Origin of the sequence: Pseudomonas sp. 06C 126, assembly GCF_001855215.1 — a bacterium.
In the GTDB taxonomy this organism is placed as follows: domain Bacteria; phylum Pseudomonadota; class Gammaproteobacteria; order Pseudomonadales; family Pseudomonadaceae; genus Aquipseudomonas; species Aquipseudomonas proteolytica.
Genome location: NZ_MIFU01000130.1, coordinates 1 through 197764 on the forward strand (window position 1 = coordinate 1; position 197764 = coordinate 197764).

General features: G+C 61.4%; 161 protein-coding genes, 2 tRNA genes, 3 pseudogenes and 1 riboswitch. Of the genes and pseudogenes, 64 read left to right on the forward strand and 102 right to left on the reverse strand.

Going from position 1 to position 197764, the window contains the following annotated elements:
- Positions 1–271: 271 nt before the first annotated feature.
- Positions 272–1393 (forward strand): AGE family epimerase/isomerase, encoded by a 1122-nt coding sequence (locus BHC62_RS24220; RefSeq protein ID WP_070996417.1) that lies wholly within the window; start codon positions 272–274, stop codon positions 1391–1393.
- 120 nt (positions 1394–1513) lie between these two features.
- Here the strand turns inward: BHC62_RS24220 and BHC62_RS24225 are convergent, their stop codons facing one another.
- The 9 genes from BHC62_RS24225 to BHC62_RS24265 form a co-directional block, all read right to left on the reverse strand.
- Positions 1514–2419 (reverse strand): cation diffusion facilitator family transporter, encoded by a 906-nt coding sequence (locus tag BHC62_RS24225; RefSeq protein WP_029300498.1) that lies wholly within the window; start codon positions 2417–2419, stop codon positions 1514–1516.
- A 172-nt stretch (positions 2420–2591) separates the two neighbouring features.
- A complete protein-coding gene (locus BHC62_RS24230) occupies positions 2592–3356 on the reverse strand; it encodes an SDR family oxidoreductase (RefSeq protein WP_029300500.1) in 765 nt (254 codons plus the stop codon).
- A gap of 805 nt (positions 3357–4161) precedes the next feature.
- The gene (locus BHC62_RS24235) at positions 4162–4878 is read right to left on the reverse strand and encodes an ABC transporter ATP-binding protein (RefSeq protein WP_029300502.1); all 717 of its coding nucleotides are present in this window, start codon (positions 4876–4878) and stop codon (positions 4162–4164) included.
- Positions 4875–5750 carry an ABC transporter ATP-binding protein gene (locus BHC62_RS24240; RefSeq protein WP_029300504.1) on the reverse strand — a complete coding sequence of 292 codons (876 nt, stop codon included), beginning with the start codon at positions 5748–5750 and terminating at the stop codon, positions 4875–4877. Before BHC62_RS24240 ends, BHC62_RS24235 begins: the two co-directional genes overlap by 4 nt.
- Positions 5747–7024 (reverse strand): high-affinity branched-chain amino acid ABC transporter permease LivM, encoded by a 1278-nt coding sequence (gene livM / locus BHC62_RS24245; RefSeq protein ID WP_029300505.1) that lies wholly within the window; start codon positions 7022–7024, stop codon positions 5747–5749. Before livM ends, BHC62_RS24240 begins: the two co-directional genes overlap by 4 nt.
- A gap of 2 nt (positions 7025–7026) precedes the next feature.
- Entirely contained in the window at positions 7027–7941 is a 915-nt protein-coding gene (locus BHC62_RS24250; protein ID WP_029300506.1) for a branched-chain amino acid ABC transporter permease, read from the reverse strand.
- A gap of 222 nt (positions 7942–8163) precedes the next feature.
- The gene (locus BHC62_RS24255; RefSeq protein WP_029300507.1) at positions 8164–9300 is read right to left on the reverse strand and encodes a branched-chain amino acid ABC transporter substrate-binding protein; all 1137 of its coding nucleotides are present in this window, start codon (positions 9298–9300) and stop codon (positions 8164–8166) included.
- 389 nt (positions 9301–9689) lie between these two features.
- Positions 9690–10973 (reverse strand): FAD-binding oxidoreductase, encoded by a 1284-nt coding sequence (locus BHC62_RS24260; protein WP_029300509.1) that lies wholly within the window; start codon positions 10971–10973, stop codon positions 9690–9692.
- Between the two features lie 149 nt (positions 10974–11122).
- A complete protein-coding gene (locus BHC62_RS24265; RefSeq protein ID WP_070996418.1) occupies positions 11123–12613 on the reverse strand; it encodes an aldehyde dehydrogenase family protein in 1491 nt (496 codons plus the stop codon).
- A 149-nt stretch (positions 12614–12762) separates the two neighbouring features.
- Here BHC62_RS24265 and BHC62_RS24270 point away from each other — a divergent pair, with 149 nt between their 5' ends.
- The 3 genes from BHC62_RS24270 (at position 12763) to nadE (ending at position 15847) form a co-directional block, all read left to right on the forward strand.
- Positions 12763–13653: a LysR family transcriptional regulator gene (locus BHC62_RS24270; protein ID WP_070996419.1), complete on the forward strand. Its 891-nt coding sequence runs from the start codon at positions 12763–12765 to the stop codon at positions 13651–13653.
- 148 nt (positions 13654–13801) lie between these two features.
- On the forward strand, positions 13802–15016 hold the full coding sequence (gene pncB, locus BHC62_RS24275) for a nicotinate phosphoribosyltransferase (RefSeq protein WP_029300515.1): 1215 nt from the start codon (positions 13802–13804) through the stop codon (positions 15014–15016).
- Between the two features lie 3 nt (positions 15017–15019).
- Entirely contained in the window at positions 15020–15847 is an 828-nt protein-coding gene (gene nadE / locus BHC62_RS24280; RefSeq protein WP_070996420.1) for an ammonia-dependent NAD(+) synthetase, read from the forward strand.
- 133 nt (positions 15848–15980) lie between these two features.
- Here the strand turns inward: nadE and azu are convergent, their stop codons facing one another.
- Positions 15981–16427 (reverse strand): azurin, encoded by a 447-nt coding sequence (gene azu / locus BHC62_RS24285; protein WP_029300520.1) that lies wholly within the window; start codon positions 16425–16427, stop codon positions 15981–15983.
- 382 nt (positions 16428–16809) lie between these two features.
- On the opposite strand from azu, the gene BHC62_RS24290 reads away from it, so the two are divergent.
- Positions 16810–16998, forward strand: a complete 189-nt coding sequence (locus BHC62_RS24290; RefSeq protein WP_070996421.1) for a hypothetical protein — start codon at positions 16810–16812, stop codon at positions 16996–16998.
- Positions 16999–17153: 155 nt separating this feature from the next.
- Here the strand turns inward: BHC62_RS24290 and BHC62_RS24295 are convergent, their stop codons facing one another.
- The 8 genes and pseudogenes from BHC62_RS24295 to BHC62_RS24325 form a co-directional block, all read right to left on the reverse strand.
- Positions 17154–18044, reverse strand: coding sequence for a transglutaminase family protein (locus BHC62_RS24295; RefSeq protein ID WP_070996422.1), 891 nt, complete (start codon positions 18042–18044; stop codon positions 17154–17156).
- The gene (locus tag BHC62_RS24300) at positions 18044–20530 is read right to left on the reverse strand and encodes a circularly permuted type 2 ATP-grasp protein (protein WP_070996423.1); all 2487 of its coding nucleotides are present in this window, start codon (positions 20528–20530) and stop codon (positions 18044–18046) included. Before BHC62_RS24300 ends, BHC62_RS24295 begins: the two co-directional genes overlap by 1 nt.
- 97 nt (positions 20531–20627) lie before the next feature.
- The gene (locus BHC62_RS24305; protein WP_070996424.1) at positions 20628–23912 is read right to left on the reverse strand and encodes a DUF2126 domain-containing protein; all 3285 of its coding nucleotides are present in this window, start codon (positions 23910–23912) and stop codon (positions 20628–20630) included.
- Positions 23913–24149: 237 nt separating this feature from the next.
- Positions 24150–24608, reverse strand: coding sequence for a hypothetical protein (locus BHC62_RS24310; RefSeq protein ID WP_070996425.1), 459 nt, complete (start codon positions 24606–24608; stop codon positions 24150–24152).
- A 152-nt stretch (positions 24609–24760) separates the two neighbouring features.
- Complete coding sequence (locus BHC62_RS24315) at positions 24761–25210, reverse strand: hypothetical protein (RefSeq protein ID WP_029300532.1); 450 nt, start codon at positions 25208–25210, stop codon at positions 24761–24763.
- A 19-nt stretch (positions 25211–25229) separates the two neighbouring features.
- A pseudogene (locus tag BHC62_RS27845) lies at positions 25230–25416 on the reverse strand (NAD synthetase); the annotation flags it as partial.
- Between the two features lie 133 nt (positions 25417–25549).
- Positions 25550–26035, reverse strand: coding sequence for a hypothetical protein (locus BHC62_RS24320; RefSeq protein WP_070996426.1), 486 nt, complete (start codon positions 26033–26035; stop codon positions 25550–25552).
- Positions 26032–26946 carry an NAD synthetase gene (locus BHC62_RS24325; protein WP_070996427.1) on the reverse strand — a complete coding sequence of 305 codons (915 nt, stop codon included), beginning with the start codon at positions 26944–26946 and terminating at the stop codon, positions 26032–26034. The genes BHC62_RS24320 and BHC62_RS24325 overlap by 4 nt, the downstream gene beginning before the upstream one ends.
- Before the next feature lie 181 nt (positions 26947–27127).
- Between BHC62_RS24325 and BHC62_RS24330 the strand changes: the two genes are divergently transcribed.
- Positions 27128–27616, forward strand: coding sequence for a type VI secretion system tube protein Hcp (locus tag BHC62_RS24330; RefSeq protein WP_070996428.1), 489 nt, complete (start codon positions 27128–27130; stop codon positions 27614–27616).
- A 54-nt stretch (positions 27617–27670) separates the two neighbouring features.
- On the opposite strand, the gene BHC62_RS24335 is transcribed toward BHC62_RS24330, so the two are convergent.
- From BHC62_RS24335 to rnr, 12 genes and pseudogenes are all read right to left on the reverse strand, one after another.
- Complete coding sequence (locus BHC62_RS24335) at positions 27671–28114, reverse strand: hypothetical protein (RefSeq protein ID WP_070996429.1); 444 nt, start codon at positions 28112–28114, stop codon at positions 27671–27673.
- Positions 28114–28230 (reverse strand): annotated as a pseudogene (locus BHC62_RS29410) (NAD synthetase); the annotation flags it as partial. The pseudogene BHC62_RS29410 and the gene BHC62_RS24335, both read right to left, overlap by 1 nt.
- Before the next feature lie 217 nt (positions 28231–28447).
- The gene (locus BHC62_RS24345; RefSeq protein ID WP_070996430.1) at positions 28448–28897 is read right to left on the reverse strand and encodes a hypothetical protein; all 450 of its coding nucleotides are present in this window, start codon (positions 28895–28897) and stop codon (positions 28448–28450) included.
- Positions 28897–29814 (reverse strand): NAD synthetase, encoded by a 918-nt coding sequence (locus BHC62_RS24350; RefSeq protein ID WP_070996431.1) that lies wholly within the window; start codon positions 29812–29814, stop codon positions 28897–28899. The genes BHC62_RS24345 and BHC62_RS24350 overlap by 1 nt, the downstream gene beginning before the upstream one ends.
- Positions 29815–30064: 250 nt before the next feature.
- Entirely contained in the window at positions 30065–32368 is a 2304-nt protein-coding gene (locus BHC62_RS24355; RefSeq protein ID WP_029300547.1) for a YgiQ family radical SAM protein, read from the reverse strand.
- Between the two features lie 218 nt (positions 32369–32586).
- Positions 32587–33984, reverse strand: a complete 1398-nt coding sequence (dnaB, locus tag BHC62_RS24360) for a replicative DNA helicase (protein WP_017138451.1) — start codon at positions 33982–33984, stop codon at positions 32587–32589.
- Between the two features lie 110 nt (positions 33985–34094).
- A complete protein-coding gene (gene rplI, locus BHC62_RS24365; RefSeq protein ID WP_003171376.1) occupies positions 34095–34541 on the reverse strand; it encodes a 50S ribosomal protein L9 in 447 nt (148 codons plus the stop codon).
- Positions 34542–34559: 18 nt separating this feature from the next.
- Positions 34560–35453, reverse strand: a complete 894-nt coding sequence (locus BHC62_RS24370; protein ID WP_029299607.1) for a hypothetical protein — start codon at positions 35451–35453, stop codon at positions 34560–34562.
- A 36-nt stretch (positions 35454–35489) separates the two neighbouring features.
- Complete coding sequence (rpsR, locus tag BHC62_RS24375; protein WP_003171373.1) at positions 35490–35720, reverse strand: 30S ribosomal protein S18; 231 nt, start codon at positions 35718–35720, stop codon at positions 35490–35492.
- 29 nt (positions 35721–35749) lie between these two features.
- Positions 35750–36172 (reverse strand): 30S ribosomal protein S6, encoded by a 423-nt coding sequence (gene rpsF / locus BHC62_RS24380; RefSeq protein WP_003217491.1) that lies wholly within the window; start codon positions 36170–36172, stop codon positions 35750–35752.
- A 332-nt stretch (positions 36173–36504) separates the two neighbouring features.
- Positions 36505–37260 carry a 23S rRNA (guanosine(2251)-2'-O)-methyltransferase RlmB gene (rlmB, locus tag BHC62_RS24385; protein ID WP_032862039.1) on the reverse strand — a complete coding sequence of 252 codons (756 nt, stop codon included), beginning with the start codon at positions 37258–37260 and terminating at the stop codon, positions 36505–36507.
- A complete protein-coding gene (rnr, locus tag BHC62_RS24390; RefSeq protein WP_070996432.1) occupies positions 37257–39887 on the reverse strand; it encodes a ribonuclease R in 2631 nt (876 codons plus the stop codon). Before rnr ends, rlmB begins: the two co-directional genes overlap by 4 nt.
- 224 nt (positions 39888–40111) lie before the next feature.
- Between rnr and BHC62_RS24395 the strand changes: the two genes are divergently transcribed.
- The 4 genes from BHC62_RS24395 (at position 40112) to BHC62_RS24410 (ending at position 43197) form a co-directional block, all read left to right on the forward strand.
- Positions 40112–40198, forward strand: a tRNA-Leu gene (locus tag BHC62_RS24395).
- Between the two features lie 177 nt (positions 40199–40375).
- Positions 40376–40462, forward strand: a tRNA-Leu gene (locus tag BHC62_RS24400).
- A 144-nt stretch (positions 40463–40606) separates the two neighbouring features.
- Positions 40607–41632, forward strand: a complete 1026-nt coding sequence (locus tag BHC62_RS24405; RefSeq protein WP_029299595.1) for an extracellular solute-binding protein — start codon at positions 40607–40609, stop codon at positions 41630–41632.
- The gene (locus BHC62_RS24410; protein WP_070996433.1) at positions 41632–43197 is read left to right on the forward strand and encodes an iron ABC transporter permease; all 1566 of its coding nucleotides are present in this window, start codon (positions 41632–41634) and stop codon (positions 43195–43197) included. The genes BHC62_RS24405 and BHC62_RS24410 overlap by 1 nt, the downstream gene beginning before the upstream one ends.
- 90 nt (positions 43198–43287) lie before the next feature.
- Here the strand turns inward: BHC62_RS24410 and BHC62_RS24415 are convergent, their stop codons facing one another.
- The 12 genes from BHC62_RS24415 to BHC62_RS24470 form a co-directional block, all read right to left on the reverse strand.
- Positions 43288–45222 carry a methyl-accepting chemotaxis protein gene (locus tag BHC62_RS24415; protein WP_070996434.1) on the reverse strand — a complete coding sequence of 645 codons (1935 nt, stop codon included), beginning with the start codon at positions 45220–45222 and terminating at the stop codon, positions 43288–43290.
- A gap of 139 nt (positions 45223–45361) precedes the next feature.
- Entirely contained in the window at positions 45362–46651 is a 1290-nt protein-coding gene (locus BHC62_RS24420; protein WP_029299589.1) for an adenylosuccinate synthase, read from the reverse strand.
- Between the two features lie 54 nt (positions 46652–46705).
- On the reverse strand, positions 46706–47893 hold the full coding sequence (locus BHC62_RS24425; RefSeq protein ID WP_029299587.1) for an ATP phosphoribosyltransferase regulatory subunit: 1188 nt from the start codon (positions 47891–47893) through the stop codon (positions 46706–46708).
- Between the two features lie 296 nt (positions 47894–48189).
- Complete coding sequence (gene hflC / locus BHC62_RS24430; protein WP_010213607.1) at positions 48190–49056, reverse strand: protease modulator HflC; 867 nt, start codon at positions 49054–49056, stop codon at positions 48190–48192.
- Positions 49056–50234 carry an FtsH protease activity modulator HflK gene (hflK, locus tag BHC62_RS24435; protein ID WP_029299584.1) on the reverse strand — a complete coding sequence of 393 codons (1179 nt, stop codon included), beginning with the start codon at positions 50232–50234 and terminating at the stop codon, positions 49056–49058. The genes hflC and hflK overlap by 1 nt, the downstream gene beginning before the upstream one ends.
- Before the next feature lie 96 nt (positions 50235–50330).
- Positions 50331–51632, reverse strand: coding sequence for a ribosome rescue GTPase HflX (gene hflX / locus BHC62_RS24440; RefSeq protein ID WP_070996435.1), 1302 nt, complete (start codon positions 51630–51632; stop codon positions 50331–50333).
- Positions 51633–51644: 12 nt separating this feature from the next.
- A complete protein-coding gene (gene hfq, locus BHC62_RS24445; protein ID WP_010221594.1) occupies positions 51645–51905 on the reverse strand; it encodes an RNA chaperone Hfq in 261 nt (86 codons plus the stop codon).
- A 95-nt stretch (positions 51906–52000) separates the two neighbouring features.
- Positions 52001–52972 (reverse strand): tRNA (adenosine(37)-N6)-dimethylallyltransferase MiaA, encoded by a 972-nt coding sequence (gene miaA / locus BHC62_RS24450; RefSeq protein WP_070996436.1) that lies wholly within the window; start codon positions 52970–52972, stop codon positions 52001–52003.
- Complete coding sequence (gene mutL, locus BHC62_RS24455; RefSeq protein ID WP_176770990.1) at positions 52972–54870, reverse strand: DNA mismatch repair endonuclease MutL; 1899 nt, start codon at positions 54868–54870, stop codon at positions 52972–52974. The genes miaA and mutL overlap by 1 nt, the downstream gene beginning before the upstream one ends.
- Before the next feature lie 14 nt (positions 54871–54884).
- A complete protein-coding gene (locus BHC62_RS24460) occupies positions 54885–56306 on the reverse strand; it encodes an N-acetylmuramoyl-L-alanine amidase (protein WP_029299576.1) in 1422 nt (473 codons plus the stop codon).
- 17 nt (positions 56307–56323) lie between these two features.
- On the reverse strand, positions 56324–56791 hold the full coding sequence (gene tsaE / locus BHC62_RS24465) for a tRNA (adenosine(37)-N6)-threonylcarbamoyltransferase complex ATPase subunit type 1 TsaE (protein WP_029299575.1): 468 nt from the start codon (positions 56789–56791) through the stop codon (positions 56324–56326).
- Complete coding sequence (locus BHC62_RS24470) at positions 56779–57639, reverse strand: NAD(P)H-hydrate dehydratase (protein WP_070996438.1); 861 nt, start codon at positions 57637–57639, stop codon at positions 56779–56781. The genes tsaE and BHC62_RS24470 overlap by 13 nt, the downstream gene beginning before the upstream one ends.
- Before the next feature lie 63 nt (positions 57640–57702).
- Between BHC62_RS24470 and queG the strand changes: the two genes are divergently transcribed.
- Positions 57703–58782 (forward strand): tRNA epoxyqueuosine(34) reductase QueG, encoded by a 1080-nt coding sequence (gene queG / locus BHC62_RS24475; RefSeq protein ID WP_029299568.1) that lies wholly within the window; start codon positions 57703–57705, stop codon positions 58780–58782.
- Here queG and BHC62_RS24480 read toward each other — a convergent pair.
- Complete coding sequence (locus BHC62_RS24480) at positions 58764–59378, reverse strand: trimeric intracellular cation channel family protein (protein WP_169851492.1); 615 nt, start codon at positions 59376–59378, stop codon at positions 58764–58766. The genes queG and BHC62_RS24480 overlap by 19 nt on opposite strands.
- A gap of 205 nt (positions 59379–59583) precedes the next feature.
- Positions 59584–60126: an oligoribonuclease gene (orn, locus tag BHC62_RS24485; protein ID WP_010213620.1), complete on the reverse strand. Its 543-nt coding sequence runs from the start codon at positions 60124–60126 to the stop codon at positions 59584–59586.
- A gap of 108 nt (positions 60127–60234) precedes the next feature.
- Between orn and rsgA the strand changes: the two genes are divergently transcribed.
- Positions 60235–61266 (forward strand): small ribosomal subunit biogenesis GTPase RsgA, encoded by a 1032-nt coding sequence (rsgA, locus tag BHC62_RS24490; protein WP_029299566.1) that lies wholly within the window; start codon positions 60235–60237, stop codon positions 61264–61266.
- Positions 61267–61399: 133 nt separating this feature from the next.
- Here the strand turns inward: rsgA and motB are convergent, their stop codons facing one another.
- Both motB and motA read right to left on the reverse strand, forming a co-directional pair.
- Entirely contained in the window at positions 61400–62422 is a 1023-nt protein-coding gene (gene motB, locus BHC62_RS24495) for a flagellar motor protein MotB (protein WP_029299134.1), read from the reverse strand.
- 3 nt (positions 62423–62425) lie between these two features.
- Positions 62426–63277, reverse strand: coding sequence for a flagellar motor stator protein MotA (motA, locus tag BHC62_RS24500; RefSeq protein ID WP_029299136.1), 852 nt, complete (start codon positions 63275–63277; stop codon positions 62426–62428).
- Positions 63278–63443: 166 nt separating this feature from the next.
- Here motA and BHC62_RS24505 point away from each other — a divergent pair, with 166 nt between their 5' ends.
- Genes BHC62_RS24505 through asd form a run of 3 tightly spaced genes read left to right on the forward strand, consistent with a single transcriptional unit; the run spans position 63444 to position 66730 of the window.
- Positions 63444–64979 (forward strand): HDOD domain-containing protein, encoded by a 1536-nt coding sequence (locus BHC62_RS24505; protein WP_029299137.1) that lies wholly within the window; start codon positions 63444–63446, stop codon positions 64977–64979.
- Between the two features lie 58 nt (positions 64980–65037).
- Positions 65038–65853, forward strand: coding sequence for a rhodanese-like domain-containing protein (locus BHC62_RS24510; RefSeq protein WP_070996439.1), 816 nt, complete (start codon positions 65038–65040; stop codon positions 65851–65853).
- A gap of 16 nt (positions 65854–65869) precedes the next feature.
- A complete protein-coding gene (gene asd / locus BHC62_RS24515) occupies positions 65870–66730 on the forward strand; it encodes an archaetidylserine decarboxylase (RefSeq protein WP_070996440.1) in 861 nt (286 codons plus the stop codon).
- A 140-nt stretch (positions 66731–66870) separates the two neighbouring features.
- Here asd and serB read toward each other — a convergent pair whose 3' ends face one another.
- Positions 66871–68085: a phosphoserine phosphatase SerB gene (gene serB / locus BHC62_RS24520; RefSeq protein ID WP_029299142.1), complete on the reverse strand. Its 1215-nt coding sequence runs from the start codon at positions 68083–68085 to the stop codon at positions 66871–66873.
- Positions 68086–68218: 133 nt separating this feature from the next.
- On the opposite strand from serB, the gene BHC62_RS24525 reads away from it, so the two are divergent.
- The gene (locus tag BHC62_RS24525; RefSeq protein ID WP_029299144.1) at positions 68219–69751 is read left to right on the forward strand and encodes an AhpA/YtjB family protein; all 1533 of its coding nucleotides are present in this window, start codon (positions 68219–68221) and stop codon (positions 69749–69751) included.
- A gap of 174 nt (positions 69752–69925) precedes the next feature.
- Here BHC62_RS24525 and BHC62_RS24530 read toward each other — a convergent pair whose 3' ends face one another.
- The 9 genes from BHC62_RS24530 to BHC62_RS24570 all read right to left on the reverse strand — a co-directional run bounded on the left by BHC62_RS24530 (position 69926) and on the right by BHC62_RS24570 (position 79331).
- Positions 69926–70633, reverse strand: coding sequence for a membrane integrity-associated transporter subunit PqiC (locus BHC62_RS24530; RefSeq protein WP_029299146.1), 708 nt, complete (start codon positions 70631–70633; stop codon positions 69926–69928).
- Between the two features lie 176 nt (positions 70634–70809).
- Entirely contained in the window at positions 70810–73074 is a 2265-nt protein-coding gene (gene parC, locus BHC62_RS24535; protein ID WP_057437367.1) for a DNA topoisomerase IV subunit A, read from the reverse strand.
- Positions 73075–73084: 10 nt separating this feature from the next.
- On the reverse strand, positions 73085–73606 hold the full coding sequence (locus BHC62_RS24540; RefSeq protein ID WP_029299149.1) for a TIGR02281 family clan AA aspartic protease: 522 nt from the start codon (positions 73604–73606) through the stop codon (positions 73085–73087).
- Positions 73603–74598 carry an esterase-like activity of phytase family protein gene (locus BHC62_RS24545; RefSeq protein ID WP_070996441.1) on the reverse strand — a complete coding sequence of 332 codons (996 nt, stop codon included), beginning with the start codon at positions 74596–74598 and terminating at the stop codon, positions 73603–73605. The genes BHC62_RS24540 and BHC62_RS24545 overlap by 4 nt, the downstream gene beginning before the upstream one ends.
- Complete coding sequence (gene parE, locus BHC62_RS24550; RefSeq protein ID WP_032862074.1) at positions 74598–76502, reverse strand: DNA topoisomerase IV subunit B; 1905 nt, start codon at positions 76500–76502, stop codon at positions 74598–74600. Before parE ends, BHC62_RS24545 begins: the two co-directional genes overlap by 1 nt.
- 44 nt (positions 76503–76546) lie before the next feature.
- Entirely contained in the window at positions 76547–77155 is a 609-nt protein-coding gene (locus tag BHC62_RS24555; RefSeq protein WP_029299153.1) for a YqiA/YcfP family alpha/beta fold hydrolase, read from the reverse strand.
- 205 nt (positions 77156–77360) lie between these two features.
- Complete coding sequence (cpdA, locus tag BHC62_RS24560) at positions 77361–78176, reverse strand: 3',5'-cyclic-AMP phosphodiesterase (RefSeq protein WP_029299155.1); 816 nt, start codon at positions 78174–78176, stop codon at positions 77361–77363.
- A 97-nt stretch (positions 78177–78273) separates the two neighbouring features.
- Positions 78274–78723, reverse strand: a complete 450-nt coding sequence (locus tag BHC62_RS24565) for a DUF1249 domain-containing protein (protein WP_029299156.1) — start codon at positions 78721–78723, stop codon at positions 78274–78276.
- Complete coding sequence (locus BHC62_RS24570; RefSeq protein ID WP_070996442.1) at positions 78714–79331, reverse strand: NUDIX domain-containing protein; 618 nt, start codon at positions 79329–79331, stop codon at positions 78714–78716. Before BHC62_RS24570 ends, BHC62_RS24565 begins: the two co-directional genes overlap by 10 nt.
- Before the next feature lie 202 nt (positions 79332–79533).
- Between BHC62_RS24570 and BHC62_RS24575 the strand changes: the two genes are divergently transcribed.
- Positions 79534–80280, forward strand: a complete 747-nt coding sequence (locus BHC62_RS24575; RefSeq protein WP_029299159.1) for an RsiV family protein — start codon at positions 79534–79536, stop codon at positions 80278–80280.
- On the opposite strand, the gene cytX is transcribed toward BHC62_RS24575, so the two are convergent.
- Positions 80249–81538 carry a putative hydroxymethylpyrimidine transporter CytX gene (cytX, locus tag BHC62_RS24580; protein ID WP_070996443.1) on the reverse strand — a complete coding sequence of 430 codons (1290 nt, stop codon included), beginning with the start codon at positions 81536–81538 and terminating at the stop codon, positions 80249–80251. The genes BHC62_RS24575 and cytX overlap by 32 nt on opposite strands.
- 154 nt (positions 81539–81692) lie before the next feature.
- Entirely contained in the window at positions 81693–83582 is a 1890-nt protein-coding gene (gene thiC, locus BHC62_RS24585) for a phosphomethylpyrimidine synthase ThiC (RefSeq protein ID WP_032862087.1), read from the reverse strand.
- Positions 83583–83732: 150 nt separating this feature from the next.
- A riboswitch (TPP riboswitch) is annotated at positions 83733–83838 on the reverse strand.
- Between the two features lie 196 nt (positions 83839–84034).
- Here thiC and BHC62_RS24590 point away from each other — a divergent pair.
- Entirely contained in the window at positions 84035–85474 is a 1440-nt protein-coding gene (locus tag BHC62_RS24590; protein WP_070996444.1) for a TolC family outer membrane protein, read from the forward strand.
- Positions 85475–85584: 110 nt separating this feature from the next.
- Here BHC62_RS24590 and waaA read toward each other — a convergent pair whose 3' ends face one another.
- Together waaA and BHC62_RS24600 are read right to left on the reverse strand one after the other, a co-directional pair.
- On the reverse strand, positions 85585–86862 hold the full coding sequence (waaA, locus tag BHC62_RS24595) for a lipid IV(A) 3-deoxy-D-manno-octulosonic acid transferase (protein WP_070996445.1): 1278 nt from the start codon (positions 86860–86862) through the stop codon (positions 85585–85587).
- Between the two features lie 23 nt (positions 86863–86885).
- Positions 86886–87776: a LysR family transcriptional regulator gene (locus tag BHC62_RS24600; protein ID WP_029299167.1), complete on the reverse strand. Its 891-nt coding sequence runs from the start codon at positions 87774–87776 to the stop codon at positions 86886–86888.
- Between the two features lie 201 nt (positions 87777–87977).
- Here BHC62_RS24600 and BHC62_RS24605 point away from each other — a divergent pair, with 201 nt between their 5' ends.
- The 4 genes from BHC62_RS24605 to BHC62_RS24620 all read left to right on the forward strand — a co-directional run bounded on the left by BHC62_RS24605 (position 87978) and on the right by BHC62_RS24620 (position 91390).
- The gene (locus BHC62_RS24605) at positions 87978–88313 is read left to right on the forward strand and encodes a multidrug efflux SMR transporter (RefSeq protein ID WP_029299169.1); all 336 of its coding nucleotides are present in this window, start codon (positions 87978–87980) and stop codon (positions 88311–88313) included.
- An 85-nt stretch (positions 88314–88398) separates the two neighbouring features.
- Entirely contained in the window at positions 88399–89574 is a 1176-nt protein-coding gene (locus tag BHC62_RS24610; protein WP_070996446.1) for an FAD-binding oxidoreductase, read from the forward strand.
- On the forward strand, positions 89571–90383 hold the full coding sequence (locus BHC62_RS24615) for an aldo/keto reductase (protein ID WP_029299173.1): 813 nt from the start codon (positions 89571–89573) through the stop codon (positions 90381–90383). Before BHC62_RS24610 ends, BHC62_RS24615 begins: the two co-directional genes overlap by 4 nt.
- Positions 90384–90424: 41 nt before the next feature.
- The gene (locus BHC62_RS24620) at positions 90425–91390 is read left to right on the forward strand and encodes a hypothetical protein (RefSeq protein WP_029299175.1); all 966 of its coding nucleotides are present in this window, start codon (positions 90425–90427) and stop codon (positions 91388–91390) included.
- A 46-nt stretch (positions 91391–91436) separates the two neighbouring features.
- Here the strand turns inward: BHC62_RS24620 and BHC62_RS24625 are convergent, their stop codons facing one another.
- From BHC62_RS24625 to msbA, 3 genes are all read right to left on the reverse strand, one after another.
- A complete protein-coding gene (locus BHC62_RS24625; protein ID WP_029299177.1) occupies positions 91437–92366 on the reverse strand; it encodes an NAD-dependent epimerase/dehydratase family protein in 930 nt (309 codons plus the stop codon).
- An 11-nt stretch (positions 92367–92377) separates the two neighbouring features.
- Positions 92378–93814 carry a bifunctional D-glycero-beta-D-manno-heptose-7-phosphate kinase/D-glycero-beta-D-manno-heptose 1-phosphate adenylyltransferase HldE gene (gene hldE, locus BHC62_RS24630; RefSeq protein WP_029299178.1) on the reverse strand — a complete coding sequence of 479 codons (1437 nt, stop codon included), beginning with the start codon at positions 93812–93814 and terminating at the stop codon, positions 92378–92380.
- A 105-nt stretch (positions 93815–93919) separates the two neighbouring features.
- Complete coding sequence (gene msbA / locus BHC62_RS24635; protein ID WP_029299179.1) at positions 93920–95740, reverse strand: lipid A export permease/ATP-binding protein MsbA; 1821 nt, start codon at positions 95738–95740, stop codon at positions 93920–93922.
- A 124-nt stretch (positions 95741–95864) separates the two neighbouring features.
- Here msbA and BHC62_RS24640 point away from each other — a divergent pair, with 124 nt between their 5' ends.
- Positions 95865–96521 (forward strand): phosphotransferase, encoded by a 657-nt coding sequence (locus tag BHC62_RS24640; RefSeq protein WP_070996447.1) that lies wholly within the window; start codon positions 95865–95867, stop codon positions 96519–96521.
- A gap of 2 nt (positions 96522–96523) precedes the next feature.
- On the opposite strand, the gene BHC62_RS24645 is transcribed toward BHC62_RS24640, so the two are convergent.
- From BHC62_RS24645 to BHC62_RS24660, 4 genes are all read right to left on the reverse strand, one after another.
- A complete protein-coding gene (locus BHC62_RS24645) occupies positions 96524–97987 on the reverse strand; it encodes a hypothetical protein (protein ID WP_070996448.1) in 1464 nt (487 codons plus the stop codon).
- 169 nt (positions 97988–98156) lie between these two features.
- A complete protein-coding gene (locus BHC62_RS24650; RefSeq protein ID WP_032867457.1) occupies positions 98157–99062 on the reverse strand; it encodes a glycosyltransferase family A protein in 906 nt (301 codons plus the stop codon).
- Positions 99055–100809, reverse strand: coding sequence for a carbamoyltransferase (locus BHC62_RS24655; protein ID WP_029299183.1), 1755 nt, complete (start codon positions 100807–100809; stop codon positions 99055–99057). The genes BHC62_RS24650 and BHC62_RS24655 overlap by 8 nt, the downstream gene beginning before the upstream one ends.
- Positions 100810–100959: 150 nt before the next feature.
- Positions 100960–101301: a YceK/YidQ family lipoprotein gene (locus BHC62_RS24660; protein WP_070996449.1), complete on the reverse strand. Its 342-nt coding sequence runs from the start codon at positions 101299–101301 to the stop codon at positions 100960–100962.
- A 162-nt stretch (positions 101302–101463) separates the two neighbouring features.
- Between BHC62_RS24660 and BHC62_RS24665 the strand changes: the two genes are divergently transcribed.
- The gene (locus BHC62_RS24665) at positions 101464–103557 is read left to right on the forward strand and encodes a TonB-dependent receptor (protein ID WP_070996450.1); all 2094 of its coding nucleotides are present in this window, start codon (positions 101464–101466) and stop codon (positions 103555–103557) included.
- Positions 103558–103737: 180 nt separating this feature from the next.
- Here the strand turns inward: BHC62_RS24665 and BHC62_RS28420 are convergent, their stop codons facing one another.
- The 9 genes from BHC62_RS28420 to glnE all read right to left on the reverse strand — a co-directional run bounded on the left by BHC62_RS28420 (position 103738) and on the right by glnE (position 114627).
- Positions 103738–104187, reverse strand: a complete 450-nt coding sequence (locus tag BHC62_RS28420; protein WP_143007593.1) for a hypothetical protein — start codon at positions 104185–104187, stop codon at positions 103738–103740.
- A gap of 343 nt (positions 104188–104530) precedes the next feature.
- Complete coding sequence (locus tag BHC62_RS24675) at positions 104531–105982, reverse strand: lipopolysaccharide kinase InaA family protein (protein ID WP_070996452.1); 1452 nt, start codon at positions 105980–105982, stop codon at positions 104531–104533.
- Positions 105982–106734 (reverse strand): lipopolysaccharide kinase InaA family protein, encoded by a 753-nt coding sequence (locus BHC62_RS24680; protein WP_070996453.1) that lies wholly within the window; start codon positions 106732–106734, stop codon positions 105982–105984. The genes BHC62_RS24675 and BHC62_RS24680 overlap by 1 nt, the downstream gene beginning before the upstream one ends.
- The gene (locus tag BHC62_RS24685) at positions 106731–107465 is read right to left on the reverse strand and encodes a lipopolysaccharide kinase InaA family protein (protein WP_029299192.1); all 735 of its coding nucleotides are present in this window, start codon (positions 107463–107465) and stop codon (positions 106731–106733) included. The genes BHC62_RS24680 and BHC62_RS24685 overlap by 4 nt, the downstream gene beginning before the upstream one ends.
- Positions 107465–108271, reverse strand: coding sequence for a lipopolysaccharide core heptose(I) kinase RfaP (gene rfaP, locus BHC62_RS24690; RefSeq protein WP_029299193.1), 807 nt, complete (start codon positions 108269–108271; stop codon positions 107465–107467). The genes BHC62_RS24685 and rfaP overlap by 1 nt, the downstream gene beginning before the upstream one ends.
- Positions 108271–109392, reverse strand: coding sequence for a glycosyltransferase family 4 protein (locus tag BHC62_RS24695; protein ID WP_070996454.1), 1122 nt, complete (start codon positions 109390–109392; stop codon positions 108271–108273). Before BHC62_RS24695 ends, rfaP begins: the two co-directional genes overlap by 1 nt.
- On the reverse strand, positions 109392–110453 hold the full coding sequence (waaC, locus tag BHC62_RS24700) for a lipopolysaccharide heptosyltransferase I (protein ID WP_032862116.1): 1062 nt from the start codon (positions 110451–110453) through the stop codon (positions 109392–109394). The genes BHC62_RS24695 and waaC overlap by 1 nt, the downstream gene beginning before the upstream one ends.
- A gap of 1 nt (position 110454) precedes the next feature.
- Complete coding sequence (gene waaF, locus BHC62_RS24705; protein ID WP_029299199.1) at positions 110455–111489, reverse strand: lipopolysaccharide heptosyltransferase II; 1035 nt, start codon at positions 111487–111489, stop codon at positions 110455–110457.
- A 198-nt stretch (positions 111490–111687) separates the two neighbouring features.
- On the reverse strand, positions 111688–114627 hold the full coding sequence (gene glnE, locus BHC62_RS24710) for a bifunctional [glutamate--ammonia ligase]-adenylyl-L-tyrosine phosphorylase/[glutamate--ammonia-ligase] adenylyltransferase (protein WP_070996455.1): 2940 nt from the start codon (positions 114625–114627) through the stop codon (positions 111688–111690).
- Positions 114628–115010: 383 nt separating this feature from the next.
- On the opposite strand from glnE, the gene aceE reads away from it, so the two are divergent.
- The 4 genes from aceE (at position 115011) to msrA (ending at position 123132) form a co-directional block, all read left to right on the forward strand.
- Positions 115011–117656, forward strand: a complete 2646-nt coding sequence (aceE, locus tag BHC62_RS24715; RefSeq protein ID WP_029299202.1) for a pyruvate dehydrogenase (acetyl-transferring), homodimeric type — start codon at positions 115011–115013, stop codon at positions 117654–117656.
- A gap of 11 nt (positions 117657–117667) precedes the next feature.
- Positions 117668–119314, forward strand: a complete 1647-nt coding sequence (gene aceF, locus BHC62_RS24720) for a dihydrolipoyllysine-residue acetyltransferase (RefSeq protein ID WP_070996493.1) — start codon at positions 117668–117670, stop codon at positions 119312–119314.
- Positions 119315–119726: 412 nt separating this feature from the next.
- Positions 119727–122417: a bifunctional diguanylate cyclase/phosphodiesterase gene (locus tag BHC62_RS24725; RefSeq protein WP_029299205.1), complete on the forward strand. Its 2691-nt coding sequence runs from the start codon at positions 119727–119729 to the stop codon at positions 122415–122417.
- A gap of 67 nt (positions 122418–122484) precedes the next feature.
- Complete coding sequence (gene msrA / locus BHC62_RS24730) at positions 122485–123132, forward strand: peptide-methionine (S)-S-oxide reductase MsrA (protein ID WP_029299207.1); 648 nt, start codon at positions 122485–122487, stop codon at positions 123130–123132.
- A 119-nt stretch (positions 123133–123251) separates the two neighbouring features.
- Here msrA and BHC62_RS24735 read toward each other — a convergent pair whose 3' ends face one another.
- Positions 123252–124088, reverse strand: coding sequence for a 23S rRNA (adenine(2030)-N(6))-methyltransferase RlmJ (locus tag BHC62_RS24735; RefSeq protein ID WP_070996495.1), 837 nt, complete (start codon positions 124086–124088; stop codon positions 123252–123254).
- A gap of 250 nt (positions 124089–124338) precedes the next feature.
- On the opposite strand from BHC62_RS24735, the gene BHC62_RS24740 reads away from it, so the two are divergent.
- The gene (locus BHC62_RS24740; protein ID WP_029299210.1) at positions 124339–125607 is read left to right on the forward strand and encodes an O-acetylhomoserine aminocarboxypropyltransferase/cysteine synthase family protein; all 1269 of its coding nucleotides are present in this window, start codon (positions 124339–124341) and stop codon (positions 125605–125607) included.
- A gap of 1 nt (position 125608) precedes the next feature.
- On the opposite strand, the gene BHC62_RS24745 is transcribed toward BHC62_RS24740, so the two are convergent.
- Positions 125609–126322, reverse strand: coding sequence for a DUF4123 domain-containing protein (locus BHC62_RS24745; protein ID WP_070996497.1), 714 nt, complete (start codon positions 126320–126322; stop codon positions 125609–125611).
- Complete coding sequence (locus tag BHC62_RS24750) at positions 126319–128343, reverse strand: type VI secretion system tip protein VgrG (RefSeq protein WP_070996499.1); 2025 nt, start codon at positions 128341–128343, stop codon at positions 126319–126321. The genes BHC62_RS24745 and BHC62_RS24750 overlap by 4 nt, the downstream gene beginning before the upstream one ends.
- 358 nt (positions 128344–128701) lie before the next feature.
- Between BHC62_RS24750 and BHC62_RS24755 the strand changes: the two genes are divergently transcribed.
- Together BHC62_RS24755 and BHC62_RS24760 are read left to right on the forward strand one after the other, a co-directional pair.
- Positions 128702–129649 carry a hypothetical protein gene (locus BHC62_RS24755; RefSeq protein ID WP_070996500.1) on the forward strand — a complete coding sequence of 316 codons (948 nt, stop codon included), beginning with the start codon at positions 128702–128704 and terminating at the stop codon, positions 129647–129649.
- The gene (locus tag BHC62_RS24760; protein ID WP_070996502.1) at positions 129639–130028 is read left to right on the forward strand and encodes a hypothetical protein; all 390 of its coding nucleotides are present in this window, start codon (positions 129639–129641) and stop codon (positions 130026–130028) included. The genes BHC62_RS24755 and BHC62_RS24760 overlap by 11 nt, the downstream gene beginning before the upstream one ends.
- Positions 130029–130127: 99 nt before the next feature.
- On the opposite strand, the gene putP is transcribed toward BHC62_RS24760, so the two are convergent.
- Positions 130128–131612 carry a sodium/proline symporter PutP gene (gene putP / locus BHC62_RS24765; RefSeq protein ID WP_029299217.1) on the reverse strand — a complete coding sequence of 495 codons (1485 nt, stop codon included), beginning with the start codon at positions 131610–131612 and terminating at the stop codon, positions 130128–130130.
- A 174-nt stretch (positions 131613–131786) separates the two neighbouring features.
- Positions 131787–132041: a hypothetical protein gene (locus tag BHC62_RS27590; protein WP_071610064.1), complete on the reverse strand. Its 255-nt coding sequence runs from the start codon at positions 132039–132041 to the stop codon at positions 131787–131789.
- Between the two features lie 29 nt (positions 132042–132070).
- Here BHC62_RS27590 and putA point away from each other — a divergent pair, with 29 nt between their 5' ends.
- Positions 132071–136024 (forward strand): trifunctional transcriptional regulator/proline dehydrogenase/L-glutamate gamma-semialdehyde dehydrogenase, encoded by a 3954-nt coding sequence (gene putA / locus BHC62_RS24770; protein ID WP_070996504.1) that lies wholly within the window; start codon positions 132071–132073, stop codon positions 136022–136024.
- A gap of 272 nt (positions 136025–136296) precedes the next feature.
- On the forward strand, positions 136297–138099 hold the full coding sequence (locus tag BHC62_RS24775) for an acyl-CoA dehydrogenase (RefSeq protein WP_029299221.1): 1803 nt from the start codon (positions 136297–136299) through the stop codon (positions 138097–138099).
- On the opposite strand, the gene BHC62_RS24780 is transcribed toward BHC62_RS24775, so the two are convergent.
- Positions 138100–138393, reverse strand: coding sequence for a cell division protein ZapA (locus tag BHC62_RS24780; RefSeq protein WP_029299223.1), 294 nt, complete (start codon positions 138391–138393; stop codon positions 138100–138102).
- Positions 138390–138620 (reverse strand): hypothetical protein, encoded by a 231-nt coding sequence (locus BHC62_RS24785; RefSeq protein WP_029299225.1) that lies wholly within the window; start codon positions 138618–138620, stop codon positions 138390–138392. Before BHC62_RS24785 ends, BHC62_RS24780 begins: the two co-directional genes overlap by 4 nt.
- Before the next feature lie 274 nt (positions 138621–138894).
- Between BHC62_RS24785 and BHC62_RS24790 the strand changes: the two genes are divergently transcribed.
- From BHC62_RS24790 to selO, 4 genes are all read left to right on the forward strand, one after another.
- The gene (locus tag BHC62_RS24790; protein WP_070996506.1) at positions 138895–140520 is read left to right on the forward strand and encodes a methyl-accepting chemotaxis protein; all 1626 of its coding nucleotides are present in this window, start codon (positions 138895–138897) and stop codon (positions 140518–140520) included.
- 200 nt (positions 140521–140720) lie between these two features.
- Entirely contained in the window at positions 140721–142463 is a 1743-nt protein-coding gene (locus BHC62_RS24795) for a potassium/proton antiporter (RefSeq protein WP_029299228.1), read from the forward strand.
- A 70-nt stretch (positions 142464–142533) separates the two neighbouring features.
- Positions 142534–145872 (forward strand): mechanosensitive channel MscK, encoded by a 3339-nt coding sequence (mscK, locus tag BHC62_RS24800; protein WP_029299229.1) that lies wholly within the window; start codon positions 142534–142536, stop codon positions 145870–145872.
- 48 nt (positions 145873–145920) lie between these two features.
- The gene (gene selO, locus BHC62_RS24805) at positions 145921–147384 is read left to right on the forward strand and encodes a protein adenylyltransferase SelO (RefSeq protein ID WP_070996507.1); all 1464 of its coding nucleotides are present in this window, start codon (positions 145921–145923) and stop codon (positions 147382–147384) included.
- A gap of 6 nt (positions 147385–147390) precedes the next feature.
- On the opposite strand, the gene BHC62_RS24810 is transcribed toward selO, so the two are convergent.
- On the reverse strand, positions 147391–147792 hold the full coding sequence (locus BHC62_RS24810) for a type II toxin-antitoxin system HigA family antitoxin (protein WP_029299232.1): 402 nt from the start codon (positions 147790–147792) through the stop codon (positions 147391–147393).
- 301 nt (positions 147793–148093) lie between these two features.
- Here BHC62_RS24810 and trxC point away from each other — a divergent pair, with 301 nt between their 5' ends.
- A complete protein-coding gene (gene trxC / locus BHC62_RS24815; protein WP_070996509.1) occupies positions 148094–148528 on the forward strand; it encodes a thioredoxin TrxC in 435 nt (144 codons plus the stop codon).
- 355 nt (positions 148529–148883) lie between these two features.
- On the opposite strand, the gene BHC62_RS24820 is transcribed toward trxC, so the two are convergent.
- A complete protein-coding gene (locus BHC62_RS24820) occupies positions 148884–149654 on the reverse strand; it encodes a ParA family protein (RefSeq protein ID WP_029296134.1) in 771 nt (256 codons plus the stop codon).
- 348 nt (positions 149655–150002) lie between these two features.
- Here BHC62_RS24820 and BHC62_RS24825 point away from each other — a divergent pair, with 348 nt between their 5' ends.
- The 21 genes and pseudogenes from BHC62_RS24825 (at position 150003) to BHC62_RS24920 (ending at position 168017) form a co-directional block, all read left to right on the forward strand.
- Complete coding sequence (locus BHC62_RS24825; protein WP_070996511.1) at positions 150003–150722, forward strand: beta-ketoacyl synthase chain length factor; 720 nt, start codon at positions 150003–150005, stop codon at positions 150720–150722.
- A complete protein-coding gene (locus BHC62_RS24830; RefSeq protein ID WP_029296130.1) occupies positions 150698–151510 on the forward strand; it encodes a 1-acyl-sn-glycerol-3-phosphate acyltransferase in 813 nt (270 codons plus the stop codon). Before BHC62_RS24825 ends, BHC62_RS24830 begins: the two co-directional genes overlap by 25 nt.
- Positions 151488–151757, forward strand: a complete 270-nt coding sequence (locus tag BHC62_RS24835) for a phosphopantetheine-binding protein (RefSeq protein WP_070996513.1) — start codon at positions 151488–151490, stop codon at positions 151755–151757. The genes BHC62_RS24830 and BHC62_RS24835 overlap by 23 nt, the downstream gene beginning before the upstream one ends.
- Before the next feature lie 9 nt (positions 151758–151766).
- Complete coding sequence (locus BHC62_RS24840) at positions 151767–152021, forward strand: acyl carrier protein (RefSeq protein ID WP_003209389.1); 255 nt, start codon at positions 151767–151769, stop codon at positions 152019–152021.
- The gene (locus tag BHC62_RS24845; protein WP_029296124.1) at positions 152018–152563 is read left to right on the forward strand and encodes a membrane protein; all 546 of its coding nucleotides are present in this window, start codon (positions 152018–152020) and stop codon (positions 152561–152563) included. The genes BHC62_RS24840 and BHC62_RS24845 overlap by 4 nt, the downstream gene beginning before the upstream one ends.
- Positions 152560–154230, forward strand: a complete 1671-nt coding sequence (locus tag BHC62_RS24850; protein WP_070996515.1) for an acyl-CoA synthetase family protein — start codon at positions 152560–152562, stop codon at positions 154228–154230. The genes BHC62_RS24845 and BHC62_RS24850 overlap by 4 nt, the downstream gene beginning before the upstream one ends.
- 122 nt (positions 154231–154352) lie before the next feature.
- Positions 154353–155087: a glycosyltransferase family 2 protein gene (locus tag BHC62_RS24855; RefSeq protein WP_070996517.1), complete on the forward strand. Its 735-nt coding sequence runs from the start codon at positions 154353–154355 to the stop codon at positions 155085–155087.
- Positions 155084–156022, forward strand: coding sequence for a glycosyl transferase (locus tag BHC62_RS24860; RefSeq protein ID WP_070996519.1), 939 nt, complete (start codon positions 155084–155086; stop codon positions 156020–156022). Before BHC62_RS24855 ends, BHC62_RS24860 begins: the two co-directional genes overlap by 4 nt.
- Positions 156003–157547, forward strand: a complete 1545-nt coding sequence (gene hutH / locus BHC62_RS24865) for a histidine ammonia-lyase (protein ID WP_070996521.1) — start codon at positions 156003–156005, stop codon at positions 157545–157547. The genes BHC62_RS24860 and hutH overlap by 20 nt, the downstream gene beginning before the upstream one ends.
- Positions 157540–157968 carry a thioesterase family protein gene (locus BHC62_RS24870; RefSeq protein WP_029296114.1) on the forward strand — a complete coding sequence of 143 codons (429 nt, stop codon included), beginning with the start codon at positions 157540–157542 and terminating at the stop codon, positions 157966–157968. The genes hutH and BHC62_RS24870 overlap by 8 nt, the downstream gene beginning before the upstream one ends.
- Positions 157969–158117: 149 nt before the next feature.
- Positions 158118–158198, forward strand: a pseudogene (locus tag BHC62_RS29140) (outer membrane lipoprotein carrier protein LolA); the annotation flags it as partial.
- 279 nt (positions 158199–158477) lie between these two features.
- On the forward strand, positions 158478–159137 hold the full coding sequence (locus tag BHC62_RS24875) for an outer membrane lipoprotein carrier protein LolA (protein ID WP_071610065.1): 660 nt from the start codon (positions 158478–158480) through the stop codon (positions 159135–159137).
- Positions 159127–161439, forward strand: coding sequence for an MMPL family transporter (locus BHC62_RS24880; protein WP_070996523.1), 2313 nt, complete (start codon positions 159127–159129; stop codon positions 161437–161439). Before BHC62_RS24875 ends, BHC62_RS24880 begins: the two co-directional genes overlap by 11 nt.
- 57 nt (positions 161440–161496) lie before the next feature.
- Positions 161497–162744: an NAD(P)/FAD-dependent oxidoreductase gene (locus tag BHC62_RS24885; protein ID WP_224791170.1), complete on the forward strand. Its 1248-nt coding sequence runs from the start codon at positions 161497–161499 to the stop codon at positions 162742–162744.
- An 11-nt stretch (positions 162745–162755) separates the two neighbouring features.
- Positions 162756–163490, forward strand: a complete 735-nt coding sequence (locus tag BHC62_RS24890; protein WP_176770991.1) for a class I SAM-dependent methyltransferase — start codon at positions 162756–162758, stop codon at positions 163488–163490.
- Complete coding sequence (locus BHC62_RS24895; RefSeq protein ID WP_070996528.1) at positions 163487–163969, forward strand: DUF3261 domain-containing protein; 483 nt, start codon at positions 163487–163489, stop codon at positions 163967–163969. Before BHC62_RS24890 ends, BHC62_RS24895 begins: the two co-directional genes overlap by 4 nt.
- Entirely contained in the window at positions 163966–165132 is a 1167-nt protein-coding gene (locus BHC62_RS24900) for a beta-ketoacyl-[acyl-carrier-protein] synthase family protein (protein WP_070996530.1), read from the forward strand. Before BHC62_RS24895 ends, BHC62_RS24900 begins: the two co-directional genes overlap by 4 nt.
- Positions 165129–165593 (forward strand): hotdog family protein, encoded by a 465-nt coding sequence (locus tag BHC62_RS24905; protein WP_070996532.1) that lies wholly within the window; start codon positions 165129–165131, stop codon positions 165591–165593. Before BHC62_RS24900 ends, BHC62_RS24905 begins: the two co-directional genes overlap by 4 nt.
- Complete coding sequence (fabG, locus tag BHC62_RS24910) at positions 165586–166314, forward strand: 3-oxoacyl-ACP reductase FabG (RefSeq protein WP_070996533.1); 729 nt, start codon at positions 165586–165588, stop codon at positions 166312–166314. The genes BHC62_RS24905 and fabG overlap by 8 nt, the downstream gene beginning before the upstream one ends.
- Entirely contained in the window at positions 166314–167540 is a 1227-nt protein-coding gene (locus tag BHC62_RS24915) for a beta-ketoacyl-ACP synthase (protein WP_070996545.1), read from the forward strand. The genes fabG and BHC62_RS24915 overlap by 1 nt, the downstream gene beginning before the upstream one ends.
- Positions 167541–167567: 27 nt before the next feature.
- Complete coding sequence (locus BHC62_RS24920; RefSeq protein ID WP_029296094.1) at positions 167568–168017, forward strand: hypothetical protein; 450 nt, start codon at positions 167568–167570, stop codon at positions 168015–168017.
- A gap of 519 nt (positions 168018–168536) precedes the next feature.
- Here BHC62_RS24920 and BHC62_RS24925 read toward each other — a convergent pair.
- Positions 168537–169430: a LysR family transcriptional regulator gene (locus BHC62_RS24925; protein WP_029296092.1), complete on the reverse strand. Its 894-nt coding sequence runs from the start codon at positions 169428–169430 to the stop codon at positions 168537–168539.
- A gap of 155 nt (positions 169431–169585) precedes the next feature.
- On the opposite strand from BHC62_RS24925, the gene BHC62_RS24930 reads away from it, so the two are divergent.
- Positions 169586–170827, forward strand: a complete 1242-nt coding sequence (locus BHC62_RS24930; RefSeq protein ID WP_238353704.1) for an MFS transporter — start codon at positions 169586–169588, stop codon at positions 170825–170827.
- Positions 170828–170848: 21 nt separating this feature from the next.
- Here BHC62_RS24930 and BHC62_RS24935 read toward each other — a convergent pair whose 3' ends face one another.
- The 13 genes from BHC62_RS24935 to pilM all read right to left on the reverse strand — a co-directional run bounded on the left by BHC62_RS24935 (position 170849) and on the right by pilM (position 187156).
- On the reverse strand, positions 170849–172120 hold the full coding sequence (locus BHC62_RS24935; protein WP_029296089.1) for a type II toxin-antitoxin system HipA family toxin: 1272 nt from the start codon (positions 172118–172120) through the stop codon (positions 170849–170851).
- Positions 172113–172376, reverse strand: coding sequence for a helix-turn-helix transcriptional regulator (locus BHC62_RS24940; RefSeq protein WP_224791169.1), 264 nt, complete (start codon positions 172374–172376; stop codon positions 172113–172115). The genes BHC62_RS24935 and BHC62_RS24940 overlap by 8 nt, the downstream gene beginning before the upstream one ends.
- A gap of 122 nt (positions 172377–172498) precedes the next feature.
- On the reverse strand, positions 172499–173566 hold the full coding sequence (gene hemE / locus BHC62_RS24945; RefSeq protein WP_029296084.1) for a uroporphyrinogen decarboxylase: 1068 nt from the start codon (positions 173564–173566) through the stop codon (positions 172499–172501).
- A gap of 251 nt (positions 173567–173817) precedes the next feature.
- Positions 173818–175236 (reverse strand): FAD-dependent oxidoreductase, encoded by a 1419-nt coding sequence (locus BHC62_RS24950; protein ID WP_010213750.1) that lies wholly within the window; start codon positions 175234–175236, stop codon positions 173818–173820.
- Positions 175237–175268: 32 nt separating this feature from the next.
- Positions 175269–179714: a glutamate synthase large subunit gene (gltB, locus tag BHC62_RS24955; RefSeq protein WP_070996535.1), complete on the reverse strand. Its 4446-nt coding sequence runs from the start codon at positions 179712–179714 to the stop codon at positions 175269–175271.
- 351 nt (positions 179715–180065) lie between these two features.
- Entirely contained in the window at positions 180066–181640 is a 1575-nt protein-coding gene (locus BHC62_RS24965; protein ID WP_070996537.1) for an SPOR domain-containing protein, read from the reverse strand.
- Between the two features lie 10 nt (positions 181641–181650).
- A complete protein-coding gene (gene aroB / locus BHC62_RS24970) occupies positions 181651–182751 on the reverse strand; it encodes a 3-dehydroquinate synthase (RefSeq protein ID WP_057958082.1) in 1101 nt (366 codons plus the stop codon).
- A 147-nt stretch (positions 182752–182898) separates the two neighbouring features.
- Positions 182899–183417, reverse strand: coding sequence for a shikimate kinase AroK (aroK, locus tag BHC62_RS24975; protein ID WP_029296072.1), 519 nt, complete (start codon positions 183415–183417; stop codon positions 182899–182901).
- A 4-nt stretch (positions 183418–183421) separates the two neighbouring features.
- On the reverse strand, positions 183422–184753 hold the full coding sequence (locus BHC62_RS24980) for a type IV pilus secretin PilQ (protein ID WP_070996538.1): 1332 nt from the start codon (positions 184751–184753) through the stop codon (positions 183422–183424).
- Between the two features lie 69 nt (positions 184754–184822).
- Positions 184823–185338: a pilus assembly protein PilP gene (locus BHC62_RS28440; RefSeq protein WP_083335486.1), complete on the reverse strand. Its 516-nt coding sequence runs from the start codon at positions 185336–185338 to the stop codon at positions 184823–184825.
- Positions 185335–185955: a type 4a pilus biogenesis protein PilO gene (locus BHC62_RS24990; RefSeq protein ID WP_050492912.1), complete on the reverse strand. Its 621-nt coding sequence runs from the start codon at positions 185953–185955 to the stop codon at positions 185335–185337. The genes BHC62_RS28440 and BHC62_RS24990 overlap by 4 nt, the downstream gene beginning before the upstream one ends.
- On the reverse strand, positions 185952–186503 hold the full coding sequence (locus BHC62_RS24995) for a PilN domain-containing protein (protein WP_029296063.1): 552 nt from the start codon (positions 186501–186503) through the stop codon (positions 185952–185954). The genes BHC62_RS24990 and BHC62_RS24995 overlap by 4 nt, the downstream gene beginning before the upstream one ends.
- Positions 186503–187156, reverse strand: a complete 654-nt coding sequence (gene pilM / locus BHC62_RS25000; protein ID WP_070996540.1) for a type IV pilus biogenesis protein PilM — start codon at positions 187154–187156, stop codon at positions 186503–186505. The genes BHC62_RS24995 and pilM overlap by 1 nt, the downstream gene beginning before the upstream one ends.
- A 220-nt stretch (positions 187157–187376) precedes the next feature.
- On the opposite strand from pilM, the gene BHC62_RS25005 reads away from it, so the two are divergent.
- Entirely contained in the window at positions 187377–189821 is a 2445-nt protein-coding gene (locus BHC62_RS25005) for a penicillin-binding protein 1A (RefSeq protein ID WP_371128933.1), read from the forward strand.
- A gap of 184 nt (positions 189822–190005) precedes the next feature.
- Here BHC62_RS25005 and BHC62_RS25010 read toward each other — a convergent pair whose 3' ends face one another.
- The 3 genes from BHC62_RS25010 to rpmE form a co-directional block, all read right to left on the reverse strand.
- Positions 190006–191274 carry a malic enzyme-like NAD(P)-binding protein gene (locus BHC62_RS25010; RefSeq protein WP_029296057.1) on the reverse strand — a complete coding sequence of 423 codons (1269 nt, stop codon included), beginning with the start codon at positions 191272–191274 and terminating at the stop codon, positions 190006–190008.
- A 182-nt stretch (positions 191275–191456) separates the two neighbouring features.
- Entirely contained in the window at positions 191457–192263 is an 807-nt protein-coding gene (locus tag BHC62_RS25015; protein WP_070996542.1) for a thermonuclease family protein, read from the reverse strand.
- 14 nt (positions 192264–192277) lie between these two features.
- Entirely contained in the window at positions 192278–192508 is a 231-nt protein-coding gene (rpmE, locus tag BHC62_RS25020) for a 50S ribosomal protein L31 (protein ID WP_029296053.1), read from the reverse strand.
- A gap of 202 nt (positions 192509–192710) precedes the next feature.
- On the opposite strand from rpmE, the gene BHC62_RS25030 reads away from it, so the two are divergent.
- The 3 genes from BHC62_RS25030 to BHC62_RS25040 all read left to right on the forward strand — a co-directional run bounded on the left by BHC62_RS25030 (position 192711) and on the right by BHC62_RS25040 (position 197574).
- Positions 192711–194930, forward strand: coding sequence for a primosomal protein N' (locus BHC62_RS25030; RefSeq protein ID WP_029296049.1), 2220 nt, complete (start codon positions 192711–192713; stop codon positions 194928–194930).
- Positions 194931–195134: 204 nt separating this feature from the next.
- On the forward strand, positions 195135–196871 hold the full coding sequence (gene argS / locus BHC62_RS25035; RefSeq protein WP_029296047.1) for an arginine--tRNA ligase: 1737 nt from the start codon (positions 195135–195137) through the stop codon (positions 196869–196871).
- Position 196872: 1 nt separating this feature from the next.
- On the forward strand, positions 196873–197574 hold the full coding sequence (locus BHC62_RS25040; protein WP_029296044.1) for an SPOR domain-containing protein: 702 nt from the start codon (positions 196873–196875) through the stop codon (positions 197572–197574).
- Positions 197575–197764: the final 190 nt, after the last annotated feature.

A 197764-nucleotide genomic window follows, 5' to 3' on the forward strand; every position in this document is an offset into this window, starting at 1 on the left:
TGCTTACTTTTGCGCTGTTCAAAAGTGAGCCGCCGTAAGGGCGGAACCCATACCCGCCGTTACCGCGGCAACGGATATGTACACATACCCAGAAGAGCGAGTTGTGTAGATACTCATGGCTATCGCAGGCAAGCCAGCTCCCACATTTGAAGGGGTTAACACTTCAAATAGGTGGGAGCGGGCTTGCCCGCGATAGCGGTCGCACAGACACCGCCGATCACAAGCCTGCTAACATGCGCGGCAAACACCCCTGCCGTGACGACGCCAGCCGATGCCCATCGCTCCAAGCTCTGCCAACAAGCCTCACTTGAACGCTGTGCTCACGCACTTCAACGACCTGATCGTGCCGCTCTGGCAGGGCCCCGGCTGGAATGCCGAGTTGGCGTTGCCCTATGAGGCGCTGGATGCCGATCACCGCCCCTTGCCCCCACAGCGCTACCGCGCCATGGCCTGTGCGCGGCAGTTGTACGTGTTTGCCAGCCTGATCGGCGAGCCGGGCCAGGACTTTGCCGAAGAACGTGCCGCGGCGTTGTTTCGCTCGCTGCAACGGCACTTCCACGACGCCGAGCACGGTGGCTGGTTCTACAGCATCGACCCCCACGGCAAGCCGCTGGACAAGCGCAAAGACCTGTATACCCACGCGTTTATCATCTTCGCCTGCGCCCATTACTGGGCCAAGGTCCGTGAGCCGCTGGTGGAATCAGTGCTCAATGCCGCCCTGGAAGTGGTTGCCGAACGCTTTGCCACGGGCGACGGCCTGTATGAGGCGGTAGTGGAGCGTAACTGGTCATCCCTCAAGTCCGGCCCGCTGCAAAACCCGCTGATGCACCTGGCCGAAGGCTTCCTCGCCACCCTCGCGGTGCGTGAAGACGCCGCAGTGCAACAGGCCCTGCTGGCATTGGCGACGGCCATGCAGCAGCGTTTCATCGACCGCCAGCATGGGGTGATGATGGAGAAGCCGCTGGGTGCTGTGGATAACTGGTTCGAACCGGGGCACCAGTTCGAGTGGTTCTTCCTCCTGGAGTCCTCACCCGTATTGCGCGGCACTGCGCTGCATGCCTCGCTGAGCCGGGCATTTGCCTATGCCGAGCAGATGGGTGTGGATAACGTGAGTGGCGCAGTCAGTGGCATGTTGGCCCTGGACGGTACCGTGCGTGACGGCACCCAACGCATCTGGGCCCAGGCCGAGTACCTGCGGGCACTGACTTTGCGTGCGGGTAGCGCAGCGGTGCTGCAGCGCCAATTGCTGGCGTTGCAGCAGCATTTCTTGCATGCCCGGGGCTGGAATGAGTGCCTGGATGCCAAGGGAGAGGTGAGCCGCCGGGATATGCCGTCGACTACGCCCTACCATTTGGCGACGTGCTATCAGGGCCTGATCGAATTTTTCGGCTGATCTTTGCGGCCCCTTCGCAGGCAAGCCAGCTCCCACACTTGACCGAGCTCCATCTTTGGAATGCGGTCGAATGTGGGAGCTGGCTTGCCTGCGATAGCCTCACCGCGGTCTAACTGACTATCAGGCAATCCACTTGCGATCGCCGGTAAAGCTGATGGTCAACCAACGCGCCTTGTCCGCCGCGCCCAGCCCTGTGGATATCTCTTCACGCAGCTCATCGAGCGTTGCGACTTTATCCACCGGGTAGTCAGCCGGCAACACCACATGAATCTCGATAAACCGCGCGCGCCCGTGTTTCTGCACGTAGGACACGTAGTCCTCGAAACCATGCCGGGCCTGGGCCGCGTCCATCACTTCGCGCACCTTGTCGTCCAACTGGTCCGGGGCAATCCCCAGCACATCGCGCAAGGCCGGGCGCAGGATCTTCAAGGCCGGCGCCAGCATGCTCAGGGCCAGCAGGATCAGGATCATGGGGTCGACATACACCGCCCACTCGCCATAGCCCTGGGACTTGAGCAGCAACGCGGCCAGGAAGCTCACCAGCAAGCCCACCGAGAGCATCGCGTCCACCAGCCAACTGATGTTGTCGAACTGGATCAACGACGATTGCAGCTTGCGGTTGCGGTGGCGCACATAGAAGAAGTACGCGAACTCGACCACGGTAAACACCGCGGCGTAGATGATCACCAGCCCCAACTCGATCTCGCGCCCGCCATTGATAATGCCGAACACCCCGTTGAGAAACGCATAGATGGCGATCAACAGCAGGAAACTGCCCTCGATCAGCAGCACCATGGGCTCCAGGTGCCAGTAGCCGAACTGGAAACGGTCGTTGCTTTTCTTGGCGATCAGCTTGGCCGTGATCAGCATCAGTACCTTGATAAAGGTCGCGATCAGCGAGAAAAAGCCATCGAATAAAATGGATTGGGCGCCTGATATCACACCCGTGACAATCCCGGCGATCGCCACGGCGAACATCAGGATGGTCGATTGTTTGAGCAGTGCCTGCTCACCTCGGTTACTCACATATCCTCCTGTCAAAACCTTTAAACCGCTGGGTGCGGTGGGGTTTTCAGGAGTGGAGTGTACCTTATGCCCTGTTTTGACCGATCTGACGCCTTCGCGGGCACGTCGAATCGTCGCACCGGCGGTGCAATGACCCGACTTGCCCGCGAAACACGCGACGCAGTCTCAAGCCTTACTTGGCCCCACGCTCAATCGCAAACCCAGCCCAGGTCTGGCTCACTGGCATCAGTTCCAGGCGGTTGATGTTCACGTGCGCCGGGGTGTTCATCACCCAGAAGATGGTGTCGGCAATGTCCTGGGGCTGGATCGGCTCGGCGCCGGCGTAGGTGGCGTCGTAACGCGCCTGGTCACCGCCAAAGCGCACCAGGGAGAACTCACTCTCGCACAGGCCCGGCTCGATGTTGGTCACGCGCACGCCAGTGCCTTGCAGGTCGCAGCGCAGGTTCAGCGAGAACTGTTTGACGAACGCCTTGGAGCCGCCATACACGTGGCTGCCCGGGTACGGGTAGTTGCCGGCGATGGAGCCCAGGTTGATGATCCCGGCACCACGGCCATGGGCGATCAGGCGCGGCAGCAGCAGGCTGGTGGTGGTCAGCAGGCCCTTGATGTTGGTGTCGACCATGGTTTCCCAATCGTCGAGGCTGCACTTAGGCGCCGGGTCAGTGCCCACCGCCAGGCCGGCGTTGTTGATCAGCCCGCGTAGCTTGCTGAACGACGCTGGCAGGTTGGCAATCGCTTCTTCCATGCCCTTGCGGTCACGCACGTCCACTACCAGGCCATGCACCTCGGTCTGCTTGGAAAGCTCCTCGACCAGCGCATTCAAGCGCTCGGCACGCCGGCCGGTGAGCACCAGTTTCCAGCCGGCCTCAGCGAAGCGACGGGCACAGGCTTCGCCGAAACCTGAGGTTGCGCCAGTAATAAACAGCGTGTTGGACATGGTGTTCTCCTTGCAGGCATCGAGAAAAAATCAGCCAGCAGAATGCCCTTACGCCGCCGTCGCGGCAACCGCTATGCACATAATCCCACGCATACCTGGTCACTTTTTAACCACACCACGTAAAGCCTTGTGAACCGTGGCTTACAGCCATGTGCGCGCAGGTTATCCACAGCTGCGCCCACAGTCTTTGGGGGCAACTGCAAAACCCTCCAGGCCGCTATGTACAAGGCTTTCAGCGCGATTCAAAAAGTTTTTTGCTTGACCTTGGACCCGCCCTATGTAGGCCTGTGCAAAGCAACGCGCCGAGGGACATGGCTCCAGGCCAGTAAATCCGGCCTCTACCAAGGTCTTTCCAGAGTTTAACCACAGACTTATCCACAGGCTCCGGCATCATCTTTCGGTCATATACCTGTGTCTATGAACAGGTTGACAAATCCTGTGCAAGCCCACGAAAAAGCCGCTGATCAAAAAACACTCACCACGCTGCAGGCCACGTAAATAGAGGCTTGCAGCCAGCTACTCCCATGTTACCCACAGCCGGTTCCACAGTGGATGGGGACAAGTCATTTGTGTGACAAAACAGGGATTTGCGGCGGCTATATGTCGCGCTTTGGCAGGTGTGTGGATTTGTTTTCCACAATTTGCCTATGCGCCTGTGGACTACCGAAAAATGTAAGAGCCGGCTCTATGTGGGAGCCGGGCTTGCCCGCGAAGGCCCCCCTCGATTTACCGGAAACACCGAGGGGGATGCATCGCAGGCAAGCCAGCTCCCACACAAAGCCGGCGCCTACAATGGGGGCGGGGTTTAGTGCCCGCCGAGGTAGGCGTTGCGCACTTCCTCGTTCACCAGCAGCTCTTTGCCGCTGCCTGTGAGGCGAATCTCGCCGTTGACCATCACATACGCCCGGTCAGACAGGCGCAGCGCGTGGTTGGCGTTCTGCTCCACCAAAAAGATGGTCATCCCGGTGGCGGCCAACTCACGCAGTGTGGCAAAAATCTGCTTCACCACGATCGGTGCCAACCCCAGGCTCGGTTCATCGAGCAGCAGCAGCTTGGGCCGGCTCATCAGCGCCCGTGCGATGGCGAGCATTTGCTGCTCGCCACCGGACATAGTCATTGCGCGCTGGTTGCGCCGTTCCTTGAGCCGTGGAAACAGCTCGAACATGCGTTGCATATCTTCGCTGGCGTGCTTGTCACCAATCGGGATGGTGCCCATCAGCAGGTTTTCCTCGACGGTCATGTCGGGGAACACCCGCCGCCCTTCCGGGGACTGGGCGATGCCGTTGGAGGCGATGTAGTGGGACGACTTGTGGGTAATGTCCACGCCCTGATACAGGATCTGCCCGGACTCGGCGCGCGGCTGGCCGAAGATCGACATCAGCAGCGTGGACTTGCCCGCGCCATTGGAGCCGATCAGGCTCACCGTCTCGCCTTCGTCGATGTGCAGCGAGACCTTCTTCAAGGCCTGGATCGGGCCATAGAACACGTCCAGGTCCTTCATTTCGAGGATAGGCGTCGTCATACCAACTCCTCTTCATCGGCGCCCAAGTAGGCCGCGATCACTTTCGGGTCGTTGCGGATCGCTTCCGGCCCCCCCTCGGCGATGACGTTGCCGTGGTCCAGCACCACAATGTGGTCGGAAATACTCATCACCATGCCCATGTCGTGCTCGATCAGTACCACTGTGAGGTCGTGTTCGTCGCGCAGCAGGCGAATCATCGCGCTGAGGGCTTCGGTTTCCTGGGGGTTGAGGCCCGCAGCCGGTTCGTCCAGGCAGATGATCTGCGGCCGGGTGCACATGGCCCGGGCGATTTCCAGGCGGCGCTGCTGGCCGTAGGAGAGCTCGCCAGCCAGGCGGTTGGCGCAGTCCACCAGGTCCACCACTTCCAGCCAGTAGAAGGCATGGTCCAGTGCATCGCTTTCGGCCTTGCGGTAGCCCTTGGTGTTGAGGATGCCCGCCAGCATGTTGCGGTTGACCCACATGTGTTGGGCCACCAGCAGGTTTTCCACCACAGACATTTCCTTGAACAGGCGAATGTTCTGGAACGTGCGGGCCAGGCCGGCGCGGTTCACCAGGTGGGTGCCGCCGAACATCTTGTAGTACACCCGGCTGAAAAAGCTCTTGGGCGAAACAAAGTCGGTGGGCTTGAAACGTTCCCCCAGCAACTGGATCACGTTGGTCTGCTTGCCGCGGATGTTGAGTTCGATCTTGCCGCCGCTGGCCGTATAAAACCCGGTCAGGCAGTTGAACACCGTGGTCTTGCCGGCGCCGTTGGGGCCGATCAGGGCGAAGATCGAGTTGCGCTCGACCTTGAGGCTTACATCGCTCAAGGCCTTGATGCCACCGAAGTGCATCATCAGGTGTTCCACGTTGAGAACGACTTCCTTGCTCATGGCGCCACCCCTTTGCGTGGTGTCACACCGGTACGGCTGATCCGGATCAGGCCCCGTGGCCGCCAGATCATCATCACCACCATCAACACGCCGAACAGCAGTACGCGGTACTCGGAGAAGCTGCGCAGCAGTTCAGGTGCCACGGTGAGCACAAACGCGGCAATTACCACGCCCACCGTCGAGCCCATGCCGCCCAGCACCACAATCGCAAGGATCAACGCCGATTCGAAGAAGGTAAACGACGAGGGGTTGACGAAGCCCTGGTAGCTGGCAAAAAACACACCGGCCAGGCCAGCAGTGGACGCACCAATGGTGAACGCCGAAAGCTTCACCAGCACGTGGTTCAAGCCCATGGAGCGGCAGGCGATCTCATCTTCACGCAAGGCTTCCCAGGCGCGGCCCACCGGCATGCGAGTCAGGCGGTGCTTGATGTACAACACCAGCAATACCACCAGAAACAGCACGATGTAGATGAACAGGAATTTCACGTTGGGGTTGTAGGCAATGCCGAAGAACTCATGGAACGGCACCCCGCCTTCCTTGGCCCGCCGGCCGAATTCCAGGCCGAGGAACGTCGGCGATGGCACCGGCATGCCGTTCGGCCCACCGGTAAACGACAGCCAGTTATTGAGCACCAGGCGGATGATTTCACCAAAACCCAGGGTCACGATGGCCAGGTAGTCACCGTGCATTCGCAACACCGGGAATCCCAGAATACATCCGGCCAACGCCGCCGCGATGGCCGCCAGTGGCAGCACCGTCCAGAAGCCCAGCCCGAGGTATTGATAACCCAGGGCCAGGCCATAGGCGCCGATGGCGTAGAACGCCACGTAACCCAGGTCGAGCAGCCCGGCCAGGCCGACCACGATGTTCAGGCCCAGGCCCAGCAACACGTAGATCAGCCCGAGGATCACCACAGTCAGCAGGTACTTGTTGGCGAAAAACGGAAAGACGATGGCGATCACGATCAGCGCCGGGATGATCCAGCGCAGCCGCGACTTGTAGTCCGGCGCCAGCACATGCACGCCGGAGCCCGAGTTTTCAAAGCCCTGGAGAATCTTCAAGCCCTTGGGGGTTTGCAGGAACAGGCTCATGACCAGGCGCCCGGCCATCACAATGGCCACCAGCAAGCCCACGCGGGCGGGCTCCAGGTTGAAGCTGTAGCCGTCCAGGACCACGCCGACGATGGGCCCGAACACGATCAGGGAAATCAGCCCGGCGAGGACTGCATCGACCACACTTTTCTTGATATCGATAGATTTGGCTGCAGACATGTTTACACCTTCGCCACGAGTGGGCGACCAAGCAGGCCCTGGGGACGGAAAATCAGAATCACCACCAGCAGGGAGAAACTGAACACGTCTTTGTAGTCAGAGTTGATCAACCCCGAGAACAGCGACTCGGAAATCCCCAGGATGATCCCGCCCAGCATCGCCCCAGGCAGGGAGCCGATGCCGCCGAGTACCGCTGCGGTAAATGCCTTGATGCCAATGATGAAGCCGGCATAGAAGTCGAACGTGCCGTAGTTCAGGGTGATCAGCACACCGGCCAGGGCCGCCATGGCCGCACCGATGACAAACACGTAGGAGATCACGCGGTCGGTGTTGATCCCCAGGATCGAGGCCATCTTGCGGTCTTGCTGGGTCGCGCGGCACATGCGGCCGAGCTTGGTGTACTTGATGATGTAGGTCAGCAGCGCCATGCCGGCAAAGGCCGCGACCAGGATAAACACCTTGGTGTAGGTCAACTGCACGAACCCAGTGCCGATATCGACGCGCCAGGCGCCGGCCAGCAGGGTCGGAATGCCTTGTTGCTTGGCGCCCTGGGCGATCTGCGCGTAGTTCTGCAGGATCAGCGAGATCCCGATGGCACTGATCAGCGGGGCCAGGCGGGTGGAGTTGCGCAACGGTTTGTAGGCGACACGCTCGATGACCCAGCCGTAGACGCCGGTGACGACGACGGTGAATATCAGGGTGCCGAGTATGAGCAGCGGGAAGGATTCAAGACCGAAGTACGCCAGCAGTGCCAGACTGATCGCCGCGAGGTAAGCAGAAATCATATAAACCTCGCCGTGGGCGAAGTTGATCATGCCAATGATGCCATAGACCATTGTGTAGCCGATGGCGATCAGGCCATAGACCGACCCGAGGGTCAGGCCGTTGACCAGTTGCTGCAGGAAAATACCATCCATAACGCAATCTCACGCGGTGAGAACCTGCACACCATCAGGTGTGCGGCCCTTCTGGAGGAAAAGACAGATTGGGTGCCGGACACCATGGCCCGGGCAACCTCGATCCAATGTGGGAGCTGGCTTGCCGGCGATAGCGGTTTCACATTCAACACAGGTGTTGGCTGTCAGTCCGTCATCGCGGGCAAGCCCGGCTCCCACACGGGGTCGGTGGTGGCTGGTTGATTACTTCTGCTTTTCCAACTGGTGGTATTTGCCGTCCTTATCCCACTGGTACACCACGTAGTCGGAGACCTTCAGGTCGCCCTTGGTATCCCACTCTTTCTTGCCCATCACGGTTTGCACCGGATTGGCCTTGAGCCACTTGGCCGCGTCTTCACCCTTGTTGGACTTGGCGCCATTGAAACCGGCCGCCAGGGCCTGGATCGAAGCGTAGGCGTACAGGGTGTAGCCTTCAGGCTCGGTGCCGTTTTTGCGGAACTCTTCCACCACCGCCTTGCTGTCTGGCAGCAGGCGCGGGTCGGCGCCGAAGGTCATGTAGACGCCATCGACGTACTGCGCACCACCGGCGGTCGCCACCAGTTCATCGGTCACTACACCATCGTCGGACATGAACTTGACGTCCTTGAGGCCCGCTTCACGGATCTGGCGCACCAGAGGGCCGGCTTCCGGGTGCAGGCCGCCGAAGTACACGACGTCGGCGCCCTGGGCGCGGATCTTGGTGACCAGGGCGCTGAAGTCTTTCTCGCCACGGGTCAGGCCTTCCTCTATCACCGGCTTGACGCCGCGCTTGGTCAACTGGGCTGCGGTGGCATCGGCCAGGCCTTTGCCGTAGGTGTCCTTGTCGTTGATAACGGCGACTTTCTTGCCCTTGAGCACGTCGACAATGTAGTCACCGGCAACGATGCCCTGCTGGTCGTCACGCCCGCACATACGGAACATGGCGCCCAGGCCACGCTCGGTGACTTGTGGGTTGGTGGAGCCTGGAGTGATGGCGATGATGCCCGCTTCGTCGTACACCTCGGAGGCTGGAATGGTGTTCGAGGAGCAGAAGTGTCCGACCACGCCGATCACTTTGTCCTGGTCGGCCAAGCGGTTGGCCACGGCCACGGCCTGCTTGGGCTCGCAGGCATCGTCACCTGCCACCAACTTGATCTGCTCGCCGTTGATCCCGCCGGCCTTGTTGATAACGTCAGCTGCCGCCTGGGCACCTTTCATGTACTGCTCACCGAAGGCTGCGTTGGCACCTGTCATCGGCCCCGCCACGCCAATCTTCACATCAGCTTGAACAAACGTAGAAACACCCAGCGCGGCAGCTACCGCGAGGGCCAGGAAACCTTTCTTGTAAAACGTCTGGGACATGAGTGGTGCTCCGAGTTTTTTGTTGAATGGGCACTGCAATTTCACTTCAAACTTTCACTTGAAACCTTCACTGGAAAGCTGAGAGCAAGCAGCGTGCCATTGCGTTTTTTTATTTCAGAAAGACACGGTGTCATTGTTATTACAGGTGTTTCGGTGCCTTTTTGGCGGGACGTGCAACCCTCTAGATCACAGAGGTGCAACCAAGGTGCAAAAAAGGTAAAACCCGCTCGATGAACTGATGTCAGCCAGCCATCAAGCGCGCCTTAGAGCATCTGTAACCATGTGCGTAACGGAAGTGCACATTTACAGTGCGTCACTGCTACGACTCGCACCAATACAGATTAGTAGCCGGCTAAGAAAATGCCGGCTTCTGAAGGGTATTTCGCTGATCAGATGACAATTCGCAGGCATTGGCCGGCGTGGTAAAGCGAAAACCCCGCCTCGTACAGGCAACTGCGCAGGCCTACACCGGCCAGCGGCTGCATCGGCGCAAACGGAATCGGCAAGGCCTGGGGATCCTGGTGGCACAAATAGTCGGCAAATGCCTTGCCCACCACGCTGCCCGTGGTCACGCCACGCCCGTTGTAGCCAGTGACCGCCACCAAGCCGGGCGCAGGCTCGAAAAGCCGCATCAAATGGTCTGGGGTAAAGGCGATGCAGCCGGTCCAGGTGCATTCCCAGTCCACCGCCTTGAGGAACGGGAAGTAGTGCTGCTGCACGCGGTCAGCCCAGGCCTTGAGGAACCACACAGGTTTCTGGTTGCCATTGCCCAGGCTGCCGAGCAACAAACGCCCCTCGGCATCGCGGCGGATGCTGCTCAGCACTTGGCGTGTGTCCCAGGAACCCTGGCCGCCCGGCAGGATTTGTTGCGCAGCGTCATCGCTCAATGGCGCCGAAGCCACCTGGTAGTAATAGCCAGGGAAAAAATTGCGCCGCAGCTCGGTCCACTCGCCTTCGGTGTAGGCATTGGAGGCGATCACCACTTGTGCAGCCTGCACCGCGCCCTGGGCAGTTTGCACAGACCAGTGCTGGCCCTGGCGCTCCAGTTGCGTCACCGGGGAATGGTCGAACAACTGCCCGCCCAGGCCCACCGCCGCATTGGCCAGGCCACTGGTGTAGGCCATCGGGTTCAAGGTGCCGGCGCGCCGGTCGAGCAAGGCGGCAGCGATCTTCTTGGTGCCGGTGGCCTGCTCGCACGCAGCACCGGTCAATAACTCCACGGGCGCGCCACGGCGCTTCCATTGTTCCTCGCGGCTGCGCAGGTCGGCTTCGCCACGGGCGTTGTGCGCCATGTGCAATGTGCCCTCTCGGCGCAGTTGGCAATCAATTCTGTACTTGTCGATCAGGCTGAACACCAGGGACGGCGCCGCACCGAGCATGCGGTTGAGCTGGCTGCCCACCGCCGTGCCGAAACCGGCCTCGATGTCGTCCGGGGGGATCCACATCCCGGCGTTGACCAGGCCCACGTTACGCCCCGAACCGCCATGGCCGGTGCGATGGGCCTCCAGCACGCAGACACTTTTGCCTTGCTCCAGCAGATGGATGGCCGCCGACAAACCGGTGATACCGGCGCCAATCACACACACATCCACCTTGACCTCGCCCGTGAGCGCGGCGCGATCTGGCCGGCCAGGGGTCAGTTGTTCCCACAAACACGCTTCGCGTAATGGCATTGCCAGACTCCGGGATGAGACCTAACAAACAATTGTTGAACTGCAAACCCGATCAACTGTGGGAGCTGGCTTGCCTGCGATAGCGGTATTGGATTCGCCATCGCCATCGCAGGCAAGCCAGCTCCCACATTGACCGCATTTCGGCTGGCTCAGTCGAAGGTAATGCCCTGGGCCAGCGGCAATTCCAGCGAATAGTTCACGGTATTGGTCTGCCGGCGCATGTACCCGCGCCACGCATCCGAACCCGATTCACGCCCGCCACCGGTTTCTTTTTCACCGCCGAACGCGCCGCCGATCTCCGCACCGCTGGGGCCGATATTGACGTTGGCGATCCCGCAATCACTGCCTATCGCCGACATGAACTGCTCGGCCTCGCGCACATCGGTGGTAAAGATGCACGACGACAAGCCCTGCGGCACAGCGTTGTTCAGGCGCAGCGCCTCGGTGAAGTCCTTGTAGCCGACCACATACAGGATCGGCGCGAACGTTTCGTTGCACACCACATCGCTCTGCTCGGGCATTTCCACAATGGCCGGCGACACGTAGTACGCGTCAGGGAACTGCTCCTGCAACTGGCGCTTGCCGCCAAACACCTTGCCACCTTCGCTCAGGGCCTGCTCCAACGCGTCCTGCATGTTTTCAAAGCTGTGTTTGTCGATCAGCGGGCCGACCAGGTTGCCTTGCAGCGGGTGGCCGATGCGCACCTTGGAATAGGCGGCCTTGAGGCGCGTGACGATTTCTTCCTTGACCGACTCATGGGCGATCAACCGGCGCAGGCTGGTGCAACGCTGGCCGGCGGTACCCACCGCGCTGAACAGGATCGCGCGCACGGCCATGTCCAGGTCGGCGCTGGGGCCGAGGATCATCGCGTTGTTGCCGCCCAGCTCAAGAATGCTGCGGGCAAACCGCGCGGCGACCTTGGGCGCCACTTCGCGGCCCATGCGCGTGCTGCCGGTGGCGCTGATCAGTGCCACACGTGGGTCGTCCACCAGGGCAGCGCCGGCGTCACGCCCGCCAATGACCACCTGGCAGAGGTACGGCGGTGCATCGCTGAAGTTTTTCGCCACCCGCTCGAACAGCGCCTGGCAGGCCAGGGCGGTGAGCGGGGTCTTTTCCGAAGGCTTCCAGATCACCGCGTTGCCGCACACCAGCGCCAGCGCGGTGTTCCATGCCCACACCGCCACCGGGAAGTTGAAGGCGCTGATCACGCCGACCACGCCCAGCGGGTGCCAGGTTTCCCGCATATGGTGGCCAGGGCGCTCGGAGGCGATGGTCAACCCATACAACTGGCGCGACAGGCCCACGGCGAAGTCGCAGATGTCGATCATTTCCTGCACTTCCCCCAGGCCTTCCTGGGTGATTTTGCCGGCTTCCCAAGACACCAACTCGCCCAGGTCGGCCTTGTACTCACGCAGCAGGTCGCCGAACTGGCGCACCAGCTCACCGCGACGGGGTGCCGGCACCTTGCGCCAGGCGTCGAATGCATGCTCGGCGCGACTGACCTGCTGTTCGACCTCGGCGGCCCCTTCCCAGTGCACACTGGCGATGCGGCTGCCATCGATGGGTGAATGCACAGGCTGTTTACCGGCCTGGTACAACGCCGGGTCTACGCCGAGACGATCAAGCAATGCGGCAACCATGGGTCACTCCTTCAATCCACACAAAAATTGCGCCGCGACCAACACGACGATCAGCGCTTATTTGTAGCTGGCCCAGGACTTGCCAACAAACGACGTTTAGGCGAGATATCATTCCGTTTATTCATGCCAAAACAAAAAAGAGGCAGGCCGTGCTCAATAAAAGACATTTACCCTCGATCACCGCCCTGCAGTGCTTCGAGGCCGTGACCCGCCACCTGAGCTTCACCCGCGCCGCCGAGGAACTGAACCTTACACAGAGCGCGGTCAGCAAGCAGGTGGCGCAGCTGGAAGAGTTGCTGCAACACCTGTTGTTTCGCCGGGTGCGCCGCCGCTTGCAGATGACCCCCGCGGGCGATCTGTACCTGGTGGAAGTGCGAAAGATCTTGAGCCAGGTGGAGATGTCGACCCACTACCTGCGCTCCTACGGCGGCGAGACCGAAGTACTGCGCGTGTCCACGCCCTACACCTTCGGCGCCCGCTGGCTGGTGCCGCGCCTCAAGGGCTGGCGCCTGCGCCACCCGCAGATTCACCTGGACCTGTGCAACGAGCAGACCCCGGAAGAGTTGCTGCAAGGCAAGGCCGACTTGGCGTTTTACTTCGGCACAGGCTCGCGACCGGGCACCGAGAGCCTCAAGTTGTTCGGCGAAGAGTTGGTACCGGTGTGCGCTCCCGAGAGCCTGCCGGCCCAGCCGTTGCGTGACCCCACGCAACTGAGCGAACTGGTGCTTCTGCAAAACGCCTCGCGCCCCCAGGGCTGGCACGACTGGTTCGCCAGCCTGGGCTACCAGACCGAGCACAGCTACCACGGGCCGCGCTTTGACACCTTCTATATGTGCATCCGCGCCGCCCAGGTGGGCTGTGGCGTGGCGCTTCTGCCACGGTTCCTGGTGGAAGAAGAGCTGGCAGACGGCAAGTTGGTGATCCCCTGGCAACATGCAATGCCCAGCCAGGATGCGTACTACCTGGCGTATCCAGAGCATTCGGCGGAGGTGCCCAAGGTGCGGGATTTTGTGAAGTGGATGATGGAGCAGGTTGTTTAGCCCCTGGAATGCTCCCACATTTGGAATGCATTCTCCTGTGGGAGCTGGCTTGCCTGCGATGACGCCAGAGGCCACGACAAAAAAACCTCTGGCAAAACAACACAGGTCTATGCGCCACTAGCGCCATTCTTGTCTGGAGATTCCCGTTATGAGCGAGAGTGTGTTTGCCGATCGCATCGTGCAGAACCTGCTCGACACCGACTTCTACAAGCTGACCATGATGCAGGCGGTGCTGCACAACTACCCCAATGTGGAAGTTGAATGGGAATTCCGTTGCCGTAACAGCGAAGACCTGCGCCCGTATCTGGCAGAAATCCGTTACCAGATCGAGCGCCTGGCCGAGTTGAGCCTGAGCCCGGATCAACTGGGCTTTCTGGAACGCATCAGCTTCATGAAGCCGGACTTCCTGCGCTTCCTCGGCCTGTTCCGCTTCAACCTGCGCTACGTGCAGACCGGCATCGAGAACGGCGAGTTGTTTATCCGCCTGCGCGGCCCGTGGCTGCACGTGATCCTGTTTGAAGTACCACTGCTGGCCATCGTCAGCGAAGTGCGCAACCGTTATCGCTACCAGACCATCATCCTGGAGCAGGCGCGCGAGCAGTTGTATCGCAAGTTCGACTGGCTGAGCGCCAACGCCAGCAGCGACGAGCTGGCCGAGTTGCAGGTCGCGGACTTCGGCACGCGCCGGCGCTTCTCCTACCGCGTGCAGGAGGAAGTGGTGAATGTGCTCAAGCACGACTTCCCCGGCCGTTTCGTCGGCACCAGCAACGTACACCTGGCCCGCGAGCTGGACATGAAACCCCTGGGCACCATGGCCCATGAGTGGATCATGGCCCACCAGCAGCTGGGCCCGCGGCTGATCGACAGCCAGATCGCCGCACTCGATTGCTGGGTTCGCGAGTACCGTGGCCTGCTGGGTATCGCCCTGACCGATTGCATCACCACCGATGCCTTCCTCAGCGATTTCGATCTGTACTTCGCCAAGCTGTTCGACGGCCTGCGCCACGACTCTGGCGACCCGGTGCAGTGGGCCGAAAAAGCCATCGCCCATTACCATAAGCTGGGCATCGAGCCGATGAGCAAGACCCTGGTGTTCTCCGACAGCCTGACGCTGCCCAAGGCCCTGGAGATTTTCCGCGCGCTGCGTGGACGGATCAATGTCAGCTTTGGCATCGGTACCAACCTGACCTGTGACATTCCAGGTGTGGAACCGATGAGCATCGTGCTTAAAATGACCGCCTGCAATGGCCAGCCCGTGGCGAAGATTTCCGATGAAGCGGGCAAGACCCACTGCACGGATCCGAACTTCGTCGCCTATTTGCGCCACGTTTTCAAAGTACCTGCCATCTCTAGCGAGGAGTGAATCATGCAAGCCGTACAGCGTGAGATTGCCCAACAGCTCAAGGTCCAACCACCGTTCCAGGACCACGCCGCCCTTGAAGCAGAAGTGGCCCGGCGGATCACCTTTATCCAGGACTGCCTGCTCAATTCGGGGCTCAAGACCCTGGTGCTCGGCATCAGCGGCGGCGTCGACTCCCTGACCGCCGGCCTGTTGGCCCAACGCGCGATGAAAGAGCTGCGCGCCCTCAAAGGCGATGACGCTTACCGTTTTATCGCGGTGCGCCTGCCTTACGAGACCCAGTTCGACGAACACGATGCCCAGGCCAGCGTCGACTTTATCAACCCCGACGAGCGCCACACGGTGAATATCGGCGCGGCGGTCAAGGCCCTGGCCAATGAAGTGGCGGCCTTCGAAGGCAAGGCGGCGGTGTCCCGTGACTTTGTGCTGGGCAATACCAAGGCGCGGATGCGCATGGTCGCGCAATACACCATCGCCGGCGCGGCGAGCGGCCTGGTGATCGGTACCGACCATGCGGCGGAAGCGGTAATGGGTTTTTTCACCAAGTTCGGCGATGGCGCCTGCGACCTGGCACCGTTGAGCGGGCTGGTGAAAAACCAGGTACGGGCGATTGCCCGGCACTTTGGTGCGCCTGAGTCGCTGGTGGAGAAGATCCCGACCGCCGACCTGGAAGACCTGTCACCGGGCAAGCCGGATGAAGCGTCCCATGGCGTGACCTATACCGAGATCGATGCATTCCTGCACGGCGAACCGGTGCGTGAAGAGGCGTTCAGGATTATCTGCGAGACCTATCGCAAGACTGAGCACAAGCGGGTGATGCCGTTTGCGCCGTGAGGTGATCCTGATAGTTGGGTATTGATTGTCAGACCGCTATCGCGGGCAAGCCCGCTCCCACCGTTTGATTTGTGAATACATTCAAATGTGGGAGCTGGCTTGCCTGCGATGAACGATAACGCGGTCTGTGGCCTTACTTCAGAGTCACAGTGCCTTTCATCATCGCGATGTGGCCTGGGAACGAGCAGAAGAACATGTATTTGCCGTCAGCCTTGAGCTTGGACACATCGAAGGTCACCGAGTCGGTTTCACCAGCGCCGATGATCTTGGTATGGGCGATGATGCGGGTATCGCCTTCTTTCAAGTAGTTCTTGTCGATACCGGCGGCCATGCCATCGGTTGCAACCGGCTGCATATCAGCCTCAGTGGTCAGCACCCAGTTATGGCCCATGACGTTCTTCGGCAGGTTGCCGGAGTGTTTCAGATCAACGGTGAACGTCTTGCAGCTCTTGTCGATTTCAATGGCCTTGGTGTCGAAGGACATTTGGTCAGTGGAGTCGACAGTGACCTTGCACTCTGCAGCAAGCAACTGGCCGCTAGCCAGCGTCAGCAGGGAAACAGCAACGATTTTGGCAAACATGTGAATCTCCAAGGCAGGGTTTAAAAAACGCATGTGCGACAAGGGTGCCTGAGGCAGGCAAATGTTCCAATGATCTGAATCAACAGATTGTATACAACTTTAGGCTATCAGACTGATCGACAGAATCAACCGGCCAAAGTGCCGCACACAACCTATGATCGGCCCATCTTTACTTCCTGGAGTCCGAGCCATGCACCTCAACAGCCTGTTGCGCAGCTTGCTTGCCACTTACGCCTGTGGCGCCAGCGGTACTTACGAAACGGTTAATGTCGACTAACGTTTAATCGGTAGAGGCGATTCTGAAACCCGATTAACCCTTGGGGCGCGTTTAAAGGCAGAATAGCCGCCGCTCAACCTCACCTTCGACCCCAGAGGATCGCCCATGGCAAAACCTAATTACTCCTTCGCCAAACGTCAGAGAGACTTGGCCAAGGAACAGAAGAAAGAGGAAAAGCTGCAACGCAAGAAAGCTGCAGCTGACGAAGAAGCAGGCGCACTGAACCCGGATGCAGAAGGTGAAGTGGCTGCTGATGACACTGAAACCCCGAAAGACCCTGCACCTGAGGCCTGAACACCCGCCTCAATGAATACCTGACCTGTATGTGGCGAGCGGGCTCGCCCCGCGTTGGACTGCGCAGCAGTCCCATTTCTGGGGCCGCTTCGCGCCCCAACGCGGGCGATGCGGCGTTCCGACAAGCCCGCTCGCCACAACACGGGAACCATCGGTTATTCCAGCGGCATCACCGTTACCCGCACTTCCGGGTCATGGCTGCCCCCTCCCAGAATCACCCCGCGCAACGGCGAGACATCTGAAAAATCCCGGCCCCAGGCCAGGGTGATGTGCTCCAGTGCCGGCTGCACATTGTTCGTCGGGTCAAAATCCACCCAGCCCGACCGCGGGCAAAACACCGATACCCACGCGTGCGACGCATCGGCGCCGATCAGCCGTGGCTGGCCGGGCGGTGGCTGGGTCAGCAGGTAGCCACTGATGTAACGTGCCGCCAGGCCCCGTGAGCGCAGGCAGGCGAGCATCAGGTGGGCAAAGTCCTGGCACACCCCCCGTCGACGCTCCAGCACCTCCACCAGCGGCGTGGCGACCTGGGTGGCTTCGGCATCGAAGGTGAACTCGCTGAAAATCTTCTCCATCAACGCCTGCACCCCCAACAACAGCGGGCGACCGGGCGCAAAGCAGCTCTCGGAGAACTCGACGAAGTTTTTCTTCAAATGCACGTAGGGCGATTCGAAACGATAGCGGCACGCCTCGATCGTCTCTGCCGACAGCGGCTGGCCGCTGTAGCTCAGGCTGTTGCGGGTCTGGTCCCAGGGCGGTGACTGGCTGAAGTCCAGCACCGGCCGGGCCAGTACTTCGACGGTCAGGCCGGCGTTGACCAGCAATTCATCATGGGGCCGCTCGAACGCCAGCCGGGTGATGGGGTTGCCAAACACGTCCAGCTCATCGCGGCGCGCGGTCGGCTCGGGGCTGATCTGCAACTGGTGCGAGGTGCAGCGCTGCCAGGCACAGGGGCGCGGCCACAGGTGCGCCAGTTGCTGGGCCAGGGACACCGGGCTGTCGTAGTGATAATGGGTGTCGTGGAAAATCTGATAGCGCGCGCTCATTACACAGACACCGTTTGCTGGCTGACATCATCCACGTGGGCAAAATGGCGCAGGGCCAGGCGATCAGAAACTTGCCCGCTCTCATCGGCGACGGCCTGCAACAGGTCCGCCAGGCCATCGAGGGCCGCACGCACGCTGGCGTCGCCAAACAACGGGTTCTCCAGGCAACCCAGGTCAAAGCGCGCCAGGCGCTCCACCAGCGGTGCCAGGCCGGTCTCCCGGGGTACGCCGAAGTCATCGTTGAGCCGGCGCAAGGTGCGGCTCACCAGCTTGAGCTGGAACAGCACCGCATGGGGGTTCTGTTCATCCAGCAGCAACAGGTCCAGCACCGGAATCAATTGCGGCACCGCCAGGTAGCGCGAACGGTAGGTGATGCTGCTGTTGCCCAGTTCCAGCAACCACTCCAGCCCGGCCTGATCGAACACCGCTACCCCGCGCAGGAAGGCCGCGAGGCTGCTGCTGAGAAACTGCAGGCGCTCGATGCGCCGGCCCATCATCAAAAAGCGCCAGCCTTCGTCGCGGGTCATGTCGTCGAGGGCAAAGCCGGACAAGGCCGCCAGGGACATTACCAGGCGATTGAGGAAGTCCAGCAGTTCACCAAAATCCGGCGTCTCGCGTTCCAGCTCCATGGCTTCGCGCTGCAACTCCACCAGGGCCTGCCAGTTCTCCCGGGACAGCTTGCCGCGCACCTGGGACGCCGCCCACTGCAGACGCTGCAGGTTGGCGCGCAGGCTCGATGGCCAGTCATCACCGAGCAGGGCCTGCAGCAGGCGCTCGGGCAACTCGCCCTCCTCCGGCAGCAGGCGCAGGCTTTCCCCCAGTTCCACGGCGGCCTGCAAGGCCAGGGGGTCGTCACCGTCGACATAGCGCGCCAGGACGATGCGCAGCCAGCGTGCACTGTCATCACAGCGCTCACAGTAACGGCCGAACCAGAACAGGTTTTCTACGACCCGCGAAGGCAGGTACGGGTCGCGCCGTACCAGGTCGTGGGTGCCGATCGCCCGCTGCGCGCGCCATTGCTCGCCACCGGGCGCACGCTCGCCCAGCACCCAGGTGTCCTTGCTCGCCCCGCCACGCTGCATCGAGACCACTTCGGCATCGGCCTGCGCTGCCACGCGGGTCAGGCCACCCGGCAGCACCCGGTAGCCATCCTCACCGGCCACTGCGTACACGCGCATGCCGATGGCGCGATGTTGCAGATGGTCATCCACGGTATGCCAGACCGGCGCCTGGGACAGTTGGGCCAGTTCCTGGGCCACATAGGCGTAGGGTCGCGCCAGCATGCGCTCGGCCAGGGCCTGGCGTTGCTCATCGTTCAGGTCGCCGCCAAACACCGGGGCAAAACTTTGCGAAGGGAACGCCGGCTTGATCAGCAGTTCCGGCAGTTTTTCCAGGGCTTCGGCCAGCACCGGCGCTTCGCCGCACCACCAGGTGGCGATGGACGGCAGGATCAGTTCTTCGCCAAACAGAAACTGATTGATCTTGGGCAGGAACCCCAGCAGCCCGGGCGATTCCAGCACGCCGGCGCCCAGGGCGTTGGCCACCAGCACATTGCCCTGGCGTACCGCGTCCAGCAGGCCGGGTACGCCCAGGGCCGAGTCGGTGCGCAGTTCCAGGGGGTCGCAGAAATCATCGTCCAAGCGCCGCATGATTGCGTGCACACGGCGCAGACCACTAAGGGTCTTGAGGTACACGGTGCTGTCGCGCACGGTCAGGTCGCCGCCTTCTACCAATGGGTAGCCAAGCTGACGGGCCAGGTACAGGTGTTCGAAATAGCTTTCATTGAAGCGCCCCGGGGTCAGCAGCACGATCAGCGGCGGCTGGTCATCGCCGGGCGCCTGACGGGCCAGGGTTTCCTGCAGGGTGCGGAAGAACCCGGTGAGGTGCTGCACCTGCAAGTCGCGATACAAATCCGGGAATGCGCGGGAGACGATGGTGCGGTTTTCCAGGGCATAACCGGCGCCGGATGGCGCCTGGGTACGGTCCGCCGTGACCCACCAGCGGCCATCCGGGGTGCGCGCAAGGTCCACCGCATACAGGTGCAGGAACACCCCATCGGGTGGCTGGATGCCCTGGCACGGCCACAGGAAGTTGTTATGGCCAAACACCAGCTCAGCCGGCAGCAAGCCTTCGGCAATCAGGCGTTGCGGGCCATACAGGTCGGCCAGCACCGCGTTGAGCAGCCGCGCACGCTGGGCAATACCCGCCGCCAAATGCGCCCATTCATCCGCAGCCAGTACGTGGGGTAGCAAGTCCAGCTCCCAGGGGCGGTCGGCGCCCTTGGGGTCGGCGTAGACGTTATAGGTCACGCCGTTTTCCTGGATCTGGCGGGTCAGTAGCGCCTGGCGCTGGGCCAACTGCGCCGGGGTGCTGCGCTGCAGATGGTCGAGCAGGCGCTGCCAATGGGCGCGCACCGCGCCGCTGTCGTCCAGCAGTTCGTGATAAGTGCCCGCAGTCAGCGGGTAACGGTCGAGCAAGTCGGACATGGAACGCTCGGCAGGGGCAAGGGAAGGCAGATTAACTCACAAACACTGCAAATCTACTGTAGGAGCGGGCTTGCCGGCTCCTACCTTAGGTTTGTGTTTAGTCATTTTTATGGGGAAAACGCCGTAGATCCAGGGTCATAGGCAGTTCATCGTTGATCACCACCGGGGGTATCGGCAACTTCCCGGGGCTATGCCCCAAGCGGAAAAACCGCGCCATGCGCCGGCTCTCCGCTTCATTGGCATTGACCGGCAGGCTGTCGTAATTGCGCCCGCCCGGATGGGCCACGTGGTACTGGCAACCGCCCAGGGAACGCTGCATCCACGTATCGAGCAGATCGAATACCAAAGGTGCGTGCACAGGAATGGTCGGCTGCAGGCAGTTGGCCGGTTGCCAGGCGCGATAACGTACGCCCGCGACGAACTCGCCCACCCGGCCGGTGGCGTGCAGCGGCACGGCCACGCCGTTGCAGGTCAGCACATAGCGCTGGGGTGGCAAGCCGCTGAGTTTCACCTGCAAACGCTCAAGGGATGAATCCACATAGCGCACCGTACCACCCGCGGCGCCCTCTTCGCCCAGCACATGCCAGGGCTCCAGGGCCTGGCGCAGTTCCAGCTCGATACCGCTGACGGCATAGTCGCCGACCTTGGGAAAACGGAACTCCAGGTGTGCGGCAAACCATTCGGCACGCAGCGGATAACCGGCCGCGTTGAGTTCGACGATCACGTCGGCAAAATCCTGCTCGATAAAGTGCGGCAGCAGGAACCGGTCGTGCAGCTCCGTGCCCCAGCGCGCCAGCTTTGGCGGCGCGTAGGGCTCACGCCAGAAGCGCGCCACCAGGGCTCGCAACAGCAACTGCTGGGTCAGGCTCATGCGTGCGTGGGGCGGCATCTCAAAGGCACGCAGCTCCAGCAAACCCAGGCGCCCGGTGGCGCCGTCGGGGGAGTAGAGCTTGTCGATGCAAAACTCGGCGCGGTGGGTGTTGCCAGTCACGTCGATCAGCAGGTTGCGCAGTAAGCGGTCCACCAGCCACGGTGGGCATTCCTCGCCTGGCGCGGGCATCTGCGCGAAGGCGATTTCCAGTTCATACAACGCATCGTTGCGCGCCTCATCCACCCGTGGCGCCTGTGAGGTGGGGCCGATAAACAGCCCGGAAAACAGGTACGACAAGGACGGGTGATTGTGCCAGTAGCTGATCAGGCTGCGCAGCAGGTCCGGGCGGCGCAGGAACGGCGAATCCTTGGGCGTGGCGCCGCCCAGCACGAAGTGGTTGCCGCCGCCGGTGCCGGTGTGGCGCCCGTCGATCATGAATTTTTCGGTGGTCAGGCGAGTTTGCCGGGCTTCCTCATAGAGGAACTCGGTGCGTTCCACCAATTCATCCCAGGTTGTCGATGGCTGCACGTTGACTTCGATCACGCCTGGGTCGGGCGTGACGCGGAAGTTGCTCAGGCGTGGATCGCTCGGCGGCTCGTAGCCTTCCAGCAGCACCGGGCAATGCAGTTCCTGGGCGGTAGCCTCGATGGCGGCCACCAGTTCCAGGTAGTCCTCGACCCGCTCCAGGGGCGGCATGAACAGGTAGAGCCGCCCCCCGCGCGCTTCGGCACACAACGCGGTGCGGGTCAGCCAGTCAGCGGACTCGTCGACCTTGGGCACACGCTCATCGATGGGAGCGGGCTCGCCAGGCGCTGGCGCGGTGAAGGGCAGCTCCGGCAGGTCCTGATTGGGGTCGGTCGGATGCACAAAGGGGTAGTCTGCCGCCGTCACCCAAGGCTGTGAGGCCAGGGGCAAGCGATAGCCCAGCGGCGAATCACCCGGTACCAGCCGGCAATGGCTGTCGCGCAGGTACCACCGGCCACTCTGCCAGCGATCATTGGCCGCCGTGCGCGCCAGGGGCAGTACATGGCCGATGACTTTATCCAGGCCCTGGCTGAATACCTTGCGCAGGCGTTCGCGCTCCAGCCCATCCTCCAGGCGTGAATCCTCGGCGCTGACGTTCTGCGGCAAGGCACCTTCGCGCCACAGGTAGTAAAAATTGTCCTCGAAGGCCGGGAATACATAGCGCGCGGGGAGTTTCAGTCGCTCGGCAATGCTCGCCAGGAAGCGCCCGGCCATCACGTCATCGGCGCCGTAGTCTTGCTGCTCGTCGGCAATCAACGCGTCGTTGTGCCAGACCGGCACGCCATCGCGGCGCCAATGGCAATTGAGCGACCAACGCGGCAGTTGCTCGCCGGGGTACCACTTGCCCTGGCCGAAATGCACCAGGCCCTTGGGCGCGTAGTGCTTGCGCATGCGCTGGAACAACTCGGCAGACAGTCGGCGCTTGTCCGGGCCGAGGGCGGCGGTGTTCCATTCGGCACCGTCGGGGTCGTCGATGGAAACAAACGTCGGCTCGCCGCCCATGGTCAGGCGCACATCGTCCTTGAGCAGGTCGCCATCGATCTGCCGGCCCAGGGCCTGGATCGCCAGCCATTGTTCTTCGGTGTAGGGCTTGGTCACCCGGGGGGCTTCCCAGATGCGCTCCACGGACATTTCGTGGGTGAATTCGCACTCACACGGTTCCACCAGCCCACTGATCGGGGCGGCGGACGATGGATCGGGACTACAGGCCAGCGGAATATGGCCTTCACCGGCGAACAACCCGGAGGTGGCATCCAGGCCAATCCAGCCGGCGCCGGGCAAATACACCTCGCACCAGGCGTGCAGGTCGGTGAAGTCCACCTCGGTGCCAGACGGGCCGTCGAGGGCCTTGACGTCGGCGGTGAGCTGGATCAGATAACCGGAGACAAATCGCGCCGCCAAGCCCAGGTTGCGCAGCAATTGCACCAGCAGCCAGGCCGAATCGCGACACGAGCCGGAGGCGTTTTCCAGGGTGAATTCCGGGGTTTGCACGCCCGGCTCCATGCGGATCAGGTAGCCGATATCCGCCGCCAGGCGCTGGTTGAGACCGACCAGGAAATCCACGGCCGGCAGCGGCGTACGGTCGATAGCGGCCAGGTACGCGGCAAATTTTGGCGTCAGCGGCAGGGTTTCCAGGTACGGCGCCAGCTCGCGCTGCTCATCGGCGGCGTAGCTGAAAGGGATTTTTTCGGCGTAGGGCTCAAGGAAAAAGTCGAACGGATTGAACACCGCCATCTCAGCGACCAGGTCGACTTCGATGCGCAGCTCATTGGTTTTTTCCGGGAACACCAGGCGCGCCAGGTAATTGCCCTGGGGGTCTTGCTGCCAATTGATGAAGTGCTGCTCGGGCAGCACCTTCAGCGCATAGGACAGGATCCGCGTGCGGCTATGGGCCGCCGGGCGCAGGCGCACAATCTGCGGGCCAAGCTCCACCGCACGGTCGTAGCGGTAATGCGTAACATGGTGCAACGCGACATGAATCGACACGGCGGCCTCCTGCGAGCCAGGGCATGGAAACAAAGCGCGCAAGACTTATGCCAGAGCGGCGGTCATTACGCTTTATCGAGGGACCCGGTGCAGTACAGCACCAAAACGGCGCGAGAGTGAACGCCGTGGTGCGAGGGTTGCACATATTTGTGGCGCAAGTGCGGGGCGCAGTGGTGAATCTACCCAATCAACGCTTTTTGCGCGTTGCGATAAAACCGGTTATCGAAGGCGACGCCTTCACACGCGACTACTCGATCTAGCGGTTGATTTGACAGACTGCCGAATGCGACGGATTCCAACGAGTTTTGTACGCATCTCTCGTTGGACGTTGCTGTTAAGTGTCAGTAATCCAAGGAGCGGGAATAACAGCGCCAACCCGTAGAGACCTTTATGAGGCTGGTACTGAACCATTGGAACTACAAACACCAGACAGGCGAGGTAGATACCGACCATCACCCACACCCAGGAGGGTCGGCCCCGCAAAATCATAAAGTTGCTATGGACCGTCAACAGAATGAGCAGCGCCCCGACCAACATGATCTTGAGCCCCACTTGAGCCAGCGGCACATCACGAAAATAAGTGACGAACGCCAGCGCCACAGCCAACGCCAACGAAAAATACGCAGCGAATACGCCACCAAGAAACGTCAGAAAGTATTGCCTGAAAAAGTCGCGTAGCGTCATCAATTCGCTCATTCGCTTACTTCCTCGTAAAGTCCAATCTCGATTCAGTTCGAGTGACCGCAGAGGCCTCATTTCTGTAGGAGCGAGCTTGCTCGCGAAAAACTCACAAGCGCCGAGTTTGTCCAGGCAGCTCACATTGAGGCAAGGCGAGCGAATCCACACATTCACCATTTTTTGTACTTTGCTATCGCAGCCTGGCGCAGATGGCGAACCTCGACGAGTTTCTGACGCATTTCCCGGTGGCGCTTGCTATTGAGCAATAGCAACCCGAATAGCGGAAAAAGCACAGCAGAGCAATAAACCTGCATATGAGGGTGGTACTGAATCATGGGCACTACAAACAGCAGACAACCTGCCAGATATCCCGCTACCAGCCTGTCAGCCCAAGGATAACCTCGCGCAATCATGACGTTGCCAACAACCAGCACCGCCACCAGCACCAGGATGGCCAGCACGGAGTAGTTCGCCTTGAGAGAAGGGTCCACACCCCGTAAATAGGTCACTCCCGCCAAGGAAAGCGCATTGGCGCCGGAAAAAATCGCCATGAAGATCGTGCCCATGAACACTGGAAAATAGCGGGTGAGAAAACTACTCAGGTCGGGGAAGCCATTCATTCAGTCAGATCCTCGTACAAGCCGACGTAATGTACTTCTGCGCTTCGCACAAAATGATGCGCTTGGGCTTGATGCTTCTGATCGGCTTGAACTCGCGTAGGGTAATGACATTGAAGTCAGCATCGATATACACCACACCCACGCTGACGCGCCATGAACTGGGAGCGATTGGAGTCCATGCCGATATTGAGCAGGGGTTTACTCATGGGAAGTATTCTTCCTTGAGAATGATTGTGAACTGACTGGCCTCATCGCGGGCAAGCCCGGCTCCCACATTGGCCAGCTTCATTGCGAAGAACGCGATCAAATGTGGGAGCTGGCTTGTCGGCGATGGCAATTTTAACGCTCCCTCGATTTTTTTATTCTTATAATTGCGCGCTCGTGTTTACGCCGCTTATTAATGGCCGCCGATACTTTCCGGCGCATATGGTGAAGCTCTACGGCTTTTGCACACATTTCTCGATGGCGTTTACTGCGCAGCAGCAGCAGCCCAAGTACCGGCCAAAAGAGGCTTTCTGCGTAAATGAATGGGTGCGGCGAGAACTGAAAACCTGGCAAGGCAACCAATAGGCAGGCGATGAAAAGGCCATACATGCCCCTGGCCCACTTCGGTCGCCCATAGGCAATCATGAAGTTGCAATGTGTGATAAATAAAGCCAAGACCACGCAGGCATTTTCAGCAGCAGCATTCGATAACGATGGTAAATAATAATTTTCCACCAACACGACAACAGCAGTACTGCCGAAGAAACCCGAAAAAATGACGCCGATAAACACTGGGAAATTACGGACCAAAAAAGGGCGAAGTGGCACGAGAAATTTCATTCTGATGTCTCCTCGTAGAGTCCGACCGCAATAGTCCGGATGTTGCCGGAACGCATGCTCCCAGTAACGCCCGATACGGCGCCAAGTGCATCAAGCATCTGTATGATGGTCCCGCGCCTTACTTCGGCCGAGGTGTAGCGCTTTGGCATCTCTCCAGCCATTTGTTTCAGCTTGATCATTTTCCGGGTCAATTCCGGATGATTGATACTTAGTAACTCCCTGGTGAGCTTTACCCGCTCCTGTCGACTCAACCCCTTGAGTACCTGGTGTGTGTTTTTCCCCGTTGCCTTTTTGAGCATGCTGACGAATCGAATCGTCGACAGCGCTGTGCTACCAGTACCTAACAACGAAACCGCATCCAATCCGGTCGTTACGGCCTGATACCATTGATCGCTATCCAGAGCGTCATTACGGGTGGGATCAGTCATTTCATTCCTGGTCCGGCGAGCGCCAATCACGCACTGAATCGAACTGGCTACTGCTGACGTATAACTAATCACAGCAACCACACCCGTCGCTCCGAAGGTAAAAGGACTCAGCACCGAGCCCCCCAATATCACCAACCAACTGATCACCGCCGAACTACACGCCAACACCGCATTAACCGCTTCAAACGCCACCTGCGACTCTCGCGGTTCGTTCTCCAGCCGCCGAGCGAACTCCACTCGCCCGATATAGCTGGGAGCTTCCCGCAAAATCACCTTCTTCGGCGCAATGCTGCAAATCGGCTGAAACTCACGCAACACCACCACGCGCATTTGCGCATCTAGATACACCACCCCGGCCCCGACAATAGCGGGATCAGCGTCGATGGCCGCAAACAATCGGCGTAGGTCGATACTGCTTTCAACCCGTTGCCGCGTCATGGAATGGTCGATGGAGAAACCATCCCTCAATACGCTGGAAGTCATCCTTTTACTCCTTAGTACACAAAAGCGCCGAGCGTAAAGACTGTGCATCGCTCAAGAATGTCGGATTTTTTCCTTTCTTCAGACAGCCACTTCCTGAACGTACCTCAAGGCCTTGCGGGCCTTACCGAGGATGGGAAAAAGTGCGCGTCCTTAACGAAAAATACTGAGGCAGGGAGCAACGATGGCAACGGATATGTTTTTGAAACTGGGGGACATCAAGGGTGAATCCGGGGACCAGGCGCATCGCGAAGAAATCGACGTCAGCGAATGGGGCTGGGGGATGTCGCAATCCGGATCCATGCACAGCGGAACCGGCGGTGGCGCGGGCAAGGTCAACATGCAGAACCTGTCCATCACCAAAACCGTGGACAAATCCTCGCCCAACCTGATGATGGCCTGCGCCACCGGAAAGCATTATCCAGAGGCCAGATTAACCGTGCGCAAGGCCGGCGGGGCCAGCGCTGTGGAGTATCTGGTGATCACGATGAAAGAAGTCATGATCGCGTCCTATCAGAGCGACGCGGTCACCACCAAGGATGTACTGAGCGAAATGATCAACCTGAACTTCGCCAAGATCGAAGTCAGCTATCAGCCGCAGAAGTCCGATGGCGGCAAGGATGGTGGGGCTATCAAGTTCGGCTGGAATATTCGCGAAAACATCAAAGTTTGAACGTGTGAGCCGAAGTGTTTTCCACCCCGGCCTCCAGCCATCAGTCGGACTTGCCTACTGTGACTTGTGTTTGGCAATCGCAGCCTTGCGCAACTGGCGGACCTCGAAGAGTTTCTGTCGCATTTCCCGATGACGCTGACTATTGAGCAACAGCAACCCCGCCAACGGAAACAGCAGCCCTATTACATACGCTGCCATATGTGGCCGATAGCTATAGGTCGGCAACACGATCAGCAAACATACAACGTAGAACGCCGCGATGGCCCAAGCCCCCCACTCTCGCCCTCTGATCATGACGAAATGACTGAAAGCCAAGAGCAAGCCCAAGAAAACTGCCGCCAGAAAAGAGTAACGCGCCCGCTCTGGGTCACTGCGAAAAAATGTACTTGAAGCCAATGAAATAGCGGCGGAGAGAGAGAAACAGGCAAGGAAGAATGCGCATATAAACGCTGGAAAATATTGCGCTAAAAAAGCTCTCAATGAACCTTTGCGATCCATCACTCAAGCTCCTCATACAGGCCAACTGCAATAGTTCGAATATTGCCTGATATAGCGCTCCAGGTAAGACCAACAGCGGCCCCAAGGGAGTCTCTGATCTGCGTCACAGTCGCGTTGATCTGGCTTTCCACGCGCTGGCGAGCCATGAACTGGGAGCGGTTGGAGTCCATGCCGAAGTTGAGCAGGGGGTTGCTCATGGGTGTTCTTCCTTGAAGGGTTCGAGTGACCGCAGAGGCCTCATTTCTGTAGGAGCGAGCTTGCTCGCGAAAAATTCACAAGCGCCGCGTTTGTCCAGGCAGCTCGCATTGAGGCAGGGCTAGTGAATCCATACAGTCACCATTTTTTGTACTTTGCTATCGCAGCCTGGCGCAGATGGCGGACCTCGACGAGTTTCTGTCGCATTTCCCGATGACGCTTACTATTGAGCAACAGCAGTCCCAGCAATGGAAACAGTAAGCTCAAAACATAGATTAACGTATGCTGCTGATCACCGATGGTGGGCAACACACCCAGGAAGCACAGCCCCAGGAGCACCGCCAGCGGCCGCACCCATTGCGCACGCCCGCGAGCAATCATGAAGTTGCAATGCACGATCACTAGGGTGAGCCCGATGCCACCTAGGAACGAATACTTGGCATTGCTCTCCATGGAAAGGTCCTGAAAGTAGCTGTCGAAAAACAACGGGACCGCAAACACCAGAGTAAAAATGGACGCGAATATCGCCCCCATAAAGACTGGGAAATACTTCGACAGAAAACTACGAATGCTGGGAATCTCATTCATTACTCGATCTCTTCGTATAGGCCTACAGCAACAGTCCGAACATTCCCCGAAATCGCACTGCCGGTAAAACCGACCGCAGCACCCAAGGCATCCTTAATTTGCGTGACTGTTGCATGCTTGACTTCGGTAGGCGCGAAACGCTTGGGTAGTTCACCCGACAACTGCTTCAACTTAATCATCTTCGATGTCAAGCGAGGGTCGTTGATACTCAAGAGTTCCTTGGTCAGTTTGGCTCGCTCCTGCCGACTCAGGCCCTTGAGCACCTCTCTCACACTCTTGCCGGTTGTCACCCTGTTCAGCCTCACCAGCTTGACCGTTGTCAGTGCCGATGCTCCAACCCCAACCAGCGACGCAGCATCCAACACGATCATGGTGTACTGATACCACTCCTCGCTATCGAGTTGATCGTTGCGTGCGGGGTTTCTGATCTCATTGACAGTGCGATATCCACTGGCGAAACACTGGACAGAGCTGGCAGCCGCAGCGGTGTAACCAAGCGCCGCGACCACGGTACTGGCTCCCGCCGAAAACGGAATAGCAACGGTACCACTCAATACTACGACCCAGCCGATCACAGCACCGGCGCAGGACAAAGTGGTGTTGATCGCTTCGCCGACCAGACGCGACTCCCGCGGATTGTCCTGCACCTGCTGGGCAAACTGCGCCGGCGAAACGTACTTTTGCGCCTCACGCAAAATGATGCGCTTGGGCTTGATGCTGCAGATCGGCTTGAACTCGCGCAGGGTAATGACATTGAAGTCAGCGTCGATATACACCACCCCCGCGCCGACGATGCCGGGGTCGGCGTCGATGGCGGCGAACAGGCGAGGCAGGTTGATCTGGCTTTCGATGCGCTGGCGCGCCATGAACTGGGAGCGGTTGGAGTCCATGCCGATGTTGAGCAGGGGGTTGCTCATGGGGTGTTCTTCCTTGAAGGGTTCGAGTGACCGCAGAGGCCTCATTTCTGTAGGAGCGAGCTTGCTCGCGAAAAACTCACAAGCGCCGCGTTTGTCCAGGCAGCTCGCGTTATCGTTGACGTTTTTCGCGAGCAAGCTCGCTCCTACAGGTATGGCAGCTTAACGGGCGCCACCTTAACAAACAGGTTCCCCACCCGCTAGAAAGCAAAACGCCAGCACGAGGCTGGCGTTTTGCATGTTCAGGCTGCGATCAACGCGGTACGACCGGCTTGCGCGCAGGCTTGCCGCCCTTGCCCTTCGCCGCATCAGCGCGCTCCTTGGCCGCCTGCTTGTTACGTGCCTGGGCCGCGGCCTTGGCTTGTTCGCGCTTGTCCCACGGGTTGCTGCCGTCGCTGCCGCGAGGTGGCAGGCCGGTGTGCTGGGTGAGGATCCTGGTGGTGGTTTCCTTGGCGACCTTATGGCTGCCCACCGGCGTCGAGTTCTTGCGACGGGCACTCTGGTAGCTGTCGGTGGACGGCTGGTGCAACGGGATCAACTGGTCCTTGCCCGATCCGATCAAGTCGGCGCGGCCCATGCGGGTCAATGCTTCACGCAGCATCGGCCAGCCCTTCGGGTCGTGGTAACGCAGGAACGCCTTGTGCAGGCGGCGCTGGTCTTCGCTCTTGACGATGGTCACCGCGTCGCTCTTGTAGGTGACCTTGCGCAGCGGGTTCTTGCCCGAGTGGTACATCGCGGTGGCGGTGGCCATTGGCGAGGGGTAGAACGCCTGCACCTGGTCGGCGCGGAAGCCATTGCCCTTGAGCCACAGGGCCAGGTTCATCATGTCTTCATCGGTGGTGCCAGGGTGGGCCGCGATGAAATACGGGATCAGGTACTGTTCCTTGCCCGCTTCCTTGGTGTACTTCTCGAACATGCGCTTGAACTTGTCATAGCTGCCGATGCCCGGTTTCATCATCTGGTTGAGCGGACCTTCCTCGGTGTGTTCCGGGGCGATCTTCAGGTAGCCACCGACGTGGTGGGTCACCAGTTCCTTGACGTACTCCGGCGACTCGACAGCCAGGTCGTAGCGCAAGCCGGAAGCGATCAAAATCTTCTTCACACCCGGCAACGCACGGGCGCTGCGGTACAGCTGGATCAAGGAGGAGTGGTCGGTGTTCAGGTTCGGGCAGATGCCGGGGAACACGCACGATGGCTTGCGGCACGCGGATTCGATTTCCGGGCTCTTGCAGGCGATGCGGTACATGTTCGCGGTCGGGCCGCCGAGGTCGGAAATCACCCCGGTAAAGCCCGGGACCTTGTCGCGGATCTCTTCGATCTCGCGAATGATCGACTCTTCGGAACGGTTCTGGATGATCCGGCCTTCGTGCTCGGTGATCGAGCAGAAGGTGCAGCCGCCGAAGCAGCCACGCATGATGTTCACCGAGAAGCGAATCATGTCGTAGGCCGGGATCTTCTCCTTGCCGTACACAGGGTGAGGAACCCGTGCGTAAGGCATGCCAAACACGTAGTCCATTTCTTCGGTGGTCATGGGAATGGGCGGCGGGTTGAACCACACGTCCACTTCGCCATGCTTCTGCACCAGGGCGCGGGCGTTGCCTGGGTTGGTTTCCAGGTGCAACACGCGGTTGGCGTGGGCATACAGCACCGCGTCGCCACGCACTTTCTCTACGGAAGGCAGGCGGATCACGGTCTTGTCGCGGGTCATGCGCGGGCTGGCCAGGATCTGTACGACCTTGGCTTCTTCCGGGTCTTCAACCGGCCCCTTTTCCTGCTCGATGGCGCAGGCCTGGGTGTCCTGGGTATTCACGTACGGGTTGATGATCTTGTCGACCTTGCCCGGGCGGTCGATACGGGTGGAGTCCACTTCGTACCAGCCGGCTGGCGTATCACGGCGAATGAACGCGGTGCCGCGCACATCGGTGATGTCTTCGATCTTGTGGCCCCACGACAGGCGCTGGGCAACTTCGACGATGGCCCGCTCGGCGTTGCCGTACAGCAGGATGTCGGCGGTGGCATCGATCAGGATCGAGTTCCGCACCCGGTCCTGCCAGTAGTCGTAGTGGGCGATGCGACGCAGGGAAGCTTCGATGCCGCCGAGTACGATCGGCACGTTCTTGTAGGCTTCCTTGCAGCGCTGGCTGTACACCAGGCTCGCGCGGTCCGGGCGTTTGCCGGCCATACCGCCAGGGGTGTAGGCGTCGTCGGAACGGATTTTCTTGTCGGCGGTGTAGCGGTTGATCATCGAGTCCATGTTGCCGGCCGCGACGCCGAAGAACAGGTTCGGCTCGCCGAGCTTCATGAAATCGTCTTTGGACTGCCAGTTGGGCTGGGCAATGATCCCGACGCGGAAGCCCTGGGACTCCAGCAGCCGGCCGATGATTGCCATGCCGAACGACGGATGGTCAACGTAGGCATCACCGGTGACGATGATGATGTCACATGAATCCCAGCCGAGCTGATCCATCTCCTCCCTGCTCATGGGCAGGAATGGCGCTGGACCGAAACATTCGGCCCAGTACTTGGGATAGTCAAATAACGGCTTGGCTGTTTGCATGACGGTGACCGGTGTTGAGATGAAAAATCGCGGGCGCGGAATATAGCACAAATTTTGACCAATTCCGACGGTAATGGTCGGAATTGTGGAGTGCCCTGAATTGTGAATGCTTTGCAATGTGGGAGCGGGCTTGCCCGCGAAAGCGGCGGATCAGCCAGTAGATATATTGACTGACCCACCGCCTTCGCGAGCAAGCCCGCTCCCACATTGGATGGCGCTTATTCGTCGTCGTCGAAGTTATAACTGCCCGGCGCCAGGTTTTCGAAGCGCGTGTATTTGCCGATGAAGGCCAGGCGGATAAAGCCGATCGGCCCGTTACGCTGCTTGCCGATGATGATTTCGGCAATGCCCTTGTGCTCCGTCTCGGGGTGATACACCTCGTCGCGGTACACGAACATGATCACGTCGGCATCCTGCTCGATCGCTCCGGATTCCCGCAAGTCGGAGTTCACCGGGCGCTTGTTCGGGCGTTGCTCCAGGGAACGGTTGAGCTGGGACAGGGCCACCACCGGGCAGTTGAATTCCTTGGCCAGGGCTTTGAGGGACCGGGAGATTTCGGAAATCTCGTTGGTACGGTTATCACCGCTGGAGCCAGGGATCTGCATCAACTGCAGGTAGTCGATCATGATCAGGGCGATGTCGCCGTGCTCACGCACCAGGCGCCGGGTACGCGCACGCATCTCGGAGGGGCTGATACCGGCGGTGTCGTCGATGAACAGCTTGCGGTCATTGAGCAGATTGACCGCCGAGGTCAGGCGCGGCCAATCGTCGTCTTCCAGGCGACCGGCACGCACTTTGGTCTGGTCGATCCGACCCAGCGAGGAAAGCATACGCATGATCAGCGATTCGCCTGGCATCTCCAGGGAGTACACCAGTACGGCCTTGTCGCTGCGCAACACGGCGTTTTCCACCAGGTTCATCGCAAAGGTGGTCTTACCCATGGATGGACGGCCGGCGACGATGATCAGGTCGGACGGCTGCAGGCCGCTGGTCTTCTCGTCGAGATCGGTGTAGCCGGTGGAGATGCCGGTGATGGCGTTGTCGGTGTTGAACAAGGTGTCGATACGGTCGATAGCCTTGGTCAACAGGTCGTTGACGCTGACCGGGCCGCCGGTTTTCGGGCGGGCTTCGGCGATCTGGAAGATCTGCCGTTCGGCTTCGTCGAGGATCTCGGCGGCAGTGCGGCCTTCGGGGTTGAAGGCGCTGTCGGCGATTTCGGTGCTGATGCCGATCAACTGGCGCAGGGTTGCCCGCTCGCGCACGATTTGGGCGTAGGCCTTGATGTTGGCGACGGATGGCGTGTTTTTCGCCAGCTCGCCGAGGTAACCGAGGCCGCCAACTTGTGAAGTCTGGCCTTCCTTGTCCAGTTGCTCGGCCAGGGTCACCACGTCGATCGGTGAGTTCTGGTCGGCCAGCTTGGCAATGGCGCGGAAGATCAGGCGGTGGTCATGGCGATAGAAGTCACCGTCCGAGACTTGATCGAGCACGCGTTCCCAGGCGTTGTTGTCCAGCATCAAGCCACCGAGCACGGCCTGTTCGGCCTCGATGGAATGCGGCGGCACCTTCAGGGCAGCGGTTTGCAGATCGTATTGCTCAGGAGCTGAAATATCGTTCATGGCCACTTGGAATTAGGGGTGTGTAGAAAAACAAAAGGCACGACCTGTAAACAGGATCGTGCCCGATGTTAACTGGCTGACACGCGAGGTGCCAGTCAGTTAGGTGCTTCTTAAGCTGCTACCACGACAACGCGTACGGTGGCTTCAACTTCAGCGTGCAGGTGCACGGCTACGTCGAATTCGCCTACGTTGCGGATGGTGCCGTTCGGCAGACGAACTTCGCTCTTCTGCACTTCAACGCCGGAGGCGGTCAGTGCGTCAGCGATGTCGTGAGTACCGATCGAACCGAACAGCTTGCCTTCGTCGCCAGCGGTGGCAGTGATAGTCACTTCCAGCTCGGCCAGTTGGGCAGCACGGGTTTCAGCCGAAGCTTTTTTGTCTGCTGCGGCTTTTTCCAGCTCAGCACGACGCTCTTCAAACGCTGCCAGGTTGGCAGCGGTTGCAGCGGTGGCTTTGCCGTAAGGCAGCAGGTAGTTACGACCGTAGCCGGCCTTAACGTTTACTTTGTCGCCCAGGTTGCCCAGGTTGGCGACTTTTTCCAGAAGGATCAGTTGCATGTGAAAATCCTCTAACTTTTAACCTTCACCGTTCGCGTTATCGGCGTCTTTCGGCGCCAGACGACCGCGAAAATCAATCAGGCCGTCGACAATGGCCAAGACCACGAGTAACGGATAGATCAGTTGCATAAACAGCAACAGCGTCACGTACAACCCCACCAGCCAGAACTTGGCCAGGCGCTTTTGCGCCACCAGCCCGTGTATCAGGGCCAGCCCGGCAATCACCAGCGGTACGCTGCACAACGGCGTCAACATGGCCATTTGCGGGCCGAAGTTCGGCCCCACAAGCATGCACGCCAGCAGCAACATCGCTGGGCCTGCGGGGATTCTGATACTGCGAAACTCGCGACCAAAACCACCCGGGTTATACAACAACGCCTGCCAGTAGCGCCCAAGAATCAGGCTCAGCACACTGACGATCTGCAACAGTGCCGCTATCAGGCCGGTAAGGACCGGAGCAATCAGTGTGGCCATGCGCGCTCGCTCATCTACCGACAATTGCTGGTAGAGATCCCCGAGGGCCAGTGGCAGGATTTTTACCAACTCCTGCGACAGCGCCTCGATTTGCGGGCGGAAAGCCGCGCCAAGCACCACTGAATACACCACTCCCAATGCCACGCTGACCAGCAGCGTACGGACCCAGGACTCACTTGCGCGCAGAACCAACGCAAGGCTCGAAGACCCCAGCAGTACCAGAAGTACCCGTGGATCGTCGAATTGCAGCCACCAGATCAAGGCCGGCAGCAACCCCAGGGCAAGGACGCCCAAGGCGTCCTTCAAACCGCGCCGCAGCAGCACAAGGCTTCCTGCGGCAGCACCCAACCAATACAACAACGGCAACGCTGCACATCCAGCCACTACCAGAGTGGCCTGCACACGACCGCGCATGATGAACTCAGCTAAGGCGCGCATGCATTCAATCCCTTACTACTTGTCGACTGCCCGGTCTCAGCGGCCGTGGCTGTCGGTGTAGGCCAGCAGGGCCAGGAAGCGGGCGCGCTTGATAGCGGTGGCCAGCTGACGCTGATAACGAGCTTTGGTACCGGTGATACGGCTTGGAACAATTTTGCCGGTCTCGGATACGTAGGCTTTCAGAGTGTTGAGATCTTTGTAGTCGATCTCCTTCACTTCTTCAGCGGTGAAGCGGCAAAACTTACGACGACGGAAGAAACGTGCCATTTGATAGGCTCCTTAATAAGGTCCGTGGATTACTCGTCAGCGTTATCGCTGTTGTCGCTGTCATCACTATCAGCGCTTTCAGCGCCTTCGTGCTCAGGACGGTCGCGACGCTCACGGCGCTCACTGCGGTTTTCTTCAGCCTTGAGCATCTCGGATTGGCCGGTAACGGCTTCTTCGCGACGGATGACCAGGTTACGGATCACTGCATCGTTGTAGCGGAAGTTGTCTTCCAGCTCGGCCAGGGCCTTGCCAGTGCACTCAACGTTCAGCATCACGTAGTGAGCCTTGTGAACATTGTTGATTGCGTAGGCCAGTTGACGACGGCCCCAATCTTCCAGACGGTGGATTTTGCCGCCGTCTTCTTCGATCAGCTTGGTGTAACGCTCAACCATGCCGCCGACTTGCTCGCTTTGATCCGGGTGGACCAAAAAGATGATTTCGTAATGACGCATGAATGCTCCTTACGGGTTGTAGCCTGCCGCTCAAAAACGGTCAGACAAGGAGTGAATGACACTTAGGAATCTTGCCGCTGGGAGGCACATGCGTGCCCGCCGGGAAGGCAAGGGGCGCAATTGTAGAGAAGGGGAAGAAAGGGTGCAAGGCAATTGGTGATTATTTGAACAATCTAATGCACCCCACAAAGCGATGTGGGAACTGGCTTGTGTGGGAGCTGGCTTGCCTGCGATCGCATCACCTCAGTACAACTGATGTACCGAGGTGCCTGCATCGCAGGCAAGCCAGCTCCTACACAAGCCAGCACACATTTGGCCTGTACCAGGCCTGATTACTTCTTGGTCTTGGCCTTGGCGCCGCGCTGGCGCTGGGCTTCGAACAGGCAGACGCCCGTTGCGACTGAAACGTTGAGGCTGCTGACGCTACCGGCCATCGGCAAGTGCACCAGGTAGTCGCAATGCTCGCGGGTCAGGCGACGCATACCCTTGCCTTCTGCCCCCATGATCAAGATCGTCGGGCCAGTAAGGTCCTGGTCATAGATACTGACCTCGGCCTCCCCCGCCGTACCCACGACCCACAAGCCGCGCTGCTGGAGTTTTTCCAGGGTGCGCGCCAGGTTGGTCACGGCCACCAGCGGAATCACTTCCGCCGCGCCGCAGGCAACTTTACGCACAACCGGCGTCAAGGTGGCCGACTTGTCTTTAGGCACGATCACCGCCAGCGCGCCGGCAGCGTCCGCCGAACGCAGGCAGGCGCCGAGGTTGTGCGGATCGGTCACGCCGTCAAGCACCAGCAACAGCGGCGCGCCTTCGGTGCGATCGAGCAGCTCGTCGAGCATTGCCTCGCCCCAGACCTGGCTCGGACTCACGTCCGCGACCACGCCCTGGTGCACGCCTTCGACCCAGACGTCCATTTCACGACGCTCGGCCTGGCCGATGGCAACCTTGTTCTGGTTGGCCAGCTCGACCAGCGCTTGCACGCGCGGCTCGCTACGACCTTCGGCCAGCCACACTTGCTTGACGCGCTTGGGATGGTGACGCAACAACGCTTCTACGGCGTGCACGCCGTAGATTTTTTCCAGACTCATGACTTGGCCTTAGGTTTGCGCGACCCGCCGCTTTTCGCTGGGGCCGAACCCGCCTTAGGCGGGCCTTTACGGTGCTTACTCGGTTTGCTCGACGGTTTGTCGGCGCCCTGGGACTTTCCCCCAGACGCCGCTTTACCACCGCTTTTGGCTTCGTTGAGCAACTGCTGCTTCAATTCGCGACTCTTGCGCAGCTCGGCGTTTTTCGCCGCGGCATCGCTAGGACGGTAAGCATCGCTGACCTTTTCCTTGGTCGACGAGCGACGAGCAGGCTTGGCGGCTGGCTCAGCTGCAGCGGCAGCTTTCGCCGGAGCGCCTTTTTTCGCCGGCGCTGCAGTTTCAGCACCACGCTTCTTGCGGCCAATCGGAGCGTCGATGGTTTTTTCAGCCATCTCGAAGTCGATCTTGCGTTCGTCGAGATCGACGCGCATGACCCGCACTTCGACGGTATCGCCCAAGCGGAAGCTGCGACCGGTGCGCTCGCCCGCCAGGCGGTGATGCACAGGGTCGAAGTGGTAGTAGTCACCCGGCAAGGCGGTGACGTGCACCAGGCCTTCGACGTAGATGTCGGTCAGCTCGACGAACAGGCCAAAGCCGGTCACGGCGGTGATCACACCCGGGAACGACTCGCCTACGCGGTCTTTCATGAACTCGCACTTGAGCCAGTTCACCACATCGCGAGTGGCTTCGTCGGCACGGCGCTCGCTCATGGAGCACTGCTCGCCCAACTGTTCCAGGGCCGCTTCGTCGTACGGATAGATCCGTGCCTTCGGAATGGTCATGGCACCGGCGCGCTTGACGTGCGGGGTGTTCTGCTTGGAATGGATCACGCTGCGGATTGCGCGGTGCGTGAGCAGGTCCGGGTAGCGACGGATCGGCGAGGTGAAGTGCGTGTACGCCTCGTAATTCAGGCCGAAGTGGCCCTGATTGTCGGCGCTGTACACTGCCTGGCTGAGGGAACGCAGCATCACGGTCTGGATCAAGTGGAAATCCGGACGATCCTTGATGCTGGCCAGCAGAGCCTGGTAATCCTTCGGCGATGGGCCGTCCTTGCCTTTGTGCAGCGACAGGCCGAGCTCGCCGAGGAAGGCGCGCAGTTTTTCCAGGCGCTCCGGCGGCGGACCATCGTGGACCCGATACAACGCAGGAATCTCGTGCTTTTTCAGGAACTCAGCGGTGGCCACGTTGGCCGCCAGCATGCATTCCTCGATCAGCTTGTGCGCGTCATTACGGGTAGTCGGCGTGATCTCGGCGATTTTGCGCTCGGAACCGAAGATGATCCGGGTTTCCTGGGTTTCAAAATCGATCGCGCCACGCACATGACGTGCGCCCAGCAACACCTTGTACAGCGAGTACAGCTGCTTGAGGTGCGGGACTACGTCTGCATACTGGGTGCGCAAAGCCTTGGCTTCGCTGGTCTTCGGCGTTTCCAGGATGGTGCTGACCTTGTTGTAGGTCAGGCGCGCCTGGGAATGGATCACCGCTTCGTAGAACTGATAGTCGGTCATTTCGCCGGTTTTCGAGATGGTCATCTCGCACACCATGGCCAAACGGTCGACTTTCGGGTTCAGGGAGCACAGGCCGTTGGACAGCTGCTCCGGCAGCATCGGGATCACGCGCTCAGGGAAGTACACGGAGTTGCCGCGCACCTGAGCTTCGTTATCCAGGGCCGAACCGATCTTCACGTAGCTGGATACGTCGGCAATCGCGACGAACAACTTCCAGCCGCCGGAGAACAGGCGCAGTTTGCCGGGCTTGGCTTCGCAGTAGACCGCATCGTCGAAGTCGCGGGCATCTTCACCGTCAATGGTGACGAACGGCAGATGGCGCAGGTCGATGCGCTTCTCTTTGTCTTTTTCTTCGACTTCCGGCTTGAGCTTGGCGGCTTCCTTGAGCACGGCCTCAGGCCAGACGTGCGGGATATCGTAGGTGCGCAGCGCAACATCGATTTCCATGCCCGGCGCCATGTAGTTGCCGACCACTTCGACGATATCGCCCTGTGGCTGGAAGCGCGGGGTTGGCCAGTGGGTGATTTTCACCTCGACAAACTGACCGACCTTGGCGGCGCCATTGCGGCCCGGGGTTACCAGCACTTCCTGCTGGACCTTCGGGTTGTCCGGAATCACGAAGCCGATGCCGCCTTCTTCGAAGTAACGACCGACGATGGACTCGTGGGCACGGGACACCACTTCGACGATCACGCCTTCACGGCGACCACGACGGTCCAGGCCGGACACGCGCGCCAGGGCACGGTCGCCATCGAATACCAGGCGCATTTGCGCCGGGCTCATGAACAGGTCATCGCTGCCATCGTCAGGGATCAGGAAGCCGAAGCCATCACGGTGACCGGCAATGCGGCCAAGGATCAGGTCGAGCTTGTCCACCGGAGCGTAGGTGCCACGACGGGTGTAGATCAACTGTGCATCGCGCTCCATGGCGCGCAGGCGGCGGCGCAGCGCTTCGACCTGGTCTTCGGTGGTCAGACCGAATTCTTCAACCAGCTGCTCGCGGCTAGCAGGCGAACCCCGATCGGCGAGATGCGCCAGGATCAGTTCGCGGCTAGGAATAGGGTTTTCATATTTTTCCGCTTCACGAGCGGCCTCGGGATCGAGGGACTGCCAATCGGCCATTAGAGAGTTTTCACCTTGTCTATATGTGGGTTAGTTTGGCATACGCGTATTGAAACGGGAAATTTCCAGCAATAACTAGCCGGGAAATGCGTTTTATAGCCCCAGTAAGCCACCTTGCGCGACCGCCCGCGAAATTTTCCAGGCTTTTTTGATAACGGGGGTTTACAGCGTAAAAGTCACTCCGTATAGTGCGCGCCATCGACGACGGCAACGTTGAAGATACTGCCCAGATGGTGAAATTGGTAGACACGCCAGCTTCAGGTGCTGGTGACCGCAAGGTCGTGGAAGTTCGAGTCTTCTTCTGGGCACCAATTCAAAACCCAAGGTCAACCTTGAGTTTCACAAAAACCCGCGAAAGCGGGTTTTTGCGTTACAGGCCTTTGATTTTTAACTGAAAATCTGATTTATAAAATCAAATCAGGGGTTTACAGATCAAAAAGCCCGCCGTATAGTTCGCCCCATCAACAGCGGCAACGTTGTTTGATAATGCCCAGGTGGTGAAATTGGTAGACACGCCAGCTTCAGGTGCTGGTGATCGCAAGGTCGTGGAAGTTCGAGTCTTCTCCTGGGCACCAAATTCAGATCAAACCCGCGAAAGCGGGTTTTTTCGTTTCTGGGGTTTAAAAACTCTGCCAGCAATTCCAGCCATGCCCGGACTTGAGAAGGTTTATCGTTTATCCTTGTAAGAATTTGTTGCATACAAGTGAGGAACACCCCGGATGATGATCCGCGATACCCGTCTCAAGACATCCCTTCTGCGTGGCCTGACCATCACTCTGCTCGGCCTGACCCTACTCTCGCCCACCGCCTATTCCGCCGACAAGGTTGAACTGACCCTGTACAACGGCCAGCACAAGGAAGTCGGCGATGAACTCGCCAAGGCCTTCGAGGCCAAGACTGGCATCCATGTGAATGTGCGCAAGGGCAGCAGCAACCAACTGGCCAGCCAGGTCGTTGAAGAGGGTGATCGCTCCCCTGCCGACGTGATCTACACCGAAGAGTCCCCGCCGCTGAACAAACTCGGCGAACAAGGACTGCTGGCGACCATCGATGCCAGCACGCTAGATGTATTACCCAAGGAATACGTGGCCGCCGACGGCGCCTGGATGGGCGTGACCGCACGCACCCGGGTCGTGGCCTTCAACCCGAAACTGATCAAGGAAGACGAACTGCCCAAGTCGGTGCTGGATTTTGCCGGCCCCGAGTGGCAAGGCAAGGTTGGCTTCGTCCCCACCAGCGGCGCCTTCCAGGAACAAGCCGTCGCGATCCTCAAGATGCACGGGCGCGACGCCGCCGAAGAATGGCTCACCGGCCTGCGCGCGTTCGGCAAGGTCTACAGCAACAATATGGTCGCCCTCAAAGCCGTGGAAAACGGCGAAGTGGCCACGGTGCTGGTGAACAACTACTACTGGTTTGCCCTGAAAAAGGAAAAGACCAACCTGGATTCGCAACTGCACTACTTCACCGATGGCGATGCCGGCGGCCTGATTACCGTATCCGCAGCAGCAGCACTGAAATCCAGCAAGCACCCCAAGGAAGCCCAGCAACTGCTGGCGTTCATGGCCAGCGAAGAAGGCCAGCGCGTGATTACCAACACGTCCGCCGAATACCCGCTGCGCAAAGGCATGGAATCCAATCGCGGCCTCAAGCCATTTAGCGAACTGCAACCGCCGAAAATCACTCCCGCCGACCTGGGCAATGCCGAAGAAGCCCTGGAGCTGGAACGTGAGGTTGGCCTGAACTGATGAACCCATCGCTACCGACCCCCGCCTTGCGCGGGGGTTTTAGCCCACGGCGCAAGCGCCCCTCGATCTGGTTGCTGCTGCCGGTCTTGCTGTTGGTCGGCCTGAGCCTGCTGCCGTTGGTGTATGTAGGCCTCAAGGCCTGGCAAGCCGGCTGGGCCGAAGCAGTGCATCTGCTGTGGCGACCGTATGTGTTCGGGTTGCTGCGCAATACTTTGGCACTGATGATCGGCGTGACCGTGGCCTGCGCCGTGATCGGCCTGTCCCTGGCCTGGCTGCTGGAGCGCAGTAACCTCCCGGGCCGGCGCATCTGGGGCGTGATTTTGTGCCTGCCGTTTGCCGTGCCGGCGTTTGTCAGCAGCTTTACCTGGGTGTCGCTGAGCGCCCAGTTCGAAGGCCTTGGCGGGGCGATCCTGGTGATGACCCTGTCCAAGTACCCTCTGGTGTTTTTGCCGGTAGCGGCCACCCTGCGCAACCTCGATCCGTCCCTGGAAGAGTCGGCCCGCACCCTGGGGCTCAATCGCTGGGGCGTGTTCTTTCGCATTACTTTGCCGCTGTTGTGGCCGTCGCTGCTGGCCGGCGCCCTGCTGATTGCCTTGCATATGCTGGTGGAATTCGGCGCCCTGTCGATCATCGGCCTGCAAACCTTCACCACGGCGATCTACCAGCAGTTCGAACTGGAGTTCAGCAACGCCAACGCGGCGATGCTGTCTGCGGTGTTGCTGATGATGTGCCTGACCCTGCTCTGGCTGGAATTGCGCGTGCGCGGCAAGGGCCGCCATGTGCGCACCGGGCAAGGCGCGGCGCGGCATGCCGAGCAGGTTCGACTGGGTAAATGGGCGCCACTGGGTCAGCTTTATTGCTTGATGCTGGCGATCATTGGCAGCGGCATTCCACTGGGGATGCTCGGTTACTGGCTGGCCGTCGGTTCTTCGGCCGCCTTCCCGGTCGCGCAAATCGGTGAGGCGTTGCTGTCGTCCCTGGCCTTGTCCCTGGGCGGCGCCGCACTTTGCCTGGCGCTGGCGGTGCCAGTCGGCTTGCTGGTGGTGCGCTACAAGGGCCAACTGGCGCTGTGGGCCGAACGCCTGCCCTACCTGCTGCACGCCCTGCCCGGCCTGGTGATTGCCTTGACCCTGGTGTATTTCGCCCTGCATTACGTGCCGGCGCTGTATCAGACCTCGGCACTGCTGTTGATCGCGTATGCATTGCTGTTCTTGCCGCTGGCCCAGGCGCCGATCCGGACCGCGCTGAACAAGGCGGCGCCCCAACTGGAGGAAGCGGCCCGCACGCTGGGTGCATCGTCATTCAGCGCATTTTGCCGGGTGACCTTGCCGATTATCTTTCCGGCATTGGGGGCGGCGTTTGCGCTGGTGTTCCTCGATGCGATGAAGGAATTGACCGCGACCCTGCTGCTTAGCCCGACCGGGCTGAATACCTTGGCCACTGCCGTGTGGGCGCATACCTCGAATGTGGAGTTTGCGGCGGCGGCGCCTTATGCGGCGTTGTTGATTGTGGTGTCGGGGTTGCCCGTCTATCTGCTCACGACGCGGATGTATCTGAGCCGCTGAGACCGCAATCGCGGGCAAGCCCGCTCCCACATTGGAACGCGATTACCTGTGGGAGCGGGCTTGCCCGCGATGAGGCCCGAGCAGCCAACCTCAGGCCCGAAACTGCCCCAGGCTGGCCTTCAACTGCGCCGCCAACCCATCCAGCACCTTGCCACTGGCGGTGGTCTCCACCACCGCCTGGGCCGCACGCTCGGCCTGGGCGTGGATCACTTCGACCCGACCACGCACCGCATGCGCGCCCTGGGCCTGATGCTCGGCAGCCCGAGTCGCCAGGCCAATCGCCGCATGCACCTGCTCAACCGAGGCCTGCACCGTTTGCTGCAAGCGCACGCTGTCGCGCAGTACCAGCAGCCCCTCACTGGCCTGGCGTCCGGCCTTGCCGATGGTTTCCACCGCCTCGCGCGCGCCTTGCTGCAGCGCCACGATATGCGCCTGGATATCGCCCGTGGAGCTTTGGGTTTTACTGGCCAGCGCGCGCACTTCGTCCGCCACCACCGCAAAACCACGCCCGGTCTCACCGGCCCGCGCCGCTTCGATAGCCGCGTTCAGGGCCAGCAGGTTGGTCTGCTCGGCGATGCCGTGGATCACCGTCAGCACCACCTCGATCTGCTCGCTTTGCTGGGCCAGGCGTTCGATCACCTTGGAGCCGGCCTGCACCTGGCCCGCCAATTCCTCGATCAAACTGCCGACCTCGGCCGAGGTCCGCGAATTTTCATCGGTGGCCTGGCGAATATCCACCACCTGCTGCAACGCGGCCTGCATGGCATGGCTTTCGGCCTGGGCCTCATCAGCCATTTGCGACAGGGCCCGCAGACTTTCGGCCACTTCATCGCGCTGCAAGCCCGCCGCCGCATCGGCACCGGCGTTGCGCAGAGTCATCGCGCCGATTTCCACACCGGTACGCTGCGCCACATCACCCGCCTCCCGCACAATGGGCTGCAACTTATCCACAAAGCGATTGACCGCCGAGGCCATGGCGCCGATTTCATCCTGGCTGTTGATCTGCACGCGCTTGGTCAGGTCGCCCTCACCCGCCGCCAGATCATCCATGGCCGCAATCAGCAGTTTCAAGCGGTTGACCACACGCCGCCCAAGCACCACGGCAATCAGCAGCAACACGCCCAGGCCAACCACCGCCAGGCCCAGGCCGATGCGCCAGCGCAAGGCTTGCGCGGCCTCCTGTACCGCACCCGAGGTGTTGGCCGTCATTTGCGTGGCCGTGGCTTGCGCCGACTGCAGGCGGGCGCCCATGGCTGCCGCACTGTCCGCCGCTGCGCCCTTGAGGCTATCCCCCACCAATTGACCGCCGCTGGCGATCAGCGCAGCAAAGCGCTGGTCCAGCGCCGTCAGGTCAGCCTCCACCGCCGCAGTGGAAACCCCCATGAGCACCTTGCCGATCTCCACGCCATTGGGGCTGATGGAGGCTTCGACGTAGTACACCGAAGGGTCGTTTTTCGCAGCATTCAATACTTTATCCAACGCACGATCACCCTCGCCTTTCTCCAACAGCGCCTTGTTGATCGGGTTTTCCCGGTTCAGATAACGGGTCAGATGCTGGCCAGTAGCGTCGTCATACACCACAAACAACACATTGGGATTGCGCTGGGCGCGCCGGGCGAATTCCGACAGCGCCGGCACATCACTGTCCCACATCGCACGCGGCGCAACCGAGGCCAGCAACTGCGCCATGTCGTTGGCAGAGTCTTTCAGGTCCTTTTCCAGGGTCGCACGCAGTTGCTGCTGCTCTTGCTTCAAACGCGCAGAAAGCCCGGCCGTCAGGCGGTCACTGGTGCTGGTCGATAAGCTGTCCAGGCTGGACGTCACTTCCTTGCCCGCCTGCGTCAATTCGCCCGACAGTTTCTGGCTGTCGACGCCCAGGCGCTTGCCCAAATCGGCTTCCAGGGCCGTGACTGTGCTCCGGGTCAGGGCGACCGCCACCAGCACTTGCACCAAAAGAGCGATACCAAGGGTAACGAACACCGGTCGCAACAACCGGCTTTGTAACAATGAGAGAACGGCAGACATCGGGAATCCCTCCACCACGGGTGCCATTAAATTGATAGCACCGCGAAAGAGAGAAACATAGCAAGGGTCGTGCCGTGCCCGAGACAGAAACGACAAAGGGCCCCCGAAGGGGCCCTTTGCTTTTTACATCAACAGCTTATTAAGCGAACGGATGACGCAGGACGATGGTCTCGTTGCGGTCCGGGCCCGTCGAAATAATGTCGATCGGCGCGCCGATCAACTGTTCAACGCGCTTGATGTAGGCACGGGCATTGGCAGGCAGTTCTTCCAGGGTCTTGGCACCCACGGTCGACTCGGTCCAGCCCGGCACTTCTTCGTACACCGGCTGCAGGCCCACGTAGCTGTCGGCGTCAGTCGGGGCAACGTCATTACCGTCTGCATCTTTGTAGCCGATGCAGATGTTGATGGTTTCCAGACCGTCGAGCACATCCAGCTTGGTCAGGCAGATGCCCGAGATGCTGTTCACATCGATAGCGCGACGCAGGATAACAGCGTCGAACCAGCCACAACGACGAGCACGACCGGTAGTCGCGCCGAACTCGTGACCCTGTTTGGCAAGGTGCGCACCGACATCGTCAAACAGCTCAGTCGGGAATGGACCCGAACCTACGCGAGTGGTGTAGGCCTTGGTGATGCCCAGGATGTAGTCCAGGAACATCGGGCCAACACCCGAACCGGTCGCCACGCCACCAGCGGTGGTGTTGGAGCTGGTCACGTACGGGTAGGTACCGTGGTCGATGTCCAGCAACGAACCCTGGGCACCTTCGAACATGATGTCTTTGCCGGCGCGACGCAGGTCGTGCAGCTCGGCCGTCACGTCCAGCATCAGCGGCTTGAGCAGCTCAGCGTACTCTTTGCACTCAGCCAGGGTCTTGTCGAATTCAATGGCCGGCTCTTTGTAGTAACCGACCAGCATGAAGTTGTGGTAATCCACCAGTTCACGCAGCTTGTCTTCAAAGCGCGGCATGTTGAGCAAGTCGCCCACACGCAGGCCACGACGTGCAACCTTGTCTTCGTAGGCCGGGCCGATGCCGCGACCGGTAGTACCGATCTTCAGCTCGCCACGGGCCTTTTCACGGGCCTGGTCCAGGGCGACGTGGAAGGACAGGATCAGCGGGCAGGACGGGCTGATACGCAGGCGCTCGCGCACCGGTACGCCTTTCTCTTCCAGCTTGGTGATCTCGCGCAACAGGGCGTCAGGTGCAACCACCACGCCATTGCCGATCAGGCACTGCACGCCTTCGCGCAGGACGCCCGACGGGATCAGGTGCAAGACGGTTTTTTCGCCATCGATGACCAGGGTGTGGCCAGCGTTGTGGCCACCTTGGTAGCGCACTACGGCGGCAGCATGTTCGGTCAGCAGATCAACGATCTTGCCTTTGCCCTCATCACCCCATTGGGTGCCCAGGACTACGACATTCTTACCCATAACACTTGTCCTCATTCGCGCAAACTTGGTGCCGGCGTTGGCCGGCAGGAAAACTCAAGAAGCCAGTGGCGATACTTGCCAAAGCCCGTTCTGCTGAATCAATTGCCGGTCGCAGTCCGCTTCACGGGCGGCGGCCAATGGCTGCCCAGGCAAGGCCTGGACGACACGCTGACCCTCGCTGCGCAACTGGCAGACCTGCTGCCAGAGTGCCGCGTCCGTACTGTCTGGCATCCAGATACCGCCAGACGGTAGCTCGACTTCAGCACGCCCCAGGGTCACCAGGGTTTTCAAATCGGTAGAAAAACCAGTTGCCGGACGGGCACGACCGAAGTCGGCGCCGATATCGTCATAACGACCGCCCTGGGCAATGGCTTGGCCAACACCCGGCACAAACACGGCGAACACCACACCGGTGTGGTAGTGGTAGCCGCGCAACTCACCCAGGTCGAAATACAAAGGCAACTGCGGGAAGCGCGCCGACAACTGCTCGGCAATCGCCAGCACATCGTCCAGCGCCGCCAATACAGGCGCAGGCGCTTTGGCCAGGCGCTCACGGGCGGCGGCCAGTACTTCGCGACCACCACACAGATCCACCAGCGCACGCAGCATGCCAGCCAGGTCGGCAGGCACACCTTCGGTCAGGGCGATCACTTCGTCGATAGCCTTGCGCTGCAGGGCATCGAACAACTGTTGCTCAACTTCACCGGACAGACCAGCCGCACGGGCCAGGCCACGGTAGATACCGACATGCCCCAGGTCCATGTGCACATCCGGCACGTCAGCCAACTGCAGCATCGCCAGCATCAGGCTGATGACTTCGACGTCGCTGCTCGGGCTTGCATCGCCGTATAACTCGGCGCCCAGCTGGATCGGGCTACGGGAAGACGACAAGGCACGCGGCTGGGCATGTAGCACGCTGCCGGCGTAGCACAGGCGGCTCGGCCCTTCACGGCGCAGGGTATGCGCATCGATGCGCGCCACTTGCGGCGTGATGTCGGCACGAAAGCCCATTTGCCGGCCCGATTGCGGGTCGATGACCTTGAAGGTGCGCAGATCCAGGTCCTGGCCCGCGCCGGTCAGCAGGGATTCCAGGTACTCGATATGGGGAGTCACGACAAACTCGTAACCCCAGCTCTGGAACAGATCCAACACCTGGCGACGCGCGATTTCAATACGCGCAGCCTCTGGTGGCAGTACTTCTTCGATGCCATCTGGCAGCAGCCAGCGGTCTACCGTTGCCATTACGCCATTCCCCTATGACCCGGCCAGCCCTTGGGCGAGCCTTGAGTGAAGCAGAAAATACCCGGCCCCTGCATAAACCACGCGCAAGAGCGACGTGACGAATGGCCTGTAACGGGCCTCGTCGGGCACTTTCCTCGAAAAACCTGTCACGCCTGCAGCGCACAACAACAATCAAACATGCAGACGCAAAAAAGCCGGGAATTTCCCGGCTGCCGCATCATACACCCGTTTTCCGAAAGGATCACCCCGCCGAGCGTTTTAGCCGCCCGACGGAGTGAAACCAGCCAGTCAGCGGGTTACTTGGACTTTTCCAGGTAGCGGAAGAAATCGCTACTTGGGTCCAGCACCATGACATCGGTTTTGTTCGCGAAGCTTTCACGGTAGGCACGCAGGCTACGATAGAACGCGTAGAACTCCTGGTCCTGGCCGTAGGCCTTGGCGTAGATCGCTGCGGCTTGAGCATCACCGTCACCGCGAGCCTCTTCAGACTCACGATAGGCTTCTGCCAACAGTACGCGACGCTGACGGTCGGCATCCGCACGGATACCTTCAGCCAGTTCGTTACCCTTGGCACGGTGCTCACGAGCCTCACGCTCACGCTCGGTGCTCATACGCTCGAACACGCTGCGGTTCACTTCCTTGGGCAGGTCAATGGCCTTGACTCGAACATCGACCACTTCGATGCCCAGTTCTTTTTCAGCCATGGTGTTCAACGAACGCGTGATGTCAGCCATCAACGCATCACGTTCACCTGAAACCACCTCGTGCAGGGTGCGTTTACCAAACTGGTCACGCAGGCCCGATTCCAGACGACGGGACAAACGCTCGTCGGCAATCTGCTTGAGGCCGGAAGTCGCGGTGTAGAAGCGCTCGGCATCCTTGACGCGCCACTTGGCGTAGGCGTCAACCATCACGGCTTTCTTTTCCAGGGTCAGGAAGCGCTGCGTCGGTGCATCCAGGGTCATCAGGCGGGCGTCGAACTTGCGCACCTGGTTGACGTAGGGGACCTTCACATGCAGGCCTGGCTGGACATCCGCCTGGACCACGCGACCGAATTGCAGCAACACCGCACGCTCGGTCTGAGCCACGATGTAGAAGCAGTTCCAGGCAGCGATGACCACGACGACACCCACAATCAGGGCGGTCAGCGATTTATTGCTCATCAACGACTCTCCCTGGAACGTGTTTGCTGTTGCTGCAAGTCAGCGGCCGCACGGGCGCTCGCTTCGTTGGCAGCGGCAGTCGAACTGGCGGAAGACGAAGTGTTACCAGCGCTACGACCACCTTCGATCATCTTGTCCAGCGGCAGGTACAGCAGGTTGTTCTGCCCACCCTTGTTGCCGGTCACGAGTACCTTGCTGGTATTGGTGAAGACTTCCTGCATGGTGTCCAGGTACAGACGCTCGCGGGTGACTTCCGGTGCCTTGCGGTACTCGGCCACCAGCTTGGTGAAGCGGTCAGCCTCACCCTTGGCGCGGGACACGACTTCGTCGCGGTAACCGTTGGCATCTTCAAGGATGCGCTGGGCCTGACCACGGGCTTCCGGCACGACGCCGTTGGCGTAGGTTTCAGCCTGGTTGCGCGAACGCTGCTCGTCTTCACGGGCGCGGATCACGTCATCGAAGGCTTCCTGCACTTCACGCGGTGCCGCTGCGCTCTGTACGTTGACCTGGGTAACAGTGATACCGGTGCGATATGTATCGAGGAACCGTTGCAGGCGCTCCTTGATCTCGCTGGCCATCAATTCACGACCTTCGGTCAGCACCTGGTCCATCGCAGTGGAGCCCACTACGTGGCGCAGGGCGCTTTCGGTCGCGTGCTGCAAGCTGATTTCCGGCTGGTCGACGTTAAGCACGAAGTCCTGCAGGTTGCTGATCTTGTACTGCACGGTCAGCGGCACTTCGACGATGTTCTCGTCTTCGGTCAGCATCTGGCCCTGCTTGGTGTAGGCACGCTCACGCGTGACGTTCTCCATGTACTTCTTGTCGATCGGCGGGAAGTAGATGTTCAGGCCTGGACCGACAGTCTCGTAGTACTTGCCGAAGCGCAGCACCACGGCTTGCTCCTGCTCGTCGACTACATAGACCGCGCTGTACAGCCAGACAGCCGCCAGCGCCACGAGACCGAGGCCAAGCAGGCCGTAGCCGCCGCCCTTGCTCGTGCGACCGCCGTCGTCACCACCACGTTTTTTTCCACCACCGAACAACCCATTCAGGCTTTCCTGCAGCTTTCGGAAGGCCTCGTCGAGATCTGGTGGCCCCTTGCGGTCGCCATTATTGCGGCGTTTACCACCCCAAGGATCCTGATTATTCGAGTTGCCACCCGGCTCATTCCAAGCCATAGCGCTCTCCATCTGATAAAGCAAAGACGCACCCACGGCGCGCCGACCAATGCTACAGAATGCCTGCCACAGCGGCACAACCGCTTTCTCAGGCTTTTATTGCAAAGTGTGTTGTTCGAGGAACTCTGTCGGTACAACACCCTCACGACTCACCAGCCGATTGAGCTCCGAACGAGGCAAACGAACAGCCAGCAGGCTGACACCTTCTTCGTCGTGTTCTTCTTTCTGTACGGCGCCCAACTCAAAAAACTGAGCACGCAGTCGAGCAAAACGCTGCGGCAAGCGCAAGGTGCCGACGAAAAAATCACCACCGAGCAACTCGGCAATCGCCTGCTCGAGCAGCTCAAGACCGCTACCATCGCGCGCCGAGAGCCAGACCCGTTGGGGCCTGCCGTTTTCGTCACGCTGGATTTGCGGCTCTACGCCCTCAAGCAAATCGAGTTTGTTATAGACCTCAAGGATCGGCAAGTCCTGGGCACCAATCTCGCCCAGTACCACCATGACCTGTTCGATCTGCAACATCCGGTCAGGCTCGGCCGCATCGATTACGTGCAGCAGCAGGTCGGAGTTGCTCGACTCTTCGAGCGTAGACCGGAACGCCTCGACCAGCTTGTGGGGCAAGTGGCGAATGAAGCCCACGGTATCGGCCAGCACAATCGGCCCCAGGTCGTCGAGTTCCAGACGGCGCAAGGTCGGGTCGAGGGTGGCGAACAGCTGGTCGGCCGCGTACACGTCCGATTTGGTCACGTTGTTGAACAGCGTGGATTTGCCGGCGTTGGTATAGCCCACCAGGGACACGGTAGGGATATCCGCACGCGTACGACCACGGCGCGATTGCTCGCGTTGGCTGCGTACTTTTTCCAGGCGGCCCTTGATCTGGCGCAGGCGAACCCGCAGCAGACGCCGGTCGGTCTCAAGCTGGGTTTCACCCGGGCCACGCATGCCGATACCGCCACCCTGACGCTCAAGGTGAGTCCAGCCGCGAACCAGGCGGGTGCTCATGTGGTCAAGCTGGGCCAGTTCGACCTGGAGCTTGCCTTCATGTGTACGGGCGCGCTGGGCGAAAATATCGAGAATCAGACCGGTGCGGTCAATCACGCGGCACTCGAACACACGTTCGAGGTTACGTTCCTGACTGGGCGTGAGGATGTGATTGAAGATCACCAGATCGGCTTCTTCGGCATGGACCAGGTCGCGCAGTTCCTCGACCTTGCCGCTGCCAATCAGAAATTTGGCGGTTGGCCGATGACGCGGCACGTTAAAAAACGCGACGGTCTCGGCGCCGGCCGAATTTGCCAGCTCCTGAAACTCCTGCGGATCTTCGCGCGCCTCAGGGTCCTGTCCATCCAAGTGAACGAGGATTACTCGCTCACCACCACCGTGGCGCTCAAAGAACAAAGGAGACTCCTATCAGGCGTTACCTGGCTCAGCGTCACCCTGTTCGGATTCGGTTGCGCTAGGCAGACGAATTGGACGAACCGGCACTACTGTCGAGATAGCGTGTTTGTAGACCATTTGGCTGACGGTGTTTTTCAGCAGGATAACGAACTGGTCGAAAGACTCGATCGTACCTTGCAGCTTGATGCCGTTGACCAGATAGATGGAAACCCCAACTTTCTCTTTACGTAAAGTATTCAAGTAAGGGTCTTGTAGCGAATGCCCTTTTGACATGTGCCGCACTCCTTTAAGGATCAATAATAAAAAATCGGAAAAATAGATAGTTTGTGACCGTCACACCCCCAAGGATAGACGGCAATTGCAAGGACTCAGCTCAATATGGAGACCGTTCCCAAGTATTTCAAGGCGCGTGACAGATTGTCGCAATCCAGACTGTCCAGCCAATGCAAGTCAGTCCAGCTGCGCAGCCAAGTGAACTGGCGCTTTGCCAATTGGCGCGTGGCAATAATGCCGCGCTCCTGCATTTCGGCTGACGTCAGCTTGCCATCCAGATGATCCCAGACTTGGCGGTAGCCTACAGCACGTATCGAAGGCAATCCCGGATGCAGATCACCTCTTGAACGCAGTGCTACGACCTCCTCTACGAACCCCTGTTCCAACATAATTGTGAATCTTTGTGCAATTCGCTCATGCAGCACCTGGCGATTCGCCGGAGCGATCGCCAGATTTGCGACAGTATAGGGCAATTGTCCCGGTCCAGAGGTGCCTGCGTCAGTACTTTGCGCAGATTGTCTGAGGCGGTGGGCTGTCATGGTCTGACCACTGACGCGCCAGACTTCCAGGGCCCGACTCAGGCGCTGGGGGTCATTGGGGTGAATGCGCGCGGCAGACACCGGGTCAATCGCCGCCAATTGCTCGTGCAGGGCTTGCCAGCCAAGGCGCGCAGCCTCTTCTTCGATTTCGGCGCGCACCTGCGGATCGGCGGGCGGCATGTCTGCCAGGCCTTCCTGCAGCGCCTTGTAATAGAGCATCGTGCCGCCCACCAGGAGCGGGATATTGCCCCGCGCGGTGATTTGCGCCATGGCGGCAAGGGCATCGCTGCGAAAATCCGCCGCCGAGTAGCTTTGCGACGGATCGATAATGTCGATCAGACGATGGGGATGGGCGGCCAACAGCTCTTTGGACGGTTTGGCGGTGCCGATGTCCATGTCTCGGTAAACCAGGGCCGAATCGACGCTGATCAACTCGCACGGCAGGACCTTGGTCAGCTCGATAGCCAGGTCGGTCTTGCCGGCGGCCGTCGGGCCCATCAGGAAGATGGCGGGAGGTAGAGAGCTCATCAACGGCCGCGCAGGAATAGTTTGTCCAGATCATCCAGGCCCATTTGGGTCCAGGTCGGTCGGCCGTGGTTGCATTGGCCGCTGCGTTCGGTGTTTTCCATATCCCGCAGCAAGCCGTTCATTTCCGGCAGGGCCAGGCGCCGGTTGGCGCGGATTGCACCGTGGCAGGCCATGGTGCCGAGCAGTTCGTTGATATGCGCCTGGATCCGGTCACTGGTGCCGTACTCCATCAGGTCCGCCAGCACATCAGCTACCAGCCGATTGGCCTCGGCCTGCTTGAGCAAAGCCGGAATCTGCCGGATCGCCAGGGTTTCTGGCCCCAGGCGCTGCAACTCAAAGCCCAGCTTCTGGAACACCGCCAGGTGCTCTTCAGCGCAATCGGCCTCGCGCTGGCTGACCGCCAACGACTCCGGCACCAGCAACGGTTGGCCGCTCAGGCCTTCGCTGGCCATGGCGATCTTCAGGCGCTCGTACATGATCCGCTCATGGGCCGCGTGCATGTCCACCAGCACCAGGCCGTGGGCGTTTTCCGCGAGGATGTAGATGCCCTTGAGCTGGGCCAGGGCATAACCCAGGGGCGGGATGTCACCGCCACCTTCCGGCAAAGCCACTGCGCCCGGTTCGGCACCGGGCAGCGGCGCAAAGAACTCACGATAGGCCGACTGGGCCTCAGCCACCGGCACTGCCGATTGCGGTCGCGGGGTGTATTGATATTGATAGCCGGCACCTGCACCGGAACCCGCCGCCGGGTAACTCGGCTGGGCTTGCGGCGATTGCAGCAGGTTGGCCGCCAGGCTCATTTCGCCCTGGGGCCCGAATTCACCGGCCTCCGGCCCTGTCGGGCGGACGACGGCAGTAACAATCGGCGCGCCCAACTGATCATCCGGGCGCACGTCGCCCAACGCTCGGTGCAAGGTACCGTAGAGGAAGTCATGAACCATGCGCCCATCACGGAAGCGCACTTCATGCTTGGTCGGGTGCACGTTGACGTCAACTACCGCCGGGTCCACTTCAAAAAACAGCACGAAGGTCGGATGGCGGCCATTGAACAGCACGTCGCGATAGGCCTGGCGTACCGCATGGGCCACCAGTTTGTCGCGCACCGCACGGCCATTCACAAAGAAGTACTGCAAGTCCGCCTGGCTGCGGGAGAACGTTGGCAGGCCTACCCACCCCCACAAATGCAAGCCATTGCGCTCGATTTCAATCGGCAGCGCCTGCTCCAGGAAGCCCGCGCCACAGATCGCCGATACGCGTCGGGCGCGCGCGGCATCGTCGTTGGCCTCGTGCAGGCTGAGGATGGTCTTGCCGTTGTGGCGCAAATGGAAGGCCACGTCGAAACGGGCCAGGGCCAGGCGCTTGATGACTTCTTGCAGGTGATCGAATTCGGTTTTTTCGGCCTTGAGGAATTTGCGCCGAGCCGGGGTATTAAAGAACAAGTCACGCACTTCCACCGAAGTGCCTACCGGGTGGGCCGCCGGCTGGACCCGGGGGGCCATGTCGCGACCTTCGGTCTCTACCTGCCACGCCTGCTCGGCGCCACGGGTGCGGGAAGTCAGGGTCAGGCGCGCCACCGAGCTGATCGACGCCAGGGCTTCGCCACGGAAACCCAGGCTCATCACCCGCTCAAGGTCTTCCAGGTCACGGATCTTGCTGGTGGCATGTCGCGCCAGCGCCAGCGGCAGGTCATCGGAGGAAATCCCGCTGCCGTCGTCGCGCACCCGCAGCAGTTTGACCCCGCCCTGCTCTACATCCACGTCAATGCGCTTGGCGCCGGAGTCGAGGCTGTTTTCCAGCAGCTCCTTGATCACCGAGGCCGGGCGCTCAACCACTTCACCCGCGGCAATCTGGTTGGCCAGCCGCGGGCTGAGCAATTCGATGCGCGAGGCGCTGTTCAATACCGATTCACTCATTACTGGGCTGCCAATTCAGTGCCAGGGATGGTCAACACCTGGCCGACTTTCAGTTCGTCGGTTTTCAGGCTGTTGGCGCTGCGTAACGTGGCGGCCGACACCTGGAAGCGTACGGCCAGCATTGCCAGCGTATCGCCAGGCTGCACCCGGTGATCACGCGGGCCCTGGGCAATTTTCCCGGAGTCGCGCAGCCAGGCGATATAGGTGCCCGGTGGCGGATTCTGCTGGAAGAACTGGCGCACGCCAGAGCTGATGGAGCGCGCCAGGGCCTGCTGATGGCTGGCACTGGCCAGCTTGTTGGCTTCGTTGGCGTTGGAGATAAAGCCGGTTTCCACCAGGATCGACGGGATGTCCGGCGACTTGAGCACCATAAACCCGGCTTGCTCCACCCGCTGTTTATGCAGCGGCGTGACCCGGCCCATGTTGGTCAGGACTTTCTGCCCGACGTTCAGGCTGGAGGTCAGCGAGGCGGTCATCGACAGGTCAAGCAACACACCAGCGAGCATGCGGTCCTTGTCATCCAGGGACACGTTGCCCGCGCCGCCGATCAAGTCGGAGCGGTTTTCGCTATCGGCCAGCCAGCGTGCAGTCTCAGACGTGGCGCCGCGATCCGACAGGGCAAACACCGAGGCGCCAAAGGCGGCCTTCGACGGTGCGGCGTCGGCGTGGATCGAGACGAACAGGTCGGCGCCCTTCTTGCGGGCGATTTCGGTACGCCCGCGCAATGGGATGAAATAGTCACCCGTACGGGTCAATTCGGCGCGGTAGCCTTTCATGCCGTTGATCTGGCGCTGCAATTCCCGGGCAATGGCCAGGACCACGTCTTTTTCGTGTTGGCCACGGGAACCGGAGGCGCCCGGGTCTTCACCGCCGTGGCCGGCATCGATCACTACGATGACGTCACGCTTGCCGGCCGGTGCGGGCGGCAGCGGTGGCAACTTGACCTGGGGCTGCGCAGGGTTGACCGGCACCGCAGGCGTCGTGGCAACAGCAGGCGTTGGCGCAGGGGCTGGCGCCGCGTCGGCCGGGTTGTCAAACAGGTCGACCACCAAGCGGTTGCCATACTGGGCGTTCGGTGCGAGGGAAAAACTCTTGGGTGTGACGACCTTCTTCAGGTCGATGACCACCCGCAGGTCGGTCGGCGTGCGCTGGGCCGAGCGCATCGCGGTAATCGGCGTGTTGGCCGTGGAAACCTTCAACGGCGCGGCCAGGGTCGCACCATTGATGTCGATGACCAGGCGATCAGGCGCCGTCAGGGTAAAGACACTGTGCTGGACCGGGCCAGACAGGTCGAACACCAGTCGCGTGTTATCCGGCGCTCGCCACAGGCGCACACTTTTTACCTGTGAAGCGGCCAGAGCATTGACAGTCATTGCCGCAAGCAACACCCCCACGACAGCAACCAACGCGCGAAAGCGCATACCTAACCCACCCATTATTAGAATTCCAAAGCCAAAGCGGCGCACCAGGACTCACTGCGCGCGCTCTGGGACAACAATTTCAACTGACGCCCATTGTCATGCGGGGTAATGGTAATGGTCAGGTCAGGCTTTGGCAAAAAGCCTGTGCCCTTGTCCGGCCACTCGATCAGGCATAACGCATCGCCATCGAAGTAATCGCGGATGCCCATGTACTCCAATTCCTCGGGATCCACCAAGCGATAGAGGTCGAAATGGAACGCCCGCACGTCACCGATCTCGTAAGGTTCTACCAAAGTGAACGTCGGACTTTTTACTGCGCCGGTATGGCCAAGCCCACGAATAATGCCGCGCGACAGCGTGGTTTTGCCGGCCCCCAGATCGCCCTGCAGAAAAATCAGGCCCGCGCCCTGGGTGATTTCGGCAATGCGTTTGCCAAAAGCCACCATGGCCTCCTCATCCGCAATAAACAGCGTTACTTCAGACACGGTGACTGCTCCTCCAACAACTGACGAATGGCGGGAATCAGGTCGCTGGCAGCCAGGCCGCGACCAAAACTACCCTGACGGTCGCCCGCCGTGGCATGCAACCACACCGCCAGGCTGGCGGCCTCGAACGCCGGCATGCCCTGAGCCAGCAGCGCGCCGGTGAGGCCGGCAAGCACATCGCCCAAACCCGCCGACGCCATGGCGGGATGGCCCTGATCGCAACGTGCCACCCGCCCATCCGGGCTGGCGATCAGGCTGCCAGCGCCCTTGAATACCGTGACGGCATTGAATTTCTGGCTCAGCGCGCGCGCCACCTTAAGCCGGTCGGCCTGAACCTCGGCTGTCGAGATCCCCATCAGCCGCGCCGCTTCCCCAGGGTGCGGAGTGATCACACAACCGCCCGGCAGAGCTACATGGCCTGCGGCCAGCAGGTTCAGTGCATCAGCATCCCAGACCTGGGGTTGACGGGCATTGGCAGCCACCGACAGCAGGCTTTTACCCCACGCCATGTCGCCGAGGCCGGGACCAATAACGATCACCGAGACTTTCTCCAGCAGGGCCATCAACTGATTGGCCGAATGCACGCCCCGCACCATGACTTCCGGCAAACGGGTCAGGGCTGCCGGGACGTGCTCGCTGCGGGTCGCCAGGGATACCAGGCCAGCACCGCTGCGCAGTGCGCTTTCGGCACTCAGCAGCGACGCGCCGCCAAAGCCATGGTCGCCGCCAATGACCAGGACATGGCCAAATTGGCCCTTGTGGGCCGCTGGGGAGCGCGCAGCCAGTTGCGGCAAATGGCCAGGCAACAGCGGCTGAACGTCGGTTATTTCGTGTTTTGTCTGCGGCATGCGTCTTCAAGCTCCGATGTCTGGCAGAATTATACGCATCTAACCTGCGGTTTCTCTCGTCTCATGCCTGCTATTACCACCGATCTGCCCGCCCTCGCCCAATCGATCAAAGACTGGGGCCGCGAGTTGGGCTTTCAACAAGTCGGCATCAGCGGCCTGGACCTGGCCGAGCATGAACAGCACCTGCAGCGCTGGCTCGACGCGGGCTACCACGGCGAGATGGACTATATGGGCGCCCATGGCAGCAAGCGCTCGCACCCCGACGAACTGGTACCCGGCACCTTGCGCGTGGTGTCCCTGCGCATGGATTACCTGCCCGGCGACACACAAATGGCGCAACTGCTGGCCCAACCCGAAAAAGCCTACATCTCCCGCTACGCCCTGGGCCGCGACTACCACAAGCTGATCCGCAAGCGCGTGCAGCAACTGGCCGACCGCATCCAGGCCCAGATCGGCCCGTTTGGCTTTCGCGCCTTTGTCGACAGCGCCCCGGTGCTGGAAAAAGCCATCGCTGAAAAGGCCGGCCTGGGCTGGATCGGTAAAAACACCCTGGTCCTCAACCGCAAGGCCGGCAGTTACTTCTTTCTCAGCGAGCTGTTTGTCGACCTGCCGCTGCCTATCGACCCGCCCCACAGCACCGAACACTGCGGCCGCTGCACCGCCTGCCTGGATATCTGCCCGACCAATGCGTTCGTCGGGCCCTATGTACTGGACGCCCGGCGCTGTATTTCCTACCTGACCATTGAGTTGAAGAGCGCGATCCCCGAAGACCTGCGGCCGTTGATTGGCAACCGCGTGTTCGGCTGTGATGACTGTCAGATCGTTTGCCCGTGGAATCGTTTCGCCCGACCTTCAGGAGAAAGCGATTTCAAGCCGCGCCACAACCTGGATAACGCCGAACTGGCCGAGTTGTTTATGTGGGACGAGGATAAATTCCTCAGCAGCACCGAAGGCTCGCCACTGCGCCGTGCCGGTTACGAGCGCTGGCTACGCAACCTGGCCGTGGGCCTGGGGAATGCGCCCTCCAGCATTCCGGTGCTCGAAGCGTTGAAGGCGCGCCGGGATTACCCCTCTGAACTGGTCCGCGAACATGTGGAATGGGCACTGAACCAGCACGCAATCCGTCAGTGCTCGTCGTTGTAGACGAACTTGGGCATTTCCCAATGAAAGCGGATCGCCAGCAGGCGCAGCAGAAAACCGCTGAACAGGGTCAGCAGGATAGCTTGCTCGCTGGGCAGTTCGAGGTAGATGCACAGCATGTAGCACCAGGCCGCGAGGAACGACACGCTGGCGTACAGCTCGCGGCGGAAGATCAGCGGAATGTCGTTGCAGAAGATATCCCGCAGGATGCCGCCGAACACCCCGGTAATCACGCCGCTGACCGAAGCCACCAGCATGCCGTGGCCCATTTCCAGGGCCGTCATGCAGCCGATCAGCGTGAAGGCCACCAGGCCCACGGCGTCCAGCGCCAAAAACAGTGAACGCAAATGGCGCATCAGCGGCGCGATAAAGATCGTCACCAAGGCCGCGACTGAGGTCAGCACCAGGTATTCCGGGTGCTTGACCCAGGTCAGCGGGTAGTGGCCGAGCAGCACATCACGCACCGAACCGCCGCCAAGGGCTGTGACGCACGCGATCAGCACCACGCCGAACCAATCCATGCCGCGCCGACCGGCGGACAAGGCACCGGTCATGGCTTCGGCGGTGATGGCGATGAGGTAGAGCATCAACAGCATGATGGCGATCCTTGCAGGAATATTGTGCAGAGCTGGCGTGTGGTGGCGAGCGGGCTTGCCCCGCGCTGGGCTGCGTAGCAGCCCCGATATTGGGCGATGATATCCGACCGAAGGGTTGCAGTGGCTGAATTAGGGCCGCTGCGCGCCCCAGCGCGGGGCAAGCCCGCTCGCCACGACATACCCACAACAAACCTGCCAAACGGTAGGATCAGGCCTTGATGAAATGCTTGCGGTAATGCTGCAACTCGGCAATCGACTCGCGGATATCGTCCAGGGCCAGGTGGGTGCTGCCCTTGTGGAAGCTGTCCTTGACCTCCGGCGCCCAGCGCGCGGCCAGTTCTTTCAAGGTCGACACGTCAAGGTTGCGGTAGTGGAAGTAGCTTTCCAGTGCCTTCATATGGGTATAGAGGAAGCGGCGGTCCTGGCAGATGCTGTTGCCACAGATCGGCGACTTGCCCTTGGGCACCCATTTTTCCAGGAAGGCAATCGTCTCGGCCTCAGCCTCGGCCATGCTGATGCGGCTGTCGCGCACACGCTGGGTCAGGCCCGAGTTGCCGTGGGTGCGGGTGTTCCACTCATCCATAGTGGCCAACACCGCGTCGCTATGGTGGATAGCGATCACCGGACCTTCGGCCAAGGTGTTGAGGTTGCTGTCGGTGACAATGGTCGCCATCTCGATGATGACGTCGGTGTCAGGGTTCAGACCGGTCATTTCCAGATCGATCCAAATCAGGTTCTGTGGGTTTTGCATGTCGTAGTTCCTTGGCACCTTGGCGTAGCTGCGCAGTTTAGCAGGCGGCGGCGTGCTAGACTCGCGACCGTTTTACCCAACCTTTTGCATTATCGACACGGAACACCAATGGCCAAACGCCAGCTCAACCGTCGCCAAAACTGGCGCATCGAAAAGATCCAGGGTGAACGCGCTGCCCGCGCCGCCAAACGTGAGTCCTCTGCCGTGGAAGCGCTGGAGGGCGGCGACCTGGGACCCGAGCAAACGGGCCTGGTAATCGCGCACTTTGGGGTACAGGTCGAAGTCGAGGCGCTGGAAGGCGAACTGGCGGGCCAGGTTTCCCGCTGCCACCTGCGCGCCAACCTGCCGGCGCTGGTAACCGGCGACAAAGTCGTCTGGCGTGCCGGCAACCAGGGCATCGGGGTGATCGTTGCGCAACTGCCGCGCACCACCGAACTGCGTCGCCCCGACAGCCGTGGCCAGCTCAAGCCGGTAGCGGCCAACGTCGACATGATTGTCATCGTCTTCGCTCCGCTGCCCGAGCCCCACGCCAACCTGATCGACCGCTACCTGGTGGCCGCCGAACACGCGGGCATCCGCCCCCTGCTGCTGCTGAACAAATTCGACTTGATCGACGAACAAAACGCTCCGGCGCTGAATGCGCTGCTCGCGGTTTATCGGCAGTTGGGTTACCCGGTGCTGGAAGTCTCCGCGCACCATGGCAATGGCATGGAACAACTGCAACAGCAGTTGGACGGGCGCATCAGCGTGTTCGTCGGCCAGTCGGGCGTGGGCAAGTCATCGCTGGTCAACAGCCTGCTACCGGAAGTCGAGACCCGCGTCGGTCCGCTGTCGGAACTGTCCGGCCAGGGCACGCACACCACCACCACCGCACGCCTGTTTCACTTCCCGGGCGGGGGCGAGTTGATCGACTCACCGGGCATCCGTGAGTTCGGCCTGGGGCACGTCAGCCGCAGCGATGTGGAAGCCGGCTTTATCGAGTTCAACGACTTGATCGGCACCTGCCGCTTCCGCGACTGCAAGCATGACCGCGAGCCGGGCTGCGCCTTGCTCAAGGCGCTGGAAGACGGGCGCGTGCAGCAGCAGCGGATGAACAGCTATCGCTCGATCATCGCCAGCTTGCCAGAGAGCAGCTATTAAGTTGTAGGCACACGCATGTGTGGGAGCGGGCTTGCCCGCGAAAGCGGTGGGTCAGCCAACCTCAATGTTTACTGGGCCGACGTCTTCGCGGGCAAGCCCGCTCCCACACAAGCCCGCTCCTACACAAAGCGCATCAGCTCCCGGCCGGGGCTTCTCCGGGAGCCTTCACCCCACCCTCATCAAACAGATTGAGCTTCTGGCGCAACTCATGCGCTGGCAACGGCTGCTGCTCTGGCGGCAGGGCGTTCGGGTCCACCGGCACTTCACCCGGTGCGCCGTCGCCTTGGGTCGGCACCGGCGGCGTGGGTACCTGATCACCTTCAATCGCACGCTGGGCCTTCTTGGTCAGCACGACGATATCAATGCGCCGGTTGACCGGGTTGAACGGGTCCTGGACATCAAACAGCTGCGATGAAGCAAAACCCACCACGCGCGCTACCTGGGTATCCGGATAACTGCCGGCCACCAGGGCACGACGCGCAGCGTTGGCACGGTTGGCCGACAGCTCCCAGTTGCCGAAATCACCCAGGCCCGAATAAGGCTTGGCATCGGTGTGGCCGCTGACGCTGATCTTGTTCGGCACCGCCTTGATGGTGTCGGCCATGGCCAGCAGGATGTCTTCGAAGTAAGGCTTCAAGCGCGCACTGCCAGAATCGAACATCGGGCGGTTAGCCGCATCCATGATCTGGATACGCAGACCATCCGGGGTGATCTGGAAGTGGATCTGGTCCTTGAATTTTTGCAGTTGCGGGTTCTCATCCACCTTGTTCTGCAACTCTTGCAGCAACAACTCCAGGCGCTCCTGCTCGACCTGTTCAGCCATGCTTTCGACGGTCTGGCGTTCGATCGGGATGTTTTCCTGGGGCGCTTCGGTTTGCACTTCCGGGTTGATGGTGCGCTCGGGAGCCAACTCAGGCGAACCACCCAGGTCGATCACAAACGGCGTACCACTCTCGGAGAAGCCGATGGGATCCTTGAAATAACCGGCAATGGCGATCTTCTGTTCAGGGGTGGCAGTGGACATCAGCCACAGCACCAGGAAGAACGCCATCATCGCCGTCGCAAAGTCGGCGAACGCGATTTTCCAGGCACCGCCGTGGTGCCCGGCAGCGAAGCGCTTGACGCGCTTGATGATGATTGGCTGGTTGTTTTCCATGGCTTAGCGACCGCGAACTGCTTGTTCCAGCTCGGCAAAGCTCGGACGGTGCTTCGGATACAACACCTTGCGCCCGAATTCCACGGCCAGGGACGGCGGCATGCCCGAAGCGGATGCCACCAGCGACGCCTTGATGGCTTCGTAGATATTGAGCTCTTCCTTGGCATCGTGGGCCAGGGAGGTGGCCAGCGGACCAAAGAAACCATAAGCGGCGAGAATACCAAAGAAGGTCCCCACCAACGCCGCACCAACGTGCATGCCGATCGCGGCCTGGTCGCCTTCGCCCAGGGACGCCATGGTCACCACGATACCCAGTACCGCCGCGACAATACCGAAGCCGGGCATGCCGTCGGCGATGCCGGTCACGGCGTGGGATGGGTGTTCGAGTTCTTCCTTGAGGCTGAACAGTTCCATGTCGAACAAGCCTTCCAGCTCGTGCGGGGCCATATTGCCGGAGGACATGATGCGCAGGTAGTCGCAGATGTAGGCCGTCATGCGGTCGTCTTTGAGCACGGCCGGGTACTTGGCGAAGATCGGGCTCGCCGCGGCGTCCTCGATATCAGCTTCGATAGCCATCATGCCTTCACGGCGGCTCTTGTTGAGGATCTCGTAGACCAGGCCCAGCACTTCCAGGTAGAACGTGTGGGAAAAGCGCGAGCTGAACATGCCCAGCGACTTTTTGACCACGTGCATGGTCATGTAGCCTGGGTTAGCCTGCAGGAAAGCGCCAAACGCCGCACCGCCGATGATCAGCACTTCGAAGGGCTGGATCAGCGCAGCAATTTTACCGTGGGACAGAACGTATCCGCCGAGCACGCTTGCGATGACGACGATGATGCCGATAATTTTAGCCATAGGGGATGAGTACTTGCGCCGTCGGGTTCATGGACATATTCGGAAGATCTAAAAACTCTTCTTCTACTTATCGGCAAAACTGCGCCAGACTATAGCCCGTTAAGGCGAAAAGCCAGTTCGGCCCGCTCCGGGCGTGTTGACCGCAAGTGATGATCGCGCCCCAATCATGGCAAACGAAACGACAGTCCCAACTACAAAACCCAACTCTCTGGCCGGCTGGATAAAGCGCCTGGACGAGATTCACCTGCCCGTCCCGCAAGCGAGCCACATGGCCGTGTGCAAGGCCATCGGCGACAGCCGCCGTTCGTTGCGAGATATTGCAGAGCTGATGCAAGACAGCCCGGCACTGGTCCTGAGCGTCATGCGCGAAGCCAACAACCAGGCCCACGGCAGCCTGGCGGAACCCGCAGAAAACCTTGAAGTGGCGATCAACCGCCTCGGCCTCAAGCGCACCGAAGAATTGCTCGCACGCCTGCCGTCAGTGCCACTCAATGAAATCCCCGTGGCCCTGCGCCAACTGCAACTGATCAGCCAACATGCCTCGCAGCAAGCCAGCGGCCTGTTCGCCAGCCGCCTGGCGCGCCTTTGGCAGGATATCCATTGGGGCAGCCTGCTGTTTCTCTCGCCGCTGTGGCCGATGGCCGTGGCCTACCCCAAGCTCCTGGAAGAATGGGAACTGCGGGTGATCCACAAGGGCCAGTCGGCACGCAAGGTCGAGCAGGAGTTGTTTGGTGTGCGCCTGCTGGAGCTGTGCCTGGGGCTGACCGAGGCCTGGCGCCTGCCGATCTGGGTGTCCCAGGGCTACCAACTGCTGCTCAAGGAACAACGTTTGCTGGTCAAGGCCCTGCACATCGCCCGCGATGAAGTGCCGCTGAGCCAGCAGCAAAAACTCGATGACGACCCCGCGTTGCGCCGCTGGCTGAACCAGCCGGCCAACACCGTGCTCCTGGCCAATGGCATGGCACTGGCGGCGCAAGAGTCCTGGACCTGCCCGCACACCCAGCGCTGGCAGTACCTCACGGCGCTGTACCTGCAACAACCGCTGGCCGATGTGCAGCAGCAAGTGCACCAACAGGCCGCCATCAGCGCCCGCCATACCCTGACTCCAGGCCTCTGGCATCCAGCGCTGGCGCTGATCTGGCCATGGCATGTGCAGCGTGTGCATCGCGGCCTGCTGCCAGCACCACCGCCCACAGCCGAAGCCCTGGCGATCTGGCGCAAGCGGTGCAGCGAGTTGCTGGTAGAGCCGAGCCGCTTCGCCAACGCCATGCACTTGACCACCTGCGCCAAGGAGGCCCTGGTGGCCAGCGGCATGCAGCGCGTCATGCTGCTGATGGCCGACAAGGCCCTGACCATGTTGCGCGTGCATCAGGTCGACGGCCTGCCCAAGGACGCCGCCAACCTGAGCCTTGAGACCGCACAAAGCACGCTGCTGCAACGCTTGCTGGAGAAATCTGCACAAGTGCGCCTGACCCCGGACAATCACGCACAATTCGCGGCGCTGCTGCCTGCCTCCGTGCGCCGCCTGTTCGTGGGCGAGCACCTGCTGTTGCGCTCCCTGAGCTGTAACGGCCGGGTGGTGATGTTGATGATTGCCGACCAGGGCGGCGGGCCGTTCTCCGAAACCACCGTGCAGGCCTTCGGCAAAACCGCCCAATGCATCGAGAAAGCCCTGCACTGCTTTACCAACCGCACCACCTGATGCTTGCGTTACAATCGCCCTCTTTTATCGCCCAAACCTAGTGCCCGGGAGACCTCACATGCCTGACTTTTCTGGCTTGCCGCTGGTGATCGAGCCCAGCGATCTGCTGGGTCGCCTCGCCGCCGAGCAGTTGATTCTGGTGGACCTCACCAGCGCCGCCCGTTATGCCCAAGGGCATATCCCCGGCGCGCACTTCGTTGATCCCAAGCGCACCCAACTGGGCCAGCCACCCGCGCCGGGGCTGTTGCCGGCCAAGGCCGACCTGGAAAAGCTGTTCGGCGAACTGGGCCACACCCCGGACGCCACCTACGTGGTGTACGACGACGAGGGCGGCGGCTGGGCCGGGCGGTTCATCTGGTTGCTCGACGTGATCGGCCACAAGAAGTATCACTACCTCGATGGCGGCCTGCTGGCGTGGCTGGATGAACAGCATCCGGTGTCCACCGAGGCCGTTGCCGCCGTCGCCGGGCCGGTCAGCCTGACCCTGCACGACGAGCCCACCGCCACCCGCGAGTACCTGCAAAGCCGCCTCGGCGCTGCCGACCTGGGGATCTGGGATGCACGCGGGCCGCTGGAGTACTCGGGGGAGAAAGTCCTTGCGGCCAAGGGCGGGCATATTCCCGGCGCAGTGAACTTCGAATGGACTGCGGGCATGGACACGGCGCGCAACCTGCGAATCCGCCGCGACATGCCGCAGATCCTCGAAAGCCTGGGCCTGACCAAAGACAAAGAAATCATTACCCACTGCCAGACTCACCACCGTTCTGGCTTCACCTACCTGGTGGCCAAGGCGCTCGGTTATCCGCGAGTCAAAGGTTATGCCGGTTCCTGGGGCGAATGGGGCAACCACCCCGACACCCCCGTCGAGATTTAAGGTTTAAGGACAGTTCATGAAAAAGCGTTTGTTTATCCTCAGCCAGTACCTGCTGCCCCATCACCTGCTGTCGCGCCTGGCCGGCTGCATTGCCGAGTGCCGCGTGCGCTGGTTCAAGAATGCCTTCACCACCTGGTTCGCCAAACGTTACCAAGTGGATATGTCCCAGGCACTGGTGGAGGACGTGACCGCTTACGAGCACTTCAACGCCTTCTTCACCCGCGCCCTGAAAGATGGCGCGCGCCCATTGGACCCGACCCCGGGCGCGGTGTTGAGCCCGGCAGACGGCGCAGTCAGCCAACTCGGCCCGATTGAACACGGGCGCGTGTTCCAGGCCAAGGGCCACAGTTTCAGCGTGCTGGAATTGCTCGGTGGCGACGCGGCCGTTGCTGCGCCCTTCATGGGCGGTGACTTTGCCACCATCTACCTGTCGCCGAAGGACTACCACCGCGTGCACATGCCATTGGCCGGCACCCTGCGGGAAATGGTCTACGTGCCAGGGCGGATTTTCTCGGTCAACCAGACCACCGCCGAAAACGTGCCGGAGTTGTTTGCGCGTAATGAGCGAGTTGTCTGCCTGTTCGATACCGAACGCGGCCCGATGGCCGTGGTATTGGTGGGCGCGATGATTGTGGCGTCGATCGAGACCGTATGGGCTGGGTTGGTAACACCCCCCAAGCGCGAGTTGAAAACCTTCCGTTACGACGAAGCCGCCCGTGCGCCGATCCACCTGGAAAAAGGTGCGGAACTGGGGCGCTTCAAGCTTGGCTCCACGGCGATCGTGCTGTTTGGCCCGGACCAGGTGCAGTGGGCGCAAGAGCTGGCGGCAGGCACGCCGGTGCAGATGGGCCAGGGTATCGCGCTGCCAAAGGCCTGATCCCCCAGCAGATTTGAAGCTGCAACCCAATCAATGTGGGAGCTGGCTTGCCTGCGATGACGATGGTAAATCCAACACCGCTATCGCAGGCAAGCCAGCTCCCACATTTTCGATCCCATTCCTACAAGGGGATCGGGTGCTTATAGTTGGCCGTCGCGGTCGCGAAAGCCCAACAGGTACAGCACACCGTCCAACCCCAACGTCGAAATCGCCTGCTTGGCCGACTGCTTGACCAACGGCTTGGCACGGAACGCTACACCCAACCCGGCGATAGCCAGCATCGGCAAGTCGTTGGCACCGTCGCCGACCGCAATGGTCTGCTCCAGACGCAAACCTTCCTTGTGCGCCAACTCCTTGAGCAAGTCAGCCTTGCGCTGCGCGTCGACAATCGGCTCGACCGCCACGCCCGTCACCTTGCCATCCACTACTTCCAGCTCGTTGGCGAACACATAGTCGATGCCCAGCTTGGCCTGCAATTGCTTGGCGAAGTAGGTAAAGCCGCCCGACAGAATCGCCGTCTTGTAGCCCAGGCGCTTGAGCTCGGCGAACAGGGTCTCGGCACCTTCGGTCAAGCGCAGGGATGCACCGATGGAGTCCAGCACGCTGACGTCCAGGCCCTTGAGCAGCGCCAGGCGCTCCTTGAAGCTGGCGCGGAAATCCAACTCACCCGCCATGGCGCGCTCGGTGATCGCAGAGACTTGCTCGCCAACGCCCGCCGCCTTGGCCAACTCGTCGATGACTTCGGCTTCGATCAGGGTCGAGTCCATGTCGAATACCGCCAGGCGGCGATTGCGCCGGAACAGCGAGTCTTCCTGGAAGGCGATATCGACGTTCAACTCCTGGGCGACGCTGAGAAACTCGGCGCGCAAGGCCTGCGGATCGGCCGGCTCGCCACGCACAGAAAACTCGATACAGCCCTTGCCCTGGTCCGCCGGCATATCCAGCGGCATACGGCCCGACAAACGGTCGATATGATCGATATTCAGGCCATATTGCGCGGTGATCGAACTGACCCGCTGCAATTGCTCAGCGGTCACCCGGCGCGTCAACAGCGTGACGATATGGCGTTTTTTACCTTGGCCGGCCACCCAATGCTGGTAATCCTCTTCGGAGACCGGGGTGAAACGTACCTGCTGATCCAGCTTATAGGCCGTAAACAGGATGTCCTTGAGCACGGACGAGGCTTGCTCAGTGCTCGGGATCTCGACCAGGATGCCGAACGACAGGGTGTCGTGGATCACGGCCTGGCCGATATCGAGAATGGTCACACCACCCTGGGCGAGGACACCAGTAATGGCTGCGGTAAGACCCGGACGGTCCTCACCTGTGATGTTAATCAGGACAATTTCGCGCAAAGCGCACCCCCGGGCTGGAAAAAAACCGCATTCTACCCACTTTCAGTGACCATCGGGCACAGCCAGCGCTTTGCCGGTCTTGGGCCTGTCGCTATACTGCGCGTCAACTTCACGGACCAAGAGCCGAGCGCAAGTGAACCGGCCCACGCCAGTAAAAACCGATAACTTCTTCCTGCTGATCTTCCGGGCACTGCGCCACCGCCGTGTACCGATCGCATTACGCATCGCCAGCCATAACGTGATCCTGGTCGCCTTGGCCCTGGTGATCTATGCGTGCGTGATGGGTTTGCAGTTCAAACAGGCCATGCACGAGCAAGCCGACGCCCTGGGCGAGAGCTTGACGACCCAGACCGCCACCTCGGCGACTGAGTTGCTGGTGTCCAACGACATCCTCAGCCTCAACGTGCTGCTCAACAACCTGACCAAGAACCCGCTGGTGGCCCACGCGGCCATCTACAGCGTGGACAACCGGATCATGGCCGAAGCCGGGCAACGCCCGAAGAACGGCCTGCTGGGTGAAGCCGAAGGCCTGTACCAGAGCAATATCACGTTTCAGGATGTGAAAGCCGGCCAACTGCGCATCAGCCTGGACATGCAACAGTTCCAGCAGCCGATGACCATCAGCCTGCAAAGCATGGGCATCCTCAGCGCGATCCTGCTGGCCTTGGCCCTGGCCTTGAGCCTGCGCCTGGGCCGGCATATCTCCACGCCCCTGATGCAATTGCGCATCTGGCTGCGCGATATCGACGAGCACACCCCGGCCACTGACCGCCAGGATGAAATCGGCGACCTTGCCCGCCAGTTGCACACCAGCTTCGCTCCAGAGCCGGTGGTACAGGAGGTCGAGCCTGAACCGGAGTTTGACGACGCCGATTACGACGACGAACCCGAGTTTGAAGTGCGCAACCTGCGTGACCCGAGCTTCGACGAGTCGGCGCCGGTGGCCGGCCTCAAGCCAGTACCGCGCACAGTCATCAAGGCCGACGAAGACAGCCTGGACGATGACGACCCGTTTGCCGACCTGCGTGACGACTCAACGCCTGCAACGTTGCCGACACCGACACCTGCCGTCTCCCAGAACACCCAGCCACAGCACAGCGCCGTACTGGCCGTGCAACTGGGCGCCCAGGACCAACTGCGCCGCCTGCCCCGTGCACGCCTGACCGAACTGCTGGAACGCTACCGCGACTGCCTCGACCAGGCTGCCTCGCTGTATCAGAGCGAGCTGCACACCCTGAACGACGGCAGCACCTTGATGCTGTTCCACAGCGAAGACAGCGGTGAAGACTACCTGACCAATGCCATCTGCTGCGGCGAGCTGCTCCGGGCCCTGGGCCATGCGTTGCAAATTGAAGTCGCTGACAGCGGTATCACCCTGCAACTGCAACTGGGCCTGACCCTGGGCGACGACCTGTATGGCATGAGCCAGATCGACCTGCTGCTGACCGAAAACGCCCAGGACGCCCTGGCCTTGTCGCAACACAGCCGCAACTTGCTGCTGGTGGAGCGCAAGATCAGCGACGACGCGCTGATCCGCCAACGCGCGCGCATCCGCCCGATTGCCAGCCCGGAAGGCGCGTGCTGTGTAGAGCGGTTGATGGAGCCTTATCCGTCGATGCTGGAGCGCCAGTTGGCGCGGATGCATGAGACCCGCAACAAGGGGTGAATTCTCCCCCAATAAAAAGCCCACCCATGATCACTCATGGGTGGGCTTTTTATTGGCTCTGTGTAGGAGCGAGCTTGCTCGGGAAGATCGTCAACGTTAACGCGCTTATCCTGAATGAGCACGTTGCCCTTGAGTTTTTCGCGAGCAAGCTCGCTCCTACAGGGGGCTGTTACCTCAGAAGCGGAACACTTCCATGTCGGTGCGAATCGGCGAAGCCATTGGGATCTTCGGCTTTTCCGGGGCTGCCGGCTTGGCGGGTGCCGGGGCCTGTTTGCGCGGGGCTTCGGCAATCGGTGGCTGGTTGGCCAATGGCTTGAGGGCTACCGACAGCTGTTCTGCCAAACGCTGCAACAACACGCCCTGGGCCTGGACCTGGGAGGCCGTGCTGCCAGCATGCTGCTCCTGCAGATGCACGATGCGGTTGTCCCGCACCTGGCCGCGGCGGTCGATCAGGCGCCATTGCGCGTCAAGGATGGCCGGCTGCGACGCCCCGGAATCCAGGCGCGTGATGGTCAGCAAGACCTGCACATCGGGCGAGAAGCTGGTGGGCGCCGGCGACAGCACCACACGCTGGCTGTCCAGGTGGCCAGCCACCTGGCGCAGCATCAACTGGTTGATATCCGACGACAGGCTACCGGCCCAACGGCCGTCGATGGAGCCTTGCAGGCTGCCATCGTCCTGGCGTTGCAGCAGGGTTTCACGTTGCAGGTAATCGGCAACCACGACCGGCCCGAGCAACACCGCCATGCCAGCACTTTGCGCTGGTTGCGCAGGATTTCCGCTATCCAGCTGGTACAGCGACACCGGCTGGTGCGTGGTGCAGCCCGCCAACCCCAAAAGGCCAGCGAGCATCAAAAATAAAGGAAGGCGTGGAGCAGTCATCATCCCATCCAGGTGGCTGCCACAAGGCAAACCACAATGTAATACTAAAAATAACCTATACGCGCTCAGCCACGCCGGCGCTGGAAAGGCCATATCATCCGTGAATATGCGCCATGACTCCAGCGCGAAAGCGCCGATCTACGCGTTAAATCGTAGATCGGGCGCTCTATATCGCTTTAAGCAGGCGTTTCTACCAGCAATGCATCTACCCGCTGGAAGCCACGGGGCAATTTATTCCCACGGCGTCCACGTTCGCCCTTGTAGTGCTCCAGGTCGTCGGGACGCAGGGACAACGTGCGCTTGCCGGCCTGCAGCACCAGGGTCGAGCCTTCCGGGATCACTGCGATGTCGGTCACATACTCTTCGCGACTGGCCACCCGCTCCCCTGGGATACCAATGATCTTGTTGCCCTTGCCCTTGCCCAACTGCGGCAAGTCGCTGATCTTGAACACCAGCAAGCGCCCTTCGGTGGTCACCGATGCCAGCCAATTGCCTTCGCGGTCCTCGACCGGACGCGGCAAGATCACCTTGGCGTTGTTCGGCAGGCTCAACAGGGCCTTGCCTGCCTTGTTCTTGGCCTGCAAGTCCTCGCCCTTGACCACGAAACCGTAGCCAGCGTCGGAGGCGATGACGTACAGCGAGTCATCATCAGGCAGCAATACACATTCAAAACTTGCCCCTGGCGGTGGCGCCAGGCGACCGGTCAAGGGTTCGCCCTGGCCTCGTGCAGACGGCAGGGTATGAGCCGGCACCGAATAACTGCGCCCAGTGGAGTCGATAAACACCGCAAACTGGTTGGAGCGCCCGGCCGCAGCAGTCTTGAATCCATCACCGGCCTTGTACGACAGGCCAGTGGCGTCAATATCATGCCCCTTGGCGGAGCGAACCCAACCCTTTTCCGACAGAACGACGGTAATTTTCTCGTTGGGCAACAGCTCGGTTTCGGTCAGGGCCTTGGCCTCGGCGCGCTCGACAATCGGCGAGCGGCGGTCGTCGCCATAGGTTTCTGCATCTTTGATCAATTCGCTGCGCACCAGCTTCTTGAGCTTGGCTTCGCTACCCAGCAGCGCTTGCAGCTTGGCTTGCTCCTTGAGCAAGGCGTCCTGCTCGTCGCGCAACTTCATCTCTTCCAGGCGCGCCAACTGACGCAAACGGGTATCGAGGATGTAGTCGGCCTGGATCTCGCTCAGCTCGAAACGCGCGATCAACTCGGCTTTCGGGTGCTCGGCGGTACGGATGATATGGATCACTTCATCCAGGTTGAGGTAAGCGATCAGCAAGCCGTCCAACAGGTGCAGGCGACGCTCGACCTTGTCCAACCGGAACTGCAAGCGGCGGCGTACGGTATTGACCCGGAACTCCAGCCACTCCACCAGCAGGTTGCGCAGGTTTTTCAGTTGCGGCTTGCCGTCCAGGCCAATGATGTTGACGTTGACCCGGTAACTGGATTCCAGCTCGGTGCTGGCAAACAGGTGCTGCATCAGCACTTCATGATCGACCCGGCTGTTGGTCGGAATGATCACGATGCGGCACGGGTTTTCGTGGTCGGATTCGTCACGCAGGTCAGCGACTTGCGGCAGCTTCGACGGCTTGGCCTGCATCAGCGCGGCAATCTGTTCCAGCACTTTGGCGCCGGAGACCTGGTGCGGCAAGGCGGTGACGATGATGTCGCCATCTTCGATGTGGTACACGGCACGCATACGCACCGAGCCCTTGCCGGTCTCGTACATTTTCAGCAGGTCGGCGCGCGGCGTGATGATTTCCGCTTCGGTCGGGTAATCCGGGCCCTGGATATGCTCGCACAGCTGCTCGACCGTGGCCTTGGGCTCATCGAGCAGACGCACGCAGGCGGTGGCGACTTCGCGCAGGTTATGCGGCGGTACGTCGGTGGCCATGCCCACGGCGATACCGGTGGTGCCGTTGAGCAGGATATTGGGCAGGCGCGCCGGCAAGACCAGCGGTTCGTCGAGGGTGCCGTCGAAGTTCGGGCCCCAGTCTGCGGTGCCCTGGCCCAGCTCGCTGAGCAGTACTTCGGAGTAGCGCGACAGCCGCGCCTCGGTGTAACGCATGGCGGCGAAGGACTTGGGATCGTCCGGCGCACCCCAGTTACCCTGGCCATCGACCAGGGTGTAGCGGTAGCTGAACGGCTGGGCCATCAGCACCATGGCTTCGTAGCACGCCGAGTCGCCGTGGGGGTGGAACTTGCCGAGCACGTCACCGACGGTACGCGCCGACTTCTTGTGCTTGGAGTCCGCGTCCAGGCCCAACTCACTCATGGCGTAGATAATGCGCCGCTGTACCGGCTTCAAGCCGTCGCCGATATGCGGCAAGGCACGGTCCATGATCACGTACATGGAGTAGTTGAGGTAGGCATTTTCGGTGAAGTCAGCCAGCGACCGGCGTTCTACGCCGTCTAAGCTGTCTGCAAGGATGTCACTCATGCGGGCCTCATCATTGTCTGGTCTGGCGCAGCAGCATGGTGCCGCCGCGCTGGGTAAATTCAAGTTGTTTCAATGCGCTCATGCCCAACAGCACTTGCTCGCCACCCAGGCCCGGCGCCACCAGGGCGCGTACGTCCTGCAGGACGATATCGCCCAGTTGCAGGCGCTCCAGGTGGGTGCGATAGCCCTGGCTGCGGCCGTTGGCGGTGCTCAAGGTCACCGGCAAACCGCGCTTGAGCCCCAGGCGTTCGGCCAACTCGGCCGGTACCGCCACGTCGGTGGCGCCGGTATCGAGCATGAAATCCACCGGCTGGCCGTTGATCTGGCCAGTGGCGACAAAATGACCCTGGCCGTTGCCGACCAGTTTCACTTCTATATAACCCGCGTGTTGCTGCGAGGTGACCACGGCGTTGGGGTTTTCCTGACGCGCTTCCCATTGCCCAAAAAACCGTGTTGCCAGAAACAGCCCGGCGCCCCACGCCACGAACATCAATATGCGTCCGGCGCGCTTGCCAGGCGGCTGCGTACTCATGGCTGGGCACTCCAACCACCGGCCGGAGCAGCAAAACGATAGACCATCGGGCGTTTTTCACCGTCGGCCCGGGTGCCGAAGTTATTGTCGATGCCAATCCAGGCTCCATCGGCGTCAATCAGCAAGGCTTCTGCCAGGCCGTAGCTCTGGGCGTAACGTCGATTGGGCTGCAGCGCCTCGTCGGCGTACGACCAGCACAACTCGACCTTGGCCGTCACGCTGTCGCGCCGGCAGACCTGGAACGCATTGCGCTCCAAGGTAAACAACTTGCCATTGAACAGCGCCAGGTCGGCAAAGTCCTTGGACACCGCCTTGGCGCCCGGAAACTGCGCCGGCTGCATTTCCTGGCCGGCTTCGCTCAACAGTACGCAGGGGCCGTCGCAATCCCAAACGCTCTGCCCACGCTTGATCGAAATCAGCCCGCGCCGCTCACGCTCGGCCGCCAGCCAGATCTGATTGCCCTCGGGATTGACCGCCAGCCCTTCAAACAACGCATTGAAGTGCAGCAGCAAGCCACTGGCCCGCGCCTCGCGAACCATGCCAGGGGCAATCTTCAGCCACTCGGGATCGCCGCTTGCCGGCACTTGCAGCACCGCCGCGTGGGCTTCGCTGACGATATAACGATTACCGACGGCGTCACAGCTGATGCCTTCAAAATCCAGGTCGCCACCACGAATCACCGAAGCCGCCGTGGTGCGTGCGCGCAAGCCCCAGGGCAGGCCCGATTCAGGCACCGGCGGCACGTCGATCTTTACCGTCTCGGCCTGCCAGGTCTCGGCGCGGGTATCGAGGCGGTAGATCTGGTCGTCGTCGCGGTCAGAGACCGTCCACAACTCCTTGCCACACAAGGCCAGGCCCGACAGGTTACCGCCGCGCATGCCGTCTACCGGGTGTTCGGACAGCAGCTTGAGCTCGACCGCAGGCTGGGCCACGACCTGGGTCGCTGCCAACCCGCTCAACAACAGTATCGCCAGGGCGAAACCGCTGCGCATCAGCCCAATACCTCGGCCAGGTTGCCTTTGGACTCCAGCCAGGCCTTACGGTCGCCGGCGCGCTTCTTGGCCAGCAACATGTCCATCATTTCCGAGGTCGCGGCGTAGTCTTCCAGGGTCAACTGCACCAGGCGTCGGGTGTTCGGGTCCATGGTGGTTTCCCGCAGTTGCGGTGGGTTCATTTCACCCAGGCCCTTGAATCGAGTGACTTGCGGCTTGCCACGCTTCTTCTCGGCCACCAGGCGATCGAGGATGCCGTCGCGCTCGGCTTCGTCCAGGGCGTAGTAGATTTCTTTGCCCAGGTCGATACGGTACAGCGGCGGCATCGCCACGTAGACGTGACCGGCATCCACCAGCGGGCGGAAATGCTGGACGAACAGGGCGCAGAGCAAGGTCGCAATGTGCAAGCCGTCGGAGTCGGCGTCGGCGAGGATGCAGATCTTGCCGTAGCGCAACTGGCTCATGTCCTCGGCGCCGGGATCCACGCCAATGGCCACGGCGATGTTGTGCACTTCCTGGCTGGCGAGCACTTCGCTGCCGTCGACTTCCCAGGTATTGAGGATCTTGCCGCGCAGCGGCAGGATCGCCTGGAACTCCTTGTCCCGTGCCTGCTTGGCCGAACCGCCGGCGGAATCACCTTCCACCAGGAACAGCTCGGAGCGCATCGGGTCCTGCCCGGCGCAGTCCGCCAGCTTACCGGGCAACGCCGGGCCCTGGGTGATGCGCTTGCGCTCGACCTTTTTGCTGGCCTTGAGGCGACGCCCGGCGTTGTTGATCGCCAACTCGGCCAGGGCCAGGCCCAGTTCCGGATGCTCGTTGAGCCACAGGCTGAAAGCATCCTTGACCACACCCGAGACAAACGCCGCCGCCTCACGGGACGACAGGCGCTCCTTGGTCTGGCCGGAGAATTGCGGCTCCTGCATTTTCATCGACAGAACGAAGGCGATGCGCTCCCAGACGTCTTCCGGCGCCAGCTTCACGCCGCGCGGCAACAGGCTGCGGTACTCGCAGAATTCGCGCATGGCATCCAGCAGGCCCTGGCGCAGACCGTTGACGTGAGTACCGCCTTGGGCTGTGGGGATCAGGTTGACGTAGCTTTCCTGGACACTGTCGCCACCCTCGGGCAACCACAGCAAGGCCCAGTCCACGGCCTCCTTGTTACCGGCCAGGCTGCCGCAGAAGGGTTCGTTGGGCAGGCGTTCGAAGTCGCTGACCGAGTCTTCCAGATAGGAGCGCAGGCCGTCTTCGTAGTGCCACTCGACCTTTTCGCCGGTGCCTTTATCTTCAAAACTGACCAGCAGGCCCGGGCACAACACGGCCTTGGCCTTGAGTACGTGCTTGAGGCGGCTGATGGAGAATTTCGGGGAATCGAAGTATTTCGGATCCGGCGCGAAGTACACGCTGGTCCCGGTATTGCGCTTGCCGACAGTGCCGACGACTTCCAGCTCGGTGGCCTTGTAGCCATCGGCGAAGGTCATCTGGTATTCGTTGCCGTCGCGCTTGACCTTGACCCGCACTTGCGTGGACAGGGCGTTGACCACGGAAATACCCACACCGTGCAAGCCGCCGGAGAATTGGTAGTTCTTGTTGGAAAACTTGCCGCCGGCGTGGAGCTTGGTGAGGATCAGCTCGACACCCGACACGCCCTCTTCGGGGTGGATATCCACCGGCATGCCGCGCCCGTCGTCGGACACTTCCAGGGAATGGTCGGCGTGCAGAATGACCTGGACCGACTTGGCGTGCCCGGCCAAGGCTTCGTCGACGCTGTTGTCGATGACTTCCTGGGCAAGGTGGTTCGGCCGACTGGTGTCGGTGTACATGCCGGGGCGTTTGCGCACCGGGTCGAGGCCCGAGAGGACTTCGATGGCGTCGGCGTTATAAGAGCTAGCGCTGGGAGTGGCCATGGGGTCTCGTCGTGAGTCGTTCGATTAAAAAGTAACCTGCGGTTTCACAATGCGGTGAAATCGAAGGATTGGTACTGATCTGCGCCAATGCCGGCAAAACTCAACAGGGCCGGTAACTGTCGGCCAAAGCCCTGGTAACCGTGGTCGCCGCCAGCCTGGATACGCAAGGCACAGGCCCGGTAATACTGCTCGGCGAGGCGATAATCCAGTGTTTCGTCCCCGGTCTGCAACCACACCTGATAGCGCTGGGCATCCTGGGGCGCTGCAACCTCAAGCTCAGCCAGGGCCGCGACGTGATCGTGGGTCAATTCCCAGGTCTCATCGGTGTAAAGGTTCTTCTGGGTGCCCAGGTAACCGTCGAACATGCGATGGGGGCTGACCGCCGGGTTGACCAACAGGGCCTTGAGGCCATGGCGTTCGGCAAGATGGGTTGCATAGTAGCCGCCGAGTGAGCTGCCGACCAGCAGCGGCCGCCCCAGCTCGCCGATCGCCTGCTCCAACTGGGCAATCGCCTGGCGTGGATGGTGATGCAGGGCCGGCACCCGCAGTTGGTCGGCCAGCCCGAGACTGTCCATCACGCCCATCAGGTAGCTGGCCTTGGTCGAGGCCGGCGCGCTGTTGAAACCGTGGATATACAAGATCGAAGCGGACATGCCGGGCTCTCCGTGCGTTATCGGCCAAAGGGGCGCAGTTTACAGGGAATGACGCGGTGTGAGCAGGGTTACTGCCGAACGCGGCCTGCCAGGGGTGTGGGAGCGGGCTTGCCCGCGATGGCGCTATATCAGTGATAGATTTGTTGGCTGACCCACCGCAATCGCGGGCAAGCCCGCTCCTACATTTTGATGTGTGTTTGCAGGTTTAGTAGCCGTTGCTGCCGTAATCCACGGTAAAGGTGAAGCCTTCGACCCGCTCTACCCCAGTTTCCAGCCGCCCGTCCGGGTGCAGACGCAGCCAACGATAGCCAGGCGCCTGTTCGCTGACCTTGAAATCCTCACTGCCGGGGGCGAACTGGATGCAGGTGGACGGCGACGCCAGCAAGCGCACGCCATTACGCTGGCGGTCGATCTCCTGGTGCACATGCCCCCACAGCACCGCCCGCACCTGGGGAAAACGGTCGAGCACGGCAAACAGCGCCTCGGGGTTGCGCAAACCGATGGGCTCCATCCAGGCACAGCCGATGGGCACGGGGTGATGATGGAAGCAGACCAGATGATGGCGACCCGGCGCTTCACTCAAGGCTTGCGCCAGCAATTGCAGTTGCGGCTCGGCCAGATAGCCCGGCACCGAGCCCGGCACGGCGGAGTCCAGCAAGGTAATGCGCCAGTTGCCCACATCCACCACCGACTCCAGCAACGCGCTGCCCATGGTCGCCTGGGCCATGACCTGCGGCTCATCGTGATTGCCCGGAATCCAGCGCGCCGGGGCGCCAATCTGCTGGCTCAGGTCGCGAAATAGTTGGTAGGACTCAAGCGTACCGTCCTGGGACAAGTCGCCGGTGGCCAGCAGCAAATCAATCTGCGGTTGCCGGGCCCGCACCAGCTCGATCACCCGTTGCAGGCTGTCGCGGGTATTCATGCCCAGCAGCGTGCCGTCGGCCTCGGCAAACAGGTGGCTGTCAGACAGTTGCACCAGCAACGCCGGCGCATCGGGGTTCACGGTGGATACGCTCGGCAAGGCGTTCTCCCAGGGCAATCACATAAATGGACAATGGGTGCAATTATGCTGGGGCAGGACACAAAGAGGAAAGCCGTCAAACGCACGCCGTCGAACGCTATCGGACGACTTCAAACTCATGGCCCAGGGCCAGGCAATGACTCAACCATTCACCGAGGAACACATTGAGCTGTGCTTTCTCATCGGGCTGGTGCATGAACATATTGGGGTAAGGATAGATGCTGCGAAAGCGCCGTGCATGTTCGGCGCTGACCACTTCGGCCATTCGCGCATCGTGATACACCTGCACTTCCAGCTGCGGCACCGGCAGCCACGGCAGGCTGTGCTCCTGGCGCACGCGCAGGGTGCTGGTGTACGGGCAAGTGAGGATGACTTCCAGGGTCAGCACGCCGAGCATCTGGTCACCGTGGGTCACGGCGATCCGTCGTGCTTCGGGCGTATGGCGCATGTCCGGCAACAGGCGCATCAGCCGCGCATAGTTGGCCTCGCAAGCGGCTTGCAAGCCGATCAGGTCGACCCGGTAGCGTTCCCGTGCCTTTACTGCCATAACCCCCTCACTTCCGCGCGATTAAGCGCAAGCCATTGCAGGGCGATAATGCTGGCTGCGTTGGAAATTTTACCGTCGCGTACCGCTTGCAGGGCATCTTCAAAGGCCCACACGGTAACGCGGATATCTTCTGCTTCTTCGGCCAGGCCATGGATACCGCCAGCACCGCTACTGTCGCAACGTCCCAAAAACAGGTGGACGAATTCGGTGCTGCCCCCCGGCGACGGGAAATACTTGGTGATCGGCCATAGCGCAGAGAAGGTCAGCCCAGCTTCCTCCTCGGCTTCGCGGTGCGCAACCTCCTCCGGTTGCTCGTCTTTGTCGATCAGACCGGCAACCATCTCCACCAACCATGGATTGTCGGTGCGGCCCATGGCGCCAACCCGGAACTGCTCGATCAACACCACTTCATCGCGTTGCGCATCGTAGGGCAGGACACAGACGGCATCGTGGCGGACAAAAATCTCGCGGCTGATCACCGGGCTCATGCCGCCGTCGAACAGCTCGTGGCGCAGCTGTACACGATCAAGCTTGTAGAAGCCCTGGTAGGCATTGTCGCGCTGAACCACTTCAAATCTGTTCGGCGTCGATTTCGCACTGTCGGTCATATCAACCCTCGTTTATTGCGGTGTGTGTCTCGGCATCGCGCCATCCTACAGCGCCCGCGCCCGTCGGTGCAGCCCCTTTCCTGTTGCCGGGACAGGCGGCGGCGGTCAAACTCACTGTAATCAGCTTAGTGGCGAACTGACTGGGATGCCGACAGTCGAAGCCCCATATCTTTCGCTCTTCTCCGCTTTATGAAGGACGCCCATGTCGCTGTTAAAAGTCGCCTCCGTGGCCTGTATTGCCTTGACGCTCGGCGCTTGCCAGAGCCTGTTCCAACCCAGCTACCGCGCGCCGCTGGAAGCCACCCGCGATGCATCCGAAGTGGTGCAACCGGGCTGCACCACTGCCGATTGCCCACTGGTGAACATCGATACGGTGCATTTCGCCAACGAGCCCAAGCTCGACGCCTTGATCGAGCAACGCCTGCTGGAAATGACCCGCACCACCCCCGGCGCGCCACTGCCGGCGTCGCTGAACGCCTATCGGGAAAAATTCCTGCGCGAGTCCGGCCCACGCAACAGCATGTACTTGCAGGCCAAGGTACGGGAGCAGCATGACGGCTTGGTGATCATCGAACTGTCCAGCTACCTGGACACCGGCGGCGCCCATGGCGAACCTGGCCGCGGCTTCATCAACTACTCACGCCAACAGCAAAAAAACCTGACCCTGGCGGACATGCTGCGCCCCGGCAAGGAAGACGCGTTCTGGAAAGCCGCCCAGGTAGCCCACAACAGTTGGCTGATCAGCACCCGCCTGAGCCTGGAGCCGGAGTACGTGAAAAGCTGGCCCTTCCAGAAAACCCCGAACGTGGCGCTGACCTACGGCGCGGTGGTGCTCAAGTACCCTACGACCACCATTGCGCCCTACGCCATGGGCCACGTCGAGTTGCAGATTCCTTACACGCGCCTCGACGGCATCATCAAGCCGGAGCTGGTGCCCGTACGCCCCTGAAGGCGCGCCCGAGGATAAATTGCAGCAGCCCTGCCAGCGCCAGTGCCGGTAGGGTCGCGCCAATATCCGGGTACAGATTGGCCAGCAGATGATAGGTGCTGATACCGCCCAGCCAGGCCAGCAGCGCCGGCCAGCGCAGGCTTGCAGGCAGCGCCTGGCCACGTCGGCGCAGGATGAAGTGGTCTACCAGCACCACGCCAAACAGCGGCGCGAATACCGAGCCGATCAACAGCAGGAAATTCTGATACTGGGCCAAGGGCGCGAAGCAGGCGATCAGCGTGCAAACAAGCCCGATCGCCAGTGCCAGGTGTTCGACTTTCACCCGTAGCAACATGCCGCTGGATACCGCCGCGGAGTGGATATCGGCGAAGGCGTTTTCTGATTCATCCAGCAGAATCAACAACAGCGGAATCCCCAGGCCAGCCCCGGCCAACGCCAGCAGCAGCGCGTTGACTTCACCACTGGGCGCAAACGCCAGGGTGTAAGCCACGCCCAGGCTCATCAGCCAGAAATTGCCGATAAAAAAGCCCAGGGCCGTGCCGCCAAACACTCGGGTTGCGCGTTTGCCGAAGCGTGAGTAGTCGGCAATCAGCGGTAACCAGGACAACGGCATGGCAATGGCGATATCAAACCCGACGGCAAACGGCAGCGAACCATCGCCCGCCTGGGCCCACAACGCGGCCAGGTCGGCCTTGGCGAACAGGTTCCAGGTCAGCCACAGGCAGGCCGCCAGCAGCAGCCAGATCCCCCACTTGCGCAGGATCTTTCGCACGAAGGTCAGCGGACCACTGACCGCCAGCAAGGTGGCGAGGCCGCCGAAGAACAGCGTCCAGAGCAACGGGCTGGCCCACAGACTGCCTTCGTTGAAGGCACGGGTGCCCAGCAGGCTGGCGGCATCGCGCATGACGATGATTTCGAACGAGCCCCAGCCAATCAGTTGCAGCAGGTTCAACAGCGCCGGCAGGCTAGCGCCTTTGGCACCCAGGCTGAGCTTGAGGGCGGCCATGGACGATAGGCCGGTGTCACTGCCGATCACCCCGACGGCGGCCAACAGCAGCACGCCTACCAGGGTGCCGAGGAAAATCGCCAGCAACGAGCCCGACAGACCCAAGCCAGGCGCCAACAACGCGCCGGTCTGCAGGACCATCAGGCCGATGCCGAGGGAGAACCACAGGGAAAACAGATCGCGGGCGCCAAAAACACGCTTGTCTATGGGGACGGCAATGTCGGGAGAGTAGGTACTCGGTTGAATGCTCAAGGGTGGAATCTCTGAGGAGTATTTGTTGTTTGAGAGGTCGCTTTCGCGAGCAAGCCCGCTCCCACATTCGACCGCATTCCAGAGGTGGAACTCGATCGAATGTGGGAGCGGGCTTGCTCGCGATAAGGCCCTTACAGGCGCCCGCGATCTCGGATCAGACCTTTTTGTAGAGCTGGCTGCCTTCCTGCTTAAACCGCTCTGCCTGCTCGGCCAAGCCCTTGGCCACATCCACATCCACCGCCTCGATGCGCTGGTTGGCCGCGTACTCACGCACTTCCTGGGTGATCTTCATCGAGCAGAATTTCGGCCCGCACATCGAGCAGAAATGCGCGACCTTGGCCGAATCCTTGGGCAGGGTTTCGTCGTGATAGGAGCGCGCGGTGTCCGGGTCCAGGCCGAGGTTGAACTGGTCTTCCCAGCGGAACTCGAACCGCGCCTTGCTCAAGGCGTTGTCACGGATCTGCGCGCCTGGATGGCCCTTGGCCAAATCCGCCGCGTGGGCCGCAATCTTGTAGGTGATGATGCCGGTCTTCACATCATCCTTGTTCGGCAGGCCCAGGTGTTCCTTGGGCGTGACGTAGCAGAGCATCGCGCAACCGAACCAGCCGATCATCGCCGCGCCGATGCCTGAGGTGATGTGGTCGTAGCCCGGTGCAATGTCAGTGGTCAGCGGGCCGAGGGTGTAGAACGGCGCCTCGTCACAGCACTCCAGTTGCTTGTCCATGTTCTCCTTGATCAACTGCATCGGCACATGGCCCGGGCCTTCGATCATGGTTTGTACGTCGTGCTTCCAGGCGATCTTGGTCAGTTCGCCAAGGGTTTCCAGCTCGCCGAACTGCGCGGCGTCGTTGGCGTCGGCAATCGACCCCGGGCGCAGGCCATCGCCGAGGGAGAAGCTGACGTCGTAGGCCTTCATGATTTCGCAGATTTCATCGAAATGCGTGTAGGTGAAGTTCTCTTTGTGATGCGCCAGGCACCACTTGGCCATGATCGAGCCGCCACGGGAAACGATACCGGTCACCCGCTTGGCGGTCAGCGGTACATAGCGCAGCAGCACGCCGGCATGGATGGTGAAGTAGTCGACGCCCTGCTCGGCCTGTTCGATCAGGGTGTCGCGGAACAGCTCCCAGGTCAGGTCTTCGGCAGCGCCGCCGACTTTTTCCAGGGCCTGGTAGATCGGTACGGTACCGATCGGTACCGGCGAGTTGCGGATGATCCACTCGCGGGTTTCGTGGATGTGCTTGCCGGTGGACAGGTCCATCACGGTGTCAGAACCCCAGCGAATGCCCCAGGTCAGTTTCGCCACTTCTTCTTCGATGGACGAGCCCAGGGCGCTGTTGCCAATGTTGCCGTTGATCTTCACCAGGAAGTTACGGCCGATGATCATCGGTTCCAGTTCGGTGTGGTTGATGTTGGCCGGGATGATGGCGCGGCCACGGGCGATTTCTTCGCGCACAAATTCGGGGGTGATGATTTTCGGCACGCTGGCGCCGAAGCTGTGGCCGGCGTGTTGCTGGGTCAGCAGGCCGGCCGCGCGGGCTTCTTCAAGCTTCATGTTTTCGCGGATGGCGACGTATTCCATCTCGGCGGTAATGATGCCCTGGCGCGCGTAGTGCATTTGCGTGACGTTGGCCCCGGCCTTGGCGCGGCGCGGGTTTTTCACATGGGCAAAACGCAGGGCGGTCAGCTCGGCATCGCTCAGGCGCTGCTGGCCGAAGTGCGAGCTCAGACCGGACAGGCGCTCGGTGTCGCCACGGGATTCGATCCACGGCGAGCGCACATCGCCCAGGCCTTTGCGCACGTCAATAATCACGTTGGGGTCGGTGTACGGGCCGGAGGTGTCGTAGACCACCACGGGCGCATTGATCTCGCCGCCGAAGTCGGTGGGCGTCACGTCGAGGCTGATTTCGCGCATCGGTACGCGGATGTCCGGGCGGGTGCCCTGCACATAGACTTTTTGCGAGCGGGTAAACGGCTGCACGGATCCCGAGTCAACCTTGGCCGACTCACTCAAATGCACGGTGTTTTTTAGTTTTGTACTCATCACGGGCTCTCCAGACACATCCAGGCAGTGGATTTTTGTCGGAGCGAACCTGTGACGGACGGACGCACTGGAACCAGTGCTGTGCTTGGTGCACGAGGGCTGTTCGATGGTCGAACAACATCCCGGACGAAGCACAAGAGGACTCGCCGGGTGACGAGAAATCTTGTTCCCTACGCAGGCGCTAACCTGATCAGGTTCAACGGGATCCGGTATTTACCGATCTCAGCCTCATAGCAAGGCACCCCGACAAGAACGCGGCCAGTCTAGACCATGGAGCAGGCAAATTGCCAATAGCGGTGCATTCAGCGTGATGAATGGCGCAATTACAGGATTGTTGTGCCGCAGTGCGGCCACTACACTCGGCTACTGTCTCAACGCCTTGACGCTATGGATTGCTCGTCGTAGCCTTGGGCGCTAAATTATCGCCGTAATATTTATCTAGGGATCGCCTCATGCTGCGCAAACTTTCACTGGCTCTTGCCGTGTCTTGTGCGACCAATGGAATGGTCTGGGCAGCAGAAGCGCCCTTGTCGACCAAAACCGATCTGGTCAGCGTCTACCAGGAAGCGGTGGACAACAACGCCGACCTGGCCGCCGCCCGTGCCCAATACGGCGCGCAAAAAGAAGTGGTGCCCCAGGCCCGTGCCGGCCTGCTGCCCAACCTCTCGGCCGGCGCCGACGTGAACAACGTGCGCACCCAGATCGACACACCCTCGGCCACTGCCAATCGCGACGCCCACACCTGGCGCGCGACCCTCAGCCAGCCGCTGTTCCGTGCCGATCGCTGGTTCCAGCTGCAGGCTGCCGAAGCCGTGAATGAACAAGCCGCCCTGCAACTCTCGGCCACCGAGCAGGAACTGATCCTGCAAAGCGCCGAAAACTACTTCGCCGTGCTGCGCGCCCAGGACAACCTGGCCTCGACCAAGGCCGAGGAAGCGGCCTTCAAGCGCCAACTGGACCAGTCCAACGAGCGTTTCGACGTGGGCCTGTCGGACAAGACCGACGTACTGCAATCCCAGGCCAGCTACGACACCGCACGCGCCAACCGGATCCTCGCCCAGCGCCAGGTGGATGACGCGTTTGAAGCGCTGATCACCCTGACCAACCGCCAATACAACGCGATCCAGGGCATTGTCCACACGCTGCCGGTGTTGCCGCCGGCACCGAACGACGCCAAAGCCTGGGTCGACACCGCCGGGCGACAGAACCTGAACCTGCTGGCCAGCAACTATGCGGTGACGGCTGCCGAAGAGACCCTCAAGCAACGCAAGGCCGGCCACGCGCCGACCCTGGACGCGGTGGCGCAATACGAGAAAGGCGACAACGACGCCCTCGGCTTCAGTAACCCCAACGCCTTCGGCCAGCCCTATCGTGGTGATGTCGAGCAACGCACCATCGGCCTGCGCCTGAATATCCCGCTGTACAGCGGCGGCCTCACCAGCTCCCAGGTACGCGAGTCATATTCGCGCCTGGGCCAGACCGAGCAGCAACGCGAAGGCCTGCGCCGCCAGGTGGTGGAAAACACCCGCAACCTGCACCGCGCGGTGAATACCGATGTGGAGCAAGTGCAGGCCCGCCGCCAGTCGATCATCTCCAACCAGAGCGCAGTGGAAGCCACGGAAATCGGTTACCAGGTGGGCACGCGCAATATCGTCGATGTGCTGGACTCGCAGCGCCAGCTCTACTCCTCGGTGCGCAACTACAACAACAGCCGCTATGACTACATCCTCGACAACCTGCGCCTGAAGCAGGCGGCGGGGACGTTGAACCCGGGGGATCTGCAGGATCTGGCGCGGTACCTGAAGGCTGACTACAACCCGGACAAGGACTTCCTGCCGCCGGACCTGGCCAAGGCTGCGGCCGAGCAACTGAAGGCCCGCCCCAGCAACTAAACCCACCGCATAACAAATGTGGGAGCGGGCTTGCTCGCGAAGACGGTGTGTCAGTCAATACATGTGTTGACTGACACACCGTCTTCGCGAGCAAGCCCGCTCCCACAAGGTCAGCGGTTGATCAGGCGATCGATACCATCGAGCAAGCGCTTCAACGCCCCCTGGTTGCCCTGCATCACCTTGAGCCCCGCCTGCGCCATCTTCTGCGCATCCTGCGGTAGCTCAAACAACTGCCGCACCGCCTCGGCCAAGCCCTCGGCATCCTCCACCTCCCGCAACGCCCCGGCTTCGCGCATCATCGCGGCGATTTCGAGGAAGTTGAACAGGTGCGGGCCGCTGATCACCGGCTTGGCCAGCGCAGCGGGCTCCAGCAGGTTATGCCCACCATTGGGCACGAGGCTGCCGCCGACAAAAGCGCTGTCGGCCAAGGCATACAAAAACAGCAGCTCGCCCATGGTGTCGCCCAGCAACACCGAGGTCTGGGCGTTGACCGGCGCGCCGCTGGAGCGCCGCACGGTGGCAAAACCCTGCTGCTGGCACAGCTCAAACATCGTGTTGAAACGCTCCGGATGCCGTGGCACCAGAATCAACAGGGCGTTGGGATAGCTGGCGAGCAACTGCCGATGGGCCGCCAGCACCACTTCATCTTCACCCTCGTGGGTACTGGCGGCGATCCACACCGGGCGCTCGCTGGCCTGCCACTGCTCACGCAACGCAGCGGCGCGCGCCAACAGCTGAGGGTCGATGGTCAGGTCAAACTTGATCGAGCCGGTGACTTCGACCGTTTCCGGGCGTGCGCCCAGGCTGCGAAAGCGCTCGGCCTCGGTGGCGGTCTGCACGGCGAACAGGCTCATTTCTGCCAGCATCGGCGCAGTCAGTTTGGCGAAACGTGCGTAGCCCTTGGCCGAGCGTGCCGACAGCCGCGCATTGGCCAGGACCACCGGAATCCCGCGCTTGGCGCACTGGTGGATATGGTTGGGCCACAACTCGGTTTCCATGATGACCGCCAGCCTGGGCTGGACCCGGTCCAGAAAGCGCTTGGCGGCACATGGCAAATCGTAGGGCAGGTAGCAATGCTGGATGCGCGGCTCATTGGCGAACAATGCCTGGATCCGCTCGGAACCGGTGGGCGTCATGCAGGTGACGGTGATCGGCAACTGTGGATGACGCTCCAGCAAACCACGGATCATCGGCGCGGCGGCGATGCTCTCGCCCACCGACACCGCGTGCACCCAGATCCCACCGGGTTTGAGTAGCGGCAACCCGTAGGAAAAGCGTTCGCTGACGCGCTTGGCGTAGGCCGGCGCCTTACGTGCCCGCAGCCATAGACGTAAGGCCACCAACGGCAGCGCCAGGTAAAACAGACAGCTGTAGAGAGTTCTATTCATGGCGGCGGAGTTTATCGGCTTTTTCAGCCGATCGCCTGCAAACACTCGGTAAAACGTTCAGCCAGAAAGCGCGCCGCCGGGCCCAAGGGTTCATCCCGACGCCAAACCAGCTCCACCACCAGGGCCGGCGGCGTCCATTCGCTATCCAACTCGACCATCTGCCCCTGATACGTCGGGTATTGCACCACATGTCGCGGTAACCAGGCCCAGCCCAGGCCACGCGCCAGCCACTCGGCCAACACGTAAAAGCTGTCGGCACGCCACACCTGCGGGCTGGCCGCCTCGCTACCGGGGTAGACGCTGGTCTGGGTCGACATCAGCAACTGGCGAAACTGCGCCAGGCGCTGGCAATCGACAAAACCGCCGCTGGCCAGCGGATGCCCGACGCCGCACACCGTGACCATCTCCACGCTGCCAACCACCCGCCGCTCAAGGGCCTCGGGGATCTGGTCGTGGTAGAACAGCAACCCCAGGTCCGCTTTGCGCTCGACTAATTTACGTGCGACATCACCTTGGGCCGTGCTCGACAATTGCACTTCCAGGCTAGGAAACTTCCCGGCCAGCGCCTCCAGGCTATCGAGTACCGGCTGATACAACATGGCTTCGTCCTGGGCCAGGCGCAGCCGCGCTTCTTCGCCACGCATCAAGGACAGAGCGCGGCCGTTGAGACGCTCGCACTGGCGCAGCACTTCCCGGGCCTCCTCCAGCAGCACCGTACCGGCCTCGGTCAACCGGGGCTGGCGACCGCTGCTACGATCAAACAGGCTCACCCCAAGGTCAGCCTCCAGCAAGGCAATACCATTGCTTACCGCCGACTGCGCCTTGCGCTGGTCCCGGGCCACCGCCGAAAACGACCTTTGTTCGGCGACGCTGACAAACAGGCGCATCTGCTCCAGGTTCCATTGCACGCTCATTGGTCAAACCCATCTTAAATTCGGATAGGTAATGACTTTACCCCATCTGATAACGCACTAAAATGCCAGCCTTTGTAGGAGCGAGCTTGCTCGCGAAAAACCCAAGAACACCACGTTCAACCAGGCTATACGCGTAATCGTTAACGATTTTCGCGAGCAAGCTCGCTCCTACAGTATTGAGCCCATCCCGAGGATTGCCCCATGAACGTCGCCTATTACTACCTGGCTATCGCCATCTGCTCGGAGGTGATCGCTACCGTTTCCATGAAAGCAATCAAGGGCTGGAGCACGCCGATTCCCCTACTGTTGGTGATCGTGGGTTATGGCGTGGCTTTCTGGATGCTGACTCTGGTGGTGCGCACCGTCCCGGTGGGCGTGGCCTATGCGGTATGGGCCGGGATGGGCATTGTCATGGTCAGCATCGCGGCGCTGTTTATCTATGGGCAGAAGCTCGATCTGCCGGCGATGCTCGGGATGGGCTTGATTGTGCTGGGGGTGGTGGTGATTCAGTTGTTTTCGAAAACGGCAGGCCACTGACCTCCTACAGTTGTTGATCCTGAGCAAAGATCCCGCCGTCGAGTCTGTATACTTGGCCTCTTGTTCTGAACACTGAGGTCGCCCCATGCCATCCGTTATTTCCACCGACGTCCTGATTGTCGGCGCCGGGGTTGCCGGCCTCTGGCTCAATGCGCGCCTGCGTAGCCAGGGGTTTTCCACGATTGTGGTGGAGAACGCGACCCTGGGTGGCGGGCAGAGCGTGAAGTCCCAGGGGATCATTCACGGTGGTGCGAAATACGCCTTGCACGGTGCCCTGACCGGCGCCTCTGAAGCTATTGCCGATATGCCACGACGCTGGCGCGAGGCGCTGGCCGGCACCGGCGAGCTGGACCTGACGGGCGTGCGCCTGCTGTCCCAGGCCCATTACCTGTGGTCGCCAGGCACCCTGGCCGGCAACCTCACCAGCTTCTTCGCCAGCAAGGCGGTGCGCGGCCGCGTCGACCAGGTCAAGGGCGAAAATTTGCCGCTGGCCCTGCAAGACCGCCGCTTCAAGGGCAAGGTCTATCGCCTGGCCGAACTGGTGGTGGATGTGCCGAGCCTGATCGAGCGCCTGGCGCAATTGGCCGGCGACGGCCTGCTCGCCGGGCAACAGATCGAGCCGCTGCTTGAGGGTGGCATCCTGGTTGGGCTGAAAGTCGATGGCCGAGCGATTCGTGCCCAGCGCATCGTGCTGAGTGCCGGCGGCGGCACCGCCGAACTGCTGACCACCCTGGGCCTGAGCCAGCCGGCCATGCAAAAGCGCCCGCTGCATATGATCATCGCCAAGGGCCCCGGCCTCAAACCCCTGTACGCGCACTGCCTGGGCGGCGGCACCAAGCCACGGATCACCATCACCACGCACCCGGCCGCTGATGGCAATTGGGTGTGGTACATGGGCGGCGATATTGCCGAGACCGAAGGTGTGCACCGCACGCCCGCCGAGCAGATCGCCACGGCGCAAAAGGAGCTGGCGCAACTGCTGCCGTGGATCGACATGAGCCAGACCCAGTGGGCGACCCTGCGGGTGGATCGCGCCGAGCCCCTGCAAACGGGCCTGACCCGGCCGGACAACGCATTCCTCGCCGAACAGGGCCGGCTGCTGGTGGGCTGGCCAACCAAGCTGGCCCTGGCGCCGGACTTCGCCGACCGGGTGCTCAACGCCCTGGAACGTGACGGCATCCAGCCGACACCCAGCGAACCATTGCCGCAACTGCCTCGCCCCGCCATCGCCCAACCCGCCTGGGAGCAATTGTTGCCATGAGCCTGCCGACCCTGCATGACCTTCATCGCCCCCTGGGCAGCACCGGCCTGTTGGTGTCGCCACTGGGCCTGGGCACCGTGAAACTGGGGCGCGACCAGGGGGTGAAGTACCCCAATGGTTTCCAGATCCCCAACGATGAGGAGGCGCGGATGTTGCTGCGCCAGGCGCGCGAGCTGGGGATCAACCTGATCGACACCGCCCCCGCCTATGGTCACAGCGAAGAACGCCTGGGCCCGCTGCTGCGTGGTCAGCGCCAGGACTGGGTGATTGTCAGCAAGGTCGGCGAAGAATTTGCCGACGGCGTGTCCCGTCACGACTTCAGCGCAGCCCACACCCGGCTGTCCGTGGAGCGCAGCCTGAAACGCCTGGAAACGGATTTTATCGACCTGGTGCTGGTGCATTCCGACGGCAACGACTTGCATATTCTCAACGACTGCGAGGTCTACCAGACTCTGGCGGACCTCAAGGCCGAGGGCAAGATTCGCGGTTTCGGCTTTTCCGGCAAAACCGTCGAGGGCGGGGTGAAGGCTCTGGAACAAGGTGATTGCGCGATGGTCACCTACAATCTGAACGAGCAAGACGAAAAAGCCGTGATTGATTATGCCGCCGCCCACGGCAAAGGCATCCTGGTGAAAAAGGCCCTGGCCAGTGGGCATGCGTGCCTTGAGCCGGGAGTGGATCCAATTCACGCCAGTTTCATCTTGTTGTTTGCGCAAACGGGCGTGGCCAGTGCTATTGTCGGGACCATCAACCCGCTGCACCTTGCCCATAATGTGGCAACCGCTGCCAAGATCATTCGCCAATCCTGATGCCGCCGACGCGGCCGACCCCGACGCAAGAAGGAGCCGACATGCCGCGAACGCTCATAAGAAAAAACCCCAGTAACTTTAAAACTCTGCCGCTGTACGTCGAAGCCACCCCCGAAGGCCTGAGCTACCAGAGCGTGGGCATGCCGCTCAACTTTGCCCAGACTCTGCAGCGGCGCAAGCCGGTGGAAGTGGCGGATGCCGAGCGCTTCGCCCTGGAACTGGCCAACCTCGGGGTGTCGGTGCGCCTGACACTGCACTGGCAAAACCGCGATTACTGGGTACTGGTGCGCCAGCGTCGCCAGGACCGTGGCGACGTGGTGCTCAAGCTGATTTCCGGCTACGTGCCGGCCCACGAACTGAACTTGCCACTGCACACTGCCATTCAGGAAATCGCCGAGGAGTGCCTGCTGGAGACCCCGGAAGGCTGGCTGGGCGGGCGCTTCAACGATACCTGGCTGCCGGCGCCCTACTCCAGCGCGCTGCATTACCGCGAGGCCTTGCCGTTTCGCCTGTCGCCACTGTCCGGCGCTGCCCGCCCGGTGCGCTGCGCCAACATGCAATTGATCGAACGCCCCCGGGCCTATGTGCACCTGCCCACGGCCTCACTGCAATTGATCTACGACCTGCGCCTGGAAGTGCCCAAGGAAGCCAAGTCCTTGAGCCTGTTCCATGTGGACGAACGCCTGGAGGGCGACCAACTGGTGGCGCGCCTGGACCGCCAGCGCCCGGACTTGTACCTGATGCCCCTGAAGGACGGCCAGCCTTGCGCCGAGCTGTTTACCTTGAAAAAGGATCAACTGGTGCCAGCGAGCACGCGCGGGTTGTACCTGGCCGAAAGTTTTGCCCAGCAGGAAGGTTGGCTGGTGCGCGATGAGCGGATCCGCTGGAAGGACTGGCTCAGGCAACAGGGCCTGAGCGCGCCGGAGAAGGAATCGAAGTTGAGCCAGCTGACCGGGCGGGCCAGGCAGATCTTGCGCAAGATGGTGCCGAAAAAAGCAGGACGCTGACGCCTCCCCTGTAGGAGCCAGGCCGGCTCCTACAGAGAATAAGGGCTCAGCCGTGCAGCAGTTTCTCCAGGCCCGTCTTCAGCGGCGTCGCCTCAGGCAACGTGAAGCTCGCCGCCAGGCGCTGGTTATTGGCCCTGGAGTGCCGAATATCCCCTGAACGTGGCTCTGTGTAGCTGACAGCCGGCAACGAGCCGACAATTTCCGACAGCGCCTGCAGCAACTGCTTGAGCGTGGTGGTGCGGTTCCAGCCGACATTGATCGCGCCCAGAGGCGCTTCGGCCATTTCCACCGCTTGCACCAGCACCGCCACCAGATCCCCGACGTACATGAAGTCCCGGGTTTGCTCACCGTCGCCGAATACGGCAATCGGCAGGCCTTTTTGCGCGCGCTCGCTGAAGATGCTGATCACCCCGGAGTACGGCGATGAAGGATCCTGGCGCGGGCCAAAGATGTTGAAGAAGCGGAAAATCACCGGCTCCAGGCCATGCTGGCGACGGTAGAAGTCAAAGTAGTGCTCGCTCGCCAGCTTGTCCGATGCATAAGGCGTCAACGGTGCCTTGGCGGTTTGCTCGTCGATAGAGTCGCCTTCGCCGTTGTTGCCATACACCGCAGCGCTCGAGGCAAACACCACGCGCTTGACCCCGGCCTGGCGCATGGCCTCGCAGACATTCAGGCTACCCACGAAGTTGCTCTGGTGTGTACTGACCGGATCATCCACCGACGCCTGCACCGACGCGACTGCCGCCAGGTGCACTACGGCTGTCGCCCCCACCGCCGCACGAGCGACCAGCGCAGCGTCGGCCACATCACCTTCCAGCAGTTGCAGGCGCGGGTTGTCCAGCGCCAGGTTGCTGCGTTTGCCGGTGGACAGGTTATCCAGCACGCGCACTGCATAGCCCTTGGCAAGCAGTGCATCGACCAGATTGGAACCGATAAAGCCGGCACCGCCGGTAATCAGTACGAGAGCATCAGACATAGCGGTAAAACCTATTGAGCGGCATCGTTGGTTTGGCGGATTTTTTCGACAATCGCGGTCGTCGAGCTGTTTTCCACCAACCCCAGGACTTTGACCTTGCCACCATAGGCGTTGACGATATCGGCACCGACCACCTGGTCGACCGAGTAGTCACCACCCTTGACCAACACATCTGGCTTGACCTGGGCCAGGAGGTTTTCCGGAGTGCCCTCGGAGAAGCTGATCACCCAATCCACCGCGCCCAACCCAGCCAGGACCGCCATGCGCCGGTCCACGCTGTTGATTGGTCGGCCAGGGCCTTTCAGGCGGCTGACCGAAGCATCATCGTTGATCGCCACGATCAGGCGATCACCCTGGGCGCGAGCCTGCTCCAGGTAGGTCACATGGCCGGCGTGCAGGATATCAAAGCAGCCGTTGGTGAAGACAATGCTCTCGTTATGGGCACGGGCATCGTCAATCGCCAGCAGCAATTGCTCCAGGCTCAACACACCACGCTCCGAGCCTTCCTCGCGCTGGATCGCGCGACGCAGTTCCGGGGCACTGATGGACGCCGTACCCAGCTTGCCCACCACGATGCTCGCTGCCAGGTTGGCCAGGGCTACCGCATGGGGCAACTCCTCCCCTGCCGCAATCGCTGCCGCCAGGGTCGAGATCACGGTGTCGCCGGCGCCCGTGACGTCGAACACTTCCCGCGCACGCGCCGGCAAGTGCATGGCCGGGTGACCGGGACGCAGCAGGGTCATGCCGTGTTCGCCACGGGTCACCAGCAAGGCGCCGAGGTCGAGGTCGGCCATCAGGCTTGCGCCTTTGCTCACCAAGTCGTGCTCATCGACGCAACCGCCGACGATGGTTTCAAATTCGCTGAGGTTCGGCGTGATCAGGCTGGCGCCTCGGTAGACCGAGAAATCCTTGCCCTTGGGATCGGCCAGCACCGGGATGCCACGGGCCTTGGCGGCCTGGATCAGCATCTGGTGGTTTTTCAATGCGCCTTTGCCGTAGTCCGACAGCACCAGCACCTTGATGCCTTCGAGCAGCTCGTCGACCTGCTCACTGAGGGCCAGGGCGTCGGTGGCGAAGGGTTCTTCAAAGTCGATACGCAGCAACTGCTGGTGACGGCTCATGACCCGCAGCTTGACGATGGTCGGCTGATGGGCGATGCGCTGGAACAGGGCACGCACGCCAGCGCCGCGCAGGCTGTTGGTCAGGCTGTCGGCGGCTTCATCGTCGCCGGTCACGCCGACCAGGGAGGCCGGGGCGCCGAGGGCGGCGATGTTAAGGGCAACGTTGGCAGCGCCGCCTGGGCGGTCTTCGATTTGCTCGACCTTGACTACCGGTACCGGTGCCTCAGGGGAAATCCGTGAGGTACCGCCATGCCAGTAACGGTCGAGCATGACATCGCCGACCACCAAGACAGGGGCTTGATCGAATCGCGGCATGGACAACTTCATGGAGCAACCCACATACAAAATGAACAGGGGCGCGATATTAGCACAGGGAAAAGCATCGACCGATTCAATCCTGGCGGTCGATCCCAGCCCGGCGCCCCTGGCGCCTCAATAGGCATCCGTCACATGGGAGGGCGCCACTGGGTCGCCTTCTTCGAACTCCTTGGCGTGCAGGCGGGCGTAGTAGCCATTCTTCGCCAGCAACTCGACATGGGTCCCGCGCTCGACAATCTGGCCGTCGTCCATTACCAGGATCAGGTCGGCTTTCTCGATGGTGCTCAAGCGGTGGGCAATCACCAGGGTGGTGCGGTTCTTCACCACATGGTCCAGGGCCGCCTGGATATGGCGTTCGGACTCGGTATCCAGGGCCGAGGTTGCCTCGTCGAGAATCAACAGCGGCGCATCCTTGAGCAAGGCCCGGGCAATTGCAATGCGCTGGCGCTGGCCGCCGGACAGCAGTACGCCGTTCTCGCCTACCAGGGTTTCATAGCCCTGGGGCATCTTCACGATGAACTCATCGGCATACGCTTCGCGAGCGGCATGATGCACCGCGTCGGTGGGCGCGCCAGCCAGGTCGCCATAGGCGATGTTGTTGGTCACGGTGTCGTTGAACAGGGTGACCTGCTGGGTCACCAAGGCGATTTGCCGGCGCAGGTTGCGCAGGGTGAAATCCTGCACGCGTACACCATCGAGCAGAATCTGCCCCTGCTCATGCTGGTAGAAGCGAGGGATCAAGCCGGCCAGGGTCGACTTGCCGCTGCCCGAACGCCCCACCAGCGCGACCATTTGCCCAGGCTCGACAATAAAGCTGATGTCGTTGAGCACCTTCTTGTCGCTTTCCGGGTATTGGAAGCTGAGGTTGCGCACTTCAATGCGCCCAGCCAGGCGTTCATGCTCGATCACGCCCTGGTCGACTTCTACCGGCTCATCCAACTGCTCGAAAATACTCTCGGCACCCGCCACACCCTTCTGGATGGTCGAGCTGACCTCGGAAAGCTGGCGAATCGGCTTAGGCAGCAGGCCAGCCATGGTGATATAGGCCACCAGGTCGCCAGGCGAGGCATCGCCGCGCAAATACAGGACCAGGAACATGACCACGGCCATCGCACTGTAGGTCACCAACTGCAGCATCGGCGTGTAAACCGCGCCGGTCTTGGTCATCGCCAGTTGTTTCTCGGTATTGCTCAGGCTCGCCTGCTCGAAGCGCACCTTTTCATACTGCTCGCCGCCAAAGCTGCGGACCACACGGTAGCCGTGGATCGTCTCGGAGGCCACATGGGTCACGTCGCCCATGGACACCTGGATTTTCTTGCTCTGCTTGCGGAATTTACGGCTGGTGCTGTTCACCATCATGCCGATCACCGGCAGGATCGCCAGCATCACCAGGGTCAGTTTCCAGTTCATCCAGACCAGGGTGCAAAACAGGAAAATCACGGTCATGCCTTCACGGATAACCACCTTGATCGCATCGGTGGCAGCCCCGGTGACCATGGTGACGTTGAAGGTAATGCGGGAAATCAGGTGGCCGGAGTTGTTCTTGTCAAAAAAGCGGTTGGGCAACTCCAACAGCTTGTTGAACAGCACCACGCGCAGGTCGTGGACCAACCCCAGGGAAACCCGGGCCAGGAAGAAGTTACCGAGGAACGAGCCCACGCCCTGCCAGGCTGCGATCAGCACGATCATCAGCGGCACGGTTTCCAGCAACTGCAACTTGCCAAGATAGGGGTTGCCGGGGAACAGGCTGGCCTCGGGGTTCGCCAGGCCATCGACGAAATACTTGAGGATGTAAGCGAGCATCGGCTGGGTCGATGCGAAGATCAGGAACCCGACGATACTCAGGATGAACAGACCCACATAAGGCCGTACGTAAGTCAGGAGGCGGAAGTAAATCGCCAGCGTCGACTGGGTTTTCGGTTCAGGACTGCTCATGGGAATCCGCGCAAATCAGTAAGGCGCGGATCATATCACAGGCCTCTTCGCCCCAAAAAACATGAGCATGGGCCAGCTTTGCGCCAAGTCGGTTAAGATAACCGGCTATTGATGGGAGTCAGGCATGCAAGTAATCGATCACAACACCTATGAGGCATTGCGTGCTGGCGCGCAGGTGCTGGAAGCCGATGGTTCTGGCGACAAGGTGCTCCGGTTGACCGATGGTTGCATGCTCAAGCTGTTCCGGCGCAAGCGCCTGCTCAGTTCGGCACTGTTCTACCCGTATGCACAACGCTTCGCCAACAACACCCGTGCACTACAGCAACGGGATATCCCCTGCCCGCGCATCATTGCGGTGTATCGCATACCCAGCATTGCGCGGGATGCGGTGTACTACAGCCCGCTGGCCGGGGACACCATCCGCCAACTTAAACTCGCCAAGGCCGAGGCCGACGCCCTGCGTGAGCGCCTGGGCGGTTTCATTGCGCAATTGCACGAGAAGGGCGTGTACTTTCGTTCGCTGCACTTTGGCAACGTGGTCCTGACACCGAAAAACACCCTGGGCTTGATCGACATTGCCGACCTGAGCTGCCAGGCCACCCCGCTGAGCCAGAGCAAGCGGCGGCGCAACTTCAGCCACCTGCGGCGCTATGCCGAGGATCGGCAATGGCTACTGGGCGATGACGCCGGGCAAGCCTTCTTCAATGGCTATCGCCAGGCCTTGCCGGCGGGCAGTCAACAGGCGCCACTGATTGAGCGCCTGCGACAACTACTGGACTGATCTCACTGGGTGATGACCAGTACCGTGGCGCCTCGGCGATTGGCGAAGCGCTCGACGATGCGCAGGTTGCGCTCGGCCAGCCAACTGGTGAGCCAGGGTTCGTTGCCGCGGGCTTCGATCAGGAAGTAGCGGAATTTCCCTGCATGCGCCGGTGACATCGCGGCTTCCCGGGTCAATTTCTTGAGCAGATAACCACGCCCTGCGTAATAACCAATACGCCCATCATCGAAATACGCAGGAACATCCGGCTCGACATTCGCCGCCATCCAACGCCCCGCCTCGACGTACTGGACCTTGCCCGGCCCGGTAGACACCACATTGGACAACATCACCAACAGGCAGACCGCCACCAGGGCCTTGCCCAGGCGCGGGAACTGCTGGGCAAACATCTGCAGCGCCAGTGCCAGCGCCGGTACAAACAGCAGGTTCAAGAAACTCATGTAGCGCGTGATCATGAACTGCTGCTGGATAAAGAACAGCAGCAACACCAACAGGTACAACACCGCCGCCCAGGCAAAAGGCCGGTATTGATGCCAGTAGAGCTTGATTGCCTGCCAGTTGCGCCCCCGTAAAAAAGGCACAGCAAAGGGCCCGCAAATATTCACAAAACTGATGGCCATGGCCGCCAGGATGCCAAAAAAGATGATGCGCCCCGCTTCATCCTGGGAGTACTTATTGATCAACGATTTGGCGAACTGCTCGCGCAGCAAATCAAACGACGCCAATACACGGTTTGGATTGATCAAGTCCAGATAGTAGGCAACGCGGGACGATGAAAAACCACCCGTGGCCGAGACCAGCACCATCCCCGCCACCACGCCCAGCAGCGGCAACGCGACGAATTGCAGGAGCGCCAGACGCCGCTCGCGAACCCACAGGCCAGGCAACTGCCACAGGCCCAACGCCGGCAGCAGCAACAACGCCTCCAGGCGGAAGGCTGCCGCCGCGACAATCGCCAGATGAATGATTGCCGCCCGCAGCCAGCCACCACGGGCCTGCCAGCGCATGGCCAGCCACAGCGTCAGGATGCAGAAAAACCAGAAGCCGAACTCGCGCAGGATCTCGCCACGAAACTGGTTGAACGCTGGCATCGCCAGCACCACCAGGCAGGCCCAGGGCGCAACCTGCACCGAGCGCTGGCGAACGCAGTCAACCAAGAGCGCACAGGTGCCAGCTGCAAATAGCGAGCACCACAGGTAAGCACTCAGTTCTATGGGCAGGGACGAAACCGAATGGGTACCCGCCAGGAGCAGGGAGAACCAGGGCCAGTTGAATATCGCAAAGGCCGATTTCGCGCCGTGGTCTTGGGCGTGCTGGGCAATGGTCAGGTAGAACGCAGCATCCCGCCCAACAGTCGCAGCCCCCAATACCGCGATCAGGGATAGCAGCAGGCTCCCAAAAAATGCCACTCGAACGGGATGCTCGACGACCACGCTCAACGCCCGAGCCCACAACTTGCTGCTCATACCAACCACACCCCCCCCTTAAAACCTGGCGTCACATCGTGTGCACAAGATTTGAAAACATATATTCCAGAAAAACCACTGCACCGCGAAAAACCAACGCCTAGTCATTGCAATCAAACCGGGCGCCGCACAGGTCATTCTCGGCGTAGCGTAACAGGCTATAAAACGCTTACTTGAACATCAGCTGAAGCGCCTTGCGTGTGTACGACCAGCGCGTCAGGGCACGCCAGTCTGTACGTACCGCCTGGCAGTAAAACTGCTTGGCAAGCGTATATTCCCCAGCACTGAAGCAATTGCGAAACAGAGACAGGCAGCGCTGTGCGAGAAACGCACGGCGCAAGCCTTGCAGCTCTGCCGGCATACGTACCGGCGAGAACACCTCGTCCACCAGGCTCACGCCTGCCGCGACACTGTGATTGATGTCATGGCGCAAGCTGTCCGCATGCTTGTAGATCAGCGCCAGCGGCTGGTCGATGACCGTGCAGGGCACGCGCGCCAGGGCCTGGGCAAACACCGGAATATCCTCGGCGTTGCGCATGCGTTCGGGGTAGTTGCCCACCGTGAAGATGTCCCGGTGCATGGCGCAGGCGCCATTGGAGATCGCGATGGTTTTTTCCAGCAAATACCCGCGCACCCGCTGGTAGGGGGTGGCCGGCAGCGGCTTGACGGCATGCAGGCGACGCTTGCCATCTTCAAATACTGACCAGTGGCCACCGATGATCAAGCGACTGTCGGGATGGGTGGCAATATGCTGCGCGACCAGGGCCAGGGCGCCTGGGGCCATTTCATCATCGGCGTCCAGGAACATCAGGTACTGGCCGGCAGACTCTTCAATCCCACGATTGCGCACCGAGGCCAGGCCGCCATTGGGCTTGCGCAGGGCGCGGAATCGCCCGGGGTGCTTGGCCAACAGCGCCTCGAGCACCTGCGGCGTCTCATCGGTAGAGCCGTCATCAATCACCAACAACTGCGCATCGGCTTCGTCGAGTTGCGCCAGCACCGACTCAACCGCGCGCCCAAGGGTGCGCGCATAGTTATAGGCAGGGATGACGACGCCAATCAGTGCTTCAGTCAATGACTTGCCCTTCCACACCATCTTTGACGACCAGGATGTCTTCCATGATCAGGTACTGCAGGTCCGAGCCGAAGAACATGTTCAGGGCGTCGGTCGGCGAGCAAATCATCGCTTCGCCACGGCGGTTGAGCGAGGTGTTCAGGGACACACCGTTGCCGGTCAGCACTTCCAGCTCTTTCATCATGTCGTAGTAGCGCGGGTTGTACTCGCGCTTGAGCACCTGGGCGCGGGAGGTACCATCTTCATGGACCACTTCCGGCACGCGGGTTTTCCATTCTTCCGCCACTTCAAAGGTGAAGGTCATGAACGGGGCCGGGTGATCGACCTTGATCATCTGCGGGGCCACGGTGTCGAGCATCGACGGGCAGAAAGGCCTCCAGCGCTCGCGGAACTTGATCTGGTGGTTGATCCGGTCAGCCACGCCCACGGCGCTCGGGCAACCGATGATCGAACGTCCGCCCAAGGCACGCGGACCGAACTCCATGCGGCCCTGGAACCAGGCCACCGGGTTGCCGTCGACCATGATCTGGGCGATGCGCTTGGGCATGTCCTCGATCTGGCGCCACTTCGGCTTGCTCGGGTGCTTGGCGCACGCGGCAATCACTTCCTCGTTGCTGTAGGACGGGCCGAGATAGACGTGCTCCATCTTCTCTACCGGTACACCACGGGCATGGGACACATAGGCCGCCGCACCTACCGCGGTGCCGGCATCGCCGGACGCTGGCTGCACGAACAGCTCCTTGACGTCGTCGCGGGCAATGATCTTCTGGTTCAATTTGACGTTCAGCGCGCAGCCGCCGGCGAAGGCCAGCTTGCCGGTCTCTTTGAGGATATCGCCCAGGTAATGGTCGATCATCTGCAACGCCAGCTTCTCGAACAGCGCTTGCATGCTGGCTGCGTAGTGGATGTACGGCTCGTCAGCGATGTCGCCTTCGCGCTTGGGACCCAGCCACTCGATCAGTTTTGGCGAGAAGTAGAAGCCCTTGCCTTTCTCTTTATAGCGGCGCAGGCCAATGACGTTGGCGTAGTCGGTATTGATCACCAACTCGCCGTTTTCAAAGGAGGCCAGGCGCGAGAAGTCGTACTTGCTGGCATCGCCATACGGCGCCATGCCCATGACCTTGAACTCGCCATCAAGCATCTCGAAGCCAAGGAACTCAGTGATCGCGCCGTACAGGCCGCCAAGGGAGTCCGGATCGTAGAATTCCTTGATCTTGTGGATCTTGCCGTTCTCGCCATAGCCAAAGAAGGTTGTGGCGTACTCGCCCTTACCGTCGATCCCCAGGATCGCGGTCTTCTCCTGGAAGCCCGAACAGTGATAAGCGCTGGAAGCGTGGGCCAGGTGGTGCTCGACCGGCTCGATCTTGATCTTCTTCGGATCAAAGCCCAGTTGCTCCAGGCACCAGACAATCTTGTTGCGGTAGCGCTTGTAGCGACGGTTGCCCATCAGGATCGCATCGAGTGCGCGGTCCGGTGCATACCAGTAACGCTTGGCATAGTGCCAGCGGGCCTCGCCGAACAAGCTGATCGGGGCAAACGGGATCGCCACCACATCAACGTCGGAAGGTTTGATACCGGCCTGCTCCAGACAGAACTTCGCCGATTCGTAGGGCATGCGGTTCTTTGCATGTTTATCGCGTACGAAGCGCTCTTCTTCGGCGGCCGCGATCAGCTTGCCGTCGATATACAACGCTGCGGAAGGATCATGGCTAAGGGCGCCGGACAGGCCAAGAATCGTCAATGCCACTGGGGTCTAGCCTCTTTTAGTCTGCATGCAGGCGCTGGCGCCTGAAAAATGTGTGCTCCTCGCCTCGGCGAGAAAAGCTAAAGGGCGGGATTATAGCTTAAAAGCGGCAAAACGCCTCTAGCGGCAAATGGCACGGAGAAACAAGCGGTATCAGCGGAAGATCTCGATACTGCCATCACGGTTCTGTCGATAGACGGTGTAGGGCAGTACCAAAGTATCGAGAACACCTGACAGTACCAAGTCAACGGCAATCCAGGGCAGCGGGCCGATCTGCTGCTCATCCAGGCTTTTTTTGCTGTTGGGTTCGCCATTGAGGGAGCAGAAGTCGTACACCACGCCGCTGTAGATACGGGGCACGCTCTCGCAATGGCTGCGCAGGTTCTTGAGGCGCTGGCTGGCCACCGCATCTTCGCGAAACACCGTATCGAGGGTGCCACAGGCCGTGGTCGAAAGGACAATGGCGGTAAACAGCAGAATGTTTGTAGGATTCACGGGCAACCCTCTTTGGCATGAGGGGGCAGCCTAACCCAAGACTGCGTAAGACGAATATGCCGGTAACGCGCGGGAATATTCTTCGGAAAAGCCTCGCAGAATCGTTAAACTCGCGCCCTTTTTTCCGCGCCTGCGCTGCGCGTCATGGAAGTTGGCTTGCTCATGAAAGTTGTTGTTCCCACCTGTATTGCGATGCTGCTCCCTAGCCTGCTGGGCCTGCCGCAAGCCGCCCAGGCAGAAGATGCCCCACTGATCCTCGACCCCAGTGTGGTGACAGGCTCGCGCAGCGCCAGTCGCAGCTTCGACCTGCCCTACTCGGTGGACAGCATCAGCCGTGAGCAGATCAGCGATGGCCAGTTGGGCATCAACGCCTCGGAGGCCCTGTCCCGCGTGCCGGGGCTGGTGGTGCAGAACCGGCAGAACTACGCCCAGGACTTGCAGATTTCGTCCCGTGGCTTTGGCGCGCGCTCGGCGTTTGGCGTACGCGGGATCAAGCTTATTGCCGATGGTATCCCCGCCAGCACCCCGGACGGCCAGGGCCAGGCGGCAACGTTCAACCTCGACACCGCCGAGCGCATAGAAGTACTGCGCGGCCCAGCCGCCACCCTGTATGGCAGCAACGCCGGCGGGGTGATCCAGATGTTCTCGCGCAATGGCGAGGGCGCACCACGTATCGGCGCCGAAACCCTGTTCGGCAGCGACGGCCTGAACAAGAACCACCTCAGCGCCGAAGGCGCGGTACAGGGCGCCGGGTTTGTCCTCGACGCCTCGCGCATGGACACCGACGGCTACCGCGACCACAGCAGCGCTCGCCGCGACCAGACCTTCGCCAAGCTCAACGTCGAACCCGATGACGACAGCAAGCTGGCCCTGATCTACAGCAGCCTGGAGCAGAACGGCACCCAAGATCCGCTGGGGCAGACCTGGGCGGGCTACAAGGCCGACCCACGTTCGGTCAGCAGCAACGCCTTGACGTACAACACGCGCAAGAGCATCGATCACCAGCAATTGGGGATGAATTACGAGCGGTACATGGGCGATGCGACGTTGCAGGTCAATGCCTATACGGGGCGGCGGAGTGTGATTCAGTATTTGTCGATTCCCAAGGGTGTTCCGAGCAACGAACGCGGCGGCGGCGTGGTGCAATTCGACCGCAAGTTCTACGGCGGCGGCGTGCGCTGGATGCAGCCTATCGACAGCGCACCGGGCGAGCTGATGATCATCGCCGGCCTGGACTTCGACCAGAGCGAAGACAGCCGCCACGGCTACCAGAACTACAGCGGCAACACCCTGGGCGTGAAAGGCGAACTGCGCCGCAACGAAATTGACACCGCCCGCAGCCTCGACCCCTACATCCAGGCCAACTGGGCCATTGACCGCTGGACCCTGCAAGCCGGGCTGCGCCACAGCACGATGGAGATGAACGTCGATGACCAGTTTCTGAGCAATGGCGATGCCAGCGGCAACAAGACCTACCAGAAGAACACGCCCTCGATGAGCGTGATGTACGCCTTCACCCCTGACCTGCATGGCTACGTCAGTGCCGGCAAGGGCTTTGAAACGCCGACCCAGGCAGAAATGGCCTATGCCCCGGGTGCCATCGAAGGTTTCAACTTTGGCCTGAAGCCCTCAGAGAGCACTCAATATGAAGTGGGTTTGAAGGCGCAGGTGAACAACAGCACGCGGCTCAACGCTGCCCTATTCCAGATCACCACCGAGGATGAGTTGGTAGTCGCACAGTCCAATGGCGGGCGCACCAGCTACCAAAACGCCGGCCGCACCCTGCGCCGCGGCTTTGAACTGGGCATCGAAAGCCAACTGAGCGAACAGTGGAGTGCCAACCTCGCCTACACCCGCCTGCAAGCTACCTACGACAGTGACTTCAGCAACAACAGCAAAACCATCGACAAAGGCAACTACCTGCCCGGCGTCCCACAGACCCTGCTGTTTGCCGAGCTGAACTGGAAACCACGGGACTGGGTCAGCACCGCCGTCGAAGGCATGTACCGCAGCAAGATCTATGTCGAGGACACCAACCAGGAGCGCGCTGCGCCGGGCTACAGCGTCTTCAACTGGCGCGCGCGGTTTGAGCAGAAGGTCGAACACTGGACCTTTCACCAGACCTTGCGCCTGGATAACCTGCTGGACCGCCAATATGTTGGCTCTGTGATTGTTGGCGACAGTAACGGGCGCTATTACGAAGCGGCGCCGGGGCGATCCTGGTATGCCGGAGCCGGCGCCCAGTATCAGTTCTGACCCCACCAGGAGGCGCCGGCTTGCCGGCGCTTACTCGGTCGCTGTAAAACCACGACATATCGTTAAACAAAGGCGCAACTGGAAAAAGTGACGCCACATGCCTTAACTGCACTAGACGCCACTCCTCAATTGCAACCAAACAAACGCCGGCCAAACTATTTACTTAAAAAACCACCCAACTTACCGAATAGAACTCAAGTGAGTACGATGAGTGCTAGCGGGTTTATCGGTTTCTTTCTTGTCCGGAGTACTACCATAGAGCCCGGTAGGATCATAAGGAATTTCCACATCAATCAATTGACCATCCGGGCTGGTAGATTCATAGCTCTTTCCCGTAGGGTCATAAGGAATCTCCACATCTATCACCTGACCGGCAGCATCGGCCGGCCCGTAGCTTTTGCCGGTAGGGTCATAGGGAATTTCCCTATCGATAGGCTCCTCAGGAGCCCTGCCTCGACCCTCGCCAGCAGCGACCGCTGGCCCCCAGGTGCCGGTGCGGGGATCAAGCACTTGCGCATCCTCTCCAGCGGTAAGATCCAGTTTATTGGGCCGAGCTATATCTTTTTCCTTATAGCCAACTCCCTCATAAGGTTGAAAGTTATAACCCGAAACACTACCAATATTAGACATGATAAAACTCTCCAAACTTAAAGACATTAACAGGCCACGCAACCTGTCAACGTAAAAGCTACATCTCCAACCCACAACTTTCAACACCACAAAAAACTCAAATAAAGATCAAACATCACGAGATGTAAAACCACATAACCGAACACATACACACCCAAAGAGAAGTATCGGACTAATCCGAGACAGAACTCCCCACATACACTTAAGATCAGTTTTTCATGACATGATTTTGCGCTCTCAAATAATTCGAGCGCACAATGACTCAACAATCATTAATCAATATACAAGATGAAACACTACGCATGAGCTGAGCCCGCCCTGTCAGGAGCGGGCAAGCGTGCAGCTACAGGACGCCGTCGATCCTGCTGGGCAAGCGCTGATCGATTACTCGATACAACGCGCTATCGACCGGCCAGTTGCGCATGAACCGCGCACGATCCTTGGCAAACGCCGGCGCAAAACTACTCAGTGAGCCGTGCTGGCACATCGAGTCCAGATCTATCAGCACCCAGCGCCCCCCCTGCCAGAACAGGTTGCGCCCCTTGAAGTCGCCATGACTGATCCGCTCGCGTATCAGTTCGCCAAACAGGCGCTCCAGGGCCAACAGTTCGGGCTCGGGTACCTCGCCGCTTTCGACATAAGGGGCCAGATGCTCAATCAGGTCTGGCCCGGCCAAATGCTCGGTGACCAGATACGCCCGGCTGCGCAGCCAGAAAAAACGCCGTTCCAGGAGTGCCAGGGGCTTGGGCGTGGCGATCCCCAGGAACGTCAGGCGATTGCCTTCGTACCAGGCGTGCCAGGCGCGGCTTGGCCGCCAGAAGCGCTTGAGCCAGTGCACAAACCCCTTGATGTTGTAGCGCTTGATCACCAGTGGTCGCCCGGCCACATCCACTCGGGCCACCGTGGCCGAGGCACCGGCCTTGTACATCTGGCCTTGGCCGATGAGCCCATCGACGTTTGCCAGTACCGGCAGCAGGGCCGCCTCCTCTTCCCGGCGGATCGCCCGCAGCCCAAAGGCCCCGCGCACCACGCTGAACAAGGTGCACTCGCGGCCGACCTTGCCCAGAAAGTCTTTCAAGCGCCAGGCCCGCACTTTGCGCACCTGCTTTTGCAGGGCTTCCAGGGGCAAGGCGTGTTCGCCATTGCTTAACAGGTAGTACACCAACAATTCTTCGGTAAACGGCTCGAGGTCGCTCGGCAACTGGGCAAAAAACACCCCGAGGTTTTCCAGTACCCGGTTGCGTGACAGGGGCTTGCCCGCCTGTTCGACACAGATCCCGCCACCATCGATCAAATATAGCTTGTCGCCCTGGCGCATCAGGTTGTCCAGGTGCAGGTCTTCCTGCCACAGGCCCTTGGCGTGCATCTGTGCAATCGCGCCCAGCGCTTCGGCCAACACAGCCTGCTGTTCATCCGCCAGAGGCGGCATGCTTTCAACCGCTGCCCAGGCCTCGGCCAGGCTGTGTGCGCCGTCGAGAAACTCGAACAACAGCCAGCCGCCCTCACCGTCTTGCAGACCGTCAGCCAGCAACAGCGGCGTGGTCAGGCCTTGCTCGGCCAGCAGGCGCACGCCCTGGAGTTCACGCTGGAAATGCCGGGCGGCGCTGCCGCCCACCAGCAACTTGGCCAGCACCGGCCGGCCGCGCCAGATAGCCGCGCCCACATAACGCTGGCCCGGCAACACCCGTAGCAGGCTCAGCAGCTGCAATTGCCCTGGGCCGGCCGCATCCGCCAACTCGATACTCAAGGGCAGCGCAGGCGTGCGCCCGGCATTTTTGAGTTCAGACAAGCGCATCAGCGGGCCTCCTTGTGACTGCGCCGCCCAGCCAGGTAACCTGCCCAGGTATCCACCAGGGAGCTGTCCACCGGCTGGTCGAGGTAGGCCGCCAGAAACTGCCGCACCTGCTCTGCAGTCCAGGCCCCGGCACGCCGCAGCAACGGCTCCAGGTCCTTGACCCGGTCACGCCGGCCGAGCAACAGCGGCCGGGTTTTTTCCAGGTCGATCAACTGCGCTGCGTAACCGTCGCCAGTGGCCTGCAGGAAGATATGCTTGGGGTAAAAACAGCCATGCACCTGGCCGACGCCATGGAGCTTGCGCGCCAACTGGCCGCAGGCCACGAGGATCGCATGGTGCTGGGCGTCGCTCAGGGCTGGCCACTGCTCCAGCAGCGAATCCAGGTCATTCCAGCCATCCAGCGCGCGGGTCAGCAGCAAGGCGCGGTATTCGCCCGCAACTTTGCGCTCACCATAAAAGGCGGCCTGCAAAGCCGGGATCGCCTTCTGCCGATAGCGGCTGATATTGCGAAACTCGCGGGCAAAGGTCGGCTCGCCAAACGGCCGATGCAGGGTGCGCGTCAGGTAGTTGCTCTGGCGCTTGAGGTAAAAACCGCGACCCTCCAGCTCCAGGCGAAACACGCTGCTCCAACCGCCACGACTGGTGTTGGGCTCGTCCACTGCGTCCAGTTGCCTGGCCCACAGGGCATCAAAGTCAGCCAGGCCATTGCGCTCCAGCAAGGCCCGGTCTTCAGTTGCCAGGAAGTCATTCATTCGCGTCCCTCGAAAAACTTCAGTACATGGCGGATCCGCTGTTTATCCGATACGCCCAGGTGCTTGCGCCGACGATATTGCATGTAGAAGCGTAGGCGCTGGGTGGCAGACAAGTGGTATTTGGCAACCTTGTCCAGGCACGCCAAGTCCTTGGTGATCCGATACTTGAGCCAGAACCCGCGCCAGAAGTCACCGTTGGGGCAGTCGATCAGGTACAGGGTCTGCTGGTCGTCGATCAGCAGGTTGCGCCACTTCAAATCGTTGTGGGTAAAGCGGTGGTCGTGCATGGTCCGGGTGTATTCAGCGAGCTGGCGGCTGACCTTGTCGACCCACACCGGGTCGGACAATTGCGGGTCCTTGCGTTCAGCCAGGGCCGCCAGGTCTTCGGTGCGCGGCAACTCGCGGGTGATCATCGCCCCACGATCATAGGCCAGGCCCTTGCGCTCCAGGCCCCAGGCCACGACTTCGGCGGTTGGGATGCCCCACTTGGCGAAGCGCTTGAGGTTCTGCCACTCGGACTTGACCCGGGGCTTGCCCAGGTAACGGCGCAGGCCTTTGCCGGCGCCGGTGTAGCGCTTGACGTAATAGTTGATCCCGCCGCGCTCCACGCGAATGACTTCGGACAGCGGATCACGGGTCAGCCGCTCGCCCTGCAGGGCGAACACTGCGTCGAGGCTACCAAAATCGTCCACAAGCTCCGAGTAAGCAGGTTCCAGGTTCCAACCCGCCATCAGAGTGCACCTCCGTACCGGACTTTGCGGTCATAGAGCTTGCTGGCCTTACGCTCCAGCCACTGCAGCAACGCGCCTTCCTCGGCCAGGATCTGGCGCAGGGGCTGCTGGAAGTAGCCTTTGAGGAAGCGCAACTTGTCGCGGCGGGTCAGGCCAATATCCAGGATCGAGAAATACAGGGCCGCCAAATCCTTGTTGCGCCAGCGCTGGCTGATGCGCGGCCGCACCTGGGCGCGGTGCAGGTCGATCACCGAGAGTTTGAAGTCATCGGCGGTCACCGGCTTGTCGGTGTGCAGCAGGAAGTGACAGATGTAGCAGTCACGATGGTTGACGCCAGCGCGATGCATCATCCCGGTCATGCGCGCCACTTCGGCAATCAGCGCGCGCTTGAGACGCGGCTCGGGCGGCTGCTTGAGCCAATCCATGCTCAAGTCTTCCAGGCTGATGGTCGGCGCCAGCTCTTCGGTGACAATAAAGGAATGCTGGTCGGCCGGGTTGGCGCCGCGTTCGCCATAGGCCACGGCGGTCATGGTCGGTACGCCAACTTCGTGCAGGCGCTGGATTGCCTGCCACTCCTGCCCGGCGCCCAGCACCGGCAACTTGGCGGTGAACAGGTTCTTGAAGATTTCACCCCAGCCGATGCCACGGTGGATTTTCACAAAGTAGCCGCGCCCATCCACCTCGGTACGCAAGGTACGACGGGCTTCCAGCTCACGGTAAACCTCACCGTCCAACAGCTCGACTTCGGCGAACGCATCGCGCCCGGCCCAAAGGCTCTTGAACGGTTCGGCAAGAATCAACTTCATCAGTGTTGCTCCGCCAGAATTACATCCGCAGCGTGCTGCGGCATGCTATAGAGGTCGGCCGTCTCGGCGAAGGCCAGACCATTGCGGCTCCAGGCCGCACGTTGCTGCTGATCGCTGAGCATCCCGGCCAGGTACTGGTTGAGCTGGACCTGCTCGAACGGCTCGTCCAGCACACGCCCGCAATCGGCCTCGCTGATGTAATGGGCATACCCACACACCGCCGTGACCAACACCGGCAACCCGGCCACCAGGGCTTCGAGCAGCACAGTCCCGGTATTTTCGTTGTACGCCGGGTGAATCAACAGGTCGGCGCCCAGCAGGAAACGCGGGATATCACTGCGTCCCTTGAGGAACTGCACGTTGTCGCCCAGCCCAAGGGTAGCACTCTGCAGTTGGAATACTTTGGGGTCGTCCTGGCCAATTACAAACAGGCGGGTGCGCTTTTTCAGATCCGCAGGCAGTGCGGCCAGCGCCTTGAGGCTGCGGTCCACGCCCTTGGTCTTGAAGCCCGAACCGATCTGCACCAGCAGCAAATCATCGTCCGCGAGGTTGAATTCGGCACGGAACCCGGCACGGATCTGGGCCGCATCCGGCGGCGCCCGACGATCCTGGGCGATGCCCGGCGGCAACAGGTGGAAGCGCTCCAGCGGCGTGTCGTAATGCTTGATAAACAGCGGCTGCTGGACCTCGGAGATCATCAGGACTTCAGTCTTGGCGTCCTTGGCAAACACCGCGCGCTCGTACTCGGAAAAATGCCGATAGCGGCCAAAACTGCGGTACAGCGAGTGGCGCAGGTTCTGCGCCTTGTCTTCAAAACAGCCGTCTGCGGCGTAGTACACATCCAGGCCCGGCATTTTGTTGAAGCCGATCAAGCGGTCCACCGGGCGCTTGGCCAGGTCGGCCTGCATCCAGGCGGTCAATTTTTCGTTGCGCCGATGATTGAAGAACGCCTTGACCGGCGCCACCAGCACTTCAAAGCCCGGAGGGATGTCGCCTTCCCAGATCAGGGTGTAGACACGGATCTGGTGGCCGCGCTGCTGGCACTCCAGGGCGATGCGCATGAAGTCGCGCTGCAAGCCACCAAAGGGGAAATATTTGTACAGAACAAATGCCAGTTGCATCAGTGCAGCTCCTCAGCCAATAACAACGTGCTCAGTCGGCTGGCCACACGCTCAGGGTTCAGGCGAGTAAAGCACAGCGGCCACTCGCGCTTGAGATCAAACCGGCGCTGGTCTTCAGCGGTCGGTTGGTAGGTGCATTTCTTTTGCAGGCACGGCGCGCAGGGGAAATCGCTGCCCAAATGGATCTGCGCCTTGCCGTACGCACCGGTCAGGCCCGGGTTGGTCGGGCCGAACAGAGAGATCGTCGGCACATCCAGCGCAGCCGCCAGATGCCCCAAGCCGGTATCCACGGCGACACAGGCCCGGGCACCAGCCAGGACGCGTGCCACACCGGCCAGATTCAATTTAGGCAACACTTCGGCGTTGGCCAGGCCTTGGGCCAGGCGCTCGGCCCGAGCTTTTTCGGCGGCGTTGCCCCACGGCAACTTCACATCCACCCCCAGGCTGCCCATGCGTTCGGCCAGGTCGCGCCAGTAGGCTTCGGGCCAATGCTTGGTGTCCCAGGTGGTGCCGTGCAGCAGCAGTACGAACGGTTTCTTTGGCGGCAAGCCCAGCAGTTTTTCGGTGCTCAGGCCGTAATCCCCCAGGCCCTTGGGCAGGTCATAGCCCAGGGCCACGGCGAACAACTGGCGCAAGCGCTCAACTGCATGCTGGCCACGGGCAACCGCCAGGCGCCGGGAGTAGAAACGTGCGGCAATGGGCTCGCGGGCCGACTGCTTGTCGAAGCCGGCCACCGGCGCCCGCACATAGCGGGTCAGCCAGGCGCTTTTCAGCAGGCCCTGGGCGTCGATCACCAGGTCATATTTGGTGGACTGGATCTGCTTCTTGAAGCGCCGCCATTCGCCGCTCTTGAAGGTCTGCCAGAGGTTCTTGCGCCAGCGGCGAATCGCCACCGGGATCACCTTGTCCACCGCAGGATGCCAGGTGGGGATTTCGGCGAAGCCTTCCTCCACCACCCAGTCGAAGCGAATCCCCGGAATCGCCCGGGCCGCGTCGGTCAATGCGGGCAATGCGTGGATCACATCGCCCAGGGATGAGGTCTTGATTACCAGTACCCGCAACTCAATGAACCTCGACCACGTTGCCCTGCAACCGCTGCAAGGCCTCGGCTACCGAATCGGGCAGCAACTGACGCAGGCAATTGTAGTGGCCGAAACGGCAGGTGCGTTCAAAACACGGGCTGCAATCCAGGCCCAGGCGCACCACTTCAACCTTGTCGGCCAATGGCGGGGTGAAGCCTGGGGACGTGGAGCCATACACCGCCACCAGCGGGCGGTTCAGCGCAGCGGCCACATGCATCAGGCCGGAGTCGTTGGACACCACCGAATCGGCGCAGGACAGCAGGTCAATCGCCTCGGCCAGCGAGGTATCGCCACTGAGGTTGACCGCTTCTTCGCGCAGGCCGGGGATCAAGCGTTGGCGGATGTCTTCACCCACCGAGTGATCGTTTTTCGAGCCAAACAGCCAGACTTGCCAGCCTTCGCGGATTTTCAGCTCGGCGACCCTGGCGTAGTGCTCCGACGGCCAGCGCTTGGACTCGCCAAACTCGGCGCCCGGACACAGCGCCAGCACCGGCCGATCCAGGGTCAGGCCGAACTTGGCCAGGGCCGCATCGCGAGTAACCGGGTCGATTTGCAGGCTCGGCCGCGGATACGGCGTCGGCAACTCGGCATCAGGCGCGTAGGCCAGGGCCATGAAGCGCTCGATCATCAGCGGGTAGCGGGCCTTGTCGAGCTTGCGCACATCATTGAGCAAGCCATAGCGGAACTCGCCGCGCCAGCCGGTGCGCTTGGGGATGCCGGCAAAGAACGGCACCAGCGCCGACTTCATCGAGTTGGGCAGCAGGATCGCCTGGTCATACTGGCCGGCCAGGGACTTGCCGATGCGCCGTCGGGTCGCCAGTTCCAGCGCGCCATGGCCGAGCGGGAAGCTCAAGGCCTGCCGGACTTCAGGCATGCGCTCCAGGATCGGCCGGCTCCACTCGGGGGCGAGCACGTCGATTTGGCAGTCGGGATGACGCTGTTTCAGGCACTGGAACAGTGTCTGTGCCATCACCATGTCACCGACCCAACTGGGCCCAACGATCAGAATATTCATGTAGTTTCCACAAACGATTCGGGGAGGCTCATGCCTCCCCGCCTCGATAATTACTGTAGGTCACGGTTTGTGTGGGAGCGGGCTTGCCCGCGATAGCATCACCGCGTGCTGCCAGCCAGACCGCAGCGCCTGCATCGCGGGCAAGCCCGCTCCCACATAAAGCCGGTCTCCACATTCAATTGGGGTCGCTGTAGTGTTTTAGCTTAACCCCAGTTCTTGCCAGATCCGTTTCACCTGGCGCCGTTCGTCAGCAAACTGATCCCCGGCAACCACCCCAGCCTCGTTCTGCAGGGCCTGGCGATGGGCCGCCGAGCGGTAGGCCTTATACACCTCGCGCAACAGGTGGGCATCGGCGGCGGGCATCAGCCCGACCTGCTCCAGGCCTTCCAGGATGCGGATATTGTCGGTATAGCGTAGCAACGACGGATGTTGCGCAGACCACGCCAAAGCGGCGTATTGCACCATAAATTCAATATCGACGATACCTCCGGCGTCCTGCTTGAGATCGAACACCGCCGTGGGCTCGAAGGCATTCGCCGCCGTGCCGGCCCCGGTCGACTTGGTGCCCAGGTTGTCGCGCATCTTGGCGCGCATCTCGCTGACCTCCTGGCGCAGCTTCGCCAGGTCCTGCGTGCGCCCCAACACCTGCGCCCGCACGCCTTCAAACGCGCGGCCCACATCCTGGCTGCCGACCAATACCCGCGCCCGCACCAGGGCCTGATGCTCCCAGGTCCAGGCCTCGTTTTCCTGATAGCGGGCAAAGGCCCCCAGGGAGCTGACCAGCAGCCCGGATGCGCCAGAAGGTCGCAGGCGCATATCCACTTCGTACAATTGCCCGGAGTTGGTCTGGGTGGTCAACAGGTGAATGATCCGCTGGCCCAGGCGCGTAAAGAACTGCGCACCATCGATTGGCTTGGCGCCATCGGTTTCGGCCTGCGGGTCACCGTCATGGATAAACACCAGGTCCAGGTCCGAGCCATGTCCCAGCTCGATGCCGCCGACCTTGCCATAGCCGACGATGATAAATCCGGGATCGCACAAGGTGCCGTCCAGGCGCTGCGGCGTACCGTGGCGGGCCACGGTCTGGCGCCAGGCCAGGGCCAGCACCTGTTCAAGAATGGCCTCGGCAAGCCAGGTCAGGTAGTCGCTGACCTTCATCAGCGGCAGGCTGCCGGCGATTTCCGACGCCGCTACGCGCAGGCGGTGGGCCAGCTTGAAGTGGCGCAGAGCTTCCATCTGCTGCTCAAGGTCATCCTCGGGGATGCGCGTGAGGCGCTCGCGCAATTCGGCGGCCAACTCCGGCGCCAAGGGCGGCTTGAACAACCGGCCTTCGTTGAGCAATTCGTCCAGCAGCAGCGGGAAGCGGGTGATCTGCTCGGCAATCCATGGGCTGGCGGCGCACAGGGTCAACAGCCGACGCAGGGCGTCAGGGTTTTCGGTCAACAACACCAGATAAGCGGACCGCCGCGCCACCGCTTCCACCAGCGGCAATACGCGCTCCAGCACCAGGTCCGGGTTGGCGTGCTCGACCGCCTGGGCCAGCAGGCGCGGGATAAACGCATCCAACCGCTCACGCCCCAGGCGCTGCATCGCCCGCAACTGCGGGCTGCCGCGCAGGCTGGCCAGGGCCTTGAGGGCCTTGGGTGCGTCGGCAAAGCCACCTTCGGCCAATTGGCGACAGGCCGCCTCTTCATTTTGGGATTCCTCCCACAGCGGCAACCACTCGCCGCCCACCACCAATTCGCTTTCTACACCCTCCTCTTCGTCCGGATCGGCAATCACCTGGCGAAAATGCCAGTCCACCCGGCCACGCCAGTACATCAATTGCTCATGGAACGCGGTCCAGTCGGCAAAGCCCATCATGAACGCGATCCGCGCCTGGTCTTCGTCAGTGTTGGGCAGCATCTGTGTCTGGCGATCAGCGATGGCCTGGATCGCATGTTCGGTGTAACGCAGGAATTCATAGCCGCTGCGCAGCTCGGCAATCACCGCCGGCGGCAGGTAGCCCTGGCCTTCCAGGGTGCCCAGCACCTTCAACAATGGCCGTTGCTGCAGGCTGAGGTCGCGCCCGCCATGAATCAGCTGGAACGCCTGGGCGATAAACTCCACCTCGCGGATGCCGCCCGCGCCCAGCTTGATATTGTCGGCCATGCCCTTGCGCCGCACTTCCTGCTGGATTAACTGCTTCATGGTGCGCAGCGCTTCGATCGCAGAAAAGTCCAGGTAGCGCCGGTAGACGAACGGGCGCAGCAGGTCGAGCAACTGCGCACCCGCCACCTGGTCGCCGGCTACCACCCGCGCCTTGATCATCGCGTAGCGTTCCCAGTCGCGCCCCTGGTCCTGGTAGTACTGCTCCAAGGCATTGAAACTGAGCACCAGCGCCCCGGCTGAACCATAAGGCCGCAAACGCATGTCGACACGGAACACAAAACCGTCGACGGTCATCGGGTCCAGGGCCTTGATCAGCTTCTGGCCCAGGCGGATAAAGAACTCCTGATTGTCCAGGGCACGCTTGGCGCCCACGGTCTCGCCGCCCTCGGGGTAGGCGAAGATCAGGTCGATGTCCGACGACAGGTTCAACTCCACCGCCCCCAGCTTGCCCATGCCGAGGATGACCATCTGCTGCGGTTCGCCGCTGCGCCCGCCGGTGGGGGTGCCAAATTGCGCGCAATGGCGCTGGTACAGCCACTGGTAAGCCTGGTCGATGCTGGCGTCGGCCATGTCAGACAGGTCGCGGCAGGTCTGCACCAGGTCCGCCTGTCGGGTCAGGTCGCGCCAGATAATCCGCACCTGCTGGCGGGTCCGCTGGCGACGCAGGACGCGGCCCAGCTCGTCTTCTGTTTCAGCCTGTTGCACCGCTGCGGCAATCTGCCCACACAGCTCATCGGGTGCAAAGCCGCGATCCAGTTCGCCCCAGGCCACCAGTTCCAGCAACATCAAAGGGTCACGAACACTCTGTTCAATCACAAAATCACTGGCGGCGCAGACACGGGCGAAGTCGGCCCAACGTTGCGGCGTCCACGCGGACAGGCCATGATCGGCATCCAGCATGGCCGCTGCGTCACGAAATGACTGCTCGGCCCGGCTGGCAAACGGCAACAGAACGGCAGGGAGTTCAACCAGCATTGGAAGGCTCATGGTCTATCCTTGATCGGCGTGTAAATGGCTTGTGGCTGTGAACGCAAGAACCACGCTTGGCGAAGGACTGTCGAACAAAAGTTAGAAATAGCTGAAAATTCATTAATTTTGGCAGGCAACATTAAACTTCTACCTTTTCTTGTTCGCAAAAGATCAACAATAACGATTATGCTCACCAGCCAGACCGAGTCATACACTCAGTCTTGTGTAGTTTTACTACTCGTATATACATTCGAAAGGCTGAAATGGCCGACGATTTGTAGTAAAACTACAGGACGCCGAAGCAACCTTCGGCCATCCAAGAATTTATGTCGTCTGCCCACAAGGCCAGTCGCAAACTTCAGGCAACCGATTCTGGTAGCCTTTCCGCCCTGGAGCAAGCCATGCAAGACCTCGATCCCGTCGAAACCCAGGAATGGCTGGACGCCCTGGAATCGGTTCTCGACAAAGAAGGCGAAGACCGTGCGCATTACCTGATGACCCGTATGGGCGAACTCGCGACCCGCAGCGGCTCGCAACTGCCTTACGCCATCACCACGCCATACCGCAACACCATCCCCGTTACCCACGAAGCACGCATGCCTGGCGACCTGTTCATGGAACGCCGCATTCGCTCGCTGGTACGCTGGAACGCGATGGCGATGGTTATGCGCACGAACTTGAAAGATTCTGACCTGGGCGGTCACATCTCCAGCTTCGCTTCCAGCGCAACCCTGTATGACATCGGCTTCAACTACTTCTTCCAGGCCCCGACCGACGAACACGGCGGCGACCTGATCTACTTCCAGGGCCACACCTCGCCAGGCGTCTACGCCCGTGCGTTCATGGAAGGTCGCATCACCGAAGACCAGATGAACAACTTCCGCCAGGAAGTCGACGGTGGCGGCCTGTCGTCGTACCCGCACCCTTGGCTGATGCCTGACTTCTGGCAGTTCCCGACCGTTTCCATGGGTCTGGGCCCGATCCAGGCGATTTACCAGGCACGTTTCATGAAGTACCTGGAAGCCCGTGGCTTCATCCCCGAAGGCAAGCAGAAAGTCTGGTGCTTCCTGGGCGACGGCGAGTGTGACGAGCCGGAATCCCTGGGCGCCATCTCCCTGGCCGGCCGCGAGAAGCTGGACAACCTGATCTTCGTCATCAACTGCAACCTGCAGCGCCTCGACGGCCCGGTTCGCGGCAACGGCAAGATCATCCAGGAACTCGAAGGCGTGTTCCGCGGTGCCCAATGGAACGTGACCAAAGTCATCTGGGGTCGTTTCTGGGACCCACTGCTGGCCAAGGACGTCGACGGCATCCTGCAACGTCGCATGGACGAAGTCATCGACGGCGAGTACCAGAACTACAAGGCCAAAGACGGCGCGTTCGTACGTGAACACTTCTTCAACACGCCTGAACTCAAGGCGATGGTTGCTGACCTCTCCGACGACGAGATCTGGAAACTCAACCGTGGCGGCCACGACCCGTACAAGGTCTACGCGGCGTACCACGAAGCGGTCAACCACAAAGAACAACCTACCGTCATCCTGGCCAAGACCATCAAGGGTTATGGCACCGGTGCCGGCGAAGCGAAGAACACTGCGCACAACACCAAGAAAGTCGACGTCGACAGCCTGAAGTTGTTCCGTGACCGCTTCGACATCCCGGTCAAGGATGAAGAGCTGGAGAACCTGCCGTTCTTCAAGCCAGAGCCGAACAGCGCCGAAGCCCGCTACCTCAGCGAGCGTCGCACTGCCCTGGGTGGTTTCGTGCCACAGCGCCGCGCCCAGAGCTTCAGCGTACCGACACCGGACCTCAGCACCCTCAAAGCAATCCTTGATGGTTCGGGCGACCGTGAAATCTCCACCACCATGGCCTTCGTGCGGATCCTCGCGCAGCTGGTCAAGGACAAGGAAATCGGCCCGCGCATCGTCCCGATCATCCCGGACGAAGCCCGTACCTTCGGTATGGAAGGCATGTTCCGTCAGTTGGGCATCTACTCCTCCGTCGGCCAGCTCTACGAGCCAGTCGATAAAGACCAGGTGATGTTCTACAAGGAAGACAAGAAGGGCCAGATCCTCGAAGAAGGCATCAACGAAGCGGGCGCCATGAGCTCCTTCATCGCTGCCGGTACTTCGTACTCCAGCCACAACCAGCCAATGCTGCCGTTCTACATCTTCTACTCGATGTTCGGCTTCCAGCGTATTGGCGACCTGGCTTGGGCAGCAGGCGACAGCCGTACCCGTGGCTTCCTGATCGGCGGCACCGCCGGCCGTACCACGCTCAACGGCGAAGGCCTGCAACACGAAGACGGTCACAGCCACATCCTGGCTGCCACCATCCCGAACTGCCGCACCTTTGATCCAACCTACGGCTACGAGCTGGCGGTGATCATCCAGGACGGCATGAAGAAGATGACCGAAGAGCAGCAGGACGTTTTCTACTACATCACCGTGATGAACGAGTCCTACCAGCAACCTGCCATGCCGGCCGGTGTTGAAGAAGGCATCATCAAGGGCATGTACCTGCTCGAAGAAGACACCAAGGAAGCGGCACACCACGTACAGCTGATGGGCTCCGGCACCATCCTGCGCGAAGTGCGTGAAGCGGCGAAGATCTTGCGTGAAGAGTTCAACGTCGGCGCTGACGTGTGGAGCGTTACCAGCTTCAACGAACTGCGTCGCGACGGCCTGGCCGTGGAACGCAGCAACCGCCTGCACCCAGGCCAGAAGCCTGCGCTGAGCTACGTCGAAGAGTGCCTGGCTGGCCGTAAAGGTCCGGTTATCGCCTCTACCGACTACATGAAGCTGTTTGCTGAACAAATTCGCCAGTGGGTCCCGTCCAAGGAATTCAAAGTGCTGGGCACCGACGGTTTCGGCCGCAGTGACAGCCGCAAGAAGCTGCGTCACTTCTTCGAAGTCGATCGTCACTTCGTGGTGTTGGCAGCCCTGGAAGCCTTGGCTGACCGTGGAGAGATCGAACCCAAGGTGGTGGCTGACGCCATCGTCAAGTTCGGGATCAACCCGGAAAAACGCAACCCACTGGACTGCTGAGGAAACTATCTGTGAGCGAGCTCATTCGCGTACCTGACATCGGCAGCGGTGAAGGTGAAGTAATTGAACTGTTTGTGAAGGTCGGCGACACCGTCGAAGCCGACCAGAGCATCCTGACCCTGGAATCGGACAAGGCGAGCATGGAAATCCCTGCTCCCAAGGCCGGCGTGGTCAAGAGCCTGAAAGTGAAGCTGGGCGACCGCCTGAAAGAAGGCGACGAACTGCTGGAGCTGGAAATCGAAGGAGCCGCTGACGCGGCCCCGGCGGCGGCACCTGCTGCAGCTGCTGACCCTGCGCCGGCTGAAAAGCCCGCTGCTGCTGCCGAGGCCCCAGCGGCCCCGGCTGCTGCACCGGCAGCGGCCACCGTTCAGGACATTCACGTCCCGGACATCGGTTCGTCGGGCAAGGCCAAGATCATCGAGCTGCTGGTCAAGGTCGGCGACACCGTCGAAGCCGACCAGTCGCTGATCACCCTGGAGTCCGACAAGGCCTCCATGGAAATTCCTTCGCCGGCTGCCGGCGTGGTGGAAAGCATCGCGGTCAAGCTGGAAGACGAAGTCGGCACTGGTGACTTCATCCTCAAGCTGAAAGTCGCGGGCGGCGCAGTTCCTGCTGCTGCCCCTGCACCAGCCGCTGCTGCTCCGGCCGCCAAGGCTGAAGCTGCACCTGCCGCCGCCCCGGCTCCTGCGGCAAAAGCCGAGGCCGCCCCGGCCCCGGCTGCTGCCCCTGCGCCAAGTGGTGCCAAGGCTCATGCAGGCCCTGCCGTGCGTCAATTGGCCCGTGAATTCGGTGTCGAGTTGAGTGCTGTCAGCCCTACCGGCCCACACGGTCGCGTGCTCAAGGAAGACGTGCAGGTCTACGTCAAATCCATGATGCAAAAAGCCAAGGAAGCTCCGGCTGCCGGCGCTGCCACCGGTGGCTCGGGCATTCCGCCGATCCGCACCGTGGACTTCAGCCGCTTCGGTGAAATCGAAGAAGTGCCGATGACCCGCCTGATGCAAATCGGCGCAGCCGGTCTGCACGCCAGCTGGCTGAACATTCCGCACGTGACTCAGTTCGACCAGGCCGACATCACCGACCTGGAAGCTTTCCGCGTTGCGCAGAAAGCCGTGGCCGAGAAGGCCGGCGTGAAACTGACCGTACTGCCACTGCTGCTCAAGGCCTGTGCGCACCTGCTCAAGGAAATGCCGGACTTCAACAGTTCGCTGGCACCAAGCGGCAAAGCGATCATTCGCAAGAAGTACGTGCACATCGGCTTTGCGGTCGACACCCCGGATGGCCTGCTGGTACCGGTCATCAAGAACGTCGACCAGAAGAGCCTGCTGCAACTTGCTGGCGAAGCCGCGGCACTGGCTGCCAAGGCCCGCGACAAGAAGCTGACTCCGGACGACATGCAAGGCGCCTGCTTCACCATCTCCAGCCTCGGGCACATTGGCGGCACTGGCTTCACGCCAATCGTCAACGCGCCGGAAGTGGCGATCCTCGGTGTTTCCAAGGCCACTATCCAGCCTGTGTGGGACGGCAAGGCCTTCCAGCCGAAGCTGATGCTGCCACTGTCGCTGTCCTACGATCACCGTGTGATCAATGGCGCTGCCGCTGCACGCTTCACCCAGCGCCTGAGCCAGTTGCTGAACGATATCCGCACCATCCTGCTGTAACCCGCAGCAGCCTCCCCCTTCATCGGGGGAGGCTGGCTGCACGATTTCCGAGCGCCACGCTCGTACCTCAACCCCGCCAATTTGGCGGGGCTTTTTTTGCCCACCCAAATTGCCCATGCCCTTGTGTAGGAGCGAGCTTGCTCGCGAAGAACTCAAGGACGCCACACTCATTCAGGTCAGGCGCGTTATCGTTAACGATTTTCGCGAGCAAGCTCGCTCCTACAAAGGGCATGCAGGATAACCGTCCATCATTGCGACTGTAGAAAACCGCTGCGCGGCCGATAACCCACTTATAGCACTTAGCCTTCATCCTCTCTTGTCAGTCCGCGCTGCATGATGCAACCTTGCCGCAGACAGCAGTAAAGAGGGCGATAGCCCGGCGCGATGCGCATTTTTCCAAGCGAGTTCCCCCATGAAAAGCCAACCCGATGTCGCCCGAACGGCGGCCGAGGTCGTGACGCAATTACCGGTGCCTTCGCGCCTCGGTATGCTGCGTTTCGAACGGCTTAATGAGGCTAGCTGGGCGCTGCTGTACCTCGATCCCAATTGTGAACGCCAATTCGGCTTGCCCGCAGTAGAGCTGTGCTCGCTGCTCGGCGCCCCCTACGCCAGCCTGATGGAACCCCAGGCACGCTACCAGTTGCATGATGCGATCCAGCAGCAACTGACCGCCAGCCCCCATTACCTGGTGCGCTACACCCTGCACACCAACGACGGCCCGCTGAGCCTGCTGGAGGTGGGCGAGGCCTACAAGCAACACAATCGTCACTTGCTGCGCGGCTACCTGATGGTGGTGGACGGCTTGTTCAGCAACCTGGCACCGATGCCCGCCGCCGACCTGGAAGACCAGAACAGCCGCCTGCAGATCGCCCTGGAGCTCAACCAGCGCGCGCAACAGGAGCAGTTGCAACACCTGGAGCGGGTGCGCGCCCAGCAGGAACTGATCCTGCTGCTGGCCCGCCAGCGCTACAGCACCACCAACTCCCTGCAAGAAGCCGCCGAACTGATCACCCGCAGCGCCTGTGATATCTACCAGATCGACTGCGCCAGCATCTGGAACCTCGAAGGCCAGCAACTGGTGCCGATCTCTGCGTTCCATCGCGCCGACCAACAGCACCATATGCCGGCACCGATCGATGCCAGTGGCTTCCCGGACTACCTCGAAGCCCTGCACAGCAGCCGTGCCATCGATGCCAGCAATGCAATGCGCGACCCGCGCACCCGGGAAATGGTCGAAAGCCTGCGGCCCATGGACATCCATGCAATGCTCGACGCCAGTATCCGTGTCGATGGTCAGGTCGTGGGCGTGCTCTGCCTGGAGCAAAGCACTGGCACCCGGGATTGGCTGTCCGATGAGATCGCCTTTGCCGGCGAGCTGGCCGACCAGTTCGCCCAGGTCATCAACAACCACAATCGTCGCACCGCCACCAGTGCCCTGCACCTGTTCCAGCGCGCGGTTGAGCAAAGTGCCAATGCCTTCCTGCTGGTCAATTGCGACGGCGTGGTGGAATACGTCAACCCCAGCTTCACCGCGATCACCCAGTACAGCACCGAGGAAGTCCACGGCCATCGCCTGGCCCAGTTGCCGGCCCTGGAAAACCTCAGCGAACTGTTGTTCGACGCCCCTTCCAGCCTGGCCAAGAGCAACAGTTGGCAGGGCGAATTCAAGAGCCGGCGCAAAAACCTCGAGCCGTACTGGGGCCAGCTGTCGATTTCCAAGGTCTATGGCGACAACCGCGAACTGACCCACTACATCGGCATCTACGAAGACATCACCCAGACCAAGCTCGCCCAGCAGCGTATCGAGCGCCTGGCCTACACCGACAACCTGACCAACCTGGGCAACCGTCCGGCGTTTATCCGCAACCTCGATGAGCGCTTTGCCCGTGATAGCGACGCGCCCATCAGCCTGCTGCTGGTGGACATCGACAACTTCAAGCGGATCAATGACAGCCTCGGCCACCAGACCGGCGACAAGCTGCTGATCAGCCTGGCCCGGCGCCTGCGCAACAGCCTCAATGCCGGCGGCAGCCTGGCGCGCTTTGCCAGTAACGAATTTGCAGTGCTGCTGGATAACGCCGACCTTGAGGTCGGCCAGCAAATGGCTTCCCAACTGTTGATGACCCTCGACAAACCGATGTTCGTCGACAACCAGTTGATCAGTGTCACCGGCTCCGTGGGCCTGGCCTGCGCGCCGCTGCATGGCCGCGACCCGCAGACCTTGATGCGCAACGCCGGCCTGGCGCTGCACAAGGCCAAGGCCAACGGCAAGCACCAGGTACAGGTGTTTACCGAGGCGCTGAATGCCGAGGCCAGCTACAAACTGTTCGTCGAAAACAACCTGCGCCGCGCCCTGACCCAGAACGAGCTGGACGTGTTCTACCAGCCTAAGCTGTGCCTGCGCAGCGGTCGCTTGCTGGGCATGGAAGCGCTGCTGCGCTGGAACCACCCGGAAAAGGGCATGATCCGTCCGGACCAGTTCATCAGCGTCGCGGAAGAGACGGGGCTGATCATCCCCATCGGTAAATGGATCGCGCGCCAGGCCTGCCGCATGAGCAAGCAGTTGAGCGCCGCCGGCATGGGCAACCTGCAGGTGGCGATCAACCTGTCGCCCAAGCAGTTTTCCGACCCGGACCTGGTGGCCTCCATCGCCAGCATCCTCAAGGAAGAACAACTGCCGGCCAATCTGCTGGAGCTGGAGCTGACCGAAGGCCTGCTGCTGGAGGCCACCGAAGATACGCGCCTGCAACTGGACCAGTTGAAGAGCTTCGGCCTGACCCTGGCCATGGATGATTTCGGTACCGGTTACTCATCCCTGAGTTACCTGAAGAAATTTCCCATCGACATCATCAAAATCGACCGCAGCTTTATCCATGAAATCCCGGACAACCAGGACGACATGGAAATCACCTCGGCGGTGATCGCCATGGCGCACAACCTCAAGCTCAAGGTGGTCGCCGAAGGCATCGAGACCGCCGAGCAGTTGGCGTTCCTGCGCCGCCATCGATGCGACGTCGGCCAGGGCTACCTGTTCGACCGGCCAATCCCCGGCTCCGAGTTGCTGGACAAGCTCAAACGCTATCCGCGCGGGCCAATCGCCTGACAGCGCTGTAACACTCGGGCACACTGGTGGTCTGAACTGTTAACTCAACCTGACGAGAGGACTGATCATGGTCTTGCGCTCGGAAATCCTGGTGAATAAAAACGTGCTGCCAACTGCCGAACAAGCCCTGCCTGGTCGTGAAACCCCGATGAACCTGCCCGAGACACACTTCGTCAACGGCAACCCGCTGCTGGGCCCGTTCATGGATGATGTGGGCTTTGCAATCTTTGGCCTGGGGTGTTTCTGGGGTGCCGAACGCAAGTTCTGGCAGCGCGATGGTGTGGTCAGCACGGTAGTCGGCTACGCCGGCGGCTTCACGCCCAACCCGACCTATGAAGAAGTCTGCTCGGGCCTGACCGGCCATAGCGAAGTGGTGCTGGTGGTGTATGACCAGGCCAAACTCAAATACGAAGACCTGTTGAAGATGTTCTGGGAGCTGCACAACCCGACCCAGGGCATGCGCCAGGGCAATGATATTGGCAGCCAGTATCGCTCGGTGATCTACGCCACCACCCCTGAGCAACTGGACGCGGCCAAGGCCAGTGCACAGGCTTATCAGGAAGAACTGACCAAGGCCGGCCTGGGGGAAATTACCACTGAAATCGACCAGGCGCCGACGGTGTACTTCGCCGAGGCCTATCACCAGCAGTACCTGGCGAAGAATCCGCAGGGTTACTGCGGGATTGGCGGGACTGGCGTGACCTGCCCGATCTAAAAATGTGGGAGCGGGCTTGCTCGCGAATGCGGTGTGTCAGTCAGAGAATATGGCGACTGATACACCGCTTTCGCGAGCAAGCCCGCTCCCACATTTGTTCTGTGACCGACTTGATGCCGTTATTCGGCAATCAGCCAATCCATCTGCCACCCACCCTGGGTCTGTCCCAGTTTCTTCGACAGCCACGGCAGCAGCTCACGCAACTCCTCCTCAAGGCCCCACGGCGGGTTGGCAATCGCCAGGCCCGAGCCGGTCAGGGTGTTGGGGGTGTCCAGCGGATGCACCAGCAATTCCACGCGCAGCAGCTTTGGCGCACCGGTGCCAGCCAGGTCCTGATAGAAGCGGCGCAACATGCGCTGGTCCTTCACCGGGTACCAGATCGCGGCGACCGTCTGGCGCATGCGGCCCACGGCTTCCTTGAGGGAGGCGGCGCAGCGCTGCATCTCATCGAGTTTTTCGAAAGGCGGGTCGATCAACATCAAGGCACGCTTTTCCGGCACCGGCAGCAAGGCCCGTGGCACATGCCAACCTTCGCCCAGATGGACCTTCACGCGGCGGTCGCCCTTCATGTTGTCCTTGAGCAGCACGCCGTCTTCCGGGTGTTTTTCGTTGAGCAGCACGCGGTCTTGCGGCCGGGTCAGGCGCCGCGCCAGTTCTGGCGAACCTGGGTAATAGCGCAATTGGCCATCCGGGTTCATCTCGTGCAGCACCTGCATGTAGTCAGCGGTCAGCGCCGGCAGGTCCGCCTCGCCCCACAGGCGGGCGATGCCTTCCAGGTATTCACCGGTGCGGTTGGCCTGGTCGCCCTGCAGGTCGTACAGACCGATCCCGGCGTGGGTGTCGAGATAGGCAAACGGCTGCTCCTTGCGCGACATCAGGGCGATGAGGCGGGTCAAGGTCAGGTGTTTGAAGACATCGGCGTGGTTGCCGGCGTGAAAGGCGTGACGATAATTCATGGTTGCTCCTGCGCAGGGGGCGAAGTTTACCTTTTACGCGGGCAAAGGTGCAGGGCTGCATGCCAGGCGGTGCTTATGCCGCAAACGTAGGGGCAGCACCGAAAACGTTCTAGCCGCTTATGTTGGAGCGGGCTTGCCCGCGATGCAGGCTACGGGGTATTACCCATACGCTGCGGTGATGCTATCGCCGGCAAGCCAGCTCCCCCGTTATCCGGGCTGCCCATGCAATCCAAGGAGGTCAAACAGCACCATGAAAGACGCCACCCTCGCCCTGCACCACGGTTTCAAATCGGACCCGACCACCAAGGCCGTCGCCGTACCGATCTACCAGAACGTCGCTTTCGAGTTCGATAACGCCCAGCACGGCGCCGACCTGTTCAACCTCGACGTGCCGGGCAATATCTACACGCGGATCATGAACCCCACCAATGACGTGCTGGAACAGCGCATGGCGGCGCTGGAAGGCGGGATCGCGGCCCTGGCTGTGTCGGCAGGCAGCGCGGCAATCCACTATGCCATCCAGGCCCTGACCCGCGCCGGCGACAATATCGTCTCCACCCCCCAGTTGTACGGCGGCACTTACACCCTGTTCGCCCACCTGCTGCCCAGCTTCGGCGTCGACGTGCGCTTTGCCCGCGATGACTCGGCCCAAGCCATCGCCGAACTGATCGACGAAAACACCAAGCTGGTGTACTGCGAGAGTATCGGCAACCCGGCCGGCAATATCGTCGACCTGCAGGCCCTGGCCGACGCTGCCCACGCCCGCGGCGTACCGCTGATGGTGGATAACACCGTCGCCACGCCGATCCTGTGCAAGCCGATCCAGTTTGGCGCAGACATCGTCGTGCATTCCCTGACCAAATATGTCGGCGGTCATGGCAACTCCCTGGGCGGGGTGATTGTCGACAGCGGCACCTTCCCCTGGACCGACTACCCGCAGAAATTCCCTGGCCTCAACCAGCCGGAGCCGGCCTACCATGGCGTGGTCTACACCGAAAAGTTCGGCCCGGCGGCCTTTATTGCCCGGGCCCGCACCGTGCCGCTGCGCAACACCGGCGCCGCCCTGGCGCCGATGAACGCCTTCCTGCTGCTGCAGGGCCTGGAAACCCTGGCCCTGCGCATGGAGCGCCACACCGAGAACGCGCTGAAAGTCGCGCAGTTCCTGCAGGCCCACGAACAGGTGGAATGGGTCAGCTACGCCGGCCTGGCGGATCACCCGCACCATCATCTGGCGCAAAAGTACATGCAGGGCAAACCCTCGGCGATCCTCTCCTTTGGCCTCAAAGGCGGCTATGAAGCCGGGGTGCGCTTCTACGATGCGCTGCAAATCTTCAAGCGCCTGGTGAATATCGGCGATGCCAAATCCCTGGCCTGCCATCCGGCCTCCACCACTCACCGGCAGATGAATACACAAGAGCAAGCCAAGGCCGGTGTGCGTCCGGAGATGATCCGCCTGTCGGTAGGCATCGAGGCGATTGAAGACCTGCTCGATGACTTGCAGCAATCCCTGAACGCCTGATTCAACCCCGCTCGCCGGCCAGGTAGGCAACCAATGCCTGGTCCCCGGCGTAAGGCGGGCGCACAAAGTACGCGACCTTGTGCTTCAAGGTCGCGGGTGCGAAGGCGTCGTGCAGGTCGGGGTGTTCTTGGGCCAGCCATTGCAGCAGGTTGTCCACCAGGGTCACGCTGGACTGCTCGCCAAGCTGCTTGAGTAGGGTGGCCGGCACATTCCACCAGGGACTTTTCTTCGCCGCCCCCACCACCATGCCCGGCACGTGCTGAAGCTGCCCATTGATCCAGTAGCGTCGAAATACGGGAATCACCTCCCCCGCCCCAGGCCCCAGCGCTTGCAGGATCGGCAGCAGATAGCCGCCATCCCAGAAACGAAAGAACACCTCCTGCCCCTCGGGCAAGCGCACCTTGGTCAGGCTGGCGAGATGGTCAACCACCACCTGCAACGGGCTCGAGGAAACACCCAGCCAGCCCCAATCGCTAGCAGTACACCGCGCCACCCAATCGAGAAACCCACTGCTGTCGCTGACCAAGGCCACATAGGGCATCACCTCACCCCAGGCGCCGTACTCGCTGCCGGCCCACACCGGGCTCAGCGGCCCGCCATCCGCCTGGCGCCAGGCCGCGACCGGCTGGCATTCGCTGGTGCTGGCCAGGATGACAAACACCTGCTCGCCGTCCTGCAGCGGCTCCTGGGCCAGCCATTCACGTGGGGTCATCATCGCAAGCCTCCAACGCGACGCTGTGGGGTATCACAGACACCATTCTTGCAGCGCTCACATTCCTCGCAGAACGGCGCACTGCGCTTGAGGCTGAACACCTGCGCGGCACTCAACGCCGCCTGCAGGGTTTCCTGCACGCCCGGGCGCAACGCTGATGGCGCCACCGCCGCCGCCGGCGCACCACCCAGTTGGATCGGCGTGCTACTGAAAATCCCTGCCGCCGACAGGGTGATCCATTGCCCCCCTGCCTGCAGTGTCAGGCTGGCACCGCCATCGACCACCATTTGCTGGCCCGCGCCAAGGCTGATCTGCTCGCCCGCCTGCAGCGCATAACGTGCGACGTGCACCTGCTGCTGCCCCGCGATCACCAGATGATCGTCCTGCTTCAATTCCGTCAGCCGGTTGCCGTGGGTAATCCGCTGCTCCTGGCCGTGCAATTCGTGGTGCGACTCGCCGCGCACCTGCACATGGCGCTGGTGATCCACCTGCACGCGCAAATCATGGAGCACGTGCTGGGTCCAGTCGCGCTGGGCACGCAGGTAGATCTGCTCGGCGCCCTTGCGGTCTTCGATGCGCAGCTCGTTATAGCCGCCACCTCCCGGGCTGCTCTGGCTGCGGAAGATGCTGCGGGTCTTGTCCGCGGGCAAGTCGAGGGGCACCGGCGTCGCGCCGTTGGCCAGGCAACCCACCACCAGCGGCATGTCGATATCACCGTTGACGAAGCCCACCAGCACTTCCATGCCCACCCGCGGGATCGTCACGCTGCCGTAATGCTCATGGGCCCAGGCGCTGGCGACCCGCAGCCAGCAACTGGAATGTTCGCCGGATTGCCCGTGGCGATCCCAGGCCAGTTGCACCTTGACCCGGCCGAACTCGTCGCAATGGATTTCGCTGTCCGCGGGCCCCGTGACCACGGCGTTCTGATATCCGGCAAGCGGGGCCCTGGCCTCAGGCAGCGGCGGGCGAAACGGCACGTCCCAGGGCGTGGCGAAAAACTCGTTGCGGTAACCCTGCTCGTCCACCACGCCCACGGATTCCTCCAGCACTTGCGGCTGCCTGCCCTGATGGATCACCCGCGTCACCAGCCACAGGCCATTCCATTGCTGACGCGGATGATCGGCCAGCTTGAGGAACTGCCCGCTGACCAACGCCGCCTGGTCGCCCTCACCCCGGGCCTGGCGCTGATCGCTGCGGTAACGCTCCAACGCCCGCTGCGCCAGATGCTTGCCCTGCCCACGGTCGGTGAAATGCCCGGGATAGCCCTGGGCCTCCAGCGTTGGCAGTTGCTCGCCCAGGGCGGCGCTTTCCAGCACCAGGCGTGGCTTGCGAAAGTCATAGTCGCGCAGGTTGACCCCAGTGGTCCGCGCCTCCAGGCGCACGTTGAAACGCTTGATCACCGGCACCGCCGCAACCATCCCTGAGCCCGGTGCATAGCCTGTCGGCTGATCCGCCTGGGCAAACACCGTCTGGTCATCACCGAACACCAGCAGGTGGCCCTCCGGCGAATGCTGAAAGTGATAGTGAATCCCCAGTTCGGCACACAGGCGCTGGATAAACGCCAGATCGGTCTCACCGAACTGCACGCAGTATTCACGTTCGGGGTAGTCCGTACCCAGGCGCCATTCAAAGGCATCGCGCTGGATGCCCTGCCCTTCAAGCACCAGGCTGACGATCTGCGGCACCGTCTTGTGCTGGAAAATACGTTGGTGGGCACTGTGTTGCAGGTACGCCAGTTGCGGTACCAGGCTCACTTGATAGCGGGTCAGGCGCCGCCCCGAGTCACCTTGCGCAACGCCCTGGATTTGCCCGTGAATGCCATGGCCCAGCGTATCAAAGGCGAGAAAGGCCTGGCGGTGCAGCAGGTCTTCCAGATCCAGGTCCGGCTGTTCGCTGACCAGTTCAATATCAAAACAATAGGGCTGGCTGATCGCCTCCTCGCCCTTGAATGCCAGGACCTTGAGATCACTGGACCGGCCGTCGACGGTCAGGCTAAACGCACTTTGATTGGCAGGAGCGAACATCCGGTGTTTCTCTGCAAGTGGAGGGCCTGGGATTCTGCACCAGCCATTTGCCGAGCGGCGTACGCTGCAAGCAATTCAGTTAATCCCTACAGCCTAAAGGACTGATTCTGCATATCTGAGGCATCCCCGGCTGAAACGGTCCCATCCGCCGTTTTTTGTAAGACACCGGAAGAGATTGAGTAGCCCATTTCCCAAAGCAGCAAAAGCCCCGCAAATTCAGGCGCTACACGCACGACAGGCGCACCGCCAATCCTTAAATTGCTGCGCCATCTGCCTTCAAAAAGGACTGCTTGCATGGCGCGCCATCACCCTGCTTTCAACCGCCCCGATACCAACAAAAATTGCTGAGACATTGCCCATGACTCAGCCCTATGGATTTATCAATGACCGACCACAAAGCACAGCGCAACTCAAGGCCAGTTTAGGCTTGAGCAAGCAAGCCGGCATCAAGTTCGATGCGCTCAACACCCACATTCGTAATGTCATGGTGCTACCGGGACAACTGGTGATTATCGGCAACGACACCAGCATGGCATGCACCCTGGAAGAAGCCCGGCTGGCGCAAGCGGCCTGGAACATTCGTCATAGCCTGATGACCGAAGGCGGCGATGCTTTTGCCTTGCACAACTATGACCTGCTGCAAAAACTGCTGGGCTACGCTTCGCTGGGGATAGGCACGACGGGGGATGCCTGGGGCCGCCATCTGCAAGGCATTGGCAAAACCCTTGAAGACATTGATGCCCTGCACAAACAGTCCCTGCGCCAGGGCGGGGGCACGGTACGCGATGATTTCCTGGCTCGACGCCAAGCCTTGTTCGCCAAACTGGAGTCGCAGATGCGCGGGCTCGCCCGATATGGCACGGGTTTACGTAATGAGGGCTCGATCAAGAAAATGCTGGGAATATCCACAAGGAGTTATTTGCACACCGGGGAAATCAGCCGGTATGCCGAGACCGTTGCTCGGATTTCAAAGACCGCGAAACTGCTGAAGAATGGCACGCCGCTGGGGATTGCGTTGAGTACGACTTCGACGGCGTTGGAAATTAAGGAGGCGTGTTCTACTGGTAGAGAAGAGCGGTGCAGGAAATCTAAATATGTGGAAGTTAGCAGACTAGCCCTGGGCGTTACCGGGGGAGTTCTTGGCGGTTTTGCCGGAACAACACTTTGCTTCGCCATACTAGGCCCCACGACCGGTCCGCTTTCACTAAGCTGTCTATTGGTCCTTGGTGGAGCAGCAGGTGCGGCTGGAGGGAGTGCAGGAGGATATTTCGGAGAGGCCGCTGGAGAGATTCTGTATGAGTATTGACTACTTTCTGAGCCTCCCATTGAGATCGATTGTTGTGGTGGGTTCGTCACTCTCACTACTTGCAGCCCTAGGTGTCGGATTTTTCCTGGCCTACCGAAAACTGGAGATTATGGAAAGCCATCTAAGCAAGTGTCGATTTATTGCGTTCCACAGTAACTATTGGGGGACCTCTCCACGAGAACGAATGGCCAGGTTAGCTTCAGTTTATGTAGCTATCGCCCTACCCAAGCTAAACGCCAGGCGAGGCATTATCGATTTACCGCAGGTACAAGCATTTCCTCGCCGCTTCAAACTCGCACTTCACGGGATGAATTTGATCGGCGTAGCCGGAGCGATAGGTGTAATGACCGTTTACTTCAGTGATCAACTGAACATGTGAAACCCAGGTCAGAGCAAACACGCGAAACAAAAAAGGCCCGACATCCAGGGATGCGGGCCTTTTTCAGTTCAGCGGGCCATCAAGGCCTGGATGAACGCCTCATTTGTTGAGGTTGTAGTCTTTCTCGGCAGCGGTGAAGCGCTCGACCATACCGGCAGTCGGGGCACCCATCTTGCTCACGAAGTAGATCGCCAGGCTGGCGAAGATAAAGCCTGGGATGATTTCGTACAGACCCAGCAACTCAAAGTGTTTCCACACGATCACGGTGATCGCGCCGACCAGGATACCGGCCAGTGCGCCGTTACGGGTCATGCCTTTCCACAGTACCGAGATCAGGACCACAGGACCGAACGCGGCGCCGAAGCCGGCCCAGGCGTAGCTCACCAGGCCCAGTACACGGTTTTCCGGGTTAGCGGCCATCGCGATAGCGATCAGCGCAACCACCAGCACCATGATGCGACCTACCCATACCAATTCAAGCTGGGAAGCGCCCTTGCGCAGGAAAGCCTTGTAGAAGTCTTCGGTCAGGGCACTGGAGCACACCAGCAACTGGCAGCTCAGGGTGCTCATCACGGCAGCCAGGATGGCCGACAGCAGCACACCAGCGATCCATGGGTTGAAGAGCAGCTTGGCCAGTTCGATGAACACACGCTCAGGGTTTTCGGTCACAGGACCTGCAACTTCAGGGTGTGCCGAGAAGTAGGCAATACCGAAGAAGCCTACAGCCACGGTACCGGCCAGGCACAGGATCATCCAGGTCATGGAGATACGACGTGCATTGGCAATCGACTTGACCGAATCCGCCGCCATGAAACGCGCGAGGATGTGCGGCTGGCCGAAGTAGCCCAGGCCCCAGCCCATCAGCGAGATGATGCCGATGAAGGTGGTGTTTTTCAGCATGTCGAAGTTGGTTGGATCGTTCGCTTCAATAGCCAGGAACGTGGTATCGACGCCGCCGGTGGCCAGCAGCACGATGATTGGCGTGAGGATCAAGGCGAAGATCATCAGCGTGGCTTGTACGGTATCTGTCCAGCTTACTGCCAGGAAACCACCGATGAAGGTGTAGGCAATCGTCGCCGCAGCACCGGCCCACAGCGCCGTCCCGTAGGACATGCCGAAGGTGCTTTCGAACAGACGGGCACCCGCAACAATGCCGGACGCACAGTAGATGGTGAAGAACACCAGGATCACTACTGCCGAGATAATCCGCAGCAGGCCGCTTTTGTCTTCAAAGCGGCTGGAGAAGTAATCCGGCAGGGTCAGGGCGTCGCCGTTGTGTTCGGTCTGCACGCGCAGGCGACCGGCCACAAACAACCAGTTCAGGTAAGCACCGACGATCAGGCCGATGGCGATCCAGCTTTCCGACAGGCCCGACATGTAGATGGCACCTGGCAGGCCCATCAACAACCAGCCGCTCATATCCGAGGCGCCAGCCGAGAGTGCGGTGACGACGCTGCCGAGGCTGCGACCACCGAGGATGTAATCGGAAAGGTTATTGGTGGAGCGATAGGCCATCAGACCAATCAACACCATTGCCGCGATGTAGATCACAAATGTGATCAGGGTTGGATTACTTACGCTCATTGAGTTACGCCCTGGCTTTGTTTTTATGTAGCGGCGGTCTGTCAGCCCACCTACAAGAGAGTAGCTTGTAGACGAAACTGCATGCCGCGCATTTATGACTGACGTTTCCCCAGGAAAGCCATCAGCCGATGAACCGAACCTTGCAGTTGGTTGCACCTTGGGCGCGAATGCTATTCAACAAAGCAAATAAGGTGCAACCAGTTTCGTGAGAATAAGTTGCACCCAGGGATGATTTTCGGCAAACGGCGGGTTTTTGCTCCTTTTCGGAGCAAGAACAGCCAAATCCAGAAGTAAATGCACCAATACCAAGCCGATTCCGTCGAGTGAAAATGAATTCTGACGAGCAGCGCGGATTTCGTGAAGAAAATGGGTTGCACCCGGTTGCACCTCGTACTGCGCAAAGCTAATCTTGCCGCCAGCTGATGCCACGCAGTAGTGGCACCCATGAGGATAAAAATATGGCTACGACCACCCTTGGGGTCAAACTCGATGACCCGACCCGCGAACGCCTGAAGGCCGCCGCGACCTCCATTGATCGCACGCCGCACTGGCTGATCAAGCAGGCAATTTTCAATTACCTGGAGAAACTCGAGGGTGGTGCAACCCTGACCGAGCTCAACGGTTCGGGCATCAAGGACGCAGACGACGCCGGTGAGGTGCAGAACGACCACGCCCACCAGTGCTTCCTCGAATTTGCCGAGAGCATCCTGCCGCAATCGGTGCTACGCGCCTCGATCACTGCTGCTTACCGTCGCCCCGAGCCGGAAGTGGTACCGATGCTGATCGAGCAGGCACGCCTGCCGGCCCAGATGGCCGAAGCCACCAACAAGCTGGCCGCCTCGATTGCCGAAAAACTGCGCAACCAGAAGAGCGCCGGCGGCCGTGCCGGTATCGTCCAGGGCCTGTTGCAGGAATTCTCCCTGTCGTCCCAGGAAGGCGTGGCACTGATGTGCCTGGCCGAAGCCCTGCTGCGTATCCCCGACAAGGGCACCCGTGACGCACTGATCCGCGACAAGATCAGCACCGGCAACTGGCATCCGCACCTGGGCAACAGCCCGTCGCTGTTCGTCAACGCGGCCACCTGGGGTCTGCTGCTGACCGGCAAACTGGTCGCCACCCATAACGAGGCTGGCCTGACCTCATCCCTGAGCCGCATCATCGGCAAGAGCGGCGAGCCGATGATCCGCAAGGGCGTCGACATGGCCATGCGCCTGATGGGCGAGCAGTTCGTCACCGGCGAAACCATCGCCGAAGCCCTGGCCAACGCCAGCAAGTTCGAAGCCAAGGGCTTCCGCTATTCCTACGACATGCTCGGTGAAGCCGCACTTACCGAACACGACGCCCAGAAATACCTGGCCTCGTACGAACAAGCTATTCACTCCATCGGCAAAGCCTCCCATGGCCGTGGGATTTATGAAGGCCCGGGCATTTCCATCAAGCTGTCGGCCCTGCACCCTCGCTACAGCCGCGCCCAGTACGAGCGCGTGATGGAGGAGCTGTACCCGCGCCTGCTGTCTTTGACCCTGCTGGCCAAGCAATACGACATCGGCCTGAACATCGATGCCGAAGAAGCCGACCGCCTGGAACTGTCCCTGGACCTGCTCGAGCGCCTGTGCTTCGAGCCGCAACTGACCGGCTGGAACGGCATCGGTTTCGTGATCCAGGCGTACCAGAAGCGCTGCCCGTACGTGATCGACTACGTGATCGACCTGGCGCGCCGCAGCCGTCACCGCCTGATGATCCGCCTGGTAAAAGGCGCGTACTGGGACAGCGAAATCAAGCGCGCCCAGGTCGAAGGCCTGGAAGGCTACCCGGTCTACACCCGCAAGGTGTACACCGACGTTTCCTACATTGCCTGCGCACGCAAACTGCTGTCGGTACCGGAAGTCATCTACCCGCAGTTCGCCACGCACAACGCCCACACCTTATCGGCCATCTACCATATTGCCGGCCAGAACTATTACCCCGGCCAGTACGAGTTCCAGTGCCTGCACGGCATGGGTGAACCGCTGTACGAACAGGTTGTAGGCAAGGTCTCCGAAGGCAAGCTGAACCGTCCGTGCCGCGTGTACGCTCCGGTCGGTACCCACGAAACACTGCTGGCCTACCTGGTGCGTCGCCTGCTGGAAAACGGCGCCAACACTTCGTTCGTCAACCGTATCGCCGACCAATCCATCTCGATCCAGGAGCTGGTGGCCGATCCAGTGGCCAGCATCGAGCAGATGGCGACGCTGGAAGGCGGCTTCGGCCTGCCGCACCCGCGTATCCCGCTGCCGCGTGACCTGTATGGCAGCGAGCGTGCCAACTCGGCCGGTATCGACCTGGCCAACGAACACCGCCTGGCGTCGCTGTCCTGCGCCTTGCTGGCCACCGCGCACAACAACTGGAAAGCCGCGCCGATGCTCGGTTGCGCCTCCAGCAATGAACCCGCTGCGCCGGTGCTGAACCCCTCCGACCTGCGTGATGTGGTCGGCCATGTCCAGGAAGCCACCGTCGAAGACGTCGACAATGCGATCCAGTGCGCCCTCAATGCCGCTCCGATCTGGCAGGCCACCCCACCGGCCGAACGCGCCGCGATCCTGGAACGTGCCGCGGACTTGATGGAAGGCGAGATCCAGCCACTGATGGGCCTGCTGGCCCGTGAAGCCGGCAAGACCTTCGCCAACGCCATCGCCGAAGTGCGTGAAGCCGTGGACTTCCTGCGTTACTACGCCGTGCAGGCGCGTAACGACTTCACCAACGACGCCCACCGCCCACTGGGCCCAGTGGTGTGCATCAGCCCGTGGAACTTCCCGCTGGCAATCTTCAGCGGCCAAGTCGCCGCCGCACTGGCCGCCGGTAACCCGGTCCTGGCCAAGCCGGCCGAACAAACCCCGCTGGTCGCCGCGCAAGCCGTGCGTCTGCTACTGGAAGCCGGTATTCCGCAAGGCGTGCTGCAACTGCTGCCGGGCCAGGGCGAAAGCGTGGGTGCCCGCCTGGTGGGTGATGATCGCGTCAAAGGCGTGATGTTCACCGGCTCCACTGAAGTGGCGCGCCTGCTGCAGCGTAACGTCGCCGGTCGCCTGGATGCCCAGGGTCGCCCGATCCCGCTGATCGCCGAAACCGGTGGCCAGAACGCGATGATCGTCGACTCCTCGGCCCTGACCGAGCAAGTGGTGATCGACGTTGTCTCCTCGGCCTTCGACAGTGCCGGCCAGCGTTGCTCGGCCCTGCGTGTACTGTGCCTGCAGGAAGATTCGGCAGACCGCGTCATCGAAATGCTCAAGGGCGCCATGGCGGAATGCCGCCTGGGGAACCCGGAGCGCCTGTCCGTGGATATCGGCCCGGTGATCGACGCCGAAGCCAAGGCTGGTATCGAGAAACACATCCAGGCCATGCGTGACAAAGGCCGCACCGTGTACCAGGTGGCGATTGCCGACAGCGAAGAAATCAAGCGCGGCACCTTCGTGATGCCAACCCTGATCGAGCTGGAAAGCTTCGACGAGCTGCAACGGGAGATCTTCGGCCCGGTACTGCACGTGGTGCGCTACAAGCGCAAGGAAATCGACCAGTTGATCGGCCAGATCAATGCCTCGGGCTACGGCCTGACGCTGGGCGTGCACACCCGTATCGACGAGACCATCGCCAAGGTGATCGACAACGTCCATGCCGGTAACGTGTACGTCAACCGCAACATCGTCGGTGCCGTGGTCGGCGTGCAGCCATTCGGCGGCGAAGGCTTGTCGGGCACCGGTCCGAAGGCCGGTGGCCCGCTGTACCTGTACCGCCTGCTGTCGACCCGTCCTACCGATGCGATCGAGCAATCCTTCGTACGCGGTGATGCACTGGCTGCGCCGGATGTGCGCCTGCGTGACGCCATGAGCCAACCGTTGACCGCCCTGAAAACCTGGGCCGAAAGCAATAAGTTCAGCGACCTGGCCGTGCTGTGCAGCCAGTTTGCCGCGCAATCGCAAAGCGGTGTTACACGCCTGCTGGCCGGCCCGACTGGCGAACGCAACAGCTACGCCATCCTGCCCCGCGAGCACGTACTGTGCCTGGCAGACCTGGAAGGCGATCTGCTGGCGCAACTGACAGCCGTACTGGCGGTGGGTAGCTCGGCGGTGTGGCCGGAATCTGACCTGACCAAGGCGCTGTTCCCACGGCTGCCGAAGGAAGTTCAGGCGAAGATCCAGCGCGTGGCCGACTGGACCAAGGACGAAGTGATCTTCGATGCGGTCCTGCACCATGGCGATTCCGACCAACTGCGCGGGGTGTGCCAGCAAGTGGCCCAGCGCAGCGGCGCGATTGTCGGGGTCAACGGCTTGTCTTCGGGCGAAACCAACATTGCGCTGGAGCGCCTGGTGATCGAGCGCGCGTTGAGCGTCAACACCGCTGCGGCTGGCGGTAATGCGAGCTTGATGACGATCGGCTGATCAATGCCAAAGTGGGGCACCTGCAATGGGTGCCCCACTGCATCAAGGCTGCCTACACCGGATAACTGTTGGAGCTGGCTTGCCTGCGATGGCGCAGTGTCAGCCAAGCAAATAATGCCTGGCCCACCGCCATCGCAGGCAAGCCAGCTCCCACATTGACCGCGGCATACCTTTACGCTGTGTTTTGCTGCTCCATCACCCAGATCAATCTTGCTATCGCGCCTCTATTCGCGCACTTAGACTGCGGCCTATTCCCACATAGGTAAGCCGCCATGTCCGAGACGCTCCTCAGTTCCCGCAATCTGGCTTTCGAGCTGTATGAAGTCCTCGATGCCGAGGGCCTGACCCAGCGCGAGCGGTTTGCCGAACACAATCGCGAAACCTTCGACGCTGCGATTGGCACTGCGCGCAGCATCGCCGAAAAGTACTTCGCACCGCACAACCGCAAGGGCGACGAGAACGAACCGCGCTACGAAGACGGTCAGGCGATCCTGATCCCGGAAGTGAAACCTGCCGTCGATGCCTTTCTCGAAGCGGGCTTTCTCAATGCTGCCCGCAGTTTCGAAGCCGGTGGCATGCAACTGCCGACCCTGCTGTCCCAAGCGTGTTTTGCGCACTTTCAGTCAGCCAATGCGGCCTCTACTTCCTACCCGTTCCTGACCATGGGCGCGGCCAATCTGATCGAGAGTTTTGGCACCGAGGAGCAGAAGCAACGCTTTCTGCAACCGATGATCGAAGGCCGGTTCTTTGGCACCATGGCCCTGACCGAACCCCATGCCGGTTCGTCGCTGTCGGATATCCGCACCCGCGCCGAGCCGGCGGCGGATGGCACGTACCGGCTCAAGGGCAACAAGATCTTTATCTCCGGCGGCGATCATCCGCTGTCGGAAAACATCGTACATATGGTCTTGGCCAAACTGCCGGACGCACCGGCCGGGGTGAAGGGCATTTCGCTGTTTATCGTGCCCAAGTTCCTGGTCAACGATGACGGCAGCCTGGGCCCGCGCAACGATGTGTTGCTGGCCGGGTTGTTCCACAAGATGGGCTGGCGCGGCACCACCTCCACGGCGTTGAACTTCGGCGATAACGGCGAGTGTGTCGGCTATCTGGTGGGCAAGCCACACCAGGGCCTGGCTTGCATGTTCCAGATGATGAACGAGGCGCGGATTGGCGTCGGCATGGGCGCGGTGATGCTGGGCTACGCCGGTTACCTGTACTCCCTGGAGTACGCCCGGGAACGCCCGCAAGGTCGCCTGCCCGACAGCAAGGACCCGAACACCGCACCGGTGTCGATCATCCAGCACGCCGATATCAAGCGCATGCTGCTCACGCAAAAAGCCTATGTGGAAGGTGCCTTCGACCTGGGCCTGTACGCGGCACGGTTGTTCGATGACACCACCACCCTGGACAGTGAGGCCGGACGCAAGCAGGCCCATGAGTTACTCGACCTGCTGACCCCGATCGTCAAGTCCTGGCCCTCGGAGTTCTGCCTGAAGGCCAATGAACTGGCGATCCAGATCCTCGGCGGCCACGGCTACACCCGTGAATACCCGGTAGAGCAGTACTACCGCGACAACCGCCTGAACCCGATCCACGAGGGTACCCACGGCATCCAGTCCCTGGACCTGCTGGGGCGCAAGCTCGCGCAAAACGGCGGCGCGGGTTTGAAGCAGTTGGTTCGCTTGATCGCCGAGACCGGCGCACGGGCCCAGGAATACCCGTCACTCACGGCCATGCGCGAGCCGCTGGAACAGTTGGTGGCGAGCCTGCAAAGCGTGACCCTGGGGCTGTTGACGGATCTCGCCCAGGGCAAGGTCAACAGCAGCCTGGCGAACTCGGCGCTGTACCTGAAAGTATTTGGGCATACGGTGATTGGCTGGCGCTGGCTGGAACAGGCGATCCGCGCCGAAGAAGGCTTGGCCAAAGGCAATGCAGCGGATGTGGCCTTCTATAAGGGCAAGCTGCAAGCGGCCCGGTACTTCCTGACCTGGGAGGTACCGGGCTGCCATCATGAACTGTCGATCCTGCAGGCACGGGACGATACGTGCCTGACCATGCAGGATGAATGGTTCTGATCAGGGCTGGCCGATGGCCTTGGAAATCACATCGACCGTGGCGCTGACTTGCTCTTGGTAACGGTCGAGTTCCTGCTGGTGACGCTGCTGCATGTCGATCTGTTCGGCACATAGATTCAGCGCCGCCAGCACCAGCAGTTTGTCGCCGATCAGGGTCGGGTACTTCTGCTTGGTGGTGGCCAATGACGCCTTGAGCATGGTCACGGCTTTGAGCAGGGTGTTGTCTTCCCCGTCCGGTGCCTTGATCGAGTAATCCTCACCGAGAATCGAAACGACCTTTATCCCTTCACTCATGCGCTCACAGGACCTGCGCTCACACGCTCAACCAACGCCTGGATACGGGCGGCGGTGGCGCCCTGCTTTTCTTCCTGTTCCATCAGGTTCAGTTGCAGGCTGTCGTTCTCATCCTTGGCGCGGGCCAGTTCCGCCTTGAGGGATTCGTTGGTGCCCAGCAATGCTTGATTCTGCTGCACCAGGTCACTGACCAGTTGTTCCAGTTGGCTGAGGGATGTTTCTAACATTTTGAATTCTCGGGCTTTTTCAAAGGGCGGTGACGATAAAGAAAATTCACCGTGGAAGCCAGGGTTATCCTGGCGCGCAGCCCTGATTTCACGGGTCAGGCCACGCTGTGGAGCCTTAGTGACTGCATTTACGCCATCTGGTTCCTGAATCCCTGCCAATCCGTGCCAGGTGCGACAAAAACGCACAGCCCCTCAAGACTTTGGTCGCATGTCCGATAGGTCATGCTTACCCCGCCTCAAAGCCGCACGGATCGCGCCTCTCCCAGGACCACTCATGTCTCTTCGTAAAATGAATATCGCGCCGCGCGCGTTTCTCGGCTTCGCGTGCATTGGTGCGCTGATGTTGTTTCTCGGTATTTTTGCGCTGAACCAGATGAGCAAGATCCGTGGGGCCGCCGAAGACATCACCCAGAGCAGCGTGCCGAGCATTCGCGCCCTCGAGGACTTTACCCAACTGACCCTGCGCCTGCGCGTGCTGTCTTATCGCCTGCTGACCAACCGCGAGCCAGACGTACAACAGAAGACCCTGGAAGCCTTTGAACTGCGCAACCAGCAGATTCGTACGGCCCAGGTCACTTATGAAAAGCTGATCGAAAGCCGTGAGGAACGCTCGGCCTACGACGAGTACGTACGCCTGCTGGGCCAGTACCACCAGATTGAAGAGCGGATGAAGAGCCTGTCGCGCAGCAACCAGATAGAAGAACTGCGCACCCTGCTCAACACGCAATTGCTGAGCAACTCCGAGCAGATCAACGCAGCCCTCACGCGCCTGCTGGACCTCAACAACAGCATGGCCAATGCCACCAACCAAAAGGCTGCCGATCAATATGACTCGGCCTTTGACCTGGTGGTGGCCCTGCTGGTGCTGGCCACCGCACTGACCGTGCTGTTTGCCTGGCTGCTGACCCGCAGCATCACCCTACCCATCGCCCAAGCCCTGGACGCCGCCGAGCACATTGCCGAGGGCAACCTGACCCAGTCGATCAAGGTCGATGGCGATGACGAAGCCGGCCGCCTGTTGCGCGCAATGAATAAAATGCAGGAGAAATTGCGCGACACCCTGCAGCGCATTTCTGGTTCGGCCACCCAACTGGCCTCCGCTGCCGAAGAGCTGAACGCCGTCACCGACGAAAGCGCCCGTGGCCTGACCCAGCAGAACAACGAGATCGAACAGGCGGCCACCGCCGTCAACGAGATGACCAGCGCCGTTGAAGAAGTCGCGCGCAATGCGGTCAGCACCTCCGAAGCCTCGAAAAACGCCACGGCCTCGGCGGGTGATGGTCGCGACCTGGTGCAGGAAACCGTCAGCGCCATCGAGCGCATGAGCGGCGATGTGCAGGGCACCGCCACGCTGATCGGCGCGCTGGCCGAAGAGTCGCGGGATATCGGCAAGGTGCTCGACGTGATTCGCGGCCTGGCCGACCAGACCAACCTGCTGGCCCTGAACGCTGCCATCGAGGCCGCGCGTGCCGGGGAAGCCGGGCGTGGTTTTGCGGTAGTGGCCGATGAAGTGCGGGCCCTGGCCCATCGCACCCAGCAATCGACCAGTGAGATCGAACGGATGATCGGCAGTATCCAGGCCGGTACCGAACAGGCGGTGGACTCGATGCGCAACAGCACCGAGCGCGCCGAGTCCACACTCAATATCGCCAAAGGCGCAGGGATGTCCCTGGATACCATCAATAGCGCGATCATCGAGATCAACGAGCGCAACCTGGTGATCGCCAGCGCCGCCGAAGAGCAGGCGCAAGTCGCGCGGGAAGTGGACCGCAACCTGGTGAACATCCGCGACTTGTCGGTGCAATCGGCCACGGGCGCCAGCCAGACCAGTGCGGCCAGCAGCGAGTTGTCGCGCCTGGCGGTGGATTTGAATGGGATGGTGGGGCGTTTCCGCCTCTGAAATACAGTCACCCCCTGTAGGAGCTGGCTTGCCTGCGATGGCAGCGCAGCGTTGAGCCTGATTCACCGAGGCGCTGCCATCGCAGGCAAGCCAGCTCCTACAAAAGCTTTTTGACAGCGCAGCAATTCAACAGGTTAGAATCGCTGGCACGCAGACTGCATGGTCAGACTGCGCCTCGCCTTATTTCCGGAGTACTGCCTTTGAATGCGACGACCATCAACAGCCTGTTCTTGATCGGCGCGTTGCTGGTAAGTGCGAGCATTCTGGTGAGTTCTCTTTCGTCCCGCCTGGGCATCCCGATCCTGGTGATCATCCTGGCCGTGGGCATGATCGCCGGCGTCGATGGCGGCGGGATCATTTTCGATAACTACCCGACCGCGTACCTGGTGGGCAACCTGGCATTGGCAGTGATCCTGCTCGATGGCGGCTTGCGCACGCGGGTCGCGAGTTTTCGCGTGGCACTGTGGCCAGCCCTGTCGCTGGCGACCGTGGGGGTGTTGATAACCACCGGCCTCACCGGTATGGCGGCGGCCTGGCTGTTTGACCTCAATATCATCCAGGGCCTGCTGATCGGAGCCATCGTCGGCTCCACCGATGCCGCCGCCGTGTTCTCGCTGCTGGGCGGCAAGGGCCTGAACGAACGGGTCAGCGCCAGCCTGGAAATCGAATCCGGCAGCAACGACCCAATGGCGGTGTTCCTCACCGTAACCCTGATCGACATGCTCGCCAGCGGCCAGACCGGCCTGCACTGGAGCCTGTTGACCCACCTGATCCGCGAATTCGGCATCGGCGGCATCATCGGCCTGGGCGGCGGCTGGCTGATGCTGCAACTGGTCAACCGGATCAACCTGGCCAACGGCCTGTACCCGATCCTGGTGATCGCCGGTGGCCTGTTCGTGTTTGCCCTGACCAATGCCCTGCACGGCAGCGGCTTCCTCGCCGTGTACCTGTGCGGCCTGGTGATCGGCAACCGTCCGGTACGCAGCCGCCACGGCATCCTGCATATGCTCGACGGCATGGCCTGGCTGGCGCAGATCGGCATGTTCCTGGTGCTGGGCCTGCTGGTCACGCCCCATGACCTGCTGCCCATCGCCCTGCCGGCCCTGGGCCTGGCGCTGTGGATGATCCTGTTTGCCCGGCCGCTGTCAGTAGCGGTTGGCCTGCTGCCGTTCAAGGCCTTCCACGGCCGCGAAAAAGTATTTATCGCCTGGGTCGGCCTGCGCGGCGCGGTACCGATCATTCTTGCGGTGTTCCCGCTGATGGCCGGCCTGCCCCACGCCCAGCTGTATTTCAACCTGGCGTTCTTTATCGTGCTGGTGTCGTTGCTGGTGCAGGGCACCAGCCTGCCGTGGGTGGCCAAGCTTTTGAAAGTGACGGTACCGCCCGAGCCCGCGCCGATCTCCCGGGCGGCCCTGGAAGTGCACGTCACCAGCGAGTGGGAGCTGTTCGTCTACCGCCTGGGCGCCGAAAAGTGGTGCATCGGCGCCGCCCTGCGCGAGCTGAAAATGCCCGAGGGCACGCGCATCGCCGCACTGTTTCGCGGCCAGCAACTGCTCCATCCGTCGGGTAGTACGGTGTTGGAGGCCGACGACCTGCTGTGCGTGATCGGCCATGAGCACAACCTCGCCGCCCTCGGCAAACTGTTCAGCCAGGCGCCGCAACGGGGCCTGGACCTGCGCTTCTTCGGCGACTTCGTGCTCGAAGGCGATGCGCAACTGGGCGCGGTGTCGGCGCTGTACGGGCTCAAGCTCGACGGTATCGATCCGGATATGCCCCTGGGCCAGTTCATCACGCAAAAGGTCGGTGGCGCCCCCATCGTCGGCGACCAGGTGGAGTGGAACAACACCATTTGGACAGTCGCCGTGATGGACGGGAACAAGATCGGCAAAGTCGGCGTCAGATTCCCCGAAGGAAGTCGCCCGGCCCCCGGACTCTTCCTCTAAACTGCGGGGCGACGGTGTGCCAATGGCCATCAGCACGCCCCCTATTCTTCATCTTGTTCGACCGGTCTCTATGACAATCCTGCGCACTTTTTTAGCCACTGCCTTGCTGGGCCTGAGTCTCTGCGTCAGCCCCGTGTTCGCCGCCGACCCGCCAAGCATCGAGAGTGTGCAACAGACCCTGGACAAGCTGCCGGACCGCAAACTGCCCGACGCCGACATGAAGGCGCTGCAGAACGTTTTGCAGCAGACCCTGACGTTGCTGGGCAACAAGCAGGACTACGAGCAACGCCTGAGCGATCTCAAGCGCCAATTGCAAGATGCACCCCGCCAGACCACGGAAAACGCCCGTGAACTGGCCCGGCTCAAGGGCACCAAGGTTGTCCCGGTGGCCCAACGCTACGCCAGCCTGCCGGTGCCGCAGCTCGAACAACTGCTGGTGCAGCGCAGCACCCAGCAAGGCGACCTGCAAAAAGAGTTGGCCGACGCTAACAGCCTGAGCATCGCCGCCCAGACCCGCCCCGAGCGCGCCCAGACCGAAATCAGCAACAGCCAGACGCGCATCCAGCAAATCAACAGCATCCTCAAGGCCGGCAAGGACAATGGCAAACCGCTCAATGGCGACCAGCGCAACCTGCTGAACGCCGAACTGGCGGCGCTCAACGCCTTGATCCCGCTGCGCCGCCAGGAACTGGCCGGCAATAGCCAACTGCAAGACCTGGGCAACAGCCAGCATGACCTGGCGGTGGAAAAAACCGCGCGCCTGGAGCAGGAAATCCAGGACCTGCAAACCCTGATCAACCAGAAACGCCTGGCCCAGTCCCAGGAAACTGTGACCCAGCAGTCCATCGAGGCACAGAAGGCCGGCGGCAGCAGCCTGCTGGCCACGGAAAGCGCAGCCAACCTGAAGCTGTCCGACTACCTGCTCAAAAGCACTGACCGGCTCAATGAGCTGACCCAGCAGAACCTGCAAACCAAACAGTTGCTGGACAATGTGACCCAGAGCGATTCGGCCCTGGACGAGCAGATCAACGTGCTCAAGGGCAGCCTGCTGCTGTCGAAAATCCTCTATAAACAGAAGCAGGCCTTGCCGCGCCTGAAAGTCGATCGCGACCTGGCCGACGATATCGCCAACATTCGCCTGTACCAATTCGAGGTCAACCAGCAGCGCGAGCTGATCAGTTCACCGAGCGCCTACGTCGACAACCTGCTGGCCGACCAGCCAGAGGACCAGGTCACGCCACAGCTGCGCCGCACCCTGCTGGAACTGGCCGTGACCCGCAGCGACTTGCTCGAACGCCTGAGCCGGGAACTGAGCTCGCTGCTCAACGAATCCATCACCCTGCAACTGAACCAGAAGCAACTGCTCAGCACCGCCGCCAGCCTGCGCGCGACCCTCGACGAACAGATGTTCTGGATCCCCAGCAACAAACCGCTGGACGTCGAATGGCTCGAAGGCGTGCCCAACCGCCTGAGCAAACAGGTCGACACCCTGCCCTGGGCCTCCAGCCTCAGCGAACTGTACGACGGCCTGGCCCAGCGCCCGCTGCTGTTTTTGCCCCTGCTGCTGCTGATCGGCGCACTGTTGTGGCGGCGCAGCAACCTGTATGACCGGCTGAAGAAAATCCACATGGATATCGGTCACTTCAAGCGTGACAGCCAGTGGCACACCCCGGTCGCGATCCTGGTGAATATCCTGCTGGCCTTGCCCGTGACCCTCGGCCTGGCGCTGTGCGGCTATGCCCTGCAAATCGATGCGCGTGGGCAGAACGCCAACCTGGGCATGGCCCTGGTGCAGATCGCCCAGGCGTGGCTGGTGTTCTACACCGCCTACCGGATCCTCGCGCCGGGTGGCGTGGCCGAATTGCATTTCCGCTGGGAAAAACCCCAGGTCGAATTCCTCCAGGGCTGGATCCGCAAACTGGGGCTGGTGGTGTTGGCGCTGGTGGCCGTGGTGTCCATCGCCGAGCATCAACCGGCGGCCCTGGCCGATGATGTGCTGGGCATCGCCGTAGTCCTCACCTGTTATGGGCTGATGGCCTGGCTGCTCAGCCGCCTGCTGCTCAACAGCCCGACCCATGAAAAAGCCTCACTGTTTCGCAAGGTCGTCGGCGTCGCGTTTACCGCGCTGCCCATCGCGCTGTTTATTGCCGTGTGCTTTGGCTACTACTACACCGCGCTCAAACTCAGCGACCGCCTGATCAACACCCTGTACCTGCTGATGTTCTGGCTGGTGATCGAAGCCACCTTCGTCCGTGGCCTGGGCGTTGCCGCACGGCGCCTGGCCTACTCCCGCGCACTGGCCAAACGCCAGGCCGCCAAGGAAGCCGGCGACGGCGAAGTGGTGATCGAGGAACCGACCCTGGATATCGAGCAGGTCAACGAACAATCCATGCGCCTGATTCGCCTGGCCTTGCTCGGCGGTTTTATCGCGGCGCTGTACTGGGTCTGGTCCGACCTGATCTCGGTGTTCTCCTACCTGGACAACGTCACCCTCTACGAATACACCAGCGGTACCGGCGCCAATATCAGCATGGTGCCCATCAGCATCGGCGACATGCTCGGCGCGCTGATCATCATCGGTATCACCTTTGCCCTGGCGCGCAACCTGCCGGGCCTGCTGGAAGTGCTGGTGCTGTCGAAGCTGGACCTGGCCCAGGGCAGCGCCTATGCCACCACCACCTTGCTGTCGTATGTCATTGCCGGTGTGGGTTTTGTGTCGACCCTGTCGACCCTCGGGGTGAGCTGGGACAAGCTGCAATGGCTGGTGGCCGCACTGTCGGTGGGCCTGGGCTTCGGTATGCAGGAGATCTTTGCCAACTTTATCTCCGGCATCATGATCCTGTTCGAGCGCCCGGTACGCATCGGCGACACCATCACCATCGGCAACCTGTCGGGCACGGTGAGCAAGATCCGCATCCGCGCCACCACCATCACCGACTTTGACCGCAAGGACATCATTGTCCCGAACAAAACCTTTATCACCGGGCAACTGATCAACTGGTCGCTGACCGACACCATCACCCGGGTCACTCTCAAGCTCGGCGTGGACTACGGCTCCGATCTGGACCTGGTGAAGGAATTGTTGCTCAAGGCCGCCAGGGATAACCCGCGCGTCCTGAAAGACCCGGAACCCCACGTGTACTTCCTCAACTTCGGCGAAAGTACCCTGGACCACGAATTGCGCATGCATGTGCGCGACCTGGGCGACCGCAACCCGGTGATCGATGAGGTCAACCGCTTCATCAATCGTGAGTTCAAGAAGCAGAGCATCAATATCTCGTTCCGGCAGATGGAGGTTTACCTGAAGAACCTGCACGGCCAGGAATACAAACTGGTGGAAATCGAACCCCTGAGCAAGCCGGCCAATGACGGCTCGCCACAACCCACTCCGCCGACCAAACTCGACTAACCGCTTTATCCCCAGCAGAATGCTCGGACATTCTGCTGGAGATGGCCGGTGAAAGCCCTCGACGACCTGACCTTCGACAACCGCTTCGCCCGCCTGGGCGATGGTTTCTCAACCCACGTACTGCCCGAGCCCATCGACGCGCCACGGCTGGTGGTGGCGAGCAGTGCCGCCATGGCCCTGCTTGATCTCGACCCAGCCGTCGCCCAGACACCGGTGTTCGCCGAACTGTTCGGTGGCCACAAGCTGTGGGCCGAGGCCGAACCACGGGCGATGGTCTATTCGGGGCATCAATTTGGCTCCTACAACCCGCAACTGGGGGATGGTCGCGGCTTGCTGCTGGGCGAGGTATATAACGCGGCGGGCGAACACTGGGACTTGCACCTCAAGGGCGCGGGGCAAACGCCTTACTCACGCATGGGTGATGGCCGCGCGGTGCTGCGCTCTTCGATCCGCGAGTTTCTCGCCTCCGAAGCCTTGCACGCCCTGGGCATCCCCAGCAGCCGCGCCCTGTGCGTGATCGGCTCCGACACCCCGGTATGGCGCGAAAAACAGGAACGTGCGGCCATGGTCCTGCGCCTGGCGCCGAGCCATATCCGCTTTGGGCACTTCGAATACTTCTATTACACCCAGAAAACCGAGTTGCACCAGCAACTGGCCGAACACGTGCTGAAATTGCACTTCCCCGAATGCCAGGAGCAACCCGAGCCGTACCTGGCGATGTTCCGCGAGATTGTCGAGCGCAACGCCGAACTGATCGCCAAGTGGCAGGCTTATGGCTTTTGCCATGGGGTGATGAACACCGACAACATGTCGATCCTGGGTATTACCTTCGACTTCGGGCCGTTTGCCTTCCTCGATGACTTCGACGCCCATTTCATTTGCAACCACTCCGATCATGAAGGCCGCTATTCCTTCAGCAATCAGGTACCGATCGGCCAGTGGAACCTCAGTGCCCTGGCCCAGGCGTTGACGCCGTATATCAGCGTTGAAGCCCTGCGCGAAACCCTGGGCCTGTACCTGCCGCTCTACCAGGCCCACTACCTGGACCTGATGCGCCGCCGCCTGGGCCTGACCACTGCCGAAGACGACGACCAGAAACTGGTAGAGCGCTTGCTGCAACTGATGCAAAACAGCGGCGTGGACTACACCTTGTTCTTCCGCCGCCTGGGGGATGAGTCCGCCGCACTGGCCGTGGCGCAGTTGCGCGATGACTTTGTTGACCTCAATGGGTTCGATACCTGGGCAGACCTATATAAAGCCCGTGTCGAGCGCGATGGCAACAGCCCCCAGGCAGAACGCCGCGAGCGGATGCATGCAGTGAACCCGCTGTACATCCTGCGCAACTACCTTGCACAAAACGCCATCACCGCCGCCGAGTCCGGCGACTACAGCGAAGTGCACAGGCTGCATGAGGTATTGAGCAAACCATTTGAAGAACAGCCAGGGATGGAGCAGTACGCCCAGCGGCCGCCCGATTGGGGCAAGCATTTGGAGATCAGTTGTTCGTCATAGCTCTTTTCAGATGAACATATCCACAGGCACTTTAAAGTGCTCTGCCAGCCAACGAATCTGTCGCACGTTGAGCTGGCGCTTGCCACTGAGAATTTCAGAGACCACCGATTGAGGACCTACGCCCGGTAAATCACTCTGGGTCAAACCGTGCTCCTGCATCATTGACCGCAACACTTCGACACCACTCACCTCGGGTATCGGCCAATGCTCCAGATCGTAGGCCTCGACCCAGTCGCCGATAATATCCACCAACCCCATCAGGGGGTGGGTTTCGTCGTCCCCGACAATATCCAGCAATTCGTCGAGGGCCTCGACCAGCACATCGTAGTCAGCCTCGCTTTTGGGCTTGCGCAACAGCGGTGACACAAATTCCCAGTGCTCAACAGCCTGCTCAATCAATACGCTCATTTTCCTGTCACTCCTTCCACTTGCCCTTGGAATTTCGAATGGGTCTCACACTGATTACTCGCATGCAATATCCTTATCGCATCTTGCTATGGAGGTTAGTCTCGGCATCAAATTATCGCAATATGCGATAGGTGCTCAGCAGAACAGCGGCGCAATCTCAAACTTGCATACGTAGCCTAGGTAGGCGGCCAAACGTGCGCACAGGCAAAAATGTGAACACATGCGTCGCCACCGCCGAGCCTTGATAATTTCGGTCTTGGCTCCAAATAGAGTTCATTGGCAACTTCAACGGAATCCCACCATGTCCGATCCCCTGGTAATCCCCTGCCCTCATTGCAACGGCCTCAACCGCATCCCCCACGAACGCATGGGCGATGCCCCAAAGTGCGGGCGCTGCAAGCAGCCGGTGTTGCTGAGCAAACCGTTTGAACTGAAACAGGGCGACTATTCCAGCCAGATCAAGGGCGACTTGCCGCTGCTGGTGGATGTGTGGGCAGAGTGGTGCGGGCCGTGCAAATCGTTTGCGCCGGTGTTTGAACAGGCGGCCGGGCAGTTGGCGGGCAAGTGCCGGCTGGCCAAGCTCGATAGCGAGGCCAACCAGCAGCTTTCGGCGCAATTGGGGATTCGCTCGATTCCCAGCCTGATCCTGTTCAAGAATGGCCGGGAAGTGGCACGCCAGAGCGGCGCGTTTGCGCTACCGCAATTGATGAGCTGGTTGCGCAGCCAAGGGGTGTAACCCTGTAGGAGCGGGCTTGCCCGCGATGGCCATAGGTATCTACACAACTTTGCAGCAACGCCTAAATCCAGACAGATAGCGCAGTTGTGGCGAGCGGGCTTGCCCCGCGCTGGGCTGCGAAGCAGCCCCAATAAGACGAATGCGTTGTACCAGATACACCGCAGCGGCTGGTTTTGGGGCTGCTTCGCAGCCCAGCGCGGGGCAAGCCCGCTCGCCACAGGGGAGTTCGTCAGTTTCTGAAAGTTGTGTAGATACCTATGCCGCGATGGCGAGGGGCAGCTTGATGGATATGCAAGCTGGCACACCGTCATCGCAGGCAAGCCAGCTCCCACATCGAGCGTGTTCACCCTTCAGATCAGGTGTTTTCCAGCAGGTTGTGCAGCTCCACGAACTGTCGGGTCAGTTTGTGGCGCGGGTCGAGGTGGATCAGCGGTTTGCTTTCCTGGTGGGACTCGCGCATGCGCACCGAGCTGGCCAGGTACACCGGCAACACCGGCAGGCCTTCGGCAATCAACTCGTCGAGCATCTGCTGCGGCAGGCTCGCCCGGGCCTGGAACTGGTTGACCACGATGCCTTCCACTTCCAGGCCTTCGTTGTGGTCGTCCTTGAGTTCTTCGATTTCCGCCAGCAGGCCGTACAGCGCCTGGCGCGAAAAACTATCGCAATCGAACGGGATCAACACGCGATCAGCTGCAATCAGCGCGGAAACCGCATAGAAGTTTAGGGCCGGCGGCGTATCCAGGTAAATCCGGTCGTAATCCTCGGCCAATTCATCAAGCAGTTTTCGCAGCTTGTTGATCTTGTGCTTGGCCTCAAGCTTGGGCTGCAGGTCCGCCAGTTCCGCGGTGGCGGTGATGACGTGCAGGTTGTCGAATGGGGTTTCGTAGATATCCACCTGGTTTTTCTTCGAAAACGGCCCGGATGACAGGGTCTGCTTGAAGAAATCGGCAATGCCCATGGGGATATCGTCACCCGTCAGCCCCGTCAGGTACTGGGTCGAGTTGGCCTGTGCATCGAGGTCCACCAACAGGGTTCGATAGCCTTCGCTGGCGCTGACCGCCGCCAGGTTGCAGGCGATGCTGGATTTGCCAACGCCGCCTTTTTGATTGAACACCACGCGCCGCATGGAAAAACCTCCGTGTATCAATGAATGCCCGAGTGTAGAGGGCAAAAGCGCCCGCTCGCTACCTTGATCAAGCATGTACTACAGCATCAGAGGATCGATCCCGCATAACTATCTCGTATTACGCCAACCAACACAGACCTGCCTGACACCAAACACCTACAGCCATTGGCGGAGAATCGATGATTCATTTCGCTGACTTTGTAATATCTCGTGAACAATTCTTTACCAAAGTTTGCTAGAACCCCACCGCACCGGGATAATGCGCGCCACTCGGCCATCGCGCCATGTCCCGCCATTGCGGGGCAAACTGCAGCACAAGGAAGCCCGCAGGGGCGGGAAATCTTCTCAGTGATCAATTTCAACATCGCCCAATGGCGCGCCTGGGCCCCTGGGCTCGACAGCGTGGATGCCTGGCGCGACTGGTGCCAGGCCCCGACGTTGCTGGCCCAAAGCGATGCCGCGCCCGATGTGTCGTTCCTGCCAGCCATGCAGCGCCGGCGCCTGAGCCGCCTGGCCCGGATGGCCTTCAGCGTCGGCTGGCCCTTGGCAGAAGGCCTGCAGGACCTGCCGCTGGTGTTTGTTTCACGTCATGGCGAAACCCCGCGCACCCTGGATATCCTCAGCGACCTGGCCAATGACCAGCCCCTGTCGCCCACCCAGTTCAGCCTGTCGGTGCACAATGCGGTGATTGGCCTATGGTCGATCCTGCGCAATGAAACCAGCGAAATGACCGCCCTGGCAGCGGCAGGCGACGGCCTGGAGCACGGCATTCTCGAAGCGGCGGCCCTGCTCAACGAAGGCGCGCCGGCCGTGCTGCTGGTGATTACCGAAGAACAGCCACCCCCGGCCTACACGCGCTGGATCAATGATGTGCCGTTCCCCTATGCCCTGGGCCTGCTGCTGACCCCAGGCGACGAATGGCAACTGGCGCTGCACACCGCAACGGTCCAACCCACCGAGACCCAGTGGCCCCACGCCCTGAACCTGCTGTGCACCCTGCTCGACGAGCAAGGTGCCTGCCAACATGCCTGGAAGAACCGAGTATGGAACTGGCAACGCAAACCCTGACCGACAAGCCCCGGGACGCCTACTACTGGCGCCTGTTCGCCACGGCGGCCAGCTTCGTGCTGTTCGGCCTGGGCGGCTTGTGCCTGCGCCTGCTGGTGTTTCCGCTGCTCAGCTGCCTGCCGGGGGACGCCCAGCAACACCAACGTCGCGCGCGCCTGACCATCGGGCGGTTGTTCTGGTTCTTTATCAACATGATGTACCGCGCCGGCATTCTGACCTACAGCGTCGAAGGCGCCGAAAAACTCGGGCGCCCCGGGCAGATGATCATCGCCAATCACCCGTCGCTGATCGATGTGGTGGTGCTGATCGGCCTGGTGCGCCAGGCCAATTGCGTGGTCAAGCAAAGCCTGTGGCAAAACCCCTTCACCCGGGGGCCGGTGAGCGATGCCGGCTATATCAGCAACGACGGCAGCATCGACATGCTCGATGCCGCCGCAGGCGCCCTGCGTGACGGCCAGACCCTGATCATCTTCCCCGAAGGCACCCGCACCGTGCCAGGCGCGCCGCCGGCCTTTCATCGCGGGGCCGCCGCCATCGCCCTGCGCGGTGCGACAATAATCACCCCCGTGGTGCTCAAGGTCAGCCCGACCACGCTGACCAAGGCCGAGCCCTGGTATCGCATCCCCAACCGCCGCTTTCACTTCAGTTTGCAGGTGGGGGCCGATATAGACCCACAGGTGTTTGCCTCACAAGGGCCCGCACCCCAGGCCTCACGCAAGCTCAACGATTACCTGCATCACTATTTCATTAAGGAGCTCGCCGAAGATGAGCAACCCCAACAGCCTTGAGCACGACATTAAAACCCTGATCATCGAGGCCCTGGGCCTGGAAGACATCGACGCCAGCGACATCGGCAGCGAGCAAACCCTGTTCGGCGAAGGCCTGGGCCTGGATTCGGTAGATGCCCTGGAATTGGGCCTGGCGATCCAGAAAAAGTACGGTATCAAGATCGATGCCGACGCCAAGGACACCCGCAATCACTTTATCAACGTGGCCAGCCTTGCGGCGTTCGTCACGGCCAGACAGGCAGCTTGAGACCCGACCATGCAAACTCGTGACGATATCTTCAACACCCTGCGCGACGCCCTGGTGGAACTGTTTGAACTGGAGCCGGAGCGGGTCACCCTCGACGCCAACCTGTACCAGGACCTGGAAATCGACAGCATCGATGCGGTGGACCTGATCGACCATATCAAGCGCCAGACCGGCAAGAAAATCGCCGCCGAAGAGTTCAAGGCCGTGCGTACGGTCAATGACGTGGTCGAGGCGGTCTACCGTCTGGTCCAACCGGCCGCATGAGCCGGCTGATCGGCCTTGGCCTGTTGCTGGTAGGGCTGCTGTATCCTTTTGCGGTGTATTACGGCACGGAGCATTTCGCGCCCTGGCAATTCGGCCTGCTGCTGGCCTGCCTGTGGCTGTTGCGCGCGCTGACCGGCGCACGGCGCCCCGGCAGTGGCTGGATGGCCTTTGTCGCGGTGGTGTTTTGCCTGCTGCTGGCCTGGTTCGACAACCCGCAACTGCTGCGCTGGTACCCGAGCCTGGTCAGCACCTTCATGCTCGCGCTGTTCGGCCTGAGCCTGAAATACGGCCCGCCGATGGTCGAGCGCCTGGCGCGCCTGAGCGACCCGCATCTGCCGCAAAAGGCTATTGCGTACACGCGCCAGGTCACCGTGGTATGGAGTGTGTTTTTCTTGTGTAACGGCCTGCTCGCCGCCGCGCTCACCCTGTGGGCACCGCTGAGCTGGTGGATGTTGTACAACGGCCTGATCGCCTATGGCTTGATGGGCCTGTTGTTTGCCGTGGAATGGCTGGTACGACAAAGGGTTCGAGGCCGCGTATGAATTGGGTCAATCTTGAGCATCTGTTGCTTGAGCCTGTGGAACTGCGTTCGGTCACCACCGAACCTGCGATGAACCACGCACAGCTGTGCGAACGGGCCCTGAGCCTGGCGGCCGGCCTGCAAGCCCGCGGCATCCAGCGCCTGGCGGTGCACTTGAACGACGCCGGCGAGCTGGCGATTGCCTTGCTGGGCGCCTGGCAGGCCGGGGTCAGCGTGTTGCTGCCCGCCGACCTGCAACCCCAGACACGCCAACGCTGGGCCGCTGATGTTGACGCCTGGCTGACCGAAGCGGGCGACCTGGATGCGCTCTACCAACCGCCGCTGGCCGCCGCCGCCCTGGACCTGGACGCCTGCCATTTGGGCCTGTGCACGTCCGGCTCCAGCGGCGAGCCCAAGCGCATCGACAAGACCCTGCGCCAACTGGCCAACGAGGTGCGGGCCCTGGAAGCCTTGTGGGGCGCCGACCTGGGCCAGGCGTGCATCATCGGCAGCGTCGCCACCCAACACATCTATGGCCTGCTGTTCCGCGTGCTGTGGCCGCTGTGCGCCGGTCGCAGCTTTGTGCGCCAGCAACTGCCGTTCCCCGAGGACGTGCAGCGCATCAGCCGCCAGCACCCGCATTTTGCCTGGGTGGCCAGCCCGGCCCTGCTCAAACGCATGGGCGATAACCTCGACTGGGCGGCCTTGAGCAGCGTCAAGCGCGTGTTCTCCTCCGGTGGTGCGCTGCCCATCGACGCGGCCAACAGCCTGCACCAACGCCTGCAGCAGTGGCCGACCGAGATCCTCGGCAGCTCGGAAACCGGCGGCATTGCCTGGCGCCAGGGCCAAACGCCCTGGCAGCCGTTTGCCGATGTATGCCTGAGCCAGGATGCCGAGGGCGCCTTGCGCATTGCCTCGCCGTACCTGCCGGCCGGGCATGTCGAACAGACTGCCGACGCCGCCCAGATCTACGCCGACGGCCGCTTCGAATTGCTCGGGCGCCTGGATCGGATCGTCAAGCTGGAAGAAAAACGCATCTCCCTGCCCATGCTCGAACACGCCCTGGCCGAGCACGCGTGGGTTGCGGAAGCGCGCCTGGGGGTGGTCCAGGAAAACCGCGCCTCCCTCGGCGCCCTGGTGGTGCTCAGTGGCGACGGCCTGCACGCCCTGCGTAACCAAGGCCGGCGCAGCGTCACCCAGGTCCTGCGCCAACACCTGAGCCAACACTGCGAAGCCCTGGCCCTGCCCCGTCGCTGGCGCTTGTTGCGGCAGCTGCCGTTCAACCCCCAGGGCAAACTGCCCCAGGCGCAGATCGAAGCCCTGCTACTGGCGCCGCGCCCCAAGGCCCCGCAAGTGCTGGCGCAAGTCGAGACTGACGGCGAATGGACCCTGCAACTGAGCATCCCCCCGGACCTGGCCTACTTCAGCGGGCACTTCCCTCACACGCCGGTATTGCCGGGGGTGGTGCAGGTGGAATGGGCGTTCAACCTGGGCCAGCAACTGCTCGACCTGCCGCCGACCTTTGCCGGCATGGAAGTGCTCAAGTTCCAGCAATTGGTACGCCCTGGCGACGTGATCGAACTGCACCTGCGTTTTGATCGCGAGCGCGGCAAGTTGTACTTTGCCTATCGCAACGACAGTGCGGCGTGCTCCAGTGGGCGGGTTTTGCTGGAGAACTCCCATGTATAAGTCGGATGAGCGCTTCGCGCTCAATCGCGGGCAAGCCCGCTCCCACATGGGGTACGCATTCCAGATGTGGGAGCTGGCTTGCCTGCGATGCAGGCAACTCGGTCTCGCAGGGAACCCCGATCATGCATAACCCCTGCGCCCTGATCCCGGTCTACAACCACGAAGCCGCCGTGCCCGCCGTGGTCCGTAGCCTGCTGGAACACGGCCTGCCCTGCCTGCTGGTGGACGATGGCAGCAGCCCGGCCTGCGCGGCGGTGCTGGCGCAACTGGCCAGCCTGGATAACGTGTCGCTGCTGACCCTGCCCGTCAATCAAGGCAAGGGCGCAGCCGTGATGGCCGGTTTTCGCGAAGCCGCGCGCCTGGGCTTTACCCATGCCCTACAAGTAGACGCCGACGGCCAGCACGACCTGCGCGAAGTCGCGCTGTTTCTCGACGCCTCACGCACCCACCCTGATGCGGTGATCTGCGGCTACCCCGAATACGACGACAGCGTGCCCAAGGGCCGTCTCTACGCGCGTTACCTGACCCACTTCTGGGTATGGATCAACAGCCTGTCCCTGCAAATCCGCGATTCGATGTGCGGCTTTCGCATCTACCCCCTGCCTCCGGTGCTGGCGCTGATGGACTCGGCGCGGATCGGCAAGCGCATGGATTTCGACTCCGACATCCTCGTGCGCCTGTCGTGGCGCAACCAGCCGATGCGCTGGCTGCCGACCAAGGTGCATTACCCGGCCGATGGCCTCTCGCACTTTCGGCTGTTCCACGACAACCTGCTGATTTCGTCGATGCACACCCGGCTGTTCTTCGGCATGTTGATGCGTGCGCCGTTGATTCTGTGGCGACGGTGGCAGGCATGAGCGACAGCCCCCGGCATTGGGCCGACCGCCAGGAGCGCGGCAGTTTCTGGCTGATGAAACTCACCGCGTTCGCCGCCAAAGTGCTCGGGCGCCGGCTGCTGAGCCCGTTGCTGTATGGCATCGTCCTGTACTTTTTCCTGTTTGGCCGCACCGCGCGCCGGAGCATCTGGCAATACCAGCAGCGCCTGGCCGACTGGAGCGGGCGCGACGACCTGCGCCCCAGCTACACCAAGGTCTTCGGCCAGTTCATGGCCTTCGCCGACGCCTTGCTGGACAAGCTCGATGTGTGGAACGGCAAGCTGCGCCTGGAACAGATCGAAATCATCGACCCCGCCCAACTGCGCGGGCAACTGCGCGGCGCGCGCGGGCAGATGCTGGTGGGCGCCCACCTGGGCAACCTGGAAGTGTGCCGCGCCCTGGCGGAACTGGGCGAGAAAGTCACCATGAACGTGCTGGTGCATACCAAGCATGCCGAACAGTTCAACCGCCTGCTGGGCGAAGCCGGGGCGAGTAACCTGCGCCTGATCCAGGTCAGCGAACTGGACCCGGCGGTGATGCTGCTGCTCAGCCAGCGCCTGGACGACGGTGAATGGCTGGCGATTGCCGGCGACCGCATCCCGCTGCATGGCGGGCGCACGGTGCGCGTGGACTTTCTCGGCCATGACGCGGCATTCCCCCAGGGCCCATGGCTGCTGGCCGGTCTGCTCAAATGCCCGGTCAACCTGCTGATGTGCCTCAAGCACCAGGGGCGCTATCGATTGATCATCGAGCCCTTCGCCCAATTGATCGAATGGAAACGCAGCGACCGCCAGCACGTAATCGCCCACTGGACCGCCCGCTATGCCGAGCGCCTGGGCCAGTTCTGCCTGCAAGCGCCCCAACAATGGTTCAACTTTTACCCTTTCTGGAAGACCGATGACGACGCATCTGCTTGAGCCGGTAACCTTCGGCGAACTCCCTTTGCGCATCGAAGACGTGCTGGCCCTGGCCAACCGTCAGGCGCCTACCCGCCTGCAAGACGATGCCGGTTACCGCCAGCGCATCGCCAAGGGCGCGCAGTTCCTCGATTCGCTGCTGGACAAGGAAGGCGTGATCTACGGCGTGACCACCGGCTACGGCGATTCGTGTGTGGTGGCGGTACCGTTGCAGCATGTCGAGGCTTTGCCGCGTCACCTGTACACCTTCCACGGCTGCGGCCTGGGCAAGTTGCTCGACGCCCAGGCCACCCGTGCGGTGCTGGCGGCGCGCTTGCAGTCGCTGTGCCATGGCGTGTCCGGGGTACGGGTTGAACTGCTGGAGCGCCTGCATGCGTTCCTTGAACACGACATCTTGCCGCTGATCCCCGAAGAGGGCTCGGTGGGCGCCAGCGGCGACCTGACGCCGCTGTCCTACGTGGCCGCAACCTTGTCCGGCGAGCGCGAAGTGTTGTTCCACGGCGAGCGCCGCCAGGCCGCCGACGTCCACCGCGAGCTGGGCTGGACACCGTTGGTGCTGCGGCCCAAGGAAGCTCTGGCACTGATGAACGGCACCGCAGTGATGACCGGCCTCGCCTGCCTGGCCTTTGCCCGCGCCGACTACCTGCTGCAACTGGCCACGCGTATTACCGCGTTGAACGTGGTGGCGCTGCAAGGCAACCCGGAGCACTTTGACGATCGCCTGTTCGCCGCCAAGCCGCACCCCGGGCAGATGCAGGTTGCGGCCTGGCTGCGCAAGGACCTGGCCATCGACGCCCCGACCGCGCCGCTGCACCGTTTGCAGGACCGCTACTCGCTGCGCTGCGCGCCCCACGTCCTCGGCGTGCTGGCCGACAGCCTGAACTGGCTGCGTTCGTTTATCGAGATCGAACTCAACAGCGCCAACGACAACCCGATCATCGACGCCGAAGCCGAGCGCGTGCTGCACGGTGGGCATTTCTACGGCGGGCATATCGCCTTTGCCATGGACAGCCTGAAAAACCTGGTGGCCAACGTCGCCGACCTGCTCGACCGGCAACTGGCACTGCTGGTGGACGAGCGTTACAACCATGGTTTGCCGAGCAACCTGTCGGGCGCCCCGGCGGATCGCGCGATGATCAACCACGGTTTCAAGGCTGTGCAGATCGGCACCAGCGCCTGGACTGCCGAAGCATTGAAAAACACCATGCCGGCCAGCGTGTTCTCGCGCTCCACCGAGTGCCACAACCAGGACAAGGTGAGCATGGGCACCATCGCCGCCCGCGATGCGATCCGCGTGCTGGAGCTGACCGAACAGGTGGCCGCCGCCACCTTGCTCGCCGCCAACCAGGGCGTGTGGCTGCGCGCCCAGGTCAAAGATGCACGGCCATTGCCGCCGGCCCTGGCGGCCATGCACATCGAGCTGGCCAAGGACTTCCCGCCGGTGATTGAAGACCGCGCCCTGGAAGGCGAACTGCGCCTGTGCCTGCAACGTATCGCTGCGCAACACTGGAGGCTGCATGCGTAGCCCCGGCGTATTGCACAGCGACACGCAGATCCTCGTGCCGTTCTTCGACATCGACACGATGAACGTGGTCTGGCACGGCCATTACGTGAAATACCTGGAAATCGCCCGTTGCGCGCTGCTGGACAAGCTCGGCCACAACTACACGGCGATGCTCGAATCCGGCTATGCGTGGCCGGTGATCGACATGCAACTGCGCTACGTGCGTGGCGCCACCTTTGGCCAGACCATCAACGTGCGCGCCAGCCTGGTGGAGTGGGAGAACCGCTTGAAGGTCAACTACCTGATCACCGACCTTGCCAGCGGCGAACGCCTGACCCGCGCCAGCACCGTGCAAGTGGCCGTCGAAATCGCCAGCCGCGAAATGCAGTTGGCCTCGCCCAGCGTATTCACCACCGCCGTCGAAAGGGCCCTGAAATGCTGACCCCTGTGGGAGCGGGCTTGCCCGCGATGGTCGTCAACGATAACGCGGGGCGCCTGACACTGCGCGGCGTCCTCGGTTTTTTCGCGAGCAAGCTCGCTCCTACAGAGGGGCGTCGAAAGGACTTCCCTGTGGGAGCGGGCTTGCCCGCGATGGTCGCCAACGATAACGCGGGGCGCCTGACACTGCGCGGCGCCCTCAGGTTTTTCGCGAGCAAGCTCGCTCCTACCGAGGGGCGGCGAAAGGACCTCCCTGTAGGAGCGGGCTTGCCCGCGATGGTCGCCAACGATAACGCGGGGCGCCTGACACTGCGCGGCGCCCTCGGGTTTTTCGCGAGCAAGCTCGCTCCTACAGAGGGGTGTCGAAAGGACCTCCCTGTAGGAGCGGGCTTGCCCGCGATGGTCGTCAACGATAACGCGGGGTGCCTGACACTGCGCGGCGTCCTCGGGTTTTTCGCGAGCAAGCTCTCTCCTACAGAGGGGCGTCGAAAGGACTTCCCTGTGGGAGCGGGCTTGCCCGCGATAGTCGTCAACGATAACGCGGGGCGCCTGACACGGCGCGGCGCCCTCAGTTTTTTCGCGAGCAAGCTCGCTCCTACAGGGGTTGGGTTGTTTTTGAGTTTTGGGGCTTATGCCTTCGACTTGCAACAACTGAGCGATCAGTTGGCCAAGCCCTCGGTGATCCACGGCAGTTTCATCCAGGAGAAACACCTGCGTGCCCTGCCCCAGCCGTTGACCAGCAAAGGCACCTTCGTATTGGCTCGGGACCACGGCCTGCTCTGGCTGCTCAAAACCCCGCTGCAACAGGACTATCGCATCAACGCCCAAGGCATAGCCCGCCGCGATGCCAACGGCTGGCAGCCCCTGCCGAACAAAAGCGCCGGCGCTGAGCAGAACCGTTTGTTCCTTGCTGTGCTGCAAGGCGACAGCAGTGGCCTGCAGCGCGACTTCGAGTTGCAACTGCAAGGTGAGCCCAAGGCCTGGAAACTCAGGCTGATCCCACGCTCGCTGCTGCTCAAGCAAGTGTTCACCCAGATCAATATCGATGGCGGCGAGTTGGTGCACACCATCGAACTGCTGGAAACCCAGGGCGACAGTACCCTGCTGCGCATGCAGGACAGCACCAGCACACAACCCTTGAGCGACGCGGAGCAACACGACTTTGCCCAGTGAGCGTTGGTTGCCGCGTCTGTTCCTGATCCTGCTGGTGGCCGTGCTGGCCCTGGCCGGCTGGCAATGGCGCCATGGCGCGCCGTTGTCGGCGAACCTGATGGAGCTGGTGCCGGGCAACACCCCGAACGCCCTGGAACTGGCGGCCGAGCAACGCATGCAAGAGCCGCTGAACCGCGAGATGCTGGTGCTGGTCGGGCATGCCGAGCGCCAGCAAGCGCTGACCATGGCCCAACAACTGGGTGAGCGCTGGCAAGCCAGTGGCCTGTTTGAGAAGGTCACCTGGACCCTGCAGGCCGACCTGCCAGCCCTGCGCCAGCAACTGCTGCAAGGGCGCCTGGCGATGCTTTCGGCCAAGGACCGCGAACAGCTGATCGCCGAGCCCGAAGCCTTTATCCAGCAGCGGGTGCAGACACTGTTCGACCCCTTTACCGGCTTCAGCCTGGTGTCGAGCCAGGACGATTGGCTGGGCCTGACCGGGCGCATCCAGAACAGCCAGCCGCAACACGGCGCGGTGCAGCTGGATATCGGCAGCGGCGCGTTGATCGCCGATGCCGACGGGCAAAGCTGGGTGCTGCTGCGCGCGCGTACCCAGGGCAATGCCTTTGATATGAAACTGCCGCTGCAAGTCGCCGACCTCCTGCAAGCAAGCCGCGACCAGGGCAGCGAGCAAGGCGTGCAACTGCTTGCCGCCAGCGGCCTGCTGTACGCGGCCAACGGTCAACAGCAGGCCAGCCGCGAGATGACCTGGGTCGGCGGCGGCGCGACCGCGGGTATTCTGTTGCTGTTGCTGTTGGCGTTCCGCCGTTGGCGCGTGTTGCTGGCCTTTGTCCCGGTGCTGGTGGGCATGCTGTTTGGCGCAGTCGCCTGCGTGGCGCTGTTTGACCATATGCATGTAATGACCCTGGTGCTGGGCGCAAGCCTGATCGGCGTAGCGGTCGACTACCCACTGCATTACCTGTCCAAGAGCTGGAGCCTGCAACCCTGGCGCAGTTGGCCGGCCTTGCGCCTGACCCTGCCGGGCCTGAGCCTGAGCCTGGCCACCAGTTGCATCGGCTACCTGGCCCTGGCCTGGACGCCATTCCCGGCGCTGACCCAGATCGCGGTATTCTCCGCCGCCGGCCTGGTGGGCGCCTATCTGTCGGCAGTGTGCCTGTTACCGGCGCTGCTCAACGGCATCGACCTGCGCCCGGCGCAATGGCCACTGCGGGTCGCCGAGTTCCTGCTGGGAGTGCGCGAGTCGCTGCTCAAGCGCCTGCCAAGCCAGGCGCTGCTGGTGCTGGCCCTGCTGTTCTGCGCCGGTGGCCTGTGGCAGCTGAACAGCAAGAACGATATTCGCCAGTGGATCGGCGCGCCGCCGCAGTTACTGCAAGAGGCCCAGGCCATTGCGCGGATTACCGGCTACCAGCCCACCAGCCAGTTCTTCCTGGTGCGGGCGGACAATCAACAGCAGTTGCTGGAACGCCAGGCTGCCCTGAGCCAACGCCTGGATCAACTGGTGCACATGGACAAGCTGCAGGGTTACCTGGCGCTCAATCAACTGGTCAGCACCCCCAGCCAACAGCAGCAAGTGCACGAGGCCCTCTCGCAATTGCCGGCGCTGTGGCAACCGCTGCTGGACCTCGGCATCCCCGCCAGCGCCCTGCAAGCCGAGCTGGCGCAACTGCAGGCGCTGCCCACCGCAGATATCGACGCCGCCCTGAACGGACCATTGGCCGAGCCCTGGCGCCTTTTGTGGCTGGGCAATGTCGATGGCGGCGTGGCAGCGATGGTCAGCCTGCAAGGTCTGAACAACCCGGCGCTGCTGCGGATCCAGGCCCAGGACTTACCGGGGGTGGAGCTGGTAGACCGCCTCGGCGACTTGAACCAGGTATTTGCCGCGACTCAGGTCAGCGCCGCCGAATTGAAATTATTGTCCTGTGTACTGATCGTCTTGCTGCTGGTCCTGCCCTTTGGCCTGGGCGGCGCACTGCGGATTGTCGCCCTGCCGCTGCTGGCCGCCCTGTGCAGCCTGGCCAGCCTCGGTTGGCTGGGGCAACCGTTGACCCTGTTCAGCCTGTTTGGCCTGCTGCTGGTCACAGCGATCAGCGTCGATTATGCGATCCTCATGCGCGAACAGATCGGCGGTGCCGCGGTCAGTCTGCTGGGGACATTGCTGGCCGCCGTCACCACCTGGCTGTCCTTTGGTTTGCTGGCAGTCTCCAGCACCCCGGCGGTGAGTAACTTCGGCCTGTCGGTCAGCCTGGGCCTGGCCTTCAGCTTTATGCTGGCACCCTGGGCCGGCCGCCAGGAACATGCGCCATGATGCCCACTAATTTTTTTCAGTTGAATGTGATGATCGCCAACCCGGCAAGGAGCCACAGTGCCCACAGTTGAAATGGAACGTCGCCAGGTCGTGGTGATCGGTGCCGGCCCGTCCGGTGCCATTGCGGCCGCGTTGCTCAAGCGTAACGGGCATGATGTGTTGATCATCGAGCGCGAGCACTTCCCGCGTTTTTCCATCGGCGAGAGCCTGCTGTCCCACTGCATCGACTTTATCGAAGAAGCCGGCATGCTCGAGGCGGTCAACGCCGCCGGCTTCCAGCTGAAAACCGGTGCCGCGTTTGCCTGGGGCGAGCGCTACAGTGCGTTTGATTTCGGTGACACGTTCAGTGAAGGCAAACCCACTACCTTCCAGGTCCAGCGGGCCGATTTCGACAAGTTGCTGGCCGATCAGGCGGCGTTGCAGGGCGTAGAGATCCGTTACGGCCAGACCCTGGTCGGCGTGGACTTCGCCGCTGGCCACCGCTACCTGCATGTGCGCCGCGAGAATGGCCGCGAATACCACATCAAGGCCGGCTTCGTGCTCGACGCCAGCGGTTACGGCCGCGTGCTGCCCCGCCTGCTGAACCTGGAAGCACCCTCGAACTTCCCGTTGCGCCAGGCGGTGTTTACCCATGTCGAAGACCGTATCGAACACCCAGGCTTCGACCGCACCAAGATCCTCATCACCACCCACCCCACCCAGCGTGATATCTGGTTCTGGACCATCCCGTTCAGCAACGGGCGCTGCTCGGTGGGCGTGGTCGCGGCCAAGGAGCATTTCGACGGTTGTGATGGGGATCTCGATGCCTGCCTGCGCGGTTTTATCGAACAAACCCCGAGCCTGTCCAACGTTCTGGCGAACGCAGTGTGGGATACCCCAGCGCGGACCATCGGCGGCTACTCGGCCAACGTCACCACCTTGCACGGCCCCGGCTTTGCGCTGCTGGGCAACGCGGCGGAGTTCCTCGACCCGGTGTTCTCTTCGGGCGTGACCATCGCCATGCGCTCGGCCAGCATGGCCGCAGGCGTCCTGCATCGCCAGCTCAAAGGCGAGAGCGTGGACTGGCAGACCGAGTTTGCCGAACCGCTCAAGCGCGGGGTCGATACCTTCCGTTGCTACGTCGAAGGCTGGTACGCCGGCACGTTCCAGGATGTGATCTACCACCCTGGCAGCTCCCCGGAAATCCGCCGCATGATCAGCTCGATCCTCGCCGGTTATGCCTGGGACGAACGCAACCCCTTTGTCAGCGAACCCAAGCGCCGTTTGCGGATGCTTTCGGAAATCTGTGCGGGGGAAAACCTATGAGCAGCCCATCTGTGTCAAAAGAGTACTTGAGCAAAAACTACGTCGAAGAGACCAAATTCGGCTTCTGGTTCCTGCGCAGCCATACCTGGCAGCATCACGTCTTGCGCGTGGCGATCAACGACCTGCGCAGCCTGTTCAGCGACCCGCTGCCAAACGCGCCAGTGCTGCTGGATGCCGGTTGCGGCCAGGGCAAGTCGTTCCGTTACCTGCAGCAGGTGTTCGCCCCCGAGCGCCTGATCGGCCTTGACGCCGACCCGCACAGCCTCGACTTGAGCCGGGCCGAAGCCACGCGCCAGGGCATTGAGATCGAGCTGATCGGCAGCGATTGCGCCACCCTCAACGTGGCCGATGAAAGTGTCGACATCCTGTTCTGCCACCAGACCTTCCACCACCTGGTGGAGCAGCAGCGGGCGCTGACCGAGTTTTACCGGGTGCTCAAGCCCGGCGGCTACCTGCTGTTTGCCGAGTCCACCGAAGCCTATATCGATACCTGGGTGATTCGCTGGCTGTTCCGCCACCCGATGCATGTGCAGAAAAGCGCCGCCGAGTACCTGGAGATGATCCGCGACCAGGGTTTCGAGTTCGGCCCACAGAATGTCTCATACCCGTACCTGTGGTGGAGCCGCTCGGCAGACTTCGGCCTGCTGGAGCGCTGGGGCCTGCGCCAGCCCAAGCCGTTTGGCGAGCGTGAAGAAACCCTGGTGAATGTGGTCGCACGCAAGCCACTCACAGGCACGCCAGCATGATGCGTGCGTTGTTGATCGGCTGCCTGTTGCTGCTGGCCGCCTGTGCCAGCCAGCCGCCGTTGCCGGCGCAAACGCCAAGCCTGGCCTTGCCCGTGCAATTGCATATCGAGCGCGAGCAGGACGGCCAGCGCCAGGACTGGCTGCTGGTGATCCAGCGCGAGGGCGAAGCGCTGCGCTGGTCGCTGATGGACCCACTGGGCATCCCCCTCGCCCGGCAAAAACTGCTGGCCGGCAGTTGGCAAGCGGATGGTTTATTGCCGCCCAACCCCCAGGCCCGTGAATTGTTTGCCGCCTTGCTGTTTGCTTTGACGCCCGCCGCCGAGCTGCCAGGCAGCTATCCCCAAGCCCGTGAGGACGACGGTGTGCGGGCGCTCAAGCCGCATTGGCAAGTGATTTACCGCGCGCCCTTGACCTTCACCGTGAGCATGCCCGGCCAGCACCTGGATTATCGCGTCACCGCGCTTGAGAGCAGCCCATGACCGCCTACCTCAATGCCCTCGGGATCATCTGCGCCCTGGGCCGTGGCCAGCAGCAAGTGCGGCGCAACCTGTTTGCCGGGGATTGCTCGGGCATGCGCGCCGAGAGCGGCTGGGTGCCCGATCGGGTGCTGCCGGTGGGCAGCGTGCCCGGCGAACTGGCGGCGCTGCCGCCGCACCTGGCCCAGCAGAACAGCCGCAATAACCAGTTGCTGTTGGAAGCCGCCTTGCAGATCGAAGGCCCGATCCGGCAGGCGATCCAGACCTTTGGCGCCTCGCGCATCGGCATCGTACTGGGCACCAGCACCTCGGGCATCGATGAAGCCAGTCGCGGCATTGCCCATTACCTGCAGCAAGGGCAGTTCCCCGAAGATTACGACTACCGGCAACAAGAACTCGGCGCCCCGGCCAACTTCCTCGCCGACTGGCTGCAACTGAGCGGCCCGGCCTATGTGATTTCCACTGCCTGCACCTCCAGCGCTCGCGCGATGATGAGCGCGCGCCGCCTGCTGGACCTGGGCCTGTGCGATGCGGTGCTGTGTGGCGGGGTCGATAGCCTGTGCAAGCTGACCCTCAATGGCTTTACCTCCCTGGAGGCCGTGTCTTGCGAGCGTAGCAACCCGTTTTCGGTGAACCGCAATGGCATCAACATCGGCGAGGCGGCGGTGCTGTTCCTGATGAGCAAGACCCCGGCCCCCATTGCCCTGCTGGGCAGCGGCGCGAGCTGCGATGCACACCATATTTCCGCGCCGGAACCCACGGGCAAGGGCGCTTTGCAGGCGATGAGCAAGGCCCTGACCAGTGCGAAGTTGGCACCGGAGCAGATCGGCTACCTGAACCTGCACGGCACCGCGACCCAGCACAACGACGCCATGGAAAGCCTGGCCGTGGCGACGCTGTTTCCCGCTGGCGTAGCCTGTTCCTCGACCAAGCCGATGACCGGCCATACCCTGGGCGCCGCCGGGGCGCTGGAAGCAGCGTTCTGCTGGCTGAGCCTGGTCGAGGGCGCGCTGGCGCCGCATATCTGGGACGGCCAGGCCGACCCGGCGCTGCCCGCCCTGCGCTGGGCCAAGGTCGGTGACACCCTGGAAAAACGCTGCCTGATGAGCAACTCGTTTGCCTTCGGCGGCAATAACGTCAGCCTGATTATCGGAGACGCCCCATGATCAATTGGCCGCTCGCCGAACTGCTGCCCCACGCCGGGGACATGATCCTGATCGACCAGGTGCTGGCGTTCGATGAAGAGCAGATCCGCACCCGCCTCACCGTCAAGCCTGGCGGCCTGTTCAACCGCCCCGACGGCAGCCTGCCGGCCTGGGTCGGCGTCGAGTTGATGGCGCAAAGCGTCGCCGCCTATGCCGGCTGCCGGGCGCGGCAGAACGGTGAAGCCGTCGCGCTGGGGTTCCTGCTGGGCACCCGTAAGTTTGAATGCAACGTCGAGCACTTTCCCGTCGGCACCGAACTGACCATCCACGGCCTGCGCTCCCTGGAAGACGACAACGGCATGGGTGTGTTCGAATGCCACCTGACCGGCGACGGGATCCAGGCCAGCGCGCGCCTGAACGTATTTCGACCGCCCCAGGCGGCCAACTATTTAGCTGAATCGAAGGACACGCGTCATGACTGAATCCGTACTGGTCACCGGCTCCAGCCGGGGTATCGGCCGCGCTATCGCCCTGCGCCTGGCCCAGGCCGGCCATGACATCGTGCTGCATTGCCGCAGTGGTCGCGCCGAGGCGGATGCCGTACAGGTCGAAATCCAGGCCCTGGGCCGCAAGGCGCGGGTGCTGCAATTCGATGTGGCAGACCGTGCCACCTGCAAGCAGGTCCTCGAAGCCGACGTTGAAGCCCACGGCGCCTATTACGGTGTGGTGCTCAACGCCGGGCTGACCCGCGATGGCGCGTTCCCGGCGCTGTCGGAAGACGACTGGGACGTGGTGATGCGCACCAATCTCGACGGGTTCTACAACGTGCTGCACCCGGTGATGATGCCGATGATCCGACGCCGCGCGGCCGGGCGCATTGTGTGCATCACTTCGGTCTCGGGGCTGATCGGCAATCGTGGCCAGGTCAACTACAGCGCGTCCAAGGCCGGCTTGATCGGCGCGGCCAAGGCCCTGGCAATCGAGTTGGGCAAGCGCAAGATCACCGTCAACTGCGTGGCTCCCGGCCTGATCGACACGGCAATGCTTGATGAGAACGTGCCGGTGGAAGAACTGATGAAGATGATCCCCGCGCAACGCATGGGTACGCCCGAAGAAGTCGCCAGTGCGGTGAATTTCCTGATGTCGGCCGAAGCCGGCTACATCACCCGCCAGGTCCTGGCCGTGAACGGGGGCCTGTGCTGATGAAACGTGTGGTAGTCACCGGCATGGCCGGCATGACCTCCCTGGGCTGCGACTGGGAAACCATCGTCGCCAACTTCCGTGCCCAGCGCAGCGGCATCCGGCGCATGGATGAGTGGGATCGCTTCAGCGAACTGAACACCCGTTTGGCTGGGCCGATTGATGATTTTGTGGTGCCGGCCCACTGGACCCGCAAGCAACTGCGCAGCATGGGCCGGGTCTCGCGCCTGGCCGTGTGGGCCGCGGAGCAGGCGTTGCAGGACGCCGGCCTGCTGGGCGATGCGTCGATCAAGGACGGGCGCATGGGCGTGGCCTGCGGCTCGTCCACCGGCAGCACCGATGAGATCAAGGCCTTTGGCAATATGCTGCTCAACTCGGTGGCCGAGGGCCTGAACGCCAACTCCTATGTGCGCATGATGCCGCACACAACGGCGGCCAATATCAGCATTTTCTTTGGCCTCACCGGGCGCCTGATCCCCACGTCCAGCGCCTGCACCAGCGGTAGCCAGGGCATCGGCTATGCCTATGAGGCGATCAAGTTCGGCCGCCTGCCACTGATGCTCGCCGGTGGCGCCGAAGAGCTGTGCCCCACCGAAGCCATGGTGTTTGATGCGCTCTACGCCACCAGCCTGAAAAACGACGCCCCGCAAACCAGCCCACGTCCCTACGACAGCGGCCGCGATGGCCTGGTGATCGGCGAAGGCGGCGGCATGCTGGTGCTTGAGGAGCTGGAACATGCCTTGGCCCGTGGCGCGCATATCCATGCCGAGATCGTCGGCTTTGGCAGCAACGCTGACGGCCAGCACACCACCCGTCCGGAGCAGGTCACCATGCGTCGCGCCATGGAACTGGCCCTGGAAGATGCCGGCCTGACGCCGGATGCCATCGGCTACGTCAACGGCCACGGCACCGCCACCGAACAAGGCGACATTGCCGAAACCCTGGCCACCAGCAGCCTGTTCGGCAGCCGCATGCCCATCAGTTCGCAGAAGAGCTTCCTGGGCCATACCCTGGGCGCCTGCGGCGCGCTGGAGTCGTGGTTCAGCATCGAAATGATGAACCGTGACCAATACGTGCCGACCTTCAACCTCGATCAAGTCGACCCGCGCTGCGGCGAACTGGATTACCTGCGCGGCGAGTTCCGCCAGATGCATAACGACTACGTGATGAATAACAACTTTGCCTTTGGCGGCGTCAACACGTCGCTGATCTTTCGCCGCTGGCAGTAAGCCTTTTATTTGATTGGAGAGAACGGAATGTCTTCGTTGCTACGCGCCACCCTCATCGCCCTGACCCTGCTGACCGCCGCCGGCTGTACCAGCAAACCGGTGCTCAACACCCAGCACGCGCTCGCCGCCAACGAGCAGGTCAGCGAAGAGAAAATGAAACAGAGCATCCTCACCGCCCTGGACAAGCGCAACTGGACCGTCCAGCGCGCCGACCCACGCCTGATCCAGGCCCAGATCAACGTGCGCAACCGCTACTACGCCGAGATCGACATCCGCTATACCGGCACCAGCTACGCCATCACCTACCGTGACAGCCAGGAACTGGGCTACAAGGACGGCAAGATTCATCGCAACTACAACCGCTGGGTGAGCATGCTCGACCGCGACATCATGGCCGGGCTGCGCACAAACGGCGCGGCGCAAGCGGGTACGGCGGCGCAGTTGTTCAAGGAGACGGGGACGTCGAAGCAGAACTGAGTGGCGCCTGGCAAGCCAGCATCCACCTAACACCAGAAACGACAAAGGGCGCCTTTCGGCGCCCTCTTCACAAGCAGGCTGGCTTGTCATCGCCTTTGTCCTGCCCGGCTCTGCGATAGCTGGATTTCCAGGATCCTCAGAGTCTCACAAGCCCCTTTCGGGAACTGGGGCAGTATGCCTGAAAAGCCGGATAGGACAATCCGTGGCAAAACGCCTCCTGTCAGCTAACCGATTCGTCAAAGGCCAAGTGCGCCACGCACCGCCGCCTTTACAGCCAAAAACTGCTCGCTGGAAAGTTCGTCGATTTTGTAAGTTCGTTTGCCATGCCGATCCTTACTCTTGATTCGGTCAAGTCGTCCAAGGCTGACGGTGGCAACGGTGTCGCATTTCGCCCAGCACACTGCCTTCTTTGGGTTGGTAGAGAAGTGTCATCCATGTCACTCAGTGAAAAAGAAACGATTTTGCGCAACGCCAAAGCAAATCACTAAACCGGTTCCGTTACCTGATATGTGACCGCCGCTACACCAACGCCTTGCGCGTCAGCAGCTCGACAAACGCCTTGGCCATGGGCGACTGCTGGTCCTTGCGCTGCACCAGCCACACCGCCGTCACTGCCTCCGGGTCGAGCAAGGTGCGGTAGACCACGCCGTCGATGCGGATGCGCTGGTACGAGGCCGGCAACACCGACACCCCCAACCCCGCCGCCACCAGGCCGATGATGGTCATGGCTTCGCCGGCCTCTTGTGCGAAGTACGGGCTGAAGCCGGCATCGCGGGCCAGGTTGATCAGTTGCGCATATAAACCACTGCCGTAGGCCCGTGGGAAAAACACAAAAGGTTCGTCAGCCAACTGCGTCAGGTGCAGGCCCCGCTCGCTGCCTTGGGCCAACGGATGGCCGGCACTCAGCACCGCCACCAGGGGCTCGCGCATCAACTCCACGACACTCAATGAGTCCGGCAAGGGCAGCGGGCGCATCAGGCCGACCTGGATCGACTCGTCCACCAGTGCCCCCGCCACCTCGGTGCTGCTCATTTCCTGCAGGTTCAGGTGCACCGCCGGGAAGGCCTGGCGAAAAGCAAAAATCGCCTGTGGGATGCTGGAGTTGAATGGCGCCGAAGAGGTGAAGCCGATCTTCAATTCGCCCAATTCCCCCAACTGCGCACGGCGCGCCACGTCTGCGGCCTTGTCGACCTGGGCCAGTACCAGGCGGGCTTCTGTGAGGAACAAGCGGCCAGCCTCACTCAGCTCGACCCGACGATTGGTACGTTCAAACAAGCGGGCGCCGACCTCCTGTTCCAGGGCCTGTATCTGCTGACTCAACGGCGGCTGGGAGATGCCTAATACCTGGGCAGCCCGGCCGAAATGCAGCTCTTCAGCCACGGCGATGAAGTAGCGCAAGTGGCGCAATTCCATGAAAACCTCATTAGGTCGTAAAAGCTATCAAACAGGTCGAACAATATATTGGAAAGAATCATTAGCCAGCTATATTCTTTTTTCATTGCCAGCCCTGGCAGCCTTTGCCACCGAGGTCCCGCGTGAAATCTGCTGTTGCTCCACTCGCCCAGGAACTGCCACCCACCGCCCTCGACGAGGTGGTGGCGCAACTCAACGATGTGTACATCGAAAAAGACACGCCGATGTTCATGCGCACGGTGCTGGCCCTGTTTTCCGGCGGGTTTGCCACCTTTGCCCTGCTGTATTGCGTGCAGCCGATGATGCCGGCGTTGTCCCACGAGTTTTCCATCAATGCCGCGCAAAGCAGCCTGATCCTCTCAGTCTCCACGGCGATGCTCGCTTTTGGCCTGTTGATCACCGGACCGATTTCCGACCGCCTGGGGCGCAAGCCAGTGATGGTCACCTCGCTGTTCTGCGCGGCGGTATGCACCATCGCCAGCGGCCTGATGCCGACCTGGGAAGGCATCCTGTTACTGCGTGCGCTGTTGGGCCTATCCCTTAGTGGCTTGGCGGCCGTGGCCATGACCTACCTCAGCGAAGAGATCCATCCGCAGCACATCGGCCTGGCCATGGGCCTGTATATCGGCGGCAATGCGATTGGAGGCATGAGCGGGCGCCTGATCACCGGCGTGCTGATCGATTTCGTCAGTTGGCACACCGCGATGTTGATCATCGGCGCACTGGCACTGATTGCGGCAACCGTGTTCTGGAAGATCCTCCCCGAGTCGCGCAACTTCCGCGCCAGCAGCCTCAAGCCGCGCAACCTGATCAACGGCTTTGTCATGCACTTCAAGGATGCGGGCCTGCCGTGGCTGTTTCTCGAAGCCTTCGTGCTGATGGGCGCCTTCGTCACGCTGTTCAACTACATCGGCTACCGCTTGCTGGCCGCCCCTTATGACATGAGCCAGGCGGTGGTCGGCCTGTTGTCAGTGGTGTACCTGTCGGGCATCTACAGCTCGGCGAAGATCGGCTCGCTGGCCGACCGCCTGGGCCGGCGCCGCATGTTGTGGGCCACTATCGTGCTGATGCTCGCCGGCATCACCCTGACCCTGTTCAGCCCGCTGCCACTGATCATCATCGGCATGTTGGTCTTCACCTTCGGCTTCTTCGGCGCCCATTCGGTGGCCAGCAGCTGGATTGGCCGACGAGCGCTGAAAGCCAAGGGGCAGGCGTCGTCGCTGTACCTGTTCAGCTACTACGCGGGGTCGAGTATTGCCGGTACGGCGGGGGGTGTTTTCTGGCACTACGGGGGGTGGAACGGGATTGGCGGGTTTATCGTTGCGCTGTTGATCGTTGCGCTGCTGGTGGCGTTGAAGCTGGCGAAGTTGCAGCCGCTGGCAAAAACGGCAACTTGATTCGCCACACAAAAAACCGCGTTACCGCGTTTTTTTCACCACAGGTTTTCGTTTCATACCGCCCACCAACGAGTCATGACACGCCATGGCACGCCCCGCATCCCATTCAGCCTGCATCGCCGAAAACAGCTCAACGTCGATTCGGGCTTGATGGGTGACGAGCGCCTCGGACATGGCCTCTGCGATTCGCTCGATGATTATCCCTGGCTTTTCCACGGCACAGTGTTTACGACCGAACTCCATCAGTTGTTGGCGATCCGGGTAGGTCTTCACCTTGTTCATCTTGATTGCCAACGTGCGATCAACCAATGAGCGTCCGGACTTGGGGTTGTAGTGCTCATACACCGTGGTGGTAGTCACATCAAACACCGGCGCCAACCGCACCGTTTCACGCGCGCCAGGATGGGTATAGAGCACCCCGAAGTTCTTCAAGTGCGCATCGCCATTGCGCACCATCACTGACAGGCAGACGGAAGAGAAAAACCGCTCAAGCTCGCGCAGCGGCTCGCCATGCGCACAGACATGGTCAATGACCGTAGCCAGGGTTTCGTAGCTCTGGGAATACTTGTAATTGTCATGGGGGTCTTTGTTGAGGCCCAAAAGCACCGCCATGTCTTCAAAACCCAGTCGCCCAGACGGTGTCAGGTCAAAGCGTTCCATGACAAACAGATCGCCTCCTTCGGACAACCAGAATGGCGGTGTTTCCAGCCCCGCAATGCGCGCGGCTTCCATGCAGAGGAATTCATTCTGGGCCAGATGAGCATATTCATCGGCACCGGACTTTACGATCAGGTCGGAACTGAGCAGGGTTTTACGGCCGCCGGCCAGCTTGTCCAGATCAGGCACCAACACTTTGGGCTGCACGCCGGAAATACCCGACTCGAAATAGGTCTGCACCAAAAACGCAAAGATGTCCTGGGTACTGTCAGCCGAAAGAATTTGGCCTAGCCCTACCTGGGCACGCACGGCAGCCGACGCTTCGACGGGGTTCTGATAGGTCAGGCGCCCGATCTGGTTCCCGCCAATAACCGATAGCAGGCGCATCTCGTCTACCTGAATGTGCCTGGCCATACGGCGCTTTATCTGATCGGCGAGAAAACCTTCCGGCACGTTCATATCAAAAATCGGATGCAACACGTTGCTGACCGCAGGCGTCGGGTCATAAGGCATGACCAGCGACACCTCGCGCTCGGTATCGGCAGATGCGTACGCAAACGAGAACTGAGAGCCCTTGGACAACTCGCCCGAACGCCCCTGCGGGGTAACGACGTTGAGTAACTTGACTCTACTCATCGTGCTCTACCAGGTCCGCCAGGGATTTGAGATCTATGCGTTTGTCGACGACTTCCAATGCCATCCCAAGTGCCGAGATCACCCGGAATACCGTGTACATCGCAACGTTCTCACCCGCTTCAAGATCAATGATGGTCTTGCGATTGCACTTGGCCCGATCCGCCAGTTGCGCCTGGCTGTAACCTTTGGCGCGACGTAACTGGCGTATCCTTTCGCCAAGTTGAGGTGGATTCGCCAGCAGCATGATGTCACCCATATTGGACTTTTTTAAATAAAAATCAGAATAAGTCCTATATGAAGGACTTTACTAGCACCTTACGTCTGTTTCGGGCCCAAAAAAACGCCCAGCCTAAGCCGGGCGTTTTTTATGAGCTGCAATCACTCGTGATACTGCGCCGACAACTCATGCACCGCCCGCAGGAACGCGCCTGCATGCTCCGGGTTCACTTCCGGGGTGATGCCGTGGCCAAGGTTGAACACGTGGCCACTGCCTTTGCCGTAGCTGGCGAGGATGCGACCTACTTCGGTACGGATGGCTTCGGGCTTGGCGTAGAGCACGGTCGGGTCCATGTTGCCTTGCAGGGCCACTTGGTTGCCCACACGGCGACGGGCTTCGCCCAGGTCGCAGGTCCAGTCCAGGCCCAGCGCGTCGGCACCGGCGTCGGCAATGCTTTCCAGCCACAGGCCGCCGCCCTTGGTGAACATGATCACCGGCACTTTGCGGCCTTCGTGTTCGCGGATCAGGCCGCTGACGATTTTGCGCATGTAGGCCAGGGAGAACTCCTGGTACGCCGCCGCCGACAGGTTGCCACCCCAGGTGTCGAATATCTGCACCGCTTGCGCACCGGCCATGATCTGGCCGTTGAGGTAGGAAATGACCGACTGCGCCAGCTTGTCCAGCAGCAGGTGCATGGCTTGTGGGTTGTCGTAGAGCATGGCCTTGGTCTTGCGGAAGTCTTTCGACGAACCGCCTTCGACCATATAGGTGGCCAGGGTCCACGGGCTGCCGGAGAAGCCGATCAACGGTACGCGGCCATTGAGCTCACGGCGGATGGTGCTGACGGCGTCCATCACATAACCGAGGTCTTTGTGGGGATCCGGGATCGGCAGGGCTTCGATATCGGCCAGGGTGCTGACCACTTTCTTGAAGCGCGGGCCTTCGCCGGTTTCAAAGTACAGGCCTTGGCCCATGGCGTCGGGGATGGTCAGGATATCGGAGAAGAGGATGGCCGCATCCAGTTGTGGATAGCGGTCCAGCGGCTGCATCGTGACTTCGCAGGCGAACTCCGGATTCATGCACAGGCTCATGAAATCGCCCGCATTGGCGCGGCTGGCGCGGTATTCCGGCAGGTAGCGACCGGCTTGACGCATCATCCACACTGGGGTGACGTCTACAGGTTGCTTGAGCAGGGCACGAAGGAAACGGTCGTTCTTGAGGGCAGTCATGTCGGCATCCGCAAAAAAAGTGCGGGCATTTTCTCAGAGCCGGACGCAAAAGGCACGGTTGCAGGTCAGCCTTTTGTCTATCGGGTCAATTTGTCGCGGTGTCTTGCGGTATGACAGACCCCAGCAAACCCCATGTGGAATGGGATTTGTGTGGGAGCTGGCTTGCCTGCGATGGCGATGTTGAATTCACCACCGCTATCGCAGGCAAGCCAGCTCCCACATTTTGATCCCATTTCAAGTTGGGATCGGGGTCAGACCTGCAAGTAGTCCAGGATGCCTTCGGCGGCGTTGCGGCCTTCGAAGATCGCCGTTACTACCAGGTCCGAACCGCGCACCATGTCGCCACCGGCAAAGATTTTCGGGTTGCTGGTCTGGTGCTTGTACTGGCCTTGTTCCGGGGCTACGACGCGGCCCTGGCTGTCGGTCTGGATCTGGAACTGCTCGAACCACGGCGCCGGGCTTGGACGGAAACCGAAAGCGATGACCACGGCGTCGGCCGGGATGATCTCTTCGGAACCCGGGATCGGCTCGGGGCTGCGGCGGCCACGGGCGTCCGGCTCGCCGAGACGGGTCTCGACCACCTTCACGCCTTCAACGCGATCTTCACCCACAATGGCGATCGGCTGGCGGTTGTAGAGGAATTTCACGCCTTCTTCCTTGGCGTTCTTCACCTCTTTGCGCGAGCCGGGCATGTTGGCTTCGTCACGGCGATAGGCACAGGTCACCGACTTGGCGCCCTGGCGGATCGACGTGCGGTTGCAGTCCATCGCAGTGTCGCCACCGCCCAGTACCACGACCTTCTTGCCTTTCATGTCGACGAAGTCTTCCGGCGACTTTTCAAAGCCCAGGTTGCGGTTGACGTTGGCGATCAGGAAGTCGAGCGCGTCATACACACCCGGCAGGTCCTCACCGGCAAAGCCGCCCTTCATGTAGGTGTAGGTGCCCATGCCCATGAATACCGCATCGTATTCTTCGAGCAACTGCTCCATGGTCACGTCTTTGCCGATCTCGGTGTTCAGGCGGAACTCGATGCCCATGCCGGTGAAGACTTCGCGGCGATTGCTCAACACGGTCTTTTCCAGCTTGAACTCGGGGATGCCGAAGGTCAGCAGGCCACCGATTTCCGGGTTCTTGTCGAACACCACCGGGGTCACGCCGCCGCGTACCAGCACGTCGGCACAGCCCAGGCCCGCCGGGCCTGCGCCGATGATCGCGACACGCTTGCCGGTCGGCTTGACCTTGGACATGTCCGGGCGCCAGCCCATGGCGAACGCGGTGTCGGTGATGTACTTCTCCACCGAACCGATGGTCACCGCACCAAAACCGTCGTTGAGGGTGCAGGCACCCTCGCACAGACGGTCCTGGGGGCACACCCGGCCGCAGACTTCCGGCAGGGTGTTGGTCTGGTGCGACAGCTCGGCGGCGGCGAGGATATTGCCCTCGGCTACCAGCTTGAGCCAGTTGGGAATGAAGTTGTGCACCGGGCACTTCCACTCGCAATACGGGTTACCGCACCCCAGGCAGCGGTGGGCCTGGTCGGCCGAGTGCTGGGGTTTGAAGGGTTCGTAGATTTCCACGAACTCTTTCTTGCGTTGACGCAACAGTTTCTTCTTCGGATCTTTGCGCCCGACATCGATGAACTGGAAGTCGTTATTCAGACGTTCAGCCATGTTAAAACCTCATCAAACTCTTCAGGCGCATATCACTGCGGGTTGGCACGGATGCTGGAAAGCAACGATTTCAGGTTGGCAGCCTTGGGCTTGACCAGCCAGAAACGACGCAGGTAATCATCGAGGTTCTCGGCGAGGTTACGACCCCATTCGCTGCCGGTCTCCTCGACGTACTCGTCCAGCACGTGCTGCAAGTGGTTCCGGTAAGACTCCATGGCTTCGCCGCTGATCCGCTGGATCTCGACCAACTCGTGGTTGACCTTGTCGACGAAGGTGTTGTCCTGGTCCAGCACGTAGGCGAAACCGCCGGTCATGCCCGAACCGAAGTTGTAACCGGTCTTGCCCAGTACCGCGACAAAGCCCCCGGTCATGTACTCGCAGCAGTGATCGCCAGTGCCTTCGACCACGGTGTGGGCACCGGAGTTACGCACGGCGAAACGCTCACCGGCAGTGCCGGCAGCGAACAGCTTGCCACCGGTGGCGCCGTACAAGCAGGTGTTGCCGATAATGGCACTGTCCTGGGTCTTGTAGACGCTACCCGCTGGCGGAACGATCACCAGCTTGCCGCCAGTCATGCCCTTGCCCACGTAGTCGTTGGCGTCGCCTTCGAGGTACATGTGCAGGCCACCGGCGTTCCACACGCCAAAGCTCTGGCCGGCCGTGCCCTTGAAGCGGAAAGTGATCGGCGCCTTGGCCATGCCCTGGTTGCCGTGCTTGCGCGCGATTTCGCCAGAGATCCGCGCACCGATGGAACGGTCGCAGTTGCAGATATCCAGGGCGAACTCGCCACCGCTGGCGTCATTGATCGAGGAGCCGGCCATATCGACCATCTTCTCGGCCAACAGGCCTTTGTCGAACGGCGGGTTGCGCTCCACCTGGCAGAACTGTGGCTTGTCTGCCGGGATGTGATCGCTGCCCAACAGCGGCGTCAGGTCCAGGTGGTGCTGCTTGGCGGTCTGGCCCTGGAGAATGTCCAGCAGATCGGTACGGCCGATCAGCTCTTCCAGGGAGCGCACGCCGAGCTTGGCCAGCCACTCACGGGTCTCTTCGGCGACGTAGGTGAAGAAATTCACCACCATGTCGACGGTGCCGATGTAGTGATCCTTGCGCAGCTTCTCGTTCTGCGTCGCCACGCCGGTGGCGCAGTTGTTCAGGTGGCAGATGCGCAGGTATTTGCAGCCCAGGGCGATCATTGGCGCGGTACCGAAGCCAAAGCTTTCGGCGCCGAGGATGGCGGCCTTGATTACGTCGAGGCCGGTTTTCAGGCCGCCGTCGGTCTGCACTCGGACTTTGCCGCGCAGGTCGTTGCCACGCAGGGTCTGGTGAGTCTCGGCCAGGCCCAGCTCCCACGGTGCACCGGCGTACTTGATGGAGGTCAGCGGCGATGCGCCGGTGCCGCCGTCATAGCCGGAGATGGTGATCAGGTCGGCATAGGCCTTGGCCACGCCAGCGGCGATGGTGCCCACGCCGGCTTCCGCCACCAGTTTCACCGAGACCAGGGCCTGCGGGTTGACTTGCTTGAGGTCGAAAATCAGCTGCGACAAGTCTTCAATCGAATAGATGTCGTGGTGCGGCGGTGGCGAAATCAGGGTCACGCCTGGCACTGCGTAACGCAGCTTAGCGATCAGGCCGTTGACCTTGCCGCCCGGCAGTTGCCCGCCTTCACCGGGCTTGGCGCCCTGGGCCACCTTGATCTGCAGCACTTCGGCGTTGACCAGGTATTCCGGGGTCACCCCGAAACGGCCGGTGGCGACCTGCTTGATTTTCGAGCTCTTGATGGTGCCGTAGCGCGCCGGGTCTTCGCCGCCTTCGCCGGAGTTGGAACGCGCACCCAGGCGGTTCATGGCTTCGGCCAGGGCTTCGTGGGCCTCGGGCGACAAGGCACCCAGGGAAATACCGGCGGAGTCAAAGCGCTTGAGGATCGATTCCAGCGGCTCGACTTCGGCGATGTCCATCGGCGTGTCCAGGGTCTTCACCTGGAACAGATCGCGGATCATCGACACCGGGCGGTTATCCACCAGCGCGGTGTATTCCTTGAACTTGGCGTAGTCGCCCTGCTGCACAGCGGCTTGCAGGGTGTTGACCACATCCGGGTTGTACGCGTGGTATTCGCCACCGTGCACGAACTTGAGCAGGCCACCTTGCTGGATCGGCTTGCGCGCGCTCCACGCTTCGGCCGCCAGGGCTTTCTGTTCGGCTTCGATATCGACGAAACGCGCACCCTTGATGCGGCTTGGCACGCCACGGAAGCTCAGCTCGCAGACTTCTTCGGACAAGCCGATAGCTTCGAACAGTTGCGCACCGCGATAGGACGTGACGGTGGAGATGCCCATCTTCGACAGGATCTTCAGCAGGCCCTTGGTGATGCCTTTGCGGTAGTTCTTGAATACTTCGTACAGATCGCCCAGCACTTCGCCGGTACGAATCAGGTCGCCCAGTACTTCGTAAGCCAGGAACGGATACACCGCCGAGGCGCCAAAGCCGATCAGCACCGCAAAGTGATGCGGGTCGCGGGCGGTGGCGGTTTCGACGAGGATGTTGGAGTCGCAGCGCAGGCCTTTTTCGGTCAGGCGGTGGTGCACCGCGCCGGTGGCCAGGGATGCGTGGATCGGCAGCTTGCCCGGGGCGATATGGCGGTCGGTCAGCACGATCTGCGTGCGACCGGCGCGCACGGCTTCTTCAGCCTGATCGGCGACGTTGCGCACCGCGGCTTCCAGGCCGAGGCTCTCGTCGTAGTTCAGGTCGATGATCTGGCGGTCAAAGCCTGGGCGCTCCAGGGTCATCAGCGAGCGCCACTTGGCCGGGGAAATGACCGGCGAGCTGAGGATCACGCGTGAGGCGTGCTCTGGCGATTCCTGGAAAATATTGCGCTCGGCACCGAGGCACACTTCCAGGGACATCACGATGGCTTCACGCAGCGGGTCGATCGGCGGGTTGGTCACCTGGGCGAACTGCTGGCGGAAATAGTCGTATGGCGTGCGCACACGCTGGGACAGCACGGCCATTGGCGTGTCGTCGCCCATGGAGCCAACAGCCTCGTAGCCTTGCTCGCCGAGCGGACGCAGGACCTGGTCGCGCTCTTCGAACGTGACCTGGTACATCTTCATGTACTGCTTGAGCTGGTCGACGTCGTAGAAGGCCGAACCGTGGTCATTGTCTTCCATGGTCGCCTGGATGCGCAGGGCGTTCTTGCGCAGCCATTGCTTGTACGGGTGGCGCGACTTCAAGCGGTTGTCGATGGCGTCGGTGTCGAGGATCTGCCCGGTTTCGGTGTCCACGGCAAGGATCTGGCCAGGGCCGACGCGACCTTTGGCAATCACGTCTTCAGGCTGGTAGTTCCACACGCCGACTTCCGAGGCCAGGGTGATGAAGCCGTTGGTGGTGGTCACCCAACGCGCCGGGCGCAGGCCGTTGCGGTCGAGCAGGCACACCGCGTAGCGACCATCGGTCATGACCACGCCGGCCGGGCCGTCCCACGGCTCCATGTGCATCGAGTTGTACTCATAGAACGCCCGCAGGTCCGGGTCCATGGTCTCGACGTTCTGCCACGCTGGCGGAATGATCATGCGCACGCCACGGAACAGGTCGATGCCGCCCGTGACCATCAGTTCCAGCATGTTGTCCATGCTCGAGGAGTCGGAACCCACACGGTTGACCAGCGGGCCGAGCTCTTCGAGGTCCATCAAGTCGTTGGCGAACTTGGTGCGACGGGCCACGGCCCAGTTGCGGTTGCCGGTGATGGTGTTGATCTCGCCGTTGTGGGCGAGGAAGCGGAATGGCTGGGACAGCGGCCATTTCGGCAGGGTATTGGTGGAGAAGCGCTGGTGGAACACGCAGATCGCGGTTTGCAGGCGCTCATCGCTCAGGTCTGGATAGAAGGCGGTCAAGTCCGCCGGCATCATCAGGCCTTTGTAAATGATGGTCTTGTGGGAAAAGCTGCAGATGTAGTGGTCAGTGTCCAGGGCGTTGGCCACGGACGAGCGACGACGGGAAGTGAACAGCTTGATCGCCATGTCCTGGTCGCTCAGGCCGTCGCCTGCGATGAACACTTGTTCGATCTGCGGCAGGCGCTCGTGGGCCAGGCGGCCGAGCACACTGGTATCGATTGGCACTTTGCGCCAGCCAACCAGTTGCAGGCCAGCGGCGAGGATCTCGCGGTTCATGTTCTCGCGAGCGGCCTCGGCTTTGACCGGGTCCTGATTGAAGAACACCATGCCCACGGCGTATTGCTTGGGCAGATCGGCGCCGAAGGTTTCCTTGGCGACAGCGCGCAGGAACTGGTCGGGCTTTTGAATCAGCAAGCCGCAACCGTCACCGGTCTTGCCGTCAGCGTTGATCCCACCGCGGTGGGTCATGCAGGTCAGGGCCTCGATGGCCGTTTGCAGAAGGGTATGACTGGGTTCGCCCTGCATATGGGCTATCAGGCCGAAACCACAGTTATCCTTGAATTCATCGGGTTGGTACAGACCTGCTTTCATAGACACTTTCTCACCAGGCTGCCTCTTATTTCGAGGCAAATTTCTTTTCAATTCAACCGGTTACCTTCCACGCCGAACGTACGCCGGCTTAGCGGGGGCAAAAGGGAGGTCATTGTACACACCGACACAGACGCCCACAAATTTGGCGACGAACTGTCGCAAATCTATGTCGCATTTATGAAAGGTTTAAAGCGATATGCTGTGCTAGTCAAAACTTTTTTAATTTCGACCGCCGCTACTCAAAAGCTACTGTGACGCAGACACCACAAAGCGCGCGGCCTTCAGGGCTGCACGCTGTTGTCGTTTTTTTTGAGGTGCTGGGAGGGCGACCTGGGTAAGGTCGCCGGATCTTCAGCGAGTTGTTGCGAGTTCTTGTTGAACGCTGGCAACAGTGCGAGGCCAAGGTTTACCAGCCTGAACCTTCGCTGGCAAGGCCTTGATCGCGGAATCGGCTGCCGCGCGGCTCGAGAAACTACCGTAGGTGATCACGTAGAGAGGCTTGCCGTTGAGCACTTTCTTGAAATAACGGTACTCGCCGCCCTGCTCTTTCACGAACGCCTGGGCGTTGGCTTCGGAGCTGGTGCCGAGGATCTGCACCACGTAGTTCTTGGCCGGCTGGCTACCGTACCAGCCACTGCCGGCAGCGGCCTTGGCCACGGTCACCGGTTTTTCAGCAGGCTTGGCGACAGGCGCTGGCTTGGCCGCAGGGGCTGGCGTCGGCTTGACCACTGGCGCCGGGGCTGGCTTGGCGGTGGCGACCTGGATCGGTGCAGGCGTTGGCGTGGTCGCAGGCACCGGTGCAGCGCTGGCTGTTGCGCCCGGTGGTGGAGCCACGGTGGTAACGGTTGGTGGCGTGGCGCTGGAGCCTTCGACCGGCACACCGTCATCGCCTTCGGAAATGGCACCGGCTTCTTCTGCCAGCGGGCCACGCATGACCGGCTGGCCGACCATCGGCAGGTTGGTAGGCTGGCCGGACCCGGCAAACTCAACGGCTGGTGCGCCATTGGTGGTGGGCTTGCCCAGTGGCAATTGGGCCTGCTCGGTCGGTGCGCCCGGAGCGGTCGGGGCCTTGCTGCGGCCAGGAATCAGCCAGGCGGCGGCAACGGCAACCACGACAACAGCAGAAATCGCCAGTACGTGTTTCTTCGGCATGGTGAACCCCATCTTTGGACGCTTAACCGCAGAGCGGCTGGCAATCATTGCTTCAATCATCGCATCCCGGGCCACCTGGTTGATGGTGCCAGGCCAGCCGTCGGAGCTTTCGTGAATATCAGAGATCTGCTGCGCAGAGAAAAGTTCGATGCCCTGGCCAGCACCTTCAAGGCGCTGGGCCAGGTACTCGCGGGTTTCTTCTTCTTCGTAGGGCTGCAATTCGATGACGTGAAACAGCTCTTGCTCGCCACTAAGCTGCTCCAGATCGGCAATCAGCGACGCCTCACCGAACAGGAACACATGGGGACGACCTTCCGGCGTACCCGCCGCCAGCGCCAGCAAGGCTTCGAGGGCAGACTCGTCGAGCTGCTCGGCGTCGTCCACCAGCAGGTAGACTTCCTGGCCGGTCAGCCCCAGTTGCACGACCTGCTTGAGAATCGCGGTCGGCTCGGCATTGGCCACGTCCAGCGCCTGGGCAACCTGGCGCAACACGCCTGCCGCATCGCCGGCACCACGGGCGGAAACCACCACGCTCTGCACCGATTGCTTGTTGGTGCTGGCCACCAGGGCCTGGCGCAGCAGGGTCTTGCCGCTGCCCAAGGGGCCGGTGACCACCAGCAGCAACTGGCTGTAGCGCGCCAGGTGGTGCAACTGCCCAAGCACCGGCTTGCGCTGTGCTGGGAAAAACTTGAAACCGGGGACCCGTGGCGCAAAAGGGTCATGGCTCAACTGGTAATGGCCGAGGAAAGCCTCGTCGGCATGCAAACTAGTCATCGGGATCTGGTTAACCTTTCAGCTGGGCCAGGGCGCGGTAATCCGCTCCCAGCGTGGCCTGTAGAATCTCTTTCGGATAATCGTCGGTCACTACCGCTTCGCCCATTCGGCGCAACAGCACCAGACGCAAACGACCATCGATCACTTTCTTGTCTATCGCCATATGTTCGAGGAAGTCAGCCTCGGTCATTTCCTCGGGAGGAATGACCGGCAACCCGGCGCGCTGGAACAGGCGGATACCGCGGTCACGCTCTTGGACACTGATCCAGCCCAGGCGTTGCGACATCTCCAACGCCATCACTGTGCCAGCCGCTACAGCCTCGCCATGCAACCAGACACCATAGCCCATGTGGGTTTCAATCGCATGGCCGAAGGTGTGGCCCAGGTTCAAGGTGGCGCGCACACCCGACTCACGTTCATCGGCATTGACCACCAAGGCCTTGGCCGCGCAGGAGCGGGAGATAGCCTCGGTCAGCGCCACCTGGTCCAGGTTGCGCAAGGCATCGACGTGTTCTTCAAGCCAGGTCAGGAACGGCTCGTCACAGATCAACCCGTACTTGATGACTTCCGCCAGGCCCGCCGACAGCTCGCGGGGCGGCAAGGTATTGAGGGTGGCAGTATCGATCAGCACGGCGTTGGGCTGGTAGAACGCGCCGACCATGTTCTTGCCCAGGGGATGGTTGATGCCGGTCTTGCCGCCCACCGACGAGTCGACCTGGGACAGCAGCGTGGTCGGCACCTGGATAAAGTCCACGCCACGCTGGTAGCACGCGGCCGCAAAACCGGCCATGTCGCCGATCACGCCGCCGCCAAGGGCGACCACCGTGGTACGCCGGTCATGGCGCGCGGTGAGCAGTCCGTCAAAGATCAGTTGCAGGGTTTCCCAGTTCTTGAACGCTTCGCCGTCGGGAAGAATCACCGAAATCACCGAATACGCTGCCAGGCTGCGACTCAGACGCTCAAGGTAGAGCGGCGCCACTGTCTCGTTGGAGATGATCGCCACTTGTCGCCCGGCAATATGCGGTGCGAGCAACTCGGGCTGGTCCAACAAACCTTCGCCAATATGGATCGGGTAGCTACGCTCGCCAAGATCGACCTTAAGTGTCTGCATGTGTCCCCGCGCTGAAGATGGAAGCAGGCGTCCTGCCCTGTATTAACGTTGTCGGCACCGTCGAGATCGGACGCTGCCTGATGGCTCTACGCCACACCTCGGACGGTTGCAACGCGTTGCCGAGGATAGCGCATTTCGGCCCTGGCTTTAACGGGGCGCAAGTTGCTGCAAGCGCTCGAGAATGTCGATTACGACCATGCGCGGCGGCCGTTCATCGGTTTCCACCACCAGATCGGCGATTTCCCGATAAAGCGGATCGCGCAGCGTCAGCAAGTCCCGCAGAGTTTTCTCGGGATTGGCGGTGCGCAGCAATGGCCGGTTGCGATCACGTGCGGTGCGCCCGACTTGCTGCTCGACCGACGCGTGCAAATAGACCACCCGACCGCCGGCATGCAGCGCCCGCCGGTTTTCCTCGCGCATCACCGCACCGCCGCCGGTGGCCAATACCACGCCATCGCAGCCGCACAGCTCGGCAATCATCGCCTGCTCGCGGTCACGAAAGCCCAGTTCGCCTTCCTTATCGAAGATCCACGGGATATTGGCGCCCGTGCGCAATTCAATTTCCTTATCGGAGTCTTTGAATGGCAGGCGCAGCTCTTTGGCCAGCAAACGGCCGATGGTGCTTTTTCCAGCCCCCATCGGCCCTACAAGAATCAAATTTCGCACAGAATCAACGACTCACAGCAATCGCCTGGTTATTCATAATACGCGGAGTCAGGAATACCAGCAGCTCGGATTTTCTTTGGGCAACGACATCACGCCGGAAAAGGCGGCCAAGATACGGCACATCGCCCAAAAATGGCACTTTATCTACCACCTTGCTTTGGTTTTTGGAGAAAACCCCGCCCAGGACGATGGTCTCGCCGTCCCTGACCAGAACCTTGGCAGTGACCTCGTTCTTCTTGATCGGCGGCACATCGTTGAGTTTGTTCAGGTAGTCCGGCTCATCCTTGGTCACCCGGACCTCCATGATGACCTGGTCATCCGGGGTGATTTGCGGCGTCACCTCCAAAGAAAGCGAGGCCTCCTTGAACGACACCGAAGTCGCACCCTCGGCAGTGGCTTCCTGGTAGGGGATCTCGGTGCCCTTGAGAATCCGTGCGGTCTCCTTGTTGGAAGTGACCACCTTGGGCTGGGAGATCACCTCGCCATTGCCGCCTTTTTCCATGGCTGTGAGTTCCAGGTCCAGCAGCACGTTATCGGTGATAAACGCGATGCCCAGAGCAGAGCTTGCGTTGACCACGCCCAGGTCAACGAACGGCGAGCTATCGGGCGGCTCGCCCTCGCCGGACGGGCTTTTACCAACCCCACCCCCGCTCCAATGACCTTTATTGCGCAACAACCCACCCCAGCGCACGCCCACGCTTTTGTCATAGTCGACATTGGCCTCGACTATCCGCGCCTCGATCATCACCTGGCGCACCGGGATATCCAATTGATTGACGATGCGCCGCAGCTCCTCCAGGCGCTCCCCCGTCTGGTAGGCGATGATGTTGTTGGTACGGTCATCTACCGTCACCGAACCACGCTCATCGGCCACGCCCTCAGGCCCGCTCACCGACTGGAACAGCTTGGCCAACTCGGCCGCCTTGGCGTAATTGACTTGCAGCAGCTCCCGCCGCAAGGGCGCCAGCTCGGTCATCAGCTTGCGCGACTCCAAGGCCAGCAGCTCACGGGCGGCCAGTTCCTCAGCCGGCGCCACCAGCAGCACATTGGCCGTCACCCGCTTGTCGAGCCCCTTGGCTTGCAGCACCAGGTCCAGGGCCTGATCCCAGGGCACGTCCTTGAGGCGCAGGGTTATCGAGCCCTGCACATCATCACCGGCCACCAGGTTCAGGCCAGCCACGTCGGCAATCTGCTGCAGGACTGCGCGGACCTCGATGTCCTGGAAGTTGAGAGAGAGCCTGTCACCGCTATAGGCCCCGCGTCCGGCGCCCAAAGGCGAAGCACCAGGGGGTGGCAACTGAATCAGGTCAATCCGCTTGGGCACAGCCTCAGTCATCGGTGCCGTGAACGCTATCCATAGCGCCACACCGAAGGACGAAATAATCCTTTTCATTTTTTGCTTCCGTTATGAATTCACGTTCAACACCAAGGTGCGCGGGCGCTCAAGCCAGGCACCCTCACCGTCGGGAAAAAGTTCGACCAGCTCCAACTGCCCCTCATGGATCGCCACGACACGCCCATGGTCAGCCCCCAGGTAATCCCCCACCGCCAGGCGGTGCACACCTGCGGCGCCACGCAGCAGGGCAAATGTCTGCGCGCCCAGCGACAAGGTGCCGACCATCTGGAACTGGTCCACGGCAAACCCTTCGAGAAACTGCCGGGGGCGGTCGAAGTCCGGCGCAGGTCCGGCTTTGCCGGTGGGTCGACTGGCGGGCTGGCCCGCTGGCTGGAAGGGATCACGCACGGGTGGCGAGCTGGAGACAACCCGCAGCCCCGGCAATGCTGCGGGCGTTTCGTCAGCAAGAGGCACCACCTGCTGGCGAATCAATTGCAACTCGTCGTTCAGCGCCTGCAACTGCGGGTCACGCTCGCATCCCGCCAGAAGCAGCAGGCCCAGGCCCGCAACCATGAGGCGGTTCATGGCAATGCTCCCTGGTTGCTGTACCTGTAGGTCTTGGCAAGCATCGTCAGGCTCAGCAATGCGCCATCCTGTGGACTCACAGGGCGAATGACAAAGTCATGCAGGGTTACGATATGCGACAACCCTGCCACCCCGCTGATGAAAGCCAACAGGTCGTGATAGGTGCCAAGCAGCCTGAGCTGCATCGGCCGCTCGACGAACACGGGCTGCACCTGCTCGTCCAGCACGCTGAGCTGCTCGACCAGCACCCCGCTGGCTTGCCCCAGCCGGGCGAAGTCTTCCAGCAGGCCGGGCATCTGCGTCAGCGTGGGCATTTGCCGCAACTGCTCGTTGAAGGCGATGCGCAAGGTCTCAAGCTCACGCGCCACCCCATCATATTGCGCGGCTTGCCGGGCTTTTGCAGCAAACTGCTGGCGCAGCGCTACTTCCCCTGCTTCCTGGCGTTGCAACACCTCGCGGGCGCCGCCCAGGTACACCGCATCCCCCGCCAGCAGTACCAGCAACGCAAGCACCGCGCCCACCAGAAGCCTGCCAGCCAACGGCCAGCGTGCGATGTTGCAGTACAGCGTGGAGAGTTGTGGGAGTGCCAGCCCTGACAGGCTGGACCAAAGACTCACCGCTGCGTCTCCAGGTGCTCCCCATGGTCCACCATCAACTGGAAGGCGCTGCCTGCACCACCCTCCTCGGCCCGGACATGCCGCAGATTGGGCGCGCGCAGCGTGTTGGAAGCCTCCAGGCTGCGCATCAGCCGGGCGACATCATCGCTGGACACTGCCGTGCCAGTGACCTCCACCGATGTGCCACTGACGCTGACCTCGCTCAGTTGGACGCCATCCGGCATCGCCCGGGCCAACTGGTCGAACAACTCCTGGCCGGATGCGCGATGCCCCTGCAGGTCTTCGACCACTTTCATCCGCTCCATCAGTTGCTGACGCTGTTCGCGCAGTTCGTCGATGGTCTTGATCCGCGAGTCCAATACCGTGACTTGCTTGCTCAAGTGATTGTTACGGGCCACTTGTCGATCAATCGCTCGATCAATGACCCGGTCGGCCAGCCATACCGCAGCCAATGCAATAGTGGTGATCAGCAACAGAAAAATCAGGAAAAACCTGCGACGGCGCTCAGCGCGCTCTTCACGCCAGGGTAAAAGGTTGATTCTTGTCATCAATCGAAACTCCTGAGGGCCAAACCGCAGGCGACCCGCAATCCCTGGGCATCGGCTGCCCATTGTGCACTATTGATCCCACTCCCCGGCGCTATCCGGGCGACCACCTGGTCGGTCATCCGCGCCACGGCAAACGCCTCTACATCCACCACTCGCGCAACCAGGCCAGCCATGGCCAATACCGCTTCGCGCGCTTCCACTTGCTCCTTGAGGCACGCCACAAGCAGCACATCAACATAACCGGGTTCATGAGCCGATGGGCCCTGCACCTGAAAATCAATGGCAACCTCATCCAACGGATAAGGAATGTACTGGTCGGCTTCACAGCGCAAGCGCTGCTCCATCTCGTCGGGCTCAAGCCCAGCCTCCAGCGCAACCACCCGGCTGATCACCGCAGGGCCCGCCACGGCAACCGCCGCCTGCGTGACCTGGATCTGCGCCCGGAACAATGCCTTGGAAATGGTCTGCGCGACAACCTCCAGATCAACGATATTACTGTCGACCACCGCATGGCCCGGCAAAGGCTGGCTTGCATACGCGCACACGGCATAGCCCTCGCCGGCGCGGGCCAGCTCTAGTACGTTGATGCCGCTGTCCTGGATGTCCACACCCAGTACGGTTTCGGCTTTTCGCCTGAAAAATCCCGTTTTCATAAAACTCCCTAAAGCTTTGCCTGTCTCAGGGCTGGTCAGTTCCGGGTTTGATGCATTCGGTCGGCTCGGTTGAGCGGCGCCCATGACGCCCCGAGGCGAAAAATGCTTTAATGCCCAGCGTTTTTTCCCGCTTTTTATCCGCAGGTCGGGTCGATACATTCCTAGTCATGCCTATCCCGACACCTAACTCATTCTTTTCTCTGGAAATCCAAAAGCCTTGATTCGTCTGCTGAAGTTTTTCGGGTACTCCTTCGTCGCTATCGTTTGCGGGCTGCTGCTCGTGTTCAGCGGCGCCTATCTCTACCTTAGTCCTGGATTGCCCTCGGTAGAGGCCCTGAGAAGTATCCAGTTGCAGATTCCTTTGCGGGTCTACAGCAGCGATGAAAAACTGATCGCGGAGTTCGGCGAAATGCGCCGCACCCCGATCCGTTTCGCCGATATTCCGCCCAACTTCATCAATGCCCTGCTCTCGGCCGAAGACGATAATTTTGCCAACCACTATGGCGTGGACCCCAGCAGCCTGGTGCGCGCGGCCACACAACTGGTAAAAAGCGGACACATTCAATCGGGCGGCAGCACCATCACCATGCAGGTGGCGAAGAACTTCTTCCTCACCAGCGAGCGCAGCTTCTCGCGCAAGGCCACGGAAATCCTCCTGGCGCTGCAGATCGAACGCCAACTGACCAAGGATGAAATCCTTGAGCTGTACGTCAATAAGATCTACCTGGGCAACCGCGCCTATGGGATCGAGGCGGCGTCCCAGGTGTACTACGGCAAGTCGATTCGTGACGCCAGCCTGGCACAAATGGCAATGATTGCCGGCCTGCCCAAGGCGCCGTCGCGCTTCAACCCGCTGGCCAACCCGGCCCGCAGCAAGGAACGTCGCGACTGGATCCTGGGGCGCATGTACAAGCTGGGCAAGATCGACCAGAACGCTTATGAAACGGCGGTGGCCGAGCCGTTGAACGCCAGCTACCACGTACCGACGCCGGAAGTCAGCGCACCGTACATCGCCGAGATGGCCCGCGCCGAAATGGTCGGCCGCTATGGCAGCGACGCCTACACCGAAGGTTTCCGCGTCACTACGACAATTCCAAGCAATTTGCAGGAAATCGCCAACAACGCTGTGCATGAAGGGCTGATCACCTACGACCAGCGCCATGGCTACCGTGGGCCGGAATCGCGCCTGCCGGGCAAGACCCTGAGCGCCTGGACGGTCGAACTGGGTAAACAGCGCTCCATCAGCGGCCTGGATCCGGCCATCGTCACCCAAGTGAAGAAAGATGGCGTGCAGGTGCTGACCCGCAGCGGCGAAGAACATGTGGCGTGGGACAGCATGAAGTGGGCGCGCCCCTTCCTGAACACAAACAGCATGGGGCCGATGCCCAAGCAGCCATCGGACGTGGCCCAGGTCGGTGACCTGATCCGCGTGCAGCGCCAGAAGGACGACAGCCTGAAATTCAGCCAGGTCCCGGTCGCCCAGGGCGCCCTGGTATCCCTGGACCCGCAGAACGGTGCGATCCGCGCCCTGGTCGGCGGCTTCGCCTTCGAGCAGAGCAACTACAACCGCGCCACCCAGGCCAAGCGCCAGCCGGGCTCCAGCTTCAAGCCATTTGTCTACAGTGCCGCGCTGGATAACGGCTATACCGCAGCCAGCCTGGTCAACGACGCGCCTATCGTGTTTGTCGACGAGTACCTGGACAAGGTCTGGCGCCCGAAGAACGACACCAACACCTTCCTCGGCCCGATCCGCGTGCGCGAGGCGCTGTACAAGTCGCGCAACCTGGTGTCGATCCGCTTGCTGCAGGCGATGGGCGTGGGCAAGACCATCGACTACATGACCCGCTTTGGCTTCAACAAGCAGGACCTGCCGCCCAACCTGTCGCTGGCCCTGGGCACCGCCACCCTCACCCCGATGGAAATCGCGACGGGCTGGAGTACGTTTGCCAACGGCGGCTACAAGATCACGCCGTACCTGATCGACAAGATCGAGAGCCGCAACGGCGACACGTTGTTTGTTGCCAACCCGCCGAGCGTGCCCAACGGTGTCGCCGCCAGCGATGGCCTGGCCGCACCCGCCAACGGCGGCATCACCATCGAGCCCGTGCCCGGCGCTGCGCCCGCCGATGCTGCCGCAGCCGCCCCGCAAACACCGGCGGTGGCTGAGCGTGTGGTTGACGGACGTACCACCTATATCCTCACCAGCATGCTGCAGGACGTGATCAAGCGTGGCACCGGCCGCCGTGCGCTGGCCCTGGGCCGCACAGACCTGGCAGGCAAGACCGGTACCACCAACGAATCCAAGGATGCGTGGTTCTCCGGCTACAACGCCGACTACATCACCACCGTCTGGACCGGTTACGACCAGCCAGAAAGCCTCGGTCGCCGCGAATACGGCGGCACCGTCGCGCTGCCGATCTGGATGAGCTACATGGGCGGCGCCCTCAAGGACAAGCCGGCGCACACCCAGGCCGAGCCGGAAGGCATCCTGAGCCTGCGCATCGACCCGATCAGCGGCCGCGCTGCAACACCCGGCACGCCGAATGCGTACTTTGAACTGTTCAAGAGCGAAGACACGCCGCCGTCGATGAATGAACTGGGCAATGGCGTGGCACCGGGCAGCCCGTTGCCGGCGGATGAGTCGGCGCCGATCGATCTGTTCTGATTAACACATAACCCCTTGTGGGAGCGGGCTGGCCCGCGATAGCAGCCTGTCAGTTGATGCATTTGTTGCTGATACACCGCCATCGCGGACAAGCCCGCTCCCACATTTGAGCCTGCATTCTGCCAGCCACAAAAAAGCCCCGACTCGCAAGAGCCGGGGCTTTTTGTTGGTGCGCTACAACGGCTTAGCCGTTGAACACATCATCCACGCTTTGCAGCGGGTAGTTCTTCGGATACGGCAGGGTTGCCACACCTGTCTCGATGGCGGCCTTGGCCACGGCATCGGAGATCACGGTGATCAGGCGCTTATCCATTGGTTTCGGAATGATGTACTCACGGCCGAATTCCAGTTTGCCGCCACCGTAGGCGTCGCACACGTCCTGGGGTACCGGCAGCTTGGCCAGTTCACGCAGGGCATTGGCGGCAGCCACTTTCATCTCTTCGTTGATGCGCTTGGCGCGAACGTCCAGGGCGCCACGGAAGATGAACGGGAAGCCCAGCACGTTGTTGACCTGGTTCGGGTAGTCCGAACGGCCAGTGGCCATGATCACGTCGTTACGGGTGGCGTGTGCCAGTTCCGGGGCGATTTCCGGATCAGGGTTCGAGCAGGCGAACACGATCGGGTTGGCCGCCATGGACTTCAGGCCTTCGGCGCTCAGCAGGTTCGGGCCGGACAGGCCGACGAACACGTCAGCACCGTCCAGTGCGTCTGCCAGGGTGCGCTTGGAGGACGGGTGGGCAAACATCGCCTTGTACTGGTTCAGGTCGGTACGCTCGGACTGGATCACGCCCTTGCTGTCGACCATGTAGATGTTTTCAAGGCGCGCGCCCATGCTCACGATCAGCTTCATGCAGGAGATGGCCGCAGCGCCGGCGCCCAGGCAGACGATCTTCGCGTCGGACAGGGTTTTGCCAGCGATTTCCAGGGCGTTGATCATGCCGGCCGCGGTAACGATCGCGGTGCCGTGCTGGTCATCGTGGAAAACCGGGATGTCGCACTGTTCGATCAGGGCCTTTTCGATCTCGAAGCACTCAGGTGCCTTGATGTCTTCCAGGTTGATGCCACCGAAGGTGATGGAGATGCGCTTGACGGTGTCGATGAAGGCCTGCGGGCTTTCGGAGTCGACTTCGATGTCGAAGACGTCGATGCCGGCAAAGCGCTTGAACAGTACGCCCTTGCCTTCCATCACTGGCTTGGACGCCAATGGGCCGAGGTTACCCAGGCCAAGAATCGCGGTGCCATCAGAAATCACTGCAACCAGATTGCCCTTGCCGGTGTATTTGTAGGCCAGTTCGGGATCGCGGGCGATTTCACGCACGGGCTCGGCTACACCGGGGCTGTACGCCAGCGACAGGTCGCGTGCGGTAGCAGTGGCTTTGGTGAGCTCGACACTCAGCTTTCCTGGACGAGGATGGGCATGATATTCGAGAGCGGCAGTTTTCAAATCAGACATATCGGCATTCCGCTTTTTACTGTTGGACGACGGATCGCCGAGGATACTCGCCTCGCAAAGTCCCCACAAGACTGAGCAGTCACAGGTGTCAAGGGCCCTACCCTACGACTTTCGGCCAAGAGCCACGGGATACAAGGCCTACAACTGTTCACAATCGATAGAAAAAATGTCTACAATTTTTCTTATTGTGCCAATTGCAGCATGCCGGGATCGGTCAGCGGGAGCAGCCAACGCGCCTGGCCACTTTTCAGGCCGCCACGCCGAGAGCGGTCCACCACCCAGCCACGGGCCTCGATATCCTGGCCTTGCAGGCGCCGGAGCAAGGCGTCATCGAATTGTCCGACAAGATTGGGTGCAACCCGTAATACCAGAGAGCCCTGCAATTCGATCCAGATCCCGCCACGATTGCGTTCGACCTTGCTTACGCGGCCACTGACCACGGCAAAGCCCGACTGCCTGATTTGCTCGGCTTTGTGCACGGGCGACTGGCGCCACAGGCCCAACCTGGCAGCCCGCGCACTGCGTTCGGCCGCTTGCTGGCAGGTGACCAAGTCGACATTGGGCGCCACCGCCACCAGGAATCCGAGGCCCTCGGCGAGCAGTTGGGCCTCCAGGTTCGCGCCGTTGGCCCCATAAAGATGGGCCAGGGTCCGCCCGTAACGGTCCTTGCCCTCACGGCCCGGCACCACCCCGACCCGACCACCACTGGCATCCACCAACCCTTGCAGGCGTTGGCGCGCCGCCACGGCGAAAGGCTCGTCCGGGCGGCCTTTCTTGCCGGTCTCCGGGGCATTGACGCCGATCATCCGCACACTGCGGCCGTCCTTGAGACGGACGGTGTCGCCGTCGACCACGCGCTGCACCTCGAAGGTACTGATCGCTGCTGGGGCGGGGCAAAACACCTCGGCCTGGGCGGCCGACAGCCAAATCGCAGGCACAAAAAAGGCGCCCGCAAGGGACGCCTTTTTCATTAGCAGGTAAAAGCCCATCAGGCTTTTGAACCTTACTCTGCAGCAGCTGGAGCTTTCTTGCCGAAAGCACCGAAACGGTCGGCGAAGCGCTGTACACGGCCGCCAGTATCCAGAGTCTTCTGCTTACCGGTGTAGAACGGGTGGCACTCGTTGCATACGTCAGTACCCAGTGGCTTGCACAGGTTCGAACGAGTTTCGAACTTGTTGCCGCAGCTGCAAGTAACTTGGATGGTTTCGTACGCTGGATGGATATCGGCTTTCATGGTGTCTTCCTCAGGCTAGCGTGCCGCCACTCGACACTATTGTCGAATACCGCACGTAATTAGGCCGCGGATTCTACCAGAGCTTTTTAAACGCGCAAGCGCCGCCATGCCCCCTTTCATCAGAAACTGTGGCAGGACACTCCCCTGCGGGTCTGCTAGGCTCGCGCCCTTCTTCACCGCCTGCCATATGAGAATTTCCCGCGTGCCCGACGCCATTTTGCGCCTCGCCCTGCCCTCGCCCCTGCGCCGCCTGTTCGATTATCGGGCGCCTGCCGGTGTGGTGCGGGCGCAGCTGCAGCCGGGGATGCGCGTGCGCGTGCCGTTCGGCCGACGGGAGATGATCGGGATCCTGATCGAAGTGGCGGACCACAGCGAAGTGCCAGCAGAAAAGCTCAAGCCGGCCCTGGCCATCCTCGATGCCACGCCACCGCTGCCGGCGTCGCTGTTCAAGCTGTGCCTGTGGACCTCCCAGTATTACCAGCACAGCCTGGGCGACACCTTGAGCTGGGCGTTGCCGGTGTTGTTGCGCCAGGGCGAGCTGGCCGAGGCCCGCCAGGAGCGTTTCTGGTCGATGGCCCCCGGCGCACGCCTGGACGACCCACGCATCGCCCGCGCCCCGCGCCAGCGTGAAGCCCTGGCCACCCTGGCGCAGCACCCCCACGGCGTTGCCCATCAGTTGCTGAGCAAACTGATGTTGAGCAAGGACAGCCTGGACCTGCTGCTGGCCAAGGACCTGGTGCAAGTGGAAATCCGCCGCCATGCACCCGGCGAGCGCCATGAGCACTGGCTGGCCCAACCGGAACTGCCGCTGAACCCGGAACAGCGCGCCGCCTTTGAAGCCATCAGCGCTGGCGCCGACAGCTTCCACGCGTTCCTGCTGGCCGGCGTCACCGGCAGCGGCAAGACCGAAGTCTATTTGCAGTTGATCCGCGAAACCCTGGAAGCCGGCAAGCAGGCGCTGGTGCTGATCCCCGAGATCAACCTCGGCCCCCAGACCCTGGCGCGCTTCGAGCAGCGCTTCAATGCGCGGATCGCCCTGGTGCACTCGGCCGTCAACGACCGCGAGCGCCTGGAGTCCTGGCTTGCCGCGCGGGACGGCGAGGCCGACATTATTATCGGCACCCGCTCGGCGCTGTTCACGCCGATGAAAAACCCCGGCCTGATCATCATCGACGAAGAACACGACGGCTCCTACAAGCAGCAGGAAGGCCTGCGCTACCACGCCCGCGACCTGGCCCTGGTGCGCGCACGCCAGGAAAACATCCCGATTGTGCTGGGCTCGGCCACGCCCTCCCTGGAGAGCCTGCACAACGCCTATACCGGGCGCTACGGCCTGCTGCGCCTCAACGAACGGGCGGGCGGTGCCAAGCAACCGCGTTTCCTGCGCCTGGATGTGAAAAGCCGGCCACTGGACAGCGGTATTTCCGGGCCGATGCAACAAGCCATCGGCCAGACCCTGGCTGCCGGCCAGCAAGTGCTGGTGTTCCTCAATCGCCGGGGCTTTGCGCCGACCCTGCTGTGCCACGACTGCGGCTGGATGTCGGAATGCAACCGTTGCGACGCGCGGATGACCGTACACCAGCGCTCCGGCGAGTTGCGCTGCCACCACTGCGGCCATGTGGAACGGGTGCCGCGCCATTGCCCGCAATGCGGCAAAGTCGACCTGCGGCCAGTGGGCGCCGGCACCGAGCGGGCCGAGGAACGCCTGGGGATTCTGTTTCCGGACTTCCCGGTGCTGCGTGTAGACCGCGACAGTACGTCGCGCAAGGACGCGATGAACCAGTTGTTCGCCACCATCCAGAAAGGCCAGCCGTGCATCCTGGTCGGCACGCAGATGCTTGCTAAAGGCCATCACTTCCCGCGCGTGACCTTGGTCTCGATCCTGGATGCCGATGGCGGGTTGTTCTCCGGGGACTTTCGCGCCAGTGAACGCATGGCACAACTGATCGTGCAGGTCGCAGGCCGCGCCGGGCGTGCCGAGGAACCGGGCAAAGTGATCATCCAGACCCACTTGGCCGACCACCCACTGCTGATTCAACTGACAGAACAAGGCTACTTCGCCTTCGCCGAGCAGGCGCTGAGCGAACGTCGCTCCGCCGGCCTGCCGCCTTTTGCGCACCTCGCACTGTTACGCGCCGAAGCCCATAAGCCGGGGCAGGCCGAAAGTTTCCTGGATGAAGCGTGCAGCGCGGCTGAACGTTTGCTCGGTGAGCTGGGTCTGAGCGGCATCGAGTTGCTGGGCCCTGTGCCAGCACCGATGGAACGGCGCGCCGGACGTTATCGCGCACAGCTCCTGTTGCAAGCCACCGCCCGCGCACCGCTGCATCGGCTATTAAGTAGCTGGTTGCTTGCGCTGGAGCAAATGCCCAGCGGGCGACAGGTGCGATGGTCGTTGGATGTCGATCCGGTGGATTTGTACTGAGAGATAAATTGCTATCGCAGGCAAGCCAGCTCCCACATTTGACGGTATTCACACATCAAAATGTGGAAGCGGGCTGGCCCGCGATGAGGCCCGCAGGTCCAGTAACGGACCTTGATGGTTGGCAAGCCCGCCCTCGCACCGGATAATGTCCAGTTTTTCCACCTGCGCATCGCGCACCGCCGCTTGCGGTCGAAAGAGAACACCATGAAAGACACAATTCGCCAGTTGATCCAACAAGCCCTCACCCAACTCGTCAACGAAGGTGTGTTGCCTGAAGGCCTGACGCCGGCGATCCAGGTGGAAAACTCTCGAGACAAGACCCACGGTGACTTCGCCAGCAACATCGCAATGATGCTGGCCAAGCCTGCGGGCATGAAACCGCGGGACCTTGCGGAAAAAATCATTGCCGCACTGCCGGCCGACCCACAGGTGAGCAAGGCCGAAATCGCCGGCCCCGGCTTTATCAATATTTTCCAGAACACCCAGGCCCTGGCTTCACGCCTGGACGCCGCCCTGGCCGACGCCAAAATCGGCGTACGCAAGGCCGGCCCGGTACAGCGTGTGGCCATCGACCTGTCGGCCCCCAACCTGGCCAAGGAAATGCACGTTGGCCACCTGCGCTCGACCATCATTGGCGACGGCGTGGCGCGGGTCCTGGAGTTCCTCGGCGATACCGTGATCCGCCAGAACCACGTGGGCGACTGGGGCACGCAATTCGGCATGCTGATGGCGTACCTGCAAGAAAACCCCATCACCAGCAACGAACTGTCGGACCTGGAAAACTTCTACCGCGCCGCCAAAAAGCGCTTCGACGAATCCGAAGAGTTCGCCAACCGTGCCCGTGGCCTGGTGGTCAAGCTGCAGGCCGGCGACCAGGAATGCCTGGAACTGTGGGCACGCTTCCGCGATATTTCCCTGTCCCACTGCCAGAAAATCTACGAACTGCTGAACGTCAAGCTGACCATGGCCGACGTCATGGGCGAAAGCGCCTACAACGACGACCTGATCAATGTGGTCAACGACCTCAAGGCCAAGGGCCTGCTGGTTGAAAGCAACGGCGCCCAGTGCGTGTTCCTCGACGAATTCAAGACCGCCGACGGCGAGCCGCTGCCAGTGATCATCGTCAAGGCCGATGGCGGTTATCTGTATGCCACCACTGACCTCGCGGCCGTGCGCTACCGCAGCGGCGTGCTCAAGGCCGACCGTGCGCTGTATTTCGTCGACCAGCGCCAGGCCCTGCACTTCCAGCAAGTGTTCGAAGTGGCGCGCCGCGCCGGTTTCGTCACCCACCCGATGCACATGGAACACATGGGCTTCGGCACCATGAACGGCGCCGATGGCCGTCCGTTCAAGACCCGCGACGGCGGCACCGTGAAGCTGATCGACCTGCTGAACGAAGCCCAGGAGCGTGCCTACAACCTGGTGAAGGAAAAGAACCCGGAACTGGCCGATGCCGACCTGCGCAACATCGCCCGGGTGGTGGGGATTGGCGCGGTGAAATACGCCGACCTGTCCAAGCACCGTACCAGCGACTACAGCTTCAACTTCGAACTGATGCTCAACTTCGAAGGCAACACCGCGCCGTACCTGCTCTATGCCTACACCCGTGTGGCGGGCGTATTCCGCAAGCTGGGCAAGGATTTCAGCGAAGTCGACGGCCAGATCATCCTGCAAGCGCCGCAAGAGCATGACCTGGCCGCCAAGCTGGCGCAGTTCGGCGAAGTACTCAACAGCGTGGGCGAGAAAGGCACGCCGCATATTCTGTGCACCTACCTGTATGAAGTCGCCGGGTTGTTCTCCAGCTTCTACGAGAACTGCCCGATCCTGAGTGCCGACGACGAAACGCAAAAGCAAAGCCGCCTGCGCCTCGCCGCACTGGCTGGACGGACCCTCAAGCAAGGCCTGGAACTGTTGGGCCTGGAAACTCTGGAGCGTATGTAAGTTGGCAGCCAAGAAAAAACCTGCACCCAAGCGCGGCGCCAGCCGCTACCAGGCACCGGCCAAACAACCGATCCCGGGCTGGATGTGGCTGGCCATCGGCCTGTCGGTCGGTGCGTTTATCGTGTTCCTGATGAAACTGGAGCCGGGCCAGGGTGAAGACGTCAAGCGGGTCAAGCAGGAGCAACAGAAGGCCAGCAAGATCGCCGAAGCGAACAAGACACCACCAAGCCCGACCGCGCCTGTGAAGCCGAAATACGACTTCTACACGCTGCTGCCGGAGTCGGAAGTGATCGTGCCGCAAGACGCCGTGCCGGAGAAAACCCTGCCGACACCGCAGGTGCCGACCACCCCGGTAACCCCGGCGGAAGCAGCGAAGATCGACACCGCGCGCGCCCAGGCGGCACTGGCCGGGATTACCCCGCCGCCGGCACCACCGGTCGCCACCACCAAGGCGGCGCCGGTGACCAAGTTCTTCCTGCAGGCGGGATCGTTCCCCAAGCAGGCGGATGCCGATCGGGTGCGTGCGCAGATCATCCTGCTCGGGCAGACCGTGACGGTGGAGTCCGGGACGGTGAAGGAGGCGACCTGGTATCGCGTGTTGGTCGGGCCGTTCAGCAACCGTGAACAGCTGACCGTGGCGCAGAAACAACTGGCGGGTGCTGGCTTTAGCAACCTGTTGTTACAACAACGCCAGAGCCGCTGATCCACAGTCAACACGAATCAAATGTGGGAGCTGGCTTGCCTGCGATAGCCATAGGTATCTACACAACTTTCAGAAACTGACGAACTCCCCCGTGGCGAGCGGGCTTGCCCCGCGCTGGGCTGCGAAGCAGCCCCAAAACCAGCCGCTGCGGTGTATCTGGTACAACGCATTCGGCTTATTGGGGCTGCTT

Excerpts from the sequence above, each read along its gene's own strand:
- BHC62_RS24920 (WP_029296094.1), top strand. The coding sequence starts at position 167,568 with ATGTCTTCGTTGCTACGCGCCACCCTCATCGCCCTGACCCTGCTGACC.
- orn (WP_010213620.1), bottom strand. The coding sequence starts at position 60,126 with ATGCAAAACCCACAGAACCTGATTTGGATCGATCTGGAAATGACCGGT.
- BHC62_RS24745 (WP_070996497.1), bottom strand. The coding sequence starts at position 126,322 with ATGATGACCCCACGTGAATGGCTGGCCCAGGAGCCGCTGCAGGACGGC.
- BHC62_RS24545 (WP_070996441.1), bottom strand. The coding sequence starts at position 74,598 with ATGCGCAGCGGTTTCGCCCTGGCGATACTGTTGTTGAGCGGGTTGGCA.
- BHC62_RS24530 (WP_029299146.1), bottom strand. The coding sequence starts at position 70,633 with ATGACTGCTCCACGCCTTCCTTTATTTTTGATGCTCGCTGGCCTTTTG.
- BHC62_RS24410 (WP_070996433.1), top strand. The coding sequence starts at position 41,632 with ATGAACCCATCGCTACCGACCCCCGCCTTGCGCGGGGGTTTTAGCCCA.
- BHC62_RS24665 (WP_070996450.1), top strand. The coding sequence starts at position 101,464 with ATGAAAGTTGTTGTTCCCACCTGTATTGCGATGCTGCTCCCTAGCCTG.
- BHC62_RS24625 (WP_029299177.1), bottom strand. The coding sequence starts at position 92,366 with ATGTCTGATGCTCTCGTACTGATTACCGGCGGTGCCGGCTTTATCGGT.
- BHC62_RS24725 (WP_029299205.1), top strand. The coding sequence starts at position 119,727 with ATGAAAAGCCAACCCGATGTCGCCCGAACGGCGGCCGAGGTCGTGACG.
- BHC62_RS24620 (WP_029299175.1), top strand. The coding sequence starts at position 90,425 with ATGCCGCGAACGCTCATAAGAAAAAACCCCAGTAACTTTAAAACTCTG.
- rpsR (WP_003171373.1), bottom strand. The coding sequence starts at position 35,720 with ATGGCACGTTTCTTCCGTCGTCGTAAGTTTTGCCGCTTCACCGCTGAA.
- BHC62_RS24645 (WP_070996448.1), bottom strand. The coding sequence starts at position 97,987 with ATGAGCAGCAAGTTGTGGGCTCGGGCGTTGAGCGTGGTCGTCGAGCAT.
- msrA (WP_029299207.1), top strand. The coding sequence starts at position 122,485 with ATGGTCTTGCGCTCGGAAATCCTGGTGAATAAAAACGTGCTGCCAACT.
- rlmB (WP_032862039.1), bottom strand. The coding sequence starts at position 37,260 with ATGAGTCTGGAAAAAATCTACGGCGTGCACGCCGTAGAAGCGTTGTTG.
- BHC62_RS24615 (WP_029299173.1), top strand. The coding sequence starts at position 89,571 with ATGAGCCTGCCGACCCTGCATGACCTTCATCGCCCCCTGGGCAGCACC.
- putA (WP_070996504.1), top strand. The coding sequence starts at position 132,071 with ATGGCTACGACCACCCTTGGGGTCAAACTCGATGACCCGACCCGCGAA.
- azu (WP_029300520.1), bottom strand. The coding sequence starts at position 16,427 with ATGTTTGCCAAAATCGTTGCTGTTTCCCTGCTGACGCTGGCTAGCGGC.
- BHC62_RS24555 (WP_029299153.1), bottom strand. The coding sequence starts at position 77,155 with ATGTCCGCTTCGATCTTGTATATCCACGGTTTCAACAGCGCGCCGGCC.
- BHC62_RS24640 (WP_070996447.1), top strand. The coding sequence starts at position 95,865 with ATGCAAGTAATCGATCACAACACCTATGAGGCATTGCGTGCTGGCGCG.
- rplI (WP_003171376.1), bottom strand. The coding sequence starts at position 34,541 with ATGCAACTGATCCTTCTGGAAAAAGTCGCCAACCTGGGCAACCTGGGC.
- BHC62_RS28420 (WP_143007593.1), bottom strand. The coding sequence starts at position 104,187 with ATGTCTAATATTGGTAGTGTTTCGGGTTATAACTTTCAACCTTATGAG.
- BHC62_RS24860 (WP_070996519.1), top strand. The coding sequence starts at position 155,084 with ATGAGCGACAGCCCCCGGCATTGGGCCGACCGCCAGGAGCGCGGCAGT.
- BHC62_RS24600 (WP_029299167.1), bottom strand. The coding sequence starts at position 87,776 with ATGAGCGTGCAATGGAACCTGGAGCAGATGCGCCTGTTTGTCAGCGTC.
- BHC62_RS24605 (WP_029299169.1), top strand. The coding sequence starts at position 87,978 with ATGAACGTCGCCTATTACTACCTGGCTATCGCCATCTGCTCGGAGGTG.
- BHC62_RS24510 (WP_070996439.1), top strand. The coding sequence starts at position 65,038 with ATGCCTGACTTTTCTGGCTTGCCGCTGGTGATCGAGCCCAGCGATCTG.
- BHC62_RS24330 (WP_070996428.1), top strand. The coding sequence starts at position 27,128 with ATGGCAACGGATATGTTTTTGAAACTGGGGGACATCAAGGGTGAATCC.
- BHC62_RS28440 (WP_083335486.1), bottom strand. The coding sequence starts at position 185,338 with ATGAACCGCCTCATGGTTGCGGGCCTGGGCCTGCTGCTTCTGGCGGGA.
- BHC62_RS24425 (WP_029299587.1), bottom strand. The coding sequence starts at position 47,893 with ATGGCAACGGTAGACCGCTGGCTGCTGCCAGATGGCATCGAAGAAGTA.
- BHC62_RS24460 (WP_029299576.1), bottom strand. The coding sequence starts at position 56,306 with ATGCGCTTTCGCGCGTTGGTTGCTGTCGTGGGGGTGTTGCTTGCGGCA.
- BHC62_RS24265 (WP_070996418.1), bottom strand. The coding sequence starts at position 12,613 with ATGGTTGCCGCATTGCTTGATCGTCTCGGCGTAGACCCGGCGTTGTAC.
- BHC62_RS24250 (WP_029300506.1), bottom strand. The coding sequence starts at position 7,941 with ATGGATGGTATTTTCCTGCAGCAACTGGTCAACGGCCTGACCCTCGGG.
- BHC62_RS24995 (WP_029296063.1), bottom strand. The coding sequence starts at position 186,503 with ATGACAAGAATCAACCTTTTACCCTGGCGTGAAGAGCGCGCTGAGCGC.
- hemE (WP_029296084.1), bottom strand. The coding sequence starts at position 173,566 with ATGACTGCCCTCAAGAACGACCGTTTCCTTCGTGCCCTGCTCAAGCAA.
- waaF (WP_029299199.1), bottom strand. The coding sequence starts at position 111,489 with ATGAATATTCTGATCGTTGGGCCCAGTTGGGTCGGTGACATGGTGATG.
- BHC62_RS24230 (WP_029300500.1), bottom strand. The coding sequence starts at position 3,356 with ATGTCCAACACGCTGTTTATTACTGGCGCAACCTCAGGTTTCGGCGAA.
- BHC62_RS24845 (WP_029296124.1), top strand. The coding sequence starts at position 152,018 with ATGAGCCGGCTGATCGGCCTTGGCCTGTTGCTGGTAGGGCTGCTGTAT.
- trxC (WP_070996509.1), top strand. The coding sequence starts at position 148,094 with ATGTCCGATCCCCTGGTAATCCCCTGCCCTCATTGCAACGGCCTCAAC.
- BHC62_RS24310 (WP_070996425.1), bottom strand. The coding sequence starts at position 24,608 with ATGAGCGAATTGATGACGCTACGCGACTTTTTCAGGCAATACTTTCTG.
- rfaP (WP_029299193.1), bottom strand. The coding sequence starts at position 108,271 with ATGAAGTTGATTCTTGCCGAACCGTTCAAGAGCCTTTGGGCCGGGCGC.
- BHC62_RS24590 (WP_070996444.1), top strand. The coding sequence starts at position 84,035 with ATGCTGCGCAAACTTTCACTGGCTCTTGCCGTGTCTTGTGCGACCAAT.
- BHC62_RS24780 (WP_029299223.1), bottom strand. The coding sequence starts at position 138,393 with ATGAGTGAAGGGATAAAGGTCGTTTCGATTCTCGGTGAGGATTACTCG.
- msbA (WP_029299179.1), bottom strand. The coding sequence starts at position 95,740 with ATGAGCAGTCCTGAACCGAAAACCCAGTCGACGCTGGCGATTTACTTC.
- BHC62_RS24570 (WP_070996442.1), bottom strand. The coding sequence starts at position 79,331 with ATGACCGACAGTGCGAAATCGACGCCGAACAGATTTGAAGTGGTTCAG.
- BHC62_RS24675 (WP_070996452.1), bottom strand. The coding sequence starts at position 105,982 with ATGCGCTTGTCTGAACTCAAAAATGCCGGGCGCACGCCTGCGCTGCCC.
- BHC62_RS24255 (WP_029300507.1), bottom strand. The coding sequence starts at position 9,300 with ATGTCCCAGACGTTTTACAAGAAAGGTTTCCTGGCCCTCGCGGTAGCT.
- BHC62_RS24895 (WP_070996528.1), top strand. The coding sequence starts at position 163,487 with ATGATGCGTGCGTTGTTGATCGGCTGCCTGTTGCTGCTGGCCGCCTGT.
- BHC62_RS24680 (WP_070996453.1), bottom strand. The coding sequence starts at position 106,734 with ATGAATGACTTCCTGGCAACTGAAGACCGGGCCTTGCTGGAGCGCAAT.
- mscK (WP_029299229.1), top strand. The coding sequence starts at position 142,534 with ATGACAATCCTGCGCACTTTTTTAGCCACTGCCTTGCTGGGCCTGAGT.
- hflC (WP_010213607.1), bottom strand. The coding sequence starts at position 49,056 with ATGAGCAATAAATCGCTGACCGCCCTGATTGTGGGTGTCGTCGTGGTC.
- BHC62_RS24220 (WP_070996417.1), top strand. The coding sequence starts at position 272 with ATGCCCATCGCTCCAAGCTCTGCCAACAAGCCTCACTTGAACGCTGTG.
- asd (WP_070996440.1), top strand. The coding sequence starts at position 65,870 with ATGAAAAAGCGTTTGTTTATCCTCAGCCAGTACCTGCTGCCCCATCAC.
- BHC62_RS24370 (WP_029299607.1), bottom strand. The coding sequence starts at position 35,453 with ATGCGCGCCTTAGCTGAGTTCATCATGCGCGGTCGTGTGCAGGCCACT.
- BHC62_RS24325 (WP_070996427.1), bottom strand. The coding sequence starts at position 26,946 with ATGACTTCCAGCGTATTGAGGGATGGTTTCTCCATCGACCATTCCATG.
- parE (WP_032862074.1), bottom strand. The coding sequence starts at position 76,502 with ATGGCCACTCCCAGCGCTAGCTCTTATAACGCCGACGCCATCGAAGTC.
- hfq (WP_010221594.1), bottom strand. The coding sequence starts at position 51,905 with ATGTCAAAAGGGCATTCGCTACAAGACCCTTACTTGAATACTTTACGT.
- BHC62_RS24470 (WP_070996438.1), bottom strand. The coding sequence starts at position 57,639 with ATGCCGCAGACAAAACACGAAATAACCGACGTTCAGCCGCTGTTGCCT.
- BHC62_RS24935 (WP_029296089.1), bottom strand. The coding sequence starts at position 172,120 with ATGAGTAGAGTCAAGTTACTCAACGTCGTTACCCCGCAGGGGCGTTCG.
- BHC62_RS24345 (WP_070996430.1), bottom strand. The coding sequence starts at position 28,897 with ATGAATGAGATTCCCAGCATTCGTAGTTTTCTGTCGAAGTATTTCCCA.
- pilM (WP_070996540.1), bottom strand. The coding sequence starts at position 187,156 with ATGAAAACGGGATTTTTCAGGCGAAAAGCCGAAACCGTACTGGGTGTG.
- BHC62_RS24905 (WP_070996532.1), top strand. The coding sequence starts at position 165,129 with ATGATCAATTGGCCGCTCGCCGAACTGCTGCCCCACGCCGGGGACATG.
- BHC62_RS24760 (WP_070996502.1), top strand. The coding sequence starts at position 129,639 with ATGAGTATTGACTACTTTCTGAGCCTCCCATTGAGATCGATTGTTGTG.
- miaA (WP_070996436.1), bottom strand. The coding sequence starts at position 52,972 with ATGAGCTCTCTACCTCCCGCCATCTTCCTGATGGGCCCGACGGCCGCC.
- BHC62_RS24750 (WP_070996499.1), bottom strand. The coding sequence starts at position 128,343 with ATGTTCGCTCCTGCCAATCAAAGTGCGTTTAGCCTGACCGTCGACGGC.
- BHC62_RS24610 (WP_070996446.1), top strand. The coding sequence starts at position 88,399 with ATGCCATCCGTTATTTCCACCGACGTCCTGATTGTCGGCGCCGGGGTT.
- BHC62_RS24295 (WP_070996422.1), bottom strand. The coding sequence starts at position 18,044 with ATGAGCGCGCGCTATCAGATTTTCCACGACACCCATTATCACTACGAC.
- BHC62_RS24740 (WP_029299210.1), top strand. The coding sequence starts at position 124,339 with ATGAAAGACGCCACCCTCGCCCTGCACCACGGTTTCAAATCGGACCCG.
- BHC62_RS24835 (WP_070996513.1), top strand. The coding sequence starts at position 151,488 with ATGAGCAACCCCAACAGCCTTGAGCACGACATTAAAACCCTGATCATC.
- BHC62_RS24900 (WP_070996530.1), top strand. The coding sequence starts at position 163,966 with ATGACCGCCTACCTCAATGCCCTCGGGATCATCTGCGCCCTGGGCCGT.
- pncB (WP_029300515.1), top strand. The coding sequence starts at position 13,802 with ATGAGCGAGAGTGTGTTTGCCGATCGCATCGTGCAGAACCTGCTCGAC.
- livM (WP_029300505.1), bottom strand. The coding sequence starts at position 7,024 with ATGTCTGCAGCCAAATCTATCGATATCAAGAAAAGTGTGGTCGATGCA.
- BHC62_RS24320 (WP_070996426.1), bottom strand. The coding sequence starts at position 26,035 with ATGAAATTTCTCGTGCCACTTCGCCCTTTTTTGGTCCGTAATTTCCCA.
- BHC62_RS24820 (WP_029296134.1), bottom strand. The coding sequence starts at position 149,654 with ATGCGGCGCGTGGTGTTCAATCAAAAAGGCGGCGTTGGCAAATCCAGC.
- BHC62_RS24420 (WP_029299589.1), bottom strand. The coding sequence starts at position 46,651 with ATGGGTAAGAATGTCGTAGTCCTGGGCACCCAATGGGGTGATGAGGGC.
- BHC62_RS24355 (WP_029300547.1), bottom strand. The coding sequence starts at position 32,368 with ATGCAAACAGCCAAGCCGTTATTTGACTATCCCAAGTACTGGGCCGAA.
- BHC62_RS24695 (WP_070996454.1), bottom strand. The coding sequence starts at position 109,392 with ATGCAACTGGCATTTGTTCTGTACAAATATTTCCCCTTTGGTGGCTTG.
- rpmE (WP_029296053.1), bottom strand. The coding sequence starts at position 192,508 with ATGAAAGCCGATATCCATCCAGCGTACGAAACCATCCAAGTTACTTGC.
- BHC62_RS24300 (WP_070996423.1), bottom strand. The coding sequence starts at position 20,530 with ATGTCCGACTTGCTCGACCGTTACCCGCTGACTGCGGGCACTTATCAC.
- BHC62_RS24940 (WP_224791169.1), bottom strand. The coding sequence starts at position 172,376 with ATGGGTGACATCATGCTGCTGGCGAATCCACCTCAACTTGGCGAAAGG.
- BHC62_RS24915 (WP_070996545.1), top strand. The coding sequence starts at position 166,314 with ATGAAACGTGTGGTAGTCACCGGCATGGCCGGCATGACCTCCCTGGGC.
- waaA (WP_070996445.1), bottom strand. The coding sequence starts at position 86,862 with ATGAATAGAACTCTCTACAGCTGTCTGTTTTACCTGGCGCTGCCGTTG.
- BHC62_RS24980 (WP_070996538.1), bottom strand. The coding sequence starts at position 184,753 with ATGACTGAGGCTGTGCCCAAGCGGATTGACCTGATTCAGTTGCCACCC.
- BHC62_RS24335 (WP_070996429.1), bottom strand. The coding sequence starts at position 28,114 with ATGGATCGCAAAGGTTCATTGAGAGCTTTTTTAGCGCAATATTTTCCA.
- rpsF (WP_003217491.1), bottom strand. The coding sequence starts at position 36,172 with ATGCGTCATTACGAAATCATCTTTTTGGTCCACCCGGATCAAAGCGAG.
- BHC62_RS24870 (WP_029296114.1), top strand. The coding sequence starts at position 157,540 with ATGCGTAGCCCCGGCGTATTGCACAGCGACACGCAGATCCTCGTGCCG.
- BHC62_RS24260 (WP_029300509.1), bottom strand. The coding sequence starts at position 10,973 with ATGCCATTACGCGAAGCGTGTTTGTGGGAACAACTGACCCCTGGCCGG.
- motA (WP_029299136.1), bottom strand. The coding sequence starts at position 63,277 with ATGGCTAAAATTATCGGCATCATCGTCGTCATCGCAAGCGTGCTCGGC.
- BHC62_RS25010 (WP_029296057.1), bottom strand. The coding sequence starts at position 191,274 with ATGTCTGATTTGAAAACTGCCGCTCTCGAATATCATGCCCATCCTCGT.
- BHC62_RS24315 (WP_029300532.1), bottom strand. The coding sequence starts at position 25,210 with ATGAATGGCTTCCCCGACCTGAGTAGTTTTCTCACCCGCTATTTTCCA.
- BHC62_RS24290 (WP_070996421.1), top strand. The coding sequence starts at position 16,810 with ATGGCAAAACCTAATTACTCCTTCGCCAAACGTCAGAGAGACTTGGCC.
- BHC62_RS24965 (WP_070996537.1), bottom strand. The coding sequence starts at position 181,640 with ATGACTAGTTTGCATGCCGACGAGGCTTTCCTCGGCCATTACCAGTTG.
- rsgA (WP_029299566.1), top strand. The coding sequence starts at position 60,235 with ATGGCCAAACGCCAGCTCAACCGTCGCCAAAACTGGCGCATCGAAAAG.
- BHC62_RS25015 (WP_070996542.1), bottom strand. The coding sequence starts at position 192,263 with ATGGGCTTTTACCTGCTAATGAAAAAGGCGTCCCTTGCGGGCGCCTTT.
- thiC (WP_032862087.1), bottom strand. The coding sequence starts at position 83,582 with ATGAGTACAAAACTAAAAAACACCGTGCATTTGAGTGAGTCGGCCAAG.
- BHC62_RS24685 (WP_029299192.1), bottom strand. The coding sequence starts at position 107,465 with ATGGCGGGTTGGAACCTGGAACCTGCTTACTCGGAGCTTGTGGACGAT.
- BHC62_RS24850 (WP_070996515.1), top strand. The coding sequence starts at position 152,560 with ATGAATTGGGTCAATCTTGAGCATCTGTTGCTTGAGCCTGTGGAACTG.
- parC (WP_057437367.1), bottom strand. The coding sequence starts at position 73,074 with ATGAGTGACATCCTTGCAGACAGCTTAGACGGCGTAGAACGCCGGTCG.
- BHC62_RS24950 (WP_010213750.1), bottom strand. The coding sequence starts at position 175,236 with ATGGCTGAACGTCTGAATAACGACTTCCAGTTCATCGATGTCGGGCGC.
- BHC62_RS24785 (WP_029299225.1), bottom strand. The coding sequence starts at position 138,620 with ATGTTAGAAACATCCCTCAGCCAACTGGAACAACTGGTCAGTGACCTG.
- BHC62_RS24830 (WP_029296130.1), top strand. The coding sequence starts at position 150,698 with ATGGAACTGGCAACGCAAACCCTGACCGACAAGCCCCGGGACGCCTAC.
- hutH (WP_070996521.1), top strand. The coding sequence starts at position 156,003 with ATGACGACGCATCTGCTTGAGCCGGTAACCTTCGGCGAACTCCCTTTG.
- BHC62_RS24235 (WP_029300502.1), bottom strand. The coding sequence starts at position 4,878 with ATGACGACGCCTATCCTCGAAATGAAGGACCTGGACGTGTTCTATGGC.
- BHC62_RS24790 (WP_070996506.1), top strand. The coding sequence starts at position 138,895 with ATGTCTCTTCGTAAAATGAATATCGCGCCGCGCGCGTTTCTCGGCTTC.
- BHC62_RS24575 (WP_029299159.1), top strand. The coding sequence starts at position 79,534 with ATGTCGCTGTTAAAAGTCGCCTCCGTGGCCTGTATTGCCTTGACGCTC.
- BHC62_RS24925 (WP_029296092.1), bottom strand. The coding sequence starts at position 169,430 with ATGGAATTGCGCCACTTGCGCTACTTCATCGCCGTGGCTGAAGAGCTG.
- BHC62_RS24755 (WP_070996500.1), top strand. The coding sequence starts at position 128,702 with ATGACTCAGCCCTATGGATTTATCAATGACCGACCACAAAGCACAGCG.
- BHC62_RS24540 (WP_029299149.1), bottom strand. The coding sequence starts at position 73,606 with ATGAGTACGCAGCCGCCTGGCAAGCGCGCCGGACGCATATTGATGTTC.
- hldE (WP_029299178.1), bottom strand. The coding sequence starts at position 93,814 with ATGAAGTTGTCCATGCCGCGATTCGATCAAGCCCCTGTCTTGGTGGTC.
- BHC62_RS24565 (WP_029299156.1), bottom strand. The coding sequence starts at position 78,723 with ATGGCAGTAAAGGCACGGGAACGCTACCGGGTCGACCTGATCGGCTTG.
- queG (WP_029299568.1), top strand. The coding sequence starts at position 57,703 with ATGCCTGCTATTACCACCGATCTGCCCGCCCTCGCCCAATCGATCAAA.
- glnE (WP_070996455.1), bottom strand. The coding sequence starts at position 114,627 with ATGAGCCTTCCAATGCTGGTTGAACTCCCTGCCGTTCTGTTGCCGTTT.
- aroB (WP_057958082.1), bottom strand. The coding sequence starts at position 182,751 with ATGCAGACACTTAAGGTCGATCTTGGCGAGCGTAGCTACCCGATCCAT.
- BHC62_RS24415 (WP_070996434.1), bottom strand. The coding sequence starts at position 45,222 with ATGTCTGCCGTTCTCTCATTGTTACAAAGCCGGTTGTTGCGACCGGTG.
- BHC62_RS24810 (WP_029299232.1), bottom strand. The coding sequence starts at position 147,792 with ATGAGCGTATTGATTGAGCAGGCTGTTGAGCACTGGGAATTTGTGTCA.
- BHC62_RS24240 (WP_029300504.1), bottom strand. The coding sequence starts at position 5,750 with ATGAGCAAGGAAGTCGTTCTCAACGTGGAACACCTGATGATGCACTTC.
- BHC62_RS24855 (WP_070996517.1), top strand. The coding sequence starts at position 154,353 with ATGCATAACCCCTGCGCCCTGATCCCGGTCTACAACCACGAAGCCGCC.
- BHC62_RS24735 (WP_070996495.1), bottom strand. The coding sequence starts at position 124,088 with ATGAATTATCGTCACGCCTTTCACGCCGGCAACCACGCCGATGTCTTC.
- BHC62_RS24840 (WP_003209389.1), top strand. The coding sequence starts at position 151,767 with ATGCAAACTCGTGACGATATCTTCAACACCCTGCGCGACGCCCTGGTG.
- argS (WP_029296047.1), top strand. The coding sequence starts at position 195,135 with ATGAAAGACACAATTCGCCAGTTGATCCAACAAGCCCTCACCCAACTC.
- putP (WP_029299217.1), bottom strand. The coding sequence starts at position 131,612 with ATGAGCGTAAGTAATCCAACCCTGATCACATTTGTGATCTACATCGCG.
- gltB (WP_070996535.1), bottom strand. The coding sequence starts at position 179,714 with ATGAAAGCAGGTCTGTACCAACCCGATGAATTCAAGGATAACTGTGGT.
- BHC62_RS24405 (WP_029299595.1), top strand. The coding sequence starts at position 40,607 with ATGATGATCCGCGATACCCGTCTCAAGACATCCCTTCTGCGTGGCCTG.
- aceE (WP_029299202.1), top strand. The coding sequence starts at position 115,011 with ATGCAAGACCTCGATCCCGTCGAAACCCAGGAATGGCTGGACGCCCTG.
- hflK (WP_029299584.1), bottom strand. The coding sequence starts at position 50,234 with ATGGCTTGGAATGAGCCGGGTGGCAACTCGAATAATCAGGATCCTTGG.
- BHC62_RS24775 (WP_029299221.1), top strand. The coding sequence starts at position 136,297 with ATGTCCGAGACGCTCCTCAGTTCCCGCAATCTGGCTTTCGAGCTGTAT.
- dnaB (WP_017138451.1), bottom strand. The coding sequence starts at position 33,984 with ATGAACGATATTTCAGCTCCTGAGCAATACGATCTGCAAACCGCTGCC.
- nadE (WP_070996420.1), top strand. The coding sequence starts at position 15,020 with ATGCAAGCCGTACAGCGTGAGATTGCCCAACAGCTCAAGGTCCAACCA.
- motB (WP_029299134.1), bottom strand. The coding sequence starts at position 62,422 with ATGGAAAACAACCAGCCAATCATCATCAAGCGCGTCAAGCGCTTCGCT.
- rnr (WP_070996432.1), bottom strand. The coding sequence starts at position 39,887 with ATGGCCGATTGGCAGTCCCTCGATCCCGAGGCCGCTCGTGAAGCGGAA.
- fabG (WP_070996533.1), top strand. The coding sequence starts at position 165,586 with ATGACTGAATCCGTACTGGTCACCGGCTCCAGCCGGGGTATCGGCCGC.
- BHC62_RS24350 (WP_070996431.1), bottom strand. The coding sequence starts at position 29,814 with ATGAGCAACCCCCTGCTCAACATCGGCATGGACTCCAACCGCTCCCAG.
- BHC62_RS24505 (WP_029299137.1), top strand. The coding sequence starts at position 63,444 with ATGGCAAACGAAACGACAGTCCCAACTACAAAACCCAACTCTCTGGCC.